Below are 228,670 nucleotides of genomic sequence, written 5' to 3'. Positions count from 1 at the left end.
CGGACGGAGGGGGCTGGTCAGCGCGGCATACGCTCCTCGCGTGGTAGCCAGAAGCGACGCGGCTCCTGCCCCGGACGCCTTCCGGCGGGCCGTGCAGGACCTGATGTCCGCGCCCTGGCGCCCCGAGCTCGAGGTCGACGAGATGCCGGCCCCGCAGCGCATCGCCCCCTTCTCCGCCGCGGTCACCGCCGACGTGCTGGTGGCCGGCGACGAGGTCGGCAGCGGCCGGCTGGTCCTGCTGCACGACCCGGCCGGCAACGCCGCCTGGGAGGGCACCTTCCGCTGCGTCACCTTCGCCCGCGCCGACGTCGACCCCGAGATGGTGACCGACCCGCTGCTGGCCCAGGTGGGCTGGTCCTGGCTGCTCGACGCCCTCGCCGCCCACGGCGCCGACTTCGGCGCCCCCAGCGGCACGGTCACGTCGGTGGCCAGCGAGTCCTTCGGCGGGATGGCCGAGGAGCCGCCGCGGGCCGAGATCGAGGTGCGGGCGTCCTGGACCCCGCAGCTGGTCGACGGCGTGGGCCTCGCCCCGCACCTGGCCGCCTGGTCGGAGCTACTGTGTACGACGGCGGGGCTCCCCCCGCTCCCGGCCGGGGTGGTGCCCATGCCCTCCCGCCGCACACCCCCGAGCCGAAGCCCACGGAGACGTTGACCCCGCCAGACCCCCGCCCCGCGACCGAGCCGTTCCCGACCTCCCCGGACGGCACCGCCGAGCCACCCGTCGAGGCGGTCCCCGAGCCCGAGGTGCCCCTGCTGACCGAGCCCGCCGACGGCGTGCCGGAGGTCGTCAGCACCCCGGAGGCGCTCGAGGCGACGATCGCGGCCCTGGTCGCGGGCACCGGGCCGCTCGCCGTCGACGCCGAGCGCGCGCACGGCTTCCGCTACAGCCAGCGGGCCTACCTCATCCAGCTCCGCCGGGCCGGCGCCGGCACCCACCTCGTCGACCCCATCGCCTTCGGCACCCCGGCGGACCTGTCGGCGCTGGGCGACGCGCTGGCCGACGCCGAGTGGGTCGTGCACGCCGCCAGCCAGGACCTGCCCTGCCTGTTCGAGGTCGGCCTCGTGCCCCGGACCCTGTTCGACACCGAGCTGGCCGCGCGGCTGCTGGGCTACCCCCGGGTCGCCCTGGGCACGATGATCGAGGAGTTCTTCGGCGTCCGGCTGCTCAAGGAGCACTCGGCCTCGGACTGGTCGACGCGCCCGCTGCCGCCGGAGTGGCTCACCTACGCCGCGCTCGACGTCGAGCTGCTGGTCGAGCTGCGCGACAAGCTGGCCGACGAGCTGGTCCGCACGGGCAAGGACGCGTGGGCCCGCCAGGAGTTCGCGGCCCTCGTCGCCGGCGCGGGCACCGCCCCCGAGAAGCGGACGGACCCGTGGCGCCGGACCTCCGGCATCCACAAGGTGCGGACGCGCCGGGGCCTCGGCTACGTCGCCGAGCTCTGGTACGCCCGCGACGACATCGCCCAGCGGCTCGACCGGGCGCCGGGCAAGATCCTCCCCGACGCGGCGATCAGCGAGATCGCGGCAGCGCCCACCCCCGGCCGGGCCTCGATGCGGCAGATCCCGGCCTTCAGCCGGCGCCAGGCCAAGCGCTACGAGTCGACGTGGGTCGAGGCGCTGGAGACCGTCGGGTCCCGCGGGGAGACGGGGCTGCCGCCCCTGCACATCCCCAACGACGGCCCGCCGCAGCCCCGGTTGTGGGCCGCGCGCGACCCCGAGGCCGCCGCCCGGCTCACCGCGGTCCGCGAGGCGCTCAGCACCAAGGCGGCCGAGCTCGACCTCCCGGTGGAGAACCTGCTCACCCCTGACCACGTCCGCCGGCTGGCCTGGCGGCCGCCGCAGCCGGTCACCGAGGAGTCCGTCGACGCGGCCCTCGCCGCGTCGGGGGCCCGGGCCTGGCAGCGCGAGCTGACGGTGCCGCTGATCACCCCGCTGCTGCTGCCGCCCGAGCCCGCGGCCGGCTGAGCGACCCGCCCGGCCCGGTGGCCGGCGGCTAAGTTACCCGCGGGTAATCTGTGGGGATGGCGTCTGCATCCCGAGAGGTCGTCTTCGTCGACGGCGTCCGCACCCCGTTCGGAAAGGCCGGGTCGCTCTACGCGGAGACCCGCGCCGACGACCTCGTCGTCAACTGCATCCGCGAGCTGATGCGCCGCCACCCCGAGCTGCCGCCGGAGCGGGTGGACGAGGTGGCCGTCGCCGCCACCACCCAGACCGGCGACCAGGGCCTGACGATCGGGCGGACGGCCGCGCTGCTGGCCGGCCTCCCGAAGTCGGTGCCCGGGTTCGCGATCGACCGGATGTGCGCCGGCGCCATGACGGCGGTCACCACCACCGCGTCCGGGATCGCCTTCGGCGCCTACGACGTCGTCGTGGCCGGGGGCGTGGAGCACATGGGCCACCACCCGATGGGTCAGGGCATCGACCCGAACCCGCGGATCGTCGCCGAGAAGCTCGTCGACCAGTCCGCCCTGGTGATGGGCTCGACGGCGGAGAACCTGCACGACCGCTACCCCGCCATCACCCGCGAGCGGGCCGACGCCTTCGCGGTGCTCAGCCAGCAGCGCGTCGCGCAGGCCTACGCCGACGGCGTGATCCAGGAGTCCCTGGTGCCGGTGGCCACCCGCAGCGCCACGGAGGGCTGGGGCCTCGCCACCGCGGACGAGCCGCCGCGCCCCGGCACCACCGCCGGCGGGCTCGCCCGCCTCCGCACCCCGTTCCGCCCGCACGGCCGGGTGACCGCGGGGAACGCCGCCGGCCTCAACGACGGCGCCACGGCCGCGCTGCTGGCCGCCGAGGACGTCGCGACCGAGCTCGGCCTCCCGGTGGCCATGCGGCTGGTCGGCTTCGCCTTCGCCGGCGTCGACCCCGAGGTGATGGGCGTCGGGCCCATCCCCGCCACCGAGAAGGCCCTGGCCCGGGCCGGCCTGACCATCGACGACATCGGGGCCTTCGAGATCAACGAGGCCTTCGCCGTCCAGGTGCTGGCCTTCCTCGACCACTTCGGCCTCGACGCCGAGGACCCGCGCGTCAACCCCTACGGCGGCGCCATCGCGCTGGGTCACCCGCTGGCCAGCTCCGGCGTCCGGCTGATGATCCACCTGGCCCGGCAGTTCCGGGAGCGCCCGGAGGTCCGCTACGGCCTCACGACCATGTGCATCGGGCTCGGCATGGGTGGCACCGTCCTGTGGGAGAACCCGCACTTCGTGGGTGGGGAGGCGTGATGGAGGCGAGCGAGCTGCAGCGGCTGGTCGAGGAGGCCTCGGCCGTCACCCCGCGGGAGGTGGTCACCCGCGCGCTGAGCCGCGACGTCGTGCTCCCCCACGACGGCCGGACCCTGGTGCTGATCACCCTGGACAACGGCCAGGACCACACCCGGCCGAACACCTTCGGCCCGCGCGGGCTGGCCGAGCTGTCAGCCGCGGTCGAGGCCGCCGCCGCCCGCGAGGACGTCGCGGCCATCGCCGTCACCGGCAAGCCCTTCATCCTGGCCGCCGGCGCCGACCTCAGCGCCCTGCCCGCCCTCACCCGGCGCGAGCAGGCCCTGGCCATCGCCCGGATCGGGCACGCGGTCTTCGACCAGCTGCACCGCGCGCCCAAGCCGACCTTCGCCTTCGTCAACGGCCTGGCCCTCGGCGGCGGGCTGGAGCTGGCCCTGCACTGCGACTTCCGCAGCGTCTCGGCGTCCGCGGCCGGCATCGGGCTGCCGGAGTGCTTCCTCGGCATGTTCCCCGGCTGGGGCGGGGCCTACCTGCTGCCGAACCTCGTCGGCGCCGAGCGCGCCGTCCAGGTGGTCGTCGAGAACGCGCTGAACCAGAACAAGATGCTCACGGGCGTGCAGGCGGCCGAGCTGGGCATCGCCGACGTGCTGTTCGAGGGCGCCGACTTCCTCGAGCGCTCGCTCGACTGGGCCGGCCGCGTGCTGGCCGGGACGGTCGCCGTCGAGCGGCCGGAGGTCGACCGCGGCGAGGCCTGGGACGCCGCCGTCGCCCGCGGCCGTGCCGTCGCCGACGCCAAGGTCGCCGGCGCCGCGCCCGGGCCCTACCGGGCGCTGGAGCTGATCGCCGCGGCCCGGACGGCCGAGCGCTCGGCCGCCTTCGCGGCCGAGGACGAGGCCCTGGCCGACCTGCTGATGAGCCCGGAGCTGCGCGCCGGCCTCTACGCCTTCGACCTCGTGCAGAAGCGGGCGCGCAAGCCCGCCGGGGCCCCCGACGCGGCGCTCGCCCGGCCGGTCGGCAAGGTCGGCGTCGTCGGCGCCGGCCTGATGGCCAGCCAGCTCGCGCTGCTGTTCCTGCGCCGGCTGCAGGTGCCCGTGGTCATCTCCGACCTCGACGCCGGCCGCGTCGAGCGGGGCCTGGAGCGGATCCGCGGGGAGATCGACACCCTGCAGGCGAAGCGCCGGCTCTCCCCCGACGGCGCCAACCGGCTGCGCGCGCTGCTGTCCGGGACGACCGACCTCGCCGACTACGCCGACTGCGACCTGGTCGTCGAGGCCGTGTTCGAGGACCTGGCGACCAAGCAGGAGGTCTTCGGCCGGCTGGAGCGCCACGTCGCCCCGACCTGCGTGCTGGCCACCAACACCTCCTCGCTGTCGGTCGGGGCGATGGCGGCTGAGCTGGAGCACCCGGAGCGCGTGGTTGGGTTCCACTTCTTCAACCCGGTCGCCGTGCTGCCGCTGCTCGAGGTCGTGCGGGCCGAGCGGACCGACGACGCGACCGTGGCGACGGCGCTGCGGGTGGCCAAGGACCTGCGCAAAAACGCCGTGCTGGTGGCCGACGCGCCCGCCTTCGTCGTCAACCGGCTGCTCACCCGGCTGACCAGCGTGCTGTTCCAGGCCGTCGACGAGGGCACCCCCGTCACCGAGGCCGACCGCGCGCTGCGCCCGCTCGGGCTGCCCATGTCGCCGATGGCCCTGCTGCAGCTGGTCGGACCGGCCATCGCCCTGCACGTCGGGGAGTCCCTGCACGCGGCCTTCGGCGACCGGTTCCCGGTGTCGCCCAACCTGCGGGCCCTGGTCGAGGCGGGACGGCCGGGCGTCTACGACTGGACGGCCGAGGGGAGGCCCTACGTCAGCGACGAGACGGCCGCGCTGCTCACGCTGGGCGACGCGCCCAGCAGCCGCGAGGAGGTGCTGCGCCGCGCGCAGGACGCCCTGGCGCAGGAGATCGGGCTGATGCTGGCCGAGGGCGTCGTCGCCGCGCCGATGGACGTCGACCTCTGCCTGGTGCTGGGGGCCGGCTGGCCCTTCCACCTGGGCGGCATCACGCCCTACCTGGACCGCGAGGGCGTCTCCGAACGGGTCCTCGGCCGGCGGTTCCTGCCGCCCGGCGTCGCCTCGGTGGCCGAGGCCCCGGCGGTCCCCGCTGCCTGAGCTCGTCGGAGGCCCCGCCGCCTGAGCCGCCTCCAGCTGCCTGAGCCTGTCGAAGGCCCTTCGACAGGCTCAGGGAGCGGCGGTCGCCCGGGCCCTTCGACTGGCTCAGGGAGCGGAGGTCCCCCGGCCCTTCGACAGGCTCAGGGAGCGGAGGTCCCCGGCCCTTCGACGAGCTCCGGGGAGCGGGGGTCAGGCGGCGAGGGCGGCCTCGAGGTCGCCGGCGATCTCGGCCGGGGTGGTGCCCGGGTCGTAGCGGCGCACGGGACGGCCGTCGCGGTCGAGGAGGAACTTCGTGAAGTTCCACTCGATGGCCTCGCCCGACGCGGCCGGCCGCTCGGCGCGCAGCCACCGGAACAGCGGGTGGGCGTCGTCGCCGTTGACCTCGACCTTGCTGAACAGCGGGAAGGTCACGCCGTAGTTGAGCTCGCAGAACTCGGCGATCTCGGCCTCGTCGCCGGGCTCCTGGTGGCCGAACTGGTCGCACGGGAAGCCCAGCACCACCAGGCCGTCCGCGCCGTAGCGCGACCACAGCTCCTCCAGGCCGGCGTACTGCGGCGTGAGCCCGCACTTCGAGGCCGTGTTGACCACGAGCACCAGGCGGCCGGTGTAGTCGGCGAGGGGCACCTCGGTCCCGGCGAGGGAGCGGGCGGTGAAGTCGGAGAGGGTCGGCACGCGCTCAGCGTAGACCGGGGCGCTCAGGGCAGCGGGAGGCCGAACTGGGTGCGGACACCGCGGGAGAACATCACCGAGTCGGGTGGGGTCGACGCCAGCCCCGGCAGCCCGGCGGCGGCCAGCAGGTCGTCGTCGAGCTCCAGCAGCTCCGCCCGCTGCAGCGGCCAGCGCGGATGGGTGTTGGGCAGGTAGCGGGTGGCGCCCCAGGCCCGGGTGTGCAGGGCCCAGCGCGCGGTGAGGAAGTCGGCCAGCGGGTCGTCGCGGACGACCTCCGAGCCGACCCGGACGACGACGCGGCTGGCCGCCCCGCGCGGACCCGGCCAGCGCCGCCGGCTGGTGTAGGTCAGCACGTCGGTCCGCTGGCGCACGCGCATCCGGGACCAGGTGTAGGGCAGGTTCAGCGCCACCCGCGAGCCCAGCACGAAGGCGAGCCGCTCGCACTCGAGGGAGCCGAAGACGACGCCGCGACGCCCGCGGGCGTCGACGGCGTAGAAGCGCACGTTGGTCTCGGCGAAGGTGCCCAGCCACGGCAGCGGGTGGCCGGTGCCGAAGCCGGCGCCGCGCATCCGGAACGGGATCAGCCCCACCCAGGTGGCGCCGTCGTGCAGGTCGGGGCGGGTGCCGGCCGGCAGCAGCGGCGCGACCCGCGCCGGGTCGACGCGCCAGTGCAGGAAGGTCAGGTCGGTCCAGGCCTGGTCGAGGACCGCCCGGCCCGGCAGCGGGGCCCCCGCACCCAGCAGCGGCTCCGGCTCGGCCCAGGCCGGGAGGGTGATCACTCCCGCGGGGCGTTGGCGATGTCGCCGACGGCGTTGCTGGGCTGCGGCTCGTGGCTGAGCACGGCCTCGACCGCGTACCGGGCGATGGCCTGCGGCGTCAGCCCCAGCTCCTCCAGCAGCTCGGCGCGGCTGCCGTGCTCGAGGAACTCCTGGGCGATGCCGAACTCGCGCAGCGGGGTGGCCACGTCGGCGGCGCGCAGGGCCTGGGCCAGCCGGGCGCCGCAGCCGCCGACGACGCCGTTGTCCTCCACGGTGACGACCAGCTCGTGCTGGGCGGCCAGGGTGACGAGCGCGGGGTTCACGGGCAGCACCCAGACCGGGTCGACGACGGTGACGCCGATGCCCTGGTCGGAGAGCCGCTGGCCGACGGCCACCGCGGTGCCGACCATCTGGCCGATGCCGACGACGAGCACCCGCGGCTGCTCGGTCCGGACCAGCACGTCGACCCCGTCCAGGGTCTCGACGGCGTCGACGTCGGCCGGCACGGCGTCCTTGGAGTAGCGGACGACGCTGGGCGCGTCGTCGATCCCGACGGCCACGGCCAGCGCCTCGCGGAGCCGGGTGGCGTCGCGCGGGGCGGCCAGGTGCAGGCCGGGCACCAGCTGCAGCAGGGACATGTCCCACATGCCGTTGTGGCTGGCGCCGTCGTTGCCGGTGACGCCGGCCCGGTCCAGCACGAACGTGACCCCGCAGCGGTGCAGGGCGACGTCCAGCAGCACCTGGTCGAAGGCGCGGTTGAGGAACGTGGCGTAGAGCGCGACGACGGGGTGCAGGCCGCCCATCGCCATCCCGGCGGCGGAGGTGACGGCGTGCTGCTCGGCGATGCCGACGTCGAAGGTCCGCTCGGGGAACGCCGCCTCGAACCGGTGCAGGCCCGTCGGATAGGTCATGGCCGCGGTGATGGCGACGAGGTTCTCGTGCTGCCGGCCCAGCTCGACCAGCTCGGTGGAGAAGATGTCGGTCCAGGTCTGCCCGGTCGCGGCGACCAGGGCCTCGCCGGTGGTGGCGTTGATCTTGCCGACGGCGTGGAAGTGGTCCTCCTCGTGCATCTCCGCGGCCGCGTAGCCGCGGCCCTTGTGCGTGAGCGCGTGGACCAGGACCGGGCCGCCGTACTGCCGGGCGTGCTGCAGGGCCTTCTCGACCGCCGCGGTGTCGTGGCCGTCGATGGGGCCGACGTACTTGAGGCCGAGGTCGGAGAACATCCCCTGCGGCGCCAGCACGTCCTTCAGCCCGCTCTTGATGCCGTGCAGGATGTCGTAGGCCGCCGAGCCGACCAGCGGCGCCCGGCTGACGTTGCGCTTGACGAGGTCGAGCACCTGCTCGTAGCGGGGGTTGGTGCGCAGCGCGGCCAGGTGCTTGGCCAGCCCGCCGACCGTCGGGGTGTAGGAGCGGCCGTTGTCGTTCACCAGCACCACGAGCGGCAGGTCGTCGGAGGCGGCGATGTTGTTCAGCGCCTCCCAGGCCATCCCGCCGGTCAGCGAGCCGTCGCCGACGAAGGCGACGACGGTGCCGGGCAGCCCCTGCAGGCGCTTGGCCTTGGCCAGGCCCTCGGCGTAGGACAGCGCCGTCGAGGCGTGGCTGTTCTCGACCCAGTCATGCTCGGACTCGGCCCGGCTGGGGTAGCCCGAGAGGCCGTGCCGCTGGCGCAGCGTCGGGAACAGCTCCTGGCGGCCGGTGAGGATCTTGTGCACGTAGCTCTGGTGGCCGGTGTCGTAGACGACCGGGTCGCGCGGAGACTCGAAGACCCGGTGCAGGGCGATGGTCAGCTCGACCACGCCGAGGTTGGGCCCGAGGTGGCCACCGGTCTGGCTGACGTTCTCGACCAGGAACCGGCGGATCTCGGCGCTCAGGGCGTCCAGCTGCTCCGGCGCGAGGGCCCGCAGGTCCTGGGGGCTGTGAAGGGTGCTCAGCAGTCCGGACGCGGGTGACATGCGGCCGAGTTTACGTCGTCGCCCCCTCCCGGACCGGCTGCGCGCGGGCCCGCGGGGTGTGAGCCGGGTCGCCCCGCCGGGTGGTCACAGCCGGGCGTGCGGCACCTGGCCGTGCAGGGCGTCGTCGAGGAGCCCGACCGCCCGCTTGGTGCGGACCAGCCGGGCGGCCTGCTCGAGCCAGGCCTGGGCGGCCTGCTCCACGACCGGGGCCGGCACCTGGCCCTGCAGGTCGGACCGGATCTGCGCCAGCCCCTCCGTCGAGGACCGGACCTGGCCCTCGACGAAGTGCGCGGCGAAGCGGGCCAGCACCAGGGGGTGCCGGCGCAGCACGGGGTAGGCCCGGAAGTCGGCCGGGCAGCAGTCGAAGAGGAAGGCGACGGCGCCCTCCTCCCAGCCCTCCGCGCCCGGCGGCCGGACGCTGTCGGGCCAGCCCGGGGGGCGGAAGGCGGTCACGCGTCCTCGTATTCGAACATGTGTTCGATCCTAGGCCACCCGGGCCGTCGGCGTCCACGGCTAGTCTCGGGCCGTGAGCGACGTCGTCTGCCAGGTCGTCCGCGGCGAGATCGAGGCGGAGGTGGTGCACCGCGACGACGACGTCGTCGCCTTCCTGGACCACCACCCGGTCTTCAAGGGCCACGTGCTCGTCTGCCCGGTGGAGCACGTCGACACCCTGCTGGAGCTGCCCCCGACGCTGATGGTGCCGCTGCTGGGCGTGGCCCAGCGGGTGGCCCGCGCGCTCGGGGACGCGCTGGGGGCCCAGGGCACCTTCGTGGCCAACAACAACGTCGTCAGCCAGTCCGTCCCCCACCTGCACGTGCACGTCGTGCCGCGGACCAAGGGCGACGGCCTGCGGGGCTTCTTCTGGCCGCGGGTGCGCTACGCCGAGGGCGAGCAGGCCGCCTACGGCCGGCTGCTGCGCGAGAGCCTCGCCCGGCAGGGCTGAGGCTCAGCCGGTCCCGGTGAGCTCGGTGACCAGGGCGTCCACGAGCTCCTCGACGGCGCCGGCGCTGTCGAGCACCAGCCGAGGCCCCGACCAGCCGGCCAGCTGCTCGCGCCGCTGGTCCAGGCTGTCCCACCGGGGCTCGGGCAGGTCACCCAGGTCGCGCCGGCGGTCGGTCAGCCGCTGCCGGTGCAGGTCGACGTCGGAGCAGACGACCTCGACGAAGCAGAGCGGCGTCCGGGTCCGCCGTGCGAGGTCCTCCCACTGCGCCCGGGCCTCCGGGGCGGCGTTGACCGCGTCGACCACCACGGTCTGGCCCAGCCGGAGCAGGTGCTCGGCCAGCGCGCCGACGGCGAGGTAGGCCGCCAGGCCGGTGGGCTGGTCGGAGGTGACGCCGGCGCCCAGCAGGGCCGCCTCGACCGGGTCGACGGACAGCACGGGCCAGCCCGTCCGGCGGCCGAGCGCGTCGGCCACCGTGCTCTTGCCCGCCCCCGGCAGGCCCGCCATCGCGATCAGCACGGCCGAACCGTACCGGCGCAGGCGGGCCCGCGGAGGCGTTTCGCCCGCAGACTGCCCGGACCGCACCTGACCGCGAACAGCACCGCACCCCCCGGCCGGTGGCCGAGGGGTGGGTGCGGGAGAGAGGTCCTGTGTCCCCCGACGTCAGGACCGCTCCCGATCGGGGGCTCAGACCTTGTAGCCACGCTGGCGGCGGAAGAGCTTGCCGGCCATGACGACGGTCTGGGCGATGGTGACGACGTAGAGGACCGGCCAGCCGAGCCAGAGGATCGAGGACTGGATGAGGACCGGCAGCTGGAACCAGGTGTAGCCGAGGACGAGGAAGGAGATGCCCAGGATGATCAGCGGGGTGAGGAAGGCGTTGCCCGAGCCGCGCTCGGCCTTGGCCTGCTCGGCCCAGTTGTCGACCTTGACCTTGGAGAGGAACTTGGCCCAGGCCCGCAGGAAGTGGCCGGCGCGGAGCCACATGTAGAGCTCGGCGGGGAGGCCGGCGGCGGCGAAGGCGACGTCGCGCCAGGTCCGGCCCTTCATCGACATGGCGATCCGGACGTTCAGCAGGATCGCGACGGCCGGCGGGATGAGCCAGATCGGGGAGAAGACGAAGGCGCCGATGGAGAGCGACGCGGCCAGCAGCAGGACGAAGGCGATGCGGGTGAAGATGTTGGTGAGCATCCCGAAGTTCTCGGCCCAGCGCAGGCGCAGGTTCGGGTGCAGCGGCTGGCCCTTCGTGTCGCCGCGCTGGCCCGGCCACATGAGGTCGATGGCCCCGTAGTTCCACTTGACCTGCTGGCCGTCGAGCGAGCGGACCGTGGTCATCCCGCCGACGTCGGCGCGGGCCTGGGCGGAGATCTTGGTGAGGTAGCCGGCGGACTTGATCTGCAGGCTCAGCAGCGAGTCCTCCACCTCGGAGTCGTTGACCCACGGGGTCTGCTGGTGGTTCTCGGCCATCACGGCGCGGAGCGCCCGCATCGAGAAGATCGAGCACTGGCCGCCGAGGACGGCCATGTTGCGGCCGCGGAGCATGTTCTGCATGTTGAAGGCGGCGAACTGGGCGCGCTGGCCGGCGATGAGCAGCCGGGCGATCGGGCCCTTCACCACGGTGTCGTCGATGCTGTAGATGGCGGAGATGCCGCCGATGCGGGTGTCGGAGACGATCTCGGACTCCAGCTTCTCGACCGCGTCGGGCGCCAGGGTGGTGTCCCCGTCGACGCCGAGCAGGTAGTCGGCGTGGCCGACGAGGGAGAAGCCGTAGTTCAGGGCGCCGACCTTCTTGTCGGGGTTCGCGCCGATGTCGTGGACGTAGACCTCGGTGCGCTGCTTGCTGCCGTCCTTGCCCTTGCGCTTGGAGCTGCGCGGGCCGGCGAACTTGGCGGCCTTCTCGAAGGTGTCGTCCTTGGTGTTGTTGACGATGACGTGGATCTCGTCGGGCAGCCGGGTCTGCTTGAGCAGCGACCGCAGCACCTCGACGATGGTCTCGCCCTCGTTGTAGGCCGGGATGACCGCGGCGACGACGGGCCGGTAGGTCGGCAGCGACTCGACGTCGGCCTGCAGCTGGCGGACGTAGGAGGCCAGGCCGGCGTCGGCGGGGCGGGCATCGGCGGGGCGGGCATCGGCGGGGCGGGCGTCGGCGGCGAAGGTGGACTCGAGGTCGAAGGTGGTCATCTCGTTCTCCTGCTTTTTCGGGGGACTCGGGCCCCTCGGCCCGATGTCTCAACGATCTGGCGCCGACCTCGGCGGGAGCCGGGCTCCGGACTGGGCCCCGCTCAGGAGTGCTGCAGGGTTCACCGGCTTCCTCAGGCACCCCGGCGCCGGCCCAGCGCCACCTCAGGACGGCCCAGCGGGACCTCAGGGACGGCTCAGGCGGGTGCCCCGGCGGCTCCGGGAGCCGGCGCGACGCGCCCCGGGGACCCCCGCGCCTTCCCCTGCGACCCTCCCCGGGGGACGATGTTTCCGCCACGTCGGTCCGGGTACCGGCCGGGCATCCGCCCGGGGCGCGCCGGGCGACGACCCTCGGGAGTGAGATGACCTGCCACCGGCTCATCCGCTGCGAACCGTCGCAGCTGGTGCGGCACGCGTCGGCGGTGCACGGCACCGTCCCCGATGACCCGGCCCCCGGCCACCTCAAGCGGTGGCGCTACGCCGAGCCGCCGGTCGGCGCCAGCACGGGGTGGCGGACGCGGCTGCCCGACGGCTCGGTGCTCGGCTGGTGCCTGGAGGTGGAGCCCGGTGCCAACGGCGCGCTGGCGCACCTCACCGTCGCCCCCGTCGCCGGCCGGCTGACGCTGCTGCCCGAGGCCGTGCAGCGGCTGGCGCTGATCCCCTTCACCGAGCGGGAGCTGACCGTGCTGGCCCGGGCCGTCGAGCCCGTCGCCGCCTGAGCCCCGTCCGGACCCGGCCCGTTCGCCCGTCCGGCCCCCGGCCGGCGTCCGGCGGTACTACTGTGCCGCCATGCGACGACGGGTGACCCTGCGGGCCGTGGTGCTGGCCGTGTTCCTGGTGCTGCTCGGCACCCAGGTGTCGGCGGCCCCGCAACCGGGCCGGCTGCACCTCACCGCCGCCGGCGACTTCGCCCAGACGACGAACACCGGTCTGGTGCTCGACCAGCTGGCCGCGACGGGCAGCGACGTCGCGGTCACCCTCGGCGACATGTCCTACGGGACGGTGGGCGGGGAGCAGGGCTGGTGCGACTTCGTCAAGGCGCGCGTCGGGGACTCCTTCCCCTTCGAGATGCTCTCCGGGAACCACGAGTCCAACGGCCTCAACGGCAACATCAACGACTTCTCCGCCTGCCTGCCGAACCAGCTGCCCGGGGTCGTCGGGACCTACGGCCGGCAGTACTACGTCGACGTGCCGGCCGGCGCCCCCCTGGTCCGGTTCGTCATGATCTCGCCCGGGCTGACCTACCCCGACGGCACCTGGAGCTACGCGGCCGGCTCGGCCCGGTACCAGTGGACGGCCCAGGCCATCGACGGCGCCCGCGCCGCGGGGGTGCCGTGGGTGGTCGTCGGGATGCACAAGCCCTGCCTGACGGTGGGCAAGTACGGCTGCGACTCCGGCGCCGACGTCTTCAACCTGCTGCTGTCCAAGAAGGTCGACCTGGTGCTCAGCGGGCACGAGCACACCTACCAGCGCAGCCACCAGCTGGCGCTGGGCGCCGGCTGCCCGGCCTTCGTCCCCGGCCGCTACGACGCCGGCTGCGTGGCCGACACGGACGGCGACTTCCGTGCGGGCGCGGGCAGCGTCGCCATGGTCGTCGGGACCGGCGGCCAGCTGCTGTACGACGTCACGACCACCGACCCGGAGCTGCCCTACATGGCGGCGACCAGCGGCCGCAACGTCAACCCCACCTACGGGTTCCTCGACGTCCAGGCGACCGCCGACGTGCTGCAGGCCTCCTTCGTCCGCGGGGCCGGCGGCACCCTGGCCGACTCCTTCACCCTGACCAAGGGCACCACCCCCGCCGACCAGCCGCCGGTGGCCTCGTTCACCAGCACCTGCACCGACCTGGTCTGCGGCGTCGACGCCGGCGCCTCGCGCGACCCCGACGGCACCATCGCCTCCTACGCCTGGACCTTCGGCGACGGCAGCACCGCGACCGGGGTGACGGCGTCGCACACCTACCGCACGCCCGGCAGCTACCCCGTCACCCTGACGGTGACCGACGACGACGGCGGGACGGCGCAGAGCACCCGCAACGTCGCGCCGACGGCGCCGGTCGCGGGCGCGCTGGTCGACGACCAGTTCGCGCGCACCGTCAACTCCGGGTGGGGCTCCGCGCCCACCGGCGGGGCCTGGACGGTGTCCGGGACCGCCGCGAACTACGCGGTCGGGGGCGGGGTGGCCACCGTGAAGGTGGGCGCCGGCAGCGGGCCGGTCGCCGCGCTCAACCAGGTCACGACGACCGGCAGCGACACCCGGCTGGCCTTCGGGCTCGACAAGGTGCCCGCCGGCAGCGGCCTCTACCTGGCCACGCACGCCCGCCGGGTCACCGGCGGCGGCGCCTACCTGGCCAAGACCCGGGTGACCAGCGCCGGCGCGGTGACCCTGGAGCTGGCCCGCACCACGGCCACCGGCTCGGAGGTCAACCTGCAGGCGGCGGTCGCGGTCAGCGGGCTCACCTACACCCCCGGCGACCTGCTGAACGTGCGCACCGAGGCCTCCGGCACCGCTCCCACCACCCTGCGGGCGAAGGTCTGGAAGGCCGGGACGCCGGAGCCGACGACCTGGCAGCGCTCGGTGGCCGACAGCACCGCCGGGCTGCAGGCGGCGGGCTCGGTCGCCGTCAGCCCCTACCTCTCCAGCGGCGCCACGAACGCCCCGGTCACCGTCCGGCTCGACTCGCTGGTGGTCACCGCCCCCTGAGCGGGCGGCCGGGTCCGCGGCTCAGCGCAGCGGACCCGGCTCCTCGACGGCCTCCAGGACCTCGACGGCGTCGCCCACCCGGAGCCGGCCGCCGGCCTGCTCGGGGACGAGGTTGACCCCGAACCAGGTCTTGCCGTCCAGCCGGCGGTGCCGGGCCAGGCTCGTCAGCGGCTCCTTGGTCCGCTCCGCGGTGGCCGGGTCGACGAGGGTGAACGCGCAGCGCTCGCAGCCCTTGACGACCCGCAGCACCACCTCGCCGACCCGGACCCGCCGCCACCGGTCCTCCGCCCACGCCTCCGCACCGGCGACCACCAGGTTGGGGCGGAACCGGCCCATACCCAGCGGACCCTCCTCGGGCCGCGGCCCGGCGGCGACCCAGGCGTCGAGCGCGGCCAGCGAGGACTCGCTGGTGAGCATCAGGGGGAAGCCGTCGGCCAGGGAGACCACGTCGTCGGGGCCGGCGAAGGCGGGGTCGGCGGGGCGGCCGCGGGGGTCGGCCAGGTGCAGCAGCGCGGCCGGCCGGCCCAGCACGTCGGCCAGCCAGGCCTCGGCGCCCGGCGCCGGGGTGGCGGGGAAGCGGCTGCCCCAGAGGTCGACCTCCACCCGGTCGGGGCCGGGCGGCACGGGCACCCGCAGCTCGGGCCGGCCCGCCGCCCGCAGCACGAGGGCGTCGGGGGCGACCTCGGCCTCCACCAGCACCATCCCCGGCACCTGGCGGCCGGTGAGCATCGCGCCGGCCTCGTCGACGACCATCCAGCGCCGGTCGCCCGCCAGCCCCCAGGGCTCCACCACCGCCTCGGCCAGGGGCTCGGCGCGGCCCGACTTCAGCGGGTAGCGGGCCAGCGAGGTGAGCGTGACGGTCTCGGTGGGCACGAGCGGCTCCTCAGGTCGCGGCGCCGCGGAGGGCGGCGGCCCGATGCTAGCGGCCGCGCCCGCCGGCCCCGGCCACCCGTTTCGCCCCGGCCCACCCGGGTAGCCGGGTAGGGGAACCGATCGAGACACCCCATCCCCGAGGAGCAGGATGTTCTTCCACAAGCAGGAGCTGCAGTTCAAGGCCGTCCCCGACAAGCCGGACGCCATCTACGCCCGCAAGCTGCAGGAGGTGCTGGGCGGGCAGTACGGCGAGATCACCATCGCGATGCAGTACGGGTTCCAGGCCTGGAACGTGCACATCCCGGGCAAGTGGCGCGACCTCCTCTTCGGCATCGGCTCCGAGGAGTTCGGCCACGTCGAGATGCTGGCGATCATGATCGCCCGGCTGCTCGAGAAGGACCCGAACGCCGACCTGCAGGCCACCGTCGACTCCGACCCGGTGATGGCCGCGGTGATCGGCGGCGGCGACGTGCAGCACGCCATCGTCGCCGGGGCCGGCGCCCGGGCCGTCGACAGCAACGGGAACCCCTGGCAGGGCAGCTACATCACCGCCAGCGGCAACCTGCTCGCCGACTTCTACGCCAACGCCAACGGCGAGATGCAGGGCCGGCTGCAGGCCGCCCGGCTGTACCACATGACCGACGACAAGGGGGTCCGGGACCTGCTGAGCTTCCTCATCGCCCGCGACACCATGCACCAGAACCAGTGGCTGGCCGCGATCGCCGAGCTGCAGGCCGAGGGCCTGGAGGAGCTGCCGGTGCCGAGCAACTTCCCGCAGAAGCTCGAGAACACCGAGGTGCACTACCAGTACCTCAACTTCTCCGACGGGAAGGCCGCCGCCGAGGGCCGCTGGGCCTCGGGCCCGACGCCGGACGGCAACGGCGAGTTCACCTACCACGACGGCCCGACGACGTCGGCCCCGATGCCCCCGCCCACCCAGCCCGACCCGCGGCTGTTCGGCACCGACCCGAAGCCGAACCTGGCCGAGAAGGTCACGTCCACGGTGAAGGACGCGCTCGGCAAGTAGCGCGCGAGCGACCCCGACGGCCCGGCACCGCCCCCGCGGTGCCGGGCCCTCGCGCGTCCGGGGACCTCAGGTGAGGACCGGGTTCCAGGTGCCGGCCAGCACGGCCACCACCACGCAGAGCGCGCCGAGCGCGGCCCCGGCGGCGATCGTGACGACCTCCGCGCGGCCGAAGGGGGAGGGTCGCGCCCAGGTGCGGGCGGTCGGGCCGTCGAAGCCGCGCGCCTCCATCGCCGTCGCCAGCCGGCTGCCCCGTCGGACCGCGAGCACGAGCAGCGCCAGCACCTGCCCGGCGAACCGGCGCAGCCGGCCCGAGTCGGCGACGCCGCGGGCGCGCCGGGCCAGCTCGAGGGAGCGCCAGTCCTGCAGGAACAGCCCCACCAGCCGCAGCCCCGCCAGCGCCCCGAGGACGAACCGGCCGGGCAGCCGCCAGCGCTGGGCGAGGCCGTCGGCGAGGTCGGTCGGGTCGATGGTGGCCAGCAGCACGACCGCCGGCAGCGCGATGGCCACCAGCCGGGCCGTCGTGGCCAGGCCGATGGCGACCGAGCCCTCGGTGACGTGCACCAGACCCAGCCGCAGGTAGGTCTCCCCCGACGGCCGGCCGTAGAGCACCATCGTCACCCCGGCCAGCGGGGCGGCCACCAGCAGCGGGAGCAGCCGCCGGCCCAGCCCGCGCGCCCGCAGCCCGACGGCGAGGAAGACGACGAGCTCGCCGACGACGGCGACGACGGCCGAGAGCCAGTCCAGCGTGCTGAGCAGGCAGAGCGTCAGCGGGACCAGCGCGGCGATCTTGGCCACCGGGTTGACGGTGAGCACCCGACGCCCCGGGCCCGCGAGCACCGCGGTGCTCACCGCGCCGCCGCCGGGGCACGGACGCCGTCGCCGGGGCCGAGCACCAGCTCGGTGCCGCCCAGGGCGTCGACGAAGGCCCGGTCGTGGGTCACCGAGAGGACGGTGCGGCCCTCGGCGAGCAGGGCCCCGAGGAGGTCCACCAGCCCGGCCCAGGTCAGCGCGTCCTGGCCGAACGTCGGCTCGTCGAGCACCAGCAGGTCGGGCGAGGTGACCAGCACCGTGGCCACCGACAGCCGCCGCTTCTCCCCGCCGGAGAGGGTGAAGGGGTTGGCCCGGGCCAGGCCCTCCAGCCGCAGCCGGGCCAGCAGCTCGGCGACCCGCGCGCGGCCGGCCGCGTCGAGCCGCCGGGTGGCGCGCAGGCCCACCTCCAGCTCGGCCTGGACGGAGGCGGTGAGGAACTGGTGCTCCGGCTCCTGGAAGACGACGCCCACCCGGGACACCAGCTCGCGCGAGCGCCAGCCGTGCGGCCGGTCCCCCAGCCCGCGGGCCAGCGCGGGGTGGGCCCGGACGCGGCCGGCGAGCGGGTCGAGCAGCCCGGCCAGGGTGAGGGCGAGGGTGGACTTGCCCGCGCCGTTGCGGCCGGTCAGGGCGACCGACGCGCCGGCCGCCAGCTCCAGGTCGACGCCGGAGCGGACCAGCCGGCCGGCCCGGCCGACGGCGAGGGCCTCGGCGCCCAGCAGCGGCGGCCCGGGCGCAGGCCGCGGACGGGCGGGCACCCGCGGCGGGTGGTCCGGGACCCAGATGCCGGCCGCGGCCAGCGCGGGCCCGGTCCGGGCCAGCACCTCGGCCGGGGGGCCGTCGGCCAGCAGGCCGTCGGGCCCCAGGACGACGACGCGGTCCACCACCGGCAGCCAGGTCGCCACGCGGTGCTCGACGACGAGGAAGGTGGCCCCGGTGGCGTCCAGCACGCGGGCGACGGCGTCGCGGACCTCGGTGACGCCCTCGGGGTCGAGGTTGGCGGTCGGCTCGTCGAGGAGCAGCACCCCCGGCTGCATGGCCAGCACGCCGGCCAGGGCGAGCCGCTGCTGCTGGCCGCCGGAGAGGCGCTCGGTCGGGTGGTCGAGGGGCACGTCGAGCCCGACGGCGTCGAGCGCGGCGGACACCCGGGGCCAGATGGCTTCGCGGGGGACGCCGAGGTTCTCGCAGCCGAAGGCCACGTCGTCGCCGACCCGGGCGAGGATCACCTGCGACTCCGGGTCCTGCAGGACCAGGCCGGCCCGGCCCCGGGCGTCGCGGGGGCGTGCCCCGTCCAGGCGCAGCGCGCCCTCCTCCTCCCCGCCCTCGTCGTCGCCGAGCACGCCCGCGAGGGCGTGCAGCAGCGTCGACTTGCCGGCCCCGGAGGCGCCGAGCAGCAGCACCCGCTCCCCCGGCTCGACGACCAGGTCGAGCCCGCGCAGCGCCCAAGCCCGCCGGCCGGCATGCCGCCAGCCCCAGCCCTGCGCCCGCACCCGGGCCGGCCGGGTCGTCGCCGGGCCGGCCGCCGCGGGGGCGACCGGCTGGCGGGAGGGCACCGCGGGCACGCTCAGACCAGCTCGGCGGTGTCCCGGCCGGCGGCGAAGCGGTGCAGCACGCCGGTCCGGGCCAGGGCGCGGACGACCAGCCACGACAGCGTCCCGGCGACGACGGCCCCGCCCAGCACGGCGCTGACCAGGTAGACGGTGGCGAACAGGGCGGTGCTGCCCGGGTAGTAGGCCAGCAGCTCGAAGACCGCCAGGCCGACGCCGGCGCCCGCGCCCGCGAGCCAGGCGACGGGCAGCCGCCAGACCCGGTAGAGGAACAGCGCGAAGACGATCTCGGCGCCGAGGCCCTGGACCAGGCCCGAGACCAGGGTCAGCAGGCCCCACTGGCTGCCCAGCAGGGCCGAGACGACGGCGGCCAGCAGCTCGACGTAGATCGCAGCGCCGGGCTTGCGGATGAGCAGCCCGCCGACGACGGCGCCCAGCAGGAAGGGCGCCTCGACGAAGGACTGCGCGCCCGGCAGCAGCGCCTTGAACGGCGTCTCGAGGACGTTGTAGGCGGCGCCCCAGACGAGGAAGACGACGCCCAGGGCGACGCCGACGACGCTGGCGACGACGATGTCGACGACCCGCCAGCGGCGGCCGGGAGCGGTGGTGGTCCGCTCGTCGAGGGACGGGGTGGTGGTGTGCGGCATGGTGTGCACCTCTCGGTCAGAGGGACACGGGGACGTGACAAGAGGCCTCCCTGCGCTGGCATGACCCAGATCAGGTTCGACGGTCGAAGGTTGGAGAACCTTCCTCTCAGCCCGGCTCACCGGACTCCCGTGTTCGGCGACCAACCTACGTCATGCCGGCCGGGGCGCCGTCCACGGCTCACGCGACGTGGTCACCCGGCCGGCAGGGTCCGGCGGGCGAGGTTCAGCGGGCGGGGACCGGGTACGGCGGGGACGTGGACGACCAGCGGCCCCGGCGGCGACGACGCGACCAGACCCTGCGCCTGCTGCGGCAGGGCTACCCCTGGGCGCCGGAGCTGCGCGACGGGGAGACGGCGGTGCCGACCCGGCTGCTGGGCCGGCCCGCCGTCGTCCTCGGCGGGGTCGCCGGGGTCCGCCGCTTCTACGACGACCGGCTGCGGCGCCGCGGGGCGTTCCCGCCGCCGGTGAAGCTGGTGCTGTTCGGCCCCGGGGCCGTGCACGGCCTCGACGACGCCGCCCACCACCACCGCAAGGCCCTGCTGCTCGACGTGCTGGGCGCGGAGGCCGTCGACCGGCTCGGCGCGGCGGCCGACGCGCGGTGGGCCGAGCGGGTCGCCGGCTGGGCGGGCCGCGACGAGGTCACCGTCTTCGACGAGGCCGTCGACCTCATCGCGTCCGCCGTCCTGCCCTGGGCGGGGATCGACGTCGGCCCCGACGAGCAGCGCCGGCGCGGACGGCAGCTGGCCGCCGTCGTCGGCGGGTTCGCCACCGCCCCGCCCCCGTGGGCGGTGGCCGCCCTCGCCCGGGTGCGGCTCGATCGCTGGGCGACCGGCCTGGTCCGGCGCACCCGTGCCGGGGAGCTCACGCCCCCGCCGGGCAGCGCCCTCGCCGTGCTGGCCGGCGGGCGCGACGGGGCCGGCCGGCTGCTGCCCGCCCGGGTCGCCGCCGTCGAGCTGCTCAACGTGGTCCGGCCCAGCGTCGCCGTCGCCTGGTTCGTCGCCTTCGCCGCCCTCGCCCTGGTGGAGCAGCCGGGCTGGCGGGCCCGGATCGCCGACGGCGACGCGGCGGCCGCCCGGGCCTTCGCGCACGAGGTTCGCCGCTGCTACCCGTTCGTCCCGGTGCTGGCGGCCCGGGCCCGCCGGGCGCAGGACGTGCTGGGCCAGCCGGTCCGCCGGGGCGGGCTCGTCGTCCTCGACGTGCACGGCACCACCCACGACCCCGGGGCCTGGCCCGACCCGGACCGGTTCGACCCCGCGCGCTTCCTCGGCCCCGTCGAGGAGGAGGCCCTCGTGCCGCAGGGCGGCGGGGACGTCCGGACGGGCCACCGCTGCCCGGGCGAGGGGGTGACGCTCACCCTGCTGGAGGTCGCCGTCCGCCGGCTGGCCGCCGCCCCGTGGACGCCGGTCCCCGGCCAGGACCTCGGCTGGAGCACCGCGCGGATGCCCACCCGGCCCCGCAGCGGCGTGCGGCTGCGCCCGGGCAGGGCCTGAGCCCCCTGCGCGCGAGCGCCGGGCGGGTGGTCAGTCCTCGTCGGCCGCGACCGCCCGGCGGCGCGCGTTGTCGCGGCCCGGCTTCCAGACCAGCTTGTGGGTGCCGTCGCAGAGGGGCATCATCCCGCTGGACCCGCACCGGCAGAGCGCGATGGTGCGACGGCGGCGCGGCAGCGGCTCCCCGTCGGCGCCGACCACCTCGACGTCACCCCGCAGCAGCATGGGGCCGTCGGGGTAGATCGTGATCTGCGCATCCCGGGCGGGGCCGGGGTCGGAAGGAGTAGGAGCCACGGTGGTTGAGTACCCAGCCCGATTGGCCCAAAACTGCGCGCGGGCCGCCGGCGACGACCGACGCGGTCGTCCGCCCGGTTTCTCCCGCCGCCCCCAGGGGTAGGAGACCTCACATGCGACGAAGCCCGTACCCGACCGCGCTCGCGTTCGACCGCGGCGCCGGACGGACCCCGCTGCTGGCGCGCGGCGCGCTCAGCGCCCAGCTGCTCTGGGTGCTCACCGAGGAGCCGCAGGCCGTCCCGCAGCTGCGGCAGCAGGCCGAGCAGATCGTCGCCACCAGTGCCGACGTGCTGGTCGACGACGACGTCCAGCTGTCCCTGATGGTCCTGCACGAGCTGCACCACCGGAGCTGGCCCGGTGTCGACCCCCGCTGGGAGTGGCACCCCGACCTCGTCGGGCTGGCCGCCGTGCTCGAGGACGCCACGGAGGCCGGCCTGCGGGCCCTGGTCGCCGGGCAGCGGCAGGCGACACCGGCCCCGGCCGACGTGCCCGCGGCGCTGTCCGCGATCGTGCAGGGCGACGACGGCCCGTCGATGTCGCGGCACCTGGCCCGCTCCGGCACCGTCGTGGAGTACCGGGAGCACCTGGTGCACCGGTCGGTCTACCACCTCAAGGAGGCCGACCCGCACACGTGGGCGATCCCCCGGCTGTCCGGTCGCGCCAAGGCCGCGCTGGTGGAGATCCAGGCCGACGAGTACGGGGCAGGCCGCGCGGAGTGGATGCACGCGGTGCTCTACGCCGACGCCATGCGCGGGCTGGGCCTGGACGACTCCTACGGCCAGTACCTCAACGACGTCCCCGCCATCACCCTGGCCTGGGCCAACACCATGACGCTCTTCGGCCTGCACCGCCGGCTGCTGGGCGCGACGATCGGGCACCTCGCCGCGCTGGAGATGTCCTCCTCGCTGCCCATGCGGCGCTACGGCAACGGGCTGCGCCGGCTCGGCTTCGACGAGCCCACCACGCGGTTCTTCGACGAGCACATCGAGGCCGACGCCGTGCACGAGCAGATCGCGGCGCACGACGTCGCGGGCCGCCTCGCTCTCGACGAGCCCCACCTCGTGGACGACATCCTCTTCGGCGCGCAGGTGGCGCTCGCGGTCGACGCCGCGGTCACCCGGCACCTGCTGGACAGCTGGGCCGCCGGCCGCACGTCGCTGCGGACCATCCCCGAGAACGCGGCCGGCGTCGTCTCCGTCGCCGCCGCGCTGCGTCAGGACGTCGAGGGGTAGCCCGTGCGGCTCGGGGTGGAGTACGTGGTGCCGCTGCGCTGGCGTCCGGGCACGGACCCGGCGGAGCTGACCGGGTACCTGCAGCGGCTCAGCCGCGACGTCGACGTCACCGTGGTGGACGGCAGCGAGGACGCGGTCTGGGAGCGGCACCACGCCCTGTGGGACGGCTGGGTGCGGCACGTCCGGGTCGGCGACTGGCCGGGCCGCAACGGCAAGGTGGCCGGCGTGGTCACCGGGGTCCGGCTGGCCCGGCACGAGCACGTGGTGATCGCCGACGACGACGTCCGCTGGACCGCCGTCCAGCTGGCCCGGGCGGTCGACCTGCTCGCCGACGCCGACCTCGTGCGGCCGCAGAACTACTTCGACCCCGCACCCTGGCACGCCCGGTGGGACACCGCCCGGACGCTGCTCAACCGGGCCCTGGGCGCCGACTACCCCGGCACCTACGCGCTGCGGCGCAGCACCTTCCTGGCCATGGGCGGCTACGACGGCGACGTGCTGTTCGAGAACCTCGAGCTGTCCCGGACGGTGCGGGCTGCCGGCGGCACCGAGCGCGCCGTCCCCGACCTGCTGGTCCGCCGCTGCCCGCCGGAGGCCGGGCACTTCTGGGGCCAGCGGGTCCGGCAGGCCTACGACGACTTCGGCCAGCCGGCCCGGCTGGCCGCCGAGGCGTCGCTGCTGCCGGTCGCGGCCCTGCTCGCCCGCGGGGCGACGTCGCGCTCGGCCCGGCTGCGCCGCTGGAGCCGCCGCGGCCTGGTGGCGGAGGCGCTGCTGCCGGTGGCGCTGGCCGAGCTGGGCCGCCGGCGGGCGGGGGGCGACGCGGCCTTCCCCGTCGACGCGCCCCTGTGGGCCCCCCTCTGGCTGGCCGAGCGCGCGGTCTGCGTCTGGCTCGCCGTCGGCCGCCGGCTGGCCGGTGGCGTGCCCTACGCGGGCGAGCGGCTGCTCACCGCCGCGCACAGCACGCGCGTGCTGCGCACCCGGCTGGCCCGGCGCGTCGACCGGGCCGGTGAGCCGCAGCCCGCCCTGACGCCGCTGGTGCCCGCACGCCGCTGACCCCGGACGCAGGACCGCCCGGGCCCTGGTGGACCCGGGCGGTGCTGGTCGTGCGTCGTGCTGGTGGAGCGGTGCTCCGGGTGCCGGTCAGGCGGCGACGGGCTCCTGCGCGGCGGCGCGGACGCCCTCGAGCGCCTTCGTCCAGCTGACGAGCTGGTCGAACAGCGTGTCCAGGTCGGCCGTGTGGCGCTCGGCCGGGGTGAACTCGGAGTAGTTCTTGAAGTCGGTGGCCAGGTTCAGGGCGACCTGCGCGCGGACGGTGGCGACCTGGAGCTCGGCGGCGATCAGCCGCAGCTGCTCGACGGCGCGGACGGCGCCGACCGAGCCGTAGCCGACGAAGCCGGCGGCCTTGTTGTTCCACTCGCCGTAGACGAAGTCGATGGCGTTCTTGAGCGCGCCCGAGGGGCTGTGGTTGTACTCGGGGGTGACGAAGACGAAGCCGTCGAAGGACGCGACGGTGGCGGCCCAGGTCTTGGTGTGGTCCTTGGAGTACATGCCCATGGACGCGGGCACCGGCTCGTCGAGCAGCGGCAGGTGGAACTGCTCGATGTCGATCAGCTCGTACTCGGCGTCGGTGCGGGTCTTGGCGTAGGCGTGGACCCACTCGGCGACGGCGGTGCCGTTGCGGCCCGGCCGGGTGCTGCCGACGATGATCGCGATGCGCGTCATGAACTCTCCTGGTCTGTTTGTTGAAACTTAAACCAGAGTAGCGCACATCCCTCCCGCACCACCCCACCGGCGGGTGAACAGCGGGAGAACGCGCGGACCCCGCGGGACACCCGGGCGCTCAGAGGTGCGGGAACACCCGCCGGGAGTCCTCGTCGGCCTCGTCGAGCATCCGCGCCGAGGGGCCGGTGCCGACGATCAGCGGGTCGGGGGTGCCGACGACGACGGGGTCCTTGTCGGTGTAGTCCAGCACCGACAGCACGTGGCGCAGCGCCTCGATCCGGGCGCGCTTCTTGTCGTTGCTCTTGACCACGGTCCAGGGCGCGTCGGCGGTGTCGGTGTAGAAGAACATCGCTTCCTTGGCCGCGGTGTACTCCTCCCACTTGTCCAGCGACTGCAGGTCCATCGGGCTGAGCTTCCAGCGCCGGACCGGGTCGGTGTGCCGGGCCGCGAACCGCCGGCGCTGCTCGTCGCGCGACACCGAGAACCAGAACTTGACCAGGTGCAGGCCGCTGCGGACGAGCATCCGCTCCAGGTCGGGCGCCTGCCGCATGAACTCCAGGTACTCGACCGGCGTGCAGAACCCCATCACCCGCTCGACGCCCGCCCGGTTGTACCAGGAGCGGTCGAACAGCACGATCTCCCCGCCGCTGGGCAGCACCGAGACGTAGCGCTGGAAGTACCACTGGGTGGCCTCGCGCTCGGTCGGCTTCTCGAGCGCGACCACCCGGGCGCCGCGGGGGTTGAGGTTCTCGGTGAAGCGCTTGATCGTGCCGCCCTTGCCGGCGGCGTCGCGGCCCTCGAACAGGCAGGCGACCTTGGACTGCGTGGCCTTCACCCAGCTCTGCATCTTGAGCAGCTCGATCTGGAGCGACCGCTTGGCGGCCTGGTACTCCTTCTCGGTCATCCGGGTGTCGTAGGGGTAGTCCTGCCGCCAGGTCGGCTGGTCCGGGTTGGGCAGCAGGACCGTCTCGGTCCCCTCCCGCCCGTCCTCGGCCGGCACCTCGACCGGGGTCGGCGGCGGGGCGCTCTCCCCCTCCGACGCCCCCAGGTCGGCCGGCTCGGTCTCGACGGTGCTGCGCTGCGCGTGGTCCACGAGAGGGCCGTACCCGGGCCCGTCGCCCGCTAACGGCCCCGCGCCTGTCCGCGCCTGTCCAGGGGCCTTCGACAGGCTCAGGCAGCGGACCCTTTTCCGCACCTGAGCCCACCCCACGCCCTGAGCCTCACCCCGCGCCCTGAGCCTGTCGAAGGGCCTTCGACAGGCTCAGCTAGCGGAGGTGCGGGCTCCGGCAGCGGAGCGGCGGTGACTACTTCTTCAGCAGCGAGCGCAGGACGTACTGCATGATCCCGCCGTTGCGGTAGTAGTCCGCCTCACCGGGGGTGTCGATCCGGACGACGGCCTCGAAGGTGACGTCGCCGGCCTGGACGGTGACCGTCTGCGGGGTCGTGCCGTCGTTGAGGGCGGTGACGCCGGTGATCTCGATCGTCTCCTCCCCCGTCAGCCCCAGCGACTCGACGCTCTGGCCCTCGGGGAACTGCAGCGGGAGGACGCCCATGCCGATGAGGTTGGAGCGGTGGATCCGCTCGTAGGACTCGGCGATGACCGCCTTCACCCCGAGCAGCGCCGTGCCCTTGGCCGCCCAGTCGCGCGAGGAGCCCGAGCCGTACTCCTTGCCGCACAGGATCACCAGCGGCGTCCCGGCGGCCAGGTAGTGCTCGGAGGCCTCGTAGATGGTGCTCACGGGGGCGTCAGGCAGCGTGAAGTCGCGGGTGAAGCCGCCCTCGGTGCCCGGCGCCAGCTGGTTGCGCAGCCGGATGTTGGCGAAGGTGCCGCGGATCATCACCTCGTGGTTGCCGCGGCGGGAGCCGTAGGAGTTGAACTCCCCGCGCGGCACGCCGTGCTCGGTGAGGTAGGTCCCCGCCGGGCTGTCGGCCTTGATCGAGCCGGCCGGGCTGATGTGGTCGGTGGTGATGGAGTCGCCCAGCTTCAGCAGCACGCGGGCGCCGCTGATGTCGGTCACCGGGACCGGCTCGGCCGGCATGCCGTCGAAGTACGGGGGCTTCCGCACGTAGGTGGAGTCGGCGTCCCACTCGAAGACCTGGCCCTCGGGCGTGGGCAGCGCCTGCCACTGCGCGTCGCCGGCGAAGACGTCGGCGTAGGACTCGGTGAACATCTCCGAGCCGATGGCCGAGGCCACGATCTCGTCGATCTCGGCCTCGGTCGGCCACACGTCGCGCAGGTAGACCGGCTGGCCCTGCTCGTCGGTGCCCAGCGGGTCGTTCATCAGGTCGATGTCCATCGTCCCGGCCAGCGCGTAGGCGACCACGAGCGGCGGCGAGGCGAGGTAGTTCATCTTGATGTCCGGGTTGATCCGGCCCTCGAAGTTCCGGTTGCCCGAGAGCACCGAGACGACGGCGAGGTCGGACTCGTTGACGGCGGCGCTGACCTCGGGGATCAGCGGGCCGGAGTTGCCGATGCAGGTGGTGCAGCCGTAGCCGACGAGGTTGAAGCCGATCTTGTCCAGGTACGGCGTCAGGCCCGAGCGGTCGTAGTAGTCGGTGACGACCTTGGAGCCCGGCGCCAGCGTCGTCTTGACCCAGGGCTTGCGGCTCAGCCCGCGCTCGACGGCCTTCTTCGCCACCAGCGCCGCGCCGATCATGACGCTCGGGTTCGAGGTGTTGGTGCAGGAGGTGATCGAGGCGATGGTCACCGCGCCGTGGTCGAGCTCGAAGGAGCTGCCGTCCTCGAGGGTGACCCGGGTCGGCTTCGACGGCCGGCCGATGTCGGCGGCGACGCCCTCGCCGAACTCGTGCGGGTCCGTCGACTCCTCACCGGAGTGGCTCGGGGAGTCCGAGGCCGGGAAGCTCTCGGCCGAGGCCTCGTCGACGCCGGTGAGCACCGGGGCGTCGTCGATCCGGCGGTCGGCGTCGGCCCGGCCGGGGGCGACCTGGTCGTCCTCGACGTAGGCGCCGAGGGCCTCGCGGAAGCCCTGCTTGGCGTGCGACAGCACCACGCGGTCCTGCGGGCGCTTCGGGCCGGCGATGCTCGGCACGACGGTGGACAGGTCCAGCTCGAGGTACTCGGAGTACTGCGGCTCGCGGTCGTCGTCGTGCCACAGGCCCTGGGTCTTGGCGTAGGCCTCGACGAGGGCGATCTGGTGCTCGTCGCGCCCGGTCAGCCGCAGGTAGTCGGTGGTCTTCGAGTCGATCGGGAAGACGGCGATGGTCGAGCCGTACTCCGGGCTCATGTTGCCGATGGTGGCGCGGTTGGCCAGCGGGACGGCGGAGACGCCGGGCCCGTAGAACTCGACGAACTTGCCGACCACCTTGTGCTGGCGGAGCATCTCGGTGATGGTCAGCACCAGATCGGTGGCCGTCGCGCCCTCGGGCATCGCGCCGGAGAGCTTGAAGCCCACGACCCGCGGGATGAGCATGGAGACGGGCTGGCCCAGCATGGCCGCCTCGGCCTCGATGCCGCCCACGCCCCAGCCGACGACGCCCAGGCCGTTGACCATCGTGGTGTGGGAGTCGGTGCCGACGCAGGTGTCGGGGTAGGCCTGGCCGTTCCGGGTGAAGATGACGCGGGCCAGGTGCTCGATGTTGACCTGGTGGACGATGCCGGTGCCGGGCGGGACGACCTTGAAGTCGTCGAACGCGGTCTGGCCCCAGCGCAGGAACTGGTAGCGCTCGCGGTTGCGGCCGTACTCGATCTCGACGTTCCTGGTGAACGCGTCGGCGGTGCCGAAGACGTCGGCGATGACGGAGTGGTCGATGACCAGCTCGGCCGGGGCCAGCGGGTTGATCTTGGTGGCGTCGCCGCCCAGGTCGGCCATGGCCTCGCGCATGGTCGCGAGGTCGACGACGCAGGGGACGCCGGTGAAGTCCTGCATGATCACCCGGGCGGGGGTGAACTGGATCTCGTGGCTCGGCTGGGCCGTGGGGTCCCACTGCGCCAGGCCGCGGATGTGGTCGGCGGTGATGTTCGCGCCGTCCTCGGTCCGCAGGAGGTTCTCCAGCAGGATCTTGAGGCTGTAGGGGAGCTTCTCGGAACCCTCGACGGCGTCGAGCCGGAAGATCTCGTAGGACTCGTCCCCGACGGGCAACGCGGCCTGGGCCCCGAAACTGTTCACGCTCATCAGCTGTCTCCTGAAGTCGAACCGAAAGTATCTTGACGTCAAGATACTCTAGCGCACCTCGGCCCACGACCGGGAACGGCGCACGGCCCGGGGCGCTCCCAGCAGCCTCCCCCATCGCCCCGCCGCGCGCCAGGACAGGGTCGCCTAACCGGCCCCGCGGGGCCGTCCCGCCTCGACCGCTGCCTACGCTCGAGCGGTGAAGCCGAGCGACCTCCCCCTGCTGCGCACCGTCTCCCCGCCCACCCTGAGCCCCGACGGCGGGACGGCCGTCGTGGCCGTCACCCGGCCCGACCTGCGGGCCGACGCCACCGTCGGCCAGCTCTGGGCCGTCCCGACCGACGGCTCGGCCCCGCCCCGGCGGCTGACCCGCGGGTTCCGCGACACCGCCCCGCAGCTCTCCCCCGACGGCGCCCTGCTGGCCTTCCTCCGCGCCGGCCCGGGCGCGCCCGCCCAGCTGCACGTCGTCCGCGCGGCCGGTGGCGAGCCGGTGCCGCTCACCGACGCACCGCTCGGCGTCACCCAGTTCGACTGGTCGCCCGACGGCGCCCGCCTCGTCTTCCTCGCCCGGGTGCCCGAGCCCGGCCGCTACGGGACGGTCGAGGACCTGCCGCCCGGCGCCGAGCCGGCGCGGCGGCTCACCACCACCCGCTACCTGGCCAACGGCGTCGGCTGGGTGACCGACCGGCGGGCGCACGCCTTCCTCGTCGACGTGCCCGACGTGGACGCCGAGCCGCCCGTCGCGGCCGCGCCCTCGGCGGAGGACCCGCACCCCGAGCCCCGGCCGGCCGTCCCGACGCCGGTCCGGCTGACCACCGAGGACGCCGACCACGACCACCCGCGCTTCGGCGCCGACGCCCGCACGGTCACCGTCGTGGTGACCGAGCACGACGGCACCAGCCCGGCCCTGCGGCGGGCCCTGCGCCGGCTGACCCTCGGCCCGGACGGCACGGTCTCCGAGGTCACCACGCCCACCGGACCGGCCGACGGCCTCTACGTCGGCGACGCCCGCGAGCGCGCCGACGGGACCTGCGTCGTGCTGGCCCAGGAGCTGGGCCCAGACGCGGTCGACTTCGTCGGCCGGGGCACCGCCCTGCACGTGCTGACCGGCGACGGCCCGCCCCGGCGGCTCACCGACCCGGCCACCGAGGACCTCAGCGGGTCCCCGCTGGTCCTCGACGGCGACGCGGTGCTGGTCACCCGGCTCGAGCGCGGCACCGTCCAGCTGCTGCGCGTGCACCCCGACGACCGGACCGAGCGGCTGACCGACGGACCCGTCGAGGTGGAGGGCGTCGCTGCCGCGGGAGGGGTCGTCGTCGTCGCCCTGGCCGACCCCGGGTCCGCCGGCGACGTCGCCGTCGTCGAGCCCGACGGACTGCGCCGGCTCACCGACTTCTCCGCCCCGCTGCGCGAGCGCGGCGTCGTCACGCCGGAGGAGGTGCTCGTGCCGACCCGCGACGGGCAGCAGGTGCACGGCTGGGTCCTGGTGCCGCCCGGCCCCGGCCCGCACCCGACGCTGCTGCTCATCCACGGCGGGCCGCACGCCCAGTACACCGGCTCGCTGTTCGACGAGGCCCAGGTCTACGCCGCCGCCGGTTACGGGGTCGTGATGGGCAACCCGCGCGGCGCCGCCGGCTACGGCGAGGAGTTCGCCCGCGCCATCGCCGGCCGGATGGGCACCGTCGACCTCGCCGACGCGCTCGACCTGCTGGACGGCGCGCTGGCCGGCCACCCGACGCTGGACCCGGAGCGGGTCGGCGTGCTGGGCGGCTCCTACGGCGGCTACCTGACGGCGTGGGTGACCGCGCACGACCACCGCTTCGCCGGCGCCGTCGTCGAGCGCGGCTTCCTCGACCCCGAGCTGTTCATCGGCACCTCCGACATCGGCACCTACTTCGCCCAGCAGTACACCGGCGCGGACCCCGAGCAGCGTCGCCGGCAGAGCCCGCAGGCGCTCGTCCACCAGGTCCGCACGCCGACGCTGGTGGTCCACTCCGAGGACGACCTGCGCTGCCCGCTCTCGCAGGCGCAGCGCTACCACCTCGGCCTGGTCGAGGCCGGCGTGCCGACCGAGCTGCTGGTCTTCCCCGGCGAGGACCACGAGCTGAGCCGCTCCGGCCGCCCCCGGCACCGCCTGCAGCGCTTCGAGGCGATCCTCGACTGGTGGGCCCGCCACCTCCCGACGGGCGTCTGACCGCGGCTCCGGGCCGAGTTGTCAGACGTGAGTTGACCCCTGGGTCACCAGGCGTCTGACAGGTCCAGGCCCGGGCTCAGAGCTGGGTGCGGACCACAGCGGCGACGAGCACGGCGACGACCACCATGACGACGGCGCTGAACGCCGACGCGACCACCCGGTGCTCGCGCTGCACGGTGCCGATGGTGAGCCCGCGCAGCAGCAGCCGGTTGGCCAGCCAGCGGAACAGGTACAGCGTGGCCACGGCGACGACGGCGGTGACGGTGAAGGCCTCGAAGCCGATCGCCCAGCCGGTGAAGTCGCCCGCCACGCCCTCGCGGACGACGACGCCCACCGCGACCAGCACGCCGGCCGCCTCGAACGCCGCCGTCAGCCCGCCCGCCCGGACCTGCTCGCGGATGCTCCACGGCGTCACCGCCTCGTGCAGCCAGAACACCCCGACCACCAGCGCCAGCCCCAGGACCCCGAAGACCACGGTGCTGGCCAGCCCCAGCGCCACCGTCGGGGACGCCCCGGTCAGCGAGCCGTTGAGGATGAAGCCGAAGCCCAGGTAGAAGCCGGCCTCGACGACGCCGAGGGCGACGTTGCCGCCCAGCAGCTCCTCGTCGTCGGCCACCCGCTGCACCAGCACGAAGCCGACGACGTAGCGGACGGCCAGGAAGGCGGCGACGACCCACACCAGCTCGGAGGCCTCGCCGACGAGCCGCGACCAGGGCAGGTCGTCGGGGCCCCGGGTCGCCGTCGGCAGCGCGGCCACGCCGAAGCCCAGCAGCAGGGCGGTGCGCTGCAGGAGGTAGGCGACGTTGCCGTCGCGGAACAGCACCTGGTGGTCGTCGAAGCGGGTCAGCAGGTTCTGGACGAACCAGAGCACCCCGCCGGCCGCCAGGGTCAGCAGCAGGCTGGCCGCCGCCGGGGGCGAGTTGGCCAGGACGCCTTGCAGGTAGTCGAGCACGAGCCCTCCTCGGACGCGGGACGGGCGCTCAGCCCCGGATGACGTGCGGCACGAACACGCTGAGGTTGTCGACCACGACGGTCGAGCTCTCCCGGACGTCGAGGCCGGCCGGCTCGCCGTCGACGTACCAGAGCCCCAGCGTCGGGTAGTTGTCGCCCTCGAAGCCGACGAAGTCCGGCGGCGGGGCGTAGGCCTGGACGACGCAGGGCTGGTCGCCGTAGGGGCCGGGGGTGCTCAGCACCGTCTCGCCGTCGACGACGACGGTGACGTTGGCGCCCTCGCGGCCCAGCAGCGGCTTGCGGACGTAGCTGGTCAGGCCGTCGGGCTGCTCGCCGTCGAACCACGCCGGGATCAGCAGCTTGCTGCGCTCGGCGTCGCGGCCGAACAGCTGCCACAGCACCGGCAGCAGGCCCTTGTTCGACCACAGCATCTTGTAGGGCGGCTCGACCCAGATCGTGCCGCCCGGCTTCGCCATGTCCTCGAAGACGGCCTCGCCGAACGGCTCGGCGCAGATGTGCTCCCAGGCGTGCAGCTTGAACACGACGTCGAGGTGGCGCTGCTCGCCATCGGGGAAGCGGCCGTCGTAGAACCGGCCGTCGGCGCCGAGGTGGATCTGCTCGACGTAGAGCCACTGGGTCTCATAACCCGCCTGGCGGCAGGTCTCCTGCATGACGCGCAGGTTCTGCAGGTCCTCGTAGGAGCAGTCCTCGACGCGGATCTCGGCCCGCTGGTCCTCCGGCACGGCGTCGACGAACTCGGGCAGCAGGTTGTCGTACCAGGTGCAGGCGAAGTAGACGACGGGCTTGCGGCCCAGCTCGCGCTCGGCGTGGGCGAGGTTGCGCCTCCACGCGTCCACCAGCATCTCGAAGACGCCGTTCCACTGGTCCTCGCCCTGCTTCGTCGACTCGAACCAGCTCCACTGGACGATCGCGGTCTCCAGCAGCGACGTCGGGGTGTCCGCGTTGAACTCGTAGAGCCGGATCCGGCCGAGCGCCTCGTCGACGGCGTCCTGGGCGTCGGTGGTGGTCAGGTCCAGGAAGCGGTTGCCGCCGTACACGGCGTCGATGCGGCCGTAGACGCTGCCCCAGTCGACCGGCTCGCCCTCGGCGTCGCGGCGGTCCCAGCTGCGGGCGATCTCCAGCCGGGCGAACGCCGGGATGCCCATCCGGTCCATCAGCTCGGGGTGGGCCAGGATGAAGTCCCCGGCCGTGACGAACATGTCCATCAGCGTCTTCAGGTCGGCGTGCATCTGGTCGACCTCGGCGGCGCTGAAGGCGTAGTGCGCGCTCTCGCTCCAGTACGAGCGGGTGCTGCCGTCGGGCAGCAGGGTCTGCCAGTAGGTGAGGCCCTCGTCGGTGACGACCTCGGGCCAGTTCTCGCGGACGACGCCGCTGGGACGACGCTCCATCAGCTGCTGCTCCCGCCTTTGGACGAGCCGCCGAAGCCGCCGCCCTTGGAGGTGCGGGTCTTGGTGACCTTGCCGCCCAGCCCGCCGCTGCCGGTGACCCGGCCGGTGGCCGGCAGGCCGGCGCGCTGACGGGCCGCCGCGTCGTTGTAGGGCATGCTCGCCGTCCGCTGGCCGACGGGGAGCCGGTACCCCGGGCCCCAGCCGCCGCCGAAGGCGCCGATCCAGATGAAGCCGCCGCCGAAGCCGCCCGAGCGCTCGTCGTCGCAGTACTTCTCGTCGATGATCGTGCCGTCCTCGGTGGCGCAGTAGACGTCCTCGGTGTACGTCTCCGGCTCGCTGCTGCAGGCGGTCAGCACGCCCGAGGCGAGGAAGGCGGTCGCCAGACCGACCCCGAGCGAGCGCGGGACCCGCGACCTGGACACCATCGACGCTCCTCGCGCTGCTCGACGGCGGGCGCGCGCCCGGCCGTCGTCCCCGCCACCGCGACGACCGGGTCGATGCTAGCCGCCCCCCGGGGCAGCTAGCCCGCGGGTCGCAGGACCGCCACGCACTCCACGTGCTGGGTCATCGGGAACAGGTCGAAGCCCCGGATGCTGGTGGCCTCGTAGCCGTGCCGGGCCGCGGTGGCGAGGTCCCGCGCCAGCGCGGCCGGGTCGCAGGCGACGTAGGCCACCGCGCGCGGCCGGCGCTCCAGCAGCGCGGCCACCACCTGCTTGCCGGCCCCGCTGCGCGGCGGGTCCAGGACGACGAGGTCGGCCCGCGGCGGCAACTTCGCCAGCCCGCGCTCGACCCGGTCCGCCCGCAGCCGCACGCGGTCGCCGAACTCCTCGAGGTTGCGACGGGCGGCCAGCACGGCCTGGTGGCCGGCCTCGAGGCCCCAGACCCGGCAGCCGGCGGCGGCCAGGGCGCCGGCGAACAGGCCGACCCCGCAGTAGAGGTCGAAGGCCCGCTCCCCGGCGCGGGGGGCCAGGCCCTCCAAGACGGCCTCGACCAGGGTGTCGGCGGCGGCGGGGTGCACCTGCCAGAAGCCGTCGGCGGCGACCTCCCAGCGCCGGTCGGCCGCCTGCTCGACGACGGCCGGGCGGCCCTCGCGGAGCCGGCCGTCGACCAGCAGGGCGGGCCCGTCCGCGGCGGCCACGGCGACCAGCTCGGCGCCGGCCGGCCACGTCGTCCCCTCGACGGCGGGGGTCGCGGTGGAGGCGATGGGGCAGCCGCCGTCGGGCAGCGGCACGACGGCGTGCGAGCGGTGGGCGCGCAGCCCGGCCCGGCCGTCGTCGTCGACCTGGTAGCGCATCCGGGTGCGCCAGTGCAGACCGTCGGCCGTGGCCGGGGTGTCGACGCCGACCACCTCGCCGTCCCAGTCGATGCCGGCGAGGCGCTGCAGCTGCTCGGCGACGACGGCGGTCTTGAGCCGCCGCTGGGCCGCCAGGTCGACGTGCTGGAAGTCGCAGCCGCCGCACAGGCCCGGCCGGGCCACCGGGCAGGGCGGCTCCACCCGGTCCGGGCTGGCCCGGAGCACCTCGACGGCGTCGGCTCGCCAGAACTTCGCGTGGCTGTCGTCGGTCACCCGCAGCAGCACCCGCTCCCCCGGCAGCGCGTGCCGGACGAAGACGACGCGGCCGCCGCCGGAGCCCTCGGGCTCCCCGGGCAGCGGCAGCCGGGCCACGCAGTGCCCGCCGTGGGCGACGGGACCGACCTCGACGGGTCCCAGCAGGTCGGGGGTCGGGGCGCTCATCCGCGCAGCGACCGGCGGGCGTTGTCGGCGAGCGTCTCCCGCTCCAGCCGCTCCTTGGCCTTGCCGGAGGACTCGAGCAGGTAGGGCACCGACGTCACCATGACGCCGGGGGTGAACAGCAGCCGGCCCTTGAGGCGCAGGGCGCTCTGGTTGTGCAGGATCTGCTCCCACCAGTGGCCGACGACGTACTCGGGGATGTAGACGGTGACGACGTCGCGCGGGCTCTCGGAGCGGACGTTGCGGACGTACTCGAGGATCGGGTTGGTCACCTCGCGGTAGGGCGAGGCGACGACCTTGAGCGGGGTGGCGATGCCGGCGTCCTCCCAGGCGTTCACCAGCCGGGCCGTCTCCTCCTCGTCGACGTCGACGGTCAGCGCCTCCAACGTGCTGGGCCGGGCGGCCTTGGCGAAGGCCAGGGCCCGCAGCGTCGGCTTGTGCAGCTTGGAGACCAGGACGATGGCCCGGACCCGGCTGGGCAGCGTCCGGTCCTCGCCCTCCACCAGCGCGGTCTCCTCCGAGACCCGCTGGTAGTGGCGGCGGATGCCCTTCATCAGCAGGAAGATCGCGCCCATGGCGATGATGGCGATGTAGGCGCCCTGGGTGAACTTGCTCAGCAGCACGATGACGAGCACGGTGCCGGTCATGCTGAGGCCGATGCCGTTGATGACCCGCGAGCGGCGCATCCGTGCCCGGGCCGCCGGGACCGTCTCGGTCCGCAGCAGCCGGGTCCAGTGCCGCAGCATCCCCAGCTGGCTGACGGTGAAGGAGACGAACACCCCGACGACGTAGAGCTGGATGAGGGCCGTGACGTCGGCCCGGAAGGCCACGATCAGGACGACGGCGAAGAAGGCCAGGACGACGATGCCGTTGCTGTAGGCCAGCCGGTCGCCGCGGGTGTGCAGCTGGCGGGGCAGGTAGCCGTCCTTGGCCAGGATCGAGCCCAGCACCGGGAAGCCGTTGAACGCGGTGTTCGCGGCCAGGAACAAGATGATGAAGGTCGCGGCGATGACGAAGTAGAAGCCCGGTCGGAAGTCGGAGAACACGACGTCGGCGAGCTGGGCGATGCCGGTCTTCTCGATGACATCGACCCGCTGGCCGTCCAGGGTGTAGTACGAGCGGCCGGCGTCGATCAGCTTGACCCCGGTCATCCGGGCCAGCACCACGACGCCGATCAGCATGGTGATGGCGACGGTGCCGAGCAGCAGCAGCGTCGTCGCCGCGTTCTTGCTCTTCGGCTGCCGGAACGCCGGGACGCCGTTGGAGATCGCCTCGACGCCGGTCAGCGCCGCGCAGCCGGAGGAGAAGGTGCGGGCCAGCAGCGCCACCAGCGCCAGGCCGGTGAGCGCGGAGTACTGCGGGTCGGGCTCGATGCCGAACTTGGCGCTCTCGGCCTGCAGCGGCTCGCCCAGCACGAGGATCCGGAACAGCCCGTAGGCCACCATCGCCAGCACGCCGAACATGAAGCAGTACGTCGGCACGGCGAACACCGCCCCGGACTCCCGAACCCCGCGCAGGTTGAGCGCCATCAGCACGACGACCGCCACCGAGGCGGCCAGGGCCTCGTGGCCGTCGAGGAAGTGCAGCAGCGGCACCGACTTCGCGTTCTGCACCCCGGAGGAGATGGACACCGCCACGGTGAGGACGTAGTCGACCATCAGCGCGCTGCCCACCGTCAGGCCGGCGTTGGGGCCGAGGTTGACCGTCGCCACCTCGTAGTCCCCGCCGCCGGAGGGGTAGGCGTGCACGTTCTGCCGGTAGGACGCGACGACCACGAGCATCACCACGGCGACCGCGATGGCGATCTTCCAGGAGAACGCGTAGGCCGCCAGGCCGGCCAGCGACAGGGTCAGCAGGATCTCGTCGGGGGCGTAGGCGACCGAGGAGAGGGCGTCGGAGGCGAAGACGGGCAGGGCGATCCGCTTGGGCAGCAGGGTCTCGCCCATCTGGCTGCTGCGGAGCTTCCGCCCGACCAGCAGGCGCTTGCTGATGTCGGACAGGGTGGCCACGTCTGGGGAGCCTAATCGCTCCGCCGCCGGACGCGCGCCCAGCACGGCGCGCCCCGCCCCCGTGGACGGCCGCACGACGACGGGGCCCTCGTGCTCCTAGACTCCCGAGGGTGCACATCGTGATCATGGGCTGCGGCCGGGTCGGCTCCAGCCTGGCCCGGAGCCTGGAGAAGCGGGGGCACACCGTCGCCGTCGTCGACATCGACGTGGACGCCTTCCGCCGGCTGGGCCCCGACTTCGCCGGCCGGACCGTCAAGGGCGTGGGCTTCGACCGCGAGGTGCTGCTGGACGCGGGCATCGAGGGGGCCGACGGCTTCGCCGCGGTGTCCAGCGGCGACAACTCCAACATCCTCTCGGCCCGGGTGGTGCGCGAGACCTTCGACGTGTCGAACGTCGTCGCCCGCATCTACGACCCGGGACGCGCCGAGGTCTACGAGCGGCTGGGCATCCCCACCGTCGCGACGGTCCGCTGGACCGCCGACCAGGTGCTGCGGCGGCTGCTGCCCGCGGGCTCCGAGCCGCACTGGCGCGACCCGTCCGGGTCCGTCCGGCTGATGGAGGTGCACGTCGACCGGGCCTGGGTCGGCCGCACCGTCGAGCAGCTGGAGGAGGCGACGGGCGCGCGGATCCCCTTCCTCTTCCGGCTGGGCAGCGGCATCGTCCCCAAGAGCCGCACCGTCTTCCAGGACGGCGACCTCGCCTACGCCGCCGTCGAGGACGCGCGGCTGGCGGCGGTCGAGTCCGTCCTGGGCGCCCCGCCCGTCACCCGGGCCGGCTGACGCGGCCCCGCCGCGCGCCGACCCCACGCACCCCGACCCGAGAGGACTGACCATGCGGGTGGCCATCGCCGGAGCCGGCAACGTCGGCCGTTCCATCGCCGCCGAGCTCGTCGAGAACGGGCACGAGGTGCTCCTCATCGAGAAGAACCCCCGGGCCATCAAGTCCGACACCCTGCCCGAGGCGGAGTGGCTGCTGGCCGACGCCTGCGAGCTGTCCTCGCTGGAGGAGGCGGGCCTCGACAGCTGCGACGTCGCCATCGCCGCGACCGGGGACGACAAGGCGAACCTCGTCATGTCCCTGCTGTGCAAGACCGAGTTCGGGGTGCCGCGCACCGTCGGCCGGGTCAACCACCCGAAGAACGAGTGGCTGTTCAACGAGGTCTGGGGCGTCGACGTCGCCGTCTCCACCCCCCGGCTGATGTCGGCCCTGGTCGAGGAGGCGGTCACCGTCGGCGACCTGGTCCGGCTGCTGACCTTCCACGAGGGCGCGGCGAACCTCGTCGAGATGACCCTGCCCGCCGACAGCCCCTGCGTCGGCCGGCGGATCGGCGACCTGACCTGGCCCGGTGACGTCGTCCTGGTGGCCGTCATCCGCGACGGGCACGCGCAGGCGCCCGACAGCGACGGCACCCTGGAGACGGCCGACGAGCTGCTCTTCGTCACCGCCCAGGACTACGAGCGGCAGCTGGCCGACATGCTCTCCCCGCGGCGCGGCGACATCGCCGTGGCCAACCTGGCCACCGGCGCCCCGCGGGTCGGCACGATCTAGCCGGCAGGCCCGTCCCCGTCCTCCCCGACCTCGCCGTCGAGGTAGAACCAGCGCCCGGCGCGACGGGCGAAGCGGCTGCGCTCGTGCTGGGCGCCGGTGCCCTCGGGCGCGGACCAGGAGGCCCTGAACTCCACCACGCCCCCGTCGTCGTCGGGACCGCCGGCCTCGGTGGCCAGCACCTGCAGCCCGGTCCAGGTGAGCCCGGGGACGTCGCCCAGCTCGTGCGGACGGGTGCGCGGGTGCCAGGTGCGCAGCACGTGGTCCAGCCGTCCGAGGGCGTAGGCGGCGTAGCGGGAGCGCATCAGCTGCTCGGCCGTCGCCGCCGGCACCCGGTTGTCGTGCAGCGGCTCGCAGCAGCCCGCGTAGGGCGTCCCGCTGCCGCAGGGGCAGGCCGGAGCGGGGCTGGGGGCGGTCACGGCCCGACGCTACCGCGGCCACGGGGAGGTATCGGCCGGGCGCCGCGGTGCTCCTGAGGGGCACCACCTCACCCCAGGAGACCTCCGTGCACCGTCCGCTCGCCGCCCTCGCCGTCGGCACCCTGCTCGCCCTGCCCCTGACCGCCCTGCTGGCCCCCGCGGCCTCGGCCGACGCCGAGGGCTGCGCGCCGGGCGTCGCCTCCGACTTCAACGGGGACGGCCGGGCCGACGCCGCCGTCGCCGACCCCGACGCCACCGTCGCGGGCGCCGTGCGGGCCGGCCGGGTCGTCGTGCTCTACGGCGACGCCGACGCCCGGGTCGGCGAGGGCGCCCGCGGCACCGTCCGCCAGGGCACCGGCTCCGTCCTCGGCTCCGCCGAGGTCGACGACCGGTTCGGCGCCGCCCTCGCCACCGCCGACCTCGACTGCGACGGGTACACGGACCTGGTGGTCGGCACCCCGGGGGAGGACGTCGGCAGCGCCGCGGACGCGGGCCTGGTCCAGGTGGTCTGGGGCGACCCGGGCGGCCTCGGCGCCGGCCTGGTCGCGCGGACCTTCGGCCACGACGCCTTCGGCTACCCGGTGCACGCCGGTGACCGGCTGGGCAGCGCCGTCGACGCGCTCGAGGACGTCGGCCAGGGCGGCACGCCCGCCCCGGACGCCTTCGCCCTCGCCGTCGGCGCCCCGGGCTGGGACGTCGGCGGGGCCGCCGACGCGGGCTGGGCCGGCTTCGTGGTCGCCAACGACGGGGGCACGATGGCGATGGGCGTCACCCAGGCCAGCCCCGGCATCGCGGGCGCGGCCGAGGCGGGCGACCGGTTCGGCTCGTCGGTGGCGCTGGGCCAGCTGGTGGGCGACGGGACCGTCGACGCCGTCGTCGGCTCCCCCGGCGAGGACGTCGGCGCGCTCGCCGACGCCGGGGCCCTCACCGTGCTCGCCTCGCTCTACGACGAGCCGACCGGCACGGGCCTGGACCAGGGCTCCCCCGGCGTGCCCGGCGCCCCGGAGGCCGGCGACCGGTTCGGGTCCGCCCTCGACGCCGTCCGGACCGGCTCCACGACCCGGCTCGCCGTCGGGGTGCCGCGCGAGGACGTGGGCCGGGCCGCCGACGCGGGCGCCGTCCAGCTCTTCCGCTCGGGGGCGGACCTGGTGCCGGGGGCCTCGCTGAGCCAGGACACCGCCGGCGTCGCCGGCGCGGCCGAGGCCGGTGACCGGTTCGGGGAGCAGGTGGCCCTGGCCGCGCCGGCGGCGGGCGTGCCGGGCACCCGGCTGGTGGTCGGGGTGCCGGGCGAGGACGGCGCCGCCGCCGACACGGGCCTGGTCCAGGTCCTCCCGGTGGCGGACCCCGCGGCGGACACCAGCTGGACGCAGGCCAGCCCCGGCGTGCCGGGGACGCCGCAGGCGGGCGACCGGTTCGGCACCTCCGTCGCCGTCGTGACGGGTCCCACCGAGCAGGCCCTGCTGGTCGGGGTGCCGCGCGAGACGACGGGCGGCACGGGCGTCGTCGACGTGCTGTCGCTCGGCGGCAGCGCCGGCGCCGGACCGCGCGCCTGGGTGCCGGGGGCCGGCGGCGTGCCGGCGGACGGGGCGGACCGGTTCGGGGCCGTGGTCGCCGGCGGCGGTCAGCCCTGAGCTGAGGGGCCCCGCTCAGGCGGGGTCGGGGCGGGGCGCGGCCGGGTCCACCGGGGTCCGTCCGCGGGAGAGCAGCAGGCCCATGACGAACAGGGCGGCGACCAGCAGGGGCCAGCCGAGGACGACCTTGGCCACGCCGAGCCAGACGACCTGGCCGGTGAGGAACAGCGGCAGCTGGACGACGAAGCGCAGCAGGTAGGGCACGGCCAGCACCGCTGTCAGCTTCGAGCTGAGCGCCACCAGGCCGCGGTCGCGGACCCACCCCGTCGGGTCCGAGAGCGCGGTGCCGACGAGGTAGCCCACCAGCGGGCGGCGGACGGCGATGGTGAGCACCGAGACCAGCGCCAGGGCCCCGTTGTAGAGGATGCCCGGCAGGAAGACGTCCTCGGCCCGGCCGGTGCGGGTGGCGACCAGGGCGGCGATCGCCGTCGGCACCACCGCCTGCAGGACGAAGCGCACGGACTGGCGCTGGACCAGCCGCACGACAGCCGCCACCAGGGCGACGGCGAAGGCGGCGCCCAGCGCCGGGTACAGCTGCCGGGTGAGCACCCAGGCGATCGTGAAGGCGACGAACGGCAGGGCCGACTCGACCATCCCGCGGGCCCCGCCGAGGGTGCGGCCCAGCTCGGCCCGCACCAGCTCCTCGACGTAGCGGGGGGGTGGTGCGGCGCCCGGGCTCAGGGGCGTCCCGGACGAGGCGTCGGCGGCGGTCAGGGCCCGGTCGTCGGGCCGCTCAGCCACGGGGTGCCCGGCGGGTCGCCGCGGTGCGGGGCACCCTCAGCTGCGCTGGGTGCAGAAGAGCTCGTAGCGGGGGTTGTACATCAGCCGGCGGCCCTCGTGGCAGCTGATCCGGCCCCACACCTTGATGGTGCGGCCCGGGTCGATGCCCGGGATCTGCCGACGACCCAGCCACAGCAGCGTCACCGCGCCGGACCCGTCGCGCAGCTCGACCTCGAGGGCCGGGTGCCCGCCGCGCGGGGTGATGGTGACGGTGGCCACGGTGCCGGTGAGGGCCACCTGCTGGCGGTCCTCGCAGGTCTGGATGGGGACGGCGCCCTCGTCGCGGACCTGCTGCTGCAGCTCCTCCGACTCGAGCTCCGCGTTGGAGGAGGCGAGCCGGCGCAGGGCCCGGGCGAGCCTGCTCTCCTTGACCGGACGGGTGTCGCTGGTCACATCAATCCCTCGGACGACGGTGGGTGCTTCCGGATCCAGCATCCCACCGGAGTCAACCGTCGTCTGCCGTTCGCGCAACCGTGTCCTGACGTTCACGCGGGCTGCTCGTCGGCGGGCACGAGGTTCTGGGGCATGGACAGCGGCAGCAGGTCGCCGGGGGCCATCGCGTCGTCGCCGCGGCGGACCACGACGGAGCGGAAGGCGGTGAGCATCTCCGCCACCGGGGACTCCAGGCCCTCCTCGAGGGCGGCCTGGCCGTAGACGATGCCGCGCAGCAGCCAGCGCGGGCCCTCGGCCACCCACATACGGGAGGGCTGGTAGCCCTGCTCCCCCTCCGGGGTGCTGACGGGCACGAGCCGGCGGAGCTCGACGCCGAAGGGACCCTCGGCCAGGGAGGCGGAGCCGCCGGCCTCGGTGGCCGCGGCCATGATCTCCTCGCGGAGCTCGGACCACAGGCCGCCGCTGCGGGGTGCGGCGTAGGCGCCCAGCTCGAGGGCCGAGCCCTCGTGGATGAGCATCGCGGAGACGATCTGCTGGGTCTCCTCCGACATCTGCAGCCGCAGCTCGGCGCCGGGGAAGCCGGCCAGCACCATGGCGCCCAGGTCGATGCGGGGTGCCTCGGGCGTCCCGGTGAGGTCGTCGTCCTCGTCCACCTCGGCGATGTCGAAGGGCCCCTGCGCGCGCCAGTCGCGAGCGTCCAGCGCCTCGACGTCCAGCTCGACCTCGCCGTCGGCCGCCTCCGCGCCCGCCTCGCCGTCCGCCGCGTCCACGTCGTCGGCCGCGCCCTCCGGCTCGTCGAGGGTGCCGGGGGTGGCGGCGTCGAGCTCCTGCTCGTCGGACCGCTTCTTGGTGCGCCTGAAGATCACCCGCCCAGTATTCCTCCCGTGGACCCGTGTCCACCAAATCCCCGGACCGAGTCCGGCAGCGCGTCCGCGGCCACGAACCGCACCCGGCTGACCTGCTGGACCACCAGCTGGGCGATGCGGTCGCCGGCGGCGAAGGCGACCGGGTGCTGGGCGTCGGTGTTGAGCAGGCAGACGCAGATCTCACCCCGGTACCCGGCGTCGACGGTGCCCGGGGCGTTGACCACGGTCACGCCGAAGCGCGTCGCGAGCCCGGAGCGGGGGTGCACGAAGGCCGCGTAGCCCTCGGGCAGCGCGATGGCCAGGCCGGTGCCGACGAGGCGGCGCTCCCCCGGCCCGAGGGTGAACGGCTCGCGGCAGCGCAGGTCGGCGCCGGCGTCGCCGGGGTGGGCGTAGACGGGCGGCTCGACGTCGGGGTGCAGCCGGGTGAACTGCACCTCCAGGTCCGGGGCGCTCACGGGGTCACGTCCCCGTCCGCGCCCAGGGCCGCCGCGAGCCGGCCGGGCCGTCGGCTGGAGACCAGCCAGTAGGGCACCGGGTCGGCGGGGTCGTCGAGGGTGATCTCCACCGCGGTGGCCACGTAGGGCTTCAGCACCAGGTGGGCGCGCGCATCCGCCCCGGTGCCGCCGCGCACCTCGGCCGCCGCGGCGTCCAGCGCCCGGCAGCCCGCGATCCAGGGCCGGCCGATGACCGCGCGGCCCACCCGCAGCTCCGCCTCGTCGACCTCGATGACGACGGCGGTCGAGACGAAGAGGCCGGCGGCCACGGCCAGCGCGGCCACGAAGACGGCGACGCCCCAGACGGGACCCAGGTAGAAGCCGACGGCGGCGAGCAGGGACACCGCGAGCAGCAGCGCGAGCACCCACCAGACGAGGGGCACCGTGAGGCGTTCGCGGTAGAGCATGGAGGTGACCCTAGTCGGCCGGGGCGGTGCCTAGGATGTCCGCGGACGACGGCGCCCGGCGCCGCGCCCGCCCGGGCCGCCGGCCCGGCACCCCGACCGCGCCGGCCCGCCGGCCCGTCCCGAGAGGACCGCCCGATGAGTGCGCCCGCCCCGCAGCCCAGGACCGCCCCGCAGACCTCGACCGGTCAGCAGACCTCGACCGGCCCGCAGCCCACGACCGCGCAGCTGCCCACGACCGTGTCGGAGAAGGTGCTCGGCAAGGCCTGGGTGCTGGCGACCGCGCTGGTGACCACGCTCGCCGCCCGGACGCTGGTCTCGGTGGGCTGGCGGGTGGTGACGGGGGCGCGGCCGCCGAAGAAGGACGACCCGGAGGTGCCGAAGGCGCAGGCGCGGGCGTGGGGTCTGGCGACGGCGGTCGGGCTGGCCGCGACGCGGCTGCTGGTGCGGCGCACCGGGCTGGGCACGCCGGGCCGCTGAGCGCCTCGCCGCCGTGGCGGCCGGATCACCGCCTCGCGTCTGGAGGACGCGAGGCGGCTCTCTGTCCGGACTGACTGCCCCCAATCAGACCGGCACATCCGGGGTGGTCGCGGCCGGCAGGCGTCCGTTGCCGGGGCGGGACGGCCCCCAGCACCAGAACTGGCCTGCACACCGAGCCGCGTGACTCAGGAGTGCAGGCCAAGTTGACCACGCAGCCGGCGCCGTCGCCAGCATGTATGTCCAATCGTGATGTGTGCGTCGGGCCCCGGTCCGCACCCCGGTGGTCGGGGTGGGACGAGGGCCCGGTGGTGGGCTCCGCGGAGCCCGTGCGGCCGACCCGGAGGGGTCAGCCGGCGCAGTCGAAGCAGTACTCCTCGCCGTTGGAGCGCTCCTCGGCGATCTGGCTGCGGTGCCGCACCAGGAAGCAGCCGGCGCACGTGAACTCGTCGGACTGCCGGGGCAGCACCCGGACCGTCAGCTCCTCGTGGGAGAGGTCGGCGCCGGGCAGCTCGAAGGCCTCGGCGGCCTCGGTCTCGTCCTCGTCGACCTTGCCGGAGTTCTTGTCGTTGCGGCGCGTCTTCAGCTCTTCGATGCTGTCTTCGTTCAGCTCTTCGTCGGTCTTGCGCGGGGCGTCGTAATCGGTCGCCATCGTTCCCTTCCCGGGTCTTGCCTGCCATCGTGCCTGCTCAGTTCGTGCGCATCTCTATCACACGGAGCAAGTCGAGCGCTCGCCGCTGGGGCGATCGCGCCCCCTACAACGCGGGGGGCTCTCCCGCATTCCCCCCGCGCACGTGCACGTCGAGGAATGTGAGCACCGTCTCGTACCAGACGACGGCGTGCTGGGGCGCCAGTACCCAGTGGTTCTCGTCGGGAAACTGCAGGAAGCGGTGCGGCAGGTCCTCGGGGGGTCCCTCGTGCCGGGACACCAGGTCCCACCACAGCGCCAGCCCCTCCCCCACCGGCACCCGGTAGTCGCGGTCCCCGTGGACCACGAGCACGGGCGTCCGGACCTGGTCGGCGAACCGGGCCGGGGAGCACCGGCGGCGCATCTCCGGGGTCAGCTCGCGCGCCCAGAACCACGGCAGGTCGGTGGTGGGCAGGAAGGTCGCGAGGTCCCACAGCCCGGCGTGGCTGACGACGGCCCGGAACCGGTCGGTGTGGCCGGCGATCCAGTTGGCCATGTAGCCGCCGAAGGAGCCGCCCATCACCGCCGTCCGGGTGTCGTCGACGTCGGGCCGCTGCTCGACGAGGTCGGTGATCGCCATCAGGTCGGTGTACGGCGTGCCGCCCCAGTCGGTCCAGCCCCGCCGCACCATGCCCTGGCCGTAGCCGGTGGACAGGGCGGGGTCCGGCAGCAGCACGGCGTAGCCCTGGGCGACCAGCAGCCAGGGGCACCAGCGCCACGACCACGCGTTCCAGGAGCTGAAGGGCCCGCCGTGCACCCAGAGCACCAGCGGGGCGGGGTCGCTGCGCGAGGCCGTCGTCGGCGTGGCCAGGTAGCCGCGGACCCGCGTCCCGTCCGCCACCTCCAGCTCGACGTTCTCCAGCCGGCCCGGCATCGCCGGGTAGGCGACGGGCCGGGGCAGCACCTCAAGCCGGCTGGTCAGCAGGTCGACGGCGATCACGGAGCCCGGGTCGGTGTACTCGCTGCGCAGGGCGTAGAGGGTGCGGCCGTCCCAGGAGAGGGTGAGCGCACTGTGCGCTCCCAGGTCGGTGAGCCGTCGGCGCCGACCGCTGGTGAGGTCGACGGCGTAGATGGGCCGGTGGCCGTTGTCGTCGACGGTGACCAGCACGGCGGTGCCGTCCGGGGTCAGCAGCGCCGGGGTGGGCCGGCGGTCCCAGTCCTCGGCGAGCGCCCGGCCCTCGCCGGTGGCCACGTCGACGACCCAGAGCACCTCGGCGGACGGCTCGTCGGCGGTGCCGCGGGTGTCCCGGACGCAGACGAGGCTGCCCCCGTCGGGGGCCAGCACGGCGTCGCGGAAGTCGTGCGCGTCGGTGGCGGCCGCGACCACCCGGACCGGCGCGGCGCGACCGGCGGCGGCCGCGTCGAGGTCGACCAGCGCGACCGAGCTGGCGGTGGCGCCGGCGGCGACCGGCGTCTGCCAGGTCACGGCGGCCCACCGGCCGTCCGCGCTGAGCGACGGCGTGCCCGCCAGCGCCCGCCCGGGGTCGGGCAGGGCCAGCGGCAGGTCGGCGGCGGGGACGGCGACCGCGGCGCGCGGGTCGAGGTCGGCCGGCAGGTCCGTCGCCACCAGCTGCGGGGCGTCGGGGCCGAGGTCGTGGTCCCAGAAGCGGACAGCCGCACCGGTGTGCAGCAGGGCGCTGATCTTGCGCTTGCGCCGCTCCCGGCGCCGCGCCGCGTCCTCGGCCAGGTCGGCCGCGCCCAGCATCACGGGCAGGCCCAGCACCGCGCGGGCGCCGGCACGGGCCGTCGTCACCGAGGTCCAGCCGCCCTCGCGGCTGGCCAGCACCGAGGCCTCGCCGCCACCGGCCGGCAGGCACCAGACCGCCGCGAGCTCGCCCGCGTCCTCACCGGCCCCCGCCGGAACCGGACGACCCGAGGTGAAGAGCAGCCGGCCGTCGGGCAGGTAGGCCGCCGACCCCTCGCCCTCCACCGAGCGGGTGTGCGCCACGGCCGGCCGTGCGCCGGTGGGGTCGAGCCGCCACCAGGCGGTCCGCCGGCCGGTGCCGTCCTCGTCGAGGGTGGACACGGCCACCAGCAGCTGGCCGTCGGGCCCGGTCACCAGGTCGCCCAGCCGCGGCAGGGCGACGTAGGCCTGGAGGTCGGTCCAGGGGTCGGGCGCCGTCGGGTCGGGGCTGGCGTCGGGCGCCGGGTGCTCGGTCACGGTCAGCAGCCTGCCGTGCCGGTCAGACCGGCGTGGGGACGGGGCCGCCCACCTGGCACAGCGCCAGCCGGCCGGGGTCCCGCAGGTTGCGGCAGCAGTCGGGCTGGCAGTCATACCAGCCGACCGGGCCGCCGTCGACGACGGGCCGCGCCGGCTCCTCGCCGCGGGCGGCGGCCGCGCGCTCCAGCATCAGGTCGACGAGCCCGGCGACGAAGGCCGGGTGGGTGCCCGCCGTGGCGGCCCGGGCGAACGGCAGGCCCAGGCCCTCGGCCGTCTCCTCCGCCTCGGTGTCGAGGTCGTAGATGACCTCCATGTGGTCGGAGATGAAGCCGATCGGGACGACGACGACCGCCTTGGTGCCGCCCTCGTGCAGCGCGGTCAGGTGGTCGTTGACGTCGGGCTCGGCCCAGGGCTGGCTGGGCGGGCCGGAGCGGGAGCAGAAGGCCAGGTCGTGGCCGTGCTCGACGCCGCGGCGGGTGTTCACCTCGCGGGTGACGGCGGCCGCCACCGCGAGGTGCCAGTCGACGTAGCCGCCGTCCGCGCTGCGCGGCGTCGGCCCGGAGGTCTGCGCCATCGCCGTCGGGATGGAGTGGGTGACGAAGACCAGCCGCGCCTCGTCGGCGACCTCGCCGAGGGAGTCCAGCGCGGCCAGGGTCGCGTCGACCGACGCGGTGACGAAGCCCGGGTGGTCGGAGTAGTGGCGGATCTTGTCGACCTCCACCCCGGTGCCCTGGACGGCGTCGTAGAGGTTCTCCCGGTACTGCCGGCACGAGCTGTAGGAGGGGTACGCGCTGGTCAGCACGGCCAGGGTCCGCCGGTGGCCGGCCGCGCCCATCGCCTGCACCTCGGCGTCGAGGTAGGGGTCCCAGTTGCGGTTCCCCCAGTGCAGGGGCAGGTCGATCCCGCGCCCGTCGAGCTCGGCGCGCAGGGCCGCGAGGAGCTCGCGGCACTGGTCGTTGATGGGGCTGCGGCCGCCGAAGAGGTAGTAGTGCTGGCCGACCTCCACCAGCCGCTCGCGGGGAATGCCGCGCCCGCGGGTCACGTTCTCCAGGAACGGCACCACGTCGTCGGGCTGCTCGGGGCCGCCGAAGGACACCAGCAGCAGGCTGTCGTAGGGCGCCAGCGGCGATCCGGCGCTGCCGTTCGTGCCGTCCGCTCGGGTCGTGGGAGTGTCGTGCGCGGTGGTGCGGTCGTCCAGGGTCACACCGCGATCTTGTCAGAGGAGGAAAAACGTGAAGGCCGGTCTCCGCACCTACGGGGAGGTGCTCGCCGACCCCGCCGCCCGGGCGTTCAGCCTGGCGGGCCTGGTGGCCCGGCTGCCGATCTCGATGACGGGCATCGGCATCGTCCTGCTGGTCTCGCTGAGCACCGGCTCGTTCGCCCTCGCCGGGCTGGTCACCGCCGCCGTGACGCTGACCGGTGCGGTGAGCGCCCCGCTGTGGGGCCGCACGATCGACCGGGTCGGCCAGGCGCCGGTGCTGGTCGCCGCCGCGGTCGTCTGGACCGTGAGCCTGGCCGTGCTCGTCGTCGCCGTCGAGGCCGGCTGGCCGCTGCCCGCGGTGCTGGCCGCCGCCGTCGGCGTCGGGCTGGGGTTCAGCTCGGCCGGGTCGTCGGTCCGCGCCCGCTGGAGCCACCGGCTGCAGGGCTCGCCGCGGCTGGACACCGCCTTCGCCGTCGAGGCCGTGCTGGACGAGGTCATCTTCATCGTCGGGCCGGTGCTGGTCACCTTCCTGGCCACCGCCGTCGACCCGGCGCTGGCCCTGGGCGTCGCGGGGGTCGTCGGCCTGGTCGGCGCGCTGGCCCTCGCCGCGCAGCGCGGGACCGAGCCGCCGCGGCGGCCCCGCCGGACCACCGGCGCGCCGGCCGAGCGGATCCGGGTCGCCGCCCTCGCCCCCGTCGTCGTGGCCTCGGTGGCGCTCGGCGTCGTCTTCGGCGGCATGGAGGTCGTCGTGGTGGCCTTCGCCACCCAGGCGGGCGTGCTGACCTGGGCCGGCGCGATCCTGATGGCCTGGGCCGCCGGCTCGCTGGTCTCCGGAGTCGTCACCGGCACCCTGACCTGGCGCCGCTCCCCCGCCGCCCGCTTCCGGATCGGCTCCGCCTGCCTGGCGGTGTCGCTGGTCCCGCTGCCCTTCGTCGACGAGCCCCTGCTGGTCGCCGGGCTGCTGGTGCTGAGCGGGATGGCCATCGCGCCCACGCTGATCGCGTCGGTCGCCGTCACCCAGGCCGCCGTGCCCCAGGCCCGGCTCACCGAGGCGCTCGGCTGGACCTCGACCGGCCTCGCCGGCGGCCTGGCCGCCGGTGCCGCGGGGCTGGGCGCGCTCGTCGACCGGGGCGGGTCCCCGCTCGGCTTCTGGGGCGTCGTCGCCGCCGGCGTGCTGCTGGCCGTCGCCGCGCTCGGGGTGCGCAGCCGGCCGGCCCCTCCGCTCGGCGACCCGGTCGAGAAGGCCGAGCTGGCCGGCCTCGCCGCCCACCCCACCGCGCCGACCGCGCGCTGAGGGCCGGGCCCCTCGACGAGCTCGGGGCGCGGGTTCGGGCTCAGGGCGCGGGTTCGGCCTCAGGGCGCGGGCGGCCCTTCGACAGGCTCAGGGAGCGGGGCGGCTCCCGGCGTGTCCTCGTCCCCGCGGCGCCTGCTGACGCCGCAGGGACGAGCAGGGGCCGCGGAGCCGGCTGTCCGCCGGGTCAGGACGCGGTGGTGGGGATCGTCCGCAGGTAGGCGCTGAGCGAGTCGGCGACCAGCGCGGGCTCGAAGCCGGTGGCCCGGATCTTGTCCAGCCGGAAGGCGCTGTGCTGCGGGCGGGGGGCGAGGTCCTTGCCCGCGCCGTACTCCGCCGCGCTCACCGGGGTGACGTCGGAGCCCGGCCGGCCGCGCTCGTTGAACACCATCCGGGCGACGTCGGCCCAGCTGGTCACCTCACCGGCCCCGCTCACGTTGTAGGTGCCCGCGGGCGCCCCGACGGCGAGCAGGTGGTCGACCGCCCGGGCGATCTCGGAGGTGAACGTCAGCCGGCCGTGCTGGTCGGCGACCACCGACGGGGCGACGCCCCGGTCGGCCAGCGAGGCCATGGTGGCGACGAAGTTGCGGCCCTCGCCGATCACCCAGCTGGTGCGCAGCAGGTAGTACGACGGCAGGGTCGCGACCAGCGCGTCCCCGGCGGCCTTGGTCTGGCCGTAGACGCCCAGCGGGCTGAACGACTCGTCCTCGTCGTGCTCGGGGACGAGCCCGTCGAAGACGTAGTCCGACGAGACGTGGACGAGGGTGAAGCGGTGCTCGCGGGCGGCCCGGACCAGGCCGGCGACCCCGTGCACGTTGATGGCCCACGCCTCGCGCCGACCCTCCGGGGTCTCGGCCGCGTCGACGGCGGTGTGCGCCGCCGCGTTGACGACGACGCCGTAGGGCGCGAAGTCGAAGGCGGCGACCGACGCCGAGTCGGCGAGGTCCAGCTCGGCCCGGGTGACGGCCACGGCGTCGGGCCACCGGACGACAAGCGCCCGGCCCAGCTGGCCCCCGGCGCCGACGACGAGCGTCCGGCGGGCGGGCATCGGGCGGACCTCGGCCAGCCGCGGGTGCGCGCGGTCGGCGTCGGAGAGCTCGGCCTGGGCCAGCGGGATCGGCCACGGGACCGCGACCGTCTCGTCGGCCAGGTTGAGGAAGGTGTAGGACTCCTTGGCCGCCAGGCTCCAGTGGTCGTTGACCAGGTAGGAGTAGGCGGTCTCGTCCTCCAGCGTCTGGAAGGCGTTGCCGACCCCGCGCGGCACGAAGACGGCCGTCTCCGGCCCCATCTCCAGGGTGAAGCTGGTGCCGAACCCGGGACCAGGGCGCAGGTCCACCCAGGCGCCGAAGATGCGGCCTCGGGCCAGCGAGACGAACTTGTCCCACGGCTCGGCGTGGATGCCCCGGGTGGCCCCGGCGCTGGTGTTGAACGAGACGTTGTTCTGCACGGGCCCGAAGTCGGGCACGCCCAGCTCGGTCATCTTGGCGCGCTGCCAGTTCTCCTTGAACCAGCCGCGGTTGTCGGCGCGGACGTCGAGGGAGACGACGAGCAGGCCGTCGACGGGGGTCGCGGTGACGCTCAGCGGGGCCACCGGCTCACTGCCCCTGGGTGGCGTACTTGGCCTCGGTCGCGGCCTTCTGCGGCCGCCACCAGCCCTCGTTCGCCTGGTACCAGGCGATCGTCGCGGCGAGGCCGGCCTCGAAGTCGGGGTAGGCCGGGGCCCAGCCCAGCTCGGTGCGCAGCTTGGTGGAGTCGATCGCGTAGCGCAGGTCGTGGCCCGGCCGGTCGTTGACGTGGTCGTAGGCGTCGCGCGGCTGGCCCAGCAGCTCGAGGATCGTCTCGACGACCTCCTGGTTGTTCTTCTCCCCGTCGGCGCCGATCAGGTAGGTCTCCCCGATCGTCCCGGCCTCGAGGATGCGCAGCACGGCGGCGCTGTGGTCGTCGGCGTGGATCCAGTCCCGCACGTTGAGCCCGGCGCCGTACAGCTTGGGCCGGCCGCCGTCGATGACGTTGGTGATCTGGCGCGGGATGAACTTCTCGACGTGCTGGTAGGGCCCGTAGTTGTTGGAGCAGTTGCTGATCGTGGCCTGCACGCCGAAGGAGCGCACCCAGGCCCGGACCAGCAGGTCGGAGCCGGCCTTGGTCGAGGAGTACGGGCTGGACGGGTTGTACGGCGTCGCCTCGGTGAAGCGGGTGGGCTCGTCGAGCTCCAGGTCGCCGTAGACCTCGTCGGTGGAGATGTGGTGGTAGCGCGTCCCGTGGTGGCGGACCGCCTCCAGCAGCGTGAAGGTGCCGATGAGGTTGGTGCTGACGAACGGCGAGGGGTCCAGCAGCGAGTTGTCGTTGTGGGACTCGGCGGCGAAGTGCACGACGACGTCGGAGTTCGCCACCAGCTGGTCGACCAGCCGGGCGTCGCAGATGTCGCCCTGGACGAAGGTGAACCGGTCCTGCGGCAGCCCCTCGACGGACTGGCGGTTGCCGGCGTACGTGAGCAGGTCCAGCACGGTGACGGTGGCGTCGGTGTGGTCGAGGACGTGGCGGACGAAGTTCGAACCGATGAAGCCCGCACCGCCCGTCACCAGGTAGGCAGTCATGGCCGACATCCTAGGGAACCGCGGCCGGGGGGCCCGCCGCGACGACGCCGACGCGGGTGACCTTGCTCACCCGGCGGGGCGTCGGGGGCCACGCGGAGGTCCGCGCAGCGCGCGCGGTGCCACACTTGCTCGCCATGCGAGGCATCATCCTGGCCGGCGGTTCCGGCACCCGGCTGCACCCGGTCACCCTGGGCGTCAGCAAGCAGCTGGTCCCGGTCTACGACAAGCCGATGATCTACTACCCGCTCTCGACGCTGATCTTCGCCGGGATCCGCGACGTGCTGGTGATCACCACCCCGCACGACGCCCCGGGCTTCGAGCGGCTGCTCGGCGACGGGTCGCAGTTCGGCATCTCCATCACCTACGCCCAGCAGCCCTCGCCCGACGGCCTCGCGCAGGCCTTCGTCATCGGCGCCGACTTCATCGGCGACGACCACGTCGCCCTGGTGCTGGGCGACAACATCTTCTACGGCCCCGGCCTGGGCACCCAGCTGCAGCGCTTCGCCACCGTCGACGGCGGTGCCGTGTTCGCCTACTGGGTGGCCGAGCCGAGCGCCTACGGCGTCGTCGAGTTCGACCGGGACGGCCGCGCCGTCTCGCTGGAGGAGAAGCCGGAGCGGCCCAAGTCGAACTACGCGGTGCCCGGCCTCTACTTCTACGACAACGACGTGGTCGCCATCGCCCGCGACCTGCAGCCCTCCCCGCGCGGGGAGTACGAGATCACCGACGTCAACCGCCACTACCTCGACGCCGGTCGGCTGCAGGTCGGCGTGCTGCCCCGCGGCACCGCCTGGCTGGACACCGGCACGTTCGAGTCGATGAACGACGCCAACAACTTCGTCCGCACCATCGAGGCCCGGCAGGGGCTCAAGGTCGGCGCCCCCGAGGAGGCGGCCTGGCGGCAGGGCTTCCTCTCCGACGACGAGCTGGAGGCCCGCGCGGGGGCGCTGCTCAAGTCGGGCTACGGGACCTACCTGCTCGAGATGGTGCAGCGGCACCGCCAGTCCCTCTGAGCACCGCCGACGCCGCACCAGCAGGGGGCCGCGGTCCGCTGCTGGGTGCGCTGCTGGCCGGCGTGGTCACCGCGGTCGTCGGCTTCGCGTCCTCCTTCGCCCTGGTGCTGACCGGTCTGACCGCGCAGGGGGCGACGACGGCGCAGGCCGCGTCCGGTCTGCTGGTGCTGCTGCTGGCCATGGCCGTGGGCATCCTCGTGCTGGCCCTGCGGTACCGGATGCCGCTGACGCTGGCCTGGTCCACCCCCGGCGCCGCGCTGCTGGCCGGGGCCGCCGCCGACGGTGCCGTCTGGTCGGCCGCGATCGGGACGTTCCTGCTGGTCGCCGCGCTGACGGCGCTCACCGGCTGGTGGCCGTGGCTGTCGCGGACACTGGCCTCGATCCCGCTGGCGGTGGCCAACGCCATGCTGGCCGGGGTGCTGCTGCCGATCTGCGTGACGGCCTTCACGACGCTGGGCGCGACCCCGCTCTACGCCGCCCCGATCCTGCTCACCTGGCTGGTCGGCTACGCGTTCGCGCGGCGCTGGGCGGTCCCGCTGGCCCTGCTCGCCGCGCTGGTCGTCGTCGCCCTGACGCTGGACGCGACGCCGACGGCCGCGGCCCTGCTCCCCCGGCTGACCTGGACGGCCCCGACCTTCGACTGGCGGCTGCTGCTGGGGCTCGGCGTGCCGCTGTTCCTGGTCAACATCGCCTCGCAGTACGCGCCCGGCGTCGCGGTGATGAAGACCTACGGCTACACCGTCCCCTGGCGGCCGACGATGCTCGTCACCGCCGCCGTCTCCGCCGCCGGGGCGCCGGCCGGCGGGTTCGCCGTCAACCTGGCCGCCATCTCCGCGGCGCTGTCGGCCTCGCCGGAGGCCCACCCCGACCCGCGACGGCGGTGGGTGGCCGCGGTCTCCGCCGCCGGCACCTACGTCGTGCTGGGGCTGCTCTCGGCCGCGGCCGCCTTCGTGCTCACGCACTCCCCGCCCGGGCTCGTGATCACCGTGGCGGCGCTGGCTCTGCTGGGACCGCTGGGCTCGGCGCTGGAGCGCTGCCTGGCGGAGCCGGACGACCGCGAGGCCGCCGTCGTCGCCCTGGTCGCCACCGCCTCCGGCCTCAGCCTCTTCGGCATCGGCGCCGCCTTCTGGGGGCTGGCCACCGGCCTGCTCGTCCAGACGGTGCTGCACGCCGTCCGGGCGCGGCGGGCGGGCTGACGCCGGTCCCCGCGCTGCGCCCCGCGTCCCGGGCACACCCCGGCCCGAGCCCCTCCCGCGCCATGAACCTCCCCGCGCCCTGAGCCTGTCGAAGGGCCTTCGACGGGCTGAGGCAGCGGTGAGCCCGGCCTTCGACAGGCTCAGGCAGCGGTGGGGTGGGCCTTCGACAGGCTCAGGCAGCGGCGGGTCAGGCCGGGGGCTCGTCCTGACCGGACTCCTCGGCCTCGTCGGCCTCCTCCTTGGTCTTGTGCACCGCGCCGTCGGCGTGCTCGGGCGGGCCGTAGACGGTGTAGAGGACCAGCGGGTTGGGTCCGGTGTTGACGAAGTTGTGCTCGGCCCCGGCCGGGACGCAGACGAGGTCGCCCTGGGCGACCTTCTGGGTCTCGCCGTTGATCCTCGCCTCGCCCACACCGCTGACGAAGGTGAGGATCTGGTCGGTGTCCGGGTGGACCTCCTGGCCGATCTCCCCGTCCGGCGGGATGGTCATGATGACGAGCTGGCTGTACTTCCCGGTCCACAGGACCCGGCGGAAGTCGGGGTTGGTCTCGGCGACGGTCGCGATCGTGAGGTGTTCCACCCCTCCTGTCTACACAACTGGCTCGAGGCCCCGGAGCCGGGGGTCGAGGAGAGGCCGGTGGTCGTCGAGTGCGCACAACCGCAGGTCTGAGGGCCCCGTCGACCTGCGGACGCGCGCACTCGGCGCCGCATGGGGGAGCCCGAGCCCGGGGTGGAGAAGCGGCCAGCTGAGGGCGCAGGACCGGGACGAGCTCGGGTGGTGGTACGGCGTCAGCACCAGTCGTAGACGTTGCGGCTGCGCCACTTCTCCGTCACGCGACCCTTCTCGAAGGAGATCGACACGGACTGCTCGAACTGCAGCGCGTCCATCCAGAGGCTCGAGTACTCGTAGCGACCCTTCCCGCCGATGATCAGGCGGACCTGGGCCAGCGTCATGCCGTCCTTGATCTTGCTGTACTCGGGCTTGCTCACCGAGGTCGCATCGGTCTTGCGGGTGATCTTCACCGTCTGGGTCTTGCTCCTGGAGGTGGTCTTGCCGCGGTAGGTGTAACGCAGCGTGGTCCTCACCTGGTAGGACCCAGGTGAGAGTCGTACCAGGTCCATCTGCTCGTGCGACGTCTTGACCTTCTTGCCGTTCCTGCTGATCGTCACCGTGAACTCCCGCACCCGGACGTTCTCGTTCTCCTCCGTCCCGCACGGCAGAACGCTGTAGCTCGGCGTGAAGAGCCCACCCTTACCCGTGTAGCCAGCCCGGGTCTGGAAAGCCCCGTTGATCACGACCTCGATCTTGGTCGCGGCAGCAGCAGGCGTCGGACCGATCGGACTGCCAGCCATCGGGACGAGGAGCAGCGCCGAGATGACGAGGACCGCGGCGACGCAATATCGGCGGGCGGTTGAGCGCAGAGACATGGAGTTCCTCGGACGTACGACGGGGTCGCATCACAGGCTAGATCCGAAGCGCTGAGCCCACAGCCGTTCCGTGTCCTTCATCAGCTGCGTACGAGCGACTGCGCGCTTGCTCGAGCACCGACCCTCGTGCGAGTCGAGGTTGCGCGCACTCGACGCCGCGTAGAGCCAGCCGGGCTCAGAGCCGGGCGGCCAGGGTGGCCGCGCCCGGACCGCGGAGCTCGTCGGGGTCGACCGGCCGGCCGGACAGCACCAGCAGGACCGCCTCGCCGGAGGCGTGCACCTCGGCGCCGTCGCCGTGGGCCCAGTCGCGGTCCTCGGCGACCAGGCGGATCCCGGCCAGGCGCCGGCGGACCGGACCGCCGAGCAGGGCCGAGGACGGGAAGCGGGCACCCGCGCAGAAGTCGGCCACCGGCGCGAACGCCTCGGCCGGCACGGGGCGCGGCCGGCCCAGCGGCCGGCGGACGTCGAGCCCGTGCAGCACGGCGTCGACCAGCACCGCCGTGGCCGGCATGCCGGGCGGCTTCGCACCGTCGGCGGCGGCCCGGCGCAGCTCCTCCACCAGCACGGCCGGCTCGCGGCGCGCCCAGCGGACGGCGGTCTCGGCGATGATGACGTTGGGTCGGGCGCGCGCCCGGACGAGGTCGCCGAGCAGCTCCCGACCGCCCGCTCCCGCCGCCCAGGCGAGGTGCCCGGCGACGTCGCGGACCGTCCAGCCGGCGCACAGCGAGGCCGTCGCCCACTGCTCCGGACCGAGGGTCGCGAGCAGGGCCACCAGGTCCTCGCGCTCGGCGCGGACGACGTCGGCGAGCAGGGTCATGACGTCAGTCTGCACCGGCCCGGTGACAGGATCGAGCGCGTGACCCGCGCTGCCCGCACCCACCCCCGGCTCGCCAGCGACACCTTCCGCAGCATGCTCACGCTGGGGCTGCTGCTGGTCTGCTCGCCGCTGATCGGGCTGCTCTACGCCCTCACCGGGCGCAGCTCGGGCACAGGCCCGGACGAGACGGCGTCCGTGATCGGCTCGGCCCTGGGGTGCTCCGTCTTCTACTTCGCGGTCTACCAGCTGCTGACCTGGCGGGTGTTCGGCCGGGCCGGCCACGCCACCCTGTCGGGATGGGCCCGGGCCACGACCCCGCGCAGCCTCCAGCAGCGCCGGCTGCAGGTGTGGACCGGCTCCGGGGTCCGCAGCTGGGCCGTGACGGCGGCGCTGCTGGCGCTGGTCGCCGTCGTCGCCGTGCTGGTGAACCCCGCGCTGCGCTCCAGCGCGCTGGTGCTCACGACGTCCCTGCTGGTGGTGGTGACCAGCTGGAGCATGGTCGTCTACGCCTTCGCCATCGCCTACCTGCGGCTGGACGCCGACGAGGGCGGCCTCGACTTCCCCGGCGGCGACCGGCCCGTCTGGTCGGACTACCTCTACCTCGCGGTGCAGGTCAGCGCCACGTTCTCCAGCTCCGACGTCGACGTCAGCACCGCGCCGGCCCGCAAGCTGGTCACCACGCACACCCTGCTGGCCTTCGTCTTCAACACGATCATCGTGGCGCTGCTGGTCTCGGCCCTGGTCACCCTGGCGGGCTGAGCCCGTCGGGGTTCAGCGCCGGCCCCGCCGCGCCGTCAGGTAGTCGGCCACCACGTACTCGCCCAGCCGTCCGATGTCGGGGGTGAAGACCCGCCCGCCGGCCCGCCGGGCGATCGCGTCGACGAAGCGCCGCAGCCCCTCGTCGTCGCCGAGCATGAAGGTGTTGATCGTCGCCCCGTAGCGGGCCAGCTCGTCGACCTGCGCGACGGTGGCCCGGACCGTCTCGTGCGTGCTGGGCCAGCGGAAGAACGCGTCGCCGTCGCCGGTGAGGTGCGCCGTCGGCTCGCCGTCGGTGACGACGAGGACGACCGGCTCGGCGTCGGGGTGCCGGCGCAGGTGCCGGCTGGCCAGCAGGAGCGCGTGCTGCAGGTTCGTGCCCTGCACGTACTCCGGCTCGGCCTCGGCCAGCTGGACCGGCGAGAGCCGCCGCGCCAGCCGGTTGAAGCCGATGACCTGCAGCGCGTCCTGGCGGAACCGGGTCTCGATGAGGTGGTTGAGCGCCAGCGCCGTCTGCTTCATCGGGCCCCAGCGGCCGTCCTGGACCATCGAGAAGGAGAGGTCGACGCAGAGGGCCACCGCCGCGCTGGTCCGGCGCTCGGTCTCGGTCACCTCGAAGTCCTCGACGTCGAGCGTCACCACCCCGTCGCCGAGGTCGCCCATCGACGCCCGCCGGCGCAGGGCGTTGCCCACCGTCCGGGGGACGTCCAGCGGCAGCTCGTCGCCGAAGACCCAGGGCCGGGTCAGGCCGGTGGGCTCGTCGGCGGAGCCGGTCCGGTGGTCCTCGTGGTCGCCGTGGCCGCCGGCGGCCAGCTGGTCGAAGACCCGCTTGAGCGCGGTCTGGCCCAGCCGGCGGACGGCGCGCGGGGTGAGCCGCAGCCCGTCGTCGCCCCGGCTGACGTAGCCCTGCTGCTCCAGCTCGCGCTCCAGGTCCCGGAGCGCCCGGAAGTCCTTGACGGCCTCGTGGCCCAGCCGCTTCTCCAGCAGGTCGACGTCGACGTCGTCCAGCGTCGAGCCCGGGTCGCCCTGGGACAGCTGGGCCTCCAGCGCCTCCAGGTCGGCCAGCTCGGCCACCGCCTCGACGGCTTCGCTGTAGCCCAGCGACTCCCCGCCGGGCCGCATGCCCGTCGGCGACCCGCGGTCCATCCCGGGCCGCAGCGCGCGCAGGTTGTCCGAGAGCTGCGCCATCTGGGAGGCCAGGTCGGCGTCGCCGAGGGCGTCGCTCATCAGCTGGCCCAGCTGCTCGCGCTGCTCGGGGCTGAGCGAGGCCATCATCCGCTGGGCGGCCGCCTGACGGCGGGCCAGCGCGTCGATCAGCTCCTCCACCGTCTCCGGCTGCTCGGGGAACAGGTCCCCGTGCTTGTCCATGAAGTCGGCGAACTGGTCGGTGGTGTCCTCCTGCCGCGCGTGCGCGGACAGCAGGGCGTTGAGGTCGGCCAGCATGTCCTTGACCCGCTGCATCGCCTCGGGGTCGGGTGACTCCAGCGCCTGCTTCATCCCGGCGAACTGCGCGTCCAGCACCTCGCGGCGCAGCATGTCCTTGATCGCGTCGTAGGTCGCCTTCGCCTCCGGCGACGTCCAGTCGTAGGGGTCCAGGGCCCGGACGGCGCCGGCGACGTCGTCCGGCAGCGTGTCCAGCTCCATCTCCGCCATCCGGGCGTCGTCGCCCTCGGTGCCCGCCAGCGCCTCGCGCTCGGCGGCCAGCGCCTGGTCGAGGGCGCTGCGCACCTGGTCGAGCGTCCCGCCCAGGTCGCCGCGGCGGCGGGCCTGGGCCCGCAGCTTGCGGATCCGCTGGGCCAGCTTGTCCAGCCCGCCCTGCCCGTCCAGCCCGCGGCGCATCAGGTCGCGCAGCGAGTCACGCAGGTTGCCGGCGGCCAGCACGTCGGCGCCGATCTGGTCGACGGCGGCCCGCACGTCGTAGGGCGCGGCCAGCGGGTCGGGCCCGCCGCGCCACGGCCCGTAGCGGACGTTGCGGTGCGCCCGCCCCGGTCCGGGTCGGGCGGTCCCGTCGTCGCGGCCGTCCTGCGCGCCGTCGTCCTCGCTCCAGGCTTCGCTCATGCTCCGACCTCTCCCCTGCTCAGCCGCGGACGCTCAGGCCGCGCCGTAGACGGTGCGTCCGTCGACGGTCTCCTTCTCGATCCGCCGGGTCAGGTGCAGGCCCTCGAGCGCGAACTCGACGGCCGAGGCCACCTGCCCGCGGCCGGCGGCGTCGCCGTAGCCCAGCCGGTCCAGCACCTTCGACAGGCCGGGCACGCTGCCCAGCTGGGACAGCAGCTCGGTGGCGGGCACCAGCTCCCCGGTCTCGACGACGGCGCCCTCGGCGAACACGTTCGTGAAGCCGGACAGGTCCAGCCCGCCCAGCCGGTCGCGGAACGTGGCCGCCACGGCCAGCCGGAGCAGGTGGTCCAGCACCGCGCGCTCGCGGCCCTCCTCGCCCATCTCGAACTCGACCTTGCCCAGCAGCGTCGGCAGCACCACGCCGATGTCGCAGATCCGGGCGACCGCCTCGTCGTCGCCGGTCCGGGCCGCCCGCCGCAGGGCCGACGCCGACACGGCCTCGGCGGCGGCGATGGTGAACCGGGCGGAGACGCCGGAGCGCTGGTCGACCGAGCTGGACTCGCGCAGGTTGCGGGTGAACCGGGCCAGCACCTCCAGCAGGTGGTCCCCGACCTCGGCGACGACCTCCGCCTCCTGGCGTAGCAGCGCCACCTCGTCGTCGAGCCCGTCGAGGTAGTGGGTGCGGATCTCGGCGCCGAAGCGGTCCTTCAGCGGGGTGATGATCCGGCCGCGGTTGGTGTAGTCCTCCGGGTTGGCCGTGGCCACCAGGAAGAGGTCCAGCGGCAGCCGCAGCGAGTAGCCGCGGACCTGGATGTCGCGCTCCTCGAGCACGTTGAACAACGCGACCTGGATGCGCTCGGCGAGGTCGGGCAGCTCGTTGAGCCCGAACAGCCCGCGGTTGGCCCGCGGCACGAGGCCGTAGTGCACCGTCTCGGGGTCGCCGAGGGTGCGGCCCTGGGCCACCTTGACCGGGTCGACGTCGCCGATGAGGTCGCCGACCGAGGTGTCCGGCGTCGCCAGCTTCTCGGTGTAGCGGTCCTCGCGGTGCCGCCAGGAGACCGGCAGCGTGTCGCCGTGCTCGGCCGCGAGCGCGCGGCAGCGGGCGCAGACCGGGTCGGTCGGGTCGTCGTGGATCTCGCAGCCCGTCACCTCGGGGCTCCACTCGTCGAGGAGCTGGCCGAGGGTGCGCATCAGCCGCGTCTTGCCCTGGCCCCGCTCGCCGAGCAGCACGAGGTCGTGGCCCGCCAGCAGGGCGGCCTCGAGCTCGGGCAGCACGGTGTCGTCGAAGCCGACGATGCCGGGGAAGGCGGTCTCGCCCGACCGGAGCCGGGCGAGGAGGTTCTGCCGCAGCTCGTCCTTCGTGCTGCGGGAGGTCCAGCCGGAGGCGCGCAGCTCGGCGAGGGTCGCGGCGTCCGGCGCGGAGGTGGGGGTGCGGGAGGAATCGGGGGTGTGTCCGACCGTCATGCTGCGAACAGTACGACGGCACCGAAACGGGCTCCCGGCCGAGGCGGGACGGGCCTCCGCTCCTGCGTCGGCGGGCGGTCGGCGCACGGTAGGTTGGCCCTCGACAACCTGCCCTGTCGGCACCGCCGTCGTCGGCACCAGGACCGACGCGGCCCGGCCGCACGACCCGCCCCGCGGGAGCACCCGCTCCCCGCCCAGCCACGGAGGAGCTGCCCGCACCCATGCGCAGCGCGCACCTGGTGGGACCGAGCCCGGACGGCCGCTCGCTGGTCCTGACGACCGACGACGGCGACGAGCTCGCGGTCGTCGTGGACGACCGGCTGCGGGACGCCGTGCGCGGCACGACGGGGACGACGACGGCCACGACGACGACGGCCGGCACGGCCGGGGGCGGGACGGCGCGCGCCGCCCGTCCGCGGCCCGGACGAGGAGAGAACGCCATGGACACCTCACTGAGCCCGCGCGACATCCAGATGCGGGTCCGGGCGGGCGAGAGCCTCGAGGACGTCGCCGAGGTCGCGGGGATCCCCTACGAGCGCGTCGAGCGCTTCGCCGCCCCCGTGCTGGCCGAGCGGGAGCACCTGGCCCTGATGGCCCTGGCCGCCTCGGTCCGCCGCCGCGGGGAGACCTCCGGGCACCGGACGCTCCGCGCGACCGTGGCCGAGCGGCTGCTCAAGCGGGGCGTGGACGCCGACGCCGTGGTCTGGGACTCCCACCGGCTGGAGGACGGCCGCTGGGCCGTCACCGCCGGGTACGCGCTGGACGGCGAGGAGCACCACGCCACCTTCACCTTCGACCAGCGCGGCCGCTACTCCGTCGCCGCCGACGACGAGGCCCGCCGGCTGATCGGCGAGCAGCCCCCGGTCGCCCCGGGCACCCGGCGCCGCAGCGACGCCGCCGACGAGCCCACCGTCGACCTCAGCGACGAGCTGGCCCTGGTCCGGGCCACCCAGGAGGCCGCCGACGCGCGCGCCGCCGCCCGGCCCGCGACCCCGCCCGCCGGCGACGCGCTGCCGCCCGAGGACGAGGACGACGGCGACGACGGCGTGCTGCCGGGGGCGCTGGTCACCGAGGCCGTGCTCACCGAGGTCGTCGTCGAGCAGACCGAGATCAGCACCTACCGCACCCTGCGCGCCGTGCCCTTCGAGGACGACGACACCGCCCTGCCCCCCGAGCCCGTCCGCGGGCCGGCCGAGGAGCTGCTGCTCCCCGAGGAGCCGGACGAGGAGGCCCCGGTCGAGGACTCCGTGGACGAGCAGCCGGTCGACGAGCAGCCCGCGGGCGAGCCGCCGGCCGTGCCCGGCGTCGAGGACCCCTCGGAGCTGACGACGCTCTACGCGATGCTCGGCTCGGACGGCTACAGCGAGGACTCCCCGCGCGTCTACGCCGGGCTGAGCGACGCCTCGGCCGTGCCCGAGACCGCGGGCGGGCACTGGGAGCCGGCCATCGTCGTCGACTACCCCGTCGAGCCCAGCCCGGCCAACGAGGCCGAGCTGCCGGCGGCCGAGCACCCCGACCGCAGCCGGGTGCCGATGGACGACAAGGCGGCCGTCGAGCTGAGCACGCCCGTCGACCCCGGACCGCCGCCGGCCGACCGGCTGCCGGGCACCGACGAGCCGGCCCCGCCGTACGCGCGGACCGACGAGGCCGACCGGGCGGAGGAGGCCGAGGAGTTCCAGCTGGAGTCCGAGCCGCCGCCGGAGAAGAAGCCCAAGCGCAAGCGCGCCGCCGTGCCCAGCTGGGACGAGATCATGTTCGGCGGGCCCAAGCCAGGCAGCTGACGCCGGCACCCGGGTGCGCGGAGCCGACGTGGCTCAGGCGGGTCCGGTCGCCACCGGCCGGTCGGGGTCGCTCACCCAGTCGCTCCACGAGCCCGGGTAGATCCGGCCGTCCAGGCCGGCGCTGCGCAGGGCCAGCAGGGTGTGCGCGGCCGTGATGCCGGAGCCGCAGTACAGCACCGGCTCCTCGAGGCCGGCGAAGCGTGCGGCGATCTCGGCCGGCGGCCGGAAGTGGCCGTCCGGCGTCTGGTTGCCGGGCGAGGGGCGGTTGACCGCACCCGGGATGTGCCCCGCGACCGGGTCGAGCGGCTCGTGCTCGCCGCGGTACCGCTCGGGAGCCCGGACGTCGACCAGCGGCGCGCCGGCGTCGCGCAGGGCTGCCGCGCCCTCCGCGTCGACCGCGGCCAGGCCGCCCGGGCGGGGCACGAAGTCGCCGGGCTCGGAGTCGCGGTCGGGGCCCGTCTCGACGGGCAGGCCCGCCCGCTGCCAGGCCGCGAACCCACCGTCCAGCACCCGCACGTCGGGGTGGCCCGCGTCCACCAGCAGCCACCACAGCCGGGCCGCGGCCAGCGAGGTCGCCGCGTCGTGGACGACCACGGGCACGTCCGCGCGCACGCCCAGCCGCTGCAGGGCCGCCGTCAGCACGGCGACGTCGGGCAGCGGGTGCCGGCCGCCGGCGCCGGCGGCGTGGCCGGACAGCTCGTGCTCCAGGTCGACCCAGCGCGCGCCCGGGATGTGCCCGGCCTCGTGGTCGGGAAGCCCGGACGGGCCGCCGAGGGTCCAGCGGACGTCGACCACGACCACCGGGTCGGGACCGGCCAGCTGCGCGGCCAGCGCGTCGACCGAGACCAGGGGCGGCGCGGGCTCGGGGGCGGGTGCGGGATCCGTCGTGGGGTCGGGGCTCGTCGTGGGGTCGGGGCTCATGGCGCGGTCAGCTCCTCGTCGTCGCGCTCGAAGGGCAGGGGGTCGGACAGCGTCGCCCGGGCCACGGCACGGGTGACGCGGCGGCGGTGGTGGCGGCGGCAGAGCACCTCGTAGGCGACCACGACCGGTGGGTCGGTGGCGGCCGCGTCCCGGTCGACGACGTCGCCGACGACCACCTGGTCGCCCTCGACCACCATCACGCCGTCGACGGTCCGGGCGTTGTGGGTGGCCCGCTCGCCGCACCAGCACAGGGCGCGGACCTGCAGCAGCTCGACCTTGTCGCACAGCTCGACGAGCCGTTGCGAGCCGGGGAACAGCCGGGTCTGGAAGTCGGTCATGATGCCGACGGCGACGACGTCGATCTGCAGCTCGTCGACGATGCGGGCCAGCTGGTCGACCTGGACGGGCTGGTAGAACTGCGTCTCGTCGCAGACCAGGTAGTCGATCCGCTCGCCGCCGGTCAGCTGGCCCACGACGTAGTCCCAGAAGTCGAAGCCGGGGCTGACCTCGATCGCCGGCCGGGTGAGCCCCAGCCGGGACGAGATCGTCGCCTCCCCCGCGCGGTCCTGGGAGGTGAACAGCCGTCCCTTCCGCCCGCCCGCTGCGTGGGTGTGGTCGAACTGCAGCGCCAGCGTCGACTTCCCGCAGTCCATCGGACCGGTGAAGTACAGGAACTCTGCCACTCGACGATCCTGCCGCACCGGGACCGCTCGGGCCCGCACGGCCCGCCGTCGGGCCGCCCTGCGAGAAACCCGGCCGGTGCCGCCGCGGGCCCGCGTAGCGTGGCGCGGGAGCCGACGAGGAGCCCCGATGACGACGCTGCAGCCCACCCCCGCCCCGACGACGGTCCCCGGACTGCCCCCGTTGGCCGCCCGCGTCCGGGCGGTGCCGTCGTCGGTCATCCGCGACCTGCTGGCGCTCATCGAGCGGCCCGGCGTCATCTCCTTCGCCGGCGGGCTGCCCGCGCCCGAGCTGTTCGACGTCGAGGGCGCCCGGGCCTCCTTCGACGCCGTGCTGGCCGAGGCCGGGCCGCGCGCGCTGCAGTACTCCCCGACGGAGGGGAACCGGGCGCTGCGGGACGCCGTCGCCGCCCGCTACACCGAGCGCGGCCTGCCCACCGACGGCGCCGACGTCGTCATCACCACCGGCTCGCAGCAGGGTCTCAACCTGCTGGCCACCGCGCTCGTCGACCCGGGCGACGTGGTCCTGGTGGAGAGCCCCAGCTACCTCGCCGCCCTGCAGTGCTTCGCCCTGGCCGGCGCGAAGCTGGTCGCGGTGCCCTCGGGCGAGGACGGGGTGGACGTCGAGGCGCTGGCGGCGCTGGCCGACCGGTGGGCGCCGAAGCTGCTCTACACCGTCCCCACCTTCCAGAACCCGACCGGGCGCACCCTCGACCTGGCCAACCGGCAGGCCGTCGTGGCGGTGGCCGAGCGCCACGGCTTCCGGGTGCTGGAGGACGACCCGTACGCCGAGCTGCGCTACTCCGGCGAGCCGGTGCTCCCGATGGCCGCGCTGACCGGGCCGGGCCGGGTGGTGAGCACCGGCAGCTTCTCCAAGATCCTGGCGCCGGGGCTCCGGCTCGGCTGGGTGCGCACCGACCCGAGCGTGCGGGCCGGGGTCGTGGTGGCCAAGCAGGCGGCCGACCTGCACACCTCCACCGTCGACCAGGCGGCCGCCGCCCACTACCTGGCCGCCGGCCGGCTGGACGCCGCGGTGGACCGCACCCGGCAGGAGTACCGGCGCCGCCGCGACGCGCTGCTGGCCGGCCTGCCGGCCGCGCTGCCCCCGGGCAGCCGCTGGACCACCCCGGACGGCGGGATGTTCGTCTGGGCGACGCTGCCCGAGGGCTGGGACACCACCGCCCTGCTCCCCCGCGCCCTCGAGCACGACGTCGCCTTCGTGCCCGGCGCGCCGTTCTTCCCCGGCGACCCGCAGCCGTCGACGATGCGGCTGTCGTTCACCACCTACGGACCCGACGCCATCGCCGAGGGCACCCGCCGGCTGGCGGCCGCGCTCGCCGGCTGAGGCTCAGCCGGCCAGCTCCGGCGGGACCGGGAGGTCGAGCGCGCGCAGCAGCCGGGCCGTGTCGGCCCGGTGCCGCGCCGTCGGGAAGGCGTGCTCGAGGCACCAGAGCAGCTCGTGCACCCGCAGGACGTCGGCGTCATCCCGGTCGTCCCGGTCGTCCCCGGAGCCGGAGCCGGGGCCGGGGCCGGGGCCGGGGCCGCTCATGTCGTCCCAGAACCGCAGCCGGGCCCGGTCCGCCGCGGCGGGGCCGGCCCACGCCTTGTCCCAGTCGAGGACGGCGCTCAGCCGGGCCGTCGCGGGGTCGACGAGCACGTTGGCGTGGTGCAGGTCGTCGTGGGTGAGCACCGGCGGCCCGGAGCCCAACCGGTCGGCGTGCTCGACCAGCAGCCGCTCGGCCAGCGCCCGCGCCGCCGGTCGCCGGGTGCGCAGGGCGACGCGGCGGCGCAGGGCCTCGACCAGCGGCACCGGCACGACGACGCCCTGGCCGTCGAGCTCGCCGAAGCCGCCCGGCCGCACCCCGGCCAGGGCGCGGAGCACGTCGGCCAGCTGGGCGTGCACCGCCCGCCCGGCCGTGTCGTCCAGCTCCGGACGGACCTCCCGCCACCGCCGGCCCCCGAGGTGCTGCTGCAGCAGGTGCTGCACCCCGTCCAGCCGGCCGGTGCCGTCGGCGGCCAGCACGGCGGGCACCGGCACGCCGGCATCGGCGGCCGGGCCCATCACCGCGGCCGTCCGGCCGAGGTCGAGCGCGGGCGCCGCCCCCACGTCGGCGAGCTTGAGCACCAGCGGCCGGGCCGCGGCCCGCACCTCCAGGGCCAGCACGACGGCGTCGGCGCCGACCTGCAGGACGGCGAGATCCTCGACCCGGGCCGCGGCGCCCAGGGCGTCGCGGACCGCCCGCCCCGCCAGGTCGGCGACCCGGGCGGGCGACCACGGCGTCGGGGTGTCGTCCACGCCGCCATCCTGCCCGTCGCGCCGCTACGCTCGGCGCTCGTGAGCCCCCGCGTCGACGTCGAGCAGGTCCGCGCCGCCGCGGACACCGTGCTGGCCGAGGTCGACGCCGACCCGCGCTACGCCCGCACCAGCCACCTGCAGGTCCGGGTGGGAGCCGAGGTCGTGGTCGACGTCCACCGCCGCGGCCCGGTCCGCGGCGACGTCTTCTCGGTGACCAAGACCGTGCTCGCCCTGACGCTGGCCGTGGCCGCCCGCACCGACCGGCTGCCGCCGCTGGACGAACCCGTCGCCGCCGTCCTGCCCCCGCTGCGCGGCACGCCGGCCGCGACGCACACGTGGGCGCACCTGCTGACCATGACCCGGGGCGCGGAGACCGGCGGGGCCTGGGACGTCGACGCGGTCACCGCCCTGCCCGGCGGCCAGGTGGCGCACCTGGCCCGGGCGCCGCAGCGGACCCCGCCGGGAGCCGTCTTCGCCTACGACAACGGCGCCTCGCACCTGCTGAGCGCCGCCGCGGGCGCGGTGCTGGGCGAGCCGGTCGACGACTACGCCGCCCGGGAGCTGCTGGCCCCGCTGGGCATCGCGGCGCCGGTGTGGACCCGCGACCCCGACGGCGTGCCGTTCGGCCACGGGCATCTGCAGCTCTCCGCGGACAACCTCGGTCGGCTGGGCCGGCTGCTGCTGGACGGCGGGCGGGTCGGGGGCCGGCCGCTGCTGGACCCGACCTTCCTGGGGGCGATGACGACGCCGCAGTCCGCCGGTGGGCCGCCGGAGGACCGGGCCCACGGCTACCAGCTGTGGCTGGACGACGGGATGCTGCTGGCGGGTGGCTGGGCGGGCCAGCACCTGCTGGTCGTCCCGGAGGCCGACGCCGTGGTGGTCACCACCGGGGACGCCGGCTTCGACCCGGGTCCGCCGCCCACCGACGCCATGCCGCCGGACTGGCGGCCGGCCCTCGACCTGGTCCGGTCGCTGCTGCTGCCGGTGCTCCGCGGCCGCTGAGCGCGGCCCGCTCGGGACGTCAGCCCAGGAGCAGCGGGACGAGCATCTCGGCCTCGGTGAGCGAGCCGTGCATGCCGACGAGGGTGAGCTCGCGCGGGTACTGCCGCGTCATCACCGCCCAGTCGCCGCGCATCGCCACCAGCACGTGCCCGTAGCGCTCGCGCAGGTCGTCGGCGACGGGGCCGAACCAGCCCTCGTCGACGGCCTCGTCCCGGGTGCGGACCCAGGCCCGCTCGCCCAGCACGTCGCGCCACCGGTCCGCGACCCGGGCCGGGTCGTCGACGTCGACGTAGAGCTGCCGGAACCGGCCCTCGCCGGCCAGCGCGCTGACGCCGTCCAGCAGCCCGGGCTCGTCCTCGGCGATGACCTGCCGGGTGCTGGGCACGTCGACCATGCCGTGGTCGCCGGTGACGACGAGGACGACGTCGTCGGGCAGCGCATCGCGCAGCCGCTCGCACATGGCGTCCACCCGGATCAGCTGCCGCAGCCAGTCCTCGGAGTCGCAGCCGTGGCCGTGGCCGACGTGGTCGAGCTGCCGCTCGTAGGCGTAGACCAGGCTCCGGTCCCCGCGGGCCGCGGCGGCGGTGACCAGGCCGATCCGCCGCTCCTCGGCGCGCTCGTGCTCGAAGGGCACGAAGGTGGCCCCGCGCAGCGCGGCCTCGGTGAGCCCGCTGCCCTGGAACCGCTGCAGCCCGACCGAGCTGACGGCGACGCCGGCGGCGGCCGCCCGCTCGAAGAAGGTCTCCCGCGGCTGGAAGGCGCGGGCCAGCAGGTCGGACTCCCAGGTGAGCGCGTTGAGGATCTCCCCGGTGTCGGGGACCCGGCTGGTGTAGCCGACCATCCCGTGCTGGCCGGGCGGCAGGCCGGTGCCCAGGCTGGTCAGGCTGGTGACGGTGGTGCTGGGCACGCCCGCGGTGATCGGCCGGCCGCCGGCCAGCAGGCCGGCCAGGAACGGGACCTCGCGGGCCGAGCGCCGGACCAGGTTCCAGCCGAGGCCGTCGACGAGGACGACGACGTAGCGGGACGCGGCGGGCAGCCCCAGCACGTCCTCGCCCGCACCCGGCACGCCGAGGTGGGCGCCGATGGCGGGCATCAGGTCGGCCAGGGACCCCGACCCGTACGCGGGCAGCACCAGCCCGGGCAGCGACGTCGACGTCGTCACCGCGGCAGGGGTCATACCGCGGCCGCGCGCTGCAGCGCGCTGGAGAAGCGGGTGAGCCGCTCGACCCGGTCCGGGCCGTCCGCGGCGGCGCTCATCCGCACCGTCAGGTCGTCCCCGACCAGCGCGCCGGTGTAGCCGTGGTCGGCCTCGCAGCCCGGGTCGCTGCAGCTGGCCTGCTCGAGGTCGAGGCGGCGGACCGCGCCCCAGCCCACGGTCAGCCAGGTCTCGCTGACGTCGGTGCCGCCGGCGCGGTAGCTCTCGGGCTGGGTGACCACCCGGGTGAGCACGACGGTGCCGATCTTGCTCAGCGCCACCGACTCGGTCGAGGAGGCCGCGGCGATCCCGGTGGCGGGCGGCTCGGCCGGCTGGTCGTCGGTGTGCCCGACGATGAGCCGGGTGGGCGTCAGGGCCAGCACGGTGACGTGCCGGTGGATCTCGTCGTGGTTGAACGTCGGCTCGTGGTGGACGACGAAGTCGAGGAGCTCCTCCTCGCCGACGGCGAGGACGACGGCGTCCTCCACCAGGTCGGGGAAGTAGCCGCACGCCTCGATGTCGGCCCGCAGGTCACGCCGCGTCGAACCAAGCCTCATGGCGATCATCCTGCCACGGCGCCGACCGTGCGCGGACCTGCTCCACAGGGCCCTCGACGGCCTCAGCGGGAGCGTCCCGGTGTCGTCGTCGACCGCGGCCCGGGCCTCACAGCACCCGGGCCATCGGGTCGCGGCGGTCGTCGGTCGGGGCGGTGAAGATCCGCGCGCCGAGGACGCGCACGCCCTCGCGGGAGGCGATGCAGGGGCTCAGCGAGACCGAGGCCAGCTGCGGCAGGTCGTCGGCCAGCTGGGCCACCCGGTGCAGCAGGTCCTCGATGCCGGCGATGTCGACGCCGGGGCTGCCGTGCCGGCCGAACAGCGTCGGGGCCGCCTTGAGGTCGCGGACCATCGCGGCCGCGTCGACGGTGGTCAGCGGCGGCACGCGGTAGACGGTGTCGCCGAGCAGCTCCGACGGGATGCCCTCCAGGCCGAGGGAGATGATCGGGCCGAAGGCGGCGTCCTCGCGGCTGGTCACCACCAGCGCGACCCCGGGCGGGGCCATCGCCTGGACGACCGGGACGGCGACGCTGCCGACGTCCCCGCCCAGGCCCAGGGCGCGGGTCAGGTTCTCCAGCTCGGCCCAGGCGTGCACCATGTCGTCGGCGGTCACCAGGTTGCGGTGCACGGCGGCCTGGTCGGGACGGCTGCGCACCGAGGCCGCCGTGCCCTTGAGCACGACGTCCCAGCCCAGCCGGTCGGCGACGGCCACCGCCTCGTCGAGGCTGGACACGATGAACCGCGGCACCATGGTGATGCCGTAGGCCTGCAGCAGCTCGGTGGTCTCGACCCCGCTCAGCTCCCGGCCCTCCGGGTGCCCCGACAGCACCCGGTTGACCACCCGCTTGGCGCGGGCGGCGTCGACCTCCAGCAGCGGCACGGCCCCCGGGTCCCGGGTGCGCCAGTGGGCGTGCGCGGTCAGCGCCGAGAGGGCCTGGATGGCGTCGGCGGGGGCGTCGAAGCGGGGCAGCTCGCCGACGAGGTCGACGGCGCTCTCCTTGACCATCGGCGGGTGGAAGTCCAGGAACACCCCGACCAGGGGCTTCTCGGTGCGGCCGGCCACGGCGTCGAGGGCGACGATGACGTCCTCGGTGCCCTCCTCGTAGACGTTGACCGCGGCGCAGACGACGGAGTCGCACTCCGGGTCGCCCAGCGCGTCCAGCGCGGCGTCCACCCAGTCCTGCGGGGTGGCGTCGGCGCCGACCAGCACCGAGCCGGCCTCCAGCAGGCCGACGGCGCCGATGGTGTGCTGCAGCTGCGCGGCGAGGGTGCCCGAGTTGGTGACCACCCGGACCCGCGCCCCGTCGGGCAGCGGCTGCCGGGCGGCGATCTTGGCGATGTCGAACATCGCGCCGCGGCGGTGCACCACCATCACCCCGGCCTGCCGGAACAGCGCGTCGACGGCCTCGTCCGAGGCGTGCCCGAGGCCGCCGCGCACCCCGGAGTGCGACGAGCGGCTGGTCCGTCCCGGGGCGAAGACGACGACGGGCTTGCGGCGGGCCAGCCGGCGGGTGATCCGGCTGAACTTGCGCGGGTTGCCGATGGAGTCCAGCGACATCAGGCAGACCCGGGTGGCCTCGTCGTCCTCCCAGTACTGCATGACGTCGTTGCCGGTGACGTCGGCGTAGTCGCCGGTGCTGATGAAGGAGGACAGCCCGAGGTCCTGCCGGATGGCGTGGTTGAGCAGGGCGACGCCCACCGCGGCGGACTGGCAGAACAGCCCGACGCCGCCGGTGCGGGGCATCGGGCCCGGGGTGGCGTTCAGCTCGACGTCGTGGCGGGTGTTGACCAGACCCAGCGCGTCGGGGCCCAGCGCGCGGATGCCGTAGGCGCGGGCCAGGTTGACCACCGTCCGGTTGTCCCCCGGTGCGACGTCGGTGCCCGTCAGGACCACGACGCCGTGCGCGCCCTTGTGGGCCGCGTCGATGACCACCCCGCCCAACTCGGCCGTCGGGACGGCGAGCACGGCGAGGTCCAGGCGTCCGGGGACGGTGGCGATCGACGTCGCCGTCGGCACCCCGGCCACCGGCGTGCCGTCGGAGCTGATCGCCGTCACCTCGCCGCGGAAGCCGCCGCAGAGCATCGCGTTGACCAGGCCCTGGACCCGGCGGCCCTGGCCGTAGACGACCACCCGCTCCGGGTGCAGCAGCCGGTGCACCGACGCGCTCTCGGCCCGGTGCTCGCGGCGCTCCATCACCCCGACGGAGGTGTCGGTGGGCAGGATCGGGAACTCGACGGACAGCACGCCGTCCTCGATGCCCTTGGAGACCTTGTAGCCGGCGTCGGCGAAGACCTGGGCCATCCGGCGGTTCTCGGGCAGCACCTCGGCGACGAAGCCGGTGATGCCGCGCTCGCGGGCGGCCTCGGCCAGGTGCTCCAGCAGCAGCTGGGCGATCCCCCGGCCCTGGTGGGCGTCCTCGACGAGGAAGGCCACCTCGGCCCGGTCGTCCTCGGTCCGGTCGAAGCGCCCGACGCCGATCATGTCGTCGCCCACGGTGAGGATGAAGGCCACCCGGTCGACGTAGTCCACCTCGGTGAACCGCTTGACGTCGCGGGCGCTCAGCCGGGGGTAGGGGGCGAAGAAGCGCAGGTACTTCGACTCCGCCGAGACCCGGCCGTAGAAGGCGACCAGCTTCGGCGCGTCGGACGGCATGATCGGCCGCAGCCGGGCCACCCCGCCGTCGGTGAGCACGACGTCGGCCTCCCACTCCCGGGGGTAGCCCGGGGGGAGGTCGACCTGGCTCACGGACACGGCCACAGCCTACGCAACGAGGGCCGTCCAGGACCGGTCTATCCGCTGCTGTCCGCGCTGCGCTCGGCGCGCAGCAGGGCCGGCCACGACCCCCTGGCTCTAAGGTCTGGTCCATGGCCGACTTCGTCGCAGCAATCGACCACGGCACGACCAGCACCCGGTGCATGGTCTTCGGCCACGACGGCCGCGAGGTCGGGCGCGCCCAGACCGAGCACCGCCAGATCATGCCGGCCCCGGGCCGCGTCGAGCACGACGCCGCCGAGATCTGGGCGAACACCCAGCAGGTGGTGGCCGACGCGCTGCGCACCTGCGGCCTGGGCCCGGACGACCTGGCCGCCGTCGGGGTGGCCAACCAGCGCGAGACGACGGTGGTCTGGGACCGCCGCACGGGCGAGCCGCTGCACCACGCGATCGTCTGGCAGGACACCCGCACCGACCACATCGCCGCCGCCCTGGACCGCGACGGCCGGGGCGCGGTCATCCGGCACCGCGCGGGTCTGCCCCCGGCCACCTACTTCGCGGGCGGCAAGCTGCAGTGGCTGCTGGAGGAGGTGGAGGGGCTGCGCGAGCTGGCCGAGGCCGGGCACGCGCTGGCCGGCACCACCGACAGCTGGCTGCTGTGGAACCTCACCGGCGGCGTCGACGGCGGCCTGCACGTCACCGACGTCACCAACGCCAGCCGGACGATGATGATGGATCTCGAGACCCTCGACTGGGACGACGAGCTGGTCTCCTTCTTCGGGGTGCCGCGGGCGATGCTGCCGCAGATCCGGCCGTCGTCCTCCCCGGAGGCCTACGGCCGCACCCGCGCCGACGGCCCGTTCGGCGGCGAGGTCGTCATCGGCGGCGTGCTGGGCGACCAGCAGGCGGCGATGGTCGGCCAGGTGTGCCTGGCCGCGGGCGAGGCCAAGAACACCTACGGCACCGGCAACTTCCTGCTGCTCAACACCGGCGAGGAGCTCACCCGCTCCGAGAACGGCCTGCTCACCACCGTCTGCTACCAGTTCGGCGACGCCAAGCCGGTCTACGCCCTCGAGGGGTCGATCGCCGTCACCGGCTCGGCCGTGCAGTGGCTGCGCGACCAGCTGGGCGTCATCCGCGGCGCCGAGGACTCCGAGACCCTGGCGCGGGAGGTCGAGGACGCGGCCGGCTGCTACTTCGTGCCCGCGTTCTCCGGCCTGTTCGCCCCGTACTGGCGCTCCGACGCCCGCGGCGCGATCGTCGGGCTGTCCCGCTTCCACACCAGCGCGCACATCGCCCGGGCGACGCTGGAGGCGATCTGCTACCAGTCCTGCGACGTCGTCGCGGCCATGGAGAAGGACTCCGGCGTGCACCTGGAGGTCCTCAAGGTCGACGGCGGGGTGACGGCCAACGACCTCTGCATGCAGATCCAGGCCGACACCCTGGGGGTCGACGTCAGCCGGCCCGTCGTCGCCGAGACCACCGCGCTCGGGGCGGCCTACGCGGCCGGCCTGGCCGTCGGCTTCTGGGCCTCCGCGGACGACCTGCGCGCCAACTGGCACGAGGACCGGCGCTGGACCTCCGCCGTCGACGACGAGCGGCGGCGGGCGGGCCACGTGGGCTGGCGCAAGGCCGTCGAGCGCACACTGGACTGGGTCGAGGTGTAGCCCCGGCCCGTCGCCGACCTCCCCCGCGCTCCCTCCCGAGAGGCCCCACCCGTGCTGTCCACGACCGCCCCGCTCAGCCCGTCCGCCCGTGCCGCGGCCCTCGACCGGCTGGCCGGGGAGGAGCTCGACGTGCTGGTCATCGGGGCCGGCGTCACCGGCGCCGGGGCCGCGCTCGACGCCGTCACCCGGGGCCTGCGGGTCGGCCTGGTCGAGGCGCGCGACTTCGCCGCCGGCACCTCCAGCCGCTCCACGAAGCTGTTCCACGGCGGGCTGCGCTACCTGGAGCAGCTGAACTTCTCCCTGGTCTTCGAGGCGCTCAAGGAGCGCTCGCTGGCCCTGAACCGGATCAGCCCGCACCTGGCCCACCCGGTGCCCTTCCTCTACCCGCTGCGCCGCCGCGCGTTCGACCGGCTCTACGCGGGCCTCGGCATCGGCGTCTACGACGTGATGGGCGCCGGCCGCGGGGTGCCGCACCACCTGCGCCACCACGGCCGCAAGAAGACCCTGGAGCTGTTCCCCTCCGCCAGCCGCGACGCCCTGGTCGGCTCGATCGAGTTCTACGAGGGCCAGGTCGACGACGCCCGGCACACGATGATGCTGGCCCGGACGGCCGCCCAGTACGGCGCGGCCGTGGCCACCAGCACCCGGGTCGTCGGGTTCCTCCGCGAGGACGACCGGGTGGCCGGGGTCCGCGTCCGCGACCTGGAGTCGGGCCGGGAGATCGAGGTCCGGGCGAAGCAGACCATCAACGCGACCGGGGTCTGGATCGCCGAGCTCAACGAGATGCTCGGCGGCCGCGCGCCCTTCACCGTCCGCGCGTCCAAGGGCGTCCACCTCGTGGTGCCGCGGAACCGGATCAACGCCCGGACCGGGCTCATCACCCGGACCGAGAAGAGCCTGCTGTTCATCGTCCCGTGGGGCGCGCACTGGATCGTCGGCACCACCGACACCGACTGGCAGCTCGACCGGGCGCACCCGGCGGCCAGCCAGGCCGACATCGACTACCTGCTGGGCCACGCCAACGCCCTGCTGGCCGACAAGCTGACCCGCGAGGACGTCGTCGGGGTCTACGCGGGGCTGCGGCCGCTGCTGGCCGGGGAGTCGGACTCGACGTCGAAGCTCTCCCGCGAGCACGCGGTCGCCTCGCCCGTCCGCGGCCTGGTGATGATCGCCGGCGGCAAGTACACGACCTACCGGGTGATGGCCGCCGACGCCGTCGACGCGGCGGTCCGCGAGCTGCCGCAGCGGGTGCCCGCCTCGTGCACCGAGGAGGTGCCGCTGGTGGGGGCCGACGGCTACCACGGGCTGTGGAACGCCCGGGCGCTGCTGGCCGAGCAGACCGGCCTGCGCCAGGGCGTCGTCGAGCACCTGCTCAAGCGCTACGGCTCGCTGCTGCCGGAGGTGCTGGGCGTCGCCGAGGGCCGGCCCGAGCTGCTGGAGCCGCTGGCCGGGGCGCCGGAGTACCTGCAGGTCGAGATCGTGTACGCCGCCTCCCACGAGGGCGCCCTGCACCTGGACGACCTGCTGGCCCGCCGCACCCGGATCTCCATCGAGACCTGGGACCGCGGGCTCTCGGCGGCCCCCGAGGCGGCCGCGCTCGTGGCGCCCGTGCTGGGCTGGGACGCCGCCGACGTCGACCGCGAGGTCGAGCACTACCGGCTGCGGGTGGCCGCCGAGCGGGAGTCCCAGTCGAAGCCCGACGACCTCTCCGCCGACTCCGCCCGCCTCGGCGCCCCCGACGTCCGGCTCCCCCGCCCCTGACCCCGCCCGCCCCTTCCGTGCCCTGAGCTAACTCTCCGCGCCCCCGCGCCCTGAGCCCGTTCCTCCGCTCCCTGAGCCCGTCGAAGGGCCCCGCCGACTCAGCCCCGCACCAACGCGTGAGTCGGCGCGGTGTCTTCACCGCGCCGGCTCACACGCTGTCGCCCCGGCGGTCGGCCCGAGCGGACCAGTCCCGCGGGTGGGCGGTAACGTCACGGGCATGCCGTCGCTGAACCGACACCTCCGAGCGGCCCGCGACTTCCTGGTGAAGCACCGGGACGACTACGAGGTCGCCCACGCCGGCTTCAGCTGGCCCGAGCTCCCGCTCTTCAACTTCGCCACCGACTGGTTCGACGGGCTGGCCGAGGAGAACCCCGACGGCGTGGCCCTCTGGGTGGTCGACGGGGCGCAGGAGACCCGGCTGACCTTCCGCGAGCTCGCCGACCGCTCCGTCGCCGTCGCCCAGTACCTGCACCACCTCGGCCTGCGCCGCGGGGACCGGTTGCTCGTCGTCCTGGGCAACGTCGTCCCGCTCTGGGAGGTGATGCTCGGCGCCATCCGGCTGGGCGCCGTCGTCATCCCGGCGACGCCTCAGCTCTCGGCCGGCGACCTCGCCGACCGGGTCGGCCGCGGCGACGCGCGGATGCTGGTGGCCGACGCCGCCGACGTCGACAAGTTCGCCGACCTCGACCTGCCGCTGGGCCGGCTCGTCATCGGCGGCGACACCGTCCCCGAGGGCTGGCTGGACTACCGCCGCGTCGAGGACTTCCTGCACGCCGACCGGCACCTGCCCGGCGTCAGCAAGGGCGACGACCCGGTGCTGCTCTACTTCACCTCCGGCACCACCGCGCTGCCCAAGCTGGTGGAGCACAGCCAGACGTCCTATCCCGTCGGCCACCTCTCCACCCTGTACTGGATGGGCCTGCAGCCCGGCGACGTCCACCTCAACATCTCCTCCCCCGGCTGGGGCAAGCACGCGTGGAGCAACTTCTTCACCCCCTGGCTGGCCGGGGCCACGGTGCTGGTGCACACCTACACCCGCTTCGACCCCGACGTGCTGCTGGAGGTCCTCGTCCGCTGCGGCGTGACCACGTTCTGCGCGCCGCCGACGGTGTGGCGGATGCTCGTCCAGACCGACCTCGCCGCCTCCCGGACCGCGCTGCGGGAGGTGCTGAGCGCCGGCGAGCCGCTGAACCCCGAGGTGATCGACCGCGTCCGCGACGCCTGGGGGCTGACGATCCGCGACGGCTACGGCCAGACCGAGACGACGGCGCAGGTCGGCAACCCGCCGGGCGCCCGGGTCAAGACCGGCTCGATGGGCCGCCCGCTGCCCGGCTACGACGTCGTCCTCGTCGACCCGGCCAGCGGCGAGGTCAGCGCCACCGAGGGCGAGCTCTGCCTGCGGCTCGACCCCCGCCCCGTCGCCCTGATGAAGGGCTACAAGGCGACCGCGGACACCTTCGACGACGCCCTCAACACCGAGTCCTTCGCCGGCGGGGTCTACCACACCGGCGACGTCGTCAGCCGGGACGAGGACGGCTACCTCACCTACGTCGGACGGGCCGACGACGTGTTCAAGTCCAGCGACTACAAGATCAGCCCGTTCGAGCTGGAGTCGGTGCTCATCGAGCACCCGGCGGTGGCGGAGGCGGCCGTCGTCGCGGCGCCCGACCCGATCCGGCTGGCGGTGCCGAAGGCCTACGTCATCCTCGCCGCCGGGCACGCCCCCGACGCCGAGACGGCCCGCTCGATCCTCGCCCACGCCCGCTCCCACCTGGCCCCCTACCGCCGGGTGCGCCGGCTGGAGTTCGGCGAGCTGCCCAAGACGATCAGCGGCAAGATCCGCCGCGTCGAGCTCCGCGAGGCCGAGGAGGCCCGCGACGGCCGCGCGCCCGGAGAGTTCCGGGACTCCGACTTCGAGTGGTGACCCCCGGCCGAGCTCCCGCTGCCTGAGCCCGGCCTCCGCTGCCTGACCTGAGCTCTACCCCCGCTGCCTGAGCCTGTCGAAGGCCCTTCGACGAGCTCAGGGCGCGGTGGGCGGCTCAGTGCGCGGTGGGTTCGGAGCGCGGTGGGCGCCCTCACTCCGGCGCGGGCGCGAGCGTGGTGATGCAGAACGGGTGGCCGGCCGGGTCCAGCAGGACCGTCCAGCGCGGGTCGGGCTGGACGTCGGCGCGCCGGGCGCCGAGGTCGAGCGCCCGCCGGACCGGGCCGTCGAGGTCCGCGCCCGCCGTCAGGTCCAGGTGCACCAGCGGGGACCCCGGCCAGACCGGCGGCACGTAGCCCTCGACCCGCTGCGGCACCAGCAGCAGGCCCGGGGTCTGCACCCCGACGCTGCGGGCGGAGGTCCAGCGCCGGTGGCCGCCCAGCAGGGCGAGGTAGAAGTCCGCCAGCTCCTCGGGGTCGGCGCAGTCCAGCGAGACGGCCACGAAGCGCAGGCCGTCGGGCACCGTCATCTCGTCCACGCGGTGACGCTAGCGCCCCGACACGGGTCCCGCCCGTGTGCACGGTGTCCGGGACGGCGGCGCCCGGCAGGCAGAATCGGTCCGTGAACGAGCTCGGAGCGAACCATGGCGCGTAGCAGCCGGACCGCGCCCCCGCCGGACGACGACTTCGTCGAGCGGATCCTCGACGTCGACGTCTCCTCGGAGATGCAGACGAGCTTCCTCGAGTACGCCTACTCCGTCATCTACTCCCGGGCCCTGCCCGACGCCCGCGACGGCCTCAAGCCGGTGCAGCGCCGGATCCTCTACTCGATGAACGAGATGGGGGTGCGGCCCGACCGCGCCCACGTGAAGTGCGCCCGCGTCGTCGGCCAGGTGATGGGCCTGTACCACCCGCACGGCGACACGGCGATCTACGACGCCCTCGTCCGCACCGCCCAGCCGTGGACGATGCGGCTGCCGCTGGTCGACGGGCACGGCAACTTCGGCTCGCTGGACTCCGGGCCGGCGGCCATGCGCTACACCGAGTGCCGGATGGCCACCGCCGCCGCCGCGATGACCGACGGCCTCGACCAGGACACCGTCGACTTCAAGCCCAACTACGACGGCAAGGACGTCGAGCCGACCGTCCTGCCCGCCGCCTTCCCCAACCTGCTGGTCAACGGCGCGTCCGGGATCGCCGTCGGGATGGCCACCAACTGCGCGCCGCACAACCTCGTCGAGGTCGTCCAGGCGCTCCGGCACCTCATCAGGCACCCCGACGCCGACGTCGACGCCCTGATGCGCTTCGTGCCCGGGCCCGACCTGCCCAGCGGCGGCCGGATCATCGGCCTCGACGGCATCCGCGACGCCTACCGGACCGGCAAGGGCTCGTTCCGCATCCGCGCCACCGCCCGCATCGAGCAGGTGCACCCGCGGCGCAAGGGCATCGTCGTCACCGAGCTGCCCTACATGGTGGGCCCCGAGCGCGTGATCGAGCAGATCAAGACCCTCGTCACCGCGCGCAAGCTGCAGGGCATCGCCGACGTCAAGGACCTCACCGACCTCTCCACGAACGGCACCCGGCTGGTCATCGAGGTGAAGAACGGCTTCAACCCCGACGCCCTGCTGGAGCAGCTCTACAAGCAGACCAAGATGGAGGACAACTTCGCGATCAACGCGGTGGCCCTGGTGGACGGCCAGCCGCGGACGCTGAGCCTGCGCGACCTTCTGACCGTCTTCCTCGAGCACCGCTACGAGGTGACCCGCCGCCGCACCGCCTTCGCCCGCCGCAAGGCCGAGGAGCGGCTGCACCTGGTCCAGGGCCTGATCCTGGCGATCCTCGACATCGACGACGTCATCGCCATCATCCGTGGCAGCGACGACACCGCCGCCGCCCGCACCCGGCTGCGCGAGGCCTTCGAGCTCAGCGAGCTGCAGGCCAACTACATCCTCGAGATGCCGCTGCGCCGGCTCACCCGCTTCAGCACGCTGGAGCTGGAGACCGAGCGCGACTCGCTCACCGCCGAGATCGCCGAGCTCAGCGCGATCCTCGACGACCAGGAGCGGCTGCGGACCCTCGTCGGCGACGAGCTGGCCGGCATCGCCAAGGCGCACGGCACCCCGCGCCGGACGATCCTGCTGGCCTCCAGCGGCGTGGCCACCACGGCGGCCACGACGCCGCTGGAGGTGGCCGACGACCCCTGCCGCATCCTGCTCTCCTCCACCGGGCTGCTGGCCCGGACCGCCGACGCCGAGCCGCTGCCCGAGGGCGGCGACCGGACCAACCACGACGTCCTGCGCTCGACGGTGCTGGGCACCGCCCGCGGCGACGTCGGGCTGCTGACCAGCACCGGACGGCTGGTGCGGGTCAGCGCGCTCGACCTGCCGACGGTGCCGACGACGGCGAGCGCGCCCAACCTGCAGGGCGGCACCCACGTCACCGAGCTCGTCACCCTGGAGCCCGACGAGCAGCCGCTGGCCCTGACGACGCTGTCGCCCGACTCCCCCGGCCTGGCCCTGGGCACGGCCGCCGGCGTCGTCAAGCGGGTCAACGCCGAGGTGCTGGCCAAGGACGCCTGGGAGGTGATCCGGCTGGAGCCGGGCGACCGGGTCGTCGGTGCCGTCGAGCTGACCAGCGCCGACGTCGAGCTGGTCTTCGTCTCCAGCGACGCCCAGCTGCTGCACTTCCCCGCCTCGGTCGTGCGGCCCCAGGGCCGGGCCGGCGGCGGGATGGCCGGCATCAAGCTGGCGGCCGGGGCCCGCGCGGTGTTCTTCGGCACCGTCCCGTCGGCCGACGCCCTCGTGGTGACGGTCGCCGGCAGCTCCGCGGCCCTGCCCGGCACCGACGCGGGCACCGTCAAGGTGACCCCGTTCAGCGAGTACCCGGCCAAGGGCCGGGCCACCGGCGGCGTCCGCTGCCACCGGTTCCTGCGCGGGGAGGACGCCCTGCTGCTGGCCTGGGCCGGACCGGCGCCGGCGATGGCCGCCGCGGCCAGCGGCGCCCCGGTAGACCTGCCGCCGGCCGACGGCCGCCGCGACGGCTCGGGCACCCCGGCCGGTCAGCCGGTCGCCGCCGTCGCGTCGCCCCGGGCCTGAGGGCGGCCCGGAGGTGGAGGGTCCCGGACAGGGGACGGCGGGAGGGGCGAACGGTCCTACGCTGGGCGCCGTGAGCACCCCGACCCCCGCCGCGGACGGCTTCGCCGACCTGCTGGCGCACAACGCCGCGTACCAGGCCGGCTTCACCGACGGCGGCTTCGACGGCATCGCCCGTGCGGGCGTCGCCATGGTCACCTGCATGGACTCCCGGATCGAGCCCCTGGGGATGATCGGCCTGCGGATCGGCGACGCCAAGATCCTGCGCACCCCGGGCGGCCGGATCACCCCCGACGCGCTCGTCGGCTGCGTGCTCGGGGTGCACCTGCTGGGCGTCGAGCGGATCCTCGTCGTCCCGCACACCCGGTGCGCGATGGCGAGCGGCGAGGACGCCGACATCGTCGACCGCGCCCGCGCCGCCACCGGGGAGGACCTCTCGGACCTCAGCATCGGCGCCTCCCCCGACCAGCACGCCCGGCTGGTCGAGGACGTGGCGCTGCTGCGGGAGCACCCCCACCTCGCCGGCCGCGTGCAGGTGGGCGGCTTCCTCTACGACGTCGACTCCGGCGCCCTGACGCAGGTGCTGTGAGCGGGGCGCGGTGATGGGCACCCACTCCTACCGGCCCGCGGAGGGTCACCGGTTGCCGCACGACCCGTTCAACGCCATCGTCGGCCCCCGGCCGATCGGCTGGGTCTCGACGGTCTCGGCCGCCGGCGTCCGCAACGTCGCGCCGTACAGCTTCTTCAACGCCTTCAACTACACCCCGCCCGTCGTCGGGTTCTCCAGCACCGGCTACAAGCACTCGGTGCGCAACATCGCCGAGACGGGCGAGTTCACCTGGAACCTCGTCACCCGCGCCCAGGCCGAGGCGATGAACGCCACCTCGGCCACCGTCGGCCCCGAGGTCGACGAGTTCGAGCTGGCCGGCCTGCACGGCGTCCCCTCGACCGACGTGGCGCCCGAGCGGGTCGCCGGGGCGCCGGTCGCCTTCGAGTGCCGGCTCACCCAGCTGGTCCGGCTCACCGACCAGCACGGCGCCGAGCTCGACGCCTGGCTCAGCCTCGGCGAGGTCGTCGCCGTGCACATCGACGAGGAGCTGCTGGTGGACGGCGTCTACGACACCGCGCGGGCCGAGCCCGTGCTCCGCGGCGGCGGGCCGAGCACCTACTTCGCCGTCACCGCCGAGCAGCGCTTCGACATGGTGCGGCCCGCGTGAGCGCCGTCGTCGTGGTCGGCTCGGTCAACGCCGACACCTCTCTGCACGTCGCCCGCATCCCCGGGCCCGGCGAGACCGTGCTGGCGCTGGGCTCCCGCACCTCCCCCGGCGGCAAGGGCGCCAACCAGGCCTGCGCCGTCGCCCGGGCCGGGGCGCGCAGCGTCATGGTCGGGGCCGTCGGCACCGACGCGGCTGGCACCATGCTCGTCGACGAGCTGGGCCGCCGCGGCGTCGAGCTCGACCAGCTCCTCCGGCTGCCCGACGTCGAGTCCGGCGGCGCCACCGTCCTGGTCGACGACGACGGGGAGAACTGCATCGTCGTCAGCGGCGGCGCGAACGCCGCGCTCACCCCCGCGCAGGTCACCGCCGGCCTGGACGCGGTGGACGACGTCGGCCTCGTCCTCACCCAGGGCGAGCTCAGCGTGGCCTGCGTCGAGGCGGCCGCCGCCTGGGCCGCCGCGCACGAGGTCCGCTTCGTCCACAACCTGGCGCCCTACCGCGCGGCGACGCCGGAGCTGCTGGCCCTCTGCGACCCGCTGGTCGTCAACGAGCACGAGGCCGCCGACCTGGCCGCCGCCCTGGGCGAGCACCCCGACGGCACCGACGCCCTGCTGGCCCTGCTGGCCGGCCGCTGCCGCTCGGTCGTCATCACCCTGGGCGGGGACGGGGCGGCCTACGCCTCCCCGGCCGGCTCCGGCGCCCGGGCCAGCGCGCGGGTCGAGGTCGTCGACACCACCGGGGCCGGCGACGCCTTCGTGGGTGCCGCCGCGGCGGCCCTGCTGGCCGACGACGACCTCGGCCGGGCCTGCGCCGCCGGGGTGGCCGCCGGCGCCGCCGCCGTCCAGCACCGCGGCGCGCAACCCGAGCTCTGAGACCGGCCCCTGCTTCGGGCCGGTGGACCGGGAGCGGGCGGTGGGCGGGCGGGTCCACGCCGACCTCCGCCGCGCGGGGCCGGGCCTGTGGAAGACTCCGCCGGACCCGACGCCGTCGGACGACACGCCCGAGGAGCCCCGTGACCAGCACCGCCGCCGCCCCGCCCGCCGGGACGGCCTCCCGCCGTCTCCGGGCCGCCGGCTGGGCCCTGCACGTCTACACCGCCAGCGGCGCGGTGCTCGGCCTGCTCGCGGTGGTCGCCGCCGTCGACGGCCGGACGGCCGACGCCCTGTGGATCCTGCTCGCCGCCCTCGTCGTCGACGGCACCGACGGCACCCTGGCCCGCCGGCTGCGCGTGCAGGAGACGATCCGCGGCTTCGACGGCGCCCGGCTGGACGACATCGTCGACTACCTGACCTACGTCTTCGTCCCCGTCGTGCTGCTCTGGAGCGGCGGCTACCTGCCGGAGGGCCCGTGGGGCGCCGTGCTGGCCGCCGCCCCCCTGCTGGCCTCCTGCGTCCAGTTCTGCCGCACCGACGCCAAGACCGCCGACCACGCCTTCCTCGGCTTCCCGAGCTACTGGAACGTCGTCGCGTTCTACGCCGTCGTGCTGGGCCTCGGGCCCGCCGTCACCGGGGCCGTCCTCGTCGTCTGCTCGGTGCTGGTCTTCGTGCCGGTGCACTACATCTACCCGTCGCGCACCCCGACCGCCCGGACGCTCAACCTCGTGCTGGCCGGGCTGTGGCTGGTGCTCTACGCCCTGGTGCTGCTGGACATGCCGAGCCCCAGCCCGGTCCTGCTCGGGCTCTCGCTGGCCTACATCGCCTACTACCTGGTGGCCAGCCTGGTCCTGACCCTGCGGCGGCCGCGGAGCGGCTAGGCGTCGATCGCGGCGGCGTCGAGGGAGTAGGCGCCGTCGATGATGAACTCCTTGCGCGGGCCGACGTCGTTGCCCATGAGCATCTCGAAGACGGTCTCGGCCATCAGCCCGTCGTCGACGGTCATCCGGCGCAGCGTCCGGTGCCGGGGGTTCATCGTCGTCTCCGCCAGCTGGTCGGCGTCCATCTCGCCGAGGCCCTTGTAGCGCTGGGGCTCCTTGAAGTTCAGCCCCTTCTTCGTCAGCTCGGCCGCCTTGCGCTGGTACTCGGCGTCGGAGTACGTGTAGATGTAGCGGTCCATCCCCTTGCGCGGGTTGGTGAGCTCGAAGCGGTGCAGCGGCGGGACGGCGGTGTAGACGCGGCCGGCGTCCACCAGCGGGCGCATGTAGCGGAAGAACAGGGTGGCCAGCAGGCAGCGGATGTGGGCGCCGTCGGAGTCGGCGTCGGCCATGAAGATGACCTTGCCGTAGCGCGCCGCCTCCATCTCGAAGCTGCGGCCGCTGCCCGCCCCCACCACCTGGATGATCGAGGCGCACTCGGCGTTCTTCAGCATGTCGCCGACGGACGCCTTCTGGACGTTGAGGATCTTCCCGCGGATCGGCAGCAGCGCCTGGAACTCCGAGCTCCGGGCCAGCTTGGCGGTGCCCAGCGCCGAGTCGCCCTCGACGATGAACAGCTCGGAGCGGTCGACGTCGTTGCTGCGGCAGTCGACCAGCTTCGCGGGTAGCGAGGAGGACTCCAGCGCGTTCTTGCGCCGCGTCGCCTCCCGGTGGGCGCGGGCGGCCACCCGGGCGCGCGAGGCGCCGACGACCTTCTCCAGCACCGAGCGGGCCTGCGCCTTGGGGCCGGCCTTGGTGGAGCCGAGGAAGGCGGTCAGCTCGCGGTCGACGACCTTGGCCACCAGCCGGGAGACCGCCGGGGTGCCCAGCACCTCCTTGGTCTGGCCCTCGAACTGCGGCTCGGCCAGCCGGACGGTGACGACGGCGGTCAGGCCCTCGAGGACGTCGTCCTTGACGACCTCCTCACCGGCCTTGAGCAGCCGCTTGCCCTGCAGGGCCGCGCCGACGCTCTTGGTCAGGGCGCGCTCGAAGCCCGCGACGTGGGTGCCGCCCTTCGGGGTGGCGATGATGTTGACGTAGGACCGCAGGGTCGTGTCGTAGCCCTCGCCCCAGCGGACGGCCACGTCGACCTCGAGCTCGCGCTCCACGTCGGTCGGCTCCATGTGGCCGGCGTCGTCGAGCATCGGCACCGTCTCGGTGAAGCGGTCGGTGCCCTGCAGCCGGACGACGTCGGTGAGCGAGCGGTCGGGGGCGAGGAACTCGCAGTACTCGGAGATGCCGCCCTCGTGCAGGAACGTCTCCCGGGCCACCTCGTCGGTGCGCGCGTCGGTGACGTGCAGGGCCAGGCCGGGCACCAGGAAGCTGGTCTGCCGGGCGCGGTTGTGCAGGTCGGTGAGCGAGAGCTGGGCGCCGGCCAGGAAGATCTGCCGGTCGGGCCAGTAGACGACGCGGGTGCCGGTCCGCCCCTTCGCGACGCGACCGGCCTTCCGGAGCGACCCGCCGGGGGTGAACGCGGCGTCCGGACCGGGTCCGTCGAAGGTGCCGGGCACGCCACGGCGGAACGACATCGTCCAGGTCGCGCCCATCCGGTCGACCTCGACGTCCAGCCGGGTGGAGAGGGCGTTGACCACCGAGGCGCCCACGCCGTGCAGGCCGCCGGTCGCGTTGTAGGAGCCCGCGCCGAACTTGCCGCCGGCGTGCAGCTTGGTGAAGACGACCTCGACGCCGGAGAGCCCGGTCCGCGGCTCGATGTCGACGGGGATGCCGCGCGCCTGGTCGTCGACGGCGATGCCGCCGTCGGCGCGCAGCGTCACCGAGATCTCGCGGCCGTGGCCGCCGAGGGCCTCGTCCACGGCGTTGTCGATGATCTCCCAGAGGCAGTGCATGAGGCCGCGGGTGTCGGTCGAGCCGATGTACATCGCCGGCCGCTTGCGGACCGCCTCGAGACCCTCGAGGACCAGCAGGTGCCGGGCCTCGTACTCACGGTTCTCGGTGGTCGGGGTGGCGGTGGGCACGCCGCGAGGGTACCCCTGACGCCGCCTTGAACCCGGAACGTAGGCTGACTGCTCCGAGGGTGTCCCCAGCGCCCGAGGAGCACCGGCCGGACCCGGATCGCACCGGTGCGGCGGTTGTTACACAAGAGACATGGCTCCGAGATGGGGAAAGGGAACAATCGGAGCCTGGTTGGATGTTGACTACACACGGAGGGGGACGGGGCCAGCCAGGCACCACCACCACCGGCAAGTCCCCCAGACGAAGATCATCCTTGATCATCAGGAAGCGAGGCCTCCCGTGAGCACTTCAGTCATCGAAGGTGCCGAGTTGACTGCGGCCGATCGTTGCGATCGGTGCGGAGCCCAGGCATACGTCCGCGTCACCCTGGCCAGCGGGTTCGACCTCCTGTTCTGCGCCCACCACGGCAAGGAGCACGCCGACAAGCTCAAGCAGGTGGCGCTCGAGATCCACGACGAGTCCGCGAAGATCAAGTAGCGCCGGCTCGCGAACCACCGCCCGACCCCTCCGTCCACGTCGACGGAGGGGTCGTGCGTTTCCCGGGTCCCCGAACGCCGGTGCGGACCGGGTCGGGAGCCCTACCCTGAGCCGGTGACGCGACGGACCACCCGGCCGCGGGGCCGGGTCCCCGTCCTGCTGCTGCTCTGTGCTGTGCTGTCGGTCGTGGGACTCTCCGCCGCGGGACCGGGCGCCCGGACCGACGCCGCGGCCGCCACCCGACCCGTCGGCTGGCTGCACACCTCCGGCTCGACCCTGCTGGACGACCGGGACCGCCCGCACGTCATCCGGGCCGTCAGCTGGTTCGGCATGGAGACCCCGCTCTGCGCGCCGCACGGCCTCTGGCAGATCAGCCTCGACGACGGCCTGGCCCGGATCGCCTCGTTCGGCTTCAACACCGTCCGGCTCCCCTTCTCCAACGCGTGCCTGGCGGCCGGCACCGTCGAGGGCGTGGACGCCCGCACCAACCCCGACCTGCAGGGCCTGGCCCCGCTCGAGCTGATGGACGTCGTCGTCGAACGGGCCTCGGCGCACGGGCTCAGCGTGCTGCTGGACCGGCACCGGCCCGGCTCGGACGCGCAGTCGGAGCTGTGGGCCACCGCGGACTACCCCGAGGCCCGCTGGGTCGAGGACTGGACGATGCTCGCCGAGCGCTACGCCGACGAGCCCGCCGTCGTCGGCGTCGACCTGCACAACGAGCCGCACGGACCCGCCTGCTGGGGCTGCGGCGACCCCGCCCGCGACTGGGCCGCCGCGGCCACCCGGGCCGGCAACGCGGTGCTGGCGGCCAACCCGCGGCTGCTGGTCGTCGTCGAGGGCGTCGAGCGGCAGGCGGACGGCCAGAGCACCTGGTGGGGCGGCAGCCTGGCCGACGTCGCCGACCACCCGCTGATCCTCGACGTGCCCGGCCGGGTCGTCTACTCCCCGCACGACTACCCCGCCTCGATCTACCCGCAGCCCTACTTCTCCGACCCCGGCTACCCCGCCAACCTCGAACCGCTGTGGCGAGCGCGCTGGGGCTACCTGCAGGAGCAGGGCGTCGCCCCGGTGCTGCTGGGCGAGTTCGGCACCACCCTGCGGACGCCGTCCGACCGGCATTGGCTGGACGCGCTCGTCGGCTACCTGGACCGCACGGGCGCCAGCTTCGCCTACTGGTCCTTCAACCCGGACTCGGGCGACACCGGCGGGCTCGTCGCCGACGACTGGGTGACCCCGCAGGCCGACAAGCTCGCGGCCCTCGCCCCGCTGCTGCGGCCCGGCCGACCGGTCAGCCCGGTCCCGACGCCCTCGGCCACCCCCACCGCCCCACGCACCTCCTCCCCGGCCCCGACGCCCTCCGCCCCGACGGCCCCCGCACCGGCGAGCCCGACCCCGGCACCCTCCGACCCGGCGGCGACCCCCGGGTCGGGCACCGCGCTCACCGCCCGGTGGACGCTCCGCGAGTCCTGGGGTGCCGGCTACGTGGCCGACGTGCAGGTCGCCGCGGCCGGCGCGGCCCGCTCCGGCTGGACCCTGCGGGTCGAGGACCCGTCCGCCACGGCCGTGACGAACGCGTGGGGGATGACCTGCGCCGTCGACGACGGCGTCATCACCTGCACCGGGCAGGACTGGGGCGCCGCGGTGCCCGCGGGCGGCGCGGTCCGCGTCGGGCTGCAGGTGCAGAGCAGCGGACCGGCTCCGGCGGCACCGCGGCTGACGCTCTCCTGACGGTCGTCGCGGGAGGTGGCTCCGGCGGTCAGCCCCGGCTGCGGCCTCAGGTCGACCGGACGACCAGCTCGTTGCCCTCCGGGTCGGCCAGCACCCACCGGCCCGGCGACTCCTCGAGCTGCCGGCCGCCGGCGGCGAGCGCCGCGGCCAGCCGGGCCGGGGCCGCGTCGACCGGCACGGCGAGCTCGACGTGCAGCCGGTCGCGCTGCCGGCGGCGCTCGGTCTCCCCCGCGTCCAGCGGCTGGAAGGCGAGCACGGGGTCGAGCCGCCGCGGGTCCCACAGGTCGTCGAGCCCGACCCGCCGGTCGGGCCGGTAGCCGAGCGCCGCGGCCCAGAAGGCGCGGACCGCGGCGACGTCGGCGGCGTCGAGGAACAGCTGGGTGAGGTGCGGCAGCGCCGGGTCGGCCGTGGCGCCGAGGGCGCGGGCGGCGCTCTGCAGCTCCTGGGCCAGGTCGGCGAAGTCGAGAGCCAGGCCGTGGGCGTCGGCCTCGCCCTGGTCCTTGCCGGTGTCGAGGACCACGAGCCCCGGCCGCAGGTCGACCAGCAGCGGGAAGCCCGCGGCGTCGGCCAGCGCGGCCGCGGCGGTGGCCAGATCCCGCTGCTGATCCGTCGTGGTGGCGCGGTAGCAGGCGGTCGCGCTGAACACCACCTGCCAGTCCGACGTCCCGGGCCGCTCGCCGAGCGGTCCGCCGGGCACGAGGTCGACCTCGTTGCCGTCGGCGTCGGCGTGCCGGACTCCGTACGGTCCCCCGGCCGGGCCGACGTCGGCCTGCTCCACCGCCGCGGCCGGCCGCACGACGTCCAGGTGCAGCCGGTTCCGCAGCGGCCGCGGCTGATCGGACCGGGTGACCCGCAACGACGGGTCGCGGCGCAGCGGGTCCACCAGCACCCCGTCCCGTCCGGCCGGCTGGCCGAGCGCGCTCACCCAGAAGGGGACGACGGCGGACGGGTCGACGGACTCGAGCACGACCGTCACCGCCTGCAGGACGCCCGGGTCCGCCGCGAGGTGGAGATCGCGGGCCGCCGCCGACACCGCGTCCGCGTGCTCCGCCCCGTCCAACCGCACCCGCACGCCGGCGGGGCGCAGGTCGACGAGGATGCCCGCCGAGACGTCCGCGACGTGGCCGGCCAGGGCCGCCCCCGCCGTCAGCGACGGCGCCCCGAACCACGCCGTCGTCACCCCGTCGAGCACCCGCCAGTCCGCTCCGGTCCCGGTCATGGCAGCACGCTAGGCCACGGCGGCGGGTCCGGGAGCGCCGGCGTCACGGGGCCGCAGCCCGTGCGCTCGTCCCGGGCGCGGCCGCGGGGGCGAGCGCGGGCATCCCCTGCACCGCGGCGGCGACCAAGGCGTTCACCGAGTGCAGGAGCGCCGCCGTGACGGCGGTGACCGACCGGGGCTGGCCCGTCAGCAGGCTGAGGTAGCCGACGTGGCGGCCCTCCTCGGTGAACAGGCCGACCGCCAGTCCGTCCCGGAAACCGGCCGGGAGGAGGTGCTCACCCCAGGCGAAGGTCTCCTCCAGCGGCACGGGCAGGCGGTGGGCGGGGAGCGGCCAACCGGCCCGGTGGAGGCCGAAACGCTGTGCCTCGGCGTCCGCCTCGTCGGTCGCGTGGTAGGCCCGGACGGAGGCGGTCGGCCCGTCCTCGAGGACCGGGACGTGCCGGCCGGTCCGGGGGTCCCGGAGCGCGATCCATGCCGCGTCGTAGCGCGCCACCCGGTGGAGGACGTCCAGCAGCCCTGCCCCTCCTGGGTCGCCGCCGTCCCCGGTCGCGACGTCCCGCATCTCAGCGCGCAGCCGCTGCTCGCCACCCAGGCCGTGGAAGGAAGCGGGAGGCGCGGCTCCCGGGTGCCGGTGTCCCCCTCTCGTCCCCGCCCCCGCTGCGGGTGAGCGGTGGGCAGCCCCGCGCGGGCGGTCGTTCACGAGGCGACCACCTGCGGAGCCCCGGCGGCGGCCGGGTCGCCTGCGCCCGAGGACCGGCCGTGCGGAGGGCCCGGCGGCGCGGAGGGCAGCAGCAGGGCTGGCCCGCTCAGCACGAGGATCGGGGCGGGGGTCAGCCGGGACCCGACGGCTCCGGGACCGGTCACGGCGACCGGCGACCACTCCGGTGTGCGAGGCATGCCACAGGTTCGCGTGCCGGGCCACCGCAGGGCAAGCAGGGGCGCGCCCGACGCGCTCCTCGGAGCTCCCCGGCACCGGCGTCGGCGGCTCTGGAGGGACCGAGTCGTGGGGTTGTCACAGGGTGGTCTTAGGCTCCGCTCAGACTGCCGACGGGATCCCCGGCAGCCCAGTCCTCCGACGGGGTCCCGGAACGGAACGTCATGTCCCCTCGACGCGCGCGACCCAGAGCCCTGGTGGCCTGCGGGGCCGCCCTGCTGCTGGCGCCCCTGACCCTGGCCGGTATGCCGTCGGCCTCGGCCGCCCCGCTCCCCCGGGGCACCGAGCCCTACGCGATCAGCCCCCTGCGTGGACCACTCGCGACCACCAAGCTCAAGGGCGGCCTGGACCGGTCGTCGGCCGACCGCCAGAGCGTGTTCGTCCAGCTCGCCGGCCCCGGCGCGGCCTCGGTGGCCCAGCGGACCCTCGCCTCCACCGCCCGTTCGCCCCGCACCGCCGCGCGCACCGCCAGCCGGGACCGCCGGGCTGACGTGGCGCGCGACGCGGACCAGGTGCTGGCGGCCGCCCGTCGCCGCGACCCGGCCGTGCGCAAGCTCTTCTCCGTCGCCAACGCCGTGCCCGGCCTGGGCGTGGTCGCCGACCTCGGCACGCTCCGGGCGCTCGCCGAGCGGGACGACGTCGTCGCGATCACCCCGATCGTGCCCAAGAAGGTGAGCAACGCCAGCGCTGCCCAGCTCACCCGGGCGGTCAACACCTGGAAGAGCCCCGGCCAGACGGGCCGCGGCGTCCGGATCGGCATCATCGACACCGGGATCGACTACACCCACGCCGACTTCGGCGGGGCCGGCACGGTGGCGGCCTACCAGAAGGCGCTGAAGAGCCAGGGCACCTTCGCCGGTACCGCGAAGGTCGTCGGCGGCCGCGACTTCGTCGGCGACGACTACAACGCCGACCCCAGCGACCCCGACCTCTACCAGCCGGTCCCCTCGCCGGACAACAACCCGCTGGACTGCAACTCCCACGGCACCCACGTCGCCGGCAGCGCGGCGGGCTACGGCGTCGACGCCGACGGCAGCACCTTCCGGGGCAGCTACCCGCGCCTCGACCGCACCTCGCTGTACCGCATGCGGATCGGCCCCGGCATGGCTCCGCAGGCCTCGCTCTACGCCTTGAAGGTGTTCGGCTGCGAGGGCTCCACCGACACGGTCATCCCCGCCCTGGACTGGGCGTTGGACCCGGACGGCGACGGCGACTTCTCCGACCACCTCGACATCGTCAACCTCTCGCTCGGCAGCGACTTCAGCGCCGCCGACGACCCCGAGAACGCCGTCGTCGACGTGCTCGCCAAGAACGGGGTCCTGCCGGTGATGGCGGCCGGCAACGCCGGTGACCTGACCGACGCGGCGGGCTCGCCGGGCAACGCCGTGCGCTCGCTCGCGGTCGCGAGCACGGTCGACGAGCTGCAGCTCCGCGACGGGCTGCGGGTGAGCGCCCCGGCCTCCCTCGCCGGCGTCGTCGCCGGCCAGTTCTCCGTCGCCTACCCCTGGGCCGACGCCGCGCCCGTCTCCGGCCAGGTCGTCGCGCTCTCCAGCGCCAACGCCGACGGCTGCTCGCCGGTCACCGGCGCCGACGCCACGGCGGTCGCCGGCAAGGTCGCCTGGCTCGAGTGGGACGACGACGACGCCACCCGGCTCTGCGGGTCCGCCGCACGGGCCGCCAACGTCGCCGCCGCCGGCGCCGTCGGGGCGATCTACACCGCGGGCGTCGACGTCTTCGCCGCCGGCATCACGGGCAGCCCGACCATCCCGGTCGTCCAGCTGCCGAAGGCCGGGACCGACCAGCTGCGTCCGGCGGTCACCGCCGGCACGCTGGCCGTGACCTTCGACGGGTCGCTCCAGGGCACGATCAAGAGCATCACCCCCGCGATCACCGACACGCTCTCCTCGTTCAGCTCGCGCGGCGGGCACGGTCAGCCGGGCGTCGTGAAGCCCGACGTCGCCGCCCCCGGCGACACCATCACCTCCGCCGGCATGGGCACCGGCGACGGCCAGCTGACCATCTCGGGCACCTCGATGGCGTCCCCGGTCACCGCGGGCGTCGCCGCCCTGGTGCGGGCCGCCCACCCGTCGTGGAACGTCGAGCGGGTCAAGGCCGCCGTGATGAACACCGCCGGGCACGACGTGTACACCGAGCCCGGGCGGAAGGGTCTCCGGTACGGCCCGGCCCGGGTCGGGGCCGGCCGCGTCGACGCGCTCGCCGCCGTGCAGACCGACGTCATCGCCTACACCCTGGGCCGGGGTGCCGTCAGCGCCTCCTTCGGCGTGGTCGCCGCACCGGCGGACGAGGCGAAGGTCACCAAGACCCAGCAGGTGCGGATCCGCAACACCTCGAAGCGCACCACCACCGCGGCCGTGGCCTACCAGCCGGTCGTCAGCCAGCCGGGCGTGTCCTACCGGGCGAGCCGGTCCACCGTGACCCTCAAGCCCGGGAAGTACGTCGACGTCACGGTCACCATGACGGTGACGACGGCGAAGCTGCGGCACACCATCGACCCGACGATGGCGACGACCCAGGTCGACGCCTACCTCGTGGGGCCGGACGACGAGCCCGTCGAGCGCGCCCGGCAGTACGTCTCCGACGCGTCGGGGCGCCTGCTGGTCACGCCGAAGGGGAAGCCCGCCCTGCGGGTGCCGGTCTACGGGGCGGCCAAGCCGGCCTCCACCACCCGCGTCGACGACACCACCGTGGCCGGCGCGCCGACGATGGTCGTCAAGGGCGCCGGGTTCGCCCAGGGCAGCGGCACGACGGCCTTCGAGTCCAAGCTCTCGGTGCTGACGCTCGGGTACAACAGCCCCCGGCAGCCCCGCTGCGGCGGGGTCCAGGCCGTCGGCTGCGCAGCCACCGCCGCCACCCGGGCCGGGGACATCCACTACGTCGGCGCCGGCGCCACCCCCGGCAACGGCGGCAGCAGGGCCGACGGCTTCGTGTGGTTCGGCCTCAGCACCTGGGGCAACATGTCCTCGATCGGGCACTTCAACGTCCCCTTCGTCGACATCGACATCACCGGTGACGGCAAGGCCGACCTGGAGACGCTGGTGCAGCCGGAGCCGGACACCGACCTCTTCAACGCCGTGACCCTCGACCTGCGCGAGCCGGAGGGCGAGCAGCTGGTCGACATCCAGCCGCTGAACTTCGGGGACGGCGACTTCGAGACCAACGCCTTCGACACCAACACGCTGCTGATCCCGGTCTCCGCAGCAGCGCTGGGCATCACCGACGAGGCGACGACGTTCCCCCTCACCTACCGGGTGGGGACGGCCAACGCCTACGCCTCGCCGCTCACCGGCGGTGTCCAGGACCAGACGCCGGCCGTGGCCTTCGACGCCCTCAACCCCGGCGTCCAGGTCGGGGGGCTGGTCTACCCGGACGTCGCGGGGACCCGGATCCCCTACCGCCTCGCCGCGACGGGTGGCAAGCCCGCCCGGGCGCTGGTGATCCACCTGCACGGGGTCGACGGCACGCGCGCCGAGGCCCAGACGCTGCGGAGCACCCCCGCCGGCTGACGCACGGCACCACGCAGGGCCCGGGCCCGGTCGACCTCACGAGGTCGGCCGGGCCCGGTCGTGCTGGAGGCCGCCGTCCCCGGTCACGTGCTGGTCTCGCTTCAGCCGAGGAGCCCCGTGCGACCTCCGGCCGGTCTACGGTCCTCCGGTCAGGTCAACGGCTCACAGGAAGCACCACACCCATGTCATCTCTCACCCGGACCGGTCCGGCCCGACTGGACCAGCCCCTCTACGACGCCTCGCCGCGGCAGGCCTTCGTCCGGTTCTGGAAGAAGTACGCCACCTTCAGCGGGCGGGCCAGCCGCAGCGAGTTCTGGTGGTGGTACCTCATCTCGGTGGTGGTCTCGATCATCCTCGGCGTCATCAGCGTCGCCGTGGTCGGCGTCGACACGACCGTCCCCGCGCCGGGCGCCGACGCCCAGCAGTACGCCGTGGACTCGATGCTCCGCTCGCTGAAGACCTCGGCGGCCTCCTCGGTCTGGTCGCTGCTGACCTTCGTGGGCCTGCTCGCGCTGAGCGCGCGCCGGCTGCACGACACCGGCCGCTCCGGGTGGTGGTACCTGATCATCCTGGTCCCGGTCGTCGGGATCGTCGTCCTCATCGTGTTCTGGGCCTCGGCGCCGCGGCCCGAGGGCCAGCGCTACGACCGGGCCTGACCCATCGTCGGGCGGCCCCCTGCCGACGGGGCCGCCCGCTCCGGCGGCGAGCGCTAGCGGGTGGCGGAGGTGAGCGTCAGCTCCTGCGACCGGATCGTCGCCAGCCGCTGCACCTCGGTCCGGAGCGCGTCCACGGGGACGACGCCGGCCTCGCTGAACCACCCCACGTCGACGGTCCCGGCCCGCGAGCGCCAGGTCCCCACCACGACCCCGCCCCGGACGACGAGGCTGTGGCCCTGCGAGACCAGGCTCCGACGGCCGGGCGCGACCAGCCGGGCGTCGGCCGTGCCGGGTCCGAGGACCCAGGGATCGAAGGCCGGCAGGAGCCGGACGACGTCGGAGGGCCGGGCCGCGCGCACGGCCTCGCGGTCGGCCCGCAGCAGGACGGCCGCGTCCTCGTCGCCGTCGACGACGTCGGTCACGACGTCGTCGCCCAGGTCGGCCAGCCAGCGCTGGAGCCGACGGCGCGGGACCCCGAGCCCCTCGGTGAGCCAGTAGTGCAGGTTGGTCGCCGTCGCCGGGCCGTAGCCGGCCAGGTAGCGGGTGACCAGCTCGCGCCCGGCGTCGTCGACGTCCGGCCGGCCGGGCCAGGCCGGGTCACCGCGGAGCAGCCGGAAGGTCGAGCGGCCCTCCCGCGGCGGGCCGAAGCAGATGTCGCCCCACCAGTGCAGCGGCTTGTAGAGGCTGTCGGCGCCCTGCCCGGTGGCCGCGCCGCTGAGGTGCGCCAGCGGGGTCCCGGCGAGGCGGGCGGAGATCTCGTCCCGGGTGAGGGGGCCGTCGGCCAGCGCCGCGCAGACCTCCTCCCGCAGCGGCTCCCAGTCCTCGAGGGCGAAACCGCCCTGCTGCTGCCAGCGCCGCGTCTCCCAGACCCGGGTGATGGTGCGGACGGCGAGCACCAGCGCCGCGACCTCCGGGGTGAAGGCGTAGCTCCCGCCGCGGAAGGCGTAGCTGCGCACCAGCTCCCCCGCGTCGAGCGCGCGCTCCAGGCCGCCCGGGTCGGGCACCGCCTGCCGGACGGAGACGGCGAGGTCGGCGGCGTCGGCGGGCCAGCCGCGGACGGCCAGCACCCGGTCGACCACCTCGACGGCCGTCGACGCCGGGCCGGAGGGGTCGAGGGCGTGCCGACCCAGGCGCCAGGCCAGCGCGCCCGTCGCTGCGGGGACCATGCCGTCACCGTAGCGGCGCTGCTGACCACCGTCCTGCGGCGCGGGCTCGTCGCCCGAGCAGCCGGGGCGCAGCCTCCCCCGCACGCTGGCGCAGGCTGCCCCCCGACCTGAGCGCCGGCGATGGTAGCGCAACCGGACGTCGCCCAGCCTCTGGGCCGCCACTCAACCGCCCTCACACGTGGCAGGGGAAGCGCTCGCCGTCGCGCCGTCGGTGCCGGCCCGGTCCCCGCACGACGGCGCACGACGGCGCACGACCGGCGCTACCGTGCCGACCATGGTCACCGGCCCCGACACCGACGAACGCCGAGCGCTCCTGCACTTCCTCGCCGCGAACCGCCGGTCAGCCCTGCAGGTCGTCGACGGCCTCTCCGAGGCGGACGCCCGGCGGAGCGTCGTCCCCAGCGGCTGGACACCGTTCGACCTGCTCGTGCACCTCGGGGGCGTCGAACGGCACTGGTTCCTGCTGGTGCTCGACGGCGACACGACCGACGCGCCCGCCTCCCCGGGAGAGGTGTCGACGCTGGTGGGGGCCGCGGTGTCCTACCGCGCGGAGTGCGAGCGCTCCGACCAGATCCTCACCCGGTTCGCCCTGGACGACCCGTTGACGGTCCAGCCCGAGCAGCTCGTCGGGGAGGTGACCACGGTCCGGGGCGTGCTGCTGCACGTGATCGAGGAGATCGCCCGGCACGTCGGCCACCTGGACCTGGCCCGCGAGCTCCTCGACGGGCTGACCGGGCTGGGACCGCGGTGACCGGGGGCCGGTCGCGGTCCGGGCGGTGACGGGTCCGTCGCCGCAGGTCCGGCGGAGACCCGCTCCTCCTGGTGATCCACCGGTGGCCACGTTCCGCTGGTCCTGGCGCCCGTCTGCCGGCCGGCTCGGAGCGCCGCCCGCACGACGGCTGCCGGAGGTCGCCGTCCCGGGCTGACGGTCGATGATGGGCTCGTGACCTCGCTCTTCACGACCTGGCTGCACCACGTCAGGGCCCGGGCGCGCCCGACGCCGGCGAGGTCGTCCCGTTCGACGGAGGACGGACCGGTCGCGGGACGCGGAGACGGGGGGCCACGTCCTCTCGAGGAGCTGCTGCGGCCGCGCCCTCAGCTCATCGTCCACGTGTCCCCGCTGGCCATCGCCCAGGCCCTGTGGGACTACGGCGAGGACGCGCTCTGGGAACGTGCGCTCGGGATGACCGACGACGAGCACGCGGACGTCCGGCGGATCTGCGCCTGGTACGAGGACCCCCGCTACCCGTTGCCCCTGGTGGGCCAGCGCGTCACCCACCACCACGTGAACGCCTTCGCCGCGATCACGCTGTTCGAGGGGGACGTGCGCGCGCTCGCGCGGTCGAGACGACGACCGCAGAAGGGCCGACCGGACGCCCTGCGGGACTGACGCCCAGCGGTCGCCCGACCGCGGCGCTCTCCCCTCTCCTGCGGCGGTCGCCGCTAGAGCGGCTGGTGCTCGGGCCGGTCAGCCCCGTGGAAGACCGTCTTGTAGCTGTTCACGATGTGGCCGATGTCGAGGGCGCGCCGGCCGCGGCGCGACAGCCGCGCGGCCAGGACGGTCGCCGTCGGGCCGAGGGAGAGCAGGAAGAGGTCGACGGGGATCGCCAGGAGCCGCCGCTCCAGGGCGTCCACGTCGGCGTACGCGTCCACGGGCGGCGCCGTCTCGCGGACGACCGAGGCGGCGCTGCCGAAGAGCTCCGGGATCAGGTCGAACCGTGACCCCGTGCCGGTGACGACGCACACGGATTGGTCGGCCCACACCGCGCGCCAGAGGTCGACGCCCCGGCCCCGCAGGCGCCGGAAGTAGACCGGCCGGGTGACGTGGGTGTTCCCGTACCGGAGGTCGTCCCGGGTGATCAACCGCAGCTCCGGCCAGAGGCTCCCCCAGACACCGGACCAGTAGGACCCGGTGAACGGGAGCGGGAACCCCAGCAGGAGCGTGGCCGGGTCCAGGTCGTCCAGCGTCCAGATGCCGCGCAGCTCGGCCATCAGCTGCGGGGACGAGCGTTGCAGGTAGAGGTCGTAGCCCGGTCTCATCATGGCGCCGAGCTCGCCGTCCCCGAAGCGGGCCAGGCTCGTGCCGGTGCTGACCAGCTGGGTGACGGTCTCGTCGAGGCCGAGCTGGTGGGCTCGGCAGAAGCGGACCACGTCGTCGTTGGAGAGCCGGCAGATCACGTCCGCCGCCCGGCGTGGGCTGCGTCCGCCCGGGCCGAAGACCCACTCCCGGCCCCGGGCCCGGAGCCCTGCCGGACTGGGGAGCCGTCGGGGTACACCGGTCACGCCACACCTCCAGGAGCACGCCGATCACGCATGACGTGCTCGAGCCGTGGTCGCCCGGCCAGGACGCCGGTCCGGTCGGACGGGGCGGGAACGCCCTGCACGGTGGGGGTGGACGTGCTGGCCCACGGATACCAGCGCTGGTCCGAGCCGGTCAAGGTCGAGAAGTGCGCCCTTGACCGGCGCGTTCACGTGTGGGCGAGAGCTGGGCTCCCCTCAGCCCCTCAAGGAGTCCGCCGCCTAGCTCCTGGAGAGCTCCTGCGCCGGGGCGAGCGCGCGGTCGAGCAGGTCCGAGACCTCGGCGAGCACGTCGTCGACGGGACGCTCGGCGAGCGTGGACAGGAACGGCTCGGCCTTGACCGGCCCGTCGTAGCCGAGCTCGACGAGGACGTCCACGAAGCCGGACAGGTCGATGACCCCGGTCGTGCCGGGCAGCCGGCGGTCCTGGTCCTGCTGCTCGTCGCGCTCCCGGTCGTCGCGCGCGTCGTTCAGGTCGACCGAGATGATGTCGGACGCGGTCAGCGCCCGCAGGTCCGCCGGGGTCTCGCCCGCGGTGTACCAGTGGTAGGTGTCGAGGATGACGCCGACGTTGCCGGCACCGGCGTCGGCGATCAGCTCGCGCAGCTCGGCCAGGGTGTGGACGAAGGGGAACCGCTCGGTGGACCAGAACGTCTTCGGCCCGACGTACTCCAGCCCGAGGCGGATCCCGGCGTCGTCGAGGACGCCGGCGACCAGCGCGAGGCGCCCGACGTGGAGGCGCCAGTTGCGCCGGTAGGTCAGCGCGTCGTCCATCGGCTTGACCCAGGTGCCGACGGCGCCCACCCCGGCCGCGGCCAGGATCTCCGCCACCTGCGGCAGCGCCGCCAGCTGCTCGGCGAAGACCGCCGGCGCCGCCGTCAGCGACACGGGGAGGCCGCCGATGCCCCACCGCAGGCCGCGGCTCGTGAGGTCGTCGGCGAGCTCCTGCACCTGCGTCCGGCTGCGCAGCCCGCGGAGGTGGCCGACGTCGGGGTCCACCCCGCCGAACCCGTGCCGGGCCGCGAGCTCGAGAGCGGTCGGGAGGTCGCGCGGGTGGCCGAGGGCGCCGAGAGCGAGGTCGGTGAACATGGTCGGGACTCTAGCGACGCCGCCCCCGCCGTCAGGCGGCGGTCCTCCGACCTCGACCCCGACCCCGGGGGTGCTCCTGGGTGCAGCGCCCTCCGCCTCGCCGGCCAGCTGGGCCAGGTTCACGTCGCAGCCGTGGCCACCGCCCGCGGGTCGGTTACTGCGTGCGTCCCGTGCGAGGGTTGCCGCTGCTCGCGCCGCTGACCGGCCCGACGTCACCCGACGAGGACGAGCCGGCTCCGGCTGCAGCGCGGGCCGCGCGGCTCAGGAGGGCTCGGACCCGCCACCCTCCTGGTGCTCCCGCCCCCGCTGCTGCTCCCGGTAGGCACGGCGCTGCGCCTCGGCGCGCTCGCGCACCTTCCGCAGGAAGGCCTCGTCCGCCTCCGGCGTGCTCGCGGCGGCGCGGCCGGGCCGGTCGTACTCGGGGTACGCGGGCGCCGCGCGCTCGAGATGACCCGTTCGCGGCGCCCCGACCGGTCGGCCGGCCACCAGCCACGCGATCGAGCCCACCAGCGGGAACAGGAGGACGACGAGCAGCCAGACCAGCTTGGGGAGGTGGCGGACCGCTCCGTCGTCGCTCCTGACCACCTCGAGCAGGCTGAACAGCCAGAGCACGAAGACGAGCAGCCCGAGAACCAGTTCGACGCGGATCACGAGGTGCAGTGTGCAGCAGTTCACCCCTGCCGTCGACGGTGGTGGCGAACGGCGACCTGCACGCGGCCGACCTCGACGAGGCGAGGCCGTTCTGCACCGGTACCTGGGGTTGAGCGAGGAGGGGTTCAACCGGGGGTGGGTGGCGCGGTACGCCTCCCCGCAGGGCGGGACCAGGATCCAGCTGGTGACCCGCGACGCCACGGCCCCTGTGAACCCTGTGCTCTCGGTCCGGGTCGACGACATCGACGCTGCCCACGCTCGAGCGCGGGAGCGTGGCTACGAGATCGTCCATCCGCTCACCACCGAGGAGTGGGGCGTGACCCGCTTCTTCGTCCGGGCTCCCGACGGCAACCTCCTCGACGTGGTGCAGCACCGCGACTGACCCGGGCTGCGTCGTGTGAGCTCGACGGCGCCGCGCTGTGCACGTCCCGCACCGCAGCCGGGGCGGCACGGAGGACCACCGGCGATCCGTGCCGCAGACGGTCGACTCCTGCCTGAGGGGCGGCCGACGCACGCCTGCACGGACCCGTCAACGAGGCCGCGCGTAGCAGTACCTGGCGTAGGCGATGGTGCCTCGGAGGACCGGTGGCTTCGTGGCGTAGTTCACGTAGGTCTGCGGGTTCGCCTCGACCGCCGCCTGGACCTGCTGAGCGTCCTCCACCACTCCCTGCGTCCACCTCGCCCAGCCGTGCACCTGTTGCAGAGAGCCCGGCAGTGCCCACGTGACCTGCAGGTGCTCGATCGCCTGGGTCGCGTACTTCGCCGCGCCCTCCCCGCTCGGGTCGGGGGTCTGCTCGGGAGCAGCAGCGTTCAACAAGGTGTCGCAGGCCGCCGACTTGATCTGCTCGCGGGTCTCGGCGCGGACGTCGGCCAGGAAGTCAGGTCTGGAGTCGGGCGGCGTGACCAGCGCCGCCGTCTCGTCGGCCAAGGTCGGGATCTGCAGGTCTGCCGCCGCGGCTCCGCTCTGCACCTCGGCACCGGCTGCTCGCTCGAGCACACCGTCGACGACCGCCAGCTGTTGCTGCCGGACCTGCCGCTGAGCAGGGTCCAGCTTCGCCGGGTTCAGGTCGCGCAGAGCCCGGCTGCCGTCGTCGACCTCTCGGGTAGAGCTCGACCGCTCGACAGCCTTCGCGGCCTTGAGGGCCTCGTCCAGCGCGCCCGCGGGGCAGCCCGCTGCGGTCAGGAGGATCATCAGCGCCACGCACGGCAGGAGGACCACCCGGCGTCTCATCCGGCCAGACCTACCGCACCCCGCCGGGCCCGTCAACGGTCAGACCCCGCCGAGGTCTACCGCAGCACGGTGAAGAGCTCGTGCACCGCGGGGCGCCGGAGCTGCTGGCCTGCCCCACCCGACGAGTTCCTCGCCCCCGCTGAGACCGCTCAGCGCCTCGGAGGGGCGTCCGGGACGGTGCGAGAGCGCCCATGGCCGCTCCGGCTCGCGCGCGTCCCGCTCGAGGGCCGGAGACCAGTGCGCTCCGCCCAGGGTCGACAACGGGGGGTGCGAGATCGGTCGGACCTGGGCTGGCACACCGCTCTCGGACCCTCACCGCTCGGACGTGGGAGGACGTGCCGAGATGGCGAGCGCAGCCCGGCAGGCAGCAACTCCTGCCAGCGAGATGTCGTCCCGCCGTCGCGGGAGCCAGTCCTCCCGGCTGAGCTGCCAACGCTGGAGCACCGCCGCCGACCCCTGCCGGGTGGCCCAGGTGGTCCCGTTGGCCACGTAACCCGTCGACTGGGAGATCCGGTTGGAGCCGGCGTTGTCGGTGAAGGCCTCGCTCTCCGCCCGGTCCGCACCCAGGCCCTCGAAGGCGAGGTGGAGGACGGCGGCTCGCATCTCTCGACCCAACCCGCGCCCGCGGGCCGACCGAGCCAGCCAGGAGAACGAGGTGGCCGAGCGGAAGACGTCGAAACGCTGACCGATCAGGTCCTGCATCCCCACCGCACGGCCGTCGTGCACCACGACGAACGAGAGCCGCCACAGGTCAGCGCTGACGCTGCCCCGGCCCCGCCAGACGCCCTGCAGCCACCGCTGGACGCGCCGCTCGGGATCCACCTCGTACAGCGACATCGGGTCGTCGAACGGAGGCGGCTCGGCGACCGCCTCGCCCGCGCGCACCAGGGGAGCGAGCTCGGCCAGCAGGTCGTCGGTGGCGCCCCTCAGGGACAGGAGCGGCGTCGTGATCTCGACCGCCAACGGCGGATACATGTGCACGGCTGCAACCTAGGTCCTCGCCCGCGGCCCGGCGACGACCGGTGCTCGGCGGCGGCGGACGGCCCGCACCCCTCGCGGCTGGCACCCCTCCCCCGGCCGCGACCCGGTGCGCGGTCCTCAGGTCGCTCCGGCCCGCCCCAGGTCCAGGCCGGCCGGTGCGTGCGCACCCCACGCGGGCTGGCTCACGGAGCTGCGGTCTGCTGGTGGGAGAAGGAGATCCACACATCGGGCGGCAGGTCGGGTCGGCCGGGGACGGCACGTCGTTCTTCCGTCCAGGCGTCGCCCGACGTCGCGCTCGCGACGCGGCGCCAGAACTGGACGGCGGCGGCGTTGTCGGCCTGGAAGGCGACCTCCCAGGGACCGGGGTGATTCGCGAGGACCTGGAGGACGGCACGCGACCCGGTCCCGGTGCGGCGCGCTCCGCGGACGACAAAGAAGCCGTTGAGGACCCGGACCGGCTGGTCGAGCGCCCGGACGAGGGCCAGGCCGACGGGTCGGTCGTCGGCCCAGACGAGGTAGGCAGCCCACGCGGGATCCTCGACGGCGGCCCGGAGCCTGTCGCTGCGGAAGCTGCCGTCGGGTCCGGGCAGGACACCGCGGAACTCCGAGAGGTCGTGGCGGAACATCAGCCACAACCGCTCGAGGATCCCCATCTCGTGGGGTCCTGCCCGCCGGACGGCCACCTCGAGCTGGGACATGCAGGCACCGTATGCCGACGCGCCCGCTACGTCGCGGTCCCGCCCAGCCATGGCTGCTGCCCGATCTCCTCGCGGAGCAACGCACGGGGGAGGTGGAGCCGCGGTATCCGTTGTCCTCGCCGATCTCGGCGGGCACGAGCAAGCCCTCGGCGTAGCAGGAGCGCAAGGGGGCGAACCGTTGACACGTGACCAAAAGGTCACCTATTGTCCCGGGTGTGGATGCCGACGACCTCGTGTTCAGGGCTCTGGCAGACCCCGTCCGCCGACTGCTCCTGGACGCGCTCTACCAGCGGGACGGCCGCTCGCTGGGTGAGCTCGAGGCCGCCGTCAACCAGCACGTGGAGATGACCCGCTTCGGCGTGGCCAAGCACCTGCGCCTGCTCGAGCAGGCCGACCTCGTCATCACCCGCAAGCACGGCCGGGCGAAGCTGCACCACCTGAACCCGGTCCCCATCCAGCAGATCCACCAGCGCTGGATCGGCAAGTACACCGAGCGGGCCGGCGTCTCCGCCCTCCTGCTCGACCTCAAGCAGCACCTCGAGACACCGAACGCTCTCGAGGCACCGACGACCACGGAGGACGACCCGACATGAGCGAGAACCTGGTCCAGATCTACAGCATCTACATCAACGCCCCGGCCCAGCGGATCTGGGACGCCATCACCCGGTCCGAGCACACCAACCGCTGGGGCTACGGCGGCGACGTCGAGCTCGACCCCCGCCCGGGTGGGGTCTTCAACAACCTGACCACCGCCGAGATGAAGCAGATGGGCATGGGCGACGTCGCCATCGAGGGCACCGTCCTCGAGATCGACCCGCCGCACCGGCTGGTGCTCAGCTGGAAGGCGGCGTGGTACCCCGACTCCGAGCCCACGCGCGTGAGCTGGGAGCTGACGGAGTACCCGAGCGGGCTGACCCGCGTGGTGCTGACCCACGACGTCACGGCGGCGCCCCAGCTGGCGGCCGAGATCGCCGGCGGTGGCGACCCGCAGCAGGGCGGCGGCGGCTGGCTGTGGTCGCTGTCCGGGCTCAAGACCCTCGTCGAGACCGGCGCGCCGATGGATCAGCCGGCGGCCTGAGCCCGGGAAGCGGGTGGACTCGGCTACGAGCCAGACCTGCACGGGTTGCGAGGTGGACAGCAGGGACAGGACGCGCCTCTCGGCGGGTCCTGACCCTGCTGGCCCCGTCGCTGTGCGCACGAGTTGCGCCGCTGCACCCGGTGGCGAGCGAAGATCAGCCCGCGCGTGCTGCTTCCTCTGTCCTTCGAGAGCAGGTCCGTGCGCATGAGCGGTGGCGCCAGCGGTCGGCCGAAGTCACCGACCTGCAGAAGGGGCTCGCCGCAGCCCTCACCGTCGGGGGGCACCGACGACTCCGGAGGCGTCCCGCATGACGCCCCCTGATCGGGAAGATCACCGGGCGGGTCCAACGGGACATGCTGGAGAACCCGCGCGACTGCCTGCTCTGCTTGAAGGCTGCGAAGCTCGGGCGGGTTCCGCAGGCCGGAGACCCTTGCTGTCGGCAACGTACGGCCTCAAGTCAGAGCCAACCAGGAGGAGAGGATGACGGGCAGTCCGAAGGGCCCCGCTACCAAGCGGCAGCTACAGGCCATCGAGGAGATGACCCTCAAGGTTGGCGAGAAGTACCAGCCCCGCTCCTACACCGGGATGGAAGCCAGTCTGGAGATCCGGCGTCTCGATAGCCGAATCGAGAGCCTGATGGATGACGGCACGCTCCCGCCACCCACCTGGGAGGAGGCAGCGAACGCCTACATCCCGGAACCTTGGGAACTGACCGAGGACGAGAAGCGGAAGTACCGATGCCGGGTGCAGGAGGTCTGGGACGAGGCAATGGGCTCCGGACCTCAGACGCAGTAGCTGAAGAGGCTCGCGCACGTGGCGCGCTGGGCAGGATGCACGTCCCTGTCCGGGCCTGCGCCTGCGTGCCTCGCAGATCGGACGGCCTGGTCACGGCGGTGCGACGTATGGCTGCACGGTCCCGCACGAGCTTCGGCTGATGCGCGTCTCGCACGGGGGGTCGTCCACTGACGTGCCCCGCACGAGGGTTGGTCACTGACGTGCTCCGCACGAGGGTCGGCCTACGGCGTGCCGGCCCCGGCCGATGGACGAGCATCAACAGGAAGCGCGCGGTAGATGCGCCACGCCGTAAGTGCATGAGCGCGTGATCCCTTTGGGTGTTGGTGGTGCCAGTCTCTGATGAAGGCGTTGAGTTCAAACTGGCTGCCAATCTGGGGCGCTGGTCGCGATCGAGTGGCGTGCCAGTGAGTAATCGCGTCGCCGAGGGTCCGACCTGTCCCATCGGAGATGAAGTCGCGCATGGCGGCGTCGAAAGAGAACGAGGGCCCGAGGACGGCGGTGAAGTAGCGGCGCAGCTGCTGGGTGCAGCGCTGCCCGGCCTGGATAGTCGTGGCGGCGGTGAGTGGTTCAGGTAACGCGGGCGGCGCGGGTCGGCGACGTGGGGCCGGCGGGGGCGGACTGCCGTGATCGAGATGAGCGACGAGCCGTGCCGTGAGCTCGTGCTTGCCTCCGTGAGCCGGAACCCTGAGCGATCGAGCCAGAGCCGCAAGTTCGCTGCGGAGCCAGTACCACCGCAGGAGCTCGGGTCCCGTCAGGTGCTCGTCGAGGGTTGGGCGCGACTCCGTCATGTCCAGAATCGTGACACCTCTGACTGACATTTCTGACGCTCTTGCACCACTCGCAGCAGCCACGCCGCTTCCCGCAGCTGGTCAGCCGTTGAGGTGCTCCGCACGAGGGTCGTCCACTGACGTGCTCCGCACGAGGGTCGTCCACTGACGTGCTCCGCATGAGGGTCGGCTACTGCGCGATACCAGCATGGTGGTGTCCTTCGCCCCGATACGCGAAGCGTCCCCGGTCCGCTGAGGCCTCGCTCATACTGCTTCCGTAACCGGAACTAGTAGCCGTGACCGTAGCGGGCTCCGTCTGGCCCTCGCTGTAGCCAACGGCCTGATGCTCGCGCATTCATCGGTGGCCTGCTCTCCGCTGCCTTCGGCGGAGGTGTCGGCGTCGCTCTTGTCCTGGCGGCTTTGCTAGCTGCACTAGCTGTTGCCTTCAGCTACCGCACAGGTAAGGGGCTGGACGGGAGCCGACGTTACTGGCTGCTGACGACCGTCGCTGCTGCCGTTTGCCTGGCCGTTGGTCTTCTCCTTCGGAACAAGCCAGATCCGCTCTTGGTCTGACTTCCCTTCCTCGCTGCCTCCACAGTTCTCGCCGCGGTCTGCCTCGCGATCACTGAGGTGCTTCGTCGTCGCACCAGCTGAGCGCAAGCGGTCCCGCACGAGGGTCGGCTACTGACGTGCTTCGCACGAGGGTCGCCCACTGACCTGCCCCGCACGAAGGTTCTTCGAGGTTATGTCTTGCTCTGCAAGACTACTGCAGGGTACCTTGCTCTGCATGGCATCGGTCGAACGCAGCAGCCTCGTCCTTCGGGGAGTGCTCGACCTCTGCCTGCTAGCCCTTCTGACTGACCGCGCGGTCTACGGGTACGAGCTGAGCGAGCGCCTCGGCGCCTTCGGGCTACCAGTGGCGCCGGGCTCGGTTTACCCGTTGCTCGCCCGTCTCGAGCGTCAGGGACTGGTGAAGACCGAGCTGCGCCCCTCCGAGCGGGGACCGGCACGCAAGTACTACGCCCTCACCGCCGAGGGCCGACGAGTTCTTGTTGAAGGTCACCTCGAGTGGGAGTCAATCACCGCAGCGGTCGACCGCGTCCTCTGCCAGTCCCCGCCCTCCCCCAACTTGGGTTCATAGCCCCTACCCGGTCAGGAGACCACGCATGGCCACTGTGGAACAGGCGCCGCCGCGCACCGTCAACGACCAGGCGCTGCGGCCACTGTTGCGCCGAGCCAGGCGCACATGGCGCAGAGCCGGTGTCCTCGCAGGCGACCGCGGCCGCCTCAGCGACGAGCTGCACGCCGAGCTGGTCGCCGCAGCCGATGCCGGTCAACAGCCCTCAACCGTCCTCGGCGACGACCCGACAACGACGTTGCGGCAATGGGCCCACGAGCAGCAGGCGTCCGGGCGGGCCCTCCGAATCGGGTTGCTGACCCCACTCACTCTGGTCAGTGTGCTGGTCGGTTCTGCAGTGATCATCACCGACCAAACGGTCCAAACCGTCGTCCCCGGCGCACCATTCATCACCAGCACCGCCATCTGGCTGGCCGTCGTCATCAACTCAACCATCGTCTCCTGGCTGCTCGCCCCACTGGCCTGCTGGGCAGCACTCCACCGTGGAGGCGACCCCCGTGCGGCGTCCACCGCGCGCTGGCTGTTCGCCCTGCTGCCCGTCGGCGCGATCACAGCGCTAGTCCTCGACATCATCATCGCCACCATCTCCGACACCGAGGGACCCTTCATCCAAGTCATGGCCATCACCACCGCCGCAGCCTTCGCAGCGACGCCAGTCTTGGCCCGTCACCTGGCCACCCGCTACACCATCCGTCGGCAGACACGATGACCGCGCCTGAGCCGATACTGACCTCGACTCTCGCGATCGCAGGCGTGTCGACCACCGGATGCCCGCGCGAGGTGCGTTCGAGCGTGTGCAGATGAGCGGGAGAACGGGTTTACTCGAAGTTGAGGTTGAGGTATTGCGTCTGGTTGCTCAGACTGCAGACTCACAGCCGGTCCGCACACACCTTCTCCTGCACGCTCTCGACCGGGCTGGGCTCATCGGCCCACGCGCAGCACTAACCATGGTGCAGGACCTCATCGCCCCCTGGCGCCGACATCTTCCCCTTCTCACCGGCCACGGAAATTGGGGCAGCCAAGCCGGCGACCCGCCTGCTGGCTGGGACTACACCGAGATCAGCCTCAGCCCTTACGGAGAGCTAGCGATCGCCGCCGAGAATGGCTTGCTAGGTCCTGTCCCTTTGGGTCTGGTCGATGGCAGCTGGTACCGCGGCGGGCTGCAACCGCCCTATCTGCCCCAAGCCATGCTCGGAGCCCTGCGGGACCGTGACCCAGTGAATTTGGCACCGGCCCCACCAACCGGCGGAAGGGTGTCGGGCGACCTCAACGGGCTAGCGGCCGGCCGGCTCGTCCAAGTGACCCTGTCCTCGACAGTGCACACGGAACGGATGCAACAAAAGCCGATGCGACCGCCGCCAGCCCCTTCGTCCACTGAAGGCGGTTGGCACCTCAGCACCGGGCCTCATCCTGACCCAGGCGGTGACCGCGTCATCATCACCGAGACCCCCTACGGTGTCGCCATCAACGACCTCGTCAACGAACTCGCCGGACGGACTCAACCCCACGACGGTGAATCGTCGATGCCTCGTCGCTACCTCTCTGGCGAGCCGCACCTCGCACTAAGGCCGGCGGCACCTGTCATCGACGTACGAGACGAGTCCGACCGCAGCGGAGTCCGTGTACTCGCCCTACTCCGGCCCGACGCCGACCCTGAAGAGGCCCACGCGTGGCTGCTGGCCGCCACCTCAGCCCGACGCACTCTTGACGCCCTCCTCCCGGCACCCCTAGCCACCCTCATCGCGAGCTGGGATGCCGGCGACAGCACCGGCCTGAAAGCCCTCACCGCCCTCGTCACCTAGCCATCCGAACCCACCGAGGCGCCGGTCAACCCCTCCCACCGACGCTCAGCAAGGTCTCGCACGAGGCTCGGCCACTGCATGCGTCCCTAGAGCTTCCGCCTCGAAGTCCACCCAAGCTGTCCCGGTCGCCGATCGCTGGTTACCGTGAGGCTGTGAACCTCGCCCGGGCGTGACCTCGCAACCTCGAGCGTCCTTGCGCGCACTACCTCCAGCGCCACCAGGAGAACTATGTCCGCCACCCCTCTCACGATCCGTCCCTACCAGCCCGCTGACGAGCGCGAATGGCTGCTCTGCCGGCTGCTGTCGTTCTTCGACACCTGCTACTACGACGACGTTCACACCGTCCGCACCAGCTTCGAGTTGCCCGCCATCCGCCTTGTCGCCGACCTGAACGGCCAAGTCGTCGGCCTCATCGACATCGAGATCGACGACAGCGCCGCCACCATCGACTCCATCGCCGTGCACCCTGACCATCAACGTGGGGGCATCGCATCACGCTTGCTGGCCGCCGCAATCGACGAACTGCCCGATCACGTGACCACCCTGGACGCGTGGACCCGGGAAGACCATGCCGCCCTCAACTGGTACCAGCTGCAGGGCTTCCGCGAGGCGTACCGCTACCTCCACGTCTACAAGGACGGCGACAGCACCGATGCCGGCTTCACAGCACCGCCGCCGCTAACGCCGCCGGTGCTCGCGTTCTCCCACGCGAGCATCGAGCACGAGACCGAGCTCCGCTCCCAGTTCGACCGCGTATACGTCTGCAGACAGTTCCTGCGCGAGGTGTCCCGGTAGGCCGTCGTCCACTGACGTGCTCCGCATGAGGGTCGGCTACTGCGCGATACCAGCATGGTGGTGTCCTTCGCCCCGATACGCGAAGCGTCCCCGGTCCGCTGAGGCCTCGCTCATACTGCTTCCGTAACCGGAACTAGTAGCCGTGACCGTAGCGGGCTCCGTCTGGCCCTCGCTGTAGCCAATGGCCTGATGCTCGGCGCATTCATCGGTGGCCTGCTCTCCGCTGCCTTCGGCGGAGGTGTCGGCGTCGCTCTTGTCCTGGCGGCTTTGCTAGCTGCACTAGCTGTTGCCTTCAGCTACCGCACAGGTAGGGGGCTGGACGGGAGCCGACGTTACTGGCTGCTGACGACCGTCGCTGCTGCCGTTTGCCTGGCCGTTGGTCTTCTCCTTCGGAACAAGCCAGATCCGCTCTTGGTCTGGCTTCCCTTCCTCGCTGCCTCCACAGTTCTCGCCGCGGTCTGCCTCGCGATCACTGAGGTGCTTCGTCGTCGCACCAGCTGAGCGCAAGCGGTCCCGCACGAGGGTCGGTCACTGACGTGCCCCGCACGAGGGTCGTCCACTGACGTGCTCCGCACGAGGGTCGTCCACTGACGTGCTCCGCACGAGGGTCGACCACTGACGTGCCCCGCACGAGGCTTGGTTACTAGGGCTGGGTGGTCGCGGACCAAGCGTCAACCGCCAAGCGCAGTTGCTCCATCGACTCCGGGCCCCCGTGTCCTTCGGATTCAACGATCATCAGCCGGCTGGCCGGCCACTGTTGGTGGAGCTGCCAGGGTGTAATCGCGGGTCCGCTGACGTCGTGCCGTCCGTGGATGAGCACGGCCGGGATGTGTCCGATCTCGCTGACCCGTCGGCGGATGGCGGCGTCACCGCTGAGGAAGGCGTCATTGGCCCAGTAGTGGGTCACGAGCGTGGCGAACGTCTCCCGCTGCACGGGGTCGGGGCGTCGCTGGTCGGGGGTCCAGAGCGGATCGAGCGAGATGTGCGTGCTCTCCCACTCGTCCCAGTCGAGAGCGGCCTGCGCTCGATCTGCCGGGTCAGCCCCGGCCAGCCTGCGCGCGTACGCCTCCACGACCCGCTCACCGCCGCGACGGCCGGATGCCCGATCGAACCGGTCCCAGGCCTCCGGAAAGATCCGCCCCACGCCTTCGGTGATCCACTGCGTCTCTTCCCGGCTGGTGGTGGTCACGGCCACGAGCGCTAACTGCGTAACCCTCGCCGGAACCGCCAACGCGTACGCGAGTGCCAGCGTCGACCCCCACGACACTCCCGTCACCAGCCAGGAGTCGACCTGCAGATGCTGCCGGACTGCCTCAAGGTCGCGGATCAGTCGTTGAGTGGTGTTGAGGTGCAACCGGTCGAGTGCCTCGATGGCCCGGGGGCGACTGCGCCCGCAGCCCCGCTGGTCGATGCCGATGATGAGGTGTCTTTCCGGGTCGAAGTTGCGCCGGTAGCCCCCGCGTCCCAGGCCGCTACCGGGTCCGCCGTGCAGGTGAAGGACAGGCTTGCCGTCTGGGTTGCCCGAGGTCTCCCAGTAGATCTGGTCACCGTCGTCAACCGTCAGCAGTCCCGAGGCATACGGCTCGATCCGGGGATGCGGCATTCCCGGAACCTATCGCCCTGGACCCAACCGACGGCAGGGTTGTCGTCACAGCAGAGGCGCGGCTAATTCCGGCGTCTGCACCGGATGTGGGTACTTCGGTGCGTCGCGCACGAGGGTCGACCACTGACCTGCTGCGCACGAGAGTCGGCTTGCGCGCATGCCCCGCGATGCCGCCGAGGCGCCTCAGCCTGGAGCTGTCTGCCTAGATCGAGAAGCGCCGTTTCGTCCGCGCGGACGAGCTGGGGCCCGTAGCGTCCTCCTGTGAAGTCACCGGGAATGACGCCCCGACAGCGCCGATGGGTAGTCGCCCGCCTGGCGGGCTTCGGCCTGCTGACCACTATCAGCCTGACCGGATGCGTCGCAGCGAGCGTTGAAACGCCGGAAGCGGCACCGTCCCCAAGTTCGAAGCGCGCTCAGCAGCAGACACCCGCCTCCACGACAGTGTCACCCCCTGCCTCTCCCAAACCGAGCACAAAGAAGAAGGCTGACCCTCGGAGAGCGGCGAGTCCTGGCAGCAGCGCCGTCTTCAAGCACTTCAAGGTGGCGGTAAGCCAGGTCGACCGACTTTCAAGCACTCAGGTTGCGGTACTAGCAACCGTGTGCGTCCGAAGCTTGCCGCCGAACCCGCAGGGAGATCGGACGCGCATCAGTTGGGATCCGTGGTCGGTGCGAGCCGGCGACAGCACCCTTGATGCGCAGCTTGGCGCCGCGACGCCCCGGAAGTTGTTCCCGAAGACCGACACGTATGCGGTGGGAGACTGCGCTTCGGGATGGATCCCCTTCCGAAGTAGGAGTGACATCGGCGAGGTCACTTATGAGAACGGGGTCGGCGATAAGGCCGTTTGGGACGCAGACAGGCTTGCTCAACAACCCTCAACGAGTAGAAGCGACCAGGCTAGTAGTCGCGAGTCAACCGAGGCAGCGACGATCGGTGAGGGCACCTTCATCGTTAACGACGACATCCGACCTGGTCGCTACAAGGCGCGAGCGTCGGATGGCAGCAGTTGTTACTGGGCTCGACTCAAAGACGACACCGGCGAAGCTGACAGCATCATCGCCAACAACATCACGGAAGGATCCGCGGTGGTAACCATCAGTAAGTCTGACGGCGCGTTCGAGACCAACGGCTGCACGCCCTGGGTCCGCCAGTGAAAGCCCCCTGAGCATCTGCCCGGTACGGTGCCAGCGTCGGTCGATGCCAGCGCGGCTCACTGAGGGGGTGGCCAACGCGTACGTCCCGCACGAGGGTCGGATACTGCCGTGCGTCTGGCACGAGGGTCGCCCACTGACGTGAACCGCACTGATCAGTCTCGGAGCCCTAGGGAGCTAGAGGTCCTCGTCCTCCTCGTCCTCCCACCACGGATCTTCACCCCCGAGCACGATGGGGTCACCAAGAGACGTATCAGGCGACTGCACCGAGTTTATGAAGACTGCTTGCCGTCGAGCCACCAGCTCGGGGTCGGCCGACCGTGTGAACAGACCATGCTCGTCGGACTCGTAGCCCAGCTCGCTTAGCAGCGCCCGAGTCTCGGCTTCGGTCAGCGCCAAGATGGCAGCGAGGCGATCGACGTCCCAGCGCTTGCTGTGCTTGTCGACCCAGAACATGAGTGCCGACCCCGTGATGCCTCGTTTGCGAAACTGACGAGCGAGGTAGCGGATGCGAGCCTTTGGTAGAGCCATGAGGGGCTTGCGGAGAATGTAGAGCGCGACGGCGCCGTAGACGCCCTTCAGGTGTTCGGCGTACTCCAGGTTGCGCTCAGAGAACAGGAAGTCGATGAGCTCATAGACCTCGTGCGCGCCGCCGCCCGCTGCCCCACGATCCACATAGATGACCATGTTGGTGATGTCGCCGGGGATCAACCCAGCCTCTGAGGCTCGGACCAGCTCCGACCACCGCAACTGCTGGTCGCCGCCGAAAGTCAGAAGGCCATCTGCGTCCAGTCCGAACATCGTCATGCGAGTCGTGAGCACACGTCCGGCGTCTTCGTCGGCAGGCATGGAGAGGTCGGCTGGAGTCAAGATTGGCCTTACGTCGGCGAAGCCCCACAAGCCTGTCCCGTGGTCGAGGACCTCACTGACCCATACGTCGGGGTCGCTGATCGTCTTGTGCTGAGGATCGGTCGGGCCCATCATGTCGGTGCTGCCGGCTCCGATCCTGCTGCCGTCCGACATGCGCGGGTGAAGTGTGATCGTGGTCGAAGGAGCCATGCTCGGAGCCTGCCAGAGGACCGAGGCTCAGATCGAGCGACTGCCGTGCCCTTCGGCGAGCGACTACGCGCTCTGGGAGGGTCGTCCACTGACGTGCCCCGCACGAGGGTCGGCCACTGACGTGCTCCTCACGAGTGTCGGCTGCTGCATGCGTAGGCGCGACGGGTCGGTTGCTGCTTGCTTGGCGTCCGAGGTTGGCCACTGCAGGCGTCCCCGCAGAGGGCTGGCGCCGTCAGAGTAGGACGAACGCTCTAGCGAAGGACCCTGCCACCGAGGCGACCTCACGAGCATTCGTCCAACGCCGTGCCGTTCGTCCTTCATCCCCTTCGACGATGACCGCCGCGACCTCGCGGACCCCTTCGACGGCGAGTCCGATGGACACGAGCATCTGCTTGCGTAACCAGTCGACGGGAAAGTTTTCCGAGAATGGAAGGGCGTGGGTCAGGACGATGTCGCCGTCCTCGTCAACACTCCAGCCGGGCAAGCCATGAGTGTCTGCGTTGCCTAACAGCAGTTCGACCGCGTCCATGTTCTCGAAGTCGGTCGGCACGATGACGCAGAGCCGTGATGCCGATATGTCTGAGCGCCGATTCTCGTCCGCCCACTCGGTCTGTTCAATGACGAAGACGTTGACTCCGTCGACCCGGAGTTGGTAGTAAGGGCTGCCGTCTGGAGCGGCGAGACGTTCAAGCGGTACTTGATGGATTGGGTAGGGCCAGCCCAGCGTGGCGTCGAAAATATCGTCAAGGATGAGCGTCTTCCGCAGCACGGTCCGACGCTAACAGCCGGCACCCCCGACGGGCCAGGAAGTGCGCAACTGCGCTTCCACATCCGGTGATACCCAAGTATGCCTGCTGCTGAAGTATGCCCCCTGAGGTCGGTACGGGTCTCTGATCGATGATCAAGCGCGTCAAGATGCTCGAGGCTAGTCACCTAGCGGGCCTCCGAGGCCTCGGTAGTGGAACTGCCGCCCTAGACTGTGCCGGCGATACCGTGACGGTCTGTCAGCCTTGGTTCTGGTATGGCTCGTTACCGAGAAGGTGTAGGTGGTGGCGACACCTGAACCACAGATTGGTTATGCGGGAGCATCGATAAGTGCCGAGCCATCCGAGAGGTCGAACGATCACGTCAACTCGGCGGCTTGCACCAGTCGGGTTTCCGGGGCCGCTAATAAGGAGACGCCGGTACCAGCCAAGGTAGCCGTCTAAGACGAGCGCCTCAGCCGGTGCGCCGGCCGAGTCGCGGCCGCGCATCGTTGGCATTGGGGACTGATCCTGCGGCGGCCACAACGGCGGTGCCGCATGGAGCCAGCTATGGAATTTGCCCGAGCCAGGCTGTTCCCAAACCTCCTGCCACTCACGATCATGTAGGCGGCCGGAGTAGGGGTGGAACAGGGAACCTCTGGGAGGCGTCTTGGGCTGCCCAGAGACGTTGGCGAGGTCGGGTGCATCCTTCAGTCCAGGTGTGAACTCCTGACCCCAAGCGAGGATGTCGGCTAGGCGAGGTCCCCACCAACGCTGGACGGTTGCTAGCACAGCATCGTCAGTCGGCCGGCCGAGCTGGTCCCATCGGGCAAGACCTCTCATTGGAAACGCCCAGCCGAGACCATATGTGGTGAGCTGTAGCAGCGGCGCCCACCATGCAATGAGCTGGTCGGAGCGCTTCGCCTTATGAGGGTCGGGCGGCGGTGTGTGCCGCCCATCTGGATCAGCTGCTGCCGCCCAAGCCAGCGGCAACCACCGGACCCACGGACCCTTATCACCAGTAGCGCGATCTGACCAAGCGCCCGAGTGCCACGAGTCCATGACGGGATTCTAGGGGTGCTGATCGCCCACCGCCCGTAGCGAGGCGCTGGCTAGCGCGGCCCTCGAATGGCTCCTACCCGCCCGCGCTTCAGCAGCCCTCTCTCAGCTACCGCCGCTAACCGAGACCAGGTCAGCCACAGCCTGCCTTTCCCCTGACGGGCGACTACGCGACTCCAGCGACTCTTCCACAGCCGGGTCTTGATCGTTGGTGTAGGTGATCAGCCAGATACCCAAGAGCAACAGGCCAACCAAGGTCGGCCACTGCGTGCCTCACAAGACGGTCGGCTACTGCCGTGCGTCCCGCACGACGGTCGGTCACTGACGTGGTCCGTACGGGGTCGGCCACTGCACTTGTCCTCGAATTAACCGGATCCTGTCAGAGTCTCTGACATCTGCTGCATCCCCCAGGAGGACCTCACCGGTGACCCATGAGTCAGCACCCGTGTTCGGGCAGGATTCGGCTGAGGCATCTTGGCTAACCACTCGGCTCACGGGCCGATGGGGTCACGTGACCGGAGTAGTCCCGGCGGGCTTCGAGGCATACGCACGAGTCCTCCACCCGGTCGAGCAAGAGGATCAACCGTCCACCTCCTGGGCTGCAGTAGCGGAGGCGGCGGGCACGCAGATCCACGCACTTGCTCAATGGCACCTCCTGGCACCCCGAAGAGGAAGCACGAGGCCATGGTGGCGCACCTCCGGCCCCGACATAGGCAACCTTGACCCCGAGGCGCTGGCGGATCTGGTGACGGTGTTGCGCCGGCACACCACCACGGCCGCAGAATGCTGGTTTTGCCTTTGGTCGGGCTACGGCTGGATCCACGGTAGTCCCTCAGCGGTCTTGCTCCAGTTCGACGAGTCCGCCGGACTGTCGGAATCGGAGCCCGTCCCACCCGCCTTCCCTGACGACGTCCTGGCCGCTGACCAACTCGTACGCCTGGCTGCCCGCGAGTACCTGCTGGGCCGCGGACCGCTTGAGGCCGCCACTCGCGTTGGTGACCAGATCACCCCGGACTGGTTCGAGCCGCAGTCACCGAATATCTTCTGGCCGACCGACCGATCCTGGTGCGTGGCCACAGAAATCGACTTCGACTCCACCCTTGTCGGTGGCTCCGAGCAGCTCGTGACCGAACTCGTCACTCACGAACGGCTCGAGGCCTTCCGCATCCAGCCACAAGACTCACTCCAGGACAACGCGGACCACGTCAACTAAGCATCTGCGTGCCGTCCTGAGGTCGCTGCAGCGCGCACACAGGTTGCAGTCGGCGCGACGGCCTGGCGTCCCGCACGAGGGTCGCCCACCGACGTGCCCCGCACGAGAGTCGGCCACTGACGTGCCCCGCACGAGGGTCGGCCACTGCCGTGCCCCGCACGAGGGTCGGTCACTGACGTGCTCCGCACGAGGGTCGTCCACTGACGTGCCCCGCACGAGGGGCGCCCACTGACGTGCCCCGCACGAGGGTCGTCCACCGACGTGCTCCGCACGAGGATTGACTGCGCGCGTTTGCGTCCTAGACCTGGACGTGACGCCTCAGGGCGTCCAGGGTCGTGTCGGGGGACGTGTTGAAGCAGAAGGTGACTCCCGGGGCCTCCGAGTTGCAGACGTTGATGATTCGCTCGAAGAGTTTGGTGTAATCGGGGATGATCCTGATCCCACCACCGATCATCACGAGGCCAAAGTTCTCCGCGTTGAAGGCTTCGCGGATCTGAATCTCTGCTTCGTCCGGCGCGGTGCCGATGAGGCAGTTGGCGGCGTCGAACCCGGCGGCTCTGGTGGCGCTGAAGCCTGCTTCGATCAGTGCCGTCATGGTGGCTTCGTCGAGGCCGGGGGGCAGTTTGCTGTAGTCGAGGGCTTTGGCCTCGATCCCGATCATGAGGATTTTCGTCATGTTGTTGGCTTCCGCTCCTGGTGCGAGAGTTTGTTGGTCAAGCGTTGGTCCGATGATGCTGCGGCCGTGCGGTCAGACCTGGCAGATCGTCGTGGCGACGAGTGGTGGTGGTGGTGGCGGCCTTGGTTCAGCGTGTCTTGGTGGTGGACATGCTCGCCAGCTCGTTGGTGATCTGGGCGACGGTGCGTTCGGCGGTGGGGGCGGGCCCGAACAGCTGCTCCTGGCGGGTGGTGTCGGCGACGTAGCGTCCGGTGTCAAACCAGCGGAACATGGCTGTCATGTCGGCCACGATGGGTTTGCGCCGTCCAATGACGGCGGCTGCTGCGCGTCCGATGACGGAGGGCACGGCCCAGACCGTGATCTTCCGGCCGGCCGCGTCACCCATCAGCCGGGCGACCTCACGGACGCTGACCGGGCGGTCCCAGCCGATGTCGATACGTTCGCCGTCGGACACGTCGGCGTCGACGGCGGCGGCCAGGTGCGCTGCCAGGTCGGAGGTGTGCACGAAGGTCAGGGGAACGGTCGGCTTGCCCAACCAGCCGAGGCGGCCGTTCGCGGTGGGATTCCCGGCCATGACGGCGACCTGGTCGAGGAAGGCGCCGGGTCGCAGGGCCACGAACGGCACCCCTCGCCGTTCGAGCTCGTCCTCGGCGATCTTCTTGTGCCAGAAGTGCGGGACCCCTGGTGTCTGGTCGCTGGTGAGGATGCTGGTGAGGACGAACCGCCGGATGCCGGTCCGGGAGGCTGCCTCGGCGAGGTTGGCGTTACCGACGGTGTCGACGTCTGCCGCGTCGCGGCCGCCTCGGGTGTAGCCCGCCGCGGTGGAGATGACCGCGTCCGCGTCGGTCATCGCTGCTGTGAGGGAGTCGAGGTCGAGCATGTTGCCGCGAGCGATCACCACTCCTTGGGCCTCGAGCTGCGTGGCGTCGGTGCTCGGCCGGACGAGGGCTCTGACGTCCTTTCCGCGGGCAAGCAAAGCGTCAACGACCTTCCCGCCGAGGAAGCCTGTTGCTCCGACGACAAGGATGGGGCGGGTGGGGGGTCGGGGTGTGGTGGTCACGATGGCTCATCTCTGGTCGGGTCAGGCAGGTGGGTTTGGCCGTTGATCGCGTCGATGACGGCCTGAGCGGAGTCGGTCAAGGCCTGGGCTTGCTGGGGTGAGAGGTTCTGCAGGGTGGTCGCCTCCAGGGTGTGCCACATGTCCTTGATGGGGCCGCGCATGGCTTGGCCCTGGTGGGTGAGGCGCACGACGAGGACGCGTCGGTCGTGTGTGGCCGGCTCCCGGGTGAGGAGCCCGGCCTCTTGCATGCGGCGCAGCGCTTTGGACAGTGTCGAGTGGTCGAGACCGATGCTTGCGAGCAGTTCGGACTGGGTCTGGGCGTCCCTGGCGAAGAGATGCATCAAGATCAGCTCCTGGCCGGGATGCAGTCCGAGCTGTCGCAGCAGGGTGGCGGCGTAGCCGCGGTGCGCGCGAGCCAGCTGGAAGATCACGTGGCTCACCCGGCCCTCGTCGAACAGCAGGAGGTCGTCTTTCTCAGCCATGCGGGCTTTCCCTCAGCTGACCAGGAGGATGAGCTTGCCGCGGGAGTGGCCCCCGTCGCTGAGCTGCTGGGCTTCTACAGCCCTCTCGAGCGGGTAGGTCGTGACGACCACGCTGATGTCGCCGGCCGCGACAGCGCGTCCGACAGCACCCAGGCGGACGGCGGAGCGCTGCCCGGGGCCGCTGGCGAAGGTGATGCCCAGCTCACGGGCCCGGAAGTCGGCGATGGTGATGATCCGGTCGGTGCTGCCACGCAGGGCGATGGAGTCCTCGAGAGCGCCCTTGCCCGCGACGTCGAAGACGGCATCCACACCCTCCGGGGCAAGTGCCCGGACGCGGTCGACCAGACCCGGACCGTAGGTCGTCGCGGTCGCACCAAGACCGGCGACGCGATCGAGGTTGTCCGGGCCGGCCGTACCAACCACCCGAGCTCCGCGCTCCACGGCCAGTTGCACCGCCAGAGTTCCCACGGCCCCGGAGGCGCCGTGCACCAGCAACGTCTCACCAGCCTTGATGCCCAGCAGGTCCAGGACGCGCTCGGCGGCCTCGCTCGCCACGGGAAGGGCGGCTGCACTGGCCCAGTCCAGTCCGGAGGGCTTAACGGCCATGGCGGTCACCAACGCGAACTCGGCGTAGGCGCCGGTGTCCGACCAGCCGAACACCTCATCACCTACGCTCAGCTCCTCCACCTCCTCCCCGACGGCATCCACGACGCCCGCGAGCTCGAAACCGGGAACGACCGGTAGCGTCGTGGGGAACAGGGCTTGCAGCGCACCCGAGCGGATCTTCCCGTCGAGTGGGTTAACTCCCGCCGCCTGGACGCGGACGCGGACCTGGCCAGGCCCCGGCTGGGGGACCTCACGGTCAACGATGTGCAGGACCTCGGGTCCTCCGAACTCCTCGAACTGAACGGCTTTCATCAATAGTCCCTCTACTCAGACCACCGATTATGTGGCTAGCCACAGACTATCACCTGCTTGTGTGGCTAGCCAACTATCTGTGGCCACAAGATGCCCGAGACCCCCTCCCGCCCGGAGCGGTGGCGGGTTTGCTGCGGCCGGCAGCCCGACGCCAGACGGGTTGCTGGCCTGAGCCTGGCGGGTGGTTCCTTCCCATGTACGCCGCCAACCCTGCGCCGACCGTAGAGCCGGCCGTGACTGAATGGGATGGTGACGAACCGGCTGAGGTCCATGGTCCTTGCGCACGTCGCGCACGAGGGTCGGCCACTGACGTGCCTCCGACAGATCAGTCTCGAGGCACGTTTGCCGTCAGTAGGGTGAACTCGTGCCCCGTAGCCGCTCTGTCCCCAAGCATGCCGCTTGGCTCTGGCTGTTCGGCTTCGGATTGGTCTTGGCCGTAGCTCTCCTGATCGTCAACATCATCCAGCAAGACTGGTTAGGAGCAGGAGGGATGGCCGGGCTCGCCTTCACCGAGGTCTTCGCGCTCTCACTGGTGCTGTCCAATCGGCGCGATGCCAACTAACTTGCGTGGAGTAGGCCCAGCACTCAGCGGTCGCTCTGACCGCGTCTCACACGGGGTCGGTCACTGACGTGCTCCGCACGAGGGTCGGTCACTGACGTGCTCCGCACGAGGGTCGGTCACTGACGTGCTCCGCACGAGGGTCGGTCACTGACGTGCTCCGCACGAGGGTCGGTCACTGACGTGCTCCGCACGAGGGTCGGTCACTGACGTGCTCCGCACGAGGGTCGGTCACTGACGTGCTCCGCACGAGGGTCGGTCACTGACGTGCTCCACACGAGGCTTCACCTAGACCCACGGGCGGCCGGGTGCTCGGACTGCTTTACCTTGAGCTCCTTATGAAGCTGCTTCGTTTGGATCCTCGGTGGGTGGACTCGACCGAGATCGACGCTCGGCAGGTCGTGATCGCGGCGACACGAGACGAGCTTGCCTTGATCGCAAACTCGCTCAACGAGTCCTTGGAGGCAGTCGAGGACTGGGAGTTCCAGACCAGGCTAGGAGAGTCGCGCGAGGCAGCGCGCGCCCTCGGATCCCAGATCAACGGCTTGCTGGACCAGCTTCGTGAGGTCGAGTAAGCGCCGACGCCCTCGTCCACTGACGGGCTACGCACGAGGGTCGGTCACTGACGTGCCCCGCACGAGGGTCGGTCACTGACGCAGGCGGCCGACCTCTGTCTATTGCCCCCTCTGCTAGGCGCTGTCGGTAGCCTCGCCGAGTGCGGATACCGATGTTCGACGAACAGGACGCAGAGGGTCGACGCGAGATCCGATCACCTCTACGCCCCTACATGCTCACCCCACTGGGCGAGCACCATCACGCCGTACAGTTCACCAGCGCACTGACAACAGACGAGTACAAGCAGGTCGCCACCCTCCTCGAGCCACACCCCACCGTCGAGCTGCGGGTCTACGACTCCATCGACGAGTCCATACGAGACCTCGACTTCCTGCAGCACTTCCCGACCGTCCGCTACTTCGCCGCCGATTCCCTCTACACCCGCCTGGACTCCATCGACGGCCTCGGCTACCTCCAAGACCTCCAAGGCCTCGTCCTCGACAAGCCCAGCAAGAGCACGCTCTCGCCAGCCGCGCTCCGACACCTGCCGCACCTCAACGACCTCTACCTGAACGGGCCAGCCCGAGACCTCGAAGTGATTGCTGAGCTCACCAACCTCCAGGTGCTCACGCTCCGATCCATCACCCTGCCCGACCTCAGCATCCTCAGCACTCTCAAGCGTCTGTGGCGACTCACCCTCGAGTACGGCGGAACCAACCACCTCGACAAGCTGGGCGAGATCCAAGGGCTTCAACAACTCGAGATGACTCGAGTTCGAGCCCTCTCCGACCTCAGCCCGATCAGCGACGCGACCAGCCTCCAGTTCCTCTCCCTCATCGACCAGCAACAGGTCACCAGCCTTCCGGATCTCTCTGCGCTGACTCAGCTGGAGATGATCTGGCTTGAGAACCTTCGTGGACTGACCGACCTCAGACCACTCCTGACCGCGCCAGCCCTGCGTTACCTCTCCTTGGAGGGAAGCCACCTTGAGCCCGACCACATCAAGCCACTCAGCCAACACCGCACCCTCACCCATGCCGGCATCGGACTGAGCAGCATCAAGAAGAGCCAGGCCGCCCGCAGCCTCCTCACGGTCAAATCGATCGAGGCCGTCGACTTACCCCCACGCGAAGTGCCGCGAACCTAGCCGTCGATGGAAGCCTTCTCGTCCTGAGCAACGACAGCACGTCAGGTAGTCGAAGGGCTAGCGAACTGCTTCGCATGAGGGTCGGCTACTGCGCGATACCAGCATGGTGGTGTCCTTCGCCCCGATACGCGAAGCGTCCCCGGTCCGCTGAGGCCTCGCTCATACTGCTTCCGTAACCGGAACTAGTAGCCGTGACCGTAGCGGGCTCCGTCTGGCCCTCGCTGTAGCCAACGGCCTGATGCTCGGCGCATTCATCGGTGGCCTGCTCTCCGCTGCCTTCGGCGGAGGTGTCGGCGTCGCTCTTGTCCTGGCGGCTTTGCTAGCTGCACTAGCTGTTGCCTTCAGCTACCGCACAGGTAGGGGGCTGGACGGGAGCCGACGTTACTGGCTGCTGACGACCGTCGCTGCTGCCGTTTGCCTGGCCGTTGGTCTTCTCCTTCGGAACAAGCCAGATCCGCTCTTGGTCTGGCTTCCCTTCCTCGCTGCCTCCACAGTTCTCGCCGCGGTCTGCCTCGCGATCACTGAGGTGCTTCGTCGTCGCACCAGCTGAGCGCAAGCGGTCCCGCACGAGTGTCGGTCACTGACGTGCTCCGCACGACGGTCAGTCACGGACGCGCTCCGCACGGGGTCACCTACGCACATGCGCCGCATTCAGCACCTTGTTGCTAACATTCTTCCTCAAATATGACTAACGTTCGTCCTTGGTACTTGTAGATCGATAGTGACCATTGCTTCGCGTTTCGCGGAAATACCTGCTCTGGGTCGCCCATATTCCAACATGAACTTGCGTTACTCTTTCACCATTGGAGTGCCTCTTCGTGCTCTAGCCAAATCACTTTTTCACCCGGTGAGTGCAGGCCGGCCAGGGTGTTCGATAGGTTCAGCAGCTCGCCGCACTCCGAGTGGCTCGTCGCCGTCTTTTCCCAGTGCCATTGAGCGCCCCCTCGATCCCAAATCACGCCTCCTTGGTATCGGTCAACTACCGTCTTGCGCTTCGTCAAGACCACTCCTTGGTATTTGGTGCTTCGATAGCCGCAGGCCTTACCGGACTCGGCTGAGCTGAGGCATAGTCGCCGCCCGGGACGTTCACACGGGCCGGCTACGACCAGCAATGCAAGGTCCAGGCGTCCCGCACGGGGGTCGTCCACTGACGTGCTCCGCACGAGCTTCGGCTACAGCTCAGCGACTCGCGCTAGCAGTGATTCGTAGCGGCCCCCGATGTCTACGCGTGTGATGTCGCTCAACTTGTACTTGACCTCGTACGCCTCCCACGACGCGTCGAGGTCGAGGTTGCGCCAGATGAGCTTTCTCGGGGTCCAGCCGACGGGCTCGCCGATGAAGCAGATGTTTGGATCGTCCTCCTCGACGAAGATGGTGACCAGCGGGAAGGCCGCCGCCGCGGATTCGATCAGCTCCCGAACGTCTCCGTCGATAGCCAGGGGAAGGCTGGGAGCAGCCGGCGGCCATGCATGTGCCAACTCGAACGCCCGACGCTGGAAGCGCTCACCCTTGGCGTCCCAGTTGTTCCGGATGTCACTCAGCCTCACCGCAGCCCAGCCGTTGGGCTCTCCCGCGGTAGCGACGTTGAGCACCAGCCACTTCTTACCGATGGCCACGACGTAGCCCTCCAGCCGGTCTGCGTCCTTCTGCCGCCGTAGGCGCACGAGGTCCTGGCTCTCGAGTGCCTCTTGAAGTCGTCGTACTCGCTCACTGCGCGCGCTCTTAGTCACAGGACCGCTTCCGTCCTCCGTCTCAACTGCACCCAACGGGTACCGACGACTCAGTCTGAGCCATCGAGCATGCTCAAGGGAGGAATTTGACGGCCGGTTGGTTAGTGCGTCCCGCACGAGGGTCGGTCATCGGTCGTGCTCCGCACAAGGGTCGGCTTGGTTTACTTGCCGCACAACCGCCGGCTGGCGCCTCGCGGAGGTTGCGGGCACAGGTGGAAGATTTGCTGCGCTGCAGTCTGAGAGGCTTTACCGTACGAGCGTGACATCGGACGCCGCGGCGAGCGAAGATCCCGGTCACCCGGAGACTGCCACCTTCGCACCCAAGGTGGGCACCCGCGTTAGATCGGCTCTGTTCTCGTCAGTACTGATCATCTTGGTCGCGGTCCCTGGCGTGATGGAGCCGCGTGAGTGGATCGCGTGGGTGGTTCTAGTCAGTCAATTGCCGATCGCGGTGGCCCGGTGGCGGATCGTCGGTGCGGCTCATCGTCAACCATGGGCCCTGCGGGTCGATGAGTCCGGGGTCCGCTGGGGCCCTGAGGGTCCGCTGATGCCCGGGGGGTCGGTAGCAAGTATCGAGGTGCACCAGGCGCGCGGGCTACGCAAGGTGCTACCCAACTGGAATCGAGTGGTGGTCGTGAGTCACGCTGATGCTGATTTCGCCCGGCGAGCAGGCACGCGGCCACACGGTCGGGGCATCTTGCTCGACGAGGTTCGAGCGACACCGGAGGCGATAGTCGCCTCCATGCGGCCTTTCACCGATGCCCCGGCGGGACTTCGCTTGCGTTGAGGTGTGTTCCCGCGAGCAAGGCTCAACTTGCCGTACATGTCCCGCACGAGGGTCGGTCACGGACGCGCTTTGCACGACTGTCGACTGCCGGGTGCGTCCCGGAGGGTCCTCTGCAGCGAACTTGCTGGACCTGTCCGCCGGAGGAGATGGCGGTCCTGGTACCCGGCGGGTTCTCGCCTGAAGGGAGTGATGTTCGGGACACTGCAGGAGTGAGCCGAATCAGTCGTCGCGGTGTCTTGGTCGGCGGGCTCTTCGGGGTCGGGCTGGTGGCCGGGACAGCAGTAGGCGTGGAACAAGGTCTTCTGCCGGGCCGGACGCGGATCTACGCGGGTCTCGGCCTGAACGGCGCTGACACGCCACCGGTGACGGCTGCCGCCGGACCGCAGGTGCGGGGCAGCTTCAGCTCCGAGCACCGCGGGGTGGAGGTGAGTTGGACGATCGCCTACCCGCCGGGCGCCCGGGAAGGAGACGTTGCCGGTGGTGGTCGGGCTGCACGGACGGTTCACCGACCACACCGCACTCTTCGGAGACCAGATCGGCCTGGACCGCCACCTCGCCGCCACCTCCCAGCAGTACGCCATCGCCGCCGTTGACGGCGGTGACACCTACTGGCACCCCCCGAGCCAGCGGTGAAGATGCCGGCGCGATGGTGACCGAGGAGTTCCTCCCCCTCCTCACCGCACACGGGCTCCGGACTCAGCGGATCGGCCTGTACGGGTACTCCATGGGTGGGTACGGCGCCCTCCGACTCGCCGGCCAGCTGGGCCCCGCGCGCGTCGCAGCCGTGGCCACCGCCAGCGCAGCCCTGTGGGACCGAGCCGCTGACACCGCCACTGGCGCCTTCGACGACCCCGACGACTTCTCCGCCCACAACGTCGTCGGACACCAGGACGACCTCGACGGCATCCCCGTCCGCGTCGACTGCGGCCGAGGCGACAGCTTCGCCCCCGCGAACCGCCGCTACCGCAACAGCTTCCACGACCGACCATCCGGCGGCCTCACCGACGGCGCTCACGACAACCAGTACTGGCGCCGCGCAGCCCCCGCCGAACTCCGCTTCCTCGGCCAACACCTCACCACCTAGCTCCCACCCCCCACCTAAGCCATCACCCGCGGAACTGATGACCTTGCGTCCCCCAAGGGTCGTCCACTGATGTGGGTGTCAGGACTGGGCGGCCACGCGCGATGAGGTGAGGTGCCACTACCGAGACCACCTTGAGCAGCAGGCGCCGACTGCGCTCTCCTTGGCCGAGCTTCGCCGGCGTGCGACCGGTGTGCCTTCCCGACGACAGGCAGATCGGGCCGCAGTCCTCGCCTGGCTGAGCGAGCGCCGACCGCAAGCCCTTGACGCCGCCGACTACTGGAGACGGGCCATCGGATCGTCTGGCGCCCGTGCCGCTCGACTGCCTCGAGCGCTTGACGACGGTCCACTGCTGGACCAGGCACGATCATGGACATGGCACCGTCGGAGGTGGGCTCATCGGGTCGCCGTGCCCTGCGTGATCGAGCTGCGCTCCTGGTGCGTCCAGCTCCCGCGCCGGGTAGCCGTCGGGTGGCCGTTCGGGAATAGGTGTCGGTGTTGTCGGCGTAGATGGCTCGGTGGTGGATGGGCCGGTTGGGGTGGGGCCTCTACGCCACGTTCGGCGCCTTCGCCGCTGTGTACGGTGGCGCTCTACCGGCTGCTCGCCGGTGGCGGACTCAGGCCGACATCCCCGAGAGGGTCATCGGCGCCGACCCCGACGCCTGGTACCAGGGTGATCCGGCCACGATGGGTGAGGCCGACCACGCTGAGTGGCGCCGCGCGATGCGGGACCCCCACGTCGTCCGCGGGATGCTCGAGGACTACCGAGCCGGTCTCACCGTCGACTACGCCGACGAGGTTGCCGATCGTGCGGCCGGGCGACGGTTCACCCAACCTCTGCTGGTGCTGTGGTCCGCCCTCGACGACCTCGAGCAGCTCTACGGCGATCCTCTCGTGATCTGGCGGGCCTGGCCGACCCGGTCACCCGACACGGAATCGACTCCTCCCACCACATGGCCGAACAGGCACCCGCCCAACTCGTCGAGAGCCTCTCTGCGTTTCTGACCCCCGGAGCAAGATGACCGGATCCAGGCCCCCTTCTCGAGACGAGTTTCCGCAGCTCCTCGTCTGGCGTCGCGCACGAGGACCGGGCTGTCGGGTTCGTCCCGTGGAAGAGGGAGTGTTGACTGGTTCCTGGAGCTAGGCGTGAGGAACGCGCTACGCGTCGTTCCTGCCCCAGTTGGCGAGTGCGACGATCGGCTCGCGCAGGGCGAGGCCGCGCTCGGTCAGGGCGTAGGCCCGGGTGTTGTGCCGCAAGGGCAGGCGGGACAGGAGGCCGGCCGCTTCGAGCTCGCGCAGGCGTGTCGCGAGCATGTTCGTCGGCACGCCGAGATCGCGCTGCAGGTCGCCGTAGCGCTGCGGCCCCTCGAGCAGCCGTTCCACGATGAGCAGGGCCCACCGTGCTCCGACGACGTCCAGGGCCGCGGCGAGGTCGCTCACGGGGTCGGGTCGGCGTCCGCCTTCATCCAGAACGGTGAGTAGTGGTAGCCGTCGGGATCGTCGAACTGCCGCTGGTACATGAAGGGGTAGTCGTCGGTGTCACCGATCCGCCCGCCGGCGGCGCCGGCGCGCTCGACGAGCTCGTCGACTGCCGCGCGGCTGCTCAGGTCGAACGACACCGTCACCTTGGACGGCGTGCCGGGGTCGCCGACCAGCTCCTCGACACCGCCCACGCCGGCGTACATCGCGTGGCTGGCGAGCATGACGTGCTGGTCGGGAGCGATGGCGAAGCACGCCACGTTGTGATCGGACATGTCGGCGTTGAGGGTCCAGCCGAGGGCGGTGTAGAAGGCGGTCGCGCGCTCGACGCTCTCGACCGGGCAGGTGATGAAGAGGCTCATGCCGTCACACTTGCAAAATGCAAGTGGGCCGTCAAGGGGTGCGCACCACGCGAACAGCGGTTTCCGTCTGCGTCCCGTTTCGAGTTGCCTGCTGTTGGGCTTCACACCAGGGGCGGGTCTACCGAACGTCTCGCACACAGGGCCAGCCACCGGCTGATAGCAGTCCGGAGGCCGGGCCACAACGCGCTCTTCTCGCGATCGAGTCTCGCTGAGTTCCCGCCCGGAGGTCGGCTCAGGTGCGTCCCGACAACTCCTCCGCCGGTGCGCAGTTGCAGTGGCGTCCACGTCCGGGTGTGGAGGACGTCGTGAGCGCGTACGCCAACTCGGATGTTCGTCTCTCCCCTGATCGAGCCGACCAGGCACCTGGTTCAGCTGCCCGGGTGCCCGGGGAGCAGACCGAGCTCGGGGAGTCCCCGTGGTGGACGCGTCGTCCTCCGGCTGACGTCGTGTGCGGTGTCCGACGGGTCTCGACACGAGGGCCTGACTGGAGTTGCATCAGGGCATGTCCGCGGAGTCGTCGGCGCCGTCACCGGCCTGGATCGGGATCGCCCGCTGGGCGGGCACCGTGGCCGGGCTGGCTTTTCTGGGTCAGTCGGTGCTCTACCTGCTGGACTCGATGGACATCCTCTCGGCCGAGGTCGCCTACCAGCAGACGAACCGCGGTTTCCAGCAGGACTTGGCCGACTACTACGTGGCGCTGGGCGAGAGGATGCACCACCTCTGGTGGGACGTCGCGATCCGCGACGTCCTCGGCCCGCTCGGTTGGCTGGCGCTCATGGTGCTCGTGCTGGCCGTGCACGGGGTGACGCCGTCCGGCCGTCCGCTGGCCGACCTGGCCGTGCTGTTCACTGTCGTCGGGGGTTCCCTGGCAGGACTCAGCGACCTGCTGTACCTGAGCCGGGTCAGCCTCTGGCGCCGCGGCGCCCTCCAGCCGACCCCAGACCTCGTCGCCTCCGGACGAGCAGGCGAGCTGGTCGAGGAGGTGTCGACGTACCTGCAGTGGGGCGGGTTCTTCGTCCTCGCCGCGGCGTTCGTCTGCCTCGCGTTGACCATCCGCAGCAGTCCTGGCCGACCTCGTTTCCTCAGCGTGGTGATGTTGGCCGAGGCAGCCGCGCTGCTCGCCTTCGTGCTGACGGCAGCGGCAGACGCGTGGTCGCTCAACGACCTGACCGCGGTCCTGGCGGGCATGGTCCTCGCGCCGCTGGTGTGCATCGGCACCGGCTGGCAGCTGCACCGCCTGGCCGGCTGAGGTCCTGCGGGTGGAGCCCGCGCGCTCCTCGTGGGACCCGGCCTTGTCGCAGCCGCGGGGTCGGTGGACACCTCGACCAACCAGCTCGCTGACGGCGGACACCAGGACATCGGCCAGGCTGCCGCGCATCTTTGCCGAGGGCGTGCGCGTGCTGCATCCAGGCGGTCACCTGCTGGTCGCCTCTCGAGCCGGCGTCGGCACCCACGATCTCGCTCCGACCTGTCGCCGCTCGGGGTACGACGTCCCGCTCGACCCCCACCTGTTCGACCTGGACGAGGTCTCCGCTCAACTGCGGTCGGCAGGCCCTGCACGAGACGGGCCGACTGGTCCGTGCTGGTCGAGGGACGAGGAGGATCCTCGAGCGGTGCTCATCGCCCGGGCAGCGTCAGACCGCACGGTGTGCCGTCACCCGGCCGGCTCGTGGGTGGACCCGCACGAGAGTCGTCCCCGGACGGCCGCAGGCGGTACTGCGAGGGTCGATGACCACGGTGGAGTGGTGACCACCTCTCCAGGCTGACCTCGCACCCCGGGCGTCCCTGCGACCACCACCCCCGGCGCCACCAGGAGATGCGTCCACCGCCTCGTCGACGATCCGCTCGGACCAGTCCGCTGACGAGCGCGGCTGGCTGCTCGGCCGCTCGGCCGCTCGGCCAGGCGCCGTTCCAGGGCGCCCTGACAGGCCGGATCACCTCGTGATGCTTTTGGTCACGACTGCGTCACCAGTCCGCTGCTGGCTCTGTTCAGCGCTGAGCGCCGGCCCCTAGTTTGAGCCCGAGCCGACTCGGGCCGACAGAGGGGGACGAGCATGAGGATGCGGACACGACGTGGTGGCTGGGCGGTGGCAGCCCTGGTGGCGGGCTCACTCACGGTGCTGGCCCTCCCACCCGCCGCCGCCGCACCCGGTCCCCCGGCCCCGGCCCGACCCGGCGAGGGTCGGCTGAGCCGCCAGCTCGGTCTCCAGCAGGTGCCGAAGACCGACCGGATCACCCGCAAGAGCGCCGGTGCGGCGCAGACCAACCCGATGGCGTCCCTGCTCCCCGACCCCTCCCAGTCGAACCTGTACGGGTGGAAGCAGCGGATCACGGCCCAGTCGAAGACCCGCACCGCGCGGGTGGAGCACCGCAGGCTCGCCGCAGCGAAGGTCGTCACCCCGCTCGTCGTCGACGAGCTCGAACCGGATGAGCTGCGCGGCAGCAACGACACCGCCGCCACCGCCCAGCGGATCACCCGGTTCGGGTCGGCTCGCGGGAAACGCGCGGCCGCCCGCATCCTCGGCACCTTGGCGGCCGCCCCGGCACCCGTGGCCCGGGCGGCGAACAAGGAGGACGACGGGTCCATCCGGCTGGCGAAGAACGTGACGCTGCCCGCGGGCGGGCAGGTGCGCACCACCGGCACGATCGGCGACGGGCCGCACGGCTCGAAGGGTGACAAGACCGGTGACTTCGACTTCTACGCCCTCCGCGGCCTCAGAGCGGGCGCCGTGCTGTCGGTGGACCTGACCACCTCCGGCAGCGACGACCCCGAGGACGCGTTCGACACCCTGCTGCTCGTCTGGGACGCCCGGGGTGAGCTGGTCGGCTTCAACGACGACGAGGGCGAGGACAGCCTCGACAGCTACCTGACGTTCCCGGTGCCGGTGGCGGGCGACTACTTCGTCTCCGTCGTCGGTCTGCCGTCGTTGCCCGAGGACCCGTTCGACTCCGGCAGCGGGGAGGGGGTCGGCACCGAGGGCCGCTACACCGCCACCTTCGGGCTGGACGCCGGCGACATCGACTACTACGCGGTCACCCTGCGGGCCGGTGACGTGCTCAGCAGCTCTGCTGCCGGCGCCGCCACCCGCATCGCCTTCTACGACCCGGCGCGGCAGGAGGTGTTCGGCTCCACCCAGGACGCCTCCAGCATCTACCCGGCGACGTCACCGCTCGCCGGTGGCGGCAACGCCGTCGCCGACCACGTCGCAGCCACCTCTGGGCGCTACTACGTGGCGACCACCGGACGCGGCGGGAACTACGACGTCACCCTCGAGGTGTACCGGCCCGGCACCGAGGCGAAGAAGGCCACCCAGACGATCTTCCTCGACTTCAACGGGGCCCGGGTCAACACCGCGATGTACGGCGGACCGGGTGTCCGTCAGCTGTCACCCCTGTCGGCGTTCCTCGGCCGCTGGGGTCTGCCGGCCTCCCAGCAGAGCGCCCTCATCGACCGCATCGTCGCCACCGTGACCGAGAACCTGAAGCGTGACTTCGCCGGCACCGGGGTCAAGGTGAAGATCCTCAACAGCCGCGACCATGCCGACCCGTTCGGGAAGCGCAACGTGAGCCGACTCATCGTCGGCGGTACCGTCGCCGAGTCCGGGGTCGAGACCATCGGCATCGCCCAGTCCATCGACCCGGGCAACTTCGACACCGAGGAGACCGCCCTCATCCTGCTCGACCTGGTCTCCGAGCCTGCCGGGGTGCCCTACTCGCTGAACACCTACCTGAAGCCGACCAGCAACCGCACCAAGTTCCTCGGTACCGCGCTCGGCAACATCGCCTCCCACGAAGCCGGTCACTACCTCGGCAACTGGCACGTCGACCAGTTCAACACCGTGCTGAACCTGATGGACCAGGGCGGCAACTTCCCGCTGCTCTACGGGGTCGGCCGCGACAAGGTCGGCGGCACTGCCGACGACCCCGACGTCGACTTCGGCCCCGACGTCCTCAACCCGGGCGAAGGCTTCACCGGCATCGAGGACACCCGGGTGAGGACCGGCTGGGCCCTGTTCCAGCTGATCCAGCCCGCCAGGCCGTAGCTCCGCGACGCACGCCGGGAGCGGCCCGCCTCGCACCCCTGCGCGGTGGCGGGCCGGTTCAGGGCGGGACCGTCGGCACAGCTAGACGCTCCCCTCGCCCGCTCACCGGGAGACGCGACGACGGCCACCGCCACCAGCCGGTCAGCGAGTCCGCCGCGAGGACGGCCCGCGGCTCCTGGCCGTCCGCGGTCGGCGCGGTCTACGTTGGCTCTGAGGAGCTGCCATGGACGTCGCCACCCGAAGTGCGCACTGGCTCGGCGAGGTCGTCGACCTGATGCGCGGCCCGAGCCCCGTCATGCCCGTGGCGGCCCTCCTCACCTCGCTGAGCCAGACCTTCGACGTCTCCGGTTCCTCGTGGGACTGGTTCGACCCGGACGGGTCGTTCGGGATGGTCATGGACCCGGCAGAGATACCCCAGATCGAGCAGGAGACGCTCGACCGCTGGCTGACCGGTGAGCTGTTCGACACCCACGCGTTGCTGCAGTGGTTCCGGGTCACCGGCGACCTGCGGCCGCAGACCACCGCACGTGTCCCGACCCGCATCCTCGCGCGACGCCGTCGGCTGCCCCTCGAGCGCGCACTCGCTGCGATGGCGATGGAGCACCAGCTCTCGGTCGTCTACCGGCAGCACGGTCCCACGCACCGGGCCTTCGTGCTGGCCCGCGGTGGGTCAGACTTCAGCGACGACGACCTCGTGGTCGCCCAGGTGGTCCAACGATCGCTCGCTGCCCTCGACCACCAGGTCGCGGTGATGCAGCGGATGACGAGGCCCGCTGCTGCCGCCGACCTGGGGCTGACCGGTCGAGAGCTGGCCGTCCTCCAGCTGATGGCCGAGGGCACCACCATCCGTCGTGCGGCCAGGGAGCTGGCCTGCAGCCCACGCACCGTCGAGAAGCACCTCGAGAACGCCTACCGCCGTCTGGGTGTCCGGGACCGCCTCAACGCCGTCCGGGTCCTGCACATCACGGGCACGACCACCCCTGTCCTCGCGACGGACCACCTGACGGTCACGGGCTCGGGCGACTACCGCGGCCCGGTCCGGCCAGCCGTGAGGACGAGCGCGGGCCCGACCCCGCCCCGTGCTCCCTGAGCTGCCCGACCGGACCCACGAGGCGCGCCGGCCGACCACCCGTGCGCTCCACCTGGGACCGTTCCTGCACGCCGCGCAGCCCTGCTCGGTGATGCTGCCGGTCGTCCTCCGACCGAGGAGCTACGCAACTTTGCGTAGTTCCTGGAGGTGGCGTGGGCCCCAGCACCAGGTGAAAGGTGAAAACGCTGTCCGGGTCGGAACCACCGACGGGACGCCCACCACCCGAGGAGCTCCCCATGCCCGTTCGTCCCCGCCGCACGACCACGGCACTCGCCGCCGCCGCCACCACCGCCGCCTGCTTCGCCGCGGCCACCATCCCCGCCACGCCCGCCCTCGGCGACGACAGCCGACCCGTCCGCCCACCGCAGACGGTCCACGTCAGCGGCCTCCTCACCCTCACCAACGCGAACACCGGGGAGTACGCCGCGACCGGTGACCTGGAGGGCACCTGGACCATCCCCCCGACCCGTGCGCAGGACTACTACAACACCCCGACCACGATCATCCAGAAGGGCACCGAGTCCTTCCGCGGCTGCCTGGTCGCCGGCACGAAGCGGTGCGGCACCCTCAACAGCGACTACATCAGCTGGACCTACCTGCGGGAGAACGGGCGCCTGATCAGCGGCGGGTGCACCCACGCCCCCACCGGTGGGACCCGAGGCTTCGTCGGTGTGCGAGGGCTCATCGTCATGGCCGACACCCCCGTGGGAGACGAGGTCAACACCCTCTACCAGGGCGAGGTCATCCTGGACGCCATGCCGGAGGAAGGGCGCAAGCCCGTCCCCCGGGTCGACGCGACCTCGACCGCGACCGGCGCGGCGGCCTCGGTCCAGACCGCCACCCAGTCCTGCTGAGAGAGACGCCTGCGCTCCCCGAGCGCCCTCGACCCGAGCGCCGGTGCGGTGTGAGGGCGAGCAGGACCGGTCGGGTGACCGGGCGGATCCGCGACGTGCTCACCGCGCACCAGGCTCAGCTGCTGCCGTGCTCCGCGCGAGGGTCGGCGGGCGACGACGGTGGACGGGACACAGCCGGTCAGCCGGAGCGAGTCCCGCCCGATCCCGGTCAGACGTCGGCGACCAGGGGCGCGACCTCGGTGCCGAGCAGTTCGATGCCGCGCAGCAGGTCGTCGTGGGCGAGCAGCGGGTTCGTCATCTGCAACGAGAGGCGGTCGACCCCGCCGACCTGTGCGGCGATGCGCCGGATCTTGTCCGCGACGGTCCGGGGATCACCCATGAAGAAGGCGCCATCCGGGCCGGCGGTGGCGTCGAACTGCGCACGGCTCGGCGCGGCGAACCCGCGCTCCCGGGAGACCGCGGTGAACATCTTGTGCCACCCGGGGTAGATCGTGTCGGCGGCCGCCTGGGTGCTCTCGCCGACGTAGCCGAAGACGTGCAGCCCGACCTGCAGCTGCTCGGGTGGGTGGCCCGCGTGGGCACCCGCCCGCCGGTACAGGTCGATCAGCGGTGCGAACTGACGGGGTTCGCCGCCGATGATCGCGACCATCAGCGGTAGCCCGAGCAAACCGGCGCGCACGAAGGACTGGGGCGTCCCGCCGACACCGACCCAGATCGGCAGCGGGTCCTGCACGGGGCGCGGGAAGACGCCCTGCTCGACCAGCGGCGGACGGAACTGACCCGACCACGTGACCTCGACGTCGTCGCGCAGCTGGAGGAGCAGCCCGAGCTTCTCCTCGAAGAGCGCGTCGTAGTCGGCGAGGTCGAGGCCGAACAGCGGGAACGACTCCGTGAACGACCCGCGCCCGACGACGAGGTCGACCCGGCCGCCCGAGATCAGGTCGAGCGTCGCGAACTGCTGGAAGACGCGTACCGGGTCGTCGGCACTCAACACCTTCACCGCGCTGCCGAGCCGGATGCGCTGCGTCCGTGCGGCCGCAGCGGCGAGGATGACGGGCGGTGCCGAGTCGTAGTACTCGTGGCGGTGGTGCTCCCCGATGCCGAACGAGTACAGACCGACCTGGTCGGCCAGCGCGATCTCCTCGAGCAGGTGTTCCATCCGCTCGACGGGACCGACGACGTGGTCGGTCTTCGGGTCCGTGACCTCGGAGACAAAGCTGTCGACGCCGATGTGCATGGACGAAACCCTCTCACGCCGCTCGACGTCGAGAGGCAGGCAGCGCCCGGACGAGGAAGCGGCGCAGTGCCCCCGTCACCGGCCGGCACGTCGACCTCGGCGGCGTGGGCACGACCGTCACGGTGGCGCACGGCCGGCTGCGTGCGCAGCTCGACCAGCTCGACCGTGATCCGACCCCATCGCGCCGGCCCCCGCGCTTCGTCACGCTGTGCCCCGTCGGACCTCGCGACTCACCACGTGGTGGACTTGGTCGCCCCGCTCGACGCGTGCTCGCTCACCGTTCCCACGATGGAGGACCATGGCCACCAGACCGATCCGACTCTTCGGCGACCCGATCCTGCGGCAGAAGGCGGCGCCGGTCGTGGACTTCGACAAGGAGCTGCGGGACCTGGTCCGCGATCTCACGGACACGATGATCGATGCGAACGGCGGCGGGATCGCAGCACCGCAGATCGGCGTGGGCCTCCGGGTCTTCACCTACGTCGTCGAAGGCGAGATCGGCCACGTCGTCAACCCGCAGGTCGAGGTCATCGGGGACGAAGAGCAGGTCGGCCCAGAAGGCTGCCTCTCGATCCCCGATCTGCCCTTCGACTGCCGACGCCCCCTGCACGTGGTCACCACCGGCTTCACGATGCACGGCGAGCCCCTCCGCGTCGAGGGGCGCGGTCGGCTCTCGGTGATCATCGAGCACGAGACCGACCACCTCGACGGCATCTTGTTCGTCGACCGACTCGACCCCCGGACCAGGCAGGCCGCTGAGGCCGCGATCCGAGAGGCTGAGTGGAGCGGTGGCGTCGTGCCCGAGATCCGGTTCAGCCCGCACGCCCCGCTCCGGGCTGCCGCCCGTCGTCGCGCGAGCACTGCCTGACCGGAGCGCGCTGAGCGAGGCTCGGCGCCGGGGGCGCTCCGCCCCTCCAGCATCCTCCACGCACTGCCGACGCCCACGGAGATGCTCTCGGGCGCGGGCCGGTGAGGGGAGCGCCCCAGGGTCAGCGCGACGACCAGGCGACCGGCGATTCGGCGGAGACGGCGCGAGGGGCAGGACGCGCCCTGAGCGCGTCCTGCCCCTCCTGCACCAGCTGTCGAACCCGGGAGACCCGGCCGGGACCTCAGTCCAGGTAGTCGCGCAGGACCTGCGAGCGCGACGGGTGCCGCAGCTTGCTCATCGTCTTCGACTCGATCTGGCGGATCCGCTCGCGGGTCACGCCGTAGACCTTGCCGATCTCGTCCAGCGTCTTCGGCTGGCCGTCGGTGAGGCCGAAGCGCATCGAGACCACGCCGGCCTCGCGCTCGCTCAGGGTGTCGAGCACGTCGTGCAGCTGCTCCTGCAGGAGGGTGAAGCTGACGGCGTCGGCCGGCACGACCGCCTCGGAGTCCTCGATGAGGTCGCCGAACTCGGAGTCGCCGTCCTCACCCAGCGGGGTGTGCAGCGAGATGGGCTCGCGCCCGTACTTCTGCACCTCCACGACCTTCTCCGGGGTCATGTCGAGCTCCTTGGCGAGCTCCTCCGGGGTGGGCTCGCGGCCCAGGTCCTGCAGCATCTGGCGCTGGACGCGGGCGAGCTTGTTGATGACCTCGACCATGTGCACCGGGATGCGGATGGTGCGGGCCTGGTCGGCCATGGCCCGGGTGATGGCCTGGCGGATCCACCACGTCGCGTAGGTGGAGAACTTGTAGCCCTTGGTGTAGTCGAACTTCTCGACCGCACGGATCAGGCCCAGGTTGCCCTCCTGGATCAGGTCCAGGAAGAGCATGCCGCGGCCGGTGTAGCGCTTGGCCAGGCTGACGACGAGGCGCAGGTTGGCCTCGAGCAGGTGGTTCTTGGCGCGGCGGCCGTCCTCGGCGATCCACTCGAAGTCCTCGAGCTGGGCGGCCTTGGTCTTGACCTTGGGGTCGGCGATCTTCTCGTCCGCGAAGAGGCCGGCCTCGATCCGCTTGGCGAGCTCGACCTCCATCTCGGCGTTCAGCAGCGCGACCTTGCCGATCTGCTTCAGGTAGTCCTTGACCGGGTCGGCGGTGGCACCGGCCACCATGACCTGCTGCTCGGGCTCGTCGGCGTCGTCGGCGGCCGAGAGCACGAAGCCCTGGTCCTCGACGAGCTCCTTCTCCAGCGGCGCGACCTTGGCGGGCTCGAAGGCGTTCTCGTCGACGTCGTCCAGCGTCAGCTTCTTGCCGACCGTGACGACGACCTCGTCGGCGTCGATCTCGACGACGACGTCGGCGCCGGCCACCTCGCCCTCGGGCACGGCTGCGGCCAGCTCCTCGACGCTGATGTCCTCGAGCTCGGCGGGCACCGCGTCGTCGCCGGCGACCGGGGCGGCCGCCGCCTTCGCCTTCGCGGTCGACGCGCGCTTGGTCGGGGTCCCGCCCTCGGTGGTGACCGCCTTGAGCGCGGCCTTCTTCGCCGGGGCCCGCTTCGCCGGGGCCTTCTTGACCGGAGCGCTCACCTGGGGCGCTCGGTCAGGCGCGGCGCTCACGACGGGGGAGGACGAGTCTGCGTGGGAGGGGGGTGTCACAAAGAACCTCTCGGGCTTGCGAGGTGGAACAGGGCAGGCAGAGTCCCGTGGATGTCAACAGGAGCTCCGACACGTATTCTGGCACGGTCCTCCAAACAGCGCACTGAGGATCTGCCGAGAGTCCCTCAGCCTCGCATCCGGACGACCGTCTCTCAGCGTACGCGCGAGCGCCTGACGGCCCCGTCCTCCGGGGGTCCCGCGCGTCGGCCGACGCGCGGGCGGGTGACCAGGGCCGACCGCCCCGGTCGGCGGGCTCAGGCCGACTCGGCCTTGACGGCCAGCACCGGGCAGGCCGCGTCCAGCAGCACGCGCTGGGCGTTGCTGCCCAGCAGCAGCTTGCCGACCGGCGAGCGCTTGCGCAGGCCGATGACGATGAACTCGGCGTCGCGGGCGTCGGCGGTGGTGATGAGCTCCTCGGCCGGGTCGAGCGCGTCCGCGGCCTCCTTGAGCTCGTGCGGGACGCCGGACGCGGCCAGCTCGGCCCGCAGGTCGGCCAGCTCGGCGTCGGGTGAGGTGTGCACGACGACGACCTCGGCGTCGCGGGCGCGCGCCTCGGCCAGGGCCCGGGCCAGCGCGGCCCGCCCCTCGGGCTTGGCCGAGTAGCCGACGACGATCACCCGCGTCGACCCGCCGCCGGCGGTCGCGGCCGGGACCGGCGTCGCCGCCGGGCCCTCTGCCTGCTGCGTCTCGGCCATCAGTCCGTCCCCCAGGTGTGTACCGGCTCGTTGCTGTGCATCCCGTCCAGGTAGCGGCCGAGCATCCCGCGCAGGGCCTGCTCGCGCGACTCCCCCGCCCGCTCCCGACGGTGCACCTCGGCAGTCTGCCAGGTGGCGCCGTTGGCCCCCCGCAGGCAGCGTCGCTCGACGATGTCCAGCAGCCGCCCGCTCTCGGCGTCGGAGACGCCCCACAGCGCCAGCCCCTCCGCCGCGCGCGGCAGCAGCTTGCGCACCACCAGCTCGGCGGCCGGGACGTGGCCGACTCCCGGCCAGTAGAGCTCGGCGGCGATGCCGTGGCGGGAGCCGACGACGAAGTTGTCGTGCGCCGCCTGGAACGACATCTGGCTCCACAGCGGCCGGTCGTCGTCGGCCAGCGCCCGCACCAGGCCGGCGAAGAAGGCCGCGTTGGCGAGGGTGTCGACGACCGTCGGCCCGGCCGGCAGCACGCGGTTCTCCACCCGCAGGTGCGGCCCGCCGTCGGAGACGTCGTAGACCGGCCGGTTCCAGCGGTAGACCGTGCCGTTGTGCAGCTTGAGCTCCTCGAGCTCGGGCACACCGCCGGCGTCCAGCACCGCCGCCGGGTCCTCGTCGCTGGTGATGGGCAGGAGAGCCGGGAAGTAGCGCGAGTTCTCCTCGAAGAGGTCGAAGATCGAGGTCACCCAGCGCTCGCCGAACCACACCCGCGGCCGGACGCCCTGCACCTTGAGCTCCTCGGGGCGGGTATCGGTGCTCTGCTCGAACAGCGGGATCCGCGACTCCGCGTACAGCTCGCGGCCGAACAGGTAGGGCGAGTTGGCCCCCACCGCCACCTGCACGCCGGCGATGGCCTGCGCGGCGTTCCAGTACCCGGCGAAGTCGTCCGGGCTGACCTGGAGGTGGACCTGGGTCGAGGTGCAGGCCGCCTCGGGGGTGATGGTGTCGGAGACCATCTGCAGCCGCTCGACGCCGTCGACGACGATCTCGAGGTCCTCCCCCCGCGCGGCGAAGATCTGCTGGTCCAGCAGGGAGTAGCGCGGGTTCTCGCTGAGGTTGCCGAGCTGCACGTGCTCCGGCCGCAGCGTGGGCAGGATGCCGACCATCACCGTCTGCGCGCCGATCGCCTGCGCCTTGGGCTCGGCGGCGTTCAGCGCCGCCCGCACCGACTCCTCGAAGCGGGTGAAGCCCGACTCGCTGAGCCGCCGGGGCGGCACGTTGATCTCGATGTTGAACCGGCCCAGCTCGGTGACGAAGGCCGGGTCGGCGATGGCCTGCAGCACCTCGGCGTTGCGCATCGCCGGCTCGCACTGCTCGTCGACGAGGTTCAGCTCGATCTCCAGGCCCACCATCGGGCGCTCGAAGTCGAAGCGGGACTCGGTGAGCATCCGCGCGAGGACGTCCAGGCCCTTGCGGACCTTCTCCCGGTGGCGCTTGCGGTCCTCGCGCGTGAACGTGGTCTGGTCGACCTCGGCTCCCATGCGCACATCCTGTCCTACCGGCGCGCCCGGTCAACTCCTCCGGTGCCCCCGGTGGACGGGGCTAGCGTGGCGGCCGTGCTGCTGACCGACGTGCTCGCCGTCACCGGGGCGATCGACGCCGTGGGCGTGCGCTGGTGGGTGGGCGGCGGCTGGGGCGTCGACGTCCTCGTCGGCCGGGTCACCCGGGCGCACCGCGACCTCGACCTCGCCGTCGACGCGCAGGGCCTGGGGCCCGCCGTCACCGCCCTGGCCGCCCTGGGCTACCGGCCCGAGACCGACTGGCTGCCCGTCCGGCTGGAGCTGGCCGCACCCGGCGCCCGCTGGGTCGACCTGCACCCCGTCGTGCTCGACGCGGCCGGCGACGGCGTCCAGGCCGGACCCGACGGCACGACCTTCGCCTACCCGGCCCGGGACCTGGTCAGCGGCGTGCTCGAGGGACACCGCCTGGCCTGCCTCTCCGTCGCGCGGCAGCGCGTCTTCCGCACCGGCTACCCGCCCCGGCCGCAGGACCGCCACGACCTCGCCCTGCTCGACACGCTGGACGGCGTGGACGCGGTGGACGGGCTCGAGGGGGCGGACGCGCGCCCGCATCCCGCTAGGCCGGACCGCCCGACCCACGACGACGACTAGGGTTCGGGAACTATGCCTGCTCCCTCCGACCGGACCACCGCCGCCGTCGCGCCGACCGCCGAGCGGCGGCCCCACGTGCGGACCCACCACGGCGACACCGTCACCGACCACTACGAGTGGCTGCGCGACAAGGACGACCCCGAGGTCATCGCCCACCTCGAGGCCGAGAACCGCTACACCGAGGCCCGGACGGCCCACCTGGCCGACCTCACCGAGGCTGTCTTCGGCGAGATCAAGGCGCGCACCCAGGAGACCGACCTCTCGGTGCCCGGCTACGCCTCCCACCGCGGCGGCGACGCGTACTGGTACTACAGCCGCACCGTCGAGGGCTCGGAGTACGCGATCTTCTGCCGGGTGCCCGCCCGCGACCGCGCCACCCCGCCCGACCCCTCGGGCGCCATCGAGGGCGAGCAGGTCCTGCTGGACGGCAACGCCGAGGCGGAGGGGCACGACTTCTTCTCCGTCGGCGCCTCCAGCGTGTCCGAGGACGGGCGGCTGCTGGCCTACTCGGTGGACACCACCGGCGGCGAGCGCTTCACCCTCCGCATCCGGGACCTGACGACGGGGGCCGAGCTGCCCGACGTCGTCGAGGACACCGCCTACGGCGTCGCCTGGGCCGGCAGCAGCCACCTCTTCTACACCCGCGCCGACGAGGCCTGGCGGCCGCACGTGGTGCTGCGGCACCGGCTGGGCACCAACCCGGCCGACGACGCCGTGGTCCTCACCGAGCCCGACGAGCGCTTCTGGGTGGGCGTCGACACCAGCCGCGACGACCGGTGGGTCGTCATCGGGATGGGCTCCAAGCTCACCTCGGAGTACCACCTGCTGCCGGCGGACCAGCCCGAGAGCGAGCCCCGGCTGGTGGCCCCGCGCCGCGAGGGCGTCGAGTACGACGTCGAGCCCGCGGGCGACCGCCTGCTGATCGTCCACAACGACGGCGGGGCCGAGGACTTCGCGCTGGCCCAGGCCCCGCTGGACGCCACCGGCCCGGAGCAGTGGGAGACGGTGCTCCCCCACCAGCCCGGCGTCCGGCTGCTGGGCGTCAGCGCCTACGCCGGGCACGCGGTCGTCTCGCTGCGCCGCGCCGGCCTGACCGCGCTGCACGTGCTCCCCCGTGACACGGCCGGCGACTTCGGGTCCGGCGCCGACATCGCCTTCGAGGAGACCCTGCACGTCGTCGACGCCCACGGGGAGGCGGAGTACGACACCCCGACGATCCGGCTCAGCTACGCCTCGATGCTCACCCCGGACTCGGTCTACGACTACACCCTGGCCACCGGCGAGCTGACCCTGCTCAAGCGCACGCAGGTGCTGCCCGACCCGACCCACGGGCCCTACGACCCGGACCGCTACGTGCAGGAGCGCGCCTGGGCCACCGCCGACGACGGCACCCGCGTGCCGCTGTCGATCGTGCGCCGGGCCGACGTCCCGCTCGACGGCTCCGCGCCCGCCCTGCTCTACGGCTACGGCTCCTACGAGATCAGCATCGAGCCGACGTTCTCGCTGGCCCGGCTCTCCCTGCTGGACCGCGGGGTCGTCTTCGCCATCGCCCACGTCCGCGGCGGCGGGGAGATGGGACGGCGCTGGTACGAGGACGGCAAGACCCTCACCAAGCGCAACACCTTCACCGACTTCGTCGCCGCTGCCGACCACCTGCTGGAGCACGGCTACACCAGCAGCGACCGGCTCGCCGCCCGCGGGGCCAGCGCCGGCGGGCTGCTGATGGGCGCCGTCGCCAACCTGGCGCCCGAGAAGTTCCGGGCGGTGCACGCCGGCGTCCCGTTCGTCGACGCGCTGACGACGATCCTCGACCCGGAGCTGCCGCTCACCGTCATCGAGTGGGAGGAGTGGGGCGACCCGCTGCACGACCCCGAGGTCTACGCCTACATGAAGGGCTACACGCCCTACGAGAACGTGCAGGCGCGGCCCTACCCGGCCGTCCTGGCCACCACCAGCCTCAACGACACCCGCGTCTACTACGTCGAGCCGGCGAAGTGGGTGGCCGAGCTCCGGCACACGGCCACGAACGCCGACGACCGGCCCGTCCTGCTCAAGACCGAGATGACGGCCGGCCACGGCGGCGTCAGCGGCCGCTACAAGAGCTGGCGCGAGACAGCCTTCGAGTACGCCTGGATCCTCGACCAGATCACCGCCTGAGCAGCCCGTCCGGTCGACGCCCTCCCGCTCCGGCGCGGAGGGCGTCCCCGTCGGCTGTGGAGATGCTGAGGGTTCGGATGGGTGTGCATCCGGTGTCTTCGTCCGTTCCGAAGTAGGAGCGAGGGTTCACCCCGGGTACGTCTCAGCGATTCTTCAGGGCAGCAGAGGAATCCTTCCAGACCCCCCGGACGTTGAATCTGTCGAAGGCAACGAAAGGGGCCACCGTGGCAGCAACTGCTCGTTCGCGAGTTTCCGAGGGCATCGATGGCAAGGATGCGGTCGGACTATATCTGGAAGGCATTGCCAAGACTCCGCTGCTGAGTGCCGAGGAAGAGGTCGAGCTCGCCCAGTCGATCGAGCTGGGTCTCTACGCCGAGCACATCCTGAACGGTGACGTCACCGCCGCCGAGCGCGGCAAGGGGGCGAAGCGCCCCACCAAGGCCGAGCTGCAGTTCCTCGTCGAGGAGGGCCAGCGCGCCATGCACCGCTTCGTGACCGCCAACCTCCGCCTCGTCGTCTCCGTCGCCCGCAAGTACGGGCGCTCGCAGATGCCGCTGCTCGACCTGGTGCAGGAGGGCAACACCGGCCTCATCCGTGCGGTCGAGAAGTTCGACTACACCAAGGGCTTCAAGTTCTCCACCTACGGCACCTGGTGGGTGCGGCAGTCCATCAGCCGCGGCATCGCCCAGCAGGGCCGCATCGTCCGGCTCCCGGTGCACGTCGCCGAGCAGGTCAACCAGGTCGGCGCCGTCCGGCGCACCCTGGAGCGCCGCCTCGGCCGGGACCCCGAGATCGAGGAGATCGCCGCCGAGATGGACCTCGAGCCCGAGCGGGTGCTGGACCTGATCCGCTACGGCCGTGACCACGTCAGCCTGGACGCCCCCGTCGAGGAGGGCGGCGACACCGCCCTCGGCGACCTGATCGCCCGCGAGCCGATGCCCGGTCCCGACGAGGTCTTCCTCGACGCCGAGGAGCACGCCCGCCTCGAGGCGATGCTCTCCACCCTGGACGACCGCTCGGCCGACGTGGTGCGGCGCCGCTACGGTCTGGTCGACGGCCGTCAGGCCAAGCTCGCCGACATCGGTGCCGTGTGGGGCATCACCGCCGAGCGCGTCCGCCAGATCGAGCGCCACGCCATCGCGAAGCTGCGCGGCAAGTCCGTACTGGCTGCCTGACCCCTCGCGGCCAGTACCGCACAGGAACGACCCGGAGCCCCCCTCCGGGTCGTTCTGCGTTCATGGGAGCTGCTGCGCAGCGGGCGCCTCAGACGGGCGCCCTGCTGCTCGCAGCTCCGGGGGCCTGCGGCGCTCCGGGGTCGGGTCAGCTGGCGCTCGTGGGTGGGCGGGGCCTCTTGGGGCGGATGAGGCCTTCCTGGGCGACGTCGCTGACGAGGGTGCCGTGCTGGAAGAGGCGGGCCGTCGAGAGGCCCAGGGCGCGGTTCGCCGAGGGGGAGATCTGGTCGTAGAGGAGCCACTCGTCCGCGCGGAAGGGGCGGTGGAACCACATGGCGTGGTCGATGGAGGCCGCCTGGACGTCGAGGCCGATGAGGACGCCGTGCGGGACCGTGCTGGCCGAGAGCAGGGTGAGGTCGCTGATGAAGGCCAGGGCCGCCTCGTGCAGGCGGGGGTCGTCGGGCAGGGGGGCGCTGGTGCGGACCCAGACGCGGGCCCGGGCCGGGTGCTCCGGGTCGGGCGGGAGGCCGCCGAGGCGGGAGTCGCCGACGTAGCGGGCGTCGATGGCGCCCCACTCCTCCTCCCAGGCCGCGGACGAGGCCCGGCCCGAGGCGCGGGCCAGGGCGTCGCTCAGCCGGGGGCAGTCCTCGGGGGCGGGGACGCCCTCGGGCACCGGGTCGGCGTGCTCGTAGCCCTCCTCGAGCCGGTGGAACGAGGCGGAGAGGTAGAAGATCACCTGGCCCGCCTGGCGGGCCACCACCCGGCGGGAGGAGAACGAGCCGCCGTCGCGGACCGTCTCCACGTCGTAGACGATCGGCATGTCGGTCCGGCCGGCGACGAGGAAGTACGCGTGCAGGGAGTGCACCGTCCGCTCGGCCGGGACGGTCCGGCTGGCCGCCAGCAGCGCCTGGGCCAGCACCTGGCCCCCGAACACCCGCTGCAGCCGGCTGCGCGGCTGGCGGGCGCGGTAGAGGCCGACCTCGATCTCCTCGAGGTCCAGCAGCGCGATCAGCTCGTCCACGGACTGGGGCATGCGGCGCAGCCTATCCAGGGCCGCGTGCGCCAGGATGGAGCCAGGACCGCAGACGAGGAGGACGAGATGGCGCAGTTCGGGTTCACGGGGCGACGGCGACCACCGCGGGACGACCTCCCGCCCGGCCAGTACGACGTCGGGACGGAGTGGCCGGTGCTGACGGCCGAGGTCACCCCGCAGATCGACCCGCAGCGCTGGACGATGAGCGTGGACGGCCTCGTCGAGCACCCCACGACGTGGAGCTGGGACGAGATGCACGCGCTCCCCCCGTCGGTCTACGAGGGCCCGATCCACTGCGTCACGACCTGGTCGAAGTTCGGCACGACCTTCGAGGGCGTCAGCGTCGACGTGCTGCTGGACGCCGCCGCCCCCACCGCGGAGGCCTCCCACGTGCTGGCCACCTCGACGACGGGCTACACGACCAACCTCCCGCTGGAGCACGTCCGCGGCGGGCAGGCCTGGGTGGTCTGGAGCTTCGACGGGAAGCCGCTCACCCACGACCACGGCGGTCCCGTCCGGCTGCTGGTGCCGCACCTGTACTTCTGGAAGTCGGCGAAGTGGGTGACCCGGCTGACCCTGCTCGACCACGACCAGCACGGCTTCTGGGAGCGCAACGGCTACCACGACCTCGGCGACCCCTGGCGCGAGCAGCGCTACCAGGGCGACTGAGGGTGCGCGCGCCCACCGCCGGCCCCTGGCGCTCCGCCACCGTCCGCGAGGTCGCGCACCCGCACCCGCACGGGGTGGTGCTGCGGCTGGAGGTGCCCGACCGCGTCGACCACCTGCCCGGCCAGCACTACGTGCTCCGGCTGAGGGCCGAGGACGGCTACACCGCCACCCGCTCGTACTCGCTCGCCTCGGCGCCGTCCGACCCGCTCGTCGAGCTCTACGTCGAGGAGCTGCCCGACGGGGAGGTCTCGCCCTATCTGGCGCAGGCCATCCAGCCGGGTGACCAGCTGGAGGTGCGCGGCCCCGTCGGCGGCTGGTTCGTCTGGGACGCCGACGGGCCAGCGCTGGGCCTGGCCGGCGGCAGCGGCGTCGTCCCCCTGGTGGCGATGCTGCGGCACGCCGTCGACGTCGGGCGCCCCGAGCTGCTGCGGCTGGCCGTCGCCGCCCGCACCCTGGACCGGCTCCCCTACGCCGAGGAGCTGACGGCCGCGGGGGCGCTCGTCGCGCTCTCCCAGGAGGTCAGCGCCCAGGGCCGCGCCGCCGGCCGGCTGCTGGCCGCCGAGGTGGCCCCGCTGCTGGACGACGCCGCCACCTGCTTCGTCTGCGGCTCCGCGCCCTTCGCCGCCGGGGCGAGCGACCTGCTGGTCGGGCTCGGCGTCGACGTCGGCCGGGTCCGGGTGGAGCGGTTCGGCGCGAGCGGCTGAGCGGCCCCGCTGCTGCGCCCGTCGTACCCGAGGTCTGAGCTCCACGACGGCGGCCTGAGCCTGTCGAAAGCCCTTCGACGAGCTCAGGGAACGAATGGACCCCCGCGGCCTGAGCCTGTCGAAGGCCCTTCGACGAGCTCAGGGAGCGGGGTCGGGAAGGGCGGTCTAGACGTCCTTCTCGCGGTCGGCGAGGAACTTCTCGAACTCCGCGGCGATCTCCTCGGCGCTGGGCACCGGGTCGGACTGCTGCTCGGCCCTCATCGCGTCGTACTGCTGCTCCAGGGTGGAGACCAGCTCCTGCACCTCGCCGGAGGAGGCCATCTCCCCCGCGATGTCGGCCAGGTTGCCGGCCGAGGCCTTCTCCAGCGCCTCGAGCGGGACGGCCAGCCCGGTCGCCTGGTTCAGCGAGCGCGTCAGCGTCAGCGCCGCCTCCGGGAACGCCGCCTGGGCGAGGTAGTGCGGCACGTGGGCGGCGAAGCCCATCGCCTTGCGGTCCAGCTGGCCCAGCCGGAACTCCAGCAGGCCGGTGAAGCTGGCCGGCACCTCGACCCGGTCGATCCAGCTGCGGTAGCCCTGCACCAGAGCCGGGTCGGTGGCGTGCGCGGTCAGGGTGACCGGGCGGGTGTGCGGGACGGCCATCGGGATGCCGTGCACGCTGACGGTCAGCCGGACGCCCAGCCGCTCGACGAGCTGGACCAGGGCGGCGGAGAACCGCTCCCACTGGACGTCGGGCTCGGGGCCGCTGAGCAGCAGGAAGACCTCGCCCTGCTCGTCGACGACCCGGTGCAGCCGCAGGTGCAGGTCGGCGTAGGACTTCCAGCGGTCGGTGTCGAAGATCATCGCGGGACGGCGGCTGCGGTAGTCGTGCAGCTGGTCGTGGTCGAACTCGGCGAGCACCTCGTGCTCGAGGTGCTCCAGCAGGTGCGCCGACAGCAGCCGACCCGCCTGCCCGGCGTCGACAAAGCCGTCGAGCTGGGTGATCAGCACGGGGTGGGCGTTCGCCAGGGTGGCCGCGACGGCCTCGTCCACGGTGTAGAGGTCGGCCGGGTCCATCATGGCGCCCAATCTACCCGCGCCGGCCTGACCGGGCCGTGCGCGACGCCGGGGCCGGACAGCCCGTCCGCCGCCGCCGGGCCGGGGTCAGAGACGGGCGCGGGAGGCCTTGACCGCCGACACCAGGCGCTTCTCCGACACCGGCACCTTGGTGCGGATCGGCTGCGCGAACAGCCCCACCCGGAGCTCCTCCAGCAGCCAGCCCACCTCCTCCACGTGCGCGGGCAGCGGGCCCGGCGGCACGGCGGCGCAGAGCTCGGCGTAGGCGTCCTCGCAGCGGGTGATCGTCTCCAGCGGCGCCCGGTCGCGGGCGGGGGCCGAGAGCAGCGTGTCGACGCGCGCCCGGGCCGCCTGCAGGTAGCGGGGCAGGTCCACCAGGTGCGGGTACGCCGTCGCGGCGAGGAACCCGGCGAAGACGAGGTTGGCCAGCTGCTCGCGCAGGTCGGTCGCGGCGGGCGGGCTGACGGCCTCGACCCGCGGCAGGTCGGCCAGCACCCCGCGCCACCCGGTCAGCGTCGTGGCGGCCAGCCGGACGACCTCGCGCATCCGGTCGGCGTTGTCGGCCCGCACGGTGTCGCACAGGGCGCGGAAGGCGTCCGCGTCGCGGACCACGGGGCCGCCGGCGGCGGTGGTCAGCGAGCCGACCGAGGCCAGCCGGGCGTCGGCCAGCAGGTCGGGCACCGACGGGTACGGGCTCTGGCCCAGCGCCAGCTTCTCGGCGTTGCCGAGGTGCGCCACGACCCACTTGGTCGGGTCGGGCGTGCCCAGCACCACCAGGCGGCGCAGGCCGGCCGCGTGGCTGGTCGCCTGCCGCTCCGGGGTGTCGAGGACGGCGACGCCGACCGTGGCGCCCTCGTCCACCAGCGCCGGGTAGCCGACGACGGCGTGGCCGCCCCGGCTGAGCTGGACCTGCTCGGGCAGCGGGCCGAAGTCCCACGTGGTCCGGCCCGTGCGGGTGTGCTCGGCCGCGGCCGAGGAGAGGGTCTGGCGGACCTGGCGGGCCAGCGACCGCTTGAGCTCCTCGAGGTCCTCCCCCGCGCCGAGCACCTCGGGGGCGGAGCCACCGGACCGGTCGCCGACGACGGTGAAGCGGACCCGCAGGTGCGCGGGGACCGCGGCGGGGTTCCACTCCCCCGGCGCGACGACCTCGCCGGTGAGGGCGCGGAGCGCGCGGGCCAGCGCGAGCGGCAGCGCCTCCCCCGGCCCGCCCGGGTGCTGCGCGAGCCAGCCCAGGGCGCGGGCGGCGAACTCGGGCGCGGGGACGAAGCTGCGCCGGGTCGCCTTGGGCAGCGAGCGGACCAGCTCGGTGGCCAGCTCGCCGCGCAGGCCGGGCACCTGCCAGCTGAACGGGGCCGGGTCCAGCTGGTTGAGGACGGTGACGGGGATCGCCACGGTGACGCCGTCGCGGGCGGTGCCGGGCTCGAAGACGTACTCGACGGCCAGCACGTGCTCGGTGCCCTCGCTGCCCGGCACGGTCCAGGTGTCGGGGAAGGCCTCGGCGTCGAGCTGGTCGACGGCGCCGGTGGTGAGGTCGTCGAGGGTCATGGTGAGCAGGTCCGGCGTCTCGTGCCGGGCCTTCTTCCACCAGCTGTCGAAGTGGGCGACGGAGGTGGTGCCGGCGGGCACCCGGGCGTCGTAGAAGGCGAAGATCGTGTCGTCGTCGACGACGAGGTCGCGGCGCCGCGCCCGCTCCTCCAGCGCCTCGGCCTCGGCCCGCAGCGCCTGGTTGTCCCGGTAGAAGTGGTGCCGGGTCCGCCACTGGCCCTCGACGAGCGCCGAGCGCAGGAAGATCTCCCGGGCCTCGGCCGGGTTGACCTTCCCGTAGGACACCGGCCGCCGGGCGATGACCGGGACGCCGTAGAGGCTGACGGTCTCGTACGCCTGCACCGAGCCGGCGCGCGCCGACCAGTGCGGCTCGGAGTAGCTCCGCTTGACCAGGTGCCGGCCGACGTCCTCGACCTGCTCGGCCGTGATGCCGGCGACGGTGCGGGCCCAGAGCCGTGTCGTCTCGACGATCTCGGCGGCCATCACCAGCGGCGGGGCGCTCTTGGCCACGCTCGAGCCGGGGTTGATGGCGAAGCGGGTGCCGCGGGCGCCGAGGTACTCCCGGGCCGGTGCGCGGCCCTTGCGGCGCTGGCCGGGCTTGCCGGGGTTCTCCTCGCGGACCTCGGCCAGCCCGACGTGGGAGAGCAGACCGCTGAGGGCGGCGGTGTGCACCGCCGACGGTGCGGCCGGGGTCTCGTTGCGGTGCAGGCCGATGTCCCGGCTGATCTGCTTGAGCTGGCTGTGCAGGTCCTGCCACTCCCGGATCCGCAGGAAGTGCAGGAACTCGTCGCGGCACATCCGGCGGAAGGCGTTGCCGGACAGGTCGTGCTGCGCCTGCTTGACGTGGTCCCACAGCCGCAGCAGGGCGACGAAGTCGCTGCCGTCGGGGTCGGGGCCCTCGGTGGCGGCGTCCGCGGCCGGGTCGGTGCCGGGGGCCGGGGCGGCCGCCCAGAAGCGGCGGTGCAGCGCGTCGGCGGCCTCGCGGTGCTCGGCCGGGCGCTCGCGGGGGTCCTGGATGCTCAGCCCCGAGACGATGACGAGCATCTCGCGCAGGCAGCCCTGCTCCTCGGCCGCCAGCAGCATCCGGCCCATCCGCGGGTCGACGGGCAGCACGGCGAGCCGGCGGCCGATCTCGGTGAGCGTGGCCCGGGTGCGGCTGCCGCCCTCGGCCAGGGCGCCGAGCTCCTCCAGCAGCCGGAGGCCGTCGGCGATCTGGCTGCCGTCGGGGGCCTCGACGAAGGGGAAGGCGGCGATGTCGCCCAGGCCGGCGGCCGTCATCTGCAGGATGACCGAGGCGAGGTTGGTCCGCAGGATCTCCGGCTCGGTGAACTCGGGCCGGGCCGCGAAGTCCTCCTCGTCGTAGAGCCGGATGGCCACGCCGGGCGCCACCCGGCCGCAGCGGCCGGAGCGCTGGTTGGCCGAGGCCTGCGAGATCGGCTCGATGGGCAGCCGCTGCACCTTCGTGCGCGCCGAGTAGCGCGAGATCCGGGCGGTGCCGGTGTCGACGACGTAGCGGATCCCGGGCACGGTCAGCGAGGTCTCGGCGACGTTGGTGGCCAGCACGATCCGCCGGGTGCTGCCCGCGGTGCCCTTGGTCGCCGAGCCCGGCCGCTGGAACACCTTGTGCTGCTCGGCGGCCGAGAGCCGGGCGTAGAGCGGCAGCACCTCGGTGCGGCGCAGGCCCATTCCGTTGATCACCTCGGCGGTGTCGCGGATCTCGCGCTCCCCGGACAGGAACACGAGGATGTCGCCGTCGCCGACGGTGCTCAGCTCCTTGACCGCCTCGGTGATGCCGGCGATCTGGTCGGTCTCCCCGCCCGCCTCGGGGTCCAGCAGCGGCCGGTAGCGCACCTCGACGGGGAAGGTCCGCCCCGAGACCTCGATGACCGGGGCCGGGGTCCCGTCGGCGGCCGCGAAGTGCTCGGCGAACCGTGCGGTGTCGATGGTGGCGGAGGTGACGACCAGCTTGAGGTCGCGGCGCCGGGCCAGCAGCTGCTTGAGGTAGCCGAGCAGGAAGTCGATGTTGAGGCTGCGCTCGTGGGCCTCGTCGATGATGATCGTGTCGTAGCGGCGCAGGTCGCGGTCGTGGGCGATCTCGGCCAGCAGCACGCCGTCGGTCATCACCTTCAGCCGGGTCTGCCGCGAGGCCATCCGGGTGAACCGGACCTGGTAGCCGACGAGGTCGCCGATCTCGACCTGCAGCTCCTCGGCGATCCGCTCGGCGACGGTGCGGGCGGCGATCCGGCGGGGCTGGGTGTGCCCGATCGAGGTGCGTCCCAGCTCGAGGCAGATCTTGGGGAGCTGGGTGGTCTTGCCCGAGCCGGTCTCGCCCGCCACCACGACGACCTGGTGCGCGGCGATCGTGGCCGCGATCTCGTCGTGCCAGGCGGTGATCGGAAGCGCCTCGTCGAAGGAGATCGAGGCGACGGAGGGGACCTCCGGGACAACCGTGCTGGACACCGGGTCCATGGTAGGCGCTGCCGGGACGGGGCCCGCCGGGTCGGCCACGCTCAGTGCGGCGGGTGCAGGCTCGAGTGCGGCGCCCCGAGGTGGTGCAGCAGGGCGTGCGCTGCCGCGTCGGAGAGCGTCCACCGGCTGAGCCGGCCGTCCCGCACCCGCTCGACCAGGCCGCTCTCCCGCAGCGAGATGAGGGCTTGGGTGACGGTGTTGGGCGCCAGCCCCGTCGCCGCGGCCAGCGACTTCACCGGCGAGCCCGGCGCGGCGTGGACGGCGATCAGCAGCTGCAGCCGGGTCGGGTCGGAGAAGGCCGCGAGCCGGTCGACGAGGCCTGGCAGGCCGGGCCGGGCGTCCAGCAGCGCCTCGCGCGCCACCAGCTCCGGCTCCACCACGGGTCCTCCTCCTGGCCACCGCGCGACGGCCCGACGACCTCGCGTGTCACGGCGGACACCTGTTCCGTATCGTGGCCGCGACGGGCACCCGTCCGACCTGGAACGAGGCTACGACACATGAGCCGCACCACCGCAGCGGAGCCGTCGGTCCGGCACCGGCACCCCCTGCTCAGCGCCGAGGGCCGGGCCGCGCAGCCGTTCGGCCGCCGGGTCCGGGCCGCCTTCGTCACCATCGCGGTGCTGCACGTCGTCGGGCTCGGGCTGCTCGGCTACGGCGTCGCCTCGGGCGCGGTCGGGGCGGTCACGGTCGGGGCGGCCGCCTTCGCCTACTTCCGCGGGCTGGTGCACTCCTTCGACTTCGACCACATCTCGATGATCGACAACTCCACGCGCAAGTTCGTGGCCGAGGGGCGCGACCCCGCGTCGGTCGGGCTGGCCTTCTCCCTGGGCCACTCCTCGGTGGTGGTCGCCACCGGGGTGCTCGTCATCAGCGGCGCCGGCTTCGTCCAGGTGGCCCTCGACGAGAGCAGCGGGGCCGCCCGGGTGCTCGGCATCGTCGGGCTCAGCGTCTCGGGGGTCTACCTGCTGCTGGTCGCGGTGGCCAACCTGGCCACCTTCGGCCAGGCGCTGCGGCTGCGGCGCGCGCTGCGGGCCGACCCGGGCCTGGTGCTCCCCCCGGGGGCGCTCACCCCGCGCGGCCCGGCGGCCCGGGTGATGACGGCGCCGCTGCGGCGGGTGCGGCACCCTCGGCACGTCTACGTCGTCGGCCTGCTGTTCTCCCTCGGCTTCGACACCTCCAGCCAGATCGGGCTGCTGATGGTCACCGCGGGCGCTGCGCTGGCCGGGGCGCCGGCGGCCTCGCTGCTCTGCCTGCCCTTCCTGTTCACGGCGGCCATGACGCTGGGCGACACCTCCAACGGGCTGATGATGCTGCGGCTCTACCGCAGCGCCGACGAGGACCCGGCCCGCAAGATCGACTACAACCTGCTGATCACCGGCGTGAGCATCGGCAGCGGGCTGCTCGTCGGGTCGATCGCCGTGGCGACGCTGCTGGCCGACGTGCTCGGCTGGCGCACCGCGCTGGTGGACGCCCTCGCCGCGACCGACACCACCTACGCCGGGTTCTGGCTGGCCGGGTTCTTCGCCCTGGTCGGGGTCAGCGCGCTGCTGCTCTGGCGGCGCTCCCGCGCGGGCCGGACCGTCTGAGCCCGCCCGGCCGAGCCCTGCGCAGCGGCTGGGCGGGAGCCGGGCTCAGCCCGGTCCGTCGGTCTCGCTGAAGGTCGTCCGCCCGTTCAGCTTGGTCGCCAGCTCCTCGTCGATGCCGTCGGCGACCTCGGACAGGATGGTGACGGCGTGCTGCAGGTGCTCGGGCACGAAGGGCCGGGCGAGCACCGAGAAGGTGACGAAGACCCGGTCGCGGACCAGCTGGAACTTCACCCAGCGGGCCTCGACGTTGAGGTCGTTGAGCACCTCGGCGGCCCGCGAGCGGCCGGCGACGTCGTGCACGACGGCCGCGAAGACGACGACCTCCTGGCCGTCGGGAGAGGTGCGCAGGAACAGCATCGTCGACCCGACGCGGATGGCGACGTCGCCGTCGGCGTCGCGCATCGGCGGGTGGCCGTACATCCGGGTGAGCTCGCGGTCGACGAGGGCGTCGAGCTGCTGGGCCCGGCCGACGGCGGGCGCCGGGTCCGGGGCCGGGCCGCGGAGCACCTCACCCAGCTGGTCGGGGGCGAGGAAGACGGGGTGCTGGACGCCGTAGACGTCGCGCAGGGCCGCCACCGCGAGCGCGGCGACGCGCTCGCTGCGCTCCTGCTCCTCCTCCACCCAGAAGTTCGGCGTGGGCCGCGGACCGGTGTCGCCGGGCGCCTGCCAGCCCAGGCCGGTGAGCGCCGCCGTCTGCTCCCCGCTGAGCCGGAACGCCGGGCCCAGCGTCGCGTTGCCGGCCGCCTCGCAGCGGATCCGGTCGCGGTGCTCGGCGCTGAAGCGCAGGAAGGGCGCCGGCTCCTCGCTCACCGACTCCACGCCGATGGTGAGGTCGGCGGAGTCGTCCATCACCGACACCACCTCCGCGAGCCGTGCCTGGAAGTCGGTCCAGGCCTGCTCCGTGCTCCGGTCCAGGTCGAAGTCGTCCACGTCCGCCACCACCTCCGCTCTCCGGCCGAACCTAGCGCACGCCTCCCGACGCCACTCCCGTCGCGGCGGAGCCGCGCATCAGCTCACCGCGGCGGAGCCGCGCATCAGGTCACCGCGGCGGAGCCGCGCATCAGGTCACCGCGGCGGAGCCGCGCACGAGCTCACCGCGGCAGAGCCGCGCACAGTTGACCGCGGTGGAGCCCGCGGTGCCCGCGGTGGGCGTCGTCGGTTGCCTAGGGTGGGGCGCAGCACCGCGCGGGCGGCGCGCGAGGAGGACGTCCAGCATGAGCAGGCAGCGTTGACCGGCCAGCCGTTCCCGGCCGGCGCCCCGGTGCCGGTGCGCCCGGCGGGCCCCCCGCCCGAGCTGCTCCGGCGGCGCAGCTCGGTGCTGACCCGGGTGACGATGGCCGTGCTGGGCGTCGGCGCGCTGCTGATCGCCGTCCTCGTCGTGGTGTTCGGCGGCCCCGTCGCCGCGGTGGTGACCACCCTGCTGGCGGCGGTGTCGTTCCCGCTGCTGATCTGGGTCTGCTTCTGGCTGGACCGCTACGAGCCCGAGCCGGGCCGCTACCGGCTGGCCGCCCTGGGCTGGGGCGCGGTGGTCGCGGTCGTGATCAGCTTCGTCGGCGAGCAGCTGCTGTTCCAGCTCCCCGGCACCGACTCCTTCGTCGACACCGCCGTCATCGCACCGCTCGTGGAGGAGGCCGGCAAGGGGCTGTTCCTGCTCGCCGTCGTCCTGCTGCGCCGCCAGCAGGTGCACGGCGTCCTCGACGGGCTGGTCTACGCCGCCCTGGTGGGCATCGGCTTCGCCTTCGTCGAGGACGTCCTCTACTACCTGTCCGCGCTGGTGCAGTCCGGCGGCATCGGCCTGACCGTCACCTTCATCCTGCGCGGGGTGATCAGCCCCTTCGCCCACCCGCTGTTCACCGCCGCGACCGGGCTCGGCGTCGGCCTCGCCGTCAGCACCCGGCGCCCGGTGCTGCGCTGGCTGGCCCCGGCGCTCGGCTTCGTGGTCGCCGTCGTGCTGCACGGGGTCTGGAACGGCAGCACCTACTACGGCAGCGACGGCTTCTCCACCGCCTACGGGGCGATCATGCTCCCAGCGCTGGTGGTGGTCCTGGCCGTGGCCCTGTGGGCCCGGGTCCGCGAGGGGCGGATGCTGACCGCCGCCCTGGTGCAGACGACGTCGCTGGGCTGGACCCGACCCGAGGAGATCCGGTGGGTGGCCCGGCTCGCCGACCGCGTCTCGTCCCGCGGCTACGCCCGGCAGCACGGCGGCCCGCCGGCCGCGGCGGCGATGCGGGCGTTCCAGCAGACGCTCACCGAGATCGCCTTCCTGCACCTGCGGGCGCTCGCCGGCACCGCGCCGCCCGACGTCAACCAGCGGATGCTCGGGCTGCTGCAGCACGCGCAGGCCCTGCGCCCGTGGGTGATCCTGCCGCCCACGGCCGGCCGGCCGCCGCTGCGGTGGCCGCCGACGGCGCTGCCGCCGGGAACCCTCCCGCCCCCCGCGCCCGGCGGGCCGACGGCCGGCCCCCCACCCGGGTCCCCGGCCGCGCCACCTCCCGCCGCTCCCCCGTCGGCGTACGGGCCGCCGCCCCCCGGCGGCTGGCCGGGCGTCCGCTGACCAGCGGCACCGCGCTCACCGGTCCGCGACGGCCGTGGCGCCCGCTGCGACGGGCCGGACGGCGGACGAACCTCGGGTTGGGCCTGCTGCTCCTCGGCGCCCTGGCCAGCGGGCTGCTGCTGTTCGCCGCGGGCACCCCGGCGCCCGCCACCGCGGCCCGGATCGCGCACGGGACCACGGGTCTGGGTGTGCTGGTGCTCGCCCCCTGGAAGACGGTCGTCGTGCTCCGTGCCGCCCGCGTGCACGCCGCCAGCCTCGCGCTGGTCGGCCTGCTGGCCGTGTGCCTGGCGTCCGGGGTGGTGCAGGTCCTCGGCGGCTACGGGCGGGTGCTCGGCGTCAGCCCGGTCCAGGTGCACGTCGGCTCGGCGGTGGGTCTGGTGCTGCTCGGCGCGGTGCACGTGGTCCGGCACCGGCCGCTGCGGCTGAGCCGGCGCGACGCGTCCCGGCGCCGCCTGCTGGTGTCCGGCGCCTTCGGCCTGGCCGCCGCCACGACCTGGGGTGTCGCCGAGCTCGTCGACCGCCGGCTCAGCCGGGGCGCGGCCACCCGGCTGGCGACCGGGTCGCACCGGCTGGACCCGGCCGACGTCCCGGCCACGACCTGGCTCTTCGACCGGGTCCCGGTCCTCGACCCCCGCGCGCACCGGGTGCGCGTCGACGGGACCGACGTCGACCTCGCCGCCCTGGTGGTCCGCGGCGGGCCGGTGCCGGCCCGGCTGGACTGCACGAGCGGCTGGTACGCCGACGCCACCTGGACCGGCGTGCCGCTGGCCGCCCTGCTGGACCCGGACCGGCGGGCGGCCGCCCGCAGCGTCGTGGTGACCAGCGTGACCGGCTACCGGCGCCGCTTCCCGGCCGAGGAGGCCGACCGGCTCTGGCTGGCCACCGCGGTCGAGGGCCGGCCGCTGACGCCCGGCACCGGGGCCCCGGTCCGGCTCGTCGCCCCGGGCCGGCGAGGGTTCTGGTGGGTCAAGTGGGTGGCCTCGGTCGAGCTCGACGACCGGCCCGCCGCCGCGCAGCCGCCGTTCCCGCTCCAGTAGCCGGACCGGCTCACGCTCAGGCCGCGGGCGGGATGTTCTGGTTGACCCGGAACACGTTGTCGGGGTCGTAGTGGGCCTTGACGGCGGCCAGCCGGGCGTAGTTGCCGCCGTAGCTGGCCCGGACCCGCTCCGCCCCCTCGTCCATCATCATGTTCACGTAGGCGCCGCCCGCGGAGTAGGGGTGCAGCGCCTCGAAGTAGTCGACCGACCAGCGGCGCACCGCCGGCGCGTCGGCGGGGACCGGGCCGACGCCCGCGAACACCGACCCCCAGGTCGCGTCCCGGTAGGCCCAGGCGGTGTCCGCCGGGTCGACGTCGTGGGCAGCCCCGTCCACCGGGTAGAGGTGCATCGTCGACTGCGCCGTGGGCAGCCGGCTGCCGAACGCGTGGTGGAGCGCGACGGCCTCGTCCGGGATCTCGCGGACGAAGTCGGCTCGCCAGTACCACTGCTGGCCGCGGGGGTAGATGCCGTCGAACGCCGCCTGGAGGCCGGCGTGGGGCACCGGGGCGACGCCGTGCAGCAGCGGCTCCGGCAGGCTGTCGAGGAAGGGCGCCATGGCGGCGCGGGCCTCCTCCTCCGTGCCGACGTGGGCCCAGACCACCCCGCAGACCGGGCGCAGGTGCAGCTCCTCGGGGAACGGCGAGGCCGGCGGCACCTGGGTGTAGGCGAAGAAGCCGTTGAGCGCCCGCGGGGCCGACGGGAGGAACTCCCGGTACGCCCGGAGCACCTCCTCGCTCTGCTCGACCGACCAGAAGGTGGGCCCGCCGACGAAGCGGGACACGTCGTGCAGCGCGAAGGTGAAGGAGGTGACGACGCCGAAGTTGCCGCCGCCCCCGCGCAACGCCCAGAACAGGTCGGGCTCGGAGTCAGCGCTGGCGCGGACCTCCCGGCCGTCGGCCAGCACGACGTCGGCACCCAGCAGGCTGTCGATGGTCAGCCCGAAGGCGCGGGTCAGGTGGCCGAGGCCGCCGCCCAGGGTCAGGCCGCCGACGCCGGTGGTGGAGATGATGCCGCTCGGCACGGCGAGCCCGTGCGCCCCGGTGGCCGCGTCGACCTGCCCCCAGGTGCAGCCGCCGCCGACGGTGGCGGTCCGCGCGTCCGCGTCCACCCGGAGACCGCTGAGGTCCCCGAGGTCGAGGACGATCCCGTCGTCGCAGGTCCCGAGCCCGCCGCCGTTGTGCCCGCCCCCGCGGACGGCGAGGAGCAGGCCGTCGCGCCGGGCGACGCCGACGGCGAGGGCGACGTCGGCGGCGCTCTGCGGTCTCGCCACCAGCAGGGGCGAGCGGTCGACCATGGCGTTGTAGACGCTCCTGGCGGCGTCGTAGCCCGGCTCTCCTCGGCCCACCACCGGTCCGGTGAACCCGGTCAGGTCGGCGTGGACGGCATCGGTCGCGGTCATGGGTCCCCCTCGGACTCGGAGGTGCGGAGCCGCCCCGTCTGCCGACGCTAGCGAGGTCGCCGCCACCCGGTCAGGTGCACGAACGGCCCAGCGGTCGGGCGGCGCCGACGGCTGCCCCGGTCGGCGCGCTCAGCGGCGGGACGCGCACCGCACCGGGGCGGGCCGCCACGACGTCCGGCAGAGCTCCGGCCTCGACCTGTCCGACCGGGGCCGGACCGGGCGCCGGCCCTCGACCTCCCCGTCCGCGCGGCGCGCCGCGCTAGGGTGCCGCGTGCCCGATCGCGTGTCGTCGACCGCCCCGACCGGGGCCGGGGACACCGCGGTGCCCGCGCTCCCCCGGTCGGCGCAGCTGTCCGACCTGGCCCTGGCGGTGCTGCTGACGGGTCTGTCCGCCGTGCTGCTCAAGGTGCTCTCGGCCGGCCTGGACCCGGCGGACTGGGTCTTCGTGCCCCTCGTCGTGCTGCCGCTCGCGCTCCGCCGCTCGCGGCCCCGGCTGGCCGCCGCCCTCGTCGTCGGCGCCACCCTGGTGCAGGCCGCGCTCGCGGTGCCCATCGGCTTCCACGACGCCGCCGTGCTGCTGGCGCTGGGCACGCTCGGCGGCTGGACCGACCGCCGCACCGGCCTGCTGGGGCTCGCCGCGGGCCTGCTGCTGGTCGCGGTCGGCGCCGCGCGCGGCTTCTGGGGCTACCTCGACCGGCGGCTGGGCGGGGCCGACCTCACCGCGGTGCCGGCCCTCAGCACCGCCGGCGCGGCCGTGCTCGTGGTCGCCGCCTGGGCCTTCGGCGAGCAGGCCCGACGCGCGCGCGAGGGCGACATGGCCGTCCGCCAGCGGGCCGACCAGCTGGAGCGCGAGCGCAGCCAGCTCGCCGAGCTCAGCGCCGCCGCCGAGCGCACCCGGATCGCGCGCGAGATGCACGACGTGGTGGCCCACGGCCTCACCGTGATGGTGGTCCAGGCGGACGGCGCCGCCTACACCCTGCCGCCGGACGCCGACACCGCGCGGACCGCGCTGGCCCAGATCGCGACCACGGGCCGGACGGCCCTGCAGGAGATGCGCCAGCTGCTGGGCCTGCTCCGGGCCGAGGACGCCGGCAGCGCCCCCGCGGCGCCCGCCCCCGGCCTGCAGCGGCTCGACGCCCTCGTGGCCGAGGCACGGGCCGCGGGCGCCGACGTCACCCTCGCAACCGACGGCGACCTCAGCACCCTCTCCGACCTCACCTCCCTGACCGCCTACCGGGTGGTCCAGGAGAGCTTGACCAACGCGCGGCGGCACGGCGGCCACGTCGTCGCCGTCACCCTGCGCCGCACCGACGAGGAGCTGCTCGTGAGCGTCGAGGACTCCGGCCGGAACCCGGCCGACCCCGCGACGGGCGCCCCCGCCGCGCCGTCGCCCGGCGTCGGGCTCACCGGGCTGCGCGAGCGGGTCACCGCGACCGGCGGACGCACGCGGGTGGGCCCCCTGCCCGGCGGCGGCTTCGCGGTGACGGCGTGGATGCCGGTCAGCGCCGGCGGCGCACCGGACTCCCGGGACGGGGTGGCCCGGTGATCTCGGTGTTCGTCGTCGACGACCAGGAGCTGGTGCGCGCGGGCTTCGCCATGGTCCTCGACTCCCAGCCCGACCTGCAGGTCGTCGGCCAGGCGGGCGACGGCGAGGACGCCCTGGCCCAGCTGCGCGGGCTCCCCTGCGACGTCGTGCTGATGGACGTCCGGATGCCCCGGCTGGACGGGGTGGCGACGACGGGGCGGCTGCTGGCCCGGCCCGGTCCGGTGCCGCGGGTGCTGATGCTCACCACCTTCGACCTGGACGAGTACGCCTACCGGGCGCTCCGGGCCGGGGCGTCGGGCTTCCTGCTCAAGGACTGCCCGCCGGCCGACCTGCTGGCCGCGGTGCGCAGCGTCGCACTGGGTGAGACGGTGCTCGCGCCCAGCACCACGCGCCGGCTGGTCGAGCGCTACGGCCGCACCACCACCCGCGACCCCGACGCCGTCGCCGTGGTCGCGTCGCTGAGCCCGCGCGAGCGCGAGATCCTCACCGCCATCGCCCGCGGCCGCACCAACCCCGAGATCGCCGCCGAGCTGTACCTCGCCGAGGCCACGGTGAAGACCCACGTCGGCCGGATCCTGGCCCGGGCCGGCCGCCGCGACCGGGTCGCGCTGGTGATCCTGGCCTACGCCAGCGGGCTGGTCGGCGGTCCCGCCGAGGACGGGGCGTGAGCGGGTTCCACCCGCGGGTGGAGCGGTGCGCACCCACGGGGGGACGCGCGGCACCGCGCCCGGGCGGGAGGCTCGAGCCATGACTCCTCACCGCCCCTCCCCCGCCGTCCCGGCCAGCCACCGCGTCGCCCGCACGCTGCTCGACGTCGCCCTCCGCGCGGTCGGCCTCGTCGCCGCCGTCGAGCTCCTCGCGGCCGTCTCCACGGAGTCGGACCCGCTGGCCGCCGGCCTCACGGCCTTCCTCGCGCTGTCCGCGCTCGCCTTCGCCGTCGCCCTGGTCGACGGCATGCGCCAGCGCGACCGGGTGCGCCTGGTGGCCGGCTGGGCCGGCGTCGCGGTGCTCGTCGCCGTGCTCGAGCAGGTCGTCCAGCTGCGGTCGATGGTCACCGGGCCGGGCGCCTACCCGGGTCTCGCCGAGGCCTTCGCCGACACCCGGGCGGACCTGCCCAGCTCGCTGGTGATCTTCGCCCTGCTGGTGGCGGTGCCCGCCGCCGCGGGGATCGGCCTCGGCGTGCTCATCCGCCCGGCGGCTTCCGCCCGCGGCCCGCTCGTCAGCTCCTGAGCCGACCGGCGCCCGGCGGCGCCACGACCCCGGCAACGGGCGACGGCCCGGCCCCCCGCGAGGGGACCGGGCCGTCGTCAGCGCACGGGGCGCTCGGGGTCGGGCGTCAGCTGCAGCCGCTGGTCGAGCCGCAGCCCTCGCAGACGTAGCAGGACCCGCTCGGCCGCATCTTCGTGCCGCAGGTGAGGCACAGCGGCGCGTCGACGCTGGTCCCGGTGAGCGACTCGAACAGCTCCGACGTCGTCCGGGCCGTGGACGGCGCCGGACGGGCCGCGGCCACCTCCGGCTCGTCGAGCAGGCTGGTGTCGACGTCGTCGCCCGCGTCGTTCTTGAGCGACTCGGCCTCGGTGACGTCCTCCTCCGGCAGGTAGGAGCCGGTCTCGACCTGACGGGCCCGCTCGGTGGCGGTGTAGATGCCCAGCTCGGCCCGCTCGTCGAAGGACAGGTAGTCCAGCGCCAGCCGCCGGAAGATGTAGTCCATGATCGACTGAGCCATCCGGATGTCGGAGTCGTCGGTCAGACCGGCCGGCTCGAACTTCAGGTTGGTGAACTTCTGCACGAAGGTCTCCAGCGGCACGCCGTACTGCAGGCCGATGGACACCGCGATCGAGAAGGCGTCCATCACCCCGGCCAGGGTCGAGCCCTGCTTGCCGAGCTTGAGGAAGACCTCGCCCAGGCCGTCGTCGGGGTAGGACCCCGAGGTCATGTACCCCTCGGCCCCGCCCACCGAGAACGAGGTGGTGCGGCTCGGGCGGGACTTCGGCAGCCGGTTGCGGGTGGGCCGGTAGACGATCTTCTCGACCACGGTCGGCTCGGCGGCCGGGGCCGTCTCGTCGGGCTTCGCGGCGTCGGCCTTCTTGCCGCCGTCGCTCAGCGGCTGGCCGACCTTGCAGTTGTCGCGGTAGACCGCGAGCGCCTTGAGGCCGTACTTCCAGCCCTGCAGGTAGACCTCGGCGATGTCCTCCACCGACGCGGTCTCGGGCAGGTTGACCGTCTTGGAGATGGCGCCGGAGAGGAACGGCTGCGCGGCCGCCATCATCCGGACGTGGCCCATGGGCTTGATCGCCCGGGCGCCCATCGCGGTGTCGAAGACCTCGTAGTGCTCCAGCTTCAGGCCCGGCGCGTCGATGACGTGGCCGTGCTCGGCGATGAACTCGACGATGGCCTCGACGGTCTCGGTCGCGTAGCCCATCCGGCGCAGCGCCCGCGGGATCGTCTGGTTGACGATCTGCATCGAGCCGCCGCCGACGAGCTTCTTGAACTTGACCAGCGAGAAGTCCGGCTCGATGCCGGTGGTGTCGCAGTCCATCATGAAGCCGATGGTGCCGGTCGGGGCCAGCACCGAGGCCTGGGCGTTGCGGTAGCCGTTGGACTCGCCCAGCTTGATGACGGCCTCCCACGCGCGGGTCGCGCGCTGCTGGACGTGGGTGTCCAGCGAGCCGACGGTGCGCAGCGAGTCGTTCGCCGCCTGGTGCTTGCGCATGACGCGCTTGTGGGCCGTGGCGTTCTGCGCGTAGCCGGCGTACGGGCCGACGATGGCGGCCAGCTCCGCCGAGCGGCGGTAGGAGGTGCCAGTCATCAGCGAGGTGACCGCGGCGGCGAAGGCGCGGCCGCCGTCGGAGTCGTAGCCGTGGCCGGTGGCCATCAGCAGCGCGCCGAGGTTGGCGTAGCCGATGCCCAGCTGGCGGTAGTCGCGCGTGGTCTGGCCGATCGCCTCGGTGGGGAAGTCGGCGAAGCAGATGGAGATGTCCATCGCGGTGATGATCAGCTCGACGGCCTGCTCGAACTTCTCGGCGTCGAACTGGTCGTCGTCGGTGAGGAACTTGAGCAGGTTGAGGCTGGCCAGGTTGCAGGAGGAGTTGTCCAGGCTCATGTACTCCGAGCAGGGGTTGGACGCGGTGATCCGGCCCGACTCCGGGGTGGTGTGCCAGTCGTTGATCGTGTCGTCGTACTGGATGCCCGGGTCGGCGCAGGCCCACGCGGCCTGGGCGATCTTGCCCCAGAGCTCGCGGGCGTCGACGGTCTCGATGACGCTGCCGTCGCTGCGGGCGCGCAGGCCGAAGGGCTTGCCGTCCTCGACGGCGCGCATGAACTCGTCGTTGACCCGGACCGAGTTGTTGGCGTTCTGGTACTGGACCGAGGTGATGTCCTTGCCGCCGAGGTCCATGTCGAACCCGGCGTCGCGCAGCGCGCGGATCTTGTTCTCCTCGCTCGCCTTGGTCTCGATGAACTCCTCGATGTCGGGGTGGTCGACGTCGAGGACGACCATCTTGGCCGCGCGGCGGGTGGCGCCGCCGGACTTGATGGTGCCCGCGCTGGCGTCCGCGCCGCGCATGAAGGAGACCGGGCCCGAGGCGGTGCCGCCCGAGCTCAGCAGCTCCTTCGACGAGCGGATGCGGGAGAGGTTGAGGCCGGCGCCGGAGCCGCCCTTGAAGATGAAGCCCTCCTCGCGGTACCAGTTGAGGATCGAGTCCATCGAGTCGTCGACGCTGAGGATGAAGCAGGCGCTGACCTGCTGCGGCGACTGGGTGCCGACGTTGAACCAGACGGGCGAGTTGAACGAGAAGTGCTGGTGCAGCAGCATCCAGGTGATCTCGTGCTCGAACACCTCGGCGTCGGCGGGCGTGGCGAAGTAGCCGTTCTCCTCGCCGGCCCGGCGGTAGGTGTGCACCACGCGGTCGATGAGCTGGCGCAGGCCCTGCTCGCGCTGCGGGGAGCCGAGGGCGCCGCGGAAGTACTTGGTGGTGACGATCGTGGAGGCGTTGACGCTCCAGAAGTCGGGGAACTCCACGGCCTTCTGCTCGAAGACGGTCTCGCCGGTCTTCCAGTTGGTCTGGACGACGTCACGGCGCTCCCAGACGACGTCGTCGTACGGGTGGACGCCCTCGGTGGTGAAGACGCGGTCGATGGTCAGGCCGGCGTTCTTGCCGCGGCTCGGCCGCTTCGCGTCCGGGCGTCCGTTCGCCGGACGAGCGATGTCGGTCATGTGGTGCCTTCCTCTGCTGCCCGGCGTCTCGCCGGGCGGTGCTGACGGTGGGTTCCCCCGAGTACGTGGTCCCGAGGGACCGCGGCAGCCGCGCGAGGCGGTGCCGGTGGAGCGTTGTGCCGGTGGAGCGTCGTGCCGGTGGAGCGTCGTGCCGGTGGAGCGTCGTGCTGGTCGAGTGGTTCAGGTCGTGCGGATCAGGTGGTGCCGGGCGGACCGGGTCCGGCGGGCGTGGAACCGGGGCTGGGCTCACGCGGCCTTCCCCGGCGGCGCGAACCCTGCCCCGGGGTCGGGGGCGGGGCGCGAGCCCTACGGCGGGGCCTTGCGGCCGGGGGTCAGCCGGTGCGGGGTGAAGGAGCTGACCTTCTGCTTCGCGACCGGGTCGGGGATGAGGGGCTCGATGCCGGTCGGGTCCTGCTCCACCCGGAGCAGGGCGATCTCGGCCTCGAAGTCGTCGACGGAGCGGAACTGCCGGTAGACGCTGGCGAAGCGCAGGTAGGCCACCTGGTCGAGGTCGCGGAGCGGGCCGAGGATGGCGACGCCGACCTCGTCGGCCGGCACCTCCGGCGAACCGCAGGCGCGCAGGGCGTCCTCGACCACCTGGCCGAGCCGGGCGAGCTGGTCCTCGGTGACGGGACGGCCCTTGCAGGCCTTCCGGACGCCGCCGATCACCTTCTCCCGGGCGAACGGCTCGACGACGCCGCTGCGCTTGACCACCACGAGCTGCATCTGCTCGACGGTGGTGAAGCGGCGCTCGCAGGACGGGCACTGGCGACGACGGCGGATGCTCGAGCCGTCCTCGGCGGTGCGCGAGTCCAGGACCTTGGAGTCGTGGTGACGGCAGTAGGGGCAGAACACGTGCGACTCCTCCCGGGGGCCTCCGCGGGCTGTCCTGGGGACAACCCTGTGCAGAGCGTGTGGACCGTGCTGTGGATCGATGTGGACGACCAACCACTACCTGTGGAGGAAGAACACCGGTGTAACTACTAGATGTAGAGAGCGTACGTCCGCTCGTCGTCGACTGCAAGAGCCAGTCCCCCGGGCGTGGCGCCCTGTCCACGAGCGGTCCGGGGCGCTGCCGCGCACGTCCGGAGGGCGTGCGGGAGCCGCCGCCGACGACGGGAGGGGTGGGGTGGGGCCGGGGAGGAACCGGTGACGGCGCCCGCCCAGGTCAGAGCAGGTTGCGCAGCACCACGAAGGCGGCCGCGGCCACGAGACCGAGGACGAGCCACCGGGTCGGGTGGACCCGAGCGACGCGGGTGGCCACCCGTGCGGGCAGCCGGACGGCCGGGCCGCCCAGGGCCTCCAGCGTCCACAGCACCCCCAGCACGGAGACGACCACCAGGCCCACCAGGACGACCGGGTTGTAGAGGAAGGCGGCGACGAGGTCGCCGTGCAGCAGGGCGCTGCCGAGCCGGGTTCCGCCGCAGAGGGGGCACTCCCAGCCGGTCGCCATCAGGAAGGGGCACGGGAGCCCCAGGCCGGTCGCCGCGTAGACGCCGCTGACGCCGACGCCGAAGACCGCCGTGCCGGCGAGGTAGCCCAGTCCGCGGGTGGCGCGGAAGGTCGGGGCCGACGACGGGGTGCTCACGGGGCCATTCTGCCCGCCGCCGGGGCCGGACGGGTCGTCATCGACCGGGCGGGCGGTGGGGAGCTCAGGGCTGGACGAGGACCGTCTGGCCGACGTCGGCGTAGCGCTCGCCGGTGACGCGCAGGGCGGTCAGGCCGACCACGGTGAGGGCGGCGGTGACGACCAACAGGCCGGTTACCAGCACCAGGGCGATCCCCCGCTCGGTGAGCCGCCAGCCAGGGGCGGCGGCCACGGAGACCGCAGGCGCCACGACGGCGCAGGACTGCGGCCGCGGCACCCGGGTGCCGCCGGCGAGCGGACGGTCGGGCCGGGCCTGCGGACCGGTCCCCCGGCCCGTGCGACGGCGGGGCCGGCCCGGTGCCCGGGTGGGCGCGGCGGTCCGGGCCGTGCTGCGGGAGCCGGTCGCGGTGGTGCCGAGCGGTGCCTCGAGGGTGGTGACGTCCATGGTCGAGCTCCTCAGGAGATGTCGAACAGACGTTCGATAGAACGTGTGTTTGATTTGTACCGCACGGGGCGGCGGCTGCCAAGCACATTCGAAAGCGTGTTCGACCCGAGGTCGAGGGTCGCCGCTCCGGAGGTGCTCATGTCCTCACCCCACCAGGGACCACTGACAGTTCTCGGCGCCGAGCCCGGCGCCCGCCTGCAGGACGCGGGCGCGACACGCTCGAACAGGTGTTTGATTTCACCCGGGGGCTTCCCTAGATTCAGCCGCATGGCAGACCGTGACGACCCCACCTCCCCGACCGGGCCCGCACCCGCCCCCCGGACGCGCAAGCGCGGACGGCCCAGCGCGGCCGAGGTCGAGGCCCAGCTGGGGACCAGCGGGACGGTCCGCTCGCTGCCCGACGGCCCGGCCGACGCGCACGGCCTGACCCCGCGCCAGCGCCGCGTCCTCGAGGTCATCAAGGAGGCGGTGGACAGCCGCGGCTACCCGCCGAGCATCCGGGAGATGGGCGAGGCCGTGGGCCTGGCCAGCTCCTCGAGCGTCGCCCACCAGCTGAAGACCCTGGAGCAGAAGGGCTTCCTGCGCCGCGACCCGAACCGGCCGCGGGCGCTCGAGGTGCTGCTGCCGGGCGAGGGCGACGCCCGCCCGGTCGCGCCGGCGGTGGCCGACACGCCCCGGCCCCCCGTGCTGGCCGAGGTGGAGACCGACGACACCGGCCGCGGCGACGCCTACCCCGCCCCCGTGCACGTCCCGGTCCTGGGCCGGATCGCGGCCGGCGGGCCGATCCTGGCCGAGGAGCGGATCGAGGACGTGTTCGCCCTGCCGCACCAGCTCGTGGGCCAGGGCACGATGTTCCTGCTCGAGGTGCGCGGCGACTCGATGATCGAGGCCGCCATCTGCGACCGCGACTGGGTGGTCGTGCGGCAGCAGCCGACGGCGGAGAACGGGGACATCGTCGCCGCGCTGCTCAACGACGAGGCGACCGTCAAGACGTTCAAGCGGCGCGACGGCCAGGTCTGGCTGATGCCGCACAACCCGGCCTACGACCCGATCGACGGCAACCACGCCTCGATCCTGGGCAAGGTCGTCGCCGTCCTCCGCAAGGTCTGACGCGCGGGCGTCCGGCCGGCCCTCAGGCCTGGCCGGACAGCCTCCGCAGCGCCTGCACCACCGTCTCCCGGTCGCTCGTCTGCCACATCGGCGGCATGGAGGCGCGCAGGAAGCTGCCGTAGCGGGCGGTCGCCAGCCGCGGGTCGAGCACGGCCACGACGCCCTTGTCGTCGGTCCGGCGGATCAGCCGGCCGGCGCCCTGGGCCAGCAGCAGCGCGGCGTGCGTCGCCGCGACGCTCATGAACCCGTTGCCCCCGGCCTCGGCGACCGCCCGCTGGCGCGCCAGCGTCAGCGGCTCGTCGGGGCGCGGGAACGGTACCCGGTCGATGATCACGAGGGAGCACGTCGGCCCGGGCACGTCGATCCCCTGCCACAGCGAGAGCGTGCCGAACAGGCTCGTCTGCTCCTCGGCCACGAACCGGCGGGTGAGCTCGGAGAGCTGGGCGTCGCCCTGGCACAGCACCGTCTGCTTGGGCAGCTGCTTGCGCACGTGCACCGCGGCGGCCTCGGCGGCGCGCCGGGACGAGAACAGGCCCAGGGTGCGCCCGCCCGCCGCCCAGACCAGCTCGGCGATCTCGGTCAGCACCTCGGCCGGCATCCCGTCGCGGCCCGGGGCCGGCATCGAGCGGGTGAGGTAGAGGATGCCCTGGCGCCCGTAGTCGAACGGCGACCCCACGTCGAGCCCGCGCCAGCGCACCGGGGCGTCGTCGTCGGCCGTCGCGCCGTCGGTGTCGGCGACCGAGCTCGCGGGCTCGTCGGCGCTGTCGTCGCGCTCGGAGGGCCGCAGCCCGACGCTGCCCGCCATCTGGGTGAACTCGCCCCCGAGCTTGAGGGTGGCGGAGGTGAGGACGGTGGTCGCCTCCCCGAAGACGGCGCTGCGCATCAGCCCCGCGACGCTGAGCGGGGCCACCCGGGCGGCGCGGCCCATCCGCTCGGAGTCGCTCACCCAGACGACGTCGGTCGCGTGCAGGGCGGCCATCCGCTCGGCGACGTCGAAGACCTCCTTGACCGCTGCCGCGGCCTGCCGGCGCTCGCCGTCGGACTTGTCGTCCCCGCCGCTCAGCTTGCTGACGGCGGTGCGCGCGGCGTCGCGGACGACGCCGCAGCCCTCGACGAAGCCGGAGGCGGCGTCCTCGACCCGCTCCAGCGGCGCGCCCTCGAGCGCCCCGCGGAGGGCCTCGGCCGACTCCAGCAGGTCCAGGGCGACGTCGTCGTCGAGGTGCACCATCGCCCGCCGGGCCACCCGCTCGATCTGGGCGGGGGTCAGCTCGGCCGACGCGGCACCGGTCACCCTGGCCACCAGCTCGTGGGCCTCGTCGATGATGACGGCGGAGTGCTCGGGCAGGGCGGTCCCGCCGTGCATGGCGTTGATGGCCAGCAGCGCGTGGTTGGTGACCACGAGGTCGGCGCCCCGGGCCGCCTCCCGGGACTTCTCGACGAAGCACTCGTCGCCGAACGGGCAGCGCTGCACCCCGAGGCACTCGCGGACGGGGATCGACACCTGCTGCCAGCCGCGGTCGGTGTGGCTGGGCGCGCCGTCCCGGTCGGCCAGGCCGCCCGAGCCCGCCTCCTCCTCGGCCCACTCCCGCAGGGCGAGCACCTCGGCGCCCAGCGCCGACTCCGGCGTCGCCTTCGGCGTGATCGTGCTGGCCAGGTCGGCGGCGCTGATCAGCGTGGTCTGGTCGGTCTCGCTGCCGTCGCGCACCCGGAGCAGGCAGGCGTAGTTGGTGCGGCCCTTGAGCACCGCGTGCTTCGGCCGCTTGCCGGTGACCTTCTGGACGGCGTCCAGGGCCGCGGGGATGTCGTTGTCGGCCAGCTGGGACTGCAGGGCCAGGGTGGCGGTCGCGATGACGATCCGCTCGCGCGAGCCCGCCAGCCGGACCAGCGTCGGCGCGAGGTAGCCGAGGGACTTCCCGGTGCCCGTGCCGGCCTGGATCAGCAGGTGGCGGCCGGTGGCCAGGGCGTCGTCGACGGCGTCGGCCATGGCCACCTGCCCGGGGCGCTCGGCGCCCCCGATCTTCTCGACGGCGGCGACGAGGACGTCCCGGTGCCCGGCCCGGGTCGCCCAGGGGCGGGTCGTGGTCGGAGCGGGAGTCACCGCAGAACTCTAACGGCCTCCACCGACAGCGCCCCTCCTCCGCGCAGGCCCTGGGGACACCGAACCCGCGGGCCCTGTGGACGGCGCCCGCGGGCACCGGACCGGGCCCGCGGGACGGGCCTCAGGACGCAGGACCGCTGGCGGCCAGCAGGTAGGGCTCCAGCTCGCCGGCGAGGGAGCGCAGGACGCGCGCGTCGACGACGGTGCCCTCCTCGGTGTGCTCGAGGCTGACGATCTGGCCGGCCTGGTGGATCCGGTTGAGCAGGTCGCCGCGCTCGTAGGGCAGCAGCACCCGCACCGCGACCTCGGGGCGCGGCAGCCGCGACTCGAGCGCCGCGCGCACCTCGTCCAGGCCGCGACCGGTGCGCGCCGAGGCGATGACGGCCCCCGGGTAGCTGGTCCGCAGCGTCGTCAGCACGGCCGGGTCGGCCTGGTCGGCCTTGTTGAGCACGATCTGCTCGGCGACCTTGCCGGCGCCGATGTCGGCCAGCACCTCGCGCACCGCGCGGATCTGGCCCTCGGGGTCGGGGTCGGAGGCGTCGACGACGTGCAGCAGCAGGTCGGCCTGCACCGACTCCTCCAGCGTGGAGCGGAAGGCCTCGACGAGGTCGTGCGGCAGGTGCCGGACGAAGCCGACGGTGTCGGTGAGGGTGTAGACCCGGCCGTCCGGGGTGGTCGCGCGCCGGGTCGTCGGGTCGAGGGTGGCGAACAGCGCGTCCTCGACCAGCACGCCGGCGTCGGTCAGCCGGTTCAGCATGCTCGACTTCCCGGCGTTGGTGTAGCCGACGATGGCCACCGAGGGCACCTCGTGCCGACGGCGCTCGGCCCGCTCGGTCTGCCGGGTGCTGTCCAGGTCGCGCAGCTCGCGGCGCAGCTTGGCGATCCGGCTGCTGATCCGGCGACGGTCGGTCTCGATCTTGGTCTCACCGGGGCCGCGGCCGCCGATGCCCGCGCCGCCGGCGGCCCGCCCACCGGCCTGCCGGGAGAGGTTGCCACCCCAGCCGCGCAGGCGCTGCTTGAGGTAGTTGAGCTGGGCCATCTCGACCTGCGCCTTGCCCTCCGCGCTCTGCGCGTGCTGGGCGAAGATGTCGAGGATCAGGGCGGTCCGGTCGATGACCTTGACCTTGACCTTGTCCTCGAGGTTGCGCAGCTGGGCCGGCGACAGCTCGCCGTCGCAGATGACGGTGTCGGCGCCGGTGGTGACGACGACCTCGCGCAGCTCCTCGACCTTGCCGCTGCCGATGTAGGTGGCGGGGTCGGGGCGGCTGCGCCGCTGGACCAGGCCCTCGAGGATCTGCGAGCCGGCCGTCTCGGCGAGCAGCTTGAGCTCGGCGAGGGAGTTCTCGGCGTCGGCGGCGGTCCCGGTGGTCCAGACGCTGACGAGCACCACGCGCTCCAGCAGGAGCTGGCGGTACTCGACCTCGGTGATGTCGGTGAGCTCGGTCGACATGCCGGCGACGCGGCGCAGCGACTGCCGGTCGGCGAGGTCCTGCTGGTCGCCGTCGTAGGAGTCGTCGGGACCGGGGGCGGGCCGGGCGGGCCGGGCGAACTCGGGGTGGTCGCGGGGGTCGAGGCGCTCGATCAGCAGGTCGTCCTCGACCGCGTCGCTCGGGCTGACGGGCTGCGGCTCAGGTGAAGTCATCGTCCCTCCAGGGTCTCACGGGGCGACAACCGGCGCCGAGGGGATTTCACCCCGCCGGCGCCGGACCACCGCTCCGCTCAGAAGAGGGTGTACCCGCCGTCGATGACCAGAACCTCACCGGTGATGAAGCCGGAGGCGGCCGAGGCGAGGAAGACGACGCTGGGGCCGAGCTCCTCGGGCAGGGCGTAGCGCTGCATCGGGGCGTCCTCGATCCAGTGCCGGCGGAACTCCGGGCTGTCGACCGGGGCCATCTCGGTCTTGGTGTAGCCGGGGGCCAGCGCGTTGACGCGGACGCCCATCGGCGCCCACTCGGCGGCGAGCGACTTGGTCAGCTGGTGCACCGCGGCCTTGGAGGCGTTGTAGCCGGGCTGGTGCTGCGGCCGGTTGACGATCTGGGCGGAGATGGAGCCGATGTTGATGATCGCGCCGCTGCCCTGCTCGACCATCACCCGGCCGAACGCCTGGGCGCAGTTCCAGACGCCGGTGACGTTGACGTCCATCACCGAGCTCCACTCCTCGGGGGTGACCTCGAGCGCGGGCCGGTGCACGCAGTAGCCGGCGTTGTTGACCAGCACGTCGACCTTGCCCAGGCCGGCGACCGACTCCTCGACGGCGCGCTGCACCTCGTCGGGGTGGGTGACGTCGGCGACGACGACGTGGGCGCGGACGCCCAGCTGCTCGACCTCGGCCTTGGTGCGGGCGCCGGCCTCGGCGTCGCGGACGAGCAGGACGACGTCGCTGCCCGCCTCCGCCAGGGACGTGACGAGCGCACGGCCGATGCCGCGGTTCGCCCCCGTCACCACCGAGACCTTGCCGGCCAGCGAGAACGTGTCCAGGACTGCCACTACCCCTCCTCGGGGACCAGGACCTGCCCGTGGGCGATGAGCACCGCCGGGCCGGTCAGATGGGCCTGGTCCTCGGCGAGCTCGACCTCGACCTCGCCGCCAGGCACCTCGACACGATAGGTGACGGGGAGCGGCGCGGTGTCACCGGCGTGCACCCGCGCGGCGGCGGCCGCCGCGACGGTGCCGGTCCCGCAGGAGCGCGTCTCCCCCACGCCCCGCTCGTGCACGCGCAGGGCCAGGTGGCGCGGTCCCAGGACCCGGACGAACTCGACGTTCACGCCCTCGGGGAACGCGCCGTCGGGCACCCGCGGCGCGCGGGTCAGGTCCAGCGCGGCCAGGTCGTCGACGAACGCGACGGCGTGCGGGTTGCCGACGTCGGCGGGCAGCACGGCGTGCTCGGCGCCGTCGGCGGTGCGGACGGCGAGCGGGGTGCCCGGCTGCTCGACGCGGACCGGACCCATCGACACCCGGATGCGGGTGTCGGGCAGCACCGTCGCCTCCTTGAGCCCCGACCGCGTGGCGACGGGGATGGTGGGCCCGCTGGCCAGGTCGTGGTCGAGCAGGAACCGCGCGAACACCCGCAGGCCGTTGCCGCACATCTGCGCCACCGAGCCGTCGGCGTTGCGGTAGTCCATGAACCAGAGGGCGCCGTCGCCGTCCCACTCGGGCACGTGCCGGGCGCGGACGGCGCGCAGCAGGCCGTCGCCGCCGATCCCGGCGTGCCGGTCGCAGAGGTAGCGGACCTCGGCGGGCCCGACGTGCATCGTGTCGTCGCGGTCCAGCAGGACCACGAAGTCGTTCTCGGTCCCGTGACCCTTGCTGAACGACCACCTGCGCATGGGCTCAGTCTCCCAGAGCCGGCGCGGCCTCCCCCGCACCGCCCGGGGGCCGGTCGGCACCCTCGCCGTCGGGCCCGGCGACCGCGAGCGCCGCGTCGACGAGGTCGGGCCGGTCCCAGTCGAGCCAGGTGATCCGCGGGTCGCGGGGGAACCAGCCACCCTGCCGGCGGGCGAAGCGGCGGGTGCCCTGCACCGTCTGGGCGCGGGCCTCCTCCTCGGTGACCTCGCCGTCCAGGTGCGCCAGCAGCTGGCGGTAGCCGAGGGCGCGGGAGGCGGTGACGCCGTCCCGCAGCCCGGGCGAGCGGGCGGCCAGGGCGCGCACCTCGTCGACGAAGCCGGCGGCCCACATGGCGTCGACCCGCTGCGCGATCCTCGCGTCCATCGTCGGCCGGTCGACCCGCAGGCCGATCTGGACGACGCCGGGCAGCGCGTAGCGGTGCGCGGGCAGGCTGGACGTGTAGGGCGCCCCCGTCAGCTCCACCACCTCCAGCGCGCGGACGAGCCGTCGCCCGTTGGCGGGGCCGATGGACGCGGCCGAGGCGGGGTCGACGGCGGCCAGCCGGGCGTGCAGGGCCGCCGGCCCGACGACGGCCAGCTCGGCCTCCAGCCGGCCGCGGACCGCCGCGTCGGTGCCGGGGAAGACGAAGTCGTCGACGACGGCCCGGACGTAGAGCGCGGAGCCGCCGACGACCACGGGCACCACCCCGCGCGACCGGCAGTCCGCGATCGCGGCGCGGGCGAGGGCCTGGAACTCCGCGACGGTGGCGGTCTGGGTGACGTCGAGGACGTCGAGCAGGTGGTGCGGCACGCCGGCCCGCTCCTGCGCGGTCGGCTTGGCCGTCCCGATGTCCATCCCGCGGTAGACCAGCATGGAGTCGGCGTTGACCACCTCGGCCGGCCGGCCGGCGTCGCGGTAGCGCCGGGCGAGCGCCACGGCGAGCGCCGACTTGCCGACGGCCGTCGGACCCACGAGCACCACGGTCACGGCCCCAGTCTGGCCCAGCGGTCCCGCGCGGCCGGTCGGTGTCCGCCCCGGTGGTTGAGCCCGGGCGCGCACCAGGGCACCCTGGACCCGTGCACGGCGCCGCCCCCTCCGGGTCGGCCCGGGCCGAGCAGGACCACCTTCGAACGAGAGGCGACACCCGATGGGCATCTTCGACAAGGCCAAGGACGTGCTGAGCCAGCACCCCGACAAGGTCGACCAGGGCCTGGACCGCGCGGGCGACCTCGCCGACGAGCGCACCGGCGGCAAGCACGCCGACAAGATCGACAAGGGCGTCGGCGTCGCCAAGGAGAAGCTGGGCGAGTTCCTCCGCAAGGACGGCACGCCGCCCCCGGCCTGACCCCTCTCCTCAGCCCCGTCGGTCCCGGACCGGCGGGGCTGAGCCGTTCCCGGGACCGGCTCAGGCGACCTGGCAGCCGGTGGCCGGGGCCAGCGGGGCGGGCACGCCGACGCCCGGCAGGCCCAGGCCGACGACGGCCCGGGCGGGAGCGGCCCGGCGGCCCTCCCAGGCGTCCCCGCCGCGGGTGCGCCGCAGCCCGGTGATGCCGGAGTCGGCCGTCAGGTGGTGCGGGGCCGCGTAGGTGACGGTGGTGCGGGCCAGGTCGCCGGGCCGCGGCCGCAGCGCCGGGTCCTCGGGGACCGCCACGTGGACCAGCCGGTTGTCCCGCGCCCGCCCCGACATCCGGGCCGTGGCGGCGTCCTTGCGGCCCTCGCCGTCGGCGAACATCACCTCGACCTCGGTGCCGACCAGCTGCTGGTTCTCCCGCCAGGCGGTCTCCTCGACCAGGGCGACGAGCCGCTCGTAGCGCTCCTGGACCACGGGCTTCGGGATCTGGTCGGCCATCGTCGCCGCCGGGGTCCCCGGGCGCACCGAGTACTGGAACGTGAACGCCGCCGCGAAGCGCGAGGCGGCGGCGACGTCGAGGGTCGCCTGGAAGTCGGCCTCGGTCTCGCCCGGGAAGCCGACGATGATGTCGGTGGTGATCGCCGCGTGCGGCATGGCGTCGCGGACCCGGTCGATGATGCCGAGGTAGCGGTCGCTGCGGTACGAGCGGCGCATGGCCCGCAGGACCGCGTCCGAGCCGGACTGCAGCGGCATGTGGAGCTGCGGCATGACGTTCGGGGTCTCGGCCATCGCCGCGATGACGTCGTCGGTGAAGTCCTTGGGGTGCGGTGAGGTGAAGCGCACCCGCTCCAGCCCCTCGATCTCCCCGCACGCGCGGAGCAGCTTGGCGAACGCCGCGCGGTCGCCGAACTCGACACCGTAGGCGTTGACGTTCTGGCCCAGCAGGGTGACCTCCTGGACGCCCTCGGCGACCAGCATCTCGACCTCGGCCAGCACGTCGCCCGGCCGGCGGTCGGTCTCCTTGCCGCGCAGCGACGGCACGATGCAGAAGGTGCACGTGTTGTTGCAGCCGACGCTCACCGAGACCCAGGCGGCGTAGGGCGACTGGCGCCGGGTGGGCAGGTCCGAGGGGAAGGTCTGCAGGGCCTCCTCGATCTCGACCTGCGCCTCCTGCTCGACGCGGGCCCGCTCCAGCAGCACGGGCAGGGCGCCGATGTTGTGGGTGCCGAAGACGACGTCGACCCAGGGGGCCCGGCGGACGATCTCGCTGCGGTCCTTCTGGGCGAGGCAGCCGCCGACGGCGATCTGCATGCCGGGGGTGGCGTTCTTGGTGGGCAGCAGGTGGCCGAGGCTGCCGTACAGCTTGTTGTCGGCGTTCTCCCGGACCGCGCAGGTGTTGAAGACGACGACGTCGGGCGCGCTGCCGCGGTCGGCGCGCGCGTAGCCCGCTCCCTCGAGCAGGCCGGCGAGGCGCTCGGAGTCGTGGACGTTCATCTGGCAGCCGTGGGTGCGGATCTCGTAGGTCCGGGCGGCCGGGGGGGCGAGGACTGGGGTCGACATGGCGGTCCCAGCCTAACGGCCGACGCCGGGCGCGGCCGCCCGTCGCGGACGGCCGGCCACGGGTCCGCCGCCCCCGGCGCGGAGGCCCCGCACTAGGCTCCCCGACCATGACCAACCCCACCGGCGAGCAGTACGAGATCGTCTCCGGCGAGCACCGCGCCGTCGTCACCGAGGTCGGCGCGACGCTGCGCGCCTACACCGTCGACGGCCGTCACGTGGTGCGCGGCTTCGAGGCCGACGAGGTGGTCCACAAGGGGCGCGGCCAGCAGCTGCTGCCCTGGCCGAACCGGATCCGGGACGGGATCTACACCTTCGGCGGCGAGGAGCAGCAGCTCGACCTCAGCGAGCCCTCCCGGCACAACGCCATCCACGGCCTCGTCCGGCACGTGCCCTGGACCCTGGTCGAGCACACCGCCGACACGGTGACGCAGTCGGTGCGCGTCTACCCCCGCTCCGGCTGGCCGGGGGTCCTCGAGGCGACCATCACCCACCAGGTCGGCGAGCGCGGCCTGCAGGTCACCGTGCGCGCGACCAACATCGGCGACGCCGACGTGCCGTTCGGCTACGCCGCGCACCCCTACTTCACCGTCGGCGAGACCACCGTCGACGAGGTCGCCCTCACCGTCCCGGCCCGGACCTACCTGGAGGTCGACGACCGGCTGCTGCCGGTCCGGCTCGCCCCGGTCGAGGGCACGGAGAAGGACCTGCGGGCGGGGGCGCCGCTGGGCAGCACCAACCTCGACCACGCGTTCACCGACCTCGACCGCGACGAGGACGGCCGCTGGCGGGTCAAGCTGGCCCTCGGGGACCGGTACGCCGAGCTGTGGGGTGACGCGACGATGAGCTGGATCCAGGTCTTCACCGGCGAGGACCGCCGCGACCTCTCGCTGGCCGTCGAGCCGATGACGTGCGGCCCCGACGCCTTCAACGAGGGCATCACCCACGACGGGCTCATCGTGCTCGCGCCGGGCAAGAGCTACTCCGGCCGCTGGGGCGTCACCGGCCGCTGAGCGGGCCGGGCGTAACCGGATCTCAACATGTCGGTCGCCCCAACCGTGACCTCGCTCCTCTAGGGTCGGGCCATGACGGAGTCGGGAGGGCCGCCTGCAGGTCCGCACGCGGGCACGGACCACGACGCCGCCCTGGACGGGTCCACGGCCCCACCGGTGGTGACGCCGGTCGGCGAGCCGCTCGTCGTGCTGAGCGGTGTCGACAAGCACTTCGGCGACCTGCACGTGCTGCGCGACATCAACCTGACGGTCGGCCGCGGCGAGGTCGTCGTCGTGCTCGGGCCCTCCGGCTCGGGGAAGTCGACGCTCTGCCGCGCCATCAACCGGCTGGAGACGATCGAGGGCGGCACGATCACCATCGACGGCGCCCGCCTGCCCGAGGAGGGCCGGGCGCTGGCCGGCCTCCGCGCCGACGTCGGCATGGTCTTCCAGTCCTTCAACCTCTTCGCGCACAAGACCGTCCTGGAGAACGTCACCCTGGGTCCGGTCAAGGTGCGGCGCAAGAGCGCCGCGGAGGCCCGCCAGCGCGGGATGGAGCTGCTGAAGCGGGTCGGCGTCGACTCCCAGGCCGAGAAGTACCCGGCCCAGCTGTCCGGCGGCCAGCAGCAGCGGGTGGCGATCGCCCGGGCGCTCGCCATGGACCCCAAGGTGATCCTCTTCGACGAGCCCACCTCGGCCCTGGACCCCGAGATGGTCAACGAGGTCCTCGACGTGATGGTCTCCCTCGCCCGCCAGGGGATGACGATGGTCGTCGTCACCCACGAGATGGGGTTCGCCCGCAAGGCGGCCAACCGCGTGGTGTTCATGGCCGACGGCCAGATCGTCGAGGAGGCCCCGCCGGAGACCTTCTTCACCGCCCCGCGCTCGGCGCGGGCCCAGGATTTCCTGAGCAAGATCCTGACCCACTAGCTCAGGACGTGCGCTGCCACGACCCACCCGTCGCGGCACGGTGCACACGGACGACCCGAGCGATCGGGAGCAGCGGCCTGCTCTCCCGACGCCCACACCGGAGGGGAACGCACACCATGAGGACCATCACCAAGATCGCCGGCAGCACCGCCGCTGCGGCACTCACGCTGGCCATGGCCGGCTGCGTCAACGAGGAGAACGCCGCCCCCGCCGGGGACGCGGCCAGCTCCGGCGGCCCCGTGACCATCGGCATCAAGTTCGACCAGCCGGGCCTCGGCCAGCAGGTCGGCAACGACTACCAGGGCTTCGACGTCACCGTCGCCCGCTACGTCGCCAAGGAGCTCGGCTACACCGACGTGACCTTCAAGGAGTCGCCCTCGGCCCAGCGCGAGACGCTGCTGCAGAGCGGCCAGGTCAAGATGATCTTCGCGACCTACTCGATCACCGACGAGCGCAAGCAGAAGGTCTCCTTCGGCGGGCCCTACTTCGTCGCCGGCCAGGACCTGCTGGTGAAGACCGGCAACACCGACATCACCGGGCCCGACGCGCTGAACGGCAAGAAGCTGTGCTCGGTCACCGGCTCGACGTCGGCGCAGAAGATCAAGGACAACTACGCCTCCGGCGTGCAGCTGCAGGAGTTCGACACCTACTCCAAGTGCGTGCAGGCCCTCAACAGCGGCACGATCGACGCGGTCACCACCGACAACGTCATCCTCGCCGGCTTCGCCGCGCAGTCGCAGTACCAGGGCAAGCTCAAGGTCGTCGGCGCCCCGTTCTCCGAGGAGCGCTACGGCGTGGGCATCAAGCAGGGCGACACGGCCCTCTGCGAGTCGGTGAACGGCGCCATCCAGAAGATGGTCACCGACGGCTCGTGGCAGAAGGCGCTCGACGACACCGTCGGGGCCTCCGGGTTCACCCCGGACGCGGCCACCAACCCGCCGAAGCCGGACGCCTGCTCCTGACCACCGCGGACCCGGGCGGGCAGCGTCCCGCCCGGGTCCCCGCCCGACCCCCGAGGAGGACGGCGTGGACGCCTTCAGCAGGCTGCTGACCGAGTACGACGTGCTCGGCGCGTTCTGGATGACCATCAAGCTCACCGTCGCCTCCGCGATCGGGGCGCTGGTGATCGGCACCGTGGTCGCGGTCTGCCGCGTCTCGCCGGTGGCCGTGCTCCGCGGGTTCGGCACCGCCTACGTCACCCTCATCCGGAACACCCCGCTGACGCTGATCGTGTTCTTCTGCCTCTTCGGCATCTCCAACACGCTGCAGGTCCAGCTGGCCGACCCGGACTCCCCCACCTCCATCGCGGACAACACCTTCCGCTTCGGGGTGGTCGCCCTGGCCGTCTACCACGCCTCCTTCGTCGCCGAGGCGCTGCGCAGCGGCATCAACACCGTGCCGCAGGGCCAGGCCGAGGCGGCCCGGGCGATCGGGCTCGGCTTCCTGCCCACGCTGCGGGAGGTGGTCCTGCCCCAGGCGTTCCGCGGGGCCATCGCCCCGCTCGGGAACACCCTCATCGCGCTGACCAAGAACACCACGGTGGTCGCGACCATCGGGGTGGCCGAGCTCGCCTACCAGATGCGGAACATGATCGAGTTCAGCCCGTCCCTGCTGTACGCCATCTTCGCGCTGATCGCGGTCTGCTTCATCCTGCTGACGCTGCCGACCGGGGTGCTGTTCACCTACCTGTCGCGCCGGCTGGTGGTGCAGCGGTGAGCGCGCAGGCCGTCCTCTTCGACGTCCCCGGTCCCCGCGCCCGGCGCACCTACCGGGTGATCGGCGTCGTCGCCGTGCTCGTGCTGCTGGGGCTGCTCGCCCTGGTGGTCCGCGGCCTGGCCAACCCGGCCGACAACCAGTTCACGGCCGAGAAGTGGCGGCCCTTCCTCGACCCGGTCACCTGGACGGCCTACCTGCTGCCGGGGCTGCTCAACACGCTCAAGGCCGCGGCCATCGCCGTCGTGCTCTCGATCGCCGTCGGCTTCGTGCTGGGGGTCGGGCGGCTGTCGCAGTCCCGCGTCCTCCGGCTGCTCTGCGGCGTCTACGTGGAGCTCTTCCGCTCCGTCCCGGTGCTGGTCATGATGATCTTCTCCTACTTCTTCGCGGTGTTCGTCGTGGGCGTCACCGGCGACGCCGCCTCGCTGTTCGGCGTCGTCGCCGGGCTCACCCTCTACAACTCCGCGGTGATCGCCGAGCTCATCCGCTCCGGGGTCTTCTCGCTGCCGAAGGGTCAGCGCGAGGCGGGCCTGGCGGTCGGCCTGACCCCGTTCCAGACCATGACGGCCATCCTGCTGCCGCAGGCCGTGACCGCGATGCTGCCGTCGCTGCTGAGCCAGCTCGTCGTCATCCTCAAGGACACCGCGCTCGGCTACATCATCAACTTCTCCGAGCTGATCCGCGGCGGCCAGAACTTCAGCACCAACGTCGGCAACCTCATCCCGACGTTCATCGTGCTCGCCGCGATCTTCATCCTCATCAACTACAGCCTGACGTTCGTCGCCCGGCTGGTGGAGCGGCGGCTGCAGCGCTCGGCGAAGGGCGGGCCGCCGGCGAACCCGGACGACCCGACGCTGCTCCCGGCGGGCGGGGCGGGGGCGCTGGCTCCCAGCCAGGGCTAGAGGGCCGCGAGCCCCGCCAGCAGCCGGTCGACGTCGGCGTCGTCGTTGTAGGGCGCCAGGCCGACCCGGACCGCACCCCGGTCCCCCAGCCCCAGGTGGCGGGAGGCCTCGATCGCGTAGAAGTGGCCGGCGGGCGCGTTCACCCCGACGGCGGCCAGGCCGGCGGCGACGTCGGCGGCCTCGACGTCGGGCAGGTCGAAGAGCAGCGTCGAGGTGCGGCGCGCGGCGCGGCTGTAGACGGTGGCGCCCAGGCCGGCCAGGCCGTCCTCGATGCGCGTCTGGAGGCGGGCCTCGTGCTCCTCGGCGGCCGCGAGGCTGGCCGCGAGCCGGTCGCGCCGGGAGCCGGTGCCGGGCAGCAGGCCGGCGAGGTGTTCGATGGCGGCCGTGGTGCCGACGAGCTGCTCGTAGGGCAGCGTCCCCAGCTCGAACCGCTCGGGGACGGCGTCGCTGGAGGGCAGCAGCTTGGCGGGCCGCAGGCCCTCGAGGAGGGCCGGGTCGGCGACCAGGGCGCCGTGGTGGGGGCCGAAGAACTTGTAGGGCGAGCAGACGAACACGTCGCAGCCCAGCGCCCCGACGTCGACGAGGGCGTGCGCGGCGTGGTGGACGCCATCGACCCAGACCAGCGCGCCGACGGCGTGGGCCGCGTCCGCGACGGCCCGGACGTCCGGCTGGGTGCCGATGAGGTTGCTGGCGGCGGTGAGCGCGACCAGCCGGGTGCGGTCGGTGAGCAGGGCGGAGACGACGGCCGGCTCCAGCTCGCCGGTGGCCGGGTCGAAGTCGGCCCAGCGCACGGTGACCCCGCGGTCCTCCGCCGCCAGCACCCAGGGCCGGATGTTCGCGTCGTGGTCGAGCCGGGTCACCACGACCTCGTCGCCGGGCTGCCAGTCGCGGGCGAGCGTCCGGGCGAAGTCGAAGGTCAGCTGGGTGGCGCTGCGGCCGAACACCACCCCGCGCGGGTCGCCCGCCGTCAGGTCGGCGACGGCCTGCCGGGCGCCGACGACGACCGCGTCGGCGTTGCGGGCCGCGAGGTTGGCCGTGCCCCGGTTGGAGAGCGGCCCGCTGACGGTGCGGCGGATCGCCTCCGCGACCGGCGCCGGCGTCTGCGTCCCGCCGGGGCTGTCGAAGTAGGCCAGCCCGGCCTCCAGGGCCGGGAAGTCGGCGCGGACGCGGACGAGGTCGAGGCTCACCGGGCGAACCTATCAACGGCGCTGTGGCGGGCCGGCCAGCCGGGGCCGGGGTCGGCTGGGTCGGCTGCTGGCGGGGTCGGCGGCTGCCGGGGTCAGCGGGCGGTCTCGGTGGCGCGGGACTCCCGCACGACGGTGACGCGGATCTGGCCGGGGTAGGTCAGCTCCTCCTCGATCTGCTTGGCGATGTCGCGCGCGAGCACCTGGGCCTCGATGTCGTCGACGACCTCGGGCACGACCATCACCCGCAGCTCCCGGCCCGCCTGCATGGCGAAGACCTTGTCGACGCCGTCGCGGGCGCCGGCGATCTCCTCCAGCCGCTCCAACCGCTGCACGTAAGCCTCGATGCTCTCCCGCCGGGCGCCCGGACGGCTGCCGCTGATCGCGTCCGCCGCCTGGGTGAGGATCGCCTCGACCGTCTTGACCTCGACCTCGTTGTGGTGCGCCTCGATGGCGTGCACCACGTCGGGGTGCTCCCCGTAGCGACGGGCGAGGTCGGCGCCGATGATCGCGTGCGAGCCCTCGACCTCGTGGGTGAGGGCCTTGCCGATGTCGTGCAGGAAGGCCGAGCGCTTGCACTGCTCGATGTCCAGGCCCATCTCGGCCGCCATCAGGCCGGCGATGTGCGCCGACTCGACGAGGTGCTTGAGGACGTTCTGCCCGTAGGAGGTGCGGTAGCGCAGGGTGCCGAGGATCGGCACCAGGGCCGGGTGCAGGTCCGAGATCCCGACCTCGGCCATCGCGTCCTCCGCGGCGCGGAGGCACTGCTGCTCGATCTGGGCCTTGCTGCGCTCGTGCACCTCCTCGATCCGCTGCGGGTGGATGCGGCCGTCCTTGACGAGCTCGCTCAGCGTCATCCGCGCCGTCTCCCGACGGACCGGGTCGAAGCTGGACAGCAGCACCGACTCGGGGGTGTCGTCGATCATCACGTTGACCCCGGTGACCTGCTCGAAGGCCCGGATGTTGCGGCCCTCGCGGCCGATGATCCGGCCCTTCATGTCGTCACCGGGCAGGTGCACGGCCGAGACGACGGACTCCGAGGTCTGCTCCGAGGCGACCCGCTGGATGGCCCCGACGACGATCATCCGGGCCTTGGCGTCCGCTTCGCGGTGGGCCTGGCGCTCGATGTCGCGGGCCACCAGGACCGCCTGCCGCTTGGCGTCGTGCTCGACGGCGGCGACGAGCTCGGCCTTGGCCTGCTCCGCGGTGAGGCCCGCGACCCGCTCGAGCGCCTGCTGGCGCTCGGTCTCGACCTCAGCCAGAGCCTGACGCTGGACCTTCAGCTGAGCCTTGAGCTCGTCGAGGTGCCGGGCGCGCTCGTCCAGCGAGCGGCCCTCGCTGTCGAGGCGCTCCTCGCGGTCGCCGAGCCGCTGCTCGCGGCGCTCGAGGTCGGCGCGCTGCTCCTGCAGCTCAGCCCGCCGGGCCCGCGCCTCCTGGTCGGCCTCGGCGCGCGCGCTCTCGGCGGAGGCGATGAGCGCACCGGCCTTCTCCTGGGTGACGCGCAGCTCCTGCTCCGAGCGGGACTGGAGGCTGGCCAGCTCCTCGCGGGCGGCCGCGATCTCGGCCTGCTGGGCCTGCAGCCGCGGGTCCTCCGCGACCTCGGCAAGCGGCGTCACCGGAGCGGTCGGCACGGTGAGGGCGGTCGAGCGCCGCACGACCACCACCACCGCGGCGACGAGCGCCCCGATGACGACGACCAGCACGGCCAGAACCACCAGGGCCAGGCCTGAACTCATGGCGCACTCCCGTCTACACGCTCGCGCGTGCACTCAAGAGGCTTCAGCCTGCGCAGACATGCATTTGTGAACAAGGGACCGCCCGGCGCACGGTGCGTCCTGGGCGGTCACTGGAGCGGAACTTCAAACGTCAGATCGTGCGTTTTATCAAGCCGTCGTCTTCTGGTTGACGGTTCACATTTCGGGCCGAACAAACACGCTGAAACCTCGTGCTTGCAGAGTATGGCTCGGGCTACCACCGGTCAAGCAGGGCGAGGTCACCCCGGCTGCACCGGCCCGACGGCGCGGCGCGACCCTGCCGGGGCGCTCAGTCGCGCCGGGTGTCCAGGACCTGGCTGAGCACCGTCGAGGCCACCGAGCCGCTGAAGCCGCGGCGGGCCAGGGCGCCGGCCAGCCGGCGGTACTGCACGTCGCGCTCGAGGCCCTGCATGGAGCGGAACCGCTTCGTGGCGAGCGCGAGGGCGGCCTCGACCTCGTCGTCGTTCTCCACCCCGGACACGGCCTCGTCGATCTGGTCGCGCTCGATCCCCTTGGTCTGCAGCTCGCGCCGCAGCGCCGAGCGGGACAGGTGGCGACGCTGCTGGCGAGACGCCACCCAGTCGCGGGCGAAGGCCTCGTCGTCGACCAGGCCGACCGCCTCCATCCGGTCCAGGACTGCGTCGGCGACGTCCTCGGGGACCTCCTTGGCGGCGAGGGCCTTGGCCAGCTCGTGCCGTGTCCGCGCCTGGGCGGCCAGCTTGCGCAGGACGATCGTCCGCGCCACACCCTCGGGGTCGGCCTCGACGTCGTCAGGGCCGGCAGCCGGCGTCGTCCCCTCACGACGGCCCCGACCCGACCCGCGGCCCGACCGCCGCCCGGAACGCGCGCGACCCGCGGGTGTGGTCGAGCCGTCGTCATCCGCCGGTTCGTCGTCCTCCGGCATCGCCCCGACCGCGCGGGCAGGGCGGGACCGCACCGGCCGCTCGAGGACCGGCTCGGGCGGCGGGACCGGGGCACCCCGCGCGCTCAGCCAGGAGCGGACCTGGTCGACCGGGTCCACCCCGCCCGGCCCGTGCTGGTCACGGGCCGGGTCGACGGCGGAACTCAGAACTCCACCTCACCGGTGACGGGGTCGACACCCGCCGGCACGTCCACCTGCGGGCCGATGCCCATCTTCTCCTTGATCTTCTTCTCGAGCTCGTTCGCGAGGTCGGGGTTGCTGATCAGGTAGCCGCGCGCGTTCTCGCGACCCTGGCCGAGCTGGTCGGCGTCGTAGGTGAACCAGGCCCCCGCCTTGCGGATGATGCCGACCTCGACGCCGAGGTCGATCAGGCTGCCCTCGCGGCTGATTCCCTTGCCGTAGAGAATGTCGAACTCGGCCTGCTTGAAGGGCGGCGCGACCTTGTTCTTGACGACCTTCACCCGGGTCCGGTTGCCGACCATTTCCTGGCCGTCCTTGAGCGTCTCGATACGACGCACGTCGAGCCGGACCGAGGAGTAGAACTTCAGCGCCCGACCACCGGTGGTGGTCTCGGGCGAGCCGAACATGACGCCGATCTTCTCGCGCAGCTGGTTGATGAAGATGGCCGTGGTGTTGGAGTTGCTCAGCGCACCGGTCATCTTGCGCAGCGCCTGGCTCATCAGCCGGGCCTGCAGGCCGACGTGACTGTCGCCCATCTCGCCCTCGATCTCGGCGCGGGGCGTCAGGGCCGCCACGGAGTCGATGACGATGAGGGCCAGCGCGCCGGAGCGGACCAGCATGTCCGCGATCTCCAGCGCCTGCTCGCCGTTGTCCGGCTGGCTGACCAGCAGCGAGTCGGTGTCGACCCCCAGCTTGGCGGCGTAGTCGGGGTCCAGCGCGTGCTCGGCGTCGATGAAGGCGCAGATGCCGCCGCCGGCCTGGGCGTTGGCGATGGCGTGCAGGGCCACCGTCGTCTTGCCGCTGGACTCGGGGCCGTAGATCTCGACGACCCGGCCGCGCGGGAGCCCGCCGATGCCGAGCGCGACGTCGAGGGAGATCGAGCCGGTGGGGATCACCTCCAGCGGTGCGCGGACGTTGTCGCCCAGCCGCATCACCGAGCCCTTGCCGTAGTTCTTGTCGATCTGGGCGAGTGCTGTCTCCAGCGCCTTCTCGCGGTCGTTGGTCGCCATCATGTCCTTCCCTCACCCGTCCGGGCGGTTCCGTGTCGTGCGGTCTGTGCAGGGACTCTAAGGAGAGGCACTGACAAAGGTCCGGGACGCGGCGGCGCTGTGGACAGCGCCGGGGCGTCGAACGACCCGGTGGACAACTTACCGAACAGGTGTTCGAACGGCGAGCGGACACGCCGCGCGCCGCGCGCGTCCTGGACCGGCGGGCCGGAGCGGGGTCAGCGCTCCCGCGCCGGGAGCTCGAGCGCGGCCCAGACGGCCCGCCACACGGTCTTGACGGGCACCCCGTCGGCGACGGCCTGCACCACGGTGCGACCCTGCAGCTCGGACAGGCTGTACTCGGCCGCCCACACGCGGTGGTAGCCCGCGCCCAGCTGGTCCTGCAGCCGCTGCCACAGCTCGGTCTCCTTCACGCCCTGCACACCCCCGCTCGCGTCGTCGGCCCCCAGTGTTCCCCAGCGGACCCGCGGGGACCAGCCGAGCCCGCGCCCGGGCAGAACTGTCGGTGCCGCCGGGCAAGATGGGGGACGTGCCCGCCGACGTCCTGAAGGTCTTCTCCCCCGCCACCGCCACGTGGTTCCAGGAGGTCTTCGCGCGCCCGACGGCCGCGCAGTCCGGCGCGTGGCGCGCCATCGCGGACGGCAAGAACGCGCTGGTGGTCGCCCCGACCGGCTCGGGCAAGACGCTGGCCGCCTTCCTGTGGGCCCTCGACGACCTCACCCGCTCCCCGCAGCCCGAGCCGCAGGAGCGCTGCCGCGTCCTCTACGTGTCCCCGCTCAAGGCGCTGGCCGTCGACGTCGAGCGCAACCTGCGGGCCCCGCTCGCGGGCATCACCCAGACCGCGCTGCGGCTCGACCAGACCCCACCGAACGTGACCGTCGGCGTCCGCTCGGGCGACACGACCACGGCCGAGCGGCGGGTCATCGCCACCCGCCCCCCGGACATCCTCATCACCACGCCCGAGTCGCTGTTCCTCATGCTGACCTCGAACGCGCGCGACGTGCTGCGCTCGGTGCGCACGGTCATCGTCGACGAGGTGCACGCGCTGGCCGGCACCAAGCGCGGCGCCCACCTCGCGCTGTCGATCGAGCGGCTGGAGGCCCTGACGGCCGAGTCGGCGTCGCCGGACGTGCCGCACCGGCCGCTGCAGCGGATCGGGCTCTCGGCCACCGTCCGCCCGGCCGAGCGGGTCGCCGCCTACCTGGGCGGACCGCACCCGGTCCAGGTGGTCGCACCGCCCGCGGAGAAGTCGTGGGACCTCGAGATCGTCGTGCCCGTCGAGGACATGAGCGACCTCGGCGCGTCCGCCTCCACGCCCTCGTCGCTGGAGGACGAGCGGGCGCCCACCCGGGCGCCGTCGATCTGGCCGCACGTGGAGAACAAGATCCTCGACCTCATCGGCCAGCACCGCTCCACCATCGTGTTCGCGAACTCGCGCCGGCTGGCCGAGCGGCTGACCTCCCACCTCAACGAGCTGCACGCCGAGCGGCTGGGGATGGAGGCACCGCCCGAGGAGGCGTCGGGTCCGCCGGCGCAGGTGATGGCGCAGTCCGGGTCCTCCTCGGGCCACGACGGCACCCACGCGCCCGCGGTCGCCCGCGCGCACCACGGCTCGGTGAGCAAGGAGCAGCGCGCCCAGATCGAGTCCGACCTCAAGTCGGGCCTGCTGCCGTGCGTGGTGGCGACGTCCTCGCTGGAGCTGGGCATCGACATGGGCGCCGTCGACGTCGTGGTCCAGGTCGAGTCCCCGCCCTCGGTCGCGAGCGGCCTGCAGCGGGTCGGCCGGGCGGGCCACCAGGTCGGCGCGACCTCGCGCGGGGTCTTCTTCCCCAACCACCGCGGCGACCTCATCGAGTCCTCCGTGGTGGTCGAGCGGATGCGCCGCGGGGCCATCGAGGAGGTCGCCGAGCTCCGCAACCCGCTCGACGTGCTCGCGCAGCAGGTCGTGGCCGTGGTGTCCGGCCAGGAGACCAAGGTCGACGAGCTGTACGCCCTCGTCCGGCGGGCCAGCAGCTTCCGCGACCTGCCCTACAGCGCCTTCGAGGCCGTGCTGGACATGCTCAGCGGTCGCTACCCGTCCGAGGACTTCGCCGAGCTGCGGCCCCGGCTGGTCTGGCAGCGCGACACCGGCGTGCTCACCGCCCGGCCCGGGGCGCAGCGGCTCGCGGTCACCTCGGGCGGCACCATCCCCGACCGCGGCCTGTTCGGCGTGTTCATCGTCGGCGAGGGCAACGCCGCCGGGAAGCACGCGCCCGGCCGCCGGGTGGGCGAGCTGGACGAGGAGATGGTCTACGAGACCCGGGTGGGCGACGTCTTCACCCTGGGCACCACCAGCTGGCGGGTGGAGCAGATCACCCACGACCAGGTGCTCGTCACCCCGGCGCCCGGGGTGCCGGGCCGACTGCCGTTCTGGAAGGGCGACTCCCCCGGCCGGCCGTTGGAGCTGGGCCGCGCCTTCGGCGGCTTCGTCCGCGAGGTGGGCACCATGCCCGCGCCGCGGGCCACCGCCCGGCTGCGGGAGAGCGGCCTGGACGAGTTCGCCGCGCGGAACCTCGTCGCCTACCTCACCGAGCAGTCCAGCGCGACCGGGGCGCTCCCGACCGACCAGACGATCGTCGTCGAGCGGTTCCGCGACGAGCTGGGCGACTGGCGGGTCTGCGTCCACTCCGCCCTGGGCACCGGGGTGCTGACGCCGTGGGCGCTGGCCGTCGAGCACGCCGCCCGCCAGCGCTACGGCCTCGAGGTCCAGGCGACCGCGACGAACGACGGCATGGTGCTGCGGATCCCCGACACCGACTCCGAGCCGCCCGGGGCCGATCTGGTCGTGCTCGACCCCGAGACGATCGAGTCCGTGGTCACCGACGAGGTGGGCGGCTCCGCGCTGTTCGCGGCCCGCTTCCGCGAGTGCGCCGCCCGGGCCCTGCTGCTGCCCCGCCGGGACCCGAAGGCGCGCTCCCCGCTGTGGCAGCAGCGGATGCGCTCGGCCCAGCTGCTGACCGTGGCCGCGCAGTTCCCGGAGTTCCCCATCGTCCTGGAGACGATGCGCGAGTGCCTGACCGACGTCTTCGACCTCGACGGGCTGCTGGAGGTGCAGCGCGAGATCGCCTCGCGCAAGATCCGGCTGGTCGAGGTCGAGACCAAGGAGCCCTCGCCGTTCGCGAAGTCGCTGCTGTTCGGCTACGTCGGCGCCTTCGTCTACGAGGGCGACGTGCCGCTGGCGGAGAAGAAGGCGGCCGCGCTCTCGCTGGACGCCACCCTGCTGGCGGAGCTCCTGGGCAAGGACGGGCTCAAGCAGCTGCTCGACGCCTCCGTCATCGCCCGCAGCGAGGCCGACGTGCAGGGCCTCAGCCCCGAGCGCCAGGCGACGACGGTCGAGCAGCTCTTCGACCTCGTCCGCACCGCCGGGCCCTACAGCCGCGCCGAGCTGGCTCTGCGCACCGTGGAGGACTTCGCCCTGGAGCCGGCCCTGGAGCAGCTGGTGCTCGACCGGCGCGTCGTCGAGGTCCGGATCGCGGGCGTGCCGATGGTCGCCGTGGCCGAGGACGTCCCCCGGCTCCGCGACGGGCTGGGCATACCGGTGCCGCCCGGCGTCGCCGCCACCTTCACCGAGACCTCCGCCCACCCGGTCGAGGACCTCGTGCTGCGCTGGGCCCGCACCCACGGCCCGTTCGTCGCCGGCACGGTCGCCACCCGCTACGGGCTGGGCCGCGCCGTCGTCGAGCAGGCCTGCGACGCCCTCGTCGCGGCCGGCACCGTGGTCAGCGGCTCCTTCGTCGACCTCGAGGGCGAGGCCGGCCAGGAGCGCCGGCAGTACTGCCACGGCCAGGTCCTGGCGCTCATCAAGCGGCGGACGCTCGCCCTGCTGCGCAAGGAGGTCGAGCCGGTCGAGCAGGTGGCCTACGCCCGCTTCCTCACCGAGTGGCAGGGCGTCGGCTCCGGCGCCCGGGGCAGCGACGGCGTGCTGGGGGCCCTGGAGCAGCTGGCGGGCTACGCGATGCCGGCCAGCGCCGTCGAGTCGGTGATCCTGCCCGCCCGGGTGGCGGGCTACACCCCCGCGATGCTCGACGAGCTGACCGCCAGCGGCGAGGTCAGCTGGGTCGGCGACGGCGGCATCGGCGACTCCGACGGCTGGGTCCGCTGGTACGTGGCCGGGGCGGAGCCGTCCGAGGCCCGCGCGCCGGCGCACCACCGCAGCCAGGAGCTGCTCGACGCCCTGGCCGGCGGGGGCGCCTACTTCTTCGACGCGCTGCTGCCGCCGGGCTCGCTGGGCCACCGGGACGAGTACGTCGCCGCGCTCTGGGACCTGGTCTGGGCGGGACTGGTCACCGGGGACACCTTCGCCCCCGTGCGGGCGCTCTCGGGAGGCGCGCACCGCAAGGCGCCGACCCGTCCGACGGCCCGGACCCACCGGGCGCGGTTGGCCGGCGGGGGGCTGGGCCGGCCCGGGCGGGCGCCACGGATCGCCTCGCCCACGACCGGCGGCCGCTGGTCGCTGGTGCCCCGCGCCGGCGCCACCCCCGCCGAGCGGCTCGCGACCGACGTCTTCGCCCAGCTCGACCGCTACGGGGTGGTCAGCCGCGGCAGCGTGATGACCGAGAACGGCGAGGGCGGCTTCGGCGCGGCCTACCGGGCGCTCAGCTCGCTCGAGGAGTCGGGCCAGTGCCGCCGCGGCTACTTCATCGAGGGCCTCGGAGCCGCCCAGTTCGCGCTCGGCGGCGCCGTCGACCGGCTGCGCTCGTTCCAGCGCGAGCCCGACGCGCCGCAGGCCGTCGTGCTGGCGGCGTGCGACGCGGCCAACCCCTACGGCGCGGCGCTCCCCTGGCCCGAGCGCGAGGGGCACCGGCCCGGTCGCAAGGCGGGCGCGCTCGTGGTGCTCGTCGACGGCGCGCTGACCTTCTACGTCGAGCGGGGCGGCAAGACGCTGCTCTCGTTCACCGAGGACCCGCGGCGGCTGGCCCCGGCGGCGACGGTGCTGGCCGAGGCGGTCCAGCGGGGCCAGCTGGGCAAGCTCAGCGTCGAGAAGGCCGACGGCGGGCACGTCTTCGGCTCCACGCTCGTCAGCGACGCCCTGCAGGGTGCCGGGTTCCGGATGACCCCCCAGGGGCTGCGGCTGCGACCCTCGGCCTGAGCGCACCGGCCCGCGGGCCCGACCGGCCCGCCTCTCGGCTGAGCGCCCCGGACGCGACGACGCCGCCCCGGGCGAGGTGCTCGGGACGGCGGTCGGACGGTCGGGGTGGGCCAGCGGCCCGGGCTCAGGCGGCGGCGGCCTGCGGGAGCGAGCGGACGGTGGGCAGCGGGGTCACGCGCTCGTACATGGCCATCTTCTCGCTGACGACGTTGAGGACGACGGACAGGGGCAGGTCCAGCGCCGAGCAGATGGACGCGAGCAACTCGCTCGACGCCTCCTTCTGACCCCGCTCGACCTCGGACAGGTAGCCGAGGCTGACCCGGGCGGCCTTGGAGACCTCACGGAGCGTGCGGCTCTGGGCGACCCGCTCCTCGCGCAGCGACTCCCCGATGAGCTCACGCACCAGCACCTGCTTCATCGGACTCTCCTGACCCATGCCGAAACTGTACTCACCTCGTCCGCCCCACCGCCGTCGACCTCACCGGTCCTGGGACACCGAGAGGTCAACGTCGCGCAGCGGGTCCGTTGTTCCGCACGGCCTCGGTCAGCAGCGCCAGGGCGGTGACGGCGGTCTGCCAGCGGATCGTGGCCCGGTCGCCGTCCAGCCGCAGCTCGCGCACCTGCTGCCAGCCGATCGCCGGGTGGGCGAGGCCGACGAACACCTGGCCGACGGGGTGGCCGTCCTGGGGCTCGGGCCCGGCGACACCGGTGACGGCGAGCCCCCAGTCCGCCCCGCAGCGCTGGGCAACCCCGTCGGCCATGGCCGCGGCCGTCGGCTCGGCCACCGGCCCGTGGGCGTCCAGCGTGGCCGTGGGCACGCCGGCGAGCGTGTGCTTGAGCCGCGTCGCATAGCTGATGACGCCGCCCAGGTAGCCGGCGGAGGCGCCGGGCACCGACGTCAGCAGCTCCCCGACCAGCCCGCCGGTCAGCGACTCGGCGGTGGCGAGCGTCTCCGCCCCGAGGGCCAGGGCCGCCAGCGCGGCCGCGGCACCCGGGTCGGCGCCGGTGCGCCCACCGGGGTCGGGCGCGGGGGCCGGGCTCATCCGCCGGTCCGGCTCCGGCGGCGCAGGGCCACGGCGTCCCGCACGTAGTCGAGGCCGGTGACCAGGGTGACGGCGAGGGCCACGAGCATGACCACGACGGCGACGACGTGCGCCCAGCCGGGCAGCGGGAGCAGGTAGAGCATGATCGCCACCGCCTGCAGGACGGTCTTGAGCTTGCCACCGCGGCCCGCGGCCATCACCCCGTAGCGCAGGACCACGAAGCGCATCACCGTGATCCCCCACTCGCGGAGGAGCATCAGCACCGTCACCCACCACCAGAGCTCGCCGACCAGCGACAGCCCGATGAAGGCCATCCCCGTCAGCGCCTTGTCGGCGATGGGGTCGGCGAGCTTGCCGAAGCGGGTGATGAGGTTGTGCTTGCGAGCCAGGTGGCCGTCGAGGCTGTCGGTGAGGATGGCGCCGAGGAAGACGGCCGCGGTGGCGAGGCGCCACCCCGTCGCGTCCGGGTGCGCGAGCAGCATCCACGCGAACACCGGGACCAGCACGATGCGCAGCCCGGTCAGGGCGTTCGGGACGTTCCAGGAGCTGGTCTCGGGCTCGGCCATCGGGCCGGTCGGGTGCGTCTCCGAGGGCGCCAGGGCGTCGGCGTCCGGACCGGGGCGGCCCGGCGTCGACGGCTCAGCCACGACCCGGCCCGGGGACGAGCGGGCGGGCCACCAGATCGGCCCCCCCGCTGGCGGTGACGACGGCGTCCACGAGGTCGCCGACGCGGACCCCGGCGGCGTCGACGAGCTCGACCGAGCCGTCGACCTCGGGGCCCTGGTGGGCGGCCCGGCCGGTGACGACGTCGTCGACCTCCTCGACGAGCACCTGCACGGTCTCCCCGACGCGCTGGGCGGCGCGCTCGGCCACCAGCTCGTCGACCAGGTCGGCGAGCCGCTCGCGGCGCTCCTCGACGAGCTCGAGCGGCAGCTGGCCGTCCAGCCGGGCGGCCTCCGTGCCGTCCTCGTCGGAGTAGCCGAAGACGCCGATCGCGTCCAGGCCGGCCTCGCCGAGGAAGTCGCACAGCACGTCGACGTCGGCCTCGGTCTCGCCCGGGAAGCCGCAGATGACGTTCGACCGGATCCCGGCCGTCGGCGCCTGGGCCCGGATGGAGGCGATGAGGCCGAGGAAGGAGTCGGGGTCGCCGAAGCGGCGCATCCGGCGCAGCAGGCCCGGAGCGGCGTGCTGGAAGGACAGGTCGAAGTACGGCACCACCTTGGGGGTGCTCGTCATCGCGCTGACCAGGGTGGGCCGGACCTCGGCGGGCTGGAGGTAGGAGACCCGGATCCAGTCGAGGCCGTCCAGCGCGCTCAGCTCGCCGAGGAGCTGCTCCAGCGCCCGGATGTCGCCCAGGTCCTTGCCGTAGGAGGAGGTGTTCTCGCTGACGAGGAAGAGCTCGCGGACGCCCTGGTCGACCAGCCAGCGGGCCTCGGTGACGACGTCGGCCGGCGGCCGGGAGAGGTAGGCGCCGCGGAAGGCCGGGATGGCGCAGAAGGTGCAGCGGCGGTCGCAGCCCGACGCGATCTTGAGCGGGGCGGTCGGCCCGCCCTCCAGGCGACGGCGCAGCGGGCGCGGACCGCTGGCGGGAGCCAGTCCGGCGGGCAGGTCGGGCGCGTCCAGGGCCGCGCCGTGGCCCGGCAGGCTCTGGCCCTGCGCGGCGGCGCGGCGGGCGGCCGGGGCCATCGGCAGCAGGGTCCGGCGGTCGCGCGGGACGTGGGCGGTGTGCGGCTGGCCGGCGAGGATGGCCGAGAGCCGACCGGCCACGTCGGTGTAGTCGTCGAAGCTGAGCACGGCGTCGGTCTCGGGCAGCGACTCCGCCAGCTCGTTGCCGTACCGCTCGGCCAGGCAGCCGACGGCGACGACGGCCCGGGGCCGGCCCTGCTCCTTGAGGTCGGCGGCGGCCAGCAGCGTGTCGACGGAGTCCTTCTTGGCCGCCTCGACGAAGCCGCAGGTGTTGACCATCACCGCGTCGGCGTCCTCGGGGTCGGCGACGAGGCGGAAGCCGCCGTCCTCCAGGCGGGCCGCGAGCTCCTCGGAGTCGACCTCGTTGCGGGCGCAGCCCAGCGTGACCAGGTGGACGGCGAGGAGGTCGTCGGCCTCCCGGGCGGGAGCGGGCAGGGTGGGCGCGGTGGGGACAGGCATGGCCTCCTCAGTATGACCGATCGGCCCGCACCGGCCGCCCGCTCGCGCGGGCGGCCGGCGCACAGGGCCGGGACCGGAGCCGGTGGCGGCACGCGGCCACCACCGGTCCCGGCTCAGCGGGTGACCAGCGTGAAGCCGCCCGGCTCCACCCGGGCGCGCTGCCCGGCGCTGAGCGCGGTGCGGTGCACGAGCACCCCGGACCGGTCGTAGCGCGCCTCGCGCCGCGCCCCGGTCAGCTGGGTGGCGACCCGGACCCGCCCGCCGGCGGCCGAGGTGAGCAGCTCGGTGCCGCCGTCGGCCGTCGGGAACACGGCCCGGGAGATGCTCGGCCGGGCCAGCACCGCGTCCAGCGCGAGGGTGCCGCGCTGAGCCCGGACCCGGACGACCTCGTCCCCCGCGGGCAGCGGGAGCCCGAGCCGCTGGGGCAGCAGCACCCCGGGCACGGCCGAGAGCCCCTGCGCCAGCGCCGGCGAGCGCAGCGTTGCCGTCTCTCCACCGGCGGCCCAGCGGCTGACCGGCCCCGAACGGGCCGGCCGCAGCACCACGGGCTCGAGCACCCGCGGCTGGTCGTCGGCCGCCAGCACCAGCCGGGCCCGCTCGCCCCGGTCGAGCCGCAGGTAGGCGCCGCCGCCCAGCTGGGACTCCCCGGTCCAGGCGGAGTCCGGCGTCACGGTGCTGCCGGTGGTCGAGGACGTCGCGGTCTCGGCCTCCACGCTCACCAGGCCGTCGCGCACCGGCGTCCGGGTCCACCCGACGGCCTGGGCCCGCACCGCGGGCCGGGCGTCGAGCGCCATCATCGTCAGCAGGCCGTGGATGGTGCTCTCGGCCCCGCTGTTGCGGTTGACGGTGCCGTCGGGGGCCACGCCGTCGAAGGTCACGCCGGTGGCCGGGTCGTAGACCGGCGTCCCGGAGCGGTTGGTCCCGAAGAACCAGCTCGCGTTCATGGCCGCCAGCGTCCGCAGCCCCGGGAGCCGGGCCGCGTCGGCGGTGGCGAGGAGGTTCTGCACCCGGGAGTCGGCGCCGTAGGCGATCTGCGTGCGGTCCACCGGGGTCGGGTACCAGGCGTTGTCCGGTCCGCCGGCGGCGACCAGCGTCGGGTCGAAGCCGACGGCCTCGGCCACGGCGGGCCGCAGCAGGGCGGGGCGGCGCAGGGTCTCCGAGCCCAGGGCGAGCGCCCCGGCCATCTGGGAGGACCAGGCGTGCCACATCGAGCGAGACTCGGCCCAGGGCAGGACGGCTCCGTACGGCCAGCCGGACCGCGAGGTCCCCATCGCCGCGACGCCCTCGAGGAGCTGGGCGAGCACGCGTCGGGTGGTCCGGTCCTGCGGCACGGCCGCGACGTAGGCGGACAGCCCGAGGGTGGCCTCGGCCGTCGCGTCCGCGCCGTTGACGATCAGCCAGCGCGGCACCCGCCGGCCGTCGGTGACGGTGTAGCGGCCGTAGTCGTCCAGCACCTCGCGCTGGACGGCCCCGACCGAGAGCTGGAGCCGGTCCTGCAGGAAGGCGGCGAACGCCGGGTCGGCGTCCTCGAAGGCGGCGTAGCCCTCACCGAGGGCCCACAGGGTCCGGGCGAGCCAGTAGCTCTCCTCCGAGTCCGAGGGGTCGGGCAGCTCGACGGGTTCGGCGCTGGGGTTGAGGTCGCCGTCGGCCTGCATCCAGAGCACGACGTTGCCCCGGTCCGGGCCGGTCGCCGTCTGCAGGTAGGTGAGCCCGCGGAGCAGCTCGTAGGCCTTCTGCCGGCTGGCGTCGTCGCCGAACTGGCGCCAGTGCCGCACGTAGACCACGGCGGCCCGGGAGACGTCGTCGGCGTTGTAGGCGCCCTGCCCGTAGTCCCCCGTCACGGGGTCCTCCGGCCCGCCCCCCACGCGCTCGAAGGTGCCGCCGTCGCGGGCGTCGGCGTAGGTCCAGGGCATGGTCAGCGCCGGTTCGGCGGCGAGCCGGTAGGTGGTGTGCCCCGGCACCGCCCCCGGGCTGACCTCGTCGAGCAGGAAGTCCAGGTGCGCGGTGTTGGTGAGCACCCCGTCCGCGCGGGGCTCGGGGGCCCGGGCCTCGGCGGGGGTGGTGCCCGCCACCCCCAGCACGAGGCTGAGGGTGGCGGTGCCGGCGATCAGCAGGCGGGGCAGGCGGCGCTTCGTCATCGAAGTCCTCACGGGTGGCAGCGGCGGGGAGGTCAGGAGGGGTCGGCGGTCCGGTCGAGCCGGGCCACGCCGATCTTGGAGTCGGCCATCCCGTAGAAGACGTAGGGGACGTCCTCCACGGTCTCGATGGCGGTGGGGAAGACGACGTTGGGGACGATGCCCGAGCGCTCCTCCTCGGTGACGGCCTCGAGCAGCGGCGTGCTGGTGCGCAGCACGACCTCCCAGGGCCGGTCGGCGTGCAGGATCATCCCGCCGGCGGCGTAGTTGACCTTCTTCTGCTGCGCGAAGGCCCGGACGAGCTCACCCGTCACGCCGTGGTGCAGCAGCAGCCAGCCCTCGGGGACCCGGAAGGGCGCCGGTCCCCCGCCGATCTTCAGCTCCTCGAAGCCGTGCTCGGGACCGGCGACGAAGCGGTGCTGGCGCCAGTGCACGAGCGCGCGCGGGTCGGCCTGCGCCTCGGCGAGCGGGACGAAGGCGACCCAGATGCTGCCGCGGTCGTCGGGCAGCTCGGTCGGCGGCGCGTCGCTCTCCCCCGGCACGATCTCGCCGAGGTCCCACATGGGCCGGTGCAGGACCGCCAGGCTCGGCGTCCCGTCCGGTGCCGTCACGGGTTCGGGGAAGAAGACCGTGTCCTTGTTGGGGTAGAGGTTGAGGTCGCAGTCCAGCGCGTCGTCGTAGCCGTACAGCACCGGACCCAGGCGGGTCCAGGTGCGCAGGTCGGGAGAGGTGGCGACGGCCGTCCGCGGGCCCAGCGGGCCGTAGGCGACGTAGGTCATGACGTGCACGCCCAGCGCGGCCACGAAGGTGACCCGCGGGTCCTCGACGCCGCCGTGGCCGGCCCCGCGCTCCCAGCTGCGGTCGGGCTCCAGCACGACGCCGTCGCGGCGGACGCCGGTGGGCACGCCGTCGGTGAGGACGACCTCGGCCAGGCCGATCCGGGAGATGTTGCCCGCGGCGACCAGCCGGGGCAGCAGGTGCAGGCGGCCGTCGGGCGTCCGGCCGCTGCCGGGGTTCAGCACGCCCTCGGCCTCGTGCGCGTTGCCCTCCTCGGGCGCCATCACGACGCCGAGCCGGGTGAGCCGGTAGGGGAAGCCCTCCGCCTCGACGGCGGGAGCGGACGTCGGGGAGGTGGTGGGGGTCATCGGGTGGAGCCTCTCGGGGGGATCGGGTGCGCGCTCATCCCTTGACCCCGGAGCCGAGGTCGGTGGAGATGAAGTAGCGCTGGAAGACGACGAACAGCACGACCAGCGGGGCGGCGAGCACGACGGCGCCGGCCATGGCCGCGCCGAACGGGTTCGCCGCGGTCGCGGCCACGTTGGTGATGTAGTTGGCGAGCGAGACGGCGAGCGGCTGCATGTCCGCCCGCTTGGTGATGAGGAACGGCCACAGGAACTCGTTCCAGGGGCCGATGAACGTCAGCAGGACCACGGTGACCAGGGCCGGCCGGACGAGCGGCAGGGCCACCCGGGTGAGCAGCCCGACCTCCCCCGCCCCGTCGATCCGGGCCGCTTCGAAGAGCTCCTTGGGCACCTGCAGGAAGTACTGCCGGAAGATGATCACCGCGGTGGAGTTGATCGCGAACGGCAGGATCATGCCGAGGTAGTTGTCGGCCAGCCCGTAGTTGCGGGCGATCAGCACGTACAGCGGGATGATCAGCAGCTGGAACGGGACGACCTGCACGAGCAGGGCCAGCGCGAACGTCGCCCCGCGGCCCCGCCACTGCAGCACCGCCAGCGCGTAGCCGACGAGCACCGCGAAGACCACGGTGCAGGCGACGACGCCGCCGGTGAAGATCCCCGAGTTCACGAGCCCGCGGAACAGGCTGATCCGGCTGTCGATGGCGGCGTAGTTGGCGCCGGTCAGGTTGCCCGGGTGCGGGAACGCCCCGGCCACGGACTGGTCGGGCGCCAGCTGCAGCGAGCCGATCACCATGTAGTAGAAGGGGAACAGGAAGACCAGGGCGCCCAGCCCCAGCACCAGTCCCCGCAGGACGGTCGCGGTACGGCTCATCGGTCCCTCTCCCCGGCGAACCGGTTCTGCAGCAGGGCGATCACCAGGGTGGCGAGCACCAGCACGATCCCGATCGCCGCGGCGTAGCCGGGCTTGCCCTGCTCGATGCCCTCCTGGTACATGATCAGCACCGGCGAGGCCGACGACCCGTTGGGGCCGCCGCCGCCGGTCAGCAGGTACGGCTCGGTGAACAGGTTGGCCCCGGTGACGGTGGACAGCAGGAGGACGAGCACCGTCGCCGGCCGGACGCCGGGCACGGTGACGTTGAGGAACTGCTGGAACCGCCCGGCGCCGTCGGTGGCGGCGGACTCGTAGAGCTCCTCCGGCACGTTCTGCAGCGCGGCCAGGTACAGCAGGATGTAGAAGCCCATCTGCTTCCAGGTCACGAACAGCGCGATCGAGGGCATCGCCCACGCGGAGTTGATCAGCCACGTGGGGTCGGGGGCCAGCGGACCCAGCACCCGGTTGACGATGCCGCCGCCGCTGAACAGGAACAGCCAGACGGCCACCACCGCGACGCTGGCGGCGATGTAGGGCAGGTAGTAGGACACGCGCAGGAAGGTCCGCAGCCGGACCACCCGGTTGAGCAGCGCGGCCAGCACCAGCGAGCCGACGACGGTGAGCGGCACGTTGATGACCAGGAAGATGCCGACGTTGACGAACGATCGGCGCACGGCCGGGTCGGCCACCAGCGTCCGGTAGTTCTCCAGACCGACGAAGGGCCGGTCGACGTCGACGCCGGGTGCGGCGAAGAAGTAGTCGCGGAAGGACATGTAGCCGGCGAAGACGAGCGGGTAGGCGAAGACGACGAGGACGAAGACGAGGTAGGGCGCGCTGAGCAGCAGCCCGAGCGGGTGGCGGCCGAGGACCCGGCGCAGCGGCCGGGCCGGGCGGGCCCGCCCGCCCCCCGACCCGGCGGTCGCGCCGCCGGGCCGGGTGTCGGCGAGAGCGGTCACCCGACTACCGCTCGCCGGCCAGGGCGTTGATCTGGTCGGCCGCGGTCTGCAGCGCCGCCGTCACGTCGCCGTCGCCGGTGATGACGGCCTTGGTCCACTGGTCGCGGAAGTCCTGGAGCATCTCCACGGTCTTCGGGCCGGCCGGCACCTCGACGGTGCGCGCGGCCTGGCTGCCGAACTGCTGGTAGGCCGGGTTCTTCGCGAAGTAGTCCGGGAAGGCGGACTGCAGGTCGGTGCGGAGCGGCATCTGCCCGGTCTCCTCCAGCAGCGCCTGGTCCTGCTCGGTGCTGGTGGCGAACTTCAGCACCTCCCACGCGGTGCCCTGGTTCTGGCAGGCGCTGAAGAGGCCGACGTTCTTGGCGTCGCTGAACGTGTAGGTCTGGTCGGCCGCGGTGCCGGCCTTGGTGGGCACGGGCACCGAGCCCCACTCGACCTTGCCCTTGTAGACCGCGACGGCCCACGGGCCGACGATGGCCATGGCCGCCTTGCCGTCGGCGAAGGAGTCGCCCTGGTAGGTCTCCTGGCCGGCGTAGCCGCCGGCGTAGAGGTCCCGCCAGAAGGTGGCGACGTCGATGCCGGCCTGGTCGGTGAAGGTCGCCTTGCCGTCGGCCACCAGGGACTTGCCCCCGCTGGCGGCGGCGTAGAGCGGCATGAAGTCGAACTGGGTCTGGTAGAACTCGCTGGTCGGCGCCGGGTAGATCGCGTAGTTGGCGGCGCCGGAGTCCTTGATCTTCTTCGCGGCGGCCAGGAACTGGTCGTAGGTGGCCAGCTCGGGCTTCTCGGCGTCCAGCCCGGCCTTCGCGAACAGCTCCTTGTTGTAGAAGATCATCACGGGGTTGGACTTCCACGGCAGCTGGTAGAACCCGCCGTCGGCCGCCTTGTACTGGTCGGCCGTCGCGCCGCTGCGCTCGCTGATGTAGGACGCGCCGTCGGGGAAGCTGGCCAGGTTCACCAGCCCGCCCTGGCGCTGGAACTGCCCGACCGCGGACGGCGCGGTGTTGAAGACCAGGCAGGGCGCGGTGCCGGCGGTGATGGCCGCGCCGATGACCTCCTCGCTGCTCTTGCCGGCCGGGATCTCCTGGCCCTCCACCTGCTCGTCGGGGTGCGCGGTGTTCCAGGCCTGCACCATCGACTTGCCCCAGGCCACCTCCTGCTCGTTGTTGGAGTACCAGATGGTGATGGGGCCCTTCTTGGTCTGCGCCTCGCTGACCGAGGGCGCGTCACCCCCGCCGCCGCAGGCGGTGAGGGCGAGCCCCAGGGCGGCGAGGCCGGCCAGGGCTCGGAGGACGTGGGTGCGTCGGGGCACGAGATCTCCTTGTGGTGTGCGGTCGAGCGGTGCGTCGGTGTGCGGGTCGTGCGGGGTGCGGGCGGTGCGGGGTGCGGGCCGGTCAGGCCGGCGGGTCGGGGGGCGGTCCGGTCGAGGACCGGACGAGGAGGGCGGCGGCGGGCAGCTCGAGGTCCTCGGCCCGGCCGTCGTCGAGGAGCCGCAGGAGCACGCCGGCGGCGGCACGCCCCCAGGCCAGCGGGTCGGCCCCGACCGTGGTCAGGGCCGGGTGCAGGTGGGCGCCGAGCTCCATCCCGTCGAAGCCGGTCACCGAGCAGTCCTGAGGCACCCGCAGGCCGCGGCGCTGCAGCACGGCGAGCCCGGCCACGGCCATCGGGTCGCTGGCGTAGACCAGGGCCGTCGGCCGCTCGGGGGCGTCGAGCAGCGCGGTCGTCGCCGCCGCGCCCGCCGCCGCGCTGAAGTCGGTGTCGACCAGGCCGACGGGCTCCAGCCCGTGCCCGGCGAGGGCGGCGCGGAAGGTGGCGCGGCGGCGCAGGCCGTGCAGCATGCCCACGTCGCCGCCGACGTAGCCGATCCGCCGGTGGCCGAGGCCGACGAGGTGCTCGACGACGGCGCGCAGCCCGGCGGCGTCGTCGAGGTTGACCACGGGGAAGCCCGCCGGGGCGTCGGGCCGGCCCACGCAGACCGCCGGCAGGCCGAGCCCGGCGAGCAGCGGGAGCCGCTCGTCGTCGCGGCGCAGGTCGGTGAGCAGCACGCCGTCCACGCGGCGGTGGGCGGCGAGCGAGCGGTAGGTGGCGGCCTCGGCGTCGGCGTCGGGGACCAGGCTCAGCACCAGGACCCAACCGCGCTCGGTGAGGGCGGTCTCCACGCCCGCCATGAACGCGGGGAAGAACGGGTCGGCGGCCAGCACGGTCGGGTCACGGCGGACCACCAGCCCCAGGGAGGCCGCCTGCTGGGTGGACAGCGAGCGGGCGAGCTGGTCGGGCTGCCAGCCGAGCTCGGCGGCCGCGGCGAGGATCCGCTCCCGGGTGGGCGCGGCCACGCCGGGCTTGTCGTTGAAGACGAAGGAGACCAGGCCCTTGCTCACGCCGGCCCGCTTCGCCACGTCGGCGATGGTGGGGCGGCGGACGTCCACGGGCTCCTCGGCGAGCATTGGTTAAACCGGTTTAGACGGACCGTACACCCCGCTGCCCGGACCCCGCCAGGGCGGGTGGCCGCGGTCGCCGGCCAGGACCACCGCCGAGCGCGCCCGCGGGTCGGGGCGGACCCGTAGCCTGGGGCCGGCCAGGGAGGTGGGAGCGCTGTCGGAGACCGAGCCGGACCGGCTGGGACGGCTGGCGCGCGCGCTCGCCGGGGACACCGACGGGGCCGCCGCGCTGCTGGCCGCAGCCCGGGTGGCCGCCGACCGCCGCCCGCGCCGGCGACCCGCCGGGGACGCCGCCGGACTCGTGGTCGACCCCGCGGAGGAGCGCGCCGCAGCCCGGCGCGCGGCCCTGGTCCGCGCGTTCCTCCGCGGACCTCGCCGCCCGTCCGCTCCCGCACCGGCGGCCGGACCGGCCACCGAGCCCGACCTCACGCCGGCGGGCGGGCCGGGCCCGGCAGCGGAGGGCGACCCGGACCTCGACGCCGTCCGCCGGCGGCTCGACGGGCTGGCCCCGCTCCCCCGCGCCGTGCTGGTGCTCCGGGAGGTGGAGGGCCTGACGCTGGCCGACGTCGTCCGGCTGACCGAGCGCAGCGGCCCGTCCGTGACGCGGGCGCTGGCGACCGCGACCGATGCCGTGGGGGCACCCGGCCACCAGCTCGAGCGGGTGGTCGCCGCCGTCGAGCCGCCCACCGGCGGTCAGGTCGAGACGGCGCGGCGCGGGCTGGAGGCCCGTCGGCGACGGGTCCGGGGCCGGTGGCTGCTGGCGGGCGTGCTCGTCGTCGCGCTGGTCGCCGCGGCGACGGTGCTGCCCGGCGTGCTGCGGCCCGACCCGTACGCGCGGGCCGCCGGGACCTGGGTCTACGGCTACGACCTCCGACCGGACGCGGAGGTGCGGGTGCTCAACCGCTTCCTGACCCCCGGCCGCGACACCGCCGAGCTGGTCGACCGGGCGGCGGTCCGCGGCGGGGCAGTGGCGCGGACCTGCGACGTCACCGCGACCAGCAGCACCGAGCCGGCCCCGACGCCCGAGGGCCGGGCGACCCGCGTCGGCACCCGTCCGGGTCGCTTCCTCGCCGCCGACAGCTCCCGCGGTGCCGGCCTGTGGTGGCGGGACGGCCCGCGCACCGTCTTCGAGCTCAGCTGCAGCCCCGAGGGCACCGACGCCGAGCTGCTCGCCGTGGCCGCCGCCGTCGTCCCGGCCGAGGTGCCGGTGCTGCTGCCCGTCGACCTCCGGGCGCTGCCGGCGGGTGAGGAGGTGCACGGCCTCTACGACCTCGACGGCCAGGTGGCCGTCCTGGTCCTGCCGCCGGGCGAGACGGAGGAGTCGCCCAACGCGCTCTACGTCAGCGTCGGCTCCTCGATCGGGGGCACCCCGCGGCCGGGCGGGCGCACCGTCCGGGTGGGCGACGCGACCGCCCGGGTCGAGGAGGACGCCGAGAGCGTGGCCGTCTGCTGGGACCTCGGCGGACCGCAGGCCTGCGTCGCCGACTTCAACGGCGACGCCGGCTCGGCCCCGGCCCGGCAGCGGCGCCTCGCCCGGCTGCTGGGCGTCGCGCGGGCGGTCCGGGTGGCGTCCGGCCCGACCGACCGGAGCACCTGGTTCGACGCCCGGGCGGCCGTGCCCGGCTGACCGCGGGCCGGCGGGTGGGAGGATCGGGGGGCCATGCCGCCCCTGCTGAGTGACCTCGTCCCCGCCGACCCCGGCCCCGACGCCCTGTTCGAGACCTTCAGCGGCTGGGCCGCCGACCGGGGCCTCGAGCTCTACCCCACGCAGACCGAGGCCGTCATCGAGCTGGTCTCGGGGGCCAACGTCATCCTCTCCACCCCGACCGGCTCCGGGAAGAGCCTGGTCGCCACCGCCGCGCAGTTCGCCGCGCTGGCTCACCGGGAGGGCGACGGCGACCCGACCGGCCGGGTGTTCTACACCGCGCCCATCAAGGCGCTGGTCTCGGAGAAGTTCTTCGCCGCCGTCGAGGTGTTCGGGGTCGACCGGGTCGGGATGATGACCGGCGACGCCAGCGTCAACGCCTCCGCGCCGATCATCTGCTGCACCGCGGAGATCCTGGCCAACCTCGCGCTGCGCGAGGGCGCCGACTCCTCCGTCACCACCGTCGTGATGGACGAGTTCCACTACTACGCCGACCCCGAGCGCGGCTGGGCCTGGCAGGTGCCGCTGCTGGAGCTGCCGCGCGCGCAGTTCCTGCTGATGTCGGCCACCCTCGGCGACGTCGCCCGCTTCCAGGCCGACCTCACCCGCCGGACCGGTCGGCCCACCGCCGTCGTCGCCTCCGCCGAGCGGCCGGTCCCGCTGCAGCACGAGTACGTGACGAGCACGCTGCTGGAGACCATCGAGGAGCGCCTCGCCACCCACCAGGCGCCCGTCTACGTCGTGCACTTCAGCCGCGCCGCGGCCATCGAGCAGGCCCAGGCCCTCAACAGCCTCAAGGTGACCACCCGCGAGGAGAAGGACCAGATCGCCGACCTCATCGGCGGCTTCCGCTTCGCCGCCGGCTTCGGCAAGACGCTGTCCCGGCTGGTCCGCAACGGGATCGGCGTCCACCACGCCGGGATGCTGCCCAAGTACCGCCGGCTCGTGGAGCTGCTGGCCCAGGCGGGCCTGCTCAAGATCATCTGCGGCACCGACACCCTGGGCGTCGGCATCAACGTGCCGATCCGGACGGTGCTGCTCACCTCGCTGAGCAAGTACGACGGGGTGAAGCCGAGGCTGCTGACGGCGCGCGAGTTCCACCAGATCGGCGGCCGGGCGGGCCGGGCGGGCTACGACGCGTCCGGCACCGTCGTCGTCCAGGCCCCCGACCACGTGGTGGCCAACGAGAAGGCGCTGGCCAAGGCCGGCGACGACCCGAAGAAGCGCCGCAAGGTGGTGCGCAAGAAGCCGCCGGAGGGGACGGTCGGCTACGGCCTGCCCACCTTCGAGCGGCTGGTCGAGGCCGAGCCGGAGCCGCTGGAGTCCTCGTTCAAGGTCAGCCACGCGATGCTGCTGAACGTCATCAACCGGCCCGGCGACTGCTACGCCTCCATGCGGCACCTGCTGACCGACAACGACGAGGCGCCGGTGCGCAACCGGCGCCACGTCCACCGCGCCGTGCAGATCTACCGCGGGCTGCTGGAGTCCGGCGTCGTCGAGCAGCTGCCCACCCCGGACGCGCAGGGCCGGACGGCGCGGCTGACCGTCGACCTGCAGCAGGACTTCGCGCTCAACCAGCCGCTGTCCCCCTTCGCGCTGGCCTGCCTGGACCTGCTGGACCGCGACTCCGACGACTACGCCCTCGACGTGCTCTCGGTGCTCGAGGCGACCCTCGACGACCCCCGCCCGGTGCTCACCGCGCAGCGCTCCAAGGCGCGCGGCGAGGCGGTGGCGGAGATGAAGTCCGACGGTCTCGAGTACGAGGAGCGGATGGTCCTGCTGGAGGACGTCACCTACGCCCAGCCGCTGGCGGAGCTGCTGCGCGTCGCCTACACCGCCTTCGGGCAGAGCCATCCCTGGGTGCTCGACACCGAGCCGTCGCCGAAGTCGGTGGCCCGCGACCTCTACGAGCGCTCGATGACCTTCACCGAGTACGTCAGCTTCTACGGCCTGGCCCGCGCCGAGGGGATCGTGCTGCGCTACCTGGCCGACGCCTTCAAGGCGCTGCGGCAGACGGTGCCCGAGGAGGCCCGGACCGACGCCGTCGCCGACCTCATCGCCTGGCTCGGCGAGCTGGTCCGCCAGGTCGACTCCAGCCTGCTGGAGGAGTGGGAGTCGCTGCGCAGCCCCACCGCCGAGGTGCAGTCGGTGGTCGCCGTCGACCGCGCGGCCCCGCCGGTGACGGCCAACGTCCGCGCCTTCCGGGTGCTGGTCCGCAACGCCCTGTTCCGCCGCGTCGAGCTGGTCGCGCGCCGGAACTGGTGGGCGCTGGGCGAGCTCGACGAGTCGTTCCCGGCGGAGCGGTGGCAGGAGGCGCTCGAGCCGTACTTCGCCGAGCACACGAGCGTGCAGACCGGTGCCGCCGCCCGCGGTCCCGGCCTGCTGCTGGTCACCGAGGAGCCCGGCCGCTGGGTGGTCCGGCAGATCCTCGACGACCCCGAGGGCGACCACGACTGGGGCCTCACCGCCGAGGTCGACCTCGCCGCCAGCGACGCCGAGGGCACCGCCGTCGTGCGGGTCACCGAGGTCGGGCAGCTCGGCGGCTGGTGAGCCCCGCCCACCACCGCGCCCTGAGCCTGACTCCCGCGCCCTGAGCCTGTCGAAGGGCCTTCGACGGGCTCAGGCAGCGGTGGTCAGCTCGGGCAGCGGTGGTCGGCTCAGCCCAGCCGCAGGTTGTCCAGCACGACGTCGAGCTCGTCGGGCTTGACCAGCACCTCGCGGGGCTTGGAGCCCTCCGAGGGACCGACGACGCCGCGGGTCTCCATGATGTCCATCAGCCGGCCGGCCTTGGCGAAGCCGACACGCAGCTTGCGCTGCAGCATCGACGTCGACCCCAGCTGGAGGTTGACCACCAGCTCGGCCGCCTGGACCACGAGGTCGAGGTCGTCGCCGATGTCCTCGGCCACCTTGGTGCTGGCCTCCGCGGGAGCGGTGACGTCCTCCCGGTAGGTCGGCTTCAGCTGCTCGGTGACGTGGGCGACGACCTGGCGGACCTCGTTCTCGGTCACCCAGGCGCCCTGGATGCGGATGGGCTTGGACGAGCCCATCGGCAGGAAGAGCCCGTCGCCCTGCCCGACCAGCTTCTCCGCGCCCGGCTGGTCGAGGATGACGCGGGAGTCGGTCATCGACGACGTCGAGAACGCCAGCCGGCTGGGCACGTTGGCCTTGATCAGCCCGGTGACGACGTCGGTGCTCGGCCGCTGCGTGGCCAGCACCAGGTGGATGCCGGCGGCCCGGGCCAGCTGGGTGATCCGGACGATCGAGTCCTCGACGTCGCGCGGCGCGACCATCATGAGGTCGGCGAGCTCGTCGATGATCACCAGCAGGTACGGGTAGGGCGCGAGCACCCGCTCGGAGCCGTCCAGCGGCTTGACGCTGCCGGCCCGGACGGCCTTGTTGAAGTCGTCGATGTGGCGGAAGTTGAACGCGGCCAGGTCGTCGTAGCGCATGTCCATCTCGCGCACGACCCACTGCAGGGCCTCCGCCGCCTTCTTGGCGTTGGTGATGATCGGCGTCACCAGGTGCGGCACGCCCTCGTAGGCCGTCAGCTCGACCCGCTTGGGGTCGACCATCAGCATCCGGACCTCGTCCGGCGTGGCCCGCATGAGGATCGAGGTGATCATGGAGTTCACGAAGCTCGACTTGCCCGAGCCGGTGGCGCCGGCCACCAGCAGGTGCGGGGTCTTGGCCAGGTTGGCCACGACGAACCCGCCCTCGACGTCCTTGCCCAGCCCCACCGTCATCGGGTGGTGGTCGTTGCGCGCCGTGCCCGAGCGGAGGACGTCGCCCAGGGAGACGACCTCCTTGTCGGTGTTGGGGATCTCGATGCCGATGGCGGACTTGCCGGGGATCGGCGACAGGATCCGGACGTCCGCGCTGGCCACCGCGTAGGCGATGTTCTTGCTCAGCGCGGTGACCTTCTCGACCTTGACCGCCGGGCCCAGCTCGACCTCGTAGCGGGTGACCGTCGGGCCGCGCGAGTAGCCGGTGACCTGGGCGTCGATCTCGAACTGCCGCAGCACCTCGGTCAGCCGGTGCACGACGGCGTCGGAGGCCTCGGTGCGCGCCTTGTGCACGCTGCCCTGCTTGAGGGCCTCGGAGTCCGGGAGCATGTACTGCACGTCGCCCGAGAGCTGCAGCTGCTCGACCCGCTGCGGGATCGGCGTGTGCGGCGGCGGCTCCAGGCCGGGCTTCTCGTCGTCCTCGCCGTGCACGGTGACCCCGGGCGGCAGGCCGGCGGTGACCGGTCGGCGGACGGCGCGGGTCGGCTCGTCGTCGCCCGTGTCGTCACCCCCGAAGGGCGCGTCGGGGTCCAGCGCGGTGGCGCCGGCGTGGTCGTGGACGTCGTCGGGCTCGCGCTCGTCGTCGAACGGCTCGGGCTCGGCAGCGGCCGGCAGGGCGCGGCGACGCCGGCCCTTCTTCTCGGTCACCACGGGGGTGTCGTAGGCCTCGTCGACGCCGTACTCCGGGTCCTCGACGACCTCGCCCTCGATGACCGACGGGGGACGCGAGAGCGCCGCGCGCGCGGACCGGGCCCGCTCGGGGATCTCGTGCAGGGGGATGCCGACCACGACGAGCACCCCGAACAGGGTCAGCAGCGCCAGCAGCGGGACGGCGACGTACACGCTCAGCAGGTCGCTGAGCAGGCTGGAGGAGATGTAGCCGACGATGCCGCCGGCCTCGCGCAGCAGCTCCGGGGCGTCGGTCCGCGGCAGCCCGTGGGCGATGTTGACCAGTCCCAGGAGCCCCAGCAGGAGGGCGCTCCAGCCGACGGCCTGCCGGCCGCCCGGTCCGTTGCGGTCGGGGTGGCGCAGCGTGCGCCAGGCCATCAGGGCCAGCAGGATCGGGGCGGTGTAGCCCAGGGTGCCGACGACGCCGGCGACGCCCACGTGGACGACGTGGCCGACCGGGTCGGGCAGCCCCCACCAGAACTCGGCGGCGACGACGACGGCCGCGGCGACCAGGAACAGCCCGGCGCCGTCGCGGCGGAGCGCGGGGTCCATGTCGCGGGCGCTGGTGCCGATCCGGCGGGCGCCCGCGCCGAGGGCGTGCGCCAGCCCGAGCCACAGGGCGCCGAGCCCGCGCGCCACCTGCTCGGCGAAGGACCGGCGCGGCGGCGGTGCCGCCTTGCCGCGGGGCCGGGCGGCACTCGACCCGCGCCCGCGCGGAGCGGGACCGGACGAGCGCCCCGAGCGCGCGGCTGGACGGGCCTGCGTCGCGGTCGAGGACCGAGGGGCAGGGCTGGACTTGCTTCCGGACGACCGCGGTCGCGTCCCTGATCCGTTCGGAGCAGGTGTGCTACGGGACCGCGGTGGGGAAGACGCGCGGGTCGCCATGCTGGCAGGCTACGCGATCGGCTCCGGCCGGAGCGGGCTCACACGCCGGTCAGCGGCCCCCGCCGAAGTGGTCGAAACCGCCCGTCGCGGCCCAGGTGCGGCCGTCGACGAGGACGCCGGCGCCCTCGTCCTCACCGGCCGCCCGCACCTCCCCGACCACCCGCCAGCCCTCCGGGACGGCACCGGCCGGGAACGTCGCGGCCAGCGCGTGGTCCTCGCCGCCGGTGAGCAGCAGGTCGTAGGGGTCGGCCCCCGTCGCCGCCGAGACCGCCTGCAGGGGCTCGGGCACCTCGAAGGCGTCCTGGCGCAGGTCGACGACGACGCCGGAGGCCCGGGCCACGTGGCCGAGGTCGGCCAGCAGGCCGTCGGAGACGTCGACCATGGCGGTGGCCCCGGCGCGGGCGGCGACGACGCCTTGGCCGTAGGGCACCTGCGGGACGCGCTGGGCCTCGACGACGGCGCGCGGGGAGCGGAAGCCGCGGCTCAGCACGGCCAACCCGGCGGCGGCCCAGCCCGTCCGGCCGCGCAGGGCGACGACGTCGCCGGCCCGGGCCCCGCTGCGCAGGACCGGCGGCCGGCCCTCGAGGCCGCCCAGCACGGTGACGCTGAGGGTGAGGTCGCGGGCGCGGGTGACGTCACCGCCGACCAGGCTCACCCCGGCGGCGGCGCACTCGGCGCGCAGCCCGCCGGCCAGCTCGCGCACCCAGCGCAGCTGCAGGTGCGGCGGGGCGGAGAAGCCGAGGACGACGGCGGTCGCCCGCGCGCCCATGGCCTCGAGATCGGCGACGTTGACCGCGACCGCCTTGCGGCCGATGTCGGCGGGATCGGACCAGCCGAGCTTGAAGTGCACGTCCTGCACCAGCACGTCGAGGGAGGTGACCAGCGGGCCTGCGACCTCCAGCACCGCGCCGTCGTCGCCGGGGCCCACCAGCACGTCGGCGGCGGGCGGCAGGTCGGCGGTCAGGGTGGCGATCACGGCCCGCTCCCCGATCTCGGCGAGGGTGGCCGTGCCGGGGAGCCCGGCGACCTCCGTCATCGCGGATCCGCGCCGGGGACGCGGGGGACGCAGGGGGTACGGTGACGCATCCGGCGAGGGTAGCGTCCGTCCCGGAGACGTCGACGAAGGGAACCCCCATGGTCGTGCAGGCCTACATCCTGGTCCAGACCGCGGTCGGCCGGGCCGGCGAGGTGGCCTCGGCGATCGGCGCCGTCGACGGCGTCGTGCTGTCGGAGGACGTCACCGGTCCCTACGACGTCATCGTCCGGGCCGAGGCCGCCAGCGTGGACGCGCTGGGCCAGCTGGTGCTGGCGAAGGTGCAGGCCGTCCCCGGCATCACGCGGACGGTCACCTGCCCCGTCGTCCACATGTGAGGCCGGCTCCCCTCCCCCACCGGCCGCGCACCGTGCGCCCGGTGGTCCCGCTGGGCGCCGCCCTGCTGCTCGCCGTCACCGGCTGCGCCGGGGCCGTCCGGGTCGACGAACCCAGCCCCGACCCCGCCGACCGCGCGACCTGCGACGCCGTGCTGGCCGCGCTCCCCGACCAGGTGCTGGAGTCGACGACCCGGCCCACCGAGCCCGGGGCCCTCAGCCGCGCGTGGGGCGACCCGGCGATCGTGCTGCGCTGCGGGGTGCCCGCGCCCCCGGGGCTGACGCCGACGAGCGAGTGCGTCGAGGTCAACGGGGTCGGCTGGTTCCGCGAGCCGGCCGACGGCGGCACGCTGTTCACCACGATCGGCCGCGCGGTCCCCGTCGAGGTCGGCGTGCCGCCGGACTACGCGCCCGAGGTGGACGTCCTGGTGGACCTGGCCGCCGCCGTCGAGGCCCACGACCCCCTCGAGCAGCCCTGCAGCTGAGGGCTCAGCGCAGGCCGAGCGGGCGGCGGAGCGCCAGCTGGACCAGCCGGTCGACGAGCTCGGGGTACGGCACGCCGCTGGCCGCCCACATCCGCGGGAACATCGAGTGCGGGGTGAACCCGGGCATGGTGTTGATCTCGTTGACCACCACCTGGCCCTCGCGGGTGACGAAGACGTCGACGCGGGCCAGCCCCTCGCAGCCGATGGCGTCGAAGGTGGCCAGCGCGACGGCCCGCACCCGGTCGGCGAGCTCGGCGGGGATGTCGGCCGGCACATCCAGGGCGACCTGCTCCTCGGGGAGGTACTTGGCCTCGAAGTCGTAGAAGCCCGAGGCGCTCTGCACCCGGATCTCGGCCACCTGGCTGGCGGCGGGCGGGCCGCCGTCGAGGTCGGCGAGGACGCCGCACTCCAGCTCGCGGGCCCCGACGAAGCCCTCCTCGACGATGACCTTCGGGTCGAAGCGCTGGGCCTCCTCGACGGCCGCGACGAGGTCCTCGGGCCGGTCGACGCGGCTGATGCCCAGGCTGGAGCCGCCCCGGGCGGGCTTGACGAAGACGGGCATCCCGAGCGCGGCGACGGCTTCGAGGCAGGCGGTGCGGTCGGCGGCCCAGCGGGCGGGCGGGATGGACACGAACGGGCCGACGGGCAGGCCCGAGGCCGCCAGCACGAGCTTCATGACCTGCTTGTCCATGCCGACGGCGCTGGCCAGCACCCCGGCGCCGACGTAGCGGGTGCCCATCATCTCGAACAGCCCCTGGATGGTGCCGTCCTCGCCGAACGGCCCGTGCAGCAAGGCGAACGCGACGTCGATCCGGCCCATCTCGGCCAGGGCGGAGCGCTCCGGGCCGTCCTGGGCGCGCCGGGCCAGCTCCGTGCCCGCGCCCTCGCGCAGCAGCACGGCGTCGGCGGCGTCCTCGCCCAGCTCGGGCAGCCGGCCGTCGGCGACCTGCAGGCCGGCCAGGGTCGCGTCGTCGACGAGGACCCAGCGGCCGCTGCGGGTGATGCCGATGCCGAGCACCTCGTAGCGCTCGGGGTCCAGCGCGGCGGAGACGCCGGCGGCGGTCAGGCACGAGACGCCGTGCTCGCTGCTGGTGCCGCCGAAGACGACGGCCACCCGGGTCCGCCCGTCCTCGGCGTGGTCCTGCCGCGACAGGCTGTCGCTCATCGGGTGCACCCCTCGTCCGGTGTCGGTGGCTCGGTGCCCGACCCTACCGGCGGCGTGCGGACCCGCCGGGCCGACGCGCGAGACTGGAGCCATGACCTCCGAGCCCGTCCAGCCCGCCGAGCGCCTGCGCCCCGAGACCCTCGCCGTCACCGTGGGCCGGCCCGCCCGCGTCGTCGACGCCCCCCTGAACACCCCCGTGACCTTCGCCGCGACCTACGTGGGCGACCACGACACCACCTCGGGCTCGCTCGGCTACGGCCGGTACGGCAACCCGACCTGGCAGGCGCTGGAGGACGGGATCGGCGCCCTGGAGGGCGGCCGGGCGCTGACCTTCTCCTCCGGGATGGCCGCCGCGCACGCGGTGCTGGACCTGCTGGCCCCCGGCAGCACGGTCGTGCTGCCCTACAACTGCTACCTGGGCGTCGCCGCCTCCGTCGACGTCCGAGCCGCGAAGGACGGCTGGACCGTCCGCAAGGTCGACGTCGCCGACACCGACGCCGTGCTGGCCGCCGCCGAGGGCGCCGACCTCGTGTGGGTCGAGTCGCCCACCAACCCGACCATCGAGGTGGCCGACCTGCCCGCGATCGGCGCGGCCCTGGCCGGGAAGGTGCGGCTGGTCGTCGACAACACCTTCGCCACGCCGCTGCTGCAGCAGCCCCTCGCCGTCGGCGCCGACATCGTGCTGCACGCGGTCACCAAGTTCATCGCCGGCCACTCCGACGCGCTGCTGGGCGCGCTCGTCGTGCGGGAGTCCGACACCGAGCTCTTCGCCCAGCTGGACGCGGTCCGCCGCTCGCGCGGGGCCACGCCCGGGACGATGGAGGCGTACCTGGCGCTGCGCGGCCTGCGGACGCTGCCGCTGCGCCTCGAGCGCGCCCAGGCCAACGCGCAGGTGCTGGCCGAACGGCTGGCCGCGCACCCGGCCGTGCTGCGCGTCCGCTTCCCCGGCCTGCCCGACGACCCGGGCCACGCCCGCGCCGCCCGGACGATGGCGGGCTTCGGCTCCCTGATCTCGGTCGACCTGGCCGACGCCGCCACCGCCGACGCCTTCGTCGACGCCACCCGTCTCTGGGTCTTCGCCACCAGCCTCGGCGGCGTCGAGTCCAGCCTGGAGCGCCGCCGTCGCTGGGCCGGCGAGCTCCCCTCGGTCCCCGAGGGCCTGGTCCGGCTGAGCGTCGGCGTCGAGCACGTCGAGGACCTCTGGTCCGACCTCGCCCAAGCCCTCAACTCCCTCCCCTGACCACCCCGGGTCTGACCGGAACGCGTGAACGAGTGGTGACTAGACCAGACATTCGTTCACGCGTTCCGCTGAGTCATCCACAGATTGACCGGGCGACCCGGGCGGCGGAGTCGGGAGGCAGCACGCTGGCCCGGTGCTGCCGCGCCAGGATCCGTCGTCGAGGCTCCTGACGCTCGCGGCCGGGCAGGCAGGTGTGCTGCTGTCGGAGCAGGTGCAGGACGAGCTGGGGCGACCGGCTCTGCGTCGGCTCGTCGACCAGGGACGCTGGCGGCGGCTGGACCGGTCCGTCTACTTCACCGCCGCGGGCGAGCCGCCTTGGCTGGCGTGGGCCTGGGCCGGCGTCCTCCTCGGCGGGCCGGGGTCACGCCTGGGCGGTACGGCGGCCGCGCACCTGCACGGGCTGCTCCCCGAGCCACCGCAGCGGATCCGGGTGCTCGTGCCGGCGCACCTGGTCCTCCGCTCGCGCGAGCCGTGGCAGTTCTCCCGGGAGCGCCCGGGCGTCCGGTCGCACCGGGCGGGCGGGAGCCCGCCCCGGACGAGCGTCCCGGACACCGTGCTCGACCTCTGCGACCGCGCGTCCGCGGCGGGGGCCATCGGCTGGGTGACCGCGGCCGTGCAGGAGCGCCGGACCACCGTGCCCCTGCTCCGTGACGCGCTGCTGCAGCGCCGCCGGGCCCGCCACCGCGAGCTGCTCACCGATCTGCTGGCCGACGTCGCGGCGGGCGCCGAGACGCCGCTCGAGGTGCGCTACCTGCGCGATGTCGAGCGCGCCCACGGACTGCCCGTCGCGGAGCGGCAGCAGCGGTCCGGTACCCACGCCTACGTCCGCGACGTGCTGTACCGCGCCTTCGGCACGGTCGTCGAGCTCGACGGGCGCCTGGGGCACGAGGGCGTCGGTCGGTTCCGCGACATGGTCCGGGACAACCGCACGCTGCTGGCGGGCGAGGTCACGCTGCGCTTCGGCGCGGTCGACGTCTACGAGCAGCGGTGCCTGGTCGCCCGCCAGGTGGCCGCCGTGCTGCAGCAACGCGGCTGGGACGGCCGACCGGTCCCCTGCCGCCCGCACTGCGCGGTGATCGCGTGAACAAGTGGTGCGTCTACTCACCATTCGTTCACGCGTTCCGGTGGAGCGGAGGTCGGCCGCAGGCCGGGTCAGTAGCGTTCCGGCTTGGCGGAGCGGGACATGAGGGTCGTCATCAGGCCGGCGGGGGTGAGGTCGCCGGCGATGACGGCGGCGACGTTCTCCACGATCGGCATCTCGACCTCGTGCTGGGCGGCGAGGGCCTGGATGGAGGCGCAGGACTTGACGCCCTCGGCCACCTGGCGGGTGGAGGCGCTGATCTCGGCGACGGTGCGGCCGCGGCCGAGCTCCTCGCCGAAGGTTCGGTTGCGCGAGAGGGGGGACGAGCAGGTGGCCACCAGGTCGCCCAGTCCGGCGAGGCCGGAGAAGGTGTAGGGGTCGGCGCCCAGCGCCTGGCCCAGCCGGGAGATCTCGGCGAGCCCCCGGGTGATCACCGACGCCGTCGCGTTGGCGCCGAAGCCGAGGCCGACGGCCATCCCGACGGCCAGCGCGATGACGTTCTTCGTCGCCCCGCCCAGCTCGCAGCCGATGACGTCGGTGTTGGTGTAGGCGCGGAACCGGGGGGTGTGGCAGACCCGCTGCAGGGCGGCGGCGGTCTCCTCCGACGAGCTCGCGACGACGCTGGCCGACGGCTGCCGCTCGGCGATCTCGCGGGCCAGGTTGGGGCCCGTGACGACGGCGATCCGGTCCGCCTCGATGCCGCCCGCCTCGGCGACGACCTGGCTCATCCGCAGGCCGGTGCCCAGCTCGATGCCCTTGGCCAGGCTGACCACCACCGCGTCGCGGGGGATGGGCCAGTGGCTGAGGTTGGTGCGCAGCGACTGCGAGGGCACGCCGAGGACGACGAACTCGGCGTCGGCCACGGCCTCGTCGGGGTCGCTGACGGCCCGCAGCGCCGGCGGCAGCTCGACGGTGGGGAAGTAGTCCGGGTTGCGGTGCTCGGCGTTGATGGCGGCGGCCAGCTCGGGCCGCCGGGCCCACAGCGTGACGTCGTTCCCGGCGTCGGACAGCACGAGGGCGAACGCGGTGCCCCACGAGCCGGAGCCCATGACGGCGATCCGCGCCGGACGCTCGGCCGCGGTGGCGCTCACCGGGCCACCCCCGTCGCCGTCCGCGGGTCGAACGGCACCGCCGGCGGCTGCTCGCCGCGCAGCTCGGCCACCAGGGCGGTGACGGCGGCCATGATCCGCGCCGTCGCCTCGGCGAGCACGGCAGCTGTCAGCGGCTGTGCGCGCAGGTCGTCCAGCGGCACCGGGTCGCCGACGAGGAGCCGGAAGGTCTTGCGCGGCAGCAGGTGCGGCAGGTGGATCTTCTTGCCCGACATGACGTCCTGCGCGCCCCACTGCCCCACGGGCACGACGGGCGCCTGCGTGCTGAGCGCGATCCGAGCGGCACCGGTGCGCCCGCGCATCGGCCAGAGGTCGGGGTCCCGGGTGATCGTCCCCTCGGCGTAGACGACGACGGCGCGGCCCTCCTGCACGGCCGAGACGGCGGCGGCCAGCGCGTCCTGCGCAGCAGCGGTGCCGCGGCGGACCGGGATCTGGCCGCAGGCGCGGATGACGGCTCCGACGACCGGGATGCGGAACAGCGACTCCTTGGCCAGGAAGCGCGGCCAGCGGCCGGAGAAGGCGACGAACTGGCCGACGGCCAGCGGGTCGACGTTCGAGATGTGGTTGACGACCAGGACGACGCCGCCCTCGGCCGGGATCTTGTCCTGCTCGCGCCAGTCGCGGTGGGTGAGCGGGCGGATGACCGCGTGCAGCAGGCTGACGACCCCGTAGATCGTCCGCCCACCGGGCTCGGCGTTCACCTCGGCGAGCGGCGGCAGGTCGGTCCCCGCCCTCCGGTGCAGCACGTCGCCCATCCCACCTACTTCCTGATCACCCGTCCAGCACGGAGGTGGTCCGGCGCACCCCGAGGTGGGCCCACCCTAAGCGATCGTGGCAGCATCTCCTGATCATGGACACGGGGCCGCAGGGAGGCGTGACGCCCGTCCCGGCGGCCGCGGTGGTGGCCCTCAAGCCCGCGGTGCACGCGAAGTCCCGGCTGGCCACGCTGCCCGACGCCCTCCGCCGACGGCTGGCCTGGACGATGGCGCTGGACACCCTGCACGCGCTGGCCGGCGCCGTCGACCTGCTGCTCGTGGTCAGCGACCAACCGGCGCTGGCCAGCCGGCTCGCCCGGGCCGGGGTGGCGGCGGAGGTGGTGCCCGAGGGCGGCGCGCACGGCATGAACGGCGCTCTCGCCCGGGGTGCCGACGTCGCGGTCGCGCGCGGGGCGGCGGCCGTGCTGGCCTGCGTCGGGGACCTGCCGGCCCTGCGCCCGGACTCGGTCCGGACGGTGCTGGGCGCCCTGGACGCGCCCGGCCAGGCCTTCCTCGCCGACGCCTCGGGCGTCGGGACGACGATGCTGCTGGCCCGCGGGGTGCCGCTGGAGCCGCACTTCCAGGGCCGCTCGGCCGCCGCCCACCACCAGTCGGGAGCGGTCCCGCTGACCGACGAGACGCTGGGCACCGCCGTCCCGGACGCGCGCCGTGACGTCGACACCGAGATCGACCTCGGCCCGGCCGCCGGGCTGGGCCTCGGGCCCGCGACGGCAGCCCTGCTCGCCCCGGGGACGCACCGGCTGGCCACCTGGACGGTCGTCACGACCACGAGCTGGACCGACGAGCAGGGGCGCCCGCTGGCCGTCGCCGTCGACGGCCACCGGCTGGTGCTGCCGCCAGAGGCGGTCGACGGGCTGCGGACGCCCCTGCGCGTCGGGCAGCGGCTGCACGCCGTCCACGCGGACGGCGTGGTCCGCTCGGCCTGGCTCTAGCCGGCCGCCCTCACTTCTTCTTCCCGCCGCCCTTGCCGGACTTCTTGGCGTCGGACTTCTTCGCCGCCTTCTTGGCGTCGGCCTTCTTGTCCGACTTCTTTGCGTCCGACTTCTTCGCGTCCGACTTCTTCGCGTCCGACTTCGTGACCGTGTCCTTCGCGTCGGACGTCTTCGCCGCGGCGGCCTTCCCCGCCTTCTTCGTCGCGCTCGCCTCCGGCGCGTCGGCCGCGGTCACGAGCGGCTCCTGCACCGCGGCGGGCGCCTCGGCGGCGGGCGCGGCGGCGGGCGCCGTCGTCCGGGCGGTGGTCCGGGCCGGCCGCGCGGCGGGCGTCGGGGCGTCGACGGTGAGCGCGGGCAGCTCGCGCTGGCCGGCGACGTAGGCCTTGAGCTCGGTGCCGGCGCGGAAGCGCGGCACGGACGTGGCCGGGGCCTCCTTGCGCTCACCGGTGCGCGGGTTGCGGACCATCCGGGCGGGCCGGTCGACCTTCTCGAACACGCCGAAACCGGTGATCGCGACCTTGTCCCCCGCCACCGTCGAGCGGGTGATGGTCTGCACGACGGCGTTCAGCGCACGGGTCGCCTCCGCCTTGCTGCCGTCGTAGTGCTGCGCGAGCGCCTCGACCAGCTCTGCCTTGTTCACGTGGTGCCATCCCTCCGTCGTCGGCCCGGGAGCCGCGATCATGGTCCGCCGCGACGGCGGATTCCCTGCCACGGTAGAACGGCAGCCGGTCCGCGACGACCACCGACCCCCGCCGGCCCGGTGTGCACGGGCCGGCGACGGGCCGCGCCTCAGCGGGAGGTGAGCTGGGTGACCGGCTTGAAGGCCGGCCGGGACTGCTCGTAGGTGGCGATGTCGTCGACCTGGCGCATCGTCAGGCCGATGTCGTCGAGGCCCTCGAGCAGGCGCCAGCGCGTGTAGGGGTCGATGTCGAACGTGGTGGAGAAGCCGTCGGCGGTGATCGTCTGCTCGTGCAGGTCGACGGTGAGGGGCGCTGCGGGGTGGGTCTCGACGTGGTCCCACAGCTCCTCGATGATCTTCTGGTCGACCCCGGCCACCAGCAGCCCGGCCTTGCCGGAGTTGCCGCGGAAGATGTCGCCGAACCGGGACCCGATGACCACCCGGAACCCGTAGTTCTGCAGGGCCCAGACGGCGTGCTCCCGGGAGGACCCGGTGCCGAAGTCCGGGCCGGGGACCAAGATCGTCGCGCCGGCGTACTGCGGCTGGTTGAGCACGAAGGCCGGGTCGTTGCGCCAGGCGGCGAACAGCCCGTCCTCGAAGCCGGTCTTGGTCACCCGCTTGAGGTAGACGGCCGGGATGATCTGGTCGGTGTCGACGTTGCTGCGGCGCAGCGGCACCGCGGTCCCCGTGTGGGTGGTGAAGGCGTCCATGATCAGATCTCCTGCAGGTCGGCGGGGGCGCTCAGCGTGCCGAGCACCGCGGTGGCGGCGGCGACGGGCGGCGAGACGAGGTGGGTGCGGCCGCCCTTGCCCTGGCGGCCCTCGAAGTTCCGGTTCGACGTGGACGCGGCCCGCTCCCCGGGCGCCAGCTGGTCGGGGTTCATGCCCAGGCACATCGAGCAGCCGGCGGCGCGCCACTCGGCCCCCGCCTCCTTGAACACGACGTCGAGGCCCTCGTCCTCGGCCTGCAGGCGGACCCGCGCCGAGCCCGGGACGACGAGCATCCGGACGTTCTCGGCGACGTGGCGGCCCTGGATGACGTCCGCGGCGGCCCGCAGGTCCTCGATCCGCCCGTTGGTGCAGGAGCCGAGGAAGACGGTGTCGACGCTGATCGCGCGCATCGGCTGGCCCGCCTCGAGGCCCATGTACTCCAGCGCCTTGGAGGCGGCCGTCCGGTCGGCCTCCTCGGAGAACGTCTCGGGGTCGGGCACGGAGGCGCCCAGCGGGACGCCCTGGCCCGGGTTGGTGCCCCAGGTGACGAACGGGCTCAGCTGAGTGGCGTCGAGGTCGACCTCGGCGTCGAAGACGGCGTCGTCGTCGGTGCGCAGGGTCTTCCAGTACTCCACGGCGGCGTCCCAGTCGGCGCCCGTCGGGGCGTGCCGGCGGCCCTGCACGTAGTCGAACGTCTTCTGGTCGGGTGCGATCATGCCGGCCTTGGCGCCCCACTCGATGCTCATGTTGCAGATCGTCAGCCGGCCCTCCATCGACAGGTCCTCGATGGTCGAGCCGCGGTACTCCACGACGTAGCCCTGGCCCCCGCCGGTGCCCACCTTGGCGATCAGGGCCAGCACGACGTCCTTGGCGGTGACGCCGGGCGGCAGCTCGCCGTTGATGTTGACGGCCATGGTCTTGGGCTTGGCCTGGGTCAGCGTCTGGGTGGCGAGCACGTGCTCCACCTCGGAGGTGCCGATGCCGAACGCCAGCGCCCCGAAGGCGCCGTGGGTCGAGGTGTGGGAGTCACCGCACACCACGGTCATGCCGGGCTGGGTCAGGCCCAGCCACGGGCCGATGATGTGCACGACGCCCTGGTCGGCCGAGCCGAGGCTGTGGATCGGGACGCCGAACTCCTCGGCGTTGCGGCGCAGGGTGTCGACCTGCGTGCGCGAGACCGGGTCCGCGATGGGCTGGTCGATGTTCAGCGTCGGGGTGTTGTGGTCCTCGGTGGCGAGGGTGAGGTCGGGTCGGCGGACCGGCCGGCCGGCCTGGCGGAGACCGTCGAAGGCCTGCGGGCTGGTGACCTCGTGCACGAGGTGCAGGTCGATGAAGAGCAGGTCCGGCTCGCCCTCGGCGGAGCGGACGACGTGCGCGTCCCAGACCTTCTCGCTCAGTGTCTTGCCCATCAGATCTCCTTCGTCGCTGCGCGGCCCGCCACTCACCGGCCGCGTCCTCCACTGTCGCCCCGGCGGGCTAGGCGGCCCAACTTGAGTTTCAGCATCCGAGACGGCAGTATCAAGGCATGGACAACAGTAGCGGTGTGGGCGTGCTCGACAAAGCCGCCCTGGTGTTGAGCGCGCTCGAGACCGGGCCGACCACCCTGGCCGGCCTCGTGGCCGCGACCGGGCTCGCCCGGCCGACCGCCCACCGGCTGGCCGTCGCGCTCGAGCACCACCGCCTCGTGAGCCGGGACCTGCAGGGCCGGTTCATCCTCGGCCCCCGCCTCGGCGAGCTCGCCTCCGCCGCGGGCGAGGACCGGCTCCTCGCCACCGCCGGACCCGTGCTGGCCCGGCTGCGCGACATCACCGGCGAGTCCGCCCAGATGTTCCGCCGCCAGGGCGACTTCCGGGTCTGCGTCGCGACGGCGGAGCGGATGTCCGGCCTGCGCGACAGCATCCCGGTGGGCACCCAGCTGGCCATGACCGCCGGCTCGGCCGCCCAGGTCCTGCTGGCCTGGGAGGAGCCCGACCGGATGCAGCGCGGGCTGCGCGGCAGCCGCTACTCCGCCGTCGCGCTGGCCGCCGTGCGCCGCCGCGGCTGGGCCCACTCCGTCGGCGAGCGCGAGGCGGGCGTCGCCTCGGTCTCGGCCCCGGTCCGCTCCCCCTCCGGCAAGGTCATCGCCGCCGTCAGCGTCTCCGGCCCGATCGAGCGGCTGTCGCGCCAGCCCGGCCGGCTGCACGCGCCCGCCGTCATCGCCGCCGCCGAGCGGCTGAGCGAGGTCCTGCGCCGCAGCGGCGCCGAGTGACCCGAGGAGCCCGCGAGGCCGTGCGCACGCACTAGGTTGAGCCGCGTGAGCGACCCCACCCCGAAGGTCAACCGCGCCCTCCGCCTCGACCACGCCGTCATGCGCTGGCGAGCGCGGCGCGTCCGCGAGAACGGCTACGTGGCGACGGTCATCCCCTACACCGGCTACGGCTCCACCGCCTGGATCCGCGTGCTCGGCCGGGTGGTGCTGGACCGGCCCGCCGCGGCCGACGCCGGGGAGGCGGCCGGCGCGCGCGGCTGGCGCAACTTCACCAAGGTGCCGGTGGAGGACGCCGAGGTCGAGGTGCGGGTGGGCGGCACGACGGCGGTGGTGACGGCCGACAACAGCGGCATCGTCGACGCAGTGGTCGACGTCGACCTCGAGCCGGGCTGGCACGAGATCACCCTCAGCGCCGAGGGCTCGCGCCCCGCCCGCGCCCACGTGGAGGTCATCGACCCCGACGTCGGCTTCGGCCTGGTCTCCGACATCGACGACACGGTGATGGTCACCGCCCTCCCCCGGCCGCTGCTGGCGGCCTGGCACACCTTCGTGGTCAACGAGCACGCCCGGACCACCACCCCCGGGATGCCCGTGCTGTACGAGCGGCTGACCTCCCAGCACCCCGGAGCGCCCGTCATCTACCTGTCCACCGGGGCGTGGAACGTGGCCCCGACGCTGACCCGCTTCCTCTCCCGCAACCTCTACCCGCGCGGCGCGCTGCTGCTCACCGACTGGGGCCCGACGCCGGACCGCTGGTTCCGCAGCGGGCGCGAGCACAAGCGGGCCAGCCTCGAGCGGCTCGCCGAGGAGTTCCCGGACGTGCGCTGGCTGCTGGTCGGCGACGACGGGCAGCACGACGAGGCGATCTACGGCGCCTTCGTCGCCCGGCACGCCGAGAAGGTCGCCGCGGTCTGCATCCGCCAGCTGAGCCCGGGCGAGGCCGTGCTGGCGGGGGCCGGGTACCGCGACCACAACGTCTCCGGCCGGGCCGCCCGGGTCCCGTGGCTCTACGCGCCCGACGGCGCCGGCCTGGCCGAGAAGCTCGACGACACCGGCCTGCTGGCCGCGCCGACGCCGCAGCCCGAGGTCACGCCCTGAGCACGCTCCCCGCCTGACGGGTCGCGCCCCGACCGGCCCCCTTTGCCGTCGCCCCTACCCCGGGCGGGCGCCGGGGGTGTATCACGGCGGTGGGGGCGGGCTCCCTCCTCCTGAGGCACCGGACGAGGAGAGCACGTGGACGCTGAGCGACGGGTCATGGACCGGGTGGTGGCCGAGGCGGTGGACTTCCTGGGCGGCCTCGACGAGCGGCCGGTCTGCGCCGCCCACGACGTCGACCAGGTGGCCGAGGCCCTGGGCGGGCCGCTGCCGGAGACGGGCGAGGACCCCGTCGCGGTGCTGGACGCCCTGGTGGCCGGCGCCGGTCCGGGCGTGGTCGCCACCCCCTCGGGCCGGTTCTTCGGCTGGGTCATCGGCGGGGTGCTGCCCGCCGCCCTGGGCGCGGACTGGCTGACCTCGCTGTGGGACCAGAACGCGGGCCTGCTGGCCAGCTCCCCGGCGGCCGCCGGGGCCGAGCGGGTGGCCGCCGGGTGGCTGCTCGACCTGCTGGGCCTTCCGGCCGACGCGGGCGTCGGGTTCGTCACCGGCGCCATGATGGCCAACTTCACCTGCCTCGCCGCCGCCCGGCACGCCGTGTACCGCCGGATCGGCTGGGACGTCGAGGCCGACGGCCTGACGGGGGCGCCGTCGCTGACCGTGGTCGTGGGCGAGGAGCGGCACGACACCGTCGACGTGGCGCTGCGCTACCTCGGCCTGGGTCCGGCGCGCAGCGTCGTGGTGCCCGCCGACGGGCAGGGCCGGCTGCGGCTCGACGCGCTGGCCGCGGCGCTGGAGGCCCGCGCGCCGGGGCCGCTCGTGGTCTGCCTGCAGGCCGGCAACGTCAACAGCGGGGCCTTCGACCCCCTCGGTCCGGCCGTGGACCTGGTGCACGCCCACGGCGGCTGGGCGCACGTCGACGGCGCCTTCGGGCTGTGGGCGGCGGCCGCTCCGGGCCTGCGGCACCTCACCGCCGGCCACGAGCGTGCGGACTCCTGGGCCACCGACGCGCACAAGACGCTCAACGTCCCCTACGACAGCGGGCTCGCCGTGGTCGCCGACGCCGCCGCGCTGCACGCCGCCATGGGCGTGCACGCCGCCTACCTCATCCAGGACGAGCGGCCCGACCCCATCGCCTCGGTGCCCGAGTTCTCCCGTCGCGCCCGCGGCTTCACCGTCTGGGCCGCGCTCCGCTCGCTCGGCCGGACCGGGGTCGCGGAGCTGGTCCAGGGCTTCGTCGACCGGGCGCACCGGTTCGCGGCGGCGCTGGACGCCCTGGACGGCGTCGCGGTGGTCAACGACGTCGACTTCACCCAGGTCTGCCTCGCCTTCGACGGCGACGTCGAGACCCGCGAGTCGCACGCCGGCTGCTGGCCGAGGGGACGGCCTGGATGACGCCCTCGGTGTGGCAGGGGCGGGCGGTCCTGCGGATCTCGGTCTCCAACTGGCGCACCGGGGACGACGACGTGGACCGCGCCGCGGCCGCGATCGGCCGGGTGCTGGCGCAGGTCCGCGGTGCGGCTCAGGCGCCCGTCGGCGCGACCTGACCGGCGGCGAAGTACGCGGTGAGACCGGGGTCGAGCGCCGGCACGTCGACGACGGCCCCGCCCGAGCGCAGCGACGTGGTGGCGGCGACGCCGGCGGCCACGGCCTGCCGGGCGGCGACCGGTGAGGTGTCGGTCGGCCCGCCGTCCCGGGCGAAGCGCAGGAACTCCGCGACGAGCAGGGGGTCGGCACCCCCGTGGCCGCCGGCGCCGGAGCGCAGCGGCAGGACGGCGTCGGGCTCGGCGCGGTAGGTGTCGGAGCGCCGGTCCCACAGGGCCACCGTGGCGTCGGGGCCGTCGCCGAAGTTCTCCAGCCGGCCCTCGGTCCCGATGACGGTGTAGCTGCGCCAGTAGTCCGGGGTGAAGTGGCACTGCTGGTACGAGGCCAGCACCCCGTTGTCGAGGGCCAGGTTGGCCATCGAGAGGTCCTCGACGTCCAGCACCGGGGCGAGCTCGCGCTGGCTGGTCGGGGGCCAGGTGTCCACGGAGTACCAGTCGGGCATCTGCCGGTCGGCGTTGTCGCGACGGTCGGCGATCCCGCCGTACACCGCCAGCGTGCCCATCGCCTGCGCGCGCGTGGTGTAGCCGCCCGCCAGCCAGTGGATGACGTCGAGGTCGTGGGCGCCCTTCTGCAGCAGCAGCCCGGTCGTCCGCGTGCGGTCGGCGTGCCAGTCCTTGAAGTAGTAGTCGCCGCCGGTGGAGACGAAGTGCCGGCACCAGACGGCCTTCACCTCACCCACCCGGCCCACGAGCACGGCGTCGCGGAGCGCCCGGACCACGGGCATGTGCCGCATGTTGTGCCCGACGTAGAGGCGGGTGCCGGTCCGCCGCGCCTGCTCGAGGATCCGGTCGGCCCCGTCCGTGGTGATCGCCAACGGCTTCTCGACGAAGGTCGGCACCCCGCGCTCCAGCGTGCGGAGGGCGTGCTCCTCGTGCCGGTGGTCCGGCGTCAGCACGAGCACGGCGTCGAGGTCCTGCTCCAGCAGGGTGTCGAGGTCGGGCAGCAGGGCCACGCCGTCCCCCAGCTGCTCCCCCGCCGCCCGTCGCCGGGCGGGGTCCGGGTCGGCGACGGCGACGACGCGGCTGCCGGCGTCGGGCTGGTGGGCGTAGGCGGCGAGGCTCGAGCGCAGGCCGAAGCCGAGGACGCCGATGCGGGTGGTCATGGGGCTCCTGCGGTGGTGGGCCGGGACCCGGCCGACGCTACCGCTCCTCCGCCGGGCGGCGCGGGACGGCCGGCCCGGGACGCAGAAACGGCACCTGACCAGGTCAGGTGCCGTTCGTGCTGGTAGCCCCGACGGGATTCGAACCCGCGCTACCGCCTTGAGAGGGCGGCGTGCTAGGCCGCTACACAACGGGGCCCCTAGCGCCGGGATCATCGCTGATCCGACCGCGGAAGCCTACCAACTCACCGGTGATCCGGCGAATCCGCAGCTCCCGCCTCGCTGGGGTACTAGGACTCGAACCTAGACTAACTGAACCAGAATCAGCCGGGCTGCCAATTACCCCATACCCCACCGTGCGGCCTTGGCGTCCTGCGCCGCTCGGTGCGCCCCTCGCGGGGCACGAGGGAAGACTTTACTCGACGGGAGCCCCGAGGCCCAAACCGGGTCCGGCGTGTCAGCGGACGACGGTCCCGGCGGCGTCGAGGTCGACCACGTGCCGCAGCTTCAGTGCCCGGAAGGCCAGGTGCGCGAGCACCGCGAAGACGGCGAAGCCGCCCACGTCGAACAGCGCGTCGAGCCACCCGATCTCCCGCACGGCCTTGAGCGCGGCGATGCCGGTGGTCGCCCCCGCGAACACGTAGGCGAAGACGTTGTTGACCACGTGGGCGGCGATCCCGGCCTCCAGGCCGCCGGTGCGCCAGACGAGCACGGCGGCCAGCAGGCCGAACGCGAGCCGGTCGACGAACAGGGGCAGGTTCTGCGTGCCGTGCAGGAGCGCGAACACCACCGAGGAGACGACGACGCCGAACCAGGGCTGGGAGACGAGGCTGCCCAGCGCCTGCAGGAGGTAGCCCCGGAAGAAGATCTCCTCGGCCGCCGCCTGCAACGGCGAGGTCAGCAGGATGACGACGAGGAAGCCCCAGAAGCCCGGCTGCAGCCCCACGGCGGGCCGGTCGGGGGCCGCGAGCTGGGAGAGCAGCAGCACCCCGTTGAGGCTCACCAGGGCGATGCCCAGGCAGACCAGCAGGTAGCGCCACCGCAGCCCCGGGCGGACCGACGCCAGCCAGCGCGGGTGCACCCGGTGGACCAGCCAGAGGATGCCGCAGGCGATGGGGATGAGCGTGGCGATGCCGAGGTTGGCCCCCAGCATCCCGACCGGGCGCTCGAAGGCGAGCGCCTGCCGGGCGTAGTCGGCGTAGACGACGTCACCCGCGGTCAGCGCCCAGCCCAGCACGATGACGACCTGGCTCACCAGCCCGGTCAGCAGCACGAACAGCGACAGCCCGAGCACCACGCCGAGGACCGAGCGGCCCGGCGCGTAGCCCGGCCCCCGCAGGACGAGCGGGTACGGGGCGCCGTCGACCGGCAGCACCTCCGACGGCGGCCCCGCGGAGCCGGCCGGGGCGCCGACCGGCCGGCCGCGGTCGCTGGTCGCCGGGCGGGGCGGCCGCGACCCATCCGGGCGCGACGAGGACGGGCGCGACGAGGACGCGCGCGGCGGGGACGGGCGGGACGGCGCCGGCTGGGCGCCAGAGCGGACGGCCGGGTTCCCCGAGCGGCCCTTCTTCGGCGGGGGCCCCGGGGGCGGGGCTGACGGCTTGGCCACCGTCAGCCCGCCGGCTGGTCGGTCGCCAGCGAGGACCGCGCCGCGGCGATCCGGGCCAGCGCCGAGGACCGGCCCAGCAGCTCGATGGACTCGAACAGCGGCGGGGAGATCCGCCGCCCGGTGATCGCGATCCGCACCGGGCCGAAGGCCAGCTTGGGCTTGAGGCCCAGCCCCTCGACCAGCGCGGACCGCAGGGCGGCCTCGACGGCGGCGTGGTCGAAGGAGTCCAGCCCCTCCAACGCCTCGGCGGCGGCCGCGAGCGTGCGGTCGGCGTCGGGGCTCATCCCGGCCGTCGGGTCGATGACCACGTCGGCGTCGGCGCGGAAGAGGAAGCCGAGCATGTCGACGACCTCCGACAGCGTGTTCATCCGCTCCTGCACCAGCGGCGTCGCCGCGGCGAGCAGCTGGCTCTCCCCCGGCGTCGGCGGGTCCTGCACCAGCCCGGCGGCGTGCAGGAAGGGCAGCAGCTGGCGCTCCAGCTCGGCCGGCGGCAGCGCCCGGATGTGGGAGGCGTTGATGGCCTCGCACTTGCGGGCGTCGAAGCGGGCCGGGTTGGCGTTCACCCGGGAGATGTCGAAGGCCTCGACCATCTCGGCCAGGGAGAAGACGTCGCGGTCCTCCGCGATCGCCCAGCCCAGCAGGGCCAGGTAGTTGAGCAGCGCCTCGGGCAGGTAGCCCTTCTCGCGGTACTCGGCCAGGCCGGAGCCCTGGTCGCGCTTGGAGAGCCGGCGGTTGCCCTCCCCCAGCACCGTCGGCAGGTGGCCGAACACCGGGACCTGGCCGCCGCCGACGCCGACCTGGGCCAGCGCCTGGTAGAGCACGATCTGGCGGGGCGTCGAGGGCAGCAGGTCCTCGCCGCGGAGCACGTGGGTGATCCGCATCAGGGCGTCGTCGACGGGGTTGACGAGGGTGTAGAGCGGCTCGCCGTTCCCGCGCACGAGCACGTAGTCCGGCACGTTCTCGGGCGCGAAGGTGATGGGGCCCCGGACCAGGTCGTCGAAGGAGATCGGCGCGTCGGGCACCCGCATCCGGACCACCGAGGAGGTGCCCAGCGCGTCGAGCTCGGCCACCCGCTCGGCCGGCAGGTCGCGGCAGAAGCCGTCGTAGCCGGGCGGCGTGCCCTTGGACCGAGCGGCCTCGCGGGCCTCGATCTCCTCGCGCGTGCAGAAGCAGCGGTAGACCAGCCCGGCGTCCAGCAGCTTCGCGACGACGTCGCGGTAGACGCTGCTGCGCTCGGACTGGATGTAGGGCCCGTAGGGCCCACCCGTGACCGGGCCCTCGTCCCAGTCGAGGCCCAGCCAGCCGAGCGAGTCGAGCAGCCCGGTGTAGGACTCCTCGAGGTTGCGGCCGGCGTCGGTGTCCTCGATGCGGAGCACGAAGGTGCCGCCGTGGTGGCGGGCGAAGGCCCAGTTGAACAGCGCGCTGCGGACGTTGCCGACGTGCAGGTTGCCGGTCGGCGACGGCGGGAACCGGACCCGCACGTCGGCGGGGGCGATGCCGCGCAGGGCGCGGTCGGCGGGCGGGCTGGACGGGTCGGGCGGGCTGGAGGGGACGTCGGGGCTGGTCACGGGGTCACTCCGTCTCGGTGCTGCGGGGGGCCGCGGCCTCGGGGCTGTCCGAGGTCACGGTGTTGGTGAGGGTGCCGATGCCCTCGATCTCGATGCTGACCTCCTGGCCGGGCCGCATCGTGCCGACGCCCTCCGGGGTGCCGGTGAGGATGACGTCACCCGGCAGCAGGGTGGTGAAGGAGGTGATGTAGGCGATCAGCGCGGGGATGGAGTGCACCATGTCGCTGGTGCGGCCGTTCTGCTTCTCGACGCCGTCGAGGGTGGTGCGGATGCCGAGGTCGGCGACCTCGTCGAGGGTCTGGTGGGTGGTGATCCAGGGGCCGAGCGGGCAGAACGTGTCGTAGCCCTTGGCGCGGGCCCACTGGCCGTCGCTCTTCTGCAGGTCGCGGGCGGTGACGTCGTTGGCCACGGTGTAGCCGAAGATCACCTCGGCCGCGCGGGACTCCGGCACCTCCTTGCAGATCCGGCCGATGACGACAGCCAGCTCGCCCTCGAAGCTCACCTGCTCGCTGACCCGCGGGTGCACGATGGCGTCGCCTGGGCCGATGACGGAGGTGTTGGGCTTGAAGAAGGTCAGCGGGGTGGTGGGCACGGCGTTGCCGAGCTCGGCCGCGTGCGCGGCGTAGTTGCGGCCGACGGCCACGACCTTGCTCCGCGGGATCACCGGGGCGAGCAGCCGCACCCCCTCCAGCTCGTGCCGCTCCCCGGTCAGCTGGACCGGGGTGGCGAGCGGGTCGCCGGTGAGGACGGCGACGGTGCCGGGGTTCCGGCCACCGTCCTCGAGGAGCTCGACGACGCCGTACTGGGGGTCGCCGCCGGAGGCGAAACGTGCGATGCGCATGGGGGCCAGCCTAGCGAGGGACGACCCCCTCCCCGTCCGGCACACTGGGGCCCATGACCCCGCCCCCCGCCGCCGGCCGCGCCCCCTACGACGCCGTCGAGCTGATCCGCTGCAAGCGCGACGGCGGCGAGCTGGAGCCGGCCGCCGTCGACTGGCTGCTGCAGGCCTACACCGACGGCGAGGTGGCCGAGGAGCAGATGGCGGCCATGGCCATGGCGGTGTTCTTCCGCGGACTGACCCGCGCCGAGCTGGGCCGCTGGACGGCGGCGATGATCGCCTCGGGCGAGCGGCTCGACTTCTCCGGGCTGTCCCGGCCGACCGTCGACAAGCACTCCACCGGCGGCGTCGGGGACAAGATCACCCTGCCGCTCGCCCCGCTGGTGGCGGCCTGCGGCGTCGCGGTGCCGCAGCTGTCGGGTCGCGGGCTGGGCCACACCGGCGGCACGCTGGACAAGCTGGAGGCGGTCCCGGGCTGGCGGGCGGGGCTCAGCAACGCCGAGATGCTGGCCCAGCTGGAGGACGTCGGCGCCGTGATCTGCGCGGCGGGCTCGGGCCTCGCGCCCGCCGACAAGAAGCTGTACGCGCTGCGCGACGTCACCGGGACCGTCGAGTCGATCCCGCTGATCGCCTCCTCGATCATGAGCAAGAAGATCGCCGAGGGCACCTCGGCCCTGGTGCTCGACGTCAAGGTCGGCACCGGAGCCTTCATGAAGGACGAGGCCGACGCCCGGGCGCTGGCGGAGACGATGGTCGGGCTCGGCCAGGACGCCGGCGTCACCACGGTCGCGCTGCTCACGCAGATGTCGAGCCCGCTGGGGCTGACCGCGGGCAACGCGCTGGAGGTCCAGGAGTCGGTCGACGTGCTGGCGGGCGGCGGGCCGGCCGACGTCGTCGAGCTCACGCTCGCGCTGGCCCGGGAGATGCTCGGGGCCGCCGGCCGCGGGGACGTCGACCCGGCGGCGGCGCTGGCCGACGGCCGGGCCATGGACGTCTGGCGGCGGATGATCCGCGCCCAGGGCGGTGACCCCGACGCCCCGCTGCCCCGCGCCCGGGAGACCGAGGTCGTCCGCGCGGAGTCCGACGGCGTGCTGACCTCCCTCGACGCCATGGCCGTCGGGCTGGCTGCCTGGCGGCTCGGGGCCGGCCGGGCCCGGCGCGAGGACAGCGTCCAGGCCGGCGCCGGCGTCGAGCTGCACGTGAAGCCGGGCGACCGGGTGCGCGCCGGCGACCCCGTCCTCACCCTGCACACCGACACCCCCGAGCGGTTCGACCGCGCCCGCGCCGCCCTGGAGGGCGGCTGGTCCGTCGGTCCGGAGGCGCCCCGGGCCGAGCCGCTGGTGCTGGCCCGCATCGCCTGACCGCCCGAGCCCGCACCCCGCGCCCCGCGCCCGCCGAAGGGCCGACCCCGCGCCCTGAGCCCGCCGAAGGGCCTTCGACAGGCTCAGGCAGCGGGTAGCACGAGCTCAGGCAGCGGTGGAGACGTTGGCGACCGGCCGGCCCCTCAGACGCTGACGCGCTCCTCGGCCGGGCGCACGGCGGCCGGCTCCGGCGTCTCGGCGTGGATGAGCCCGTAGAGGTAGGCGTCGCTGAGCGCCTCCCAGGACGCCTCGACGATGTTCTGGCCGACCCCGACGGTGGTCCAGGCCCGCCGGCCGTCGGTGGTCTGGATGAGCACCCGGACCGTCGCGTCCGTGCCGTGGCCCTGGTCGAGGATCCGCACCCGGTAGTCGATGAGCTCGAAGCGGTCGACGACGGGGTAGGCCGGCCGCAGGGCGTTGCGGACGGCGTGGTCGAGGGCGTTGACCGGGCCGTTGCCCTCCCCCACCACGCGCTGGGCCTGGCCCTTGGCGCTCAGCCGGACGGTGCACTCGGTGTCGGTCTCGCCCTCGGCGCCCGGCGCGGGGTGGCCCTGGGTGAAGACCCGCCAGGAGTGCACGGCGAAGTACTCCGGCAGCTGGTCGAGCTCGCGGCGCAGCAGCAGCTCGAAGCTGGCGTCGGCGGCCTCGTAGGTGTAGCCGGCCGCCTCGGCGTCCTTCACCCGCTGGGTGATCCGGGCGGCCAGCTCGCGGTCGGAGAGGTCGAACCCGAGCTCCTCCCCCTTCATCTGGATGTTCGCGCGGCCGGCCATGTCGGAGACGAGCATCCGCATGTCGTTGCCCACCACGGCCGGGTCGATGTGCTGGTAGAGGTTCGGGTCGACCTTGATCGCGCTGGCGTGCAGCCCGGCCTTGTGCGCGAACGAGGACAGCCCGACGTAGGGCTGGCGGGCGCTCGAGGGCACGTTGGTCACCTCGGCAATGGCGTGGGCGATCCGACTGGCCTCGGCCAGGGCACCCTCGGGCAGCAGCGGCCAGCCGTACTTGAGCTCGAGGTTCGCGACCACCGAGATGAGCTCGGCGTTGCCCGTCCGCTCGCCGTAGCCGTTGACGGTGCCCTGCACGTGCATGGCGCCGGCGTCGACGGCGGCCAGGGTGTTGGCGACCGCGCAACCGGTGTCGTTGTGGGCGTGGATGCCCAGCGGGACACCGGTCGCGGCGGCCTCGGTGACGATCTCACCCACCCACGGCGGCAGCATGCCGCCGTTGGTGTCGCACAGGACGACGACCTCGGCTCCCGCCTCCGCCGCCGTCCGCACCGCCTCCAGGGCGTACGCGGGGTTCTCCCGGTAGCCGTCGAAGAAGTGCTCGCAGTCCACGAACACCCGCTGGCCCTCGGCCACCAGGTGCGACACCGTGTCCGCGATCATGTCGAGGTTCTCGCGCAGGGTGGTGCGCAGAGCCTGCTCGACGTGGCGGTCGTGGCTCTTGGCCACGAGGCACGCCACCGGCGCGCGCGAGTCCCGCAGCGCGGCCGTCAGGGGGTCGTCCGCGGCGCGCATCCCGACCCGCCGGGTGAAGCCGAAGGCGACCAGGGTGGCCCGGCGGAGCGCGTTCGCGCCGTCGGCCATGGCGGCGAAGAACGCCGTGTCGTTGGGGTTGGCGCCCGGCCAGCCGCCCTCGACGAAGCCGACGCCCAGCTCGTCGAGCAGGCCCGCGATCGTCAGCTTGTCGGCGACGGAGAGGTTGAGCCCCTCCTGCTGCGACCCGTCGCGCAGGGTCGTGTCGAAGACGTGGAACTCGGCCGGCTTCGGCCTCAGCTGGGCGAACATCGCAGATCCCTCGAGTTGGTGGGTGGTGGGCGGGGCCCGGGTCCGGGAACGAAAAAACCTCCCGTACGAGGACAGGAGGTTCGGCGCGCTGGCGAGGAGCTCAGCGCGCTAGCTAATGATCACGACCACGGCGGACATGGGCTCAGTGTGCACCCGGGGAGCACCCCCGTCCAGCAGCCGACCGCGATCCGGTCACCCGGGTCGTGGTCGGCCGTCCGGCGCTCAGACGACCCGGCGCAGCCAGCCGTGGGTGTCCTCGGCCCGCCCGTACTGGACGTCGAGGAGGTTCTTGCGCAGCGCGGCGGTGGTCTCGCCGGTCTCGCCGCCGCCCACCACGTGGCTGCCCGACGCGTCCTGCAGGACGCCGATCGGGGTGACCACCGCGGCCGTGCCGCAGGCGAACAGCTCGGCCACCCGGCCGGAGTCGACGCCCTCGACGAGCTCCTCGAGGCTGATCCGGCGCTCCACCGGGGTGAGCCCGAACTCCGTGGCGAGGGTGAGGATCGAGTCCCGGGTCACGCCCTCGAGGATCGAGCCGTTGAGCTCCGGGGTGACCAGCTCGCCGTCGGTGGTGACGAGGTAGACGTTCATCCCGCCCAGCTCCTCCACCCACCGGTGCTCGGCGGCGTCGGCGAACATCACCTGGTCGCAGCCGTGGGCGGCGGCCTCCTGCTGCGCGACCAGGCTGGCGGCGTAGTTGCCGCCGGTCTTCGCCGCGCCCGTGCCGCCCGG

At 73.5% G+C, this 228,670-nt stretch carries 200 protein-coding genes, 2 tRNA genes and 1 riboswitch (1 of these 203 cut by a window edge); of the genes, 88 read left to right on the top strand and 114 right to left on the bottom strand.

Going from position 1 to position 228,670, the window contains the following annotated elements; genetic code table 11:
* Positions 1-40: 40 nt before the first annotated feature.
* From JOF54_RS19730 to JOF54_RS19715, 4 genes are read left to right on the top strand one after another with little or no spacing between them, the layout of a single operon-like run.
* On the top strand, positions 41-652 hold the full coding sequence (locus JOF54_RS19730) for a DUF3000 domain-containing protein (protein WP_307804414.1): 612 nt from the start codon (positions 41-43) through the stop codon (positions 650-652).
* On the top strand, positions 649-1,965 hold the full coding sequence (locus JOF54_RS19725) for a ribonuclease D (protein ID WP_245358226.1): 1,317 nt from the start codon (positions 649-651) through the stop codon (positions 1,963-1,965). Before JOF54_RS19730 ends, JOF54_RS19725 begins: the two co-directional genes overlap by 4 nt.
* A gap of 56 nt (positions 1,966-2,021) precedes the next feature.
* Positions 2,022-3,221, top strand: coding sequence for a thiolase family protein (locus tag JOF54_RS19720; RefSeq protein ID WP_210059024.1), 1,200 nt, complete (start codon positions 2,022-2,024; stop codon positions 3,219-3,221).
* Positions 3,221-5,368 (top strand): 3-hydroxyacyl-CoA dehydrogenase NAD-binding domain-containing protein, encoded by a 2,148-nt coding sequence (locus JOF54_RS19715; RefSeq protein ID WP_210059022.1) that lies wholly within the window; start codon positions 3,221-3,223, stop codon positions 5,366-5,368. Before JOF54_RS19720 ends, JOF54_RS19715 begins: the two co-directional genes overlap by 1 nt.
* Positions 5,369-5,557: 189 nt before the next feature.
* On the opposite strand, the gene JOF54_RS19710 is transcribed toward JOF54_RS19715, so the two are convergent.
* From JOF54_RS19710 to JOF54_RS19695, 4 genes are all read right to left on the bottom strand, one after another.
* Positions 5,558-6,040, bottom strand: coding sequence for a glutathione peroxidase (locus JOF54_RS19710; protein WP_210059020.1), 483 nt, complete (start codon positions 6,038-6,040; stop codon positions 5,558-5,560).
* Positions 6,041-6,063: 23 nt separating this feature from the next.
* Entirely contained in the window at positions 6,064-6,816 is a 753-nt protein-coding gene (locus tag JOF54_RS19705) for a YqjF family protein (protein ID WP_307804413.1), read from the bottom strand.
* Entirely contained in the window at positions 6,813-8,747 is a 1,935-nt protein-coding gene (gene dxs / locus JOF54_RS19700; protein WP_210059018.1) for a 1-deoxy-D-xylulose-5-phosphate synthase, read from the bottom strand. The genes JOF54_RS19705 and dxs overlap by 4 nt, the downstream gene beginning before the upstream one ends.
* Before the next feature lie 84 nt (positions 8,748-8,831).
* Entirely contained in the window at positions 8,832-9,200 is a 369-nt protein-coding gene (locus tag JOF54_RS19695; RefSeq protein WP_210059015.1) for a hypothetical protein, read from the bottom strand.
* A 73-nt stretch (positions 9,201-9,273) separates the two neighbouring features.
* Between JOF54_RS19695 and JOF54_RS19690 the strand changes: the two genes are divergently transcribed.
* Positions 9,274-9,690, top strand: a complete 417-nt coding sequence (locus JOF54_RS19690) for an HIT family protein (protein ID WP_210059013.1) — start codon at positions 9,274-9,276, stop codon at positions 9,688-9,690.
* A gap of 3 nt (positions 9,691-9,693) precedes the next feature.
* Here the strand turns inward: JOF54_RS19690 and JOF54_RS19685 are convergent, their stop codons facing one another.
* A complete protein-coding gene (locus JOF54_RS19685; RefSeq protein ID WP_210059011.1) occupies positions 9,694-10,206 on the bottom strand; it encodes a P-loop nucleotide/nucleoside kinase family protein in 513 nt (170 codons plus the stop codon).
* Positions 10,207-10,374: 168 nt separating this feature from the next.
* The gene (locus JOF54_RS19680) at positions 10,375-11,868 is read right to left on the bottom strand and encodes a glycosyltransferase family 2 protein (RefSeq protein ID WP_210059009.1); all 1,494 of its coding nucleotides are present in this window, start codon (positions 11,866-11,868) and stop codon (positions 10,375-10,377) included.
* A 359-nt stretch (positions 11,869-12,227) separates the two neighbouring features.
* On the opposite strand from JOF54_RS19680, the gene JOF54_RS19675 reads away from it, so the two are divergent.
* Positions 12,228-12,584, top strand: a complete 357-nt coding sequence (locus tag JOF54_RS19675; RefSeq protein ID WP_210059006.1) for a hypothetical protein — start codon at positions 12,228-12,230, stop codon at positions 12,582-12,584.
* Positions 12,585-12,654: 70 nt separating this feature from the next.
* Positions 12,655-14,568 (top strand): PKD domain-containing protein, encoded by a 1,914-nt coding sequence (locus JOF54_RS19670; protein WP_245358224.1) that lies wholly within the window; start codon positions 12,655-12,657, stop codon positions 14,566-14,568.
* 21 nt (positions 14,569-14,589) lie between these two features.
* On the opposite strand, the gene JOF54_RS19665 is transcribed toward JOF54_RS19670, so the two are convergent.
* Entirely contained in the window at positions 14,590-15,441 is an 852-nt protein-coding gene (locus JOF54_RS19665) for an MOSC domain-containing protein (protein WP_307804410.1), read from the bottom strand.
* Positions 15,442-15,589: 148 nt separating this feature from the next.
* On the opposite strand from JOF54_RS19665, the gene JOF54_RS19660 reads away from it, so the two are divergent.
* Positions 15,590-16,468, top strand: coding sequence for a manganese catalase (locus tag JOF54_RS19660; protein ID WP_210059001.1), 879 nt, complete (start codon positions 15,590-15,592; stop codon positions 16,466-16,468).
* A 66-nt stretch (positions 16,469-16,534) separates the two neighbouring features.
* Here the strand turns inward: JOF54_RS19660 and JOF54_RS19655 are convergent, their stop codons facing one another.
* The 3 genes from JOF54_RS19655 to JOF54_RS19645 are packed head-to-tail and all read right to left on the bottom strand — an operon-like array spanning position 16,535 to position 19,469.
* Positions 16,535-17,317, bottom strand: a complete 783-nt coding sequence (locus tag JOF54_RS19655) for an energy-coupling factor transporter transmembrane component T family protein (RefSeq protein ID WP_210058999.1) — start codon at positions 17,315-17,317, stop codon at positions 16,535-16,537.
* Entirely contained in the window at positions 17,314-18,828 is a 1,515-nt protein-coding gene (locus JOF54_RS19650; RefSeq protein ID WP_307804409.1) for an ABC transporter ATP-binding protein, read from the bottom strand. The genes JOF54_RS19655 and JOF54_RS19650 overlap by 4 nt, the downstream gene beginning before the upstream one ends.
* A gap of 11 nt (positions 18,829-18,839) precedes the next feature.
* Positions 18,840-19,469, bottom strand: a complete 630-nt coding sequence (locus tag JOF54_RS19645; RefSeq protein WP_210058997.1) for an ECF transporter S component — start codon at positions 19,467-19,469, stop codon at positions 18,840-18,842.
* A gap of 29 nt (positions 19,470-19,498) precedes the next feature.
* A riboswitch (TPP riboswitch) is annotated at positions 19,499-19,601 on the bottom strand.
* Positions 19,602-19,723: 122 nt separating this feature from the next.
* Here JOF54_RS19645 and JOF54_RS19640 point away from each other — a divergent pair.
* A complete protein-coding gene (locus JOF54_RS19640) occupies positions 19,724-20,959 on the top strand; it encodes a cytochrome P450 (protein WP_210058995.1) in 1,236 nt (411 codons plus the stop codon).
* Between the two features lie 30 nt (positions 20,960-20,989).
* Here the strand turns inward: JOF54_RS19640 and JOF54_RS19635 are convergent, their stop codons facing one another.
* Entirely contained in the window at positions 20,990-21,250 is a 261-nt protein-coding gene (locus JOF54_RS19635) for a CDGSH iron-sulfur domain-containing protein (protein WP_307804408.1), read from the bottom strand.
* A gap of 113 nt (positions 21,251-21,363) precedes the next feature.
* Between JOF54_RS19635 and JOF54_RS19630 the strand changes: the two genes are divergently transcribed.
* The gene (locus JOF54_RS19630; RefSeq protein WP_210058993.1) at positions 21,364-22,482 is read left to right on the top strand and encodes an iron-containing redox enzyme family protein; all 1,119 of its coding nucleotides are present in this window, start codon (positions 21,364-21,366) and stop codon (positions 22,480-22,482) included.
* Between the two features lie 3 nt (positions 22,483-22,485).
* Positions 22,486-23,535, top strand: a complete 1,050-nt coding sequence (locus tag JOF54_RS19625; protein ID WP_210058991.1) for a glycosyltransferase family 2 protein — start codon at positions 22,486-22,488, stop codon at positions 23,533-23,535.
* An 87-nt stretch (positions 23,536-23,622) separates the two neighbouring features.
* On the opposite strand, the gene JOF54_RS19620 is transcribed toward JOF54_RS19625, so the two are convergent.
* The 3 genes from JOF54_RS19620 to JOF54_RS19610 all read right to left on the bottom strand — a co-directional run bounded on the left by JOF54_RS19620 (position 23,623) and on the right by JOF54_RS19610 (position 28,337).
* Positions 23,623-24,204, bottom strand: a complete 582-nt coding sequence (locus JOF54_RS19620) for an NADPH-dependent FMN reductase (RefSeq protein ID WP_210058988.1) — start codon at positions 24,202-24,204, stop codon at positions 23,623-23,625.
* Between the two features lie 118 nt (positions 24,205-24,322).
* Positions 24,323-25,108 carry a polyphosphate kinase 2 gene (gene ppk2 / locus JOF54_RS19615; protein WP_210059735.1) on the bottom strand — a complete coding sequence of 262 codons (786 nt, stop codon included), beginning with the start codon at positions 25,106-25,108 and terminating at the stop codon, positions 24,323-24,325.
* A 400-nt stretch (positions 25,109-25,508) separates the two neighbouring features.
* Positions 25,509-28,337: an aconitate hydratase gene (locus JOF54_RS19610; protein ID WP_210058986.1), complete on the bottom strand. Its 2,829-nt coding sequence runs from the start codon at positions 28,335-28,337 to the stop codon at positions 25,509-25,511.
* A 196-nt stretch (positions 28,338-28,533) separates the two neighbouring features.
* Between JOF54_RS19610 and JOF54_RS22090 the strand changes: the two genes are divergently transcribed.
* Positions 28,534-30,528 (top strand): S9 family peptidase, encoded by a 1,995-nt coding sequence (locus JOF54_RS22090; protein WP_210058984.1) that lies wholly within the window; start codon positions 28,534-28,536, stop codon positions 30,526-30,528.
* A gap of 76 nt (positions 30,529-30,604) precedes the next feature.
* Here the strand turns inward: JOF54_RS22090 and JOF54_RS22085 are convergent, their stop codons facing one another.
* The 5 genes from JOF54_RS22085 to JOF54_RS19580 all read right to left on the bottom strand — a co-directional run bounded on the left by JOF54_RS22085 (position 30,605) and on the right by JOF54_RS19580 (position 36,566).
* Positions 30,605-31,480 (bottom strand): DUF350 domain-containing protein, encoded by an 876-nt coding sequence (locus JOF54_RS22085; protein ID WP_210058982.1) that lies wholly within the window; start codon positions 31,478-31,480, stop codon positions 30,605-30,607.
* Between the two features lie 28 nt (positions 31,481-31,508).
* The gene (locus JOF54_RS19595) at positions 31,509-32,888 is read right to left on the bottom strand and encodes a glutathionylspermidine synthase family protein (protein WP_210058980.1); all 1,380 of its coding nucleotides are present in this window, start codon (positions 32,886-32,888) and stop codon (positions 31,509-31,511) included.
* Positions 32,888-33,313: a hypothetical protein gene (locus JOF54_RS19590; protein WP_210058978.1), complete on the bottom strand. Its 426-nt coding sequence runs from the start codon at positions 33,311-33,313 to the stop codon at positions 32,888-32,890. Before JOF54_RS19590 ends, JOF54_RS19595 begins: the two co-directional genes overlap by 1 nt.
* A 95-nt stretch (positions 33,314-33,408) precedes the next feature.
* Positions 33,409-34,623, bottom strand: coding sequence for a class I SAM-dependent RNA methyltransferase (locus JOF54_RS19585; protein WP_210058976.1), 1,215 nt, complete (start codon positions 34,621-34,623; stop codon positions 33,409-33,411).
* On the bottom strand, positions 34,620-36,566 hold the full coding sequence (locus JOF54_RS19580) for an APC family permease (RefSeq protein WP_210059734.1): 1,947 nt from the start codon (positions 36,564-36,566) through the stop codon (positions 34,620-34,622). The genes JOF54_RS19585 and JOF54_RS19580 overlap by 4 nt, the downstream gene beginning before the upstream one ends.
* A 173-nt stretch (positions 36,567-36,739) precedes the next feature.
* On the opposite strand from JOF54_RS19580, the gene JOF54_RS19575 reads away from it, so the two are divergent.
* Complete coding sequence (locus tag JOF54_RS19575) at positions 36,740-37,408, top strand: potassium channel family protein (protein ID WP_210058974.1); 669 nt, start codon at positions 36,740-36,742, stop codon at positions 37,406-37,408.
* A 52-nt stretch (positions 37,409-37,460) separates the two neighbouring features.
* Positions 37,461-38,177: a potassium channel family protein gene (locus JOF54_RS19570; protein WP_210058971.1), complete on the top strand. Its 717-nt coding sequence runs from the start codon at positions 37,461-37,463 to the stop codon at positions 38,175-38,177.
* On the opposite strand, the gene JOF54_RS19565 is transcribed toward JOF54_RS19570, so the two are convergent.
* Positions 38,174-38,593 carry a YchJ family protein gene (locus JOF54_RS19565; RefSeq protein WP_307804407.1) on the bottom strand — a complete coding sequence of 140 codons (420 nt, stop codon included), beginning with the start codon at positions 38,591-38,593 and terminating at the stop codon, positions 38,174-38,176. The two genes, JOF54_RS19570 and JOF54_RS19565, sit on opposite strands and share 4 nt — an antisense overlap.
* A gap of 86 nt (positions 38,594-38,679) precedes the next feature.
* Between JOF54_RS19565 and JOF54_RS19560 the strand changes: the two genes are divergently transcribed.
* Positions 38,680-40,224 carry an FG-GAP repeat protein gene (locus tag JOF54_RS19560; protein WP_210058969.1) on the top strand — a complete coding sequence of 515 codons (1,545 nt, stop codon included), beginning with the start codon at positions 38,680-38,682 and terminating at the stop codon, positions 40,222-40,224.
* Positions 40,225-40,239: 15 nt separating this feature from the next.
* On the opposite strand, the gene JOF54_RS19555 is transcribed toward JOF54_RS19560, so the two are convergent.
* The 5 genes from JOF54_RS19555 to JOF54_RS19535 form a co-directional block, all read right to left on the bottom strand.
* The gene (locus JOF54_RS19555) at positions 40,240-40,965 is read right to left on the bottom strand and encodes a DUF3159 domain-containing protein (RefSeq protein WP_307804406.1); all 726 of its coding nucleotides are present in this window, start codon (positions 40,963-40,965) and stop codon (positions 40,240-40,242) included.
* Positions 40,966-41,001: 36 nt separating this feature from the next.
* The gene (locus JOF54_RS19550; RefSeq protein ID WP_210058957.1) at positions 41,002-41,397 is read right to left on the bottom strand and encodes an OB-fold nucleic acid binding domain-containing protein; all 396 of its coding nucleotides are present in this window, start codon (positions 41,395-41,397) and stop codon (positions 41,002-41,004) included.
* A 92-nt stretch (positions 41,398-41,489) separates the two neighbouring features.
* A complete protein-coding gene (locus JOF54_RS19545; RefSeq protein ID WP_210058955.1) occupies positions 41,490-42,263 on the bottom strand; it encodes a DUF3710 domain-containing protein in 774 nt (257 codons plus the stop codon).
* Entirely contained in the window at positions 42,260-42,718 is a 459-nt protein-coding gene (gene dut / locus JOF54_RS19540) for a dUTP diphosphatase (protein ID WP_210058954.1), read from the bottom strand. Before dut ends, JOF54_RS19545 begins: the two co-directional genes overlap by 4 nt.
* Entirely contained in the window at positions 42,715-43,164 is a 450-nt protein-coding gene (locus JOF54_RS19535; protein ID WP_210058953.1) for a DUF3093 domain-containing protein, read from the bottom strand. Before JOF54_RS19535 ends, dut begins: the two co-directional genes overlap by 4 nt.
* Positions 43,165-43,299: 135 nt before the next feature.
* On the opposite strand from JOF54_RS19535, the gene JOF54_RS19530 reads away from it, so the two are divergent.
* Entirely contained in the window at positions 43,300-43,641 is a 342-nt protein-coding gene (locus JOF54_RS19530; RefSeq protein ID WP_210058952.1) for a DUF4235 domain-containing protein, read from the top strand.
* 346 nt (positions 43,642-43,987) lie between these two features.
* Here JOF54_RS19530 and JOF54_RS19525 read toward each other — a convergent pair whose 3' ends face one another.
* The 3 genes from JOF54_RS19525 to JOF54_RS19515 form a co-directional block, all read right to left on the bottom strand.
* Positions 43,988-44,290, bottom strand: coding sequence for a DUF4193 domain-containing protein (locus JOF54_RS19525; RefSeq protein WP_210058951.1), 303 nt, complete (start codon positions 44,288-44,290; stop codon positions 43,988-43,990).
* 103 nt (positions 44,291-44,393) lie between these two features.
* A complete protein-coding gene (locus tag JOF54_RS19520; protein ID WP_307804405.1) occupies positions 44,394-46,487 on the bottom strand; it encodes a S9 family peptidase in 2,094 nt (697 codons plus the stop codon).
* A gap of 22 nt (positions 46,488-46,509) precedes the next feature.
* Positions 46,510-47,691 (bottom strand): ferrochelatase, encoded by a 1,182-nt coding sequence (locus tag JOF54_RS19515; protein ID WP_307804404.1) that lies wholly within the window; start codon positions 47,689-47,691, stop codon positions 46,510-46,512.
* Between the two features lie 28 nt (positions 47,692-47,719).
* Between JOF54_RS19515 and JOF54_RS19510 the strand changes: the two genes are divergently transcribed.
* Entirely contained in the window at positions 47,720-48,982 is a 1,263-nt protein-coding gene (locus tag JOF54_RS19510) for an MFS transporter (protein ID WP_210058949.1), read from the top strand.
* 184 nt (positions 48,983-49,166) lie between these two features.
* Here JOF54_RS19510 and JOF54_RS19505 read toward each other — a convergent pair whose 3' ends face one another.
* Entirely contained in the window at positions 49,167-50,570 is a 1,404-nt protein-coding gene (locus JOF54_RS19505) for a sugar nucleotide-binding protein (protein WP_210058947.1), read from the bottom strand.
* A 4-nt stretch (positions 50,571-50,574) separates the two neighbouring features.
* Positions 50,575-51,573 (bottom strand): dTDP-glucose 4,6-dehydratase, encoded by a 999-nt coding sequence (gene rfbB / locus JOF54_RS19500; protein WP_210058945.1) that lies wholly within the window; start codon positions 51,571-51,573, stop codon positions 50,575-50,577.
* A gap of 134 nt (positions 51,574-51,707) precedes the next feature.
* Between rfbB and rfbA the strand changes: the two genes are divergently transcribed.
* Both rfbA and JOF54_RS19490 read left to right on the top strand, forming a co-directional pair.
* Entirely contained in the window at positions 51,708-52,586 is an 879-nt protein-coding gene (gene rfbA, locus JOF54_RS19495; protein WP_210058943.1) for a glucose-1-phosphate thymidylyltransferase RfbA, read from the top strand.
* A complete protein-coding gene (locus tag JOF54_RS19490) occupies positions 52,583-53,782 on the top strand; it encodes a benzoate/H(+) symporter BenE family transporter (protein ID WP_307804485.1) in 1,200 nt (399 codons plus the stop codon). The genes rfbA and JOF54_RS19490 overlap by 4 nt, the downstream gene beginning before the upstream one ends.
* 187 nt (positions 53,783-53,969) lie before the next feature.
* Here JOF54_RS19490 and JOF54_RS19485 read toward each other — a convergent pair whose 3' ends face one another.
* The 3 genes from JOF54_RS19485 to JOF54_RS19475 form a co-directional block, all read right to left on the bottom strand.
* A complete protein-coding gene (locus tag JOF54_RS19485) occupies positions 53,970-54,359 on the bottom strand; it encodes a cupin domain-containing protein (protein ID WP_307804403.1) in 390 nt (129 codons plus the stop codon).
* Between the two features lie 209 nt (positions 54,360-54,568).
* Complete coding sequence (locus JOF54_RS19480) at positions 54,569-54,964, bottom strand: hypothetical protein (protein WP_210058932.1); 396 nt, start codon at positions 54,962-54,964, stop codon at positions 54,569-54,571.
* Positions 54,965-55,382: 418 nt separating this feature from the next.
* Entirely contained in the window at positions 55,383-56,024 is a 642-nt protein-coding gene (locus JOF54_RS19475; protein ID WP_210058930.1) for a maleylpyruvate isomerase family mycothiol-dependent enzyme, read from the bottom strand.
* A 39-nt stretch (positions 56,025-56,063) separates the two neighbouring features.
* Here JOF54_RS19475 and JOF54_RS19470 point away from each other — a divergent pair, with 39 nt between their 5' ends.
* Entirely contained in the window at positions 56,064-56,783 is a 720-nt protein-coding gene (locus JOF54_RS19470; protein ID WP_210058928.1) for a DUF1345 domain-containing protein, read from the top strand.
* Positions 56,784-56,795: 12 nt separating this feature from the next.
* Here JOF54_RS19470 and JOF54_RS19465 read toward each other — a convergent pair whose 3' ends face one another.
* Positions 56,796-58,838, bottom strand: coding sequence for a vWA domain-containing protein (locus JOF54_RS19465; protein ID WP_245358220.1), 2,043 nt, complete (start codon positions 58,836-58,838; stop codon positions 56,796-56,798).
* 33 nt (positions 58,839-58,871) lie between these two features.
* Positions 58,872-60,302, bottom strand: coding sequence for a sigma 54-interacting transcriptional regulator (locus tag JOF54_RS19460; RefSeq protein WP_210058926.1), 1,431 nt, complete (start codon positions 60,300-60,302; stop codon positions 58,872-58,874).
* Positions 60,303-60,523: 221 nt separating this feature from the next.
* On the opposite strand from JOF54_RS19460, the gene sepH reads away from it, so the two are divergent.
* On the top strand, positions 60,524-62,083 hold the full coding sequence (gene sepH / locus JOF54_RS19455) for a septation protein SepH (RefSeq protein WP_210058916.1): 1,560 nt from the start codon (positions 60,524-60,526) through the stop codon (positions 62,081-62,083).
* 33 nt (positions 62,084-62,116) lie between these two features.
* Here the strand turns inward: sepH and JOF54_RS19450 are convergent, their stop codons facing one another.
* Together JOF54_RS19450 and JOF54_RS19445 are read right to left on the bottom strand one after the other, a co-directional pair.
* Entirely contained in the window at positions 62,117-63,004 is an 888-nt protein-coding gene (locus JOF54_RS19450; protein WP_210058913.1) for a sulfurtransferase, read from the bottom strand.
* Entirely contained in the window at positions 63,001-63,687 is a 687-nt protein-coding gene (locus JOF54_RS19445) for a thymidine kinase (protein ID WP_210058912.1), read from the bottom strand. Before JOF54_RS19445 ends, JOF54_RS19450 begins: the two co-directional genes overlap by 4 nt.
* A gap of 127 nt (positions 63,688-63,814) precedes the next feature.
* On the opposite strand from JOF54_RS19445, the gene JOF54_RS19440 reads away from it, so the two are divergent.
* A complete protein-coding gene (locus JOF54_RS19440; protein WP_210058909.1) occupies positions 63,815-65,029 on the top strand; it encodes an aminotransferase-like domain-containing protein in 1,215 nt (404 codons plus the stop codon).
* A gap of 3 nt (positions 65,030-65,032) precedes the next feature.
* On the opposite strand, the gene JOF54_RS19435 is transcribed toward JOF54_RS19440, so the two are convergent.
* A complete protein-coding gene (locus JOF54_RS19435) occupies positions 65,033-65,980 on the bottom strand; it encodes a phosphotransferase family protein (RefSeq protein WP_210058907.1) in 948 nt (315 codons plus the stop codon).
* 39 nt (positions 65,981-66,019) lie between these two features.
* Here JOF54_RS19435 and JOF54_RS19430 point away from each other — a divergent pair, with 39 nt between their 5' ends.
* On the top strand, positions 66,020-66,982 hold the full coding sequence (locus JOF54_RS19430; protein WP_210058905.1) for a serine hydrolase domain-containing protein: 963 nt from the start codon (positions 66,020-66,022) through the stop codon (positions 66,980-66,982).
* Positions 66,983-67,001: 19 nt separating this feature from the next.
* Here JOF54_RS19430 and JOF54_RS19425 read toward each other — a convergent pair whose 3' ends face one another.
* The 3 genes from JOF54_RS19425 to JOF54_RS19415 form a co-directional block, all read right to left on the bottom strand.
* Positions 67,002-68,159, bottom strand: a complete 1,158-nt coding sequence (locus tag JOF54_RS19425) for an alkaline phosphatase family protein (RefSeq protein WP_210058903.1) — start codon at positions 68,157-68,159, stop codon at positions 67,002-67,004.
* A complete protein-coding gene (locus JOF54_RS19420) occupies positions 68,156-68,734 on the bottom strand; it encodes a DUF5998 family protein (RefSeq protein ID WP_210058901.1) in 579 nt (192 codons plus the stop codon). The genes JOF54_RS19425 and JOF54_RS19420 overlap by 4 nt, the downstream gene beginning before the upstream one ends.
* Before the next feature lie 106 nt (positions 68,735-68,840).
* Positions 68,841-71,483, bottom strand: coding sequence for a bifunctional acetate--CoA ligase family protein/GNAT family N-acetyltransferase (locus JOF54_RS19415; protein ID WP_210058898.1), 2,643 nt, complete (start codon positions 71,481-71,483; stop codon positions 68,841-68,843).
* Between the two features lie 113 nt (positions 71,484-71,596).
* Between JOF54_RS19415 and glpK the strand changes: the two genes are divergently transcribed.
* The 3 genes from glpK to JOF54_RS19400 all read left to right on the top strand — a co-directional run bounded on the left by glpK (position 71,597) and on the right by JOF54_RS19400 (position 76,796).
* Positions 71,597-73,111: a glycerol kinase GlpK gene (glpK, locus tag JOF54_RS19410; protein WP_210058895.1), complete on the top strand. Its 1,515-nt coding sequence runs from the start codon at positions 71,597-71,599 to the stop codon at positions 73,109-73,111.
* Between the two features lie 51 nt (positions 73,112-73,162).
* Positions 73,163-74,872, top strand: a complete 1,710-nt coding sequence (locus JOF54_RS19405) for a glycerol-3-phosphate dehydrogenase/oxidase (protein ID WP_307804399.1) — start codon at positions 73,163-73,165, stop codon at positions 74,870-74,872.
* A gap of 217 nt (positions 74,873-75,089) precedes the next feature.
* On the top strand, positions 75,090-76,796 hold the full coding sequence (locus tag JOF54_RS19400; RefSeq protein WP_210058885.1) for an AMP-binding protein: 1,707 nt from the start codon (positions 75,090-75,092) through the stop codon (positions 76,794-76,796).
* 151 nt (positions 76,797-76,947) lie between these two features.
* On the opposite strand, the gene JOF54_RS19395 is transcribed toward JOF54_RS19400, so the two are convergent.
* The gene (locus JOF54_RS19395) at positions 76,948-77,322 is read right to left on the bottom strand and encodes a VOC family protein (protein ID WP_245361276.1); all 375 of its coding nucleotides are present in this window, start codon (positions 77,320-77,322) and stop codon (positions 76,948-76,950) included.
* A gap of 114 nt (positions 77,323-77,436) precedes the next feature.
* Between JOF54_RS19395 and JOF54_RS19390 the strand changes: the two genes are divergently transcribed.
* The 5 genes from JOF54_RS19390 (at position 77,437) to JOF54_RS19370 (ending at position 82,854) form a co-directional block, all read left to right on the top strand.
* The gene (locus JOF54_RS19390) at positions 77,437-79,887 is read left to right on the top strand and encodes a DNA gyrase/topoisomerase IV subunit A (protein WP_210058881.1); all 2,451 of its coding nucleotides are present in this window, start codon (positions 77,437-77,439) and stop codon (positions 79,885-79,887) included.
* Positions 79,888-79,957: 70 nt separating this feature from the next.
* Positions 79,958-80,473 (top strand): beta-class carbonic anhydrase, encoded by a 516-nt coding sequence (locus tag JOF54_RS19385; protein WP_307804398.1) that lies wholly within the window; start codon positions 79,958-79,960, stop codon positions 80,471-80,473.
* A gap of 52 nt (positions 80,474-80,525) precedes the next feature.
* Positions 80,526-81,101, top strand: coding sequence for a flavin reductase family protein (locus JOF54_RS19380; RefSeq protein ID WP_210058879.1), 576 nt, complete (start codon positions 80,526-80,528; stop codon positions 81,099-81,101).
* Positions 81,098-81,973, top strand: a complete 876-nt coding sequence (locus JOF54_RS19375; RefSeq protein WP_210058877.1) for a ribokinase — start codon at positions 81,098-81,100, stop codon at positions 81,971-81,973. The genes JOF54_RS19380 and JOF54_RS19375 overlap by 4 nt, the downstream gene beginning before the upstream one ends.
* A 140-nt stretch (positions 81,974-82,113) precedes the next feature.
* Positions 82,114-82,854, top strand: coding sequence for a CDP-alcohol phosphatidyltransferase family protein (locus JOF54_RS19370; protein ID WP_210058875.1), 741 nt, complete (start codon positions 82,114-82,116; stop codon positions 82,852-82,854).
* On the opposite strand, the gene JOF54_RS19365 is transcribed toward JOF54_RS19370, so the two are convergent.
* Entirely contained in the window at positions 82,851-84,926 is a 2,076-nt protein-coding gene (locus tag JOF54_RS19365; protein WP_210058873.1) for a DNA gyrase/topoisomerase IV subunit B, read from the bottom strand. The two genes, JOF54_RS19370 and JOF54_RS19365, sit on opposite strands and share 4 nt — an antisense overlap.
* A 277-nt stretch (positions 84,927-85,203) precedes the next feature.
* Between JOF54_RS19365 and JOF54_RS19360 the strand changes: the two genes are divergently transcribed.
* Positions 85,204-85,401 (top strand): DUF7455 domain-containing protein, encoded by a 198-nt coding sequence (locus JOF54_RS19360; RefSeq protein ID WP_210058871.1) that lies wholly within the window; start codon positions 85,204-85,206, stop codon positions 85,399-85,401.
* A gap of 114 nt (positions 85,402-85,515) precedes the next feature.
* The gene (locus JOF54_RS19355; RefSeq protein WP_210058869.1) at positions 85,516-87,129 is read left to right on the top strand and encodes a cellulase family glycosylhydrolase; all 1,614 of its coding nucleotides are present in this window, start codon (positions 85,516-85,518) and stop codon (positions 87,127-87,129) included.
* A 46-nt stretch (positions 87,130-87,175) separates the two neighbouring features.
* Here the strand turns inward: JOF54_RS19355 and JOF54_RS19350 are convergent, their stop codons facing one another.
* Positions 87,176-88,348 carry a VOC family protein gene (locus tag JOF54_RS19350; RefSeq protein ID WP_210058867.1) on the bottom strand — a complete coding sequence of 391 codons (1,173 nt, stop codon included), beginning with the start codon at positions 88,346-88,348 and terminating at the stop codon, positions 87,176-87,178.
* Positions 88,349-88,391: 43 nt separating this feature from the next.
* Positions 88,392-88,910, bottom strand: a complete 519-nt coding sequence (locus JOF54_RS19345) for a hypothetical protein (RefSeq protein WP_210058865.1) — start codon at positions 88,908-88,910, stop codon at positions 88,392-88,394.
* A gap of 536 nt (positions 88,911-89,446) precedes the next feature.
* Between JOF54_RS19345 and JOF54_RS19340 the strand changes: the two genes are divergently transcribed.
* Both JOF54_RS19340 and JOF54_RS19335 read left to right on the top strand, forming a co-directional pair.
* The gene (locus JOF54_RS19340; RefSeq protein WP_210058863.1) at positions 89,447-92,806 is read left to right on the top strand and encodes a S8 family peptidase; all 3,360 of its coding nucleotides are present in this window, start codon (positions 89,447-89,449) and stop codon (positions 92,804-92,806) included.
* A gap of 182 nt (positions 92,807-92,988) precedes the next feature.
* Positions 92,989-93,462, top strand: a complete 474-nt coding sequence (locus JOF54_RS19335) for a DUF805 domain-containing protein (protein ID WP_210058861.1) — start codon at positions 92,989-92,991, stop codon at positions 93,460-93,462.
* Between the two features lie 53 nt (positions 93,463-93,515).
* Here JOF54_RS19335 and JOF54_RS19330 read toward each other — a convergent pair whose 3' ends face one another.
* On the bottom strand, positions 93,516-94,628 hold the full coding sequence (locus JOF54_RS19330) for a DNA glycosylase AlkZ-like family protein (protein ID WP_210058859.1): 1,113 nt from the start codon (positions 94,626-94,628) through the stop codon (positions 93,516-93,518).
* Positions 94,629-94,902: 274 nt separating this feature from the next.
* Between JOF54_RS19330 and JOF54_RS19325 the strand changes: the two genes are divergently transcribed.
* Complete coding sequence (locus JOF54_RS19325; RefSeq protein ID WP_210058858.1) at positions 94,903-95,379, top strand: DinB family protein; 477 nt, start codon at positions 94,903-94,905, stop codon at positions 95,377-95,379.
* 360 nt (positions 95,380-95,739) lie between these two features.
* Positions 95,740-96,018 (top strand): hypothetical protein, encoded by a 279-nt coding sequence (locus JOF54_RS19320; protein WP_210058855.1) that lies wholly within the window; start codon positions 95,740-95,742, stop codon positions 96,016-96,018.
* A 53-nt stretch (positions 96,019-96,071) separates the two neighbouring features.
* Here the strand turns inward: JOF54_RS19320 and JOF54_RS19315 are convergent, their stop codons facing one another.
* From JOF54_RS19315 to JOF54_RS19305, 3 genes are all read right to left on the bottom strand, one after another.
* The gene (locus tag JOF54_RS19315) at positions 96,072-96,806 is read right to left on the bottom strand and encodes a GT-D fold domain-containing glycosyltransferase (protein ID WP_210058853.1); all 735 of its coding nucleotides are present in this window, start codon (positions 96,804-96,806) and stop codon (positions 96,072-96,074) included.
* A 342-nt stretch (positions 96,807-97,148) separates the two neighbouring features.
* On the bottom strand, positions 97,149-98,015 hold the full coding sequence (locus JOF54_RS19310; RefSeq protein ID WP_210058845.1) for a sugar phosphate isomerase/epimerase family protein: 867 nt from the start codon (positions 98,013-98,015) through the stop codon (positions 97,149-97,151).
* A gap of 261 nt (positions 98,016-98,276) precedes the next feature.
* Positions 98,277-98,666, bottom strand: a complete 390-nt coding sequence (locus tag JOF54_RS19305; protein WP_307804393.1) for a PLDc N-terminal domain-containing protein — start codon at positions 98,664-98,666, stop codon at positions 98,277-98,279.
* A gap of 184 nt (positions 98,667-98,850) precedes the next feature.
* On the opposite strand from JOF54_RS19305, the gene JOF54_RS19300 reads away from it, so the two are divergent.
* On the top strand, positions 98,851-99,048 hold the full coding sequence (locus tag JOF54_RS19300; RefSeq protein ID WP_307804392.1) for a VOC family protein: 198 nt from the start codon (positions 98,851-98,853) through the stop codon (positions 99,046-99,048).
* A gap of 147 nt (positions 99,049-99,195) precedes the next feature.
* On the opposite strand, the gene JOF54_RS19295 is transcribed toward JOF54_RS19300, so the two are convergent.
* From JOF54_RS19295 to JOF54_RS19285, 3 genes are all read right to left on the bottom strand, one after another.
* Complete coding sequence (locus JOF54_RS19295) at positions 99,196-99,867, bottom strand: hypothetical protein (RefSeq protein WP_210058840.1); 672 nt, start codon at positions 99,865-99,867, stop codon at positions 99,196-99,198.
* A gap of 342 nt (positions 99,868-100,209) precedes the next feature.
* Positions 100,210-100,872, bottom strand: a complete 663-nt coding sequence (locus tag JOF54_RS19290) for a GNAT family N-acetyltransferase (RefSeq protein WP_245361233.1) — start codon at positions 100,870-100,872, stop codon at positions 100,210-100,212.
* A 188-nt stretch (positions 100,873-101,060) separates the two neighbouring features.
* Complete coding sequence (locus tag JOF54_RS19285) at positions 101,061-101,576, bottom strand: GNAT family N-acetyltransferase (protein ID WP_245358218.1); 516 nt, start codon at positions 101,574-101,576, stop codon at positions 101,061-101,063.
* 215 nt (positions 101,577-101,791) lie between these two features.
* Between JOF54_RS19285 and JOF54_RS19280 the strand changes: the two genes are divergently transcribed.
* The 3 genes from JOF54_RS19280 (at position 101,792) to JOF54_RS19270 (ending at position 103,449) form a co-directional block, all read left to right on the top strand.
* On the top strand, positions 101,792-102,169 hold the full coding sequence (locus JOF54_RS19280) for an ArsR/SmtB family transcription factor (RefSeq protein ID WP_307804391.1): 378 nt from the start codon (positions 101,792-101,794) through the stop codon (positions 102,167-102,169).
* Positions 102,166-102,654 carry an SRPBCC domain-containing protein gene (locus JOF54_RS19275; RefSeq protein ID WP_210058835.1) on the top strand — a complete coding sequence of 163 codons (489 nt, stop codon included), beginning with the start codon at positions 102,166-102,168 and terminating at the stop codon, positions 102,652-102,654. The genes JOF54_RS19280 and JOF54_RS19275 overlap by 4 nt, the downstream gene beginning before the upstream one ends.
* 480 nt (positions 102,655-103,134) lie before the next feature.
* On the top strand, positions 103,135-103,449 hold the full coding sequence (locus tag JOF54_RS19270; protein WP_210058825.1) for a hypothetical protein: 315 nt from the start codon (positions 103,135-103,137) through the stop codon (positions 103,447-103,449).
* 221 nt (positions 103,450-103,670) lie between these two features.
* Here JOF54_RS19270 and JOF54_RS22160 read toward each other — a convergent pair whose 3' ends face one another.
* Entirely contained in the window at positions 103,671-104,237 is a 567-nt protein-coding gene (locus tag JOF54_RS22160) for a DUF6434 domain-containing protein (protein ID WP_372443499.1), read from the bottom strand.
* A gap of 766 nt (positions 104,238-105,003) precedes the next feature.
* On the opposite strand from JOF54_RS22160, the gene JOF54_RS19265 reads away from it, so the two are divergent.
* The 4 genes from JOF54_RS19265 (at position 105,004) to JOF54_RS19250 (ending at position 107,951) form a co-directional block, all read left to right on the top strand.
* Positions 105,004-105,357, top strand: coding sequence for a PadR family transcriptional regulator (locus JOF54_RS19265; RefSeq protein WP_210058823.1), 354 nt, complete (start codon positions 105,004-105,006; stop codon positions 105,355-105,357).
* A 25-nt stretch (positions 105,358-105,382) separates the two neighbouring features.
* Positions 105,383-106,063 (top strand): hypothetical protein, encoded by a 681-nt coding sequence (locus tag JOF54_RS19260; protein WP_210058821.1) that lies wholly within the window; start codon positions 105,383-105,385, stop codon positions 106,061-106,063.
* A 238-nt stretch (positions 106,064-106,301) separates the two neighbouring features.
* Entirely contained in the window at positions 106,302-107,156 is an 855-nt protein-coding gene (locus JOF54_RS19255; RefSeq protein WP_210058819.1) for a hypothetical protein, read from the top strand.
* Positions 107,157-107,384: 228 nt separating this feature from the next.
* Complete coding sequence (locus JOF54_RS19250; RefSeq protein ID WP_210058817.1) at positions 107,385-107,951, top strand: GNAT family N-acetyltransferase; 567 nt, start codon at positions 107,385-107,387, stop codon at positions 107,949-107,951.
* A gap of 643 nt (positions 107,952-108,594) precedes the next feature.
* Here JOF54_RS19250 and pip read toward each other — a convergent pair.
* Positions 108,595-109,554 carry a prolyl aminopeptidase gene (pip, locus tag JOF54_RS19245; RefSeq protein ID WP_210058815.1) on the bottom strand — a complete coding sequence of 320 codons (960 nt, stop codon included), beginning with the start codon at positions 109,552-109,554 and terminating at the stop codon, positions 108,595-108,597.
* A gap of 261 nt (positions 109,555-109,815) precedes the next feature.
* Here pip and JOF54_RS19240 point away from each other — a divergent pair, with 261 nt between their 5' ends.
* Positions 109,816-110,706, top strand: a complete 891-nt coding sequence (locus JOF54_RS19240) for an Rv1352/Rv1906c domain-containing protein (RefSeq protein WP_210058813.1) — start codon at positions 109,816-109,818, stop codon at positions 110,704-110,706.
* Positions 110,707-110,880: 174 nt separating this feature from the next.
* Here the strand turns inward: JOF54_RS19240 and JOF54_RS19235 are convergent, their stop codons facing one another.
* Together JOF54_RS19235 and JOF54_RS19230 are read right to left on the bottom strand one after the other, a co-directional pair.
* Positions 110,881-111,762, bottom strand: a complete 882-nt coding sequence (locus JOF54_RS19235; protein WP_210058811.1) for a hypothetical protein — start codon at positions 111,760-111,762, stop codon at positions 110,881-110,883.
* A gap of 232 nt (positions 111,763-111,994) precedes the next feature.
* Positions 111,995-112,531: a hypothetical protein gene (locus JOF54_RS19230; RefSeq protein WP_210058809.1), complete on the bottom strand. Its 537-nt coding sequence runs from the start codon at positions 112,529-112,531 to the stop codon at positions 111,995-111,997.
* Positions 112,532-114,405: 1,874 nt separating this feature from the next.
* Here JOF54_RS19230 and JOF54_RS19225 point away from each other — a divergent pair.
* On the top strand, positions 114,406-114,777 hold the full coding sequence (locus tag JOF54_RS19225; protein ID WP_210058807.1) for a hypothetical protein: 372 nt from the start codon (positions 114,406-114,408) through the stop codon (positions 114,775-114,777).
* Between the two features lie 298 nt (positions 114,778-115,075).
* Here JOF54_RS19225 and JOF54_RS19220 read toward each other — a convergent pair whose 3' ends face one another.
* The 4 genes from JOF54_RS19220 to JOF54_RS19205 form a co-directional block, all read right to left on the bottom strand.
* Complete coding sequence (locus tag JOF54_RS19220; RefSeq protein ID WP_245358215.1) at positions 115,076-115,438, bottom strand: hypothetical protein; 363 nt, start codon at positions 115,436-115,438, stop codon at positions 115,076-115,078.
* Positions 115,439-115,580: 142 nt separating this feature from the next.
* On the bottom strand, positions 115,581-116,513 hold the full coding sequence (locus tag JOF54_RS19215; protein WP_210058804.1) for an SDR family oxidoreductase: 933 nt from the start codon (positions 116,511-116,513) through the stop codon (positions 115,581-115,583).
* Positions 116,510-116,995, bottom strand: coding sequence for a MarR family winged helix-turn-helix transcriptional regulator (locus JOF54_RS19210; protein ID WP_210058802.1), 486 nt, complete (start codon positions 116,993-116,995; stop codon positions 116,510-116,512). The genes JOF54_RS19215 and JOF54_RS19210 overlap by 4 nt, the downstream gene beginning before the upstream one ends.
* A 12-nt stretch (positions 116,996-117,007) precedes the next feature.
* Entirely contained in the window at positions 117,008-117,913 is a 906-nt protein-coding gene (locus JOF54_RS19205; RefSeq protein WP_210058800.1) for an NADP-dependent oxidoreductase, read from the bottom strand.
* 364 nt (positions 117,914-118,277) lie between these two features.
* Between JOF54_RS19205 and JOF54_RS19200 the strand changes: the two genes are divergently transcribed.
* From JOF54_RS19200 to JOF54_RS19190, 3 genes are all read left to right on the top strand, one after another.
* Positions 118,278-118,475 carry a hypothetical protein gene (locus JOF54_RS19200; protein ID WP_210058798.1) on the top strand — a complete coding sequence of 66 codons (198 nt, stop codon included), beginning with the start codon at positions 118,278-118,280 and terminating at the stop codon, positions 118,473-118,475.
* Between the two features lie 365 nt (positions 118,476-118,840).
* Complete coding sequence (locus JOF54_RS19195) at positions 118,841-119,047, top strand: hypothetical protein (RefSeq protein WP_210058796.1); 207 nt, start codon at positions 118,841-118,843, stop codon at positions 119,045-119,047.
* A 152-nt stretch (positions 119,048-119,199) separates the two neighbouring features.
* Positions 119,200-120,174 carry a leucine-rich repeat domain-containing protein gene (locus JOF54_RS19190; RefSeq protein ID WP_210058794.1) on the top strand — a complete coding sequence of 325 codons (975 nt, stop codon included), beginning with the start codon at positions 119,200-119,202 and terminating at the stop codon, positions 120,172-120,174.
* Between the two features lie 1,172 nt (positions 120,175-121,346).
* On the opposite strand, the gene JOF54_RS19185 is transcribed toward JOF54_RS19190, so the two are convergent.
* The gene (locus JOF54_RS19185; RefSeq protein WP_210058792.1) at positions 121,347-121,790 is read right to left on the bottom strand and encodes a hypothetical protein; all 444 of its coding nucleotides are present in this window, start codon (positions 121,788-121,790) and stop codon (positions 121,347-121,349) included.
* A gap of 1,378 nt (positions 121,791-123,168) precedes the next feature.
* On the opposite strand from JOF54_RS19185, the gene JOF54_RS21305 reads away from it, so the two are divergent.
* Both JOF54_RS21305 and JOF54_RS21300 read left to right on the top strand, forming a co-directional pair.
* Positions 123,169-123,324, top strand: a complete 156-nt coding sequence (locus JOF54_RS21305; protein ID WP_245358214.1) for a hypothetical protein — start codon at positions 123,169-123,171, stop codon at positions 123,322-123,324.
* Positions 123,325-123,337: 13 nt separating this feature from the next.
* Entirely contained in the window at positions 123,338-123,775 is a 438-nt protein-coding gene (locus JOF54_RS21300) for an alpha/beta hydrolase-fold protein (protein WP_245358212.1), read from the top strand.
* Positions 123,776-124,930: 1,155 nt separating this feature from the next.
* On the opposite strand, the gene JOF54_RS19175 is transcribed toward JOF54_RS21300, so the two are convergent.
* On the bottom strand, positions 124,931-125,212 hold the full coding sequence (locus JOF54_RS19175; protein ID WP_210058789.1) for a winged helix-turn-helix transcriptional regulator: 282 nt from the start codon (positions 125,210-125,212) through the stop codon (positions 124,931-124,933).
* Complete coding sequence (locus JOF54_RS19170; protein ID WP_210058787.1) at positions 125,209-125,613, bottom strand: VOC family protein; 405 nt, start codon at positions 125,611-125,613, stop codon at positions 125,209-125,211. Before JOF54_RS19170 ends, JOF54_RS19175 begins: the two co-directional genes overlap by 4 nt.
* Before the next feature lie 502 nt (positions 125,614-126,115).
* Here JOF54_RS19170 and JOF54_RS19165 point away from each other — a divergent pair.
* The 4 genes from JOF54_RS19165 (at position 126,116) to JOF54_RS19150 (ending at position 131,600) form a co-directional block, all read left to right on the top strand.
* Positions 126,116-126,862 (top strand): hypothetical protein, encoded by a 747-nt coding sequence (locus tag JOF54_RS19165; protein WP_210058779.1) that lies wholly within the window; start codon positions 126,116-126,118, stop codon positions 126,860-126,862.
* 850 nt (positions 126,863-127,712) lie between these two features.
* Positions 127,713-129,656, top strand: a complete 1,944-nt coding sequence (locus tag JOF54_RS19160) for a hypothetical protein (RefSeq protein WP_210058777.1) — start codon at positions 127,713-127,715, stop codon at positions 129,654-129,656.
* 223 nt (positions 129,657-129,879) lie between these two features.
* Complete coding sequence (locus JOF54_RS19155; protein ID WP_210058775.1) at positions 129,880-130,746, top strand: helix-turn-helix transcriptional regulator; 867 nt, start codon at positions 129,880-129,882, stop codon at positions 130,744-130,746.
* A 236-nt stretch (positions 130,747-130,982) separates the two neighbouring features.
* Positions 130,983-131,600 carry a hypothetical protein gene (locus tag JOF54_RS19150; RefSeq protein WP_210058773.1) on the top strand — a complete coding sequence of 206 codons (618 nt, stop codon included), beginning with the start codon at positions 130,983-130,985 and terminating at the stop codon, positions 131,598-131,600.
* A 208-nt stretch (positions 131,601-131,808) separates the two neighbouring features.
* Here JOF54_RS19150 and JOF54_RS19145 read toward each other — a convergent pair whose 3' ends face one another.
* Positions 131,809-132,837, bottom strand: a complete 1,029-nt coding sequence (locus JOF54_RS19145; protein ID WP_210058771.1) for an LLM class flavin-dependent oxidoreductase — start codon at positions 132,835-132,837, stop codon at positions 131,809-131,811.
* Between the two features lie 298 nt (positions 132,838-133,135).
* On the opposite strand from JOF54_RS19145, the gene def reads away from it, so the two are divergent.
* Positions 133,136-133,705: a peptide deformylase gene (gene def / locus JOF54_RS19140; protein WP_210058770.1), complete on the top strand. Its 570-nt coding sequence runs from the start codon at positions 133,136-133,138 to the stop codon at positions 133,703-133,705.
* A 241-nt stretch (positions 133,706-133,946) separates the two neighbouring features.
* Here the strand turns inward: def and JOF54_RS19135 are convergent, their stop codons facing one another.
* From JOF54_RS19135 to JOF54_RS19125, 3 genes are all read right to left on the bottom strand, one after another.
* Positions 133,947-135,353 (bottom strand): RNA polymerase sigma factor, encoded by a 1,407-nt coding sequence (locus tag JOF54_RS19135; RefSeq protein WP_372443498.1) that lies wholly within the window; start codon positions 135,351-135,353, stop codon positions 133,947-133,949.
* A gap of 254 nt (positions 135,354-135,607) precedes the next feature.
* Positions 135,608-136,048 carry a universal stress protein gene (locus JOF54_RS19130; protein ID WP_210058766.1) on the bottom strand — a complete coding sequence of 147 codons (441 nt, stop codon included), beginning with the start codon at positions 136,046-136,048 and terminating at the stop codon, positions 135,608-135,610.
* Positions 136,048-137,523 carry a glutamate-cysteine ligase family protein gene (locus JOF54_RS19125; RefSeq protein ID WP_210058764.1) on the bottom strand — a complete coding sequence of 492 codons (1,476 nt, stop codon included), beginning with the start codon at positions 137,521-137,523 and terminating at the stop codon, positions 136,048-136,050. Before JOF54_RS19125 ends, JOF54_RS19130 begins: the two co-directional genes overlap by 1 nt.
* 75 nt (positions 137,524-137,598) lie before the next feature.
* Between JOF54_RS19125 and JOF54_RS19120 the strand changes: the two genes are divergently transcribed.
* From JOF54_RS19120 to JOF54_RS19110, 3 genes are all read left to right on the top strand, one after another.
* Positions 137,599-138,153 carry a nucleotidyltransferase domain-containing protein gene (locus JOF54_RS19120; protein ID WP_210058762.1) on the top strand — a complete coding sequence of 185 codons (555 nt, stop codon included), beginning with the start codon at positions 137,599-137,601 and terminating at the stop codon, positions 138,151-138,153.
* 12 nt (positions 138,154-138,165) lie between these two features.
* The gene (locus JOF54_RS19115; RefSeq protein ID WP_210058760.1) at positions 138,166-140,310 is read left to right on the top strand and encodes a S9 family peptidase; all 2,145 of its coding nucleotides are present in this window, start codon (positions 138,166-138,168) and stop codon (positions 140,308-140,310) included.
* A gap of 224 nt (positions 140,311-140,534) precedes the next feature.
* Positions 140,535-141,485: a sigma-70 family RNA polymerase sigma factor gene (locus JOF54_RS19110; RefSeq protein ID WP_210058758.1), complete on the top strand. Its 951-nt coding sequence runs from the start codon at positions 140,535-140,537 to the stop codon at positions 141,483-141,485.
* A gap of 145 nt (positions 141,486-141,630) precedes the next feature.
* Here the strand turns inward: JOF54_RS19110 and JOF54_RS19105 are convergent, their stop codons facing one another.
* Positions 141,631-142,515: an acyl-CoA thioesterase gene (locus JOF54_RS19105; protein WP_210058756.1), complete on the bottom strand. Its 885-nt coding sequence runs from the start codon at positions 142,513-142,515 to the stop codon at positions 141,631-141,633.
* Positions 142,516-142,581: 66 nt separating this feature from the next.
* Between JOF54_RS19105 and JOF54_RS19100 the strand changes: the two genes are divergently transcribed.
* Both JOF54_RS19100 and JOF54_RS19095 read left to right on the top strand, forming a co-directional pair.
* Entirely contained in the window at positions 142,582-143,184 is a 603-nt protein-coding gene (locus JOF54_RS19100; protein ID WP_210058754.1) for a sulfite oxidase-like oxidoreductase, read from the top strand.
* 2 nt (positions 143,185-143,186) lie between these two features.
* Complete coding sequence (locus JOF54_RS19095) at positions 143,187-143,888, top strand: FAD-binding oxidoreductase (RefSeq protein WP_307804385.1); 702 nt, start codon at positions 143,187-143,189, stop codon at positions 143,886-143,888.
* Positions 143,889-144,053: 165 nt separating this feature from the next.
* Here JOF54_RS19095 and JOF54_RS19090 read toward each other — a convergent pair whose 3' ends face one another.
* The 3 genes from JOF54_RS19090 to JOF54_RS19080 form a co-directional block, all read right to left on the bottom strand.
* The gene (locus tag JOF54_RS19090) at positions 144,054-144,944 is read right to left on the bottom strand and encodes a proteasome assembly chaperone family protein (protein WP_210058752.1); all 891 of its coding nucleotides are present in this window, start codon (positions 144,942-144,944) and stop codon (positions 144,054-144,056) included.
* Between the two features lie 84 nt (positions 144,945-145,028).
* Positions 145,029-148,955 (bottom strand): ATP-dependent RNA helicase HrpA, encoded by a 3,927-nt coding sequence (hrpA, locus tag JOF54_RS19085; RefSeq protein WP_210058750.1) that lies wholly within the window; start codon positions 148,953-148,955, stop codon positions 145,029-145,031.
* Between the two features lie 41 nt (positions 148,956-148,996).
* Entirely contained in the window at positions 148,997-149,335 is a 339-nt protein-coding gene (locus tag JOF54_RS19080) for an ArsR/SmtB family transcription factor (RefSeq protein WP_210058740.1), read from the bottom strand.
* Positions 149,336-149,452: 117 nt separating this feature from the next.
* Between JOF54_RS19080 and JOF54_RS19075 the strand changes: the two genes are divergently transcribed.
* Positions 149,453-150,541 (top strand): HoxN/HupN/NixA family nickel/cobalt transporter, encoded by a 1,089-nt coding sequence (locus JOF54_RS19075; RefSeq protein ID WP_210058738.1) that lies wholly within the window; start codon positions 149,453-149,455, stop codon positions 150,539-150,541.
* Between the two features lie 45 nt (positions 150,542-150,586).
* Here JOF54_RS19075 and JOF54_RS19070 read toward each other — a convergent pair whose 3' ends face one another.
* Positions 150,587-151,471 carry a T3SS (YopN, CesT) and YbjN peptide-binding chaperone 1 gene (locus JOF54_RS19070; protein ID WP_372443497.1) on the bottom strand — a complete coding sequence of 295 codons (885 nt, stop codon included), beginning with the start codon at positions 151,469-151,471 and terminating at the stop codon, positions 150,587-150,589.
* A gap of 298 nt (positions 151,472-151,769) precedes the next feature.
* Here JOF54_RS19070 and JOF54_RS19065 point away from each other — a divergent pair, with 298 nt between their 5' ends.
* Together JOF54_RS19065 and JOF54_RS19060 are read left to right on the top strand one after the other, a co-directional pair.
* Positions 151,770-153,095, top strand: coding sequence for a PrsW family intramembrane metalloprotease (locus JOF54_RS19065; RefSeq protein ID WP_210058736.1), 1,326 nt, complete (start codon positions 151,770-151,772; stop codon positions 153,093-153,095).
* A gap of 77 nt (positions 153,096-153,172) precedes the next feature.
* A complete protein-coding gene (locus JOF54_RS19060) occupies positions 153,173-154,132 on the top strand; it encodes a molybdopterin-dependent oxidoreductase (protein WP_210058734.1) in 960 nt (319 codons plus the stop codon).
* Positions 154,133-154,148: 16 nt separating this feature from the next.
* Here JOF54_RS19060 and JOF54_RS19055 read toward each other — a convergent pair whose 3' ends face one another.
* A complete protein-coding gene (locus tag JOF54_RS19055) occupies positions 154,149-155,531 on the bottom strand; it encodes an FAD-binding oxidoreductase (protein WP_210058733.1) in 1,383 nt (460 codons plus the stop codon).
* 271 nt (positions 155,532-155,802) lie between these two features.
* On the opposite strand from JOF54_RS19055, the gene JOF54_RS22080 reads away from it, so the two are divergent.
* From JOF54_RS22080 to JOF54_RS19040, 3 genes are all read left to right on the top strand, one after another.
* A complete protein-coding gene (locus JOF54_RS22080) occupies positions 155,803-157,077 on the top strand; it encodes a sensor histidine kinase (RefSeq protein ID WP_210058731.1) in 1,275 nt (424 codons plus the stop codon).
* Positions 157,074-157,745: a response regulator transcription factor gene (locus tag JOF54_RS19045; RefSeq protein WP_210058729.1), complete on the top strand. Its 672-nt coding sequence runs from the start codon at positions 157,074-157,076 to the stop codon at positions 157,743-157,745. The genes JOF54_RS22080 and JOF54_RS19045 overlap by 4 nt, the downstream gene beginning before the upstream one ends.
* Before the next feature lie 79 nt (positions 157,746-157,824).
* Positions 157,825-158,307 (top strand): hypothetical protein, encoded by a 483-nt coding sequence (locus JOF54_RS19040; RefSeq protein ID WP_210058727.1) that lies wholly within the window; start codon positions 157,825-157,827, stop codon positions 158,305-158,307.
* A gap of 106 nt (positions 158,308-158,413) precedes the next feature.
* Here JOF54_RS19040 and JOF54_RS19035 read toward each other — a convergent pair whose 3' ends face one another.
* The 4 genes from JOF54_RS19035 to JOF54_RS21655 all read right to left on the bottom strand — a co-directional run bounded on the left by JOF54_RS19035 (position 158,414) and on the right by JOF54_RS21655 (position 163,326).
* The gene (locus JOF54_RS19035; RefSeq protein WP_210058725.1) at positions 158,414-161,293 is read right to left on the bottom strand and encodes a vitamin B12-dependent ribonucleotide reductase; all 2,880 of its coding nucleotides are present in this window, start codon (positions 161,291-161,293) and stop codon (positions 158,414-158,416) included.
* A gap of 306 nt (positions 161,294-161,599) precedes the next feature.
* A complete protein-coding gene (nrdR, locus tag JOF54_RS19030; RefSeq protein WP_210058723.1) occupies positions 161,600-162,148 on the bottom strand; it encodes a transcriptional regulator NrdR in 549 nt (182 codons plus the stop codon).
* A gap of 313 nt (positions 162,149-162,461) precedes the next feature.
* Complete coding sequence (locus JOF54_RS19025; protein ID WP_210058721.1) at positions 162,462-162,881, bottom strand: DUF2752 domain-containing protein; 420 nt, start codon at positions 162,879-162,881, stop codon at positions 162,462-162,464.
* Positions 162,882-162,945: 64 nt separating this feature from the next.
* Complete coding sequence (locus tag JOF54_RS21655) at positions 162,946-163,326, bottom strand: hypothetical protein (RefSeq protein WP_210058719.1); 381 nt, start codon at positions 163,324-163,326, stop codon at positions 162,946-162,948.
* 267 nt (positions 163,327-163,593) lie between these two features.
* Here JOF54_RS21655 and lexA point away from each other — a divergent pair, with 267 nt between their 5' ends.
* Positions 163,594-164,436 (top strand): transcriptional repressor LexA, encoded by an 843-nt coding sequence (gene lexA / locus JOF54_RS19015; protein ID WP_210058717.1) that lies wholly within the window; start codon positions 163,594-163,596, stop codon positions 164,434-164,436.
* 22 nt (positions 164,437-164,458) lie between these two features.
* On the opposite strand, the gene JOF54_RS19010 is transcribed toward lexA, so the two are convergent.
* The 5 genes from JOF54_RS19010 to miaA form a co-directional block, all read right to left on the bottom strand.
* Complete coding sequence (locus JOF54_RS19010) at positions 164,459-166,420, bottom strand: ATP-dependent DNA helicase (RefSeq protein WP_210059721.1); 1,962 nt, start codon at positions 166,418-166,420, stop codon at positions 164,459-164,461.
* Positions 166,421-166,655: 235 nt separating this feature from the next.
* Positions 166,656-168,176 (bottom strand): GTPase HflX, encoded by a 1,521-nt coding sequence (gene hflX / locus JOF54_RS19005; RefSeq protein ID WP_210058715.1) that lies wholly within the window; start codon positions 168,174-168,176, stop codon positions 166,656-166,658.
* A gap of 77 nt (positions 168,177-168,253) precedes the next feature.
* A complete protein-coding gene (locus JOF54_RS19000) occupies positions 168,254-169,021 on the bottom strand; it encodes an SDR family NAD(P)-dependent oxidoreductase (protein WP_210058706.1) in 768 nt (255 codons plus the stop codon).
* A complete protein-coding gene (gene dapF / locus JOF54_RS18995) occupies positions 169,021-169,860 on the bottom strand; it encodes a diaminopimelate epimerase (protein WP_210058704.1) in 840 nt (279 codons plus the stop codon). The genes JOF54_RS19000 and dapF overlap by 1 nt, the downstream gene beginning before the upstream one ends.
* A gap of 4 nt (positions 169,861-169,864) precedes the next feature.
* A complete protein-coding gene (gene miaA, locus JOF54_RS18990) occupies positions 169,865-170,836 on the bottom strand; it encodes a tRNA (adenosine(37)-N6)-dimethylallyltransferase MiaA (protein ID WP_372443528.1) in 972 nt (323 codons plus the stop codon).
* Positions 170,837-171,005: 169 nt separating this feature from the next.
* Between miaA and JOF54_RS18985 the strand changes: the two genes are divergently transcribed.
* Positions 171,006-171,203 (top strand): antitoxin, encoded by a 198-nt coding sequence (locus JOF54_RS18985; protein WP_210058698.1) that lies wholly within the window; start codon positions 171,006-171,008, stop codon positions 171,201-171,203.
* Between the two features lie 60 nt (positions 171,204-171,263).
* Here the strand turns inward: JOF54_RS18985 and miaB are convergent, their stop codons facing one another.
* Complete coding sequence (gene miaB / locus JOF54_RS18980; RefSeq protein WP_210058696.1) at positions 171,264-172,769, bottom strand: tRNA (N6-isopentenyl adenosine(37)-C2)-methylthiotransferase MiaB; 1,506 nt, start codon at positions 172,767-172,769, stop codon at positions 171,264-171,266.
* Positions 172,770-172,876: 107 nt separating this feature from the next.
* Between miaB and JOF54_RS18975 the strand changes: the two genes are divergently transcribed.
* From JOF54_RS18975 to JOF54_RS18955, 5 genes are all read left to right on the top strand, one after another.
* On the top strand, positions 172,877-173,779 hold the full coding sequence (locus JOF54_RS18975) for an aldose 1-epimerase family protein (RefSeq protein ID WP_210058694.1): 903 nt from the start codon (positions 172,877-172,879) through the stop codon (positions 173,777-173,779).
* A 72-nt stretch (positions 173,780-173,851) separates the two neighbouring features.
* Positions 173,852-174,688 (top strand): amino acid ABC transporter ATP-binding protein, encoded by an 837-nt coding sequence (locus JOF54_RS18970; RefSeq protein WP_210058692.1) that lies wholly within the window; start codon positions 173,852-173,854, stop codon positions 174,686-174,688.
* 116 nt (positions 174,689-174,804) lie between these two features.
* A complete protein-coding gene (locus JOF54_RS18965) occupies positions 174,805-175,650 on the top strand; it encodes a glutamate ABC transporter substrate-binding protein (RefSeq protein ID WP_245358209.1) in 846 nt (281 codons plus the stop codon).
* Between the two features lie 64 nt (positions 175,651-175,714).
* Complete coding sequence (locus JOF54_RS18960) at positions 175,715-176,404, top strand: amino acid ABC transporter permease (protein WP_210058690.1); 690 nt, start codon at positions 175,715-175,717, stop codon at positions 176,402-176,404.
* Positions 176,401-177,303, top strand: a complete 903-nt coding sequence (locus tag JOF54_RS18955; protein ID WP_210058688.1) for an amino acid ABC transporter permease — start codon at positions 176,401-176,403, stop codon at positions 177,301-177,303. The genes JOF54_RS18960 and JOF54_RS18955 overlap by 4 nt, the downstream gene beginning before the upstream one ends.
* Here JOF54_RS18955 and JOF54_RS18950 read toward each other — a convergent pair.
* The 5 genes from JOF54_RS18950 to JOF54_RS18930 form a co-directional block, all read right to left on the bottom strand.
* Positions 177,300-178,490: a cysteine desulfurase-like protein gene (locus tag JOF54_RS18950; RefSeq protein WP_210058686.1), complete on the bottom strand. Its 1,191-nt coding sequence runs from the start codon at positions 178,488-178,490 to the stop codon at positions 177,300-177,302. The genes JOF54_RS18955 and JOF54_RS18950 overlap by 4 nt on opposite strands.
* Positions 178,491-178,582: 92 nt before the next feature.
* A complete protein-coding gene (gene rny, locus JOF54_RS18945; protein ID WP_210058684.1) occupies positions 178,583-180,223 on the bottom strand; it encodes a ribonuclease Y in 1,641 nt (546 codons plus the stop codon).
* 307 nt (positions 180,224-180,530) lie between these two features.
* Positions 180,531-180,986 (bottom strand): regulatory protein RecX, encoded by a 456-nt coding sequence (locus JOF54_RS21650; RefSeq protein ID WP_210058676.1) that lies wholly within the window; start codon positions 180,984-180,986, stop codon positions 180,531-180,533.
* 320 nt (positions 180,987-181,306) lie between these two features.
* On the bottom strand, positions 181,307-182,356 hold the full coding sequence (gene recA / locus JOF54_RS18935) for a recombinase RecA (RefSeq protein WP_245358207.1): 1,050 nt from the start codon (positions 182,354-182,356) through the stop codon (positions 181,307-181,309).
* 212 nt (positions 182,357-182,568) lie between these two features.
* Positions 182,569-182,763, bottom strand: coding sequence for a DUF3046 domain-containing protein (locus tag JOF54_RS18930; protein ID WP_210058674.1), 195 nt, complete (start codon positions 182,761-182,763; stop codon positions 182,569-182,571).
* Between the two features lie 107 nt (positions 182,764-182,870).
* Between JOF54_RS18930 and JOF54_RS18925 the strand changes: the two genes are divergently transcribed.
* The gene (locus tag JOF54_RS18925) at positions 182,871-187,478 is read left to right on the top strand and encodes an ATP-dependent helicase (protein WP_210059718.1); all 4,608 of its coding nucleotides are present in this window, start codon (positions 182,871-182,873) and stop codon (positions 187,476-187,478) included.
* Between the two features lie 124 nt (positions 187,479-187,602).
* On the opposite strand, the gene JOF54_RS18920 is transcribed toward JOF54_RS18925, so the two are convergent.
* From JOF54_RS18920 to JOF54_RS18875, 10 genes are all read right to left on the bottom strand, one after another.
* A complete protein-coding gene (locus JOF54_RS18920) occupies positions 187,603-187,896 on the bottom strand; it encodes a helix-turn-helix domain-containing protein (protein ID WP_210059717.1) in 294 nt (97 codons plus the stop codon).
* Positions 187,897-187,981: 85 nt separating this feature from the next.
* The gene (locus tag JOF54_RS18915) at positions 187,982-188,521 is read right to left on the bottom strand and encodes a CinA family protein (RefSeq protein WP_210058672.1); all 540 of its coding nucleotides are present in this window, start codon (positions 188,519-188,521) and stop codon (positions 187,982-187,984) included.
* Entirely contained in the window at positions 188,518-189,087 is a 570-nt protein-coding gene (gene pgsA / locus JOF54_RS18910; protein WP_210059716.1) for a CDP-diacylglycerol--glycerol-3-phosphate 3-phosphatidyltransferase, read from the bottom strand. The genes JOF54_RS18915 and pgsA overlap by 4 nt, the downstream gene beginning before the upstream one ends.
* Positions 189,088-189,160: 73 nt before the next feature.
* On the bottom strand, positions 189,161-190,666 hold the full coding sequence (gene rimO / locus JOF54_RS18905; RefSeq protein ID WP_210058670.1) for a 30S ribosomal protein S12 methylthiotransferase RimO: 1,506 nt from the start codon (positions 190,664-190,666) through the stop codon (positions 189,161-189,163).
* Between the two features lie 113 nt (positions 190,667-190,779).
* Positions 190,780-192,804 (bottom strand): hypothetical protein, encoded by a 2,025-nt coding sequence (locus JOF54_RS18900; protein WP_210058662.1) that lies wholly within the window; start codon positions 192,802-192,804, stop codon positions 190,780-190,782.
* Between the two features lie 32 nt (positions 192,805-192,836).
* A complete protein-coding gene (locus JOF54_RS18895; RefSeq protein WP_245358205.1) occupies positions 192,837-193,946 on the bottom strand; it encodes a glycoside hydrolase family 130 protein in 1,110 nt (369 codons plus the stop codon).
* Between the two features lie 34 nt (positions 193,947-193,980).
* On the bottom strand, positions 193,981-194,814 hold the full coding sequence (locus JOF54_RS18890; RefSeq protein ID WP_245358203.1) for a carbohydrate ABC transporter permease: 834 nt from the start codon (positions 194,812-194,814) through the stop codon (positions 193,981-193,983).
* Positions 194,811-195,770, bottom strand: coding sequence for a carbohydrate ABC transporter permease (locus tag JOF54_RS18885; RefSeq protein WP_307804376.1), 960 nt, complete (start codon positions 195,768-195,770; stop codon positions 194,811-194,813). Before JOF54_RS18885 ends, JOF54_RS18890 begins: the two co-directional genes overlap by 4 nt.
* 4 nt (positions 195,771-195,774) lie before the next feature.
* On the bottom strand, positions 195,775-197,076 hold the full coding sequence (locus tag JOF54_RS18880) for an ABC transporter substrate-binding protein (protein WP_210058660.1): 1,302 nt from the start codon (positions 197,074-197,076) through the stop codon (positions 195,775-195,777).
* A gap of 82 nt (positions 197,077-197,158) precedes the next feature.
* Entirely contained in the window at positions 197,159-198,208 is a 1,050-nt protein-coding gene (locus tag JOF54_RS18875) for a LacI family DNA-binding transcriptional regulator (RefSeq protein WP_245358201.1), read from the bottom strand.
* Between the two features lie 139 nt (positions 198,209-198,347).
* Between JOF54_RS18875 and JOF54_RS18870 the strand changes: the two genes are divergently transcribed.
* Entirely contained in the window at positions 198,348-199,829 is a 1,482-nt protein-coding gene (locus tag JOF54_RS18870; RefSeq protein ID WP_210058659.1) for an RNA polymerase sigma factor sigma-70 region 4 domain-containing protein, read from the top strand.
* A 33-nt stretch (positions 199,830-199,862) separates the two neighbouring features.
* Positions 199,863-202,397, top strand: coding sequence for a DEAD/DEAH box helicase (locus tag JOF54_RS18865; protein WP_210058657.1), 2,535 nt, complete (start codon positions 199,863-199,865; stop codon positions 202,395-202,397).
* 107 nt (positions 202,398-202,504) lie between these two features.
* On the opposite strand, the gene JOF54_RS18860 is transcribed toward JOF54_RS18865, so the two are convergent.
* Together JOF54_RS18860 and JOF54_RS18855 are read right to left on the bottom strand one after the other, a co-directional pair.
* Positions 202,505-205,183 carry a DNA translocase FtsK gene (locus JOF54_RS18860; protein ID WP_210058655.1) on the bottom strand — a complete coding sequence of 893 codons (2,679 nt, stop codon included), beginning with the start codon at positions 205,181-205,183 and terminating at the stop codon, positions 202,505-202,507.
* A 49-nt stretch (positions 205,184-205,232) separates the two neighbouring features.
* Positions 205,233-206,219 (bottom strand): thiamine-phosphate kinase, encoded by a 987-nt coding sequence (locus tag JOF54_RS18855; protein ID WP_210058646.1) that lies wholly within the window; start codon positions 206,217-206,219, stop codon positions 205,233-205,235.
* Between the two features lie 98 nt (positions 206,220-206,317).
* Here JOF54_RS18855 and JOF54_RS18850 point away from each other — a divergent pair, with 98 nt between their 5' ends.
* Together JOF54_RS18850 and JOF54_RS18845 are read left to right on the top strand one after the other, a co-directional pair.
* Entirely contained in the window at positions 206,318-206,554 is a 237-nt protein-coding gene (locus tag JOF54_RS18850; protein ID WP_210058644.1) for an Lrp/AsnC family transcriptional regulator, read from the top strand.
* Between the two features lie 41 nt (positions 206,555-206,595).
* Positions 206,596-207,036 (top strand): DUF3515 domain-containing protein, encoded by a 441-nt coding sequence (locus tag JOF54_RS18845; RefSeq protein WP_307804375.1) that lies wholly within the window; start codon positions 206,596-206,598, stop codon positions 207,034-207,036.
* Between the two features lie 4 nt (positions 207,037-207,040).
* On the opposite strand, the gene JOF54_RS18840 is transcribed toward JOF54_RS18845, so the two are convergent.
* Entirely contained in the window at positions 207,041-208,201 is a 1,161-nt protein-coding gene (locus JOF54_RS18840) for a D-alanine--D-alanine ligase family protein (RefSeq protein ID WP_210058642.1), read from the bottom strand.
* 91 nt (positions 208,202-208,292) lie between these two features.
* On the opposite strand from JOF54_RS18840, the gene JOF54_RS18835 reads away from it, so the two are divergent.
* Positions 208,293-209,441 (top strand): trans-sulfuration enzyme family protein, encoded by a 1,149-nt coding sequence (locus JOF54_RS18835; RefSeq protein ID WP_210058640.1) that lies wholly within the window; start codon positions 208,293-208,295, stop codon positions 209,439-209,441.
* Between the two features lie 133 nt (positions 209,442-209,574).
* Entirely contained in the window at positions 209,575-210,525 is a 951-nt protein-coding gene (locus JOF54_RS18830; protein ID WP_210058632.1) for a type IV toxin-antitoxin system AbiEi family antitoxin domain-containing protein, read from the top strand.
* Positions 210,526-210,593: 68 nt separating this feature from the next.
* Here JOF54_RS18830 and JOF54_RS18825 read toward each other — a convergent pair whose 3' ends face one another.
* Both JOF54_RS18825 and JOF54_RS18820 read right to left on the bottom strand, forming a co-directional pair.
* Entirely contained in the window at positions 210,594-211,613 is a 1,020-nt protein-coding gene (locus tag JOF54_RS18825) for an NAD(P)H-dependent glycerol-3-phosphate dehydrogenase (RefSeq protein ID WP_307804374.1), read from the bottom strand.
* Entirely contained in the window at positions 211,610-212,386 is a 777-nt protein-coding gene (locus JOF54_RS18820; RefSeq protein WP_210058630.1) for a lysophospholipid acyltransferase family protein, read from the bottom strand. Before JOF54_RS18820 ends, JOF54_RS18825 begins: the two co-directional genes overlap by 4 nt.
* A 119-nt stretch (positions 212,387-212,505) precedes the next feature.
* Between JOF54_RS18820 and cofC the strand changes: the two genes are divergently transcribed.
* Complete coding sequence (cofC, locus tag JOF54_RS18815) at positions 212,506-213,339, top strand: 2-phospho-L-lactate guanylyltransferase (RefSeq protein ID WP_210058627.1); 834 nt, start codon at positions 212,506-212,508, stop codon at positions 213,337-213,339.
* 10 nt (positions 213,340-213,349) lie between these two features.
* Here cofC and JOF54_RS18810 read toward each other — a convergent pair whose 3' ends face one another.
* The 3 genes from JOF54_RS18810 to leuC all read right to left on the bottom strand — a co-directional run bounded on the left by JOF54_RS18810 (position 213,350) and on the right by leuC (position 216,137).
* Complete coding sequence (locus JOF54_RS18810) at positions 213,350-213,979, bottom strand: HU family DNA-binding protein (RefSeq protein WP_210058625.1); 630 nt, start codon at positions 213,977-213,979, stop codon at positions 213,350-213,352.
* Positions 213,980-214,128: 149 nt separating this feature from the next.
* The gene (leuD, locus tag JOF54_RS18805; protein ID WP_210058623.1) at positions 214,129-214,728 is read right to left on the bottom strand and encodes a 3-isopropylmalate dehydratase small subunit; all 600 of its coding nucleotides are present in this window, start codon (positions 214,726-214,728) and stop codon (positions 214,129-214,131) included.
* Positions 214,729-214,730: 2 nt separating this feature from the next.
* Positions 214,731-216,137, bottom strand: a complete 1,407-nt coding sequence (leuC, locus tag JOF54_RS18800) for a 3-isopropylmalate dehydratase large subunit (protein ID WP_210058621.1) — start codon at positions 216,135-216,137, stop codon at positions 214,731-214,733.
* Positions 216,138-216,253: 116 nt separating this feature from the next.
* On the opposite strand from leuC, the gene JOF54_RS18795 reads away from it, so the two are divergent.
* The 4 genes from JOF54_RS18795 (at position 216,254) to JOF54_RS18780 (ending at position 219,615) form a co-directional block, all read left to right on the top strand.
* On the top strand, positions 216,254-216,976 hold the full coding sequence (locus JOF54_RS18795; RefSeq protein ID WP_091411586.1) for an IclR family transcriptional regulator: 723 nt from the start codon (positions 216,254-216,256) through the stop codon (positions 216,974-216,976).
* A gap of 45 nt (positions 216,977-217,021) precedes the next feature.
* On the top strand, positions 217,022-218,074 hold the full coding sequence (locus JOF54_RS18790; RefSeq protein ID WP_307804373.1) for an App1 family protein phosphatidate phosphatase: 1,053 nt from the start codon (positions 217,022-217,024) through the stop codon (positions 218,072-218,074).
* Between the two features lie 135 nt (positions 218,075-218,209).
* Complete coding sequence (locus JOF54_RS18785; protein ID WP_210058619.1) at positions 218,210-219,463, top strand: pyridoxal phosphate-dependent decarboxylase family protein; 1,254 nt, start codon at positions 218,210-218,212, stop codon at positions 219,461-219,463.
* On the top strand, positions 219,460-219,615 hold the full coding sequence (locus JOF54_RS18780) for a hypothetical protein (RefSeq protein ID WP_210058617.1): 156 nt from the start codon (positions 219,460-219,462) through the stop codon (positions 219,613-219,615). The genes JOF54_RS18785 and JOF54_RS18780 overlap by 4 nt, the downstream gene beginning before the upstream one ends.
* On the opposite strand, the gene JOF54_RS18775 is transcribed toward JOF54_RS18780, so the two are convergent.
* The 6 genes from JOF54_RS18775 to JOF54_RS18750 form a co-directional block, all read right to left on the bottom strand.
* Positions 219,591-220,775 carry a Gfo/Idh/MocA family protein gene (locus JOF54_RS18775; protein ID WP_210058614.1) on the bottom strand — a complete coding sequence of 395 codons (1,185 nt, stop codon included), beginning with the start codon at positions 220,773-220,775 and terminating at the stop codon, positions 219,591-219,593. The genes JOF54_RS18780 and JOF54_RS18775 overlap by 25 nt on opposite strands.
* Before the next feature lie 120 nt (positions 220,776-220,895).
* A tRNA-Glu gene (locus JOF54_RS18770) sits at positions 220,896-220,971 on the bottom strand.
* A gap of 83 nt (positions 220,972-221,054) precedes the next feature.
* A tRNA-Gln gene (locus JOF54_RS18765) sits at positions 221,055-221,126 on the bottom strand.
* A gap of 103 nt (positions 221,127-221,229) precedes the next feature.
* Positions 221,230-222,147 carry a CPBP family intramembrane glutamic endopeptidase gene (locus tag JOF54_RS18760; RefSeq protein WP_210058612.1) on the bottom strand — a complete coding sequence of 306 codons (918 nt, stop codon included), beginning with the start codon at positions 222,145-222,147 and terminating at the stop codon, positions 221,230-221,232.
* Positions 222,148-222,383: 236 nt separating this feature from the next.
* On the bottom strand, positions 222,384-223,949 hold the full coding sequence (gltX, locus tag JOF54_RS18755; protein ID WP_425560604.1) for a glutamate--tRNA ligase: 1,566 nt from the start codon (positions 223,947-223,949) through the stop codon (positions 222,384-222,386).
* A gap of 4 nt (positions 223,950-223,953) precedes the next feature.
* Positions 223,954-224,790, bottom strand: coding sequence for a fumarylacetoacetate hydrolase family protein (locus JOF54_RS18750; protein ID WP_210058610.1), 837 nt, complete (start codon positions 224,788-224,790; stop codon positions 223,954-223,956).
* 53 nt (positions 224,791-224,843) lie between these two features.
* Here JOF54_RS18750 and JOF54_RS18745 point away from each other — a divergent pair, with 53 nt between their 5' ends.
* The gene (locus tag JOF54_RS18745) at positions 224,844-226,148 is read left to right on the top strand and encodes a thymidine phosphorylase (RefSeq protein ID WP_210058607.1); all 1,305 of its coding nucleotides are present in this window, start codon (positions 224,844-224,846) and stop codon (positions 226,146-226,148) included.
* 143 nt (positions 226,149-226,291) lie between these two features.
* Here JOF54_RS18745 and cimA read toward each other — a convergent pair whose 3' ends face one another.
* Together cimA and JOF54_RS18735 are read right to left on the bottom strand one after the other, a co-directional pair.
* Positions 226,292-227,938 (bottom strand): citramalate synthase, encoded by a 1,647-nt coding sequence (gene cimA / locus JOF54_RS18740; protein WP_210058598.1) that lies wholly within the window; start codon positions 227,936-227,938, stop codon positions 226,292-226,294.
* Positions 227,939-228,160: 222 nt separating this feature from the next.
* On the bottom strand, positions 228,161-228,670 hold the end of the coding sequence (locus JOF54_RS18735) for a branched-chain amino acid aminotransferase (RefSeq protein WP_210058595.1). Its footprint extends 576 nt past the window's final position; the window shows 510 of its 1,086 coding nt (coding positions 577-1,086); the start codon falls outside the window, past its right edge — the gene reads right to left on this strand; it ends in the stop codon at positions 228,161-228,163.

Origin of the sequence: Microlunatus capsulatus, assembly GCF_017876495.1 — a bacterium.
In the GTDB taxonomy this organism is placed as follows: Bacteria; Actinomycetota; Actinomycetes; order Propionibacteriales; family Propionibacteriaceae; genus Microlunatus; species Microlunatus capsulatus.
The sequence above is the reverse complement of the archived record's forward strand: the minus strand, read 5'-3'. Positions and strand labels throughout refer to the sequence as shown.

What these genes read in the sequence shown, in the direction of transcription:
- JOF54_RS19720 (WP_210059024.1), top strand. Translation starts at nt 2,022, where the DNA reads ATGGCGTCTGCATCCCGAGAGGTCGTCTTCGTCGACGGCGTCCGCACC.
- JOF54_RS19715 (WP_210059022.1), top strand. Translation starts at nt 3,221, where the DNA reads ATGGAGGCGAGCGAGCTGCAGCGGCTGGTCGAGGAGGCCTCGGCCGTC.
- dxs (WP_210059018.1), bottom strand. Translation starts at nt 8,747, where the DNA reads ATGTCACCCGCGTCCGGACTGCTGAGCACCCTTCACAGCCCCCAGGAC.
- JOF54_RS19680 (WP_210059009.1), bottom strand. Translation starts at nt 11,868, where the DNA reads ATGACCACCTTCGACCTCGAGTCCACCTTCGCCGCCGACGCCCGCCCC.
- JOF54_RS19675 (WP_210059006.1), top strand. Translation starts at nt 12,228, where the DNA reads ATGACCTGCCACCGGCTCATCCGCTGCGAACCGTCGCAGCTGGTGCGG.
- JOF54_RS19670 (WP_245358224.1), top strand. Translation starts at nt 12,655, where the DNA reads ATGCGACGACGGGTGACCCTGCGGGCCGTGGTGCTGGCCGTGTTCCTG.
- JOF54_RS19660 (WP_210059001.1), top strand. Translation starts at nt 15,590, where the DNA reads ATGTTCTTCCACAAGCAGGAGCTGCAGTTCAAGGCCGTCCCCGACAAG.
- JOF54_RS19645 (WP_210058997.1), bottom strand. Translation starts at nt 19,469, where the DNA reads ATGCCGCACACCACCACCCCGTCCCTCGACGAGCGGACCACCACCGCT.
- JOF54_RS19630 (WP_210058993.1), top strand. Translation starts at nt 21,364, where the DNA reads ATGCGACGAAGCCCGTACCCGACCGCGCTCGCGTTCGACCGCGGCGCC.
- JOF54_RS19620 (WP_210058988.1), bottom strand. Translation starts at nt 24,204, where the DNA reads ATGACGCGCATCGCGATCATCGTCGGCAGCACCCGGCCGGGCCGCAAC.
- ppk2 (WP_210059735.1), bottom strand. Translation starts at nt 25,108, where the DNA reads ATGACCGAGAAGGAGTACCAGGCCGCCAAGCGGTCGCTCCAGATCGAG.
- JOF54_RS19610 (WP_210058986.1), bottom strand. Translation starts at nt 28,337, where the DNA reads ATGAGCGTGAACAGTTTCGGGGCCCAGGCCGCGTTGCCCGTCGGGGAC.
- JOF54_RS19595 (WP_210058980.1), bottom strand. Translation starts at nt 32,888, where the DNA reads ATGGAGCGTCGTCCCAGCGGCGTCGTCCGCGAGAACTGGCCCGAGGTC.
- JOF54_RS19590 (WP_210058978.1), bottom strand. Translation starts at nt 33,313, where the DNA reads ATGGTGTCCAGGTCGCGGGTCCCGCGCTCGCTCGGGGTCGGTCTGGCG.
- JOF54_RS19585 (WP_210058976.1), bottom strand. Translation starts at nt 34,623, where the DNA reads ATGAGCGCCCCGACCCCCGACCTGCTGGGACCCGTCGAGGTCGGTCCC.
- JOF54_RS19580 (WP_210059734.1), bottom strand. Translation starts at nt 36,566, where the DNA reads ATGGGCGAGACCCTGCTGCCCAAGCGGATCGCCCTGCCCGTCTTCGCC.
- JOF54_RS19570 (WP_210058971.1), top strand. Translation starts at nt 37,461, where the DNA reads ATGCGGGTGGCCATCGCCGGAGCCGGCAACGTCGGCCGTTCCATCGCC.
- JOF54_RS19535 (WP_210058953.1), bottom strand. Translation starts at nt 43,164, where the DNA reads ATGCTCTACCGCGAACGCCTCACGGTGCCCCTCGTCTGGTGGGTGCTC.
- JOF54_RS19530 (WP_210058952.1), top strand. Translation starts at nt 43,300, where the DNA reads ATGAGTGCGCCCGCCCCGCAGCCCAGGACCGCCCCGCAGACCTCGACC.
- JOF54_RS19525 (WP_210058951.1), bottom strand. Translation starts at nt 44,290, where the DNA reads ATGGCGACCGATTACGACGCCCCGCGCAAGACCGACGAAGAGCTGAAC.
- rfbB (WP_210058945.1), bottom strand. Translation starts at nt 51,573, where the DNA reads ATGACTGCCTACCTGGTGACGGGCGGTGCGGGCTTCATCGGTTCGAAC.
- rfbA (WP_210058943.1), top strand. Translation starts at nt 51,708, where the DNA reads ATGCGAGGCATCATCCTGGCCGGCGGTTCCGGCACCCGGCTGCACCCG.
- JOF54_RS19475 (WP_210058930.1), bottom strand. Translation starts at nt 56,024, where the DNA reads ATGACCCTGCTCGCCGACGTCGTCCGCGCCGAGCGCGAGGACCTGGTG.
- JOF54_RS19465 (WP_245358220.1), bottom strand. Translation starts at nt 58,838, where the DNA reads ATGAGCGAAGCCTGGAGCGAGGACGACGGCGCGCAGGACGGCCGCGAC.
- JOF54_RS19460 (WP_210058926.1), bottom strand. Translation starts at nt 60,302, where the DNA reads ATGACGGTCGGACACACCCCCGATTCCTCCCGCACCCCCACCTCCGCG.
- sepH (WP_210058916.1), top strand. Translation starts at nt 60,524, where the DNA reads ATGCGCAGCGCGCACCTGGTGGGACCGAGCCCGGACGGCCGCTCGCTG.
- JOF54_RS19450 (WP_210058913.1), bottom strand. Translation starts at nt 63,004, where the DNA reads ATGAGCCCCGACCCCACGACGAGCCCCGACCCCACGACGGATCCCGCA.
- JOF54_RS19440 (WP_210058909.1), top strand. Translation starts at nt 63,815, where the DNA reads ATGACGACGCTGCAGCCCACCCCCGCCCCGACGACGGTCCCCGGACTG.
- JOF54_RS19425 (WP_210058903.1), bottom strand. Translation starts at nt 68,159, where the DNA reads ATGACCCCTGCCGCGGTGACGACGTCGACGTCGCTGCCCGGGCTGGTG.
- JOF54_RS19420 (WP_210058901.1), bottom strand. Translation starts at nt 68,734, where the DNA reads ATGAGGCTTGGTTCGACGCGGCGTGACCTGCGGGCCGACATCGAGGCG.
- glpK (WP_210058895.1), top strand. Translation starts at nt 71,597, where the DNA reads ATGGCCGACTTCGTCGCAGCAATCGACCACGGCACGACCAGCACCCGG.
- JOF54_RS19400 (WP_210058885.1), top strand. Translation starts at nt 75,090, where the DNA reads ATGCCGTCGCTGAACCGACACCTCCGAGCGGCCCGCGACTTCCTGGTG.
- JOF54_RS19395 (WP_245361276.1), bottom strand. Translation starts at nt 77,322, where the DNA reads ATGACGGTGCCCGACGGCCTGCGCTTCGTGGCCGTCTCGCTGGACTGC.
- JOF54_RS19390 (WP_210058881.1), top strand. Translation starts at nt 77,437, where the DNA reads ATGGCGCGTAGCAGCCGGACCGCGCCCCCGCCGGACGACGACTTCGTC.
- JOF54_RS19350 (WP_210058867.1), bottom strand. Translation starts at nt 88,348, where the DNA reads ATGACCGGGACCGGAGCGGACTGGCGGGTGCTCGACGGGGTGACGACG.
- JOF54_RS19345 (WP_210058865.1), bottom strand. Translation starts at nt 88,910, where the DNA reads ATGCGGGACGTCGCGACCGGGGACGGCGGCGACCCAGGAGGGGCAGGG.
- JOF54_RS19340 (WP_210058863.1), top strand. Translation starts at nt 89,447, where the DNA reads ATGTCCCCTCGACGCGCGCGACCCAGAGCCCTGGTGGCCTGCGGGGCC.
- JOF54_RS19335 (WP_210058861.1), top strand. Translation starts at nt 92,989, where the DNA reads ATGTCATCTCTCACCCGGACCGGTCCGGCCCGACTGGACCAGCCCCTC.
- JOF54_RS19330 (WP_210058859.1), bottom strand. Translation starts at nt 94,628, where the DNA reads ATGGTCCCCGCAGCGACGGGCGCGCTGGCCTGGCGCCTGGGTCGGCAC.
- JOF54_RS19325 (WP_210058858.1), top strand. Translation starts at nt 94,903, where the DNA reads ATGGTCACCGGCCCCGACACCGACGAACGCCGAGCGCTCCTGCACTTC.
- JOF54_RS19310 (WP_210058845.1), bottom strand. Translation starts at nt 98,015, where the DNA reads ATGTTCACCGACCTCGCTCTCGGCGCCCTCGGCCACCCGCGCGACCTC.
- JOF54_RS19290 (WP_245361233.1), bottom strand. Translation starts at nt 100,872, where the DNA reads ATGTATCCGCCGTTGGCGGTCGAGATCACGACGCCGCTCCTGTCCCTG.
- JOF54_RS19285 (WP_245358218.1), bottom strand. Translation starts at nt 101,576, where the DNA reads ATGTCCCAGCTCGAGGTGGCCGTCCGGCGGGCAGGACCCCACGAGATG.
- JOF54_RS19275 (WP_210058835.1), top strand. Translation starts at nt 102,166, where the DNA reads ATGAGCGAGAACCTGGTCCAGATCTACAGCATCTACATCAACGCCCCG.
- JOF54_RS19270 (WP_210058825.1), top strand. Translation starts at nt 103,135, where the DNA reads ATGACGGGCAGTCCGAAGGGCCCCGCTACCAAGCGGCAGCTACAGGCC.
- JOF54_RS22160 (WP_372443499.1), bottom strand. Translation starts at nt 104,237, where the DNA reads ATGACGGAGTCGCGCCCAACCCTCGACGAGCACCTGACGGGACCCGAG.
- JOF54_RS19265 (WP_210058823.1), top strand. Translation starts at nt 105,004, where the DNA reads ATGGCATCGGTCGAACGCAGCAGCCTCGTCCTTCGGGGAGTGCTCGAC.
- JOF54_RS19260 (WP_210058821.1), top strand. Translation starts at nt 105,383, where the DNA reads ATGGCCACTGTGGAACAGGCGCCGCCGCGCACCGTCAACGACCAGGCG.
- JOF54_RS19255 (WP_210058819.1), top strand. Translation starts at nt 106,302, where the DNA reads ATGGTGCAGGACCTCATCGCCCCCTGGCGCCGACATCTTCCCCTTCTC.
- JOF54_RS19250 (WP_210058817.1), top strand. Translation starts at nt 107,385, where the DNA reads ATGTCCGCCACCCCTCTCACGATCCGTCCCTACCAGCCCGCTGACGAG.
- pip (WP_210058815.1), bottom strand. Translation starts at nt 109,554, where the DNA reads ATGCCGCATCCCCGGATCGAGCCGTATGCCTCGGGACTGCTGACGGTT.
- JOF54_RS19235 (WP_210058811.1), bottom strand. Translation starts at nt 111,762, where the DNA reads ATGGCTCCTTCGACCACGATCACACTTCACCCGCGCATGTCGGACGGC.
- JOF54_RS19220 (WP_245358215.1), bottom strand. Translation starts at nt 115,438, where the DNA reads ATGATCGGGATCGAGGCCAAAGCCCTCGACTACAGCAAACTGCCCCCC.
- JOF54_RS19210 (WP_210058802.1), bottom strand. Translation starts at nt 116,995, where the DNA reads ATGGCTGAGAAAGACGACCTCCTGCTGTTCGACGAGGGCCGGGTGAGC.
- JOF54_RS19205 (WP_210058800.1), bottom strand. Translation starts at nt 117,913, where the DNA reads ATGAAAGCCGTTCAGTTCGAGGAGTTCGGAGGACCCGAGGTCCTGCAC.
- JOF54_RS19190 (WP_210058794.1), top strand. Translation starts at nt 119,200, where the DNA reads ATGTTCGACGAACAGGACGCAGAGGGTCGACGCGAGATCCGATCACCT.
- JOF54_RS21300 (WP_245358212.1), top strand. Translation starts at nt 123,338, where the DNA reads ATGGTGACCGAGGAGTTCCTCCCCCTCCTCACCGCACACGGGCTCCGG.
- JOF54_RS19170 (WP_210058787.1), bottom strand. Translation starts at nt 125,613, where the DNA reads ATGAGCCTCTTCATCACCTGCCCGGTCGAGAGCGTCGAGCGCGCGACC.
- JOF54_RS19165 (WP_210058779.1), top strand. Translation starts at nt 126,116, where the DNA reads ATGTCCGCGGAGTCGTCGGCGCCGTCACCGGCCTGGATCGGGATCGCC.
- JOF54_RS19155 (WP_210058775.1), top strand. Translation starts at nt 129,880, where the DNA reads ATGGACGTCGCCACCCGAAGTGCGCACTGGCTCGGCGAGGTCGTCGAC.
- JOF54_RS19150 (WP_210058773.1), top strand. Translation starts at nt 130,983, where the DNA reads ATGCCCGTTCGTCCCCGCCGCACGACCACGGCACTCGCCGCCGCCGCC.
- JOF54_RS19145 (WP_210058771.1), bottom strand. Translation starts at nt 132,837, where the DNA reads ATGCACATCGGCGTCGACAGCTTTGTCTCCGAGGTCACGGACCCGAAG.
- def (WP_210058770.1), top strand. Translation starts at nt 133,136, where the DNA reads ATGGCCACCAGACCGATCCGACTCTTCGGCGACCCGATCCTGCGGCAG.
- JOF54_RS19130 (WP_210058766.1), bottom strand. Translation starts at nt 136,048, where the DNA reads ATGGCCGAGACGCAGCAGGCAGAGGGCCCGGCGGCGACGCCGGTCCCG.
- JOF54_RS19125 (WP_210058764.1), bottom strand. Translation starts at nt 137,523, where the DNA reads ATGGGAGCCGAGGTCGACCAGACCACGTTCACGCGCGAGGACCGCAAG.
- JOF54_RS19115 (WP_210058760.1), top strand. Translation starts at nt 138,166, where the DNA reads ATGCCTGCTCCCTCCGACCGGACCACCGCCGCCGTCGCGCCGACCGCC.
- JOF54_RS19105 (WP_210058756.1), bottom strand. Translation starts at nt 142,515, where the DNA reads ATGCCCCAGTCCGTGGACGAGCTGATCGCGCTGCTGGACCTCGAGGAG.
- JOF54_RS19100 (WP_210058754.1), top strand. Translation starts at nt 142,582, where the DNA reads ATGGCGCAGTTCGGGTTCACGGGGCGACGGCGACCACCGCGGGACGAC.
- JOF54_RS19090 (WP_210058752.1), bottom strand. Translation starts at nt 144,944, where the DNA reads ATGATGGACCCGGCCGACCTCTACACCGTGGACGAGGCCGTCGCGGCC.
- hrpA (WP_210058750.1), bottom strand. Translation starts at nt 148,955, where the DNA reads ATGGACCCGGTGTCCAGCACGGTTGTCCCGGAGGTCCCCTCCGTCGCC.
- JOF54_RS19075 (WP_210058738.1), top strand. Translation starts at nt 149,453, where the DNA reads ATGAGCCGCACCACCGCAGCGGAGCCGTCGGTCCGGCACCGGCACCCC.
- JOF54_RS19055 (WP_210058733.1), bottom strand. Translation starts at nt 155,531, where the DNA reads ATGACCGCGACCGATGCCGTCCACGCCGACCTGACCGGGTTCACCGGA.
- JOF54_RS19040 (WP_210058727.1), top strand. Translation starts at nt 157,825, where the DNA reads ATGACTCCTCACCGCCCCTCCCCCGCCGTCCCGGCCAGCCACCGCGTC.
- JOF54_RS19035 (WP_210058725.1), bottom strand. Translation starts at nt 161,293, where the DNA reads ATGACCGACATCGCTCGTCCGGCGAACGGACGCCCGGACGCGAAGCGG.
- JOF54_RS21655 (WP_210058719.1), bottom strand. Translation starts at nt 163,326, where the DNA reads ATGGACGTCACCACCCTCGAGGCACCGCTCGGCACCACCGCGACCGGC.
- lexA (WP_210058717.1), top strand. Translation starts at nt 163,594, where the DNA reads ATGGCAGACCGTGACGACCCCACCTCCCCGACCGGGCCCGCACCCGCC.
- JOF54_RS19010 (WP_210059721.1), bottom strand. Translation starts at nt 166,420, where the DNA reads ATGGCCGACGCCGTCGACGACGCCCTGGCCACCGGCCGCCACCTGCTG.
- hflX (WP_210058715.1), bottom strand. Translation starts at nt 168,176, where the DNA reads ATGACTTCACCTGAGCCGCAGCCCGTCAGCCCGAGCGACGCGGTCGAG.
- dapF (WP_210058704.1), bottom strand. Translation starts at nt 169,860, where the DNA reads ATGCGCAGGTGGTCGTTCAGCAAGGGTCACGGGACCGAGAACGACTTC.
- JOF54_RS18985 (WP_210058698.1), top strand. Translation starts at nt 171,006, where the DNA reads ATGGGCATCTTCGACAAGGCCAAGGACGTGCTGAGCCAGCACCCCGAC.
- miaB (WP_210058696.1), bottom strand. Translation starts at nt 172,769, where the DNA reads ATGTCGACCCCAGTCCTCGCCCCCCCGGCCGCCCGGACCTACGAGATC.
- JOF54_RS18975 (WP_210058694.1), top strand. Translation starts at nt 172,877, where the DNA reads ATGACCAACCCCACCGGCGAGCAGTACGAGATCGTCTCCGGCGAGCAC.
- JOF54_RS18970 (WP_210058692.1), top strand. Translation starts at nt 173,852, where the DNA reads ATGACGGAGTCGGGAGGGCCGCCTGCAGGTCCGCACGCGGGCACGGAC.
- JOF54_RS18965 (WP_245358209.1), top strand. Translation starts at nt 174,805, where the DNA reads ATGAGGACCATCACCAAGATCGCCGGCAGCACCGCCGCTGCGGCACTC.
- rny (WP_210058684.1), bottom strand. Translation starts at nt 180,223, where the DNA reads ATGAGTTCAGGCCTGGCCCTGGTGGTTCTGGCCGTGCTGGTCGTCGTC.
- recA (WP_245358207.1), bottom strand. Translation starts at nt 182,356, where the DNA reads ATGATGGCGACCAACGACCGCGAGAAGGCGCTGGAGACAGCACTCGCC.
- JOF54_RS18925 (WP_210059718.1), top strand. Translation starts at nt 182,871, where the DNA reads ATGGGGGACGTGCCCGCCGACGTCCTGAAGGTCTTCTCCCCCGCCACC.
- JOF54_RS18920 (WP_210059717.1), bottom strand. Translation starts at nt 187,896, where the DNA reads ATGAAGCAGGTGCTGGTGCGTGAGCTCATCGGGGAGTCGCTGCGCGAG.
- JOF54_RS18915 (WP_210058672.1), bottom strand. Translation starts at nt 188,521, where the DNA reads ATGAGCCCGGCCCCCGCGCCCGACCCCGGTGGGCGCACCGGCGCCGAC.
- pgsA (WP_210059716.1), bottom strand. Translation starts at nt 189,087, where the DNA reads ATGGCCGAGCCCGAGACCAGCTCCTGGAACGTCCCGAACGCCCTGACC.
- rimO (WP_210058670.1), bottom strand. Translation starts at nt 190,666, where the DNA reads ATGCCTGTCCCCACCGCGCCCACCCTGCCCGCTCCCGCCCGGGAGGCC.
- JOF54_RS18900 (WP_210058662.1), bottom strand. Translation starts at nt 192,804, where the DNA reads ATGACGAAGCGCCGCCTGCCCCGCCTGCTGATCGCCGGCACCGCCACC.
- JOF54_RS18895 (WP_245358205.1), bottom strand. Translation starts at nt 193,946, where the DNA reads ATGACCCCCACCACCTCCCCGACGTCCGCTCCCGCCGTCGAGGCGGAG.
- JOF54_RS18890 (WP_245358203.1), bottom strand. Translation starts at nt 194,814, where the DNA reads ATGAGCCGTACCGCGACCGTCCTGCGGGGACTGGTGCTGGGGCTGGGC.
- JOF54_RS18875 (WP_245358201.1), bottom strand. Translation starts at nt 198,208, where the DNA reads ATGCTCGCCGAGGAGCCCGTGGACGTCCGCCGCCCCACCATCGCCGAC.
- JOF54_RS18865 (WP_210058657.1), top strand. Translation starts at nt 199,863, where the DNA reads ATGCCGCCCCTGCTGAGTGACCTCGTCCCCGCCGACCCCGGCCCCGAC.
- JOF54_RS18860 (WP_210058655.1), bottom strand. Translation starts at nt 205,183, where the DNA reads ATGGCGACCCGCGCGTCTTCCCCACCGCGGTCCCGTAGCACACCTGCT.
- JOF54_RS18855 (WP_210058646.1), bottom strand. Translation starts at nt 206,219, where the DNA reads ATGACGGAGGTCGCCGGGCTCCCCGGCACGGCCACCCTCGCCGAGATC.
- JOF54_RS18850 (WP_210058644.1), top strand. Translation starts at nt 206,318, where the DNA reads ATGGTCGTGCAGGCCTACATCCTGGTCCAGACCGCGGTCGGCCGGGCC.
- JOF54_RS18840 (WP_210058642.1), bottom strand. Translation starts at nt 208,201, where the DNA reads ATGAGCGACAGCCTGTCGCGGCAGGACCACGCCGAGGACGGGCGGACC.
- JOF54_RS18835 (WP_210058640.1), top strand. Translation starts at nt 208,293, where the DNA reads ATGACCTCCGAGCCCGTCCAGCCCGCCGAGCGCCTGCGCCCCGAGACC.
- JOF54_RS18820 (WP_210058630.1), bottom strand. Translation starts at nt 212,386, where the DNA reads ATGGGCGACGTGCTGCACCGGAGGGCGGGGACCGACCTGCCGCCGCTC.
- leuD (WP_210058623.1), bottom strand. Translation starts at nt 214,728, where the DNA reads ATGGACGCCTTCACCACCCACACGGGGACCGCGGTGCCGCTGCGCCGC.
- leuC (WP_210058621.1), bottom strand. Translation starts at nt 216,137, where the DNA reads ATGGGCAAGACACTGAGCGAGAAGGTCTGGGACGCGCACGTCGTCCGC.
- JOF54_RS18795 (WP_091411586.1), top strand. Translation starts at nt 216,254, where the DNA reads ATGGACAACAGTAGCGGTGTGGGCGTGCTCGACAAAGCCGCCCTGGTG.
- JOF54_RS18780 (WP_210058617.1), top strand. Translation starts at nt 219,460, where the DNA reads ATGACGCCCTCGGTGTGGCAGGGGCGGGCGGTCCTGCGGATCTCGGTC.
- JOF54_RS18775 (WP_210058614.1), bottom strand. Translation starts at nt 220,775, where the DNA reads ATGACCACCCGCATCGGCGTCCTCGGCTTCGGCCTGCGCTCGAGCCTC.
- JOF54_RS18750 (WP_210058610.1), bottom strand. Translation starts at nt 224,790, where the DNA reads ATGCGCATCGCACGTTTCGCCTCCGGCGGCGACCCCCAGTACGGCGTC.
- JOF54_RS18745 (WP_210058607.1), top strand. Translation starts at nt 224,844, where the DNA reads ATGACCCCGCCCCCCGCCGCCGGCCGCGCCCCCTACGACGCCGTCGAG.
- cimA (WP_210058598.1), bottom strand. Translation starts at nt 227,938, where the DNA reads ATGTTCGCCCAGCTGAGGCCGAAGCCGGCCGAGTTCCACGTCTTCGAC.